The organism is Pseudomonas sp. AK106 (assembly GCF_053903055.1).
This window is the reverse complement of sequence record NZ_CP096426.1, coordinates 2,340,567-2,571,252: the sequence shown is the minus strand read 5'-3', so window position 1 is coordinate 2,571,252 and position 230,686 is coordinate 2,340,567. Positions and strand designations below refer to the sequence as shown.

Sequence of the window (230,686 nt, the reverse complement as noted above, 5' to 3'; positions counted from 1 at the left end):
CGGCGCCGCGCTCAGCTCGCCTTTGACCTTGTAATCGAAGCCCGGCCCCGCCACGGCCGCGCCGGACAACGACTGCATCATGCCCCGCGAGGCCTGGTAGTTTTCCAGCCAGATGACCGGCTTGCGGCAAAACGCCTGAAACAGCGTGCGCTTGATCACCCACTCGGCCCACACCGGCAGCTTGGCGTCCGGGCGGCGCAAGTGCTGGTCTTCGCTGGGGTCGAAACCGAGGACGATCCAGGCATCCAGCTCGGCGGCATACCCGTGGACGTGGAAGGTCAGGCCGCTGACTTCGACGGTCTGGCGCATCGGCTCGACGCCCTGGATCGGCCAGGCGCCAGCGCGAATCCACAGGTCTTCGATGACGTCGCACAGTTCCTCGTCGCGCTTGGACGACAGGCCCATCACGGTGATGCGCTTCTGCACGTCCGGGTGATCGCGGTCCAGCTCCTTGAGTTGCAGGGACTGCCGGTACAGGGGCGCCATGACGTCACGAAAGCGTGAATTGGCGGCGTACAGATCGCGGTAACACAGGTTCAACTGCTGGCGCTGGGCGTCATTAATGCGCAGGTCGAATGGGTTGCTGTCGGCGCTGTCGTCGAAGAGCTGGCCGGACTGGCTGCTGAGGTTCTCGAAGGCCTGCAACTGCTCGAAACCCGGCAGGCTGCGCACCAGCGGCAGGATGCGCGAATGGAACGTGCGCACCACCTCGCGGGCCTGACGCAGGCTCAGGTCATGGCCCCACAGCGCCATGATCTCGATGAGTTTGTGGATGAAATCCTTGCGCGACTCGCGGGTAAAGGTGACCACGGTCATGGCGTCCAGCTCGAAGCCCAGGTAGTGATTGAGCAGCAGCACGCGCAACACCAGCGAGGTCGATTTGCCCGCCCCGGCACCGGCAATCACGTAGGTCGACGGCGTGTCGCTGAAAATCATCTTCCACTGGGCGGCGGTCGGTTGCGCGTGAGCGGGCAGCTTCTCGGCGACGTCAGCCTTGATGCGCTTTTTCAACTCGTTGGTCAGTGGCAGGCGCCAGTCGTCGAACAGGTGATCGTCAACCCGCGGACCGCGGTGCTCAAGGGGCCGGGTGTCGCGAATCACCAGCACCTGCCGGCCTTCTTCGATGCCATCCAGATGCCCCTCGGCGTAACCCTCGTTCATGCCCTCGGCATGGCCGTTGAGGTAGCCATCGGCGTGGCCCTGGTGCCACGACGGCACGTGCTGCGCCTGCATGCGCGACAGGCCGCCGCCCATCAGGCGGGCCATGAGCCGTTTGAAGAACGGCAGGCGTTCGGGGGTGTTGAGGTCAGGCGGCAGTGAGTTGGGCTCGTTGGGTAGCTCGGCGGAAAAATCGTGCGGCACGCGGGCTCCGGGTATCGGGTTATCGACAGGGCGCCTATGGTCGCCCCATTCGTCTTTCAGAACCAGTGAAATGCTTTGCCGTCAGGGAGTTAGCCGATAAAGGGCAACGGGTTTATAGCGTGTAGGAACGGCTAAATATCTAATTAACCGATTGCATTCATGCAGAACTTACGCTTTTTATCGATGATTAGCTGATAGATCATGGCCCCATCGACTGACAAGTCATCACCAGCGGCGCCCTGCCACAGGCCCGGCCCTGCTACGGAGGAAGTGATCATGCTGCAACTTCGACCTTTCAAATCCCTTGGCGGCGCCGACCACGGCTGGCTGAACGCCCATCACCATTTTTCGTTCGCCAGTTACTACGACGAGAGCCGCATGAACTGGGGCCAGCTGCGGGTGTGGAACGATGATGTGATCGAAGCCGGCACGGGCTTCCCGCGTCACCCGCACCGGGACATGGAGATCATCACGTATGTGCGTGAGGGCGCCATTACTCACGAGGACAGCCTGGGCAACCGTGGCCGTACCGAGGCGGGTGATGTGCAGGTGATGAGCGCCGGGACGGGTGTGGCGCACAGTGAATACAATCTGGAGTCGAAGGAGACGCGGATTTTCCAGATCTGGATCATGCCGGACGAGGTCGGTGCTCCGCCGTCCTGGGGCGCCAAGCCATTCCCGAAAGGCGACCGCGAAGGTTTTGTGACGCTGGCGAGCGGCAAGGCGGATGATGATATCGAGCTGCGGATTCGGGCCAATGCCCGGTTGGTGGCGGCGAATCTGAAGGCCGGGGAGTCGGCTGAGTATGTGCTGGATGCTGGCCGCCGGGCTTATCTGGTGCCTGCGACGGGTGTTATTGAGGTCAACGGCCTTCATGCCGAAGCGCGAGATGGTGTGGCGGTTGAGGATGAGCGTGTGTTGCGGGTGACGGCCCTCGAAGACAGCGAAATCGTCCTCGTGGATGTTGCCTGATCCTTAAAAGCGGTAAGTCAAGAGCGTCTGCCTGGGGGCAGACGTTTCGCCTTCGGCGAGTTACTTGGAAAAGCACCCCAAGTAACCAAGGGTGCTTGCTCCTGGTTGGGCCCCTCGTTCCTCGGGGTTCCTTCACTCCGGTCTCGCTCCGTGGGCCCGCGCCGAACGGACATCCATGTCCTGACGGCGCTCTCGCCGCATCCATGCGGCTCGGCCCACTCCACGAAACCTGCGTTCAGCCTGCACCCAAGTCGCGATTGGCGGTGTTTGGGATTTTTGTGTAAGAAGATCAAGAGCAGATCAAGGGCAGATGCAGGTCAAAAGCTTCCCGGCTGAAGCCGGTCCTACAGGACACCGCGTTTATTCAGTGGGACCGGCTTTAGCCGGGAATGGACGCGGAGCGTCCCGAGATGCATGCCCACGCGGAGCGTGGGCACGATCAACAAAGCAACGCGTGCAATCGATGGAATTGGCGCGGACTGTAGGACCGGCTTTAGCCGGGAAGCTTTTGATCTGTACTTGATCTTGATTTGATCTTCTTAGGCGATGGCTCAAACACCACAAATCGTGACTTGGGTGCAGGCCGAACGCAGACGACGTGGAGGGGGCCGAGCGGCATGGATGCCGCGAGAGCGCCGCTAGGAAATGGATGTCCGTTCGGCGCGGGCCCACGGAGCGTCGTCGGAGTGAGGGAACTCCGACGAAGGAGGAGCCCAACCGGGAGCACTAGCCCTTGGTTACTTGGGGCTTTATCAAGTAACTCGCCGAAGGCGAAACGTCTGCCCTTAGGCAGACGCTCTTGATCTTCGTACGCCACAGCGCAGGTTTAACCGGGGACAGATTAATTTACGGTGGAGCGCTGGAAATAAATCAGTCCCCTACACACTTTCAAGGCGCTATAGCGCCGTCAACGAGCACTTGCGCCTCAGCCACCAGACGCTTGAGGTGATCCTCGCCCTTGAAGCTCTCGGCATAGATCTTGTAAATATCCTCAGTCCCCGACGGCCGCGCAGCAAACCAGCCATTCTCGGTAATGACCTTCAGGCCACCGATCGCCTGATCATTGCCCGGCGCCTTACTCAGGATGCTTTCGATCTTCTCCCCCGCCAGCTCCGTCGATGTCACCTGCTCCGGCGACAGCTTGCTCAACAGCGCCTTCTGCTCGAAGTTCGCCTTCGCCTCAAAGCGGGTCGAGACCGGCTCGCCCAACTCATCGGTCAACGCCTTGTACATCTCGCTCGGATCGCGCCCTTTGCGCGCGCGGATTTCCGCGGCCAGCAATGCCGGAATCAAACCATCCTTGTCCGTCGTCCAGACCGTCCCGTCGCGGCGCAGGAACGACGCACCGGCGCTTTCTTCACCGCCAAAGCCCAGCGAACCCTCGTACAAACCTTCGGCGAAGAACTTGAAGCCCACCGGCACTTCATACAGGCGGCGGCCCAGACGCTGGGTCACGCGATCAATCATCCCGCTGCTGACCACGGTCTTGCCGACGGCCGCGTCTGCGCGCCAATCGGGACGGTTCTGGAACAGGTAATCGATGGACACCGCCAGGTAATTGTTCGGCGCCAGCAAGCCACCGGTCGGCGTCACGATGCCGTGGCGGTCATGGTCCGGGTCGCAGGCGAAGGCCACCTGGAAGCGATCTTTCAGGCCGATCAGGCTCTGCATGGCGAAATTGGACGACGGGTCCATGCGGATCTTGCCATCCCAGTCCACGCTCATGAAGCGGAAGGTCGGATCAACGAATTTGTTCACCACGTCCAGATTCAGGCCGTAATGCTCACCGATCGCCGACCAATAACGCACGCCCGCGCCACCCAGCGGATCAACGCCCAGGTGCAGGTTGGCGCCACGAATGGCGTCCATGTCGATGACGTTTTTCAGGTCCGCCACGTAGGTGTTGATGTAGTCGTGGCGATGGGTGGTGTCGGCGCGCAGGGCTTTTTCGTGGGTGATGCGCTGGACGTTGACGATGCGCTCGGCCAGCAATTCGTTGGCTTTGTTCTCGATCCACTTGGTGATGTGCGAGTCAGCCGGGCCGCCGTTGGTGGGGTTGTACTTGAAGCCGCCGCTTTCCGGCGGGTTGTGCGAAGGGGTGATGACGATGCCGTCGGCCAGACCGGTCGTGCGCCCGCGGTTGTAGCAGATGATGGCGTGGGAAATCGCCGGCGTCGGGGTGTATTCGTCGCCCTCGGAAATCATCACGTTGACGCCGTTGGCCGCCAGCACTTCCAACGCCGAAGCGGCCGCCGGGGTCGACAGGGCATGGGTGTCGGCGCCGAGGAACAGTGGGCCATCGATGCCGTTGGCCTGACGGTACAGGCAGATCGCCTGACTGATGGCCAGCACGTGCCACTCGTTGAAGCTCAATTCGAAAGAGCTGCCGCGGTGCCCGGAGGTACCGAAGGCAACACGCTGGGTCGCCACCGACCCATCGGGCTGGCCGGTGTAATAGGCCGTCACCAGACGAGGAAGATCGACCAGCAATTCTGCAGGCGCCAATTTGCCCGCGAATGGACTGATACTCATGCGAAACCTCCGTGGATGAAAAATAGGGAAATGACAAAAAGAAAAGGTCCCGACGAGCCGGGAAACAACCTTAACCGCCGCCTGAAACGCCATTAGCGCGGCAGTTTACTGGCAGTTGGACCGTGGCGCTCGGCTATTGATCCGTAACGTCCTGAGACAATTAACAGACGCTGATCAGAGTTGCCACCACGCCGGCAACAGCTGCTGAATCTTGCGCTCGGCGAAGCGATCGTCGATCAGCACCACCACGCCGCGATCGTCCAGACCCCGAATCACCCGGCCGGCGGCCTGTACCACTTTCTGCATGCCGGGGTAGAGATAGGTGTAGTCGTAACCGGCGCCAAACAACAGACTCATCCGCTGCTTGAGTTGCTCGTTGACCGGGTTGATCTGCGCCAGGCCCAAGGTGGCAATGAACGCGCCGATCAACCGCGCCCCCGGCAGGTCGATGCCCTCGCCGAACGCGCCGCCCAGCACCGCAAAACCGATGCCCTGACTGGCCGGCGTAAAGCGCTCGAGAAACGCCTGCCGTTCCGCCTCGGCCATGCCCCGAGACTGTTTCCACACCGGCACATCAGGGTGGCTGCGTTCCATCAGCTCGGCGACTTGCTGGAGGTAATCGAAGCTGCTGAAGAACGCCAGATAATTGCCCGGCCGCGCCTCGAACTGCCGCGCCATCAGCTCGACGATGGGCGCCAGCGAGGCCTGCCGATGGGTGTAGCGGGTGGAAATGCGGCTGACGATTTCCACGTCCAGCTGCGAGCGCTGAAACGGCGACTCGACGTCGACCCACGCCGTGGTGTCGGGCAGGCCCAGCAAGTCACGGTAGAAATGCCGTGGATTGAGGGTCGCGGAGAACAGCACCGCGCTGATCGCAGCGGTCAGGCGCGGACGCACGAAACCGGCCGGCACAACGTTGCGCAGGCACAGGCGCGACAGCGATTTGCTGCCCAGCTCACGCTTGCTGATGTCGAACAGGAAGTGCTCGTCGAACAGCTCGGCAATACGACCGAACTGGATCGCCTCGAAATAGAAGCTCTGCAACTCGCTGTTGGCCGCGTGGGGGTGCTCGTTGAAGTAGTCGCCGAACGCCGTGATGCACAGATTGAGGCTGTTCAGAAACTTGGCCGGTGTGGCGGCGTAGGCCTGGTACGGCGCGACTTGCTCTTTGTGCAGGGCGTTCCAGTCACGATTGAGCCGCTGCAGGGCTTTTTTCACCGGCTCCGGCGCGCTCTGCCGCACCTGATTCATGCTGTGCTGATCGAGGGTCGCGCTGTACATCGACCGCGTCCGCTCCACCATGTTGTGGGCCTCGTCCACCAGCACCGCGACCCGCCACTGATTGAACTGACTGAGCCCGAACAGCATGCCGCTGAGGTCAAAATAGTAGTTGTAGTCGGCGATCACCACGTCCGACCAGCGCGCCAGTTCCTGGCTCAGGTAATACGGGCAAACCTGATGGCCCAGCGCGACCTCACGCACGCCTGCCTGATCGAGCCACGGCTTGATCATCGCCTCGCTCCGCGCCGCCGGCAGTCGGTCGTAAAAACCTTTGGCGAGGGGGCATGAATCCCCGTTGCACGCCTTGTCCGGGTATTCGCAGGCCTTGTCCCGCGCGACCATTTCCAGCACGCGGAGGTTCAGCTCCGGGGCACTTCGCCCAATCACGCTCAGCGCATCCAGCGCCAGCTTGCGGCCCGGGGTCTTGGCGGTCAGGAAAAACACCTTGTCCAGCTTGCGCGTCGGCGCGGCCTTGAGCATCGGAAACACCGTGCCGATGGTCTTGCCAATGCCGGTGGGCGCCTGGGCCATCAAACAGCGCCCGGTGCTCACCGCCTTGTACACCGACTCGGCCAACGCCCGCTGCCCGGTACGGAAATCTGCGTGGGGAAACTTCAGAACGCTGAGCCCATGGTCGCGGGCATCGCGGTGGGCCAGCTCCTGCCGCGCCCACTGCAGAAAGATGCCTGCCTGAGCTTCGAAAAATGCCTGCAACTCGGCCGCCGTGAAACGCTGCTGAATGAGGGTTTCCTGCTCACTGATGATGTTGAAGTACACCAGCGCCAGATTGACCTCGGCCAACTGCAGTTGCTGGGAAAGCAGCCAGCCGTACACCTTCGCCTGGGCCCAGTGCAGCTGCCGATGGTTCGCGGGCATGCTGCTCAGGTCGCCGCGATAGGTCTTGATCTCCTCAAGCTGGTTCAGCGCAGCGTCGTAACCATCCGCCCTGCCCCGAATCTTCAGCTCATGAAACACCCCGCTCAACGCCACTTCGGTTTGATACTGCGGCCCACGCCGCGCCGCCACCGTCCGATGCCCGGCAATCCCCTCCTGCGCCGTGGGCGACGGCGTAAACCGCAAATCCAGATCCCCCGCCTTCGCCGTAAACTCACACAACTCCCGCACCGCGACCCGATACCCCGATTCCGGATCGACAGCCGCCACCGCCACAGGCTCGACAGAAACTGCGCGGGTATCGGGGGAAATGCTGGAAATGGAAGTCACTGAAAAGGCTGGCCGTCGATCGGAACACTGGACGGACGTACAGATAACAGCTCAATGCGGTCGAGGCAAACGGAAATGGATTGGCGGACAGATTTCAGCGCAGAGCGCCAGGGGATACATTCCCACGCAGAGCGTGGGAACGATCAACCAAGCCGGTTTCAGGGCCAACATTGATGGCGTATGAACCGGCCTCTTCCCGGCTAAAGCCAGTCCTACAAAGGCATCGCATGCGTACAGTGGGATTTGCGGCGACCTCGACCGTAGGACCGGCTTCAGCCGGGAAGCTCTTGATCTGCGCAGCGCTTTTGATCTTGATCTTCATACGCAAAACGCCCTAACGACACCAAACGCGACTTTGGTGCAGGCTGAACGCAGGTCTCGCGGAGTGGGCCGAGCGGCATGGATGCCGCGAGAGCTGCCCCCCGCCATGGATGGCGGATGGCAGCGGGCCCACGGAGCGAGACCGGAGTGAAGGAACCCGACGAAGTCGGGCCAAACCGAGAGCAAGCACCCTTGGTTACTTGGGGTGCTTTTCCAAGTAACTCGCCGAAGGCGAAACAGTCTGCCCCCAGGCAGACGCTCTTGATCTTAAAGACCTTGATCTTGATCTAGATCTTGATCTTGATCTTGATCTTGATCTTGATCTTGATCTTGATCTTGATCTTGATCTTGATCTTGATCTTGATCTGAAAGGGACCTATCCCATCCGCTCTTGCACCAGCGCATTACGAATAATCACCAGCATCGACTCAATATTCTGATCCCAATCCACCGTCGCGCTGACCCGCACACACTGCTGATGCAACCCCCGCACACTGAACAACTCCCCCGGCGCCACCACGATCCGCTGCTCCAGCAACCGATTGAACACCCGCGCTGTATCCACCCGATGCACACTCTCCAGCCAGATCGACGCCCCACCCCGAGGACGCACAAACGCCACCTCATCCCCCAGATACTGCTCCACCCCACTCGCCAACTCACCAACCCGCCGCTCAAGACAACCCCGCAACTCACCCATGTGTCGATCCAGCTGCCCCGACGCGTACAACCGCGCAATCGCCTTCTGCCGAACCGGCGGCAAACGGAACGAACGCAACACCCACTGCTGATGCAACAGCGCCCGCGAATGCCGACTCAACAGATACCCGAACGGCGCCTCGAGTCCGATCATCTTGTCGAACGCCCCCAGCATCAGCAGCCGCTGCGGATCAATCAAATCCCGAAACGGCGAACGACCCTCCTCGAAACACAAGCCGCCATGGGTATCGTTCTCCAGCACCCACAATCCCTGCAGGTTCAACACCTCCGCCATCCGCGCACGCTGGGCGAAAGGCATCAATTGCCCGCGAACCGGGTCCATCCGCGACGACACAATCGCCATCTTCACGCCTTCCTGCTGGATCAGCGCACCCAGCGCATCGACGTCGATGCCCCCTTGCGCGTCGGTGCAGACTTCAATCACCCGAATCCCGTACGCCTGCAGTGTGCGCAGAATGCTCCAGCCGCACGGCGACTCCACCAGCACGGCACAATCACGCAGTTGCAACGCTTCAATGACCGTCTTCAGCACGCCGGTCTTGTCCGGCCCGATGAACACGTTGTCCGGGTGCCAGCAATGCTCGGTGGAAGAGGTGTAGTGGCCCGCCAGGGCCGTGCGCAGCTCGACATCGCCGAAGGGCTGAAAACGCGGGTCGGGCTGGCAAGGGTAGTGACGCATGAGGTCGCGCTCAACGCTCAGCAGCGCGCCGTGAAGGGACACCAACAGCGTCGGCTCATCGGCGCCGAAGACGAACATGTCCGGGCGCCGGGCGCTGGCATGGAAACGCGTGAACACGTCACCGCCTTCCAGCGGCATATCGTTACAGGGATTGGGCAGCGCGAAATAGCCGGACTTGGGCACTGAACAGATTCGTCCTTCCTTTTCGAGCAGGCTGTAGGCGTTCTGCACCGTGGAAATCGAAACGCGCAGCCTTCGCGCCAGCAGTCGCAACGAAGGCAGACGTACAGCCGGCCCGGACGACATTTCGTTGGTCAGCCTGAGCAGGTAGCGGTACACCCTCTGGTAGGCAAAGTCGGTCTTGTTGTGATTCATCGAACACCCCATCCATGCGTCAGGCGCAGGGTCATTGAGAAAGAACCCCGTCGACCGCCCGAGGCTCGTCGCATCACTTCGCATCAGTTCACGGAGCAGCCTTCAGCGCCCCGAAATCAGTTCCGTGGTCCGGGCGCCGGTGTGCGGATCGACCGTCGCCACCCGGCGTTTGTCAGGGTCGCTGGCGCGTACCCGGGCGATGATCGAGTGGTCGTCGTTGAAGTCCACGTGGCGCTTGGCGTACAGCGATTGCAGCCCCTTCAGACTGAGGCCGCTGACTTCCACCAGCCAGTGCGGCACCAGGTCCGGGACGATCTCACCGGCGAGGGTCTTGTGCAGATCGCTGAGCCCTACCAGCATGCCGGGGTGATAGCGACGCAGGAAATCCTCGAGCCGGGCGCCGGCGTCGACGAAGGGTGAGAACAGCAGGCACACCCACTGTGTCTCGCCCAGGCCAAATGCCTCCTGACCGTAGCCTCCGGCCAGCTGACGGCGGTCGTCGATTTTTTCCGGGCTGTCGTAGGCGGCCAGCGCCTGGGCGATCAATCGAGCGGGCATGCGTTTGCGGCGCATCATGGCACCCGCCAGCTGCAGGTACTCGGCGATGCCCTCGCTGTACGCCCTCCCCTCAATGAATTCGGCCTTTAGCCCGCGCAGGTGGGCCATCAGCAGCGGGTTGGCGCAGTCCGATTCGCTGAAGCTGAACGCCAGGTCATCAAAGCGGAAACCCAGAAAGTCAGTGAGCAGCCCCCAGTGTTCCTCCGTGCGAAAGCCGATGAGGTCCGCGGCAGTCAGCAACGTCGGGGCGATGTTGCGGTGCGGGTATACCGGTGGCCGGCCGTAGCCCGTCCCGTCTGCCGACTCGCCATACAGCTCCTCGTAATAGGCGCGCCCGACCCTGTCGATGACGCTCAATGCTCCGCTGAAACCCAAGGTGTGCCAGGGGTCGACTTTTCGACCGCCATGGCGCGCCAGACGCATGATCCAGGTCGCGTACTGTTTTTGCTCCTTGAGCGAGTCGCCGCTGATTACCGCGTGGACGCCGTCCCCCCAGCTGGCAGCGCGGACCATGAAATCCGCCATGCCCAGATAACAGCTGTTGCAGAAGGTGGTTCGCGCATCGCCAGCGGTCAGGTGGCCGCCCAGCAGCAGGTCGGAGCGATTCTGTTCACGACCCGCCGTGGAAAAGGGCAAATCGGGCTCGAAGATCTGCACGTACTGATGATCGATCACCAGCAGCTCGACCCTAGGGTCGTCGTGCAGAAACAGCGCCGAATAGCAGCGGTCGATGTTGCCCATTACCGCCGAGGTAATGCCCGCATGACGCATGTTGGCCACCCGCAGCCTGAACGTTGCCGGCCCGCGTGCGGCGATGGTCAGTTGCGCAGCACGCAACATGGCCACGGTATAGGCGCTGTCTTTGCCGCCGCTAAATGCCACCAACACTTTATAGCCGCCAATCCTGTCAATTCCGCCTGCGGCAACAATCAAACGCTGGATCAACAACTGCAGCGCTGTTCGTTCGTTGCGATTCAAATAACCCGACAGCCGCTGCAGCACTTGCTGATAGACATAGTTCATGGCTTGTTCGTGCATTGAACTCATGGTTTCACTACCCGACTGATCAGCCTGGCGACACTGTTGGCCATAAGAAGCTTGATACCCCTGCAGGAGGCTGGCCCAACCGTTATGGCCGCGGCGGACCGATTACCAGGCAAAGCAGAGGGCGGCAGGTCAATAGGCATCGACTCGTTCCTTGAGCATTTAATTATTGAAACTATTATCGACGCCTACAGAACAATTACAAGCCAGTCACTGCCGACACGTGAATGTTCTCCTTTCGGCAAATCCGAATCGGAATTATACAGGGCTGTTTAAAACTGTGTTTAGTAAAACGGGCAATGTATTGATTCGACTGCATTTAAAAGACTTGCCGACGCCACGCATGACGCGCGTTGATCAATATATTAAACACTCCATAAACAAAAAGCCTTCCAGAAGATTCGGGAAGGCTTAAGTGATACAACATGACCCGTGACTGACAGGGCGGATACCTTCAAATCGGTCTCCGGCACCTCAATCCCGACGCTGGATCAAAAGCGTCGAGCATTCAATGAGCGCGATGGTCTGCGCTCAGGATGGATCAACCTCAACCACCACACGACCGCCTACCGGGCAACCGTCCATCAAACGGTGGGCTTCGACCAGTTGATCGAAGGGAAACACTTTGGTGATCTGCGGCACCAGCATGCCATCCGCCGTCATCTGGTTGATGTCGCGCAACGCCCGCTTGATCGCCTCTTCGTCCTGCTTGATGCCCAACTCCGGCTTGCCGGTGAAGTTGCCCACGCAGTGCACAAAGAACTGAATGTTCTTCTGAAACGCTGCACACGCCGGGAACGGCGTCTGGTTGCCGCCTTGCAGGCCATAGAGAATCAGGCTGCCACGTGGCGCCAGCACATCACCCAGGATCGACATCTGCGGACCACCCAGACCGTCGAGGACAATGTCCACGCCGCGGTTGTCGGTGTAGCGGTTGATCGTCAGAAGCAAATCCTCTTCTTCGGTGACGATCACCTTGTCCGCGCCCATTTTCAGCAGGTATTCGCGGCACGCGTCGGTCTTGGTCGCCGCGATCACCTTGACGCCGAGCGCCTTGCCCAGCTGCAGGAACGCAGGCCCCGCGCAATGGCTGGCATCGGTCACCAGCGCCGTTTGCCCGGGTTTGGCCCGTGCCAGTTCAACGAACGCAAAGTATGCCACCAGCATCGGCGTGTAGTGGACGGCCGCCTGATTAGGCGTCAGCACGTCCGGGTAATGGGTCACGGAAGTGCGCGGCAACAGGATCAGCTCGCCATAGACCGGGTACACATTGACGTCAGCCGAAGGGAAGCTGGCCACCTTGTCGCCCACTTTCAGGTCGGTCACGCCATCGCCGATGGCAGTAATGACGCCCGCCATTTCGGAACCCAGACCGGCCGGCAGGCGAGCCTGGGATGAAGCCAGATTTTGTCGCCACAGCACGTCGTACCAGGTGACGCCGATCGCCTGGACGCGCACTTGCACCTCACCGGGTGCAGGCAACGCGACCGGCAGCTCTTCTACTTTGAGCACCTCGGCCGGACCGAACTGATGAAAACGGATCGTGCGGGACATTTCGAACCTCGCCTTATGAACCTTGATGCCCTGAACTCTATCCGGACGCCGCCGGTAACACTATCAGTGGCTATTAATAGTCAACATGCCTGCTGTCGATTCTGATGGGGCAAGCGGTCGCCGAATCTGTAGCAGCCGTCCCGGGCCTGCAGGGCGCACATTGTTGGGTGCTCACCGCGACATTGCAACCCGGTCGCCCAATATCGATGAATGCCGGGCGCCACGCTGGCTGCATCGACGCAGATTACAAAGGGCCAGTACATAGGGATTGGTGTGTTTCTGCCCGTCAAGGTTTCATCGGCGCCTATCGGCGGCAGCGCACGAAGCGCATTTCCAGACACGCCGGAAAATTCAACGATGCAGACAACCGGTATTTACCCGTAATATCCCTGCCTGAGTTGAACACGTGGCGTGCGTCTGGGCCGCCGCTGCTGTTTTGAACCTGTATCGACCCAATGTCCCCGAGACCCCCGTCATGAATCGCAACGACCTGCGTCGCGTCGACCTCAATCTGCTCATCGTTTTCGAAACACTGATGCATGAACGCAGCGTCACCCGCGCGGCCGAGAAGCTGTTCCTCGGTCAGCCGGCGATCAGTGCGGCGTTGTCGCGGTTGCGCGGGCTGTTCGACGATCCGCTGTTCGTGCGCACCGGCCGCAGCATGGAACCCACCGCGCGGGCCATCGAGATCTTTGGCCTGCTGTCCCCTGCCCTGGACTCCATTTCCACTGCCGTCAGCCGCGCCGCCGACTTCGACCCGGCCACCAGCACCGCCGTGTTCCGCATCGGCCTGTCCGATGAAGTCGAGTTCGCCCTACTCCCCTCACTGCTCAAGCGCCTGCGCTCGGAGGCCCCGGGCATCGTGCTGGTGGTGCGTCGCACCAACTACATCCTGATGCCCGCACTGCTGTCCTCCGGCGAAATCTCCATCGGCGTCAGCTACACCGACGACCTCCCCGCCAACGCCAAGCGCAAAGTGCTGCGCCGCAGCAAACCCAAACTGCTGCGCGCCGACACCATGCCAGGGCCGATCACCCTGGACGACTTCTGCGCCCGCCCCCACGCACTGGTGTCGTTTGCCGGCGACCTGGGCGGTTTCATCGACGAACACCTGGAAAAAATCGGCCGCAAACGCCACGTCGTGCTGGCGGTTCCGCAGTTCAACGGACTGGCCACGCTGATTGCCGGGACCGACATTGTAGCGACTGTGCCGGACTACGCGGCCACCGTGTTGACGGCTGCAGGGGGTGTGCGCTCGGAAGAGTTGCCGATCGAGTCGCGGACGTTCGAGCTGCACATGGCCTGGCGCGGGTCGCAGGACAATGACCCGGGGGAGAGATGGTTGCGGTCGCGGATTCAGATGTTTTTTGGGGATCCGGATAGTCTCTAGGCGCGTAGTAAACAACTCAGCTGGAACGGGGGAAACAGGTAGAACAGCTCATGGTAGCTATCCAGTCATGTGAAAATATTAGACGTGCAGAGGCGCAAATGTTGACGTTGATTCGGTACTCTTCGCTCCAGTCCTCCGATGAGCCCCTTTATCATGCCCCCTTCCCTCGTAACGAGCACCCTAGAGAGCATAATCTGCAGCGGGACTATGCCCGACTTGATCATATTGAGGCCGATGAATCGTAAAACATCTGCTGCTTGCATTTGATCTTATCGATGCAGATTGGCTCGACAATCAGGGGCAGCACGGTCCTCTTTTAAATATGGAAACTCCTTTCAGGCGTTCACTAACTTGGCAAAAAGGGAAGGGCCAACAGCATTTGCAGCTTCACAACTTTTTTGAATCGATGCCGATTTATCGCCTAAAACTGGAAGTGCCAAGGGGTAGCGGTTTTTTCGATCCCCCCCCCTTCCTGATCAACGTCAAGAGTCTTCCTTCCTGGCAGCCACTGGCGATTTGGAAAAAAACTGGTTTGAGCTTGAAATCTCCCGCATAAAGGATGCGTCTTGATGGGGCGTAAACCGCCTGACACGCTGATGCGCGGGCTCAGTGCGCCGACGGCAACTTCCACACACCACTGAATGGCTGCTTACGCGCACCGGATCACGGCGCCAGCGTCGCTGATCGCTTGCGCACGTAACCACTGGCCGGTACTTCAGTGATCTGTACGGACAGATCAACCTTGTGCTGCTGCATCAACGGCTCGAAGACGTCGGCGAGTACGGCGAGCAGCGCACTGCTGATCGCATGCCGTTTTTCATCATCTCCGGCCTTGCCGGACACCGTCGAGACGTTCAGGTGTATGAACTCCTGGCGCTCATCGCAATTGCCGATGAAGTAGCCGTCGTATCGAATGAGGCGCGTCTTGACCAAGTCCAGCCGCAGGCCGGATGCCTCGACGAGGGCATTATGAAGCCGTTGGCAGGCACCCTTGAAATCGACGTCCTCGCCAATTCCCGCGGAATATTCCAGATAAACCTGTGGCATGTTCAGCTCCTCAAGTGCAACCGAACGCCGACCGGCAATTGCCGGCCGGCGAGGTGCGTTTCAGCGGGTTGGAATGACGGGGAACTTAGGATGTTCCATGGGCATGTCGAGCGTCAGTCCGAGGGGGTCGGTTCGGTGATTGGACGCCCCGGTGTAGCGCGCCGAAACAGGCAGCCAGAGGGTCGAATACACCCAGCGCGGCGTGTTCGAGCTGTTGGCGGGGGCGGCGTGAATGACGTTCATGTCATGCACCGTGGCATCACCCGCTTTAAGGGAGATGGGCGGCGACATTTCAAATTCATCCAGCACCCACGGATGCTCGTCGATCAGCGTCACATCGTCGCTGCGGTTGAAGTACCGGCCGAGCATCCCCGCCCGATGGCTGCGGTTGAGAAACTGCATGGTGCCCATCTCAGGGGTGAGATCGACCAGCGCGATCCAGATGTTCAACGCGCCCTGGCGGTCCAGCGGGTGATGAGGAAAGTCCTGGTGCCAGGGGGTATCGCCCCCCGCTTCCGATTCAGGGTTCTTGGCGAATACGTGATCCGAATAGAAACGCACCTCCTCCCCCACCAGCTGTGACGCAATGCTGGCCAACTGAGGGGAATGACTGAGGGCCTTGATCTGCGGACAGGTGCTTGATACTTCATCCCAGCGCGCATACCAGCGGTAGGCATTCTCGATCTGCTTGCCCGGGTCGTTGCGGTCAACGGTGCGTGCAACCTCACCCATCCTTGTCTTGGCTTCCGTCAGCAGCATCTGCACCGTTTCAGCCGAGATCACGTTTTCAAGCTTCATCCATCCATTCGCCCGGAAATCCAGAACTTGCTGGGCGCTTAGCTGGACCGGCGCATAGCCTGGATTTGACTCAGTATTCATGACTGCTTGCATGTTCACTCTCCATAGCTTTCAGGGGTTATCGAGCACTGCTTCAGGTCGCCGATTGCACGGCCAATGGTTGCTTGCGCAGCAACAGGAGCGTCAACACCCAGCCCGTCGCCAACAGCAGCGAGGACAAGGCGATAACCTGGGCGAATCCGTGGCCGAACTGTGAGGCGTCGGCCACGTTGATCATCAGACTGAAGACCGCCACGCCCACCAGACCACCGACCTGGCGCGAGGCGTTGACGAGGGCCGAGGCAACTCCGGATTTGTCACCGCTGACGTGGTTGACGGCCGTCGCGGTGAGCGTGGGAACCGTCAGCGATATGCCGAAGCCGATAATGAACATCTGCAACGCGATATCCGCGTAGGGCGCGCCCCCTACGAAGGGCAACAAAGAGACGACCCCCAGCAATGCAATGGCCAGGCCCAGCGCGAGCAGGCGCCGTTCACCCAATTTGGGCAGCCACCGGGCTGCGAGCTGATTGCCGAAAAACAGCACGCCTGTCATCGGAAGGAAGGCCAGACCGGTGTTGATCACCGTGTAGTGGTTGACCTGCTGCAGAAAAATACTGAAAACGAAAATCAACCCGTAGAACACGAAGTTCACAATCACCCCCAGGATCGAGGCCAGGCTGAATGCGGGATTGCTGAAGACCGAAAGCGGCACCATGGGACGTGCCGAGCGCGACTCCACCCAGATAAACCCGATCACCCCGGCCACAAAGCACAGGGCGTGAACGATAACGCGCTCGTCAACACCGCGCGCCCGGCCCAGTTCGATCACCGCGTACGTCAGGTTAGCGAGAGTGAACAGCGCCAGCAGTTGTCCCCAGAGGTCGAACCCGCCTTTGTGGTTGGCGGCAATAGTGGGCGCGTTGGCCAGGCACAACACAATCCCGATCAGTCCGATGGGCAGGTTGATGAAAAAGATGCTGCGCCAGCCGAACATGCCGATCAGCAGACCGCCCACCACCGGCCCGGCGGCCAGGGCGATCCCTGCAACACCGGCCCAGAGCGCAATTGCTTTGCTGCGCTCGGCGGGGACGTCGTAGGCCAGACGTACCAGCGCCAGCGACGTCGGCACCAGCAATGCGGCACCGATGCCTTGCAGCGCGCGGAAACCTATCAGCATAGGTAACGTGTTCGCCACGCCACAGCCCAGTGAGGCCAGGGTGAACACCGCATACCCCGACAAAAACACTTTTTTGTGGCCAAACCGATCACCGAGTGCGCCGCCCGTGAGCAGAAACGAGGCGAACAGCAAGGTGTAAGCGTTCACGATCCACTGCAGTTGCAGTACATCCGTGGCGAACTCGGTCTTGAAGCTTTCCAGCGCCACGTTCACCACGCTCACATCGAGCAGCACCACGACGAAGCCCAGGCACGTGGCGAGCAGCGTGAGTTTTTTATTGCCGGAGTTATTCATGTCAACGCCTCATGGAAGATTGAATGCCGCGGGCAATGCGCAAAGCGCCGCCTCGATCTGCGATTTGAAGGCGCATGCCGCCGCGCGATGGACCTTCAGGGAACTGAAGGCAAGCGCTGCGTGCCACGTGCCGTTGAACCTGCCCAGGTGCAGGACGAACTCATAGTTGCCGCCGGAACGGTTGACGAGGGTGGAGAACCCCAGGACGCGGCCGGTCGGGGGCGTCAGAAAGCGGTCCAGCAGCCCGGTGTTAGTGAATGCCAGCGCTGGCCGCGTCGGATTGTCTGCTACGTCGACGTGGCGCACCGGGGTCGCCACCTTTGCACGGAGCTGAGCCTTGTCCTGGCTAACCACCCACCCGTAGCGCTCGATGCACCCCATCAAATCGAGGGGTTCGGCGCTGAACGTAGCCTTGCGCACGTCGATCAGGCAGGCCTTGCTCAAAGGCTCGGCGTGGCCGCTCGGATCACGCAGGGAATACGCCGTAAACAAATCCAGCGCGGGCACGCCGGTGTGCCGCAGGTAGCTGTAGGCAAATACCCCACCCCAGATAGCATTGCTCGTGAAACCCGATGTCTCGCGCAGTTGGCCGATGCGCTGCGCGGCGTCAGCACTGACCTGCAAGCGCAGGAAATCGGCGTAGCTGGCCTTGCCCGTCTCAATGGGGGACTCACGCCAATGATGCAGGCGCAGATGAAAAGCGCCCGGCTGCAAGTCATCGGCGCCGGACGGCGTCGAGCCGAGATAGAGGGTCAGGCTGTTGACCAGCCTGGCGGTGCTGTAGCCATCCGAAATGGCATGGTTACGTGTCAGGAGAATATGCGTCCTGGTGACCGCAGGATCAGGAACGACCAATGCGCGCCAGCCCTCCTGGTCGCCCAGCAAACAGTTCAGCTCAAGCTTGAGCAATGCGTCGGCGCACAACGGTGGTTGCGTTGCACAGAATGTTGCGTGCACGTGGTCTTCAACCTGCACGAAGCCATATCGTTGACTGCTGATGGGGACGATTTTCTGGCGCAGAAACGGGTAGTCGGCGATCAGTTGTGCAAACGCCTTGCGTGCTTGCACAGCGCTGACACAACCGGGCACCGTCAGCAATGAGGTCACTTGGGTGTTGCCATTGCGGTGCAAAAAGTTCTGATGAAAACGCTGTTCGGTTTCATCCAGCAAGCGATACGGTTGCATACCCGGCCTCCCTGGCAGTGCCTATCGGTCGATGAACTGCATCATTCGCTGTTCATATCGCGCACCGGCGACAGCCCACTGCCCCAGCAATGTCTCCACCGCCTGCAATTGCTCGCCGGTCAGCTCGACGGCATCGGCGGCAACGTTTTCCTCCAGGTAACTGACGCGCTTGGTGCCGGGGATTACCGCCATGTGCGGGCTACGAGTCAGCAGCCAGGCGAGCGCGAGCTGCGCGGGGGTCATCGACCAAGACCCAGCCAGCGCCTGAATCGAATCGGTCAGAAAGGTATTGGCGGCGAAATTCTCTTCTCGAAAACGCGGGTCCTGCTGACGGAAATCGCTGGCATCGTAATGTGTAGCGCTGGCAGCTTTGCCGGTCAAAAAGCCACGGCCCAAGGGGCAAAACGCTACGTAGCCAATGCCCAGGTTTTCCAGCAGCGGCAGGATCTCCTCCTCGACGTTGCGCTCCCAGAGCGAGTATTCACCCTGAATCACCGAGATCGGATGAGTCGCATGGGCACGCTCGATGGTGCGCTTGCCCACTTCGCAAAGGCCCAGGTATTTCACCTTGCCCTGCTCGACAAACCGCCCCATCGCGCCCACCACGTCCTCAATCGGTATCGATGGGTCTAGCCGATGCTGATACAGCACGTCGATGTAATCCGTGCCCAGCCGCTGGAGCGACTCATCGACGACTTTTTGCAGATTGCGCGTTGAGCTGTCCACACCGACGATCTGGTCGTCGACGATGCGGAAACCGAACTTCGTCGCGATTACCACCTCCTCTCGCCGCCCGGCAAACGCGCGTTGCAACAGCCGCTCATTGGTGAAAGGCCCATAGGCTTCGGCGGAATCGAAGAAGTCCACTCCCAGTTCCAGCGCACGGTGCAGTGTGCGCACCGACTCGGTGTCATCCGTCGCGCCATACCACTGGCTCATTCCCATGCAGCCCAATCCTATACGGCCTACGCGTAAACCCTGCGTGCCCAGCGTGATCTTGGAAACCATGGAATCGCCCTCCTTGTGATACTAGTCGTTCTACATAATTTTCAAATTCGCGCCCTCCCGTCAACACTTTGTTGCAATTTATTTTGTTTTGATGATCGGGAACAGGCGGACGTGATGCTACCCATCCTACTTTTATTAGCCATTTTTTCAGTGACTTACACACGTTTCGAGATGCTGGCCACGAACGCCTTTCAGAACCAATTCACTGGATCCAATAACTGGAAACACCTTGACACATAAAATTCGAACCGCTAAATACTGTCAACAGAGACATATCAGTCTCTCTTTCCATCCACGAGATCGAGGACGAACGCATGGGCAAGATGGACTCTTGGATCGACCGGTGGCAGCGCAGGGTGCCAGGCTTCAAAGCGGAATGCGCTCAGGCACGGGCGAACTATCTGGAAAGGCTCGACAACCCTCTCAGAGCACAAGAGCACGTGCTGGAGGACGTCGTTCATGTGTGCCACAAGTCGCTGTTCTGGAAAGAGAACGGCTTTCAGGTAAGTCACTCCAACGGCAGGATCACTCGCACCAATATTCCGGTCATGACCTATGACGGGTTCAAGGAAATCCTGATACGAGAAGGCCAGCAAAAAGGCGGAATACTCAGTTGCAGCCCGGTGGTGCGGTGGCTCAAAACCAGCGGAACCACCGGCGATTCGAAGCGCATTCCCTATACGCTGCATTGGATCCATCAATACCGGGTACCCGCCATCCAGGCGATGTGGGGGTTCTTCGCCGACGACTACCCCGCCCTGCACGCCAATCCGTGGGCCACGATGGATACGCAGACCGTTCGCGATCCGAGTACCGAATACGTCGAGGGGCTGCCCTACCAAGCCATCAGCAACCGACATCCGCAGGTCGGCAGCGGGGACTGGAACCCTCCCTGGTACGACGCCCCCTGGTTCAGCCCGACGCTGGATGCCAGCCATGAGCAGAAGATGTATGCGCGGCTTTTATGGACGCTGGGCCAGGATGTAAGGCTGCTCACCTCCATCAACCCCAGCACCCTGCTCTCCTTGCACCACTGCCTGCTGGAAAACCGCGAGCGCCTGCTGCGCGACGTGCATAACGGCGCGTGTACCGGCAGCCATCTGCGCCCGGCCGACCCTGTGGCGGCTCGCAGGCTGGAACAAGTGCTGGCATCTGACAGCGTTTCGCTGACCGATGTGTGGCCCGGCCTCGAGCGCTTCAGTTGCTGGACGGCCGCCTCGGCCAAGCTCTACAAACCGCAGTTGGAGCGGATCATGGGTCAGGCGAAGGTGCTGCCCTTCATGTCATGCGGGACCGAAGGCGTGGTGACCCTGCCAGTAGACGACGATCAGGACAGCCAGCCGCTGGCGGTCGATCAGGCTTTCTTCGAGTTCATCCCCGCTTCAGTCGACATGGACGCGCTGATCCGCGACCGCCTACAGCCGGAAACCGTTGCGCTCGACCAGTTAAAGGAAGGGGACGAATACCACCTGGTGATGTGGCAGGCCAACGGAATGGTCCGGTTGTACACCGGGGATATCTATCGCGTGCATGGTTACTACCATGGCGTGCCCCGCATCAGTTTCAGCCGGCGCAACGGTGTCATGCATTCCTTCACCGGCGAGAAAATCACCGAAACCCAATTGCATGAAGCCGTACAGATGTGCGGGATCCCCAATGCCGGGCTGTATTTATGCGCCCCGGTCTGGCGCGAAACGCCCTACTACGCCGTCGCCATCGAGGCAGCAGGCTCGCTCTGCGGCGAGTCGGAGACTCTGAGCCAATTACTGGACCGCCATCTGCAGGCGATCAACATCGAGTATGAGTCCAAACGCACCAGCAAGCGGCTGGGGCAAATCAAGGTCATCACCGTTCCTGGCAATGCCATCTCCATGGCCATCGAGCAGCAGAAGGCAGCCCGGAAAACGCTTCAGATCAAGTACAAGCCGTTCCAACCGGACCTGTCCCTGCTGGGCATCCAGCATTTCTGACCTTGAGAGGCATTCATGAACATGCATCTTTTTCAGCACATCATCGCCCGAGAAGTTCATTACATGGCGCAGGCAGGGCGCAGGATCGCCTTGCACGCGTGGCGTCCTCAACGGCCGCAGGGTGCCATCCTGTATTTCCATGGGCTGCAAAGCCACGCCGGCTGGCTGTGGTCGGTGGGCAACGCGTTTGCCAATCTGGGCATTGCGTTCTATGCACTGGACCGAGAAGGCTGCGGCATCAGCAGCGGGCAGAAACATCAGTTCCCGGACGTTCGCACGCTGCACGAGGACGCGCGGGCAGCCATTGATCACATTCGCCGCGAAGTGCCCGACGATATTCCGTTATCGCTCTTCGGGCATTGCCTGGGCGGGTCGGTGCTGGCAGCCATTGCGAGCTGCGCTTACGGCGAGCTCCCCTACGACAACCTCGTCATCTGCTCGGCATGGCTGGGCAAGATGCATGACCGCCTGAGCGAGCATGAGCGCGCGGACATCGACCTGGACGACAGGCAGAGCCTGTGGCACGCGGGCCTGAATGCCGAAGACTTCACGGCCAACCCGCACCTGATCGAGTTCATCCGCAACGACACCCTGGCCACCACTCACCTGCAGCATCGCGAACGCAAAAAACTGCTGGCACTGGAGAAGATTTATCTGGCTGCCGATGCCCAGCCGATTGATGCACCCAGCCTGTTCATTTGCGGCGACAAAGACCCTCTGGTGAATGTGAACGCCTCTGTACGGCATTTCCAGCGCCTGTGCACCAACGGCTCAACCTTGCTGGTCAACCAGGACAAGCACTATCTGTTCTTCACCGCTGCCATGGGTCAGATCGTGCAGTTCACCGCCGACTTCGTCAAAGCCAACGGACGCCTTGCTTATGACGCGGCCTGAGGTCTTCCTTGTCCGCCAGCCCATGGCCAGCCCGTTCATTCACGGCGCTCACCGACGGCAAACCTCCGATAGCGTTCTACTGCGCTGGGCACGTGGCCCCTACACCGGGATCGGCGAGTGCGCACCGCGCCGTTACGTGACGGGCGAAACTTGCGAGTCAGTACTCGGTGAGCTGCGCAGCATTGACTTCGACACTCTGGCGCGAGCATTGGCCAGCGAGGACCCGGTTGATCGCGGGCGCACGCTTTATGAGCAGGGCCTATCGTCCTTACCCGAGGGCGGCGTGGGCAACAACACACGGTGTCTGGTGGAAATGGCAGCGCTGGATAGCCTGGCCCGACAGGCGCAACTGCCGTTGTCCGCATACCTGCAGCGCGTCATCGGGCCAGACGCCCCGGCGCACCGCACCCTGCCCGCCGCGGTCAACATCACCCAAGTGCTCGACCTGTCACAGCCGGTTCAGGCATTCCTCGAGCAACGCAAACCCCGGCACTCGCTCAAGCTCAAGCTCGCCAGCGACCCGCACGCCAATCGTCAACGCCTGGAAGCCATCAGCACGCTGGAGCCGACGCTGGCGTTATATGTCGACCCGAACATGAGCTGGTCGCCGGAACAGTTGCACAGCAGCGCTGCGCAGTTTCGTGAACTGGATGTGGCGCTATTCGAGGAGCCGCTGCCCCAGGGCAGCCTGGAGGAATACCGGCGGGCCCGCCTCACGCATAACGTTGCGATCATGCTCGACGAATCGGTCACCTCACCCTCCACCCTTGAGCGGGCCTGGCAATGCGAGGCGCTGGATGCGGTGAACCTGCGCATCGCCAAATGCGGCGGCTTACTCGCCACGGCGAAGATGATCGAGCAATGTTTTCGCTGGGGCCTCCCGGTTTACCTGGGCGTTCAGGTTGCCGAGGTGGGGCCGTTGATCGCCGCGCATCGTGCTCTGCTGTCGGTTTACGACGGGTTCCTGGGTGTGGAGGCAGGCCAGCATGACCGGTTCTTTGACGTCACCATGATGGAGCCCATGCCGGTGATTGATCGACAGCAAAACGCCATTCACTTGCCCGTACCCACGCAACATGGCCTCGGTTGCGCGCTGACCCCGCACGTATTGCCCTTTCACTGTGCAACCGATGATGCCTCACCTCTCAACAATCCCCTTCACATGGAGCGTGCGCGATGAAGTATTTTTCCGATTTGCTTGTCGACCTGCTGATCAGTCAGGACATTGAGTACGTTTGCTTCAACCCCGGCGCCTCGTTTCGCGGCATTCATGACTCCCTTGTGCATCACCCGGACCCCGCAGTCCCGGCCATCCTGATGTGCTGCCACGAGGAAATCTCCGTGGCAATGGCCCACGGATATTACAAGGCCAGCGGCAAGCACATGGTGGTGCTGGTGCATGCCAACATTGGTTTACAGCACGCGAGCATGGCCATTTTCAATGCCTGGTGCGACCGGGTTCCGCTGCTGGTTCTGGGCGGCAATGGCCCGCTCGACGCTGCGCTGCGTCGTCCCTGGATCGACTGGATACACACCTCTCAAGGCATCGATAAACTGCTCTCGGGCTACACCAAGTGGACGGACATGCCGATTTCTCAGGTCGCCACCCTCGAATCGGTCCAGCGCGCGCTGAAACTCTGTGCCGCCGAACCCTATGCCCCCTGCTATATCGCCATCGACAGCGCGGTTCAGGAGGAGACTCTGGCGGACGGGTTTTCTCTACCCGCAGGCCCGGTGCGCAAGGAGCGCTTACCGGCGTTGGACGGTCAGCAACTGGCCGAATTGATCGACCGGCTGACGGCCGCGCAACGCCCTGTCATTGCCATTGATTACGCCGGACTGACCGATGATCAGGCCGAGCAGTTGCTGGGGATCGCCACCGCCGTGGGTGCAGCGATCATTACGCGCAATGGCCGCTACAACGTGCCCAATACCCATCCGCTGGTGTTCCAGGACCACGACGCCGAGGTCATGCACGGGTGCGATTTTCTGCTGGCGCTGGAAGTCCAGGACCTCTATGGCCTGCTGGCCAATTCTGGCGTGGCGCCGCACCCCGGGCTGTACATCGCGACCCTGGGCACCCACTCCCTGCTGATCAGCAGTTGGGTGGCCGACAGCCAGAAACTGATCAGTGCAGACCTGTCGCTGCATGCCAACGTCGCCGCGTCGATCACGCGCATTGCCCAGGCTGTGGCTGAATCTCCCGGGCAGACCGGGGCTGCCGAACGCATCCAGCGCATCACTGCACACAAGCAGGCACGTGGTCAGGCGCTGCTGGCACAGGTCAATCAGCCCGCCGACGGACTGACAATTGCCCAGGCGCTGGTCGCCATTCATGAAGCCATCGGCCACCACCCCTGGGTGCTGACCAATACCGGCAGCGTGACCATCGACACGCTGGTTCGCCAACTCTGGCCCATCGAGCGCAGTGCGGCCTACATCGGCATGAGCGGCGGGGCCGGCCTGGGTTATGGGCTGGGCGCCGCTATTGGCGCAGCCCTCGCCCATAAAGGCAGCGGCAATCTGTGCGTCAACCTGCAATCGGATGGCGACCTGCTCTATACACCCAGCGCGTTATGGACCCTGTCAGCCTATGACATTCCGCTGCTGGTACTGGTCATCAACAACCGCCTCTACCTCAACTCCAAACAGCACGCTGAACGCATCGCCGATTTGCGTCAGCGACCCAGTGACCTCTCCGGCCTGGGTACCAGTTTCCATGACAACGAGGTGGATTTCGTCGCGCTGGCCAAAACTTTTGACCTGTATTGCCCGGGCAGTGCCGACACTCCGGAGGCCATCCAGGAAAAGATCGTGGAGTGCCTGGCCTATATGGAAACTCACGGCAAACCCGCCCTGCTTGAAATCAAGACGCTTTAGGAGCTTCCAATGTCGATCATCTTCGAATGCGAACGGGACGGGCAGCGTTACGTGACCAGTCCCTCCACCAGCGGGCAGTACACGCTGTATCCACTCAACAGCTTGTACCATCTTCTTCGAGACACGCCAGCGGGCCAGCATCCCGGCGGACCGCTGGAATACCTGCGCGCCCGCGCCATCCAGCCGTTGACAGTGGAAGACCTGTCAGGCTTCGAGTTGCTCCCATGTCTGCTGCCTCCGGACCCGCGCCAAGGGATGGTGTGCGGCTTCGGCCTTACCCACCAGAGCAAAGTCGCGGAGCAACCGGCGCAGGACGAGCGGCCGGCTTTCTTTATCAAGGGCTTTGCCAACACCCTCAAACGCAGTGGCGACGTACTGCGCATGAGTCCCGGTGCGCTGTCGGCGTGTGAAGAAGCCGAAGTCGTGGCGCTGTTTCTGGTGGCGGAGAACGGACAGCCGGACTACATCGGCTACACCTTTGGCAACGACCTGACCGACATCGCACTTGCCAAGTCCAGGCGCAACTATCTGGCGTACGCCAAGCTCCAGCCCAGTGCCATTTCTCACCAATTCTTCCAGCAGCCACTGCCACAGCTGGTCCAGGGCCGAACATCCATCTATCGGGCGGGCGACCTGCACTGGGAGCAGCGTTTCAGTACGGGGCTGTCGTGCCTGTGCTATCAGGCGAGTGACCTCTTCGAGACCTTGTGGCAGCACCCTCCACTGCGCCTGCCGGGCACGCTGATCTATCTCTATATGGGCGCAGATCGCAACAGCGCCGACGCAGGTATCCAGCTCAGCCACGGCGACACGGTGGTGTGTGATTTCGAGAGCGGCCCCCGGCTGAGCAACCTGATCGAATGGGAGAACGCCCATGCTTAAGCGCATCGTGTTGTTGAAAACCCAGGACCCCGCCGCCTTGTCAGCGTTGCTGCAAGAACTGCACGGTTTCCCCGGACGTGTCCCGGGCCTGGTATCGGTCGAAGTCATTTTCGATAGCGGTGACCGCTCACTGGGCTTCGATCAGGGTTTCATCCTGACGTTTACCGACGACTCGGTACTCCCTGGCTGGCGAGAACACCCTTTGCACGCCGCCTTTCGCCCCAGATTACGCGCACTGACCGAGATGCTGATTTTCGATTACCCGCACACCGAGCCATCGCAGCAGAAGGAGGGTCATCATGACCACGTTTGAGCACAACACCCGGGTTCTGGTCATCGGTGGTTCCGCCGGTATCGGTTTTGCCATCGCCAAATTGTTCCACCGGCAAGGTGCGACCGTGACCCTCGCCGCGCGCAGCCTGGCGGGCCTGGATCAGGCGGCGCGGGACATCGGCCCGGACGTTGCCGTCGCCCAGCTCGATATCACGCAGCGTTCAGAACTGGAGCATTTCTTCGCCAGCTCCACCCGCTGGAATCACATAGTGGTCACGGCCGCATCGCTGACGTTCGGCCCTCTGCGAACGGTTGCTCTGGAAGACGCGCAACGGATCTTCGACAGCAAATTCTGGGCGGCCTACCACATTGCCCGACTTGCCCAGTTCGAAGACGGCGGGTCCCTGACGTTGGTCTCGGGCCGGTTCGCCCAGCGTGCCGGTCCTCAGACCGCCCTGATCAGCGCAGTTAACGCCTGTGTCGAGGGTTTCGCACGCGGACTGGCCAGCGAGCTGTCGCCGGTTCGGGTGAATGTGCTGTCGCCAGGGTTTGTGGACACGGGCATGCATCCCGAGGCACTGGTACAAAAAATGCGCCAGCGCAGTCAGTCTCTCCCCGTCAAGCGTATTGCGCAGCCTGAGGACATCGCTTCGGCGGCGCTTCTTCTGGCCAGCAACCCGATGATCAGCGGCACAGTATTGGCCGTTGACGGCGGGGACACGGTGACGTTCACCTGATAATTTGAAATCCGGGGGCGGAGCGTCGAACAGTCACTGATATAGAATGGTCTACATCAAAATGTTACGGCTTTCGCCCCTCACACTTTCCCGACTCTGGAGTTCTGAGTTGTCTGTATCGAAGAAGCAGCATGTCGTGGACACTGCCACTGCCCTATTTTCGCAGTACGGTTTTCACCCCGTGGGCGTTGACTGGATCATCGAGGCTTCCGGCGTCGCAAGGATGACGATGTATCGCAACTTCAACGGCAAGGAAGACTTGGTCAAAACTGTGTTGAGGCAGCGTTCCGAGTATCTGATCGGGCAGCTCAAGGCGCGTATGGATGATAAGCCCAGCCTGGACGAGAAAATCATTTCGATCTTCGACTGGCGGGGCCAGTGGTTCTGCTCGACCAGCTTCGCCGGCTGCCTGTTCGGCCGTGCCGTGGCGGAGTTTCCGGAACATTCGGACATTCGTGGGATTGCCCTCGATTACAAGCGCCAGTTGCTTGGGCTGGTCGAGAACGAAATGGCTCGGTACCACACGCCCGAGACCGCCAAGACCCTGGCCACCTACTTGTTGATGCTGCTCGATGGTGCGACGGTAAATGCCCAGGCCTTTGGCGAGCATCGCTTCGCCGGTGACGCGTGCGACGCAGCGCTGATGTTGCTGCGTTTTAACGTGGGCAAGCAGATCCGCTGATCCGCTGATCCGCTGCAGCGGCCCGGCTTTACTTGGTTTCGTGCCGTTCCGCAGGACCGGCTTCAGCCGGGCAGCATTTGCGGCTTAGAGCGGGTCAGGGTCGGCTGTTTCCGATGCCATTTCGGTGCTTCGAACAGTTGATGGCGAGGCATGGCGCGAGCCTCGTCATCGTCCAGCGTTGATCGGGGCAGTCAACTGCATTCAAAAACCGATGGTCGCGGACAGCAGGTAGGTCCTGGGGGTCGCCAGTGTCAAGCCGGGCTCGCTGTCATCCGAGGCGCCGGCGGAGGCCCAGTAACGCTTGTCCATGACGTTTTCGACATTGGCGCGCAGCGTGATGTCCTTCTGGTCGACTTTGAAGGCATAACGCGCACCTACATCGAACCGCTCGGACGAATCGATGCTTTTGTTGTTGGCCTGGTCCAGATACTGCGAACTGGTGTAAATCCCCCGTCCGGTCAGGGTCAGGCCCTTGACCTGCGGCACGTCCCACTCGGCACTCAGGTTGACGTTGTATTCGGGCGTGGCAGGTGCCCGGTTGCCGTCGAACTGACCGTTGACGGTGTGGGTGAGTTCGCTGTCGATGTTCATCACCCCGCCCAGCAGGCGGAAGCCCTTGAGGGGTTCGCCGAACATCGTCAGCTCGACACCGTCATTCTGACGCTTGCCATTGGGGCCGAAGACCCGCGACGTGGCGTTGGTCTCGTAAGCCGGCTGCTTGATACGGAACACACTGGCGGTGAACGCATACGATCCCAGGTCATACTTGGCACCGACTTCGACCTGACGACTGACGAACGGCGGGAATATCTCGTCCTCATTAATCGAGGTAGACGGCGCGATTTTGCCCTGGCTCAGGCCTTCCATGTAGTTGGCGTACACCGACAAGTCATCAGTCACCTTGTACAGAATGCCACCTGAAGGCGAGACCTTCTCCTCGTCGTAGGCGGTGTCACCCTTGACGTTGTCAGTCCAGTCATCAACCTTGACCCGCTGCCAGCGGGCACCGAGTGTCAGCAGCAGGCGGTCATCGAAAAAACCCAGTGTGTCGGTCAAGGCCAGGCCGCTGAAACGGTTTTCGGTATAGACCTTGGCGTCGGATCGAGTCGGGTTGACGGGAGTCGGCGTCTCGACCGGGTCGTACAGGTTGCTGGGCGAGGACGCATAGCGCGCGCCGCCGTTCTCGAAGTCCATGTAGAAATAGCTGGCAGCCAGATTGACCTCGTGGCTGGCCGGACCGGTGTGGAACCAGTTGCGCACCCCGGCGTTGGCCGTCCGGACATTTTCGTCACGGGTAAAGTCGCGGGGCTGCACGCTGAAGTCACCCGCATTGTTGGTCACCGACACCGCATGGCGCAGGAACTCATGGTTGCTTTTGCGCGCACCGACGCCGCCGTAGAGCATGACCGAATCATTGACGTCGTACTCGGCATTCACCGCCCCGAAGGTGTCACGGGTGCGCGCCTTGCTCCAGGCCTGCGCATAGTTGTCGCGCACATCGCCGACGTTGGGCACTTTGGCGTTGGCACCGACCTGCACGCGCTCCTGGGGTGCGTCGGTGTCACGTTCGGTGTGACCGATATCGGTCGACAGGCGCAAGCGCTCGCCCCGGAAGTCCAGCCCCAGCACCGCCATCTCGCGGTCGACGCTCTGGTGGTCCCACTCGGTATCGCCAGATTGCTTCACGCCGTTGAAGCGGATGCCGAACCTGTCGTCCTCACCGAACCGGCGAGCCACGTCCACAGCGGTGCCGACTTGTCCCTTGGAGGCATAGCGGGTAGTGAATTCGGTGATAGGTTTGTCGGTTGCCCGTTTCGGCACCACGTTGATGCCCCCGCCGACGCTGCCACGGGGCGAGATGCCGTTGAGCATCTGGCTGGGGCCTTTAAGGATGTCGACCCGCTCGGCCATCTCCATGTCGATGGTGTAGGTGGGCAGGATGCCGTAAAGACCGTTGTAGGAAACGTCACTGTTGAACAGGCTGAGACCACGAATGGTGAACTGTTCGTACCGTCCGCCCGCCGGGTTGGTGGAGCGCACCGACGGGTCACTGGCAATCAGGTCGCCCAACGTGCGGGCCTGCTGGTTTTTCACCGCCTCCTGGGTGTAGGTGGTCATGCTGAACGGCGTTTCCATGAAATCCCGCGAGCCGAGCATGCCTTGCGAGCCTTTGCGCGCCACCTGACCGCCTGCATATTCCTGACCGTCTGTGGAGCCTACGTCGCCGACAATCGACGTCGGCGCCAGTTGCAGGCTCGTGCTTTGAACGGCAGGAATCAGCGTGTACGCCTGATCGCCGACGGACACCAGTTGCAGGCCAGTGCCCTGCAACAGTCGCGTGAAGCCTTCTTCGACTGCGAAGTCGCCCGACAGCCCGGCGCTGTTACGTCCGTTCACCAGCGCAGGGTCTACCGACAGGTTGACGCCGGCCTGTCCGGCAAACCGGGTGAGCGCGGCACTCAGCGTGCCAGCAGGCACTTCGTAGGCGCGCCTGTTCGCGGTGTCGGCCCAGCTGGTAGAGATGAACAGAGGACTGGAATTCAGGGTCAGCAACAGACTGAAATGCAACAGCGGGCGCAAACGGTGGGGAGACACTGCGGACATAAAGGGAAGCTCTCGTCATTTTTTTTCACTACCTGGAATGACCGGCGGGACGAAAAAAAGGGACAGGCTTCACGCACTATTTCTTTGGGGGGCGGTTTTTCGGGGGGCCAGGGTGACCCAGTAGCGAGTACGCATATGAATGTCTACCGGCAGACTGGCTGCCAGCAGCGACAGAACCCGGTCGGTGTTATCGAGCTTGAAACTGCCGGTTACCCGTAATGCTTCAAGCTCGGGCTCCCAACGCAGCAGGCCGGGGCGGTATCGACCGAGCTCTCGCAGAAAATCGCCCAACGGCTGATTCTGCGCAGTCAGCACGCCGTCTCGCCAGCCGGGCAGCATGGCGTCGAACGCGGTGACTGGCCCTGCGCCGTCTGTGCGGAGGCTGATCTGCTGTTGCGCCTGCAAAACCAGCGCAGGGCCTTGCAACGGATGGACCTGCACCGAGCCGCGGACCACCGAGACCCGGCAGCCGTTCGGGTCAAGACGCACGCAGACCTCACCCTGACTGACCCTGACACGACCGTAGGGACCGTCGATGGACAACGGCGCGCTACCCGGCACGTTGAGTGCGATTTCTCCGCGTATCAGCGTGATCTGCCGGGCACCGAGATCGACGTTGACGGCGCTGTCGGTGTTCAGCTGCAGGACACTGCCATCGGCCAGTGTCAGTCGCTGGTGTTCTCCAATAGCGGTGTGCAGGTCGGCGCGCCAGACCTCCAGCGGTAACTGACGTGCCAGCAGCCATACCGCCGGAGCCAGTGCGACAACCCCCAATGCCCTTTTCAGCGCGGCACGTCGAGCCGGGTCGGGACGGTCCAGCGTCGCCATTGCCAGATTGGCCGGCAAGGCCGAAAAACGCTGTCGCAGTTGCTGAGCCTTTTGCCAGGCGCGCTCGTTGTCGACCGCACTGTCGCGCCAGTGCTGCAGCATGAGGTGATCTTCTTCACTGGCACTGCCGGATTCGAGCAGCGCCAGCCATCGTGCAGCGCTGCGAATCACCTCGCGCTCTTCGTTCGAAGGTGACGACCGAATCACCAATCCACCAGCAGGCAGTGCTCATAGGCTTGCGCCATGTAGCGTTTGACGGTGCGCTCCGACACTTCAAGGCGCTGCGCAATGTCGCGGTAGCCCAGGCCTTCGAGCTGACTCCAGAGAAATGCCCGGCGTACCGCCGCCGGCAGACCGTCCAGCAACTCGTCGAGTGCTTGCAGGGTTTCCAGCAGCAGCCAACGCTGTTCGGGGGACGGCACGCTGTCCTCAGGCAACCGGGCCAACGCCTCCAGATAGGCCTGCTCAAGACTGCGCCGCGTGTAGAAATTGCTGAGCAGGCGCTTGCCCACGGTCAGCAAAAATGCCCGTGGTTCCCGCATATCGGCGATCTGTTGCGAGCTGGACAACACCCGTAAAAAGGTGTCCTGACTCAGGTCCGCCGCATCCCAGGCATTGCCCATTCGCTTGCGCAGCCAGTTTTCAAGCCAGCCGTGATGGTCGCGGTACAGGGAATGCAGGGTCTGCGGAGGGAGCGTCGCTGTGTCAATCATGACAGGAGCCTTGAGCGATGGATGCGCCAAATGCGAATGATTCTAATCAGTGCGCTATGCCGAGTCCATGCTCTTTTATTAAAAGGCCCGAACTAGCGCCTCAGCGCATCACCGCTAGATGACGCCGAGACACGGGCGTTCTCACGCCTTCAGCTTGCGCGCCAGGAAATCCCGAATGTACTGCGCTATCTCGGCCGCATGGGTCTCCAGCGCAAAGTGTCCGGCGTCCAGAAGATGGACCTCGGCGTTGGGGATGTCCTTGCGAAACGCCAGCGCACCCGGCGGGATGAAGGCCGGGTCGTGCTCGCCCCATACGGCGAGCAACGGCGGTTGGTGCGTGCGCAGATACGCCTGGAACGCGGGATAGGCGGCGACGTTGGTGCGGTAGTCGAGAATCAGGTCCAGCTGGATGTCCTCCGCGCCGGGCCGGGCCATGTAAAAAATGTCCAGGTTGTAGCCGTCGGGCGAGAGCTTCTCGGGATCGGCACCGGTGCCGTATTGCCAATCACGAATGGTCTTCGGCGACAGCGACGGGCGACAGGCTTCGCGGTTGGCCGCCGAAGGATCACGCCAATAGGCTTGCCACGGATCCCACTGATCGCTGAAGCCTTCAAGGTAGGCGTTACCGTTCTGGCTGATGATGGCCGTCACCTTTTCCGGGTTGGCGGCGGCGAGGCGCAGGCCGGTGGGCGCCCCGTAGTCGAACAGATACAGCGCGTATTGAGTCAGCCCCAGCGCCTCGGTGAACCCTTCGACCACCTTGTAGAGGTTGTCGAAGGTGTAATCGAACTGGCCCCGCGGCGGGGCTTGGGTGTTGCCGAAACCGGGCAAATCCGGCGCGATCAGGCGGTACTGGCTGGCCAGCAATGGCATCAAGGTGCGGAACATGTGGCTTGCGCTCGGGAAGCCGTGGAGCAGCAAAAGCACAGGAGCGTCTTTGGCACCGACTTCGCGGTAGAACACCTCGACGTCGCCGACCTTTTGCGTGTGGAACCTGACATCGAATGCATCATCGACCTCAATGCTGCCCTGCTGAGCGGATGGGAGTGAGCTGGCGGATGCAGCGCCCACGAATGAAGCAGCGGCCGCGGACGCTGCTCCCATCGCGGACGCTTGCAAGATGCCGCGGCGACTGATGCCAGGCTTGATGTTCGACGAGGTGGCCGGATCGATGGTAGTCATTGGGAGACCTGCATGAGTGGATTCATGCTGAAGCCTATTGCCGGCAGTGACCGTCGTGAATCACCAGAAAACTCAACTCACCATTGCGGTTTTTGCAACGTTACCAAGCCTCATGTGAGCAGCGATAGCAAACGCAGTCCCGCTCAGAGCCCGCGTGCATTCAGTAGGGCCGGCTTTAGCCGGGAATGCATCAGTGGTCAGGCTGCAAATGTGTGGTGTTGATGCCGGCCTCTTCCCGGCTGAAGCGGGTCCCACTAAAAGCACTGTGCATCCCGTGCGACCGGCTTGGAATTTCATTGGGGCTTAGGGTGGATCAACGCCATAAGCCTTCAAATAATGGAGGTATAGAAAACGCTTCGGGGCGGTGCAGCCTATCAATTGCAGACCTTTTATGACGCCGAACATCATTACCACTGATAGTTACCTTCGTGTCATTCGATTCGTGCAATAACACCCCCGAGAACATTATCCGCCCATCTCAATAACATCGGCGGATTCTCCCATGCTTCAGTCTTTAACTCCTTTGCGCTATCCCCTCGCCGCGTTGACCCTTGTGGTCATCAGCGCGTGCGGCCGGACGCCTGAAGCGACGGTTGCGCCGGCGGCGGCGAAAGTCAACGTGGCCAAGGTGATCGAGCAACCGGTCAACGAGTGGGACGAAGTCACCGCCCGCCTGGAATCGCCGGAGACCGTTCAGGTTCGTCCGCGTGTTTCCGGCCAGATCGATTCGGTTGCCTTCACTGATGGCGCGTTGGTGAAGAAAGGCGACCTGCTGTTCCAGATCGACCCCCGCCCGTTCGAAGCGGAAGTGCATCGTCTGGAAGCGCAACTGCAGCAGTCCAAGGCCGCTGCCCAGCGCAGCACCAATGAAGCCCAACGCGGCGAACGCCTGCGCACTAATAATGCGATCTCCGCCGAACTCGCCGACTCACGCACCACCACCGCCCAGGAATCCAAAGCCGCCGTTGCCGCCATCCAGGCACAGCTTGATCTGGCGCGCCTGAACCTGAGTTTTACCCGCGTTACGGCACCCATCACCGGCCGCGTCAGCCGTGCGGAAATCACCGCCGGCAACATCGTGACCGCCGATCAGACCATCCTCACCAGCCTGGTCTCGACCGACAAGGTCTACGCCTACTTCGACGCCGACGAGCGCGTGTTCCTCAAATACAACCAGCTGGCCCGCGACGGCAAGCGCGGCGCAACGACGCCGGTGTACATGGGACTGTCCAACGAAGCGGAAAACCCGCACCTGGGTCAGATGAACTTCGTCGACAACCAGGTCAATCCGCGCACCGGCACCATCCGTGGCCGGGCCGTGTTCGACAACAGCAAGGGCGAATACACCCCGGGCCTGTACGCACGCCTGAAGCTAGTTGGCAGCGGCACCTATTCGGCCATGCTGATCAAGGACGAAGCGGTCGGCACCGACCTGGGCAAGAAATTCGTGCTGGTGGTCGACAAGGACAACAAGGCGATCTACCGCAGCGTTGATCTGGGGCCGAAGCTTGAAGGCTTGCGCATCGTGCGCAGCGGTCTGAGCAAAGACGACCGCATCGTCGTCACCGGCCTGCAGCGCGTGCGTCCGGGTTCACCGGTTGACCCCCAGGACACGCCGATGGCCAGCGACGAAACACTCACCGCACTGCAACAACAACGCCAGGCGCTCGAAGCCAGCAACGCACCCAAGGCCCAGCCCAAGTTGGACGCCAAGGTCGCTGCTTCCGCCACGCCACGCGGTTAAGGAACACACACGATGAATTTCTCCAAGTTCTTTATCACGCGGCCGATCTTCGCGGCGGTGCTCTCGCTGCTGATCCTGATCGCCGGCGCGATCTCGCTGTTCCAGCTGCCGATCAGTGAATACCCGGAAGTCGTGCCGCCGACCGTTGTCGTGCGCGCCAACTTCCCCGGCGCCAACCCGAAAGTGATCGGCGAAACCGTCGCCGCGCCACTGGAACAGGCGATCACCGGCGTCGAGAACATGCTCTACATGTCCTCCCAGGCCACGGCCGACGGCAAGCTGACCCTGACCATCACCTTTGCGCTGGGGACCAACCTCGACACCGCGCAAGTGCAGGTGCAGAACCGGGTCACCCGGACCGAGCCGAAGCTGCCGGAAGAAGTGACACGCATCGGTATTACGGTCGACAAGGCCTCGCCTGACCTGACGATGGTGGTCCACCTGACCTCGCCGGATCAGCGTTACGACATGCTGTACCTGTCCAACTACGCGGTCCTCAACATCAAGGACGAGCTGGCGCGCCTGAACGGTGTCGGCGACGTGCAGCTGTTCGGCATGGGCGACTACTCGCTGCGTGTCTGGCTCGACCCGAACAAAACCGCTTCGCGCAACATCACGGCGACCGACGTGGTCAACGCCATTCGCGAGCAGAACCGCCAGGTGGCCGCCGGTCAACTGGGCGCACCGCCCTCCCCGAGCGCCACCAGCTTCCAGATGTCGATCAACACCCAGGGCCGTCTGGTCTCTGAAGAAGAGTTCGAGAACATCATCGTGCGCGCCGGCGACAACGGCGAAATCACCCGGGTCAAAGATATCGCTCGCGTCGAACTGGGTTCCAGCCAGTACGCCTTGCGCTCGTTGCTGAACAACCAGCCGGCGGTGGCGATCCCGATCTTCCAGCGCCCGGGCTCCAACGCCATCGACATTTCCAACGAAGTGCGCGGCGAGATGGAACAGCTGAAGAAAAACTTCCCGGAAGGCATGGACTACAGCATCGTCTATGACCCGACGATCTTCGTGCGCGGCTCCATCGAGGCGGTGGTTCACACGCTCTTCGAAGCGCTGATCCTCGTCGTACTCGTGGTGATTCTGTTCCTGCAGACCTGGCGCGCTTCGATCATCCCGCTGGCCGCCGTACCGGTGTCGCTGATCGGTACCTTCGCGGTCATGCACCTGTTCGGCTTCTCCCTCAACGCGCTGTCGCTGTTCGGGCTGGTACTGGCGATCGGTATCGTCGTGGACGACGCCATCGTGGTCGTGGAGAACGTCGAGCGGAACATCGAGCTGGGTCATGAACCGATGGAGGCCACACAGATCGCCATGCGTGAAGTGACCGGCCCGATCATCGCCACGGCCCTGGTGCTGTGTGCGGTGTTCATTCCGGCGGCGTTCATCTCCGGGCTGACCGGGCAATTCTATAAACAGTTTGCGCTGACGATTGCCATCTCGACGGTGATCTCGGCCTTTAACTCCCTGACCCTGTCACCTGCCCTGGCGGCCGTGCTGCTGCGCGCTCACGATGCACCGAAGGATGGCTTCTCGCGCTTCCTCGACAAGCTGTTCGGCGCCTGGCTGTTCCGGCCATTTAACCGATTCTTCGTCAAGGCCAGTAACGGTTATGTGAGCACGGTGGGTCGGGTGATCCGCGTCAGCGGTGTGGCGCTGGTGGTGTACGCCGGCCTGATCGTCATGACCTGGCTGGGTTTCTCCACCACGCCAACCGGTTTCGTGCCGGCGCAGGATAAACAGTACCTGGTGGCGTTCGCGCAATTGCCGGACGCCGCGAGCCTGGACCGCACCGAAGACGTGATCAAGCGCATGTCCGACATCGCGCTGAAGCAACCGGGCGTTGAAAGCGCCGTGGCCTTCCCGGGCTTGTCCATCAACGGTTTCACCAACAGCCCGAACTCCGGCATCGTGTTCGTCACGCTCAAACCGTTCGAAGATCGCACGGCAGCCGACCAGTCGGCCGGTGCCATCGCCGGCGCCCTCAACGGCAAATATGCGGGGATTCAGGAAGCCTACATGGCGATCTTCCCGCCGCCGCCGGTACAAGGCCTGGGCACGATCGGCGGTTTCCGTCTGCAGATCGAAGACCGCGGCAACCTGGGTTACGACGAGCTGTACAAAGAGACGATGAACATCATCGGCAAGAGCCGCAGCGTGCCGGAACTGGCGGCGCTGTTCACCAGCTACACGGTGAACGTGCCCCAGGTCGATGCCGCCATCGACCGCGAGAAGGCCAAGACCCTCGGCGTGCCGATCAGCGACATCTTCGACACCCTGCAGGTCTACCTGGGCTCGCTGTACGCCAACGACTTCAACCGTTTCGGCCGGACCTATCAGGTCAACGTGCAGGCTGAGCAGCAGTTCCGTCAGGACGCTGAACAGATCGGTCAACTGAAAGTGCGCAACAACCGTGGCGAAATGATCCCGTTGGCGACACTGCTGAAAGTCACCAACACCTCGGGCCCGGACCGCGTCATGCACTACAACGGCTTCATCACTGCCGAGATCAACGGCGCGGCGGGTCCGGGTTTCAGCTCGGGTCAGGCGCAGGTGGCGATGGAAAAACTGCTCAAGGAAGAACTGCCCAACGGCATGACCTACGAGTGGACCGACCTGACCTACCAACAGATCCTGTCGGGCAACACCGCGTTGCTGGTCTTCCCGCTCTGCGTGCTGCTGGCGTTCCTGGTACTGGCCGCACTGTATGAAAGCTGGAGCCTGCCGCTGGCGGTGATCCTGATCGTACCGATGACCCTGCTGTCGGCCATTGCCGGTGTGATCATCGCCGGGAGCGACAACAACATCTTCACCCAGATCGGCCTGATCGTACTGGTGGGCCTGGCGTGCAAGAACGCGATTCTGATCGTCGAGTTCGCCAAGGATGAGCAGGACAAGGGCAAGACCCCGCTGGAAGCTGTGCTTGAAGCCTGCCGCCTGCGTCTGCGGCCGATCCTGATGACCTCCTTCGCGTTCATCATGGGTGTGGTGCCGCTGGTGCTGTCCAGCGGCGCCGGTGCCGAGATGCGTCATGCCATGGGCGTGGCGGTGTTCTCCGGGATGCTCGGTGTGACCTTCTTCGGTCTGCTGTTGACGCCGGTCTTCTATGTACTGATCCGTAACTACGTTGGACGCAAAGAGGCGCGCAAGGCGGCCAAGGCACAACGCATTCAGACCACCGCCCCGGAGGCTCATTGATGAAGGCTGCAAAACTCTTCCTGCCGAGCCTGTTGGTGATGGCGCTGGCGGCCTGCGCCGTCGGCCCGGACTACAAGAAGCCGGAAACCGCGGCGGCCAACATCCAGGCCGCCACCCAGCGGGCCTATGACCGCAGCCACATCGAGACCATCTGGTGGCAGCAGTTCGACGACCCGACGCTGAACAAGCTGGTCGCCGAATCGCTGCAGGGCAACCGCGAGTTACGCGTCGCCTTCGCCCGCCTGAAGGCGTCCCGTGCGATTCGGGACGACATCAGCAACGACGCCATGCCGGTGGTGACCAGCCGCGCGAGCAGCCAGATCGGCCGCGGTCAGGTGCCCGGGCAGACTGAACAGCGCATCAATCAGGAACGTTACGACCTGGGCCTGGACATGGCCTGGGAACTGGACCTGTTCGGCCGTATCCAGCGCGAGCTGGAAGCCAGCGATGCCGACCAACAGGCTGCCGAAGCAAACCTCTACCAGCTGCAGGTGACGATGATTGCCGAGCTGGTCGACGCCTACGGCCAACTGCGTGGCGCCCAACTGCGCGAGAACATCGCCCGGGACAACCTGAAAAACCAGCAGGAATCCCGCCGGGTGACTGCCCAACTGCGTGACGAAGGCGTGGGCAACGAGCTCGACGTGGTGCGTTCCGACGCGCGTCTGGCGGCAGTGGAAGCGACCATTCCGCAGCTTCAGGCGGAACAGGTGCGCGAACGCAACCGCATCGCCACTCTCCTCGGCGAACGGCCGGACGCCATGACCGTCACGCTGGCCCCGGCCAAACTGCCCGCGATCTCCAAGGCGCTGCCGATCGGTGATCCGACCAAGCTGCTGGAAAACCGCCCGGACGTGCGCAGCGCCGAGCGGCAACTGGCGGCGCAAACCGCGCGGATTGGCGTGCAGACCGCCGACCTGTTCCCACGGGTCAGCCTCAGCGGTTTCCTTGGATTCACGGCCAGCCGCGGTTCGCAGATTGGTTCCGGCGCAGCACAAGCGTGGGGCCTTGGCCCAAGCATCACCTGGGCGGCGTTTGACTTGGGCAGCGTGAGGGCGCGGATTCGCGGCGCCAATGCCGATGCCGAAGGCGCGCTGGCCAATTACGAGCAGCAAGTGCTGCTGGCCCTGGAAGAAACCGAAAACGCGTTCAGCGACTACGACAAGCGTCAGCAGCGTCTGGTGTCGCTGGTGCGGCAGAGTGAAGCCAGCCGATCGGCGGCCAATCTGGCGAACATCCAGTACCGGGAAGGCACCGCTGATTTCCTCGTGCTGCTGGACGCCGAACGTGAGCGTCTGGCCGCCGAAGACAGCCAGGCCCTGGCCGAAATCGATCTGTATCGCGGCATCGTGGCCATCTACAAGGCTCTCGGCGGTGGCTGGCAGCCGAACGCCTGAGGTCACGGGATGAACGGCGGGCTCGCTCAACCGGCAGCAGATCTGCAGCGCTGATCTGCTGCTCTCGAAGGCCCCGGACCCACCAGGTTCGGGGCTTTTTTCTGGACCGTGGATAAACACCGCACGAGCGCGCGAGGACGGCACCCTTCCCCACAGGGTTTGACACTCGGCGGTCTCTCCCCGAAGCTGCTGCACACGCACACACGGAAACCGATATGTCTGAGTCGTCTTCCCGGCGCACACCTGCCCAGCTCAAGGCTCGACGTCGCTGGCAGGTGGCAATTGCGCTGGCGCTGTTGCTGCTGATCATCGCCATGGCGATGCTGGTGCGAAACTGGCACGCGCCGCCGGCCGCCCCCCAGGTCAATCACAGCTATGCCGAAGCACTGGAGCAGGCCCACGGCGGCAAGCCCGGCGCCGCGCGCGTGCTGTATCAGCAATTCACCCGCACCGACCTGTCGGACATTCGCCGCGCCGGCCTGCTCGCCGAACTGGTGAATTACCCCAGCACCCAGGCGATGAAAATTCTGCGCGGCGATCTCAAGCGCCCCGCTGCGCTGGTTCAACAGGCGGCCATTCAGACGGTGACCGCCATGCTGCCGGAAGATCAACGCACCACGCTGATCGGCCCCCTGCTGGACGATGCCGATGATCAGGTGCGCTTCAGCGCGGTGCGCGCCTTGCTACCGCTGAGCCCGGATGAGCTGGGCCTGTATTACGGCGCGCTGCAGGAAGCCGCTCAACAGTATGAGCAGGCACTGAGCGCCGAACCGCCAAGCGGGCAACGTCAGCTCGCGCTCGCCCAGCTGTACCTCAACAACGGCACCCCGCAAAAGGCGATCGAGGCGCTGGAACTGGCCGCAAAGCTGGAACCGGACAACCTGGAGGCGGGGCTGGCACTGGTGCAGGTGCTCGACCGTCAGGGTCAGGCCGATCGTTCACGCCAGTTGCTCGCCCAGTGGCTGGAAAAACAGCCCCAGTCGGCCCTGGCGCAACACGCACTCGGCCAATGGCTGCTGCGGCATAAACAGAATGAGTACGCGCTGCTTCCGCTGACCCGGGCCATTGAGCTGGAACCGGATAACACCGGTTACCGTTATGACCTCGCCGTGGCGCTTCACGATCTTGATCAGCTCGAAGCGGCGCAGCGGCAGCTGGAAGACATTCTGCAGCGCGCACCCGCCGATCGCCGCGCGAGGATTCTGCTGATTCGTTACTGGACGGAGGCCGGGCAGCTACAGAAAGTGCAGGTGCTGCTGGCTGAACTGGAGCAGCTCAACGCCGATGATCCTGCCCTGCAGCAGGGGCTTTAGCACCTCATTACGCGCCCCCGACAGGCGGAAGTACGCTGTCCATCCCATCCAGGAAACGATTCATATTGATGAGTGCGTCGCGCCGGCTTGATCGGGTTAACCTTGTCCGTGATCCGGCACGTCAGGGCTTCAAGCGACGAACGCGTGCTTGCAGCAGCGTGCACTACTCAGAAGAGAGTCCCCATCATGGCAGTGCAGAAACCAACGCCGATCATCGTTTTCGACGTGAACGAAACCTTACTCGACATCACCACCCTTGAGCCTCTGTTTGAGCGGGTGTTCGGTGATCGAGCCCTGTTGCGCGAGTGGTTCGCCAACCTGATCCTCTATTCGCAAACGATGACCTTGTGCGGCCTTTACACCCCGTTTGGCAAACTGGCCGCAGGCACGCTGCGCATGCTCGCGTCTGTCCATCAGGTCGACCTGGCCGCCAGTGATATCGATGACTTCCAGGCACGGATGGGTAACATGCCAGCACACCCTGATGTGCTGCCGGCACTCAACGGCTTGCGTGACGCCGGCTTTCGGCTGGTGACGCTGAGTAACTCGGCCAGCGGTGCATCCCCTTCGGCCCTTGAGCGCGCCGGGTTAGCGACATTCTTCGAGCGCAGTTTCAGCGTAGAGACCGTTAAAAAATTCAAGCCTGCTGCGCAAACCTACCAGATGGTTTCCCGGGAGCTGAATGTCGAACTGGCGGACCTGCTTGTGGTGGCGTGTCATTTTTGGGACACGGCGGGCGCCCAGGCGGCAGGGTGCCTCGGCGCCCTGCTGACCCGGCCGTACAACGCACCGCTCCTGATAGATGAAATGCCGCTTCCCGACCTGATGGCCCCCGAGTTGGGCGACCTGGCCGAGCAGATCATTCAACGCTGGGGCGGGCCGGCGTAGTCTGACGCCTCACTGGCTGACGTGGTTTGCTCTGTGCAGGTACGCGGCTGTTTGCCGCCGCGTTTGAGATGGCACAGTTTCCATTGGCGCTAAAGTATAAGAAATTACTTACAACGTTTAGCGCCCATTATTGTTTTTTTGTCAGACCCGCTTATGGTCGCCCGGATGTTTCACTTAACAATCAGTCATCCGCTATTTTACAACGCGTAAAAAACGTGCATTATTTACTCGCGCCACAACTGAACTACCCCGTCGCGAGACCAACGTTCATTCCCATGAAGTTAATGTCGACGGCTGATCCTGATGCCAGGGACACGGTAGAAAGTGGTGAAAACTAAAGCAGCAGACCCAGATGCGCGTCGTGCTGCTTGCATTGTTGCTTGCATTGAGCTGACAACAGCCATTAATTGCCGGAGTATCATTTTGTCCAGACTTGCCGAATTTCGCGCAGCAGAAAAAGCCCTTCAGGAGCAGCTGGCCCAGCTGGAGTATCTGAAGAACGACGTCGGATTGAAGAAGGAAATCGAGTTCGAGCAGCAGCTCCAGGCCCTGATGAGCACGTACGACAAGACCTTGCGGGACATCATCGCCATCCTCGACCCTCACACGGGCGCGTCCAATGCCACGCCAGCGGCCCCGAAACGGCGTCGTCCGCGGGTGGTCAAGGTCTATCAGAATCCCCACACCGGCGAAGTCATCGAGACCAAGGGCGGCAACCATCGCGGTTTGAAAAACTGGAAATTACAATACGGCGCTGAATCCGTTGACTCCTGGTTGCGCGGCCGCTAATCCCCTGCTCCCTAGAACACAGGCCTGCAAGATTGATCTGCAACATCGAGAGGAAGCTCTGCCCGCGGGGCTTCTCTGCAAGTGCAGGGAAAAGGACATGAAACAAGTGCTTTAAACGCAAATGATCGCGACCCGCGCCCTGCGTATTTTAAATAATGCGTGCGAGTGTGGGACGGGTGTTGAATATTGAACCTGACAATTAGCTGAACAGATTCGTATTAATGGCATATATCGCTTTCAATACTCGGCAGGCTTATAGCATGCTCAACCGTTGAGTCTCTTAAGCGTTATTAATCCCGTCAAACAGCACTGAGTGAGTGTTAAAGCTGGCCATGAGCCTTCATGCAGCCACAGATGAATTTTCCCTCTGCAGCTGAATGGCTTGTGAGCTTCACATTTTTTTCACACCGGTTTGTAGAGGATAGAGGCTGCTAAAGGATTAGCGCCCCAATGCCCGCTTCGGCGGGCTTCTTTATGCCCGCGATTTGTCCAGACCCCGCCTTGATCTACGGCGCCGCTCCCAGCCGCAGACCATTCCTGATCTGCAACACCTCCTCTTTATGGGCCGCGTAGCCTTCCGCCGAGCCGGCATACGACAACGACCACGCCAACTCGGGATTGGCCGCCGCCACCAGCGTCTGGGTCATGACGTGATTGCCGTTCTGGGTGATGGTGCACGTGGTTTCCATGGCTGGAATGTCGCTCAGCGTGCTGTCCTTCATCCGCGTGCAGACACTCTGAAAACCGCCGCGGGCAAAATTGACCTGAACCGCCTTGCGCATGGCCAGCAGCACGCCCTGTACGTTGACCGAATGGCCGGGCTGCAGCTGCGTCTGGGTCAGCTCCACGACCATGGCCGGATCACCGTTCTGATCGTTTTTGACCGCACGCTGTCGTAGTTGCACGGCGGGCTGGCCTTCGCTCGCCGGCGGCTGGGGCAAGGCTTCAACGTCCCAGCCTTCGGGCCAGATGATCATGGCGTCAGCTGAAGACGCGACGCCCGGAATCATCAGCACGAAACAGAAAGCAACGCGGGCGCATGAGCGCAATAAGAGATGCATGGGCGGTACCTGAAGGTCGAGCCGCAAAGTGTGGGCTGGTCATGCAGTGTCTACAAGCCGGAAGCCGCGTTTTATGCGCCTTCGGTTTGGCGCGTCAGCCATGAGCCCGTATCATTACGCAACATTTTAGCGTTAACCCGGAGACAACCATGAGTCTGCACGACCTGAACACTTTCCCCGGCGTCACGGCCACCCCGGACGCCTCGACCGCACAATTCGTGTTCAACCACACCATGTTGCGGGTCAAGGACGCCACCGCTTCCCTGGACTTCTATACCCGCGTGCTGGGCTTCAGCCTGGTGGAAAAGCGCCACTTCGCGGAAGCCGAATTCAGCCTGTACTTCTTGGCGCTGGTCGACAAAGCACAGATCCCGCAGGACGACGCCGAGCGTAACGTCTGGATGAAAGGCATTCCCGGTGTCCTCGAGCTGACCCACAACCACGGCACCGAGAAAGACCCTGAGTTTTCCTATCACAACGGCAACACCGACCCGCGCGGCTTCGGTCATATCTGCATCTCGGTGCCGGACATACACGCCGCCTGTGCGCGCTTCGAAGAACTGGGCGTGGACTTCCAGAAACGCCTGACCGACGGCCGCATGAAAAGCCTGGCCTTCATCAAGGACCCGGATGGCTACTGGGTCGAAATCATCCAGCCAACGCCGGTAACGGGCGAGTAATCACGCTCGATCAGTGGGACCGGCCTTGATAGGGACAGGACTGGCGTTGACGCCGACCGTAGGACCGGCTTTAGCCGGGAAGGCGTCAGGCGTCACGCCGCAAAATTGAGGGTGTTCACGCTGGCCTCTTCCCGGCTGAAGCCGGTCCCACTAAAAGCATCGCGTGCATGCAGTGAGGGTGGCTGCGACCGCGACCGTAGGGCTGGCTTTAGCCGGGAAAGCATGAGGCGTCACACCGCAAAATTGTGGTTGTTCACGCTGGCCTCTTCCCGGCTGAAGCCGGTCCCACTAAAAGCAGCGCGTGCGTCCAGCGAGATTGGCTGAAGCAGCACCCACTAAAACCCATGCATGCTGTGAGGTGGCTGCGACCTCGACCGTAGGACAGGCTTTAGCCGGGAAGGCGTCATGCGTCACACTGCAGAAATGAGGGTGTTCACGCTGGCCTCTTCCCGGCTAAAGCCGGTCCTACTAAAAGCATCGCGTGCATCCAGCATGATTGGCTGCGACCTCGACCGTAGGACCGGCTTTAGCCGGGAAGGCGTCAGGCGTCACACCGCAAAATTGAGGATGTTCACGCTGGCCTCTTCCCGGCTAAAACCGGTCCTACTAGAAGAATCGCATCCGTCCAGCGAGATTGGCTGAAGCAGCACCCACTAAAACCCATGCATGCTGTGAGGGTGGCTGCGACCGCGACCGTAGGACCGGCTTTAGCCGGGAAGGCGTCAGGCGTCACACCGCAAAATTGTGGGTGTTCACGCCGGCCTCTTCCCGGCTGAAGCCGGTCCTACTAAAAGCAGCGCGTGCATCCGGCAAGATTGGCTGAAGCAGCACCCACTAAAACCCATGCATGCAGTGAGTGTGGCTGCGACCTCGACCGTAGGACCGGCTTTAGCCGGGAAGGCGTCAGGCGTCACAACGCAAAATTGTGGGTGTTCACGCTGGCCTCTTCCCGGCTGGAGCCGGTCCTGCAATGGAAACCCGGCCGGCGTCACGCCGCTTCTATCACCTGATCCGTATCACCCAGATCCGCATAAATCTGCGCGTTCGACGGTTCAGGGGTAAACGTCAGCGCAATGTTCTGGCACTGCTGCTTAAGCTGTTGCAGCTTCAGCGGCCGGCTCAGGAAATAGCCCTGGGCTTCTTCGCAGCCGAAATCACGGACCAGGCTCATGCAGCGAAAGGTTTCGACGCCTTCCGCGACGGTGCGATAACCCAGTTCACTGGCCAGGTGCAGCACGGACCGGGCGATGATGCGGTTGCGCGGGTTGCTCTCCAGGTCCGTCACCAGGGATTTGTCCAGCTTGAGGATATTGGCCGGGATCTCGTGCAGATAGGCAAAGTTGCTGTAGCCCGCGCCGAAATCGTCGATGGCCACGTCAACGCCCAGCTCGCGAATGCGGGTGAGCTGCGCGATGACGCGTTTGTCGGCACGAATCCACTCGCCTTCGGTGATCTCGACTTCCAACCGTGCGGGTGCAACGCCGTGTTTTTCGCAGGCGCTCTGCAACGTCAGGGCGATGTCCAGGTCGGAGAAGTCCAGCGGCGACAGGTTGAGCGACAGCCGCACTTCATCGTCGATCCAGCCGCTGAGGTCGGTCAGCGCCCGGTCGATGACCCAGCGGGTCACGGTGCTGATCCTGCCGGCGCCCTCGATCAACGGAATGAACTCATCCGGCCCGATCTTGCCGAGCATCGGATGGGTCCAGCGAATCAGCGCCTCGACGCTGAGCAGGCGGCCATCCTGCAAGCTGAAACGTGGCTGGTACTCCAGAAAGATGTCGCCACTGACCAGCGCGTCGGCGAGTTCATTGAGCAGGGTCAAGGCGCGACGCTGGGCGCAATCCTCCGCCTCGTCATACGCCGCCCACGGCACCTGCCGATAGACGGCCCTGCCCGCCGCGTGGGTCGCTTTGCCCATGAGCGCAGCGGCGGAGTTCTGACCATCGTCACAGCACGCCAGCCCCACGGCCACCTGCTGATGGGTGAAAGGCTCGGTGATCACCGCCAACAGCATGCGAACCAGGTCATCCCGGCGAGAGCGCTCGCAGCTCATCTGCAGGCAGAAATCCAGGTCGCTGACGTGATACAGCTCAGCAATCCCATCCAGACGGCGACGCAGGCAGTTGGCCATATCGCGGCGCGTCTGTTGCGCATCCAGGTTGCTGTTCACGCTGACATCCGCAGCGCTCGCCATCGGCTGGGTGCGGATCACCACCATCAGCCGCACCTGACTCCCGGTGACCGCAACGTCCTGGGTGTCCAGCAAGAACTGCTGCAAATTCGGCAGGCGGCTGACCGGGTGGCGGTAGCGCATCGCCTGGCATTGTTCGACCTGGCCCATGACCAGTTGCGCAAAATCTTCGAGGACAGCCACTTCGTCGGGCTGAAGCGTGCGAGGGACAGTGTCGATCAGGCAAAAGCTGCCGAGCACATCACCGTGGTGATTACACAACGGGGCACCGGCGTAGAAACGGATGCCATCAGGCTGGGTGACCAGCGCGTTGTCGACAAAGCGCGGATCCAGGCGAGCGTCATTGACCACCATGACTTCGGCGTTCTGGATGGTGTAGCGGCAGAATGACTGCTCTATGGGCGTCTGACTCGCGTCAAACCCCACACGGCCCGGAAACCACTGCCGATCTTTTTCCACCAGGGACACCAGCACCGTCGGCACGCGAAAGTGCGCGGCAGCCAAGCGGCACAGGCGGTCGAAATCCTCGCTGTGAGCGGTTTCGAGCCATTGCAAAGCGTGAACCGCGGACAGGCGCTTCTGCTCAATTTCCAGCGAACAGTTCATGGCGTGCGCCCTCCGTTCTAAAAATACGGGTTAGATGATATCTCATGGCCATCATTGCCCGCTCAGGATCATGACGGGTGGTCAATGACCGACGATCAGGGGCAAAACAGAGTTCGGCTGAGCTGAGAAAGACTGATATCACAAAGACATCACTTAATCGGTTCAGTTCCAAAGCTGTACAAATATATATTGTTGTATAAGTTTTTATAAAGTTAATACCATACCGGCCGACAGATGGACTGGAGCGAGGCGCAATCAGCCATAGCGCCTTCTCCTCCCAGAGACGTCGTCACCGCACTCCGACCCGAGAAAAAGGACCGTTCTCACCGACAACAACCCAATCGCCCCGCTTCGGGGCTTTGAGAACAGTATGAATATTCTTTCCCCTGCCGTGTACCTGACCAACCGACTGCGCTTTCCTGCCAAATTCGCACTGCTCGCCATCATCGTTTTGCTCCCACTGGGGCTGTTGGGCGCGCGCCTGCTGCATCAGCTCAACGCCAGCATTGATAACATCCACTCCGAAGAAGTCGGCCAGCGTTACCTGATGGACGTCACCCCCGTACTGCGCCTGTCGATGCTGCAGCGGGCATTGACCAACCGCCTGCTCAGCGGGGATGAGACAGCCCAGGCTGACCTCGCCGCCAATCAGACCAAACTCCTGGATGCCTACACCAAGCTGGAAGCCACGGACCGCCAGTTCACCGTCGAGCTGGAAACAGCCGACCGCGTGCAGCGCCTGCGCTCCGGCGCAGAAGGGCTGATCAGCCAGACTAAAGCCGGTGCCGATCAAGCGACCCTGTTCGATGCATGGAGCGATCAGATGACCCAGACGCTGAACTTCATCTACTTCATCTCCGCCACCTCCGGGATGGTGCTGGACGAAGACTACGCCTCGCTGTTCCTGATCGATCAGAGCACCCTGCGACTGCCACGCCAGATCAACGTCGTCGGCCAGTTGCGCGGTCTGGCCAGTGGTCTGCATGAAGGGCAACCGCTGACCGACGCCACCCGTGGCACGATCAAATCGCTGCTCAAGCAAGAAACCCAGATTCGCCAGGAGCTGCTGCAGAGCCTCAACCTGCTGCGCCGTAAGGAAACAGCCCTCGCCGATCGCATCCAGTCCCCCGTCAGCAGCGGGCTGTCCAGCCTGGACAGCTTTCGCAGTGACCTGCAAACCTTGATCACCTCACCACAGAACACCATCACCGGGATGCAGGGCCTGCCGACCAAAGGCAACGCCGTGGTGGCCGAGCTGTATAAGGCGCAGGACGCCTTGCAGGCAGCGCTGTCGGCGGTGCTGGAACAACGGGTTCACGACAAGTCGGCCGAACGCACCGCCATGCTGGCGATGTTCGCCATCGCCGGTCTGCTGCTGATTTATGCGTTCAGCGGTATCTATAGCGCGATGCGCCAAGCCATGGAAGCCATGTTGAGCGCCACCCGTCGTATCGCCCAGGGCGACCTCACCGCCCGTGTCAACGTGGCGGGCAAAGACGAAATGGCCGACATCGGCACCGGCTTGAATCACATGGTCCAGGCGTTTGGTGAATCCCTCGCCCAGGTCGAGCGCAGTTCGCGCTCGGTATCCGACGCCGCGACCCGCCTGAGTGCATCCATCGACCGCGCCAAAGTGTCGATGAACGCCCAGCAAGGCGAAACCGAGCAGGTTGCCACCGCCATCAACGAAATGACCGCCAGTGTCGCCGACGTCGCCCAGAACACCGAAGGCGCGGCGCGTGCAGCGGAACAGGCCAGCCAGGCATCCGGCAAAGGCCTGGGCGTCATGCAGCAGACCCGCCAGACCATCGAAGCACTGGCCGGCGAAGTCGACCTCAGCGCGCAAAAGGTCGCGGCCCTCGCGCTGCACAGCCAGGAGATCGGCGGGGTCATTGAAGTGATCCGCAACATCGCCGACCAGACCAACCTGCTTGCCCTCAATGCCGCCATCGAAGCCGCCCGCGCCGGTGAGCAGGGCCGTGGCTTTGCTGTGGTCGCGGATGAAGTGAGAACCCTGGCTTCACGCACTCAGAACTCCACCGCGGAAATCCAGCGGATCATCCAGCAGCTGCAACTGGCGACCAACGCGGCCGTTGACCAGATGAAAGCGGGCAAGGACCGGGCGCAGGATTGCCTGAGCTCGGCCGATCAGACGTCCTCGAGCCTGAACGCGATCAACGAAGGCGTCGAGTCGATCGTCGGCATGAACACCCAGATTGCCAGCGCTGCCGTGCAGCAGCACGCCGTGTCCGAAGACATCAACCGCAACGTCACCGAGATCCGCAACGGCACCTTCGTGTTGATGGAAGGCATCGAGGACAACGCGGTAACGGCGGACGAACTGTCGCTGCTGGCCGGCGAACTGCGCACCGTGGTCGGCCGTTTCAAGCTCTGAGAACAGGGCGCGCGGCGTAAATCCCGCGCGCCTTGACCTGTCATCGCTCAAGGCACCTGAGCCCCCGCCACCGCTACGTACACCGAATACAACGACGTATTGGCGGTGATGAACAGGCGGTTGCGCCGCGGGCCGCCGAAGGTCAGGTTGGCGACCTTCTCCGGCAGGCGAATCTTGCCCAGCAAGGTGCCGTCGGCGGCGAAGCACTGAACGCCGTCGCCGGCACTGGTCCAGACATTGCCCTGCACATCCACGCGCATGCCGTCCGGCACGCCCGGCTCAATCACCGCAAAAACCCTCGACTGCCCCAGCTCCCGCCCATTGATCACCTCGAACGCGCGGATGTGGTGGGGGCCATCGGGGTCATGGGAGCGACCGGAATCGGCGATGTACAGGGTCTGCCCGTCCGGGGAGAAGGCCAGGCCGTTGGGCTGCACGAAATCATTGGCCATGCAGGCGATCTCGCCGCTGTCCGGGTCGATGCGATACACATGGCGGCCCGGCTGCTCTTCTTCGGCCTGATAGCCCTCGTAATCGGTGAGGATGCCGTAGCTGGGATCGGTGAACCACACCGCGCCATCGCGATGCACCACCACGTCATTCGGCGAGTTCAGACGCTTACCTTCGAATCGCTCGGCCAGCACCGTGATCGACCCGTCCGGTTCGGTGCGGGTGACGCTGCGGGTGCCGTGCTCGCAGGTAATCAGCCGGCCCAGCAGGTCGCGGGTGTTGCCGTTGGCAAAATTCGACGGCGTGCGGAAGGTCGACACCCCCTGCTCCGGGGTCCAGCGCAGCATGCGCTGGTTGGGAATGTCGCTCCACAGCAAGTACCCGCCGTCGTTGAACCACACCGGCCCTTCGGCCCAGCGGCATTGGTCGTACAGGCGTTCGAGCTGGGTGTTGGGCAGAATCAGGCGATGGAAACGCTTGTCATGGCATTCGTAGAGGTCGTCGGACACGGGGTCGATCCTTAATTCAGGCGCGGGCATTTTTGCGTCCGCTGACAGCGGTAATCACCGCAATGATGATCAGGCCGGTGAGGATCAGCCGCACCCCGGCACTGGCGCCGAAGGTGTTGAGCATGCTCACCAGCAGGTAGAGAAACAGCGACGCGCCCCAGATGCCCGGCACGTTGGAAAACCCGCCGGCCACCGAGGTCCCTCCGATCACCACCACGGCGATGGACGCCAGCAGGTATTCCTCGCCCATGCCCAGCGACGCGCCCCCGGAAAACCCGGCCAGGGTCAGGCCGCACAAGCTGCCGAACACCGCGCAGAGCACGTAGGTGGCAAAGCGCATGCGGCCGACCCGAATCCCCGCCAGTTCGGCGGCGCGGGCGTTCTGCCCGATGGCCAGCACCGAACGGCCGTAGCGGGTGCGGGTCAGCACGTACCCCATGAGCACCGCCACGGCGATCACCACAATGGCGAGATACGGCACGCCGAACACGCGGCCCGTGGCGAAGGTGTAGAACCCTTCCGGCGGCGGCACCCGCACGCTGCGGCCATAGGCAATGGCCAGAGATTGCAGGATGAAACTCGCCGACAGGGTCGCGATGATCGGCGGAATGCGCAGCAGGCGGATCAGCGCGAAATTGCCGCAACCCACCAGCACGCCGATGCCCAGCACGCCGATCACGCCCAGCCAGATGTTCGCGTCCTGGCCGTCCATCAGTTTCATGCCCAGCGCGCCGCTGAGGGCGATGTTGGCCGGGATCGACAGGTCGATGTTGCCCGGCCCGGTGCTGATGACGAACATCTGGCCGATGCCGACAATTGCGAAGAACGTCGAGAACGCCAGCGCGCCAGACAGCAAAGCGCCTGCGCCCTGCCCGCCGGTGAACACCAGGGTCGCCACCCAGATCAATAACGCCGCGAGAAATGACCAGAGCCACGGCTTGCCGCGCTGCGCTGCAAGGGATGAAGTGCTCATAGCGGACGTACCTCCAGACGATTGACCGCCGCACGCAGCGCCAGCACGAAAATCAGAATCGCGCCCTGGGCGCCGATCTGCCAGTCAGGCGAGATGCGGATGAACGACAGCAGCGAACCGGCCAGCACCAGGGTCAGCGCACCGAGCACCGCGCCCATGGGCGACACGCGGCCGCCGACGAACTCGCCGCCGCCGAGGATCACCCCGGCGATGGACAACAGGGTGTAACGCAGCGCGACGTTGGCGTCGGCCGAGGTGGTCAGCCCCACCAGAAACAGCCCCGAGAGCACGCCGAAGCTGCCGGCCATGGCGTACATCGCCACTTTGATGCGAAGCAGCGACCAGCCGGCCTTGGCGATCGCCAGCGGATTGCCGCCGGCGCCGCGCAGCACCACGCCGACCGTGGAGCGCATCAGGAAAAAGTGCATCGCCAGCCCGAGCACAATGCAGACGATGATCGCCAGCGGAATCAGCGGCGGCTTGATCCGCACCAGCGCCTGCAGCCATTGCGGTGCCGTGCCGCCGGGCGACGGCAGCAGCAGAATCGCGCCGCCGACCCAGATGAACGACATGCCCAGGGTGACGACAATCGACGGCAGGTTGCGGCTGTGAATCAAGGCGCCGAGCAGCGCATACACGCCCACGCACCCGGCCAGCGCCAGCCAGCCGAGGAACGGGTGCTGATCAAGCAGTGTCACCGCCACGCAGGCGACGAAGCTGATGAAACTGCCCATCGAGAGATCGAGGTCGTTGACGCTGATGATCAGCATCTGCGCGATGGTCGCCAGGGCGATCGGCACGGCCAGGTTGAGCATCAGGTTCAGGCCCATGTAGCTCATGGCACGGGGCTGCATGATGAAGATGGTCGCCAGCAACACCACCAGCGACACCGCCGGCAAGGCGGCGCGGAGCATGCGGGCACGGCGCGCGGCGTTGTTGCGCGTCGCGACGGGGGTGCGGGCAACGGAATTCAACGGGGCATTCATGGGGTTTCCTCGGCGAAGGAGCTGCGCAGGATGCGCTCCTCGCTCAATTCACTGCGCGGCATGTCGAGCACGGCCTGGCCGTCGCGGAAGACATACACGTGATCGCAATAGGTCAGCTCTTCCAGCTCGGTGGTGTACCAAATGAACGTGCGGCCGCGGGCCGCCTCCTCTATCAGAATCGAATACACCTCGCGCTTGGTGCCGACGTCGACGCCGCGCATGGGGTCGTCCATCAGGATGATCTGGCTGTCGGACGCCAGTGCCCGGGCAAACAACGCCTTTTGCTGGTTACCGCCGGACAGCGACAGGATCGGATTGCGCATGTCAGGGGTGCGGATGCCCATGCGCTTCATCCAGTCATCGGCCATCGCTTGCTCGGCGTCAGGGTTCAGCAGCACGCCGCGCTTGAGCTGGTTGAGTGAGCCGATGGTGATGTTTCCGCCGATGGACCACAGCGCAAACACGCCGTCGGTCTGGCGGTCGCCGGCGACGAAACTGGCGCCGGTACCGTGCTTGACGCAGTCGCGCAGCACCTGGGTCAGTAACTGGCTCTGGCCGTGCCCGGCCAGCCCGGACAGCCCGACGATCTCGCCGGCAAACGCCTGCACCGAGCGGCCATCGGCCTGACGCGCCGGGCGCTGTTGCACCCGCGGGCTACCCTGCTCACGTCGGGAGGCGAAAGCCTGTGTTGCGTGCTGCTGTTCGCGGGCCGTGCCGCCCATGACTTCCACCAGCGAATCATGGGTGAAGTCTCGGGCCGCACGGGTTTCGACGATTCTGCCGTCACGCATCACCGCGATGCGGTCACAGGTGCCGAGCATTTCGCCGAGGATGTGGCTGATCAGCACGATGCTGCCGCCGTCCTCGACGAACCGCCGCACATGGCGCAACAGCTGTTCGGCGACACGGGCGTCGAGGGATGAGGTGGGTTCGTCGAGGATGATCAGATCCAGGCGCTCATCGACATTGATGAACGCCCGGGCGATTTCCACCATCTGCCGCTTGCCGATGGACAGGTCAGCGACGATGTCATCGGCTTCAATGCCGTGGCCGGGGAAAATCTGCTCCAGCATCGCTTCGATCAGCGCGCCGGCCCGACGCCGCCAGCCGAAGCCGCGCAGGGCCGGTGACATCAGCCGGGTGTTCTCAGCCACGTTGAGGTTCGGGCACAGCGACAGCTCCTGAAACACGCAGCGAATGCCGTGCTGCCGCGCCACTTGCACCGAATAGCCTTCGCGCAGGTCGCGGCCGTCGATCAACAGTTGGCCGCAGTCGGCGGCCAGGGTACCGGCGAGCACTTGCATCAGGGTCGACTTGCCCGCGCCGTTATGGCCGATCAGGCCCAGGCATTCGCCGGCGCGCACGCTCAGGTCGACGTCACTCAGGGCGCGCACGGCGCCGAACGATTTGCCGGCGCCCGCGAAGGCCACCCGCACAGGTCCATTTGCGTTCATGGTCGGAATTCCTTGGCGGGCCGCAGGCAGCGCGGCCTGCTTTGCTTACATGGACAGGCTCACAGGGGAAAGCTCACTGGGACGCGGCGGGCTTGAGCCTGGCGACGTCGTCGACGCTGTAGGTCTCGCTGACGATCCCGCCCTTGGGCAGGTCCTTTAGGCTGGCGTCGAGGGTCTGCTGGGTGACGGTGACCGCAGGCGACAACAGGTCATGGGGCATCTGCTTGCCGTCGAGCAACTGCTGCGCGACATAGAACGCCAGGCTGGAAATACTCGGTCCGCTGCTGATGGAGAAGCTCTGATAGCCCTGGGCGTCGCTTTGCTTTTTCCACCAGCTCAGCTCTTCTTCGCGGTTGCCGAAGATGATCGCCGGCAACGGACGGCCTGCCGCGACAAACGCCTGGGCAATGCCGACGCCTTCGCCGCCCTGGGTCACCACGGCGTCGACTTTCGGCAGGCTGGGCAGCACGCCGGAAACGGCTTTCTGCGCCACGGTCGGTGACCAGTTGCCGTTCACCTCGCCGACCACTTTCAGGTTCGGGTGTTTCTGCGCGCCGGCGGTGATGCCGGAGTGAATGCGCTCGTCCACCGACACGCCGGCCAGCCCGCGCACTTCCAGCACATTGGCGCCCTGGGGGAAGCGCCCGGCGAGGTAGTCCATCTGCTCGATGCCGGTCTGCTTGAAGTCCATGGAGATGCGGTACGCGCAGGGTTCGGAAACGGTGCCGTCGAAGGACACGACAATGATCCCAGCGTCACAGGCCTGCTTCACCGCGCCGTTGAGGGCGGTTGGCGACGAGGCATTGATGACGATGGCGTCGTAACCCTGAAGGATCAGGTTCTGGATTTGCGCGGCCTGCTCGGTGGCCTGGTTTTCCGCAGTGGTGAAACTGTCAGCCGACGCGATCAGGCCATCCTTGACGGCTTTGTCGGTGGTCTGCTGCCAGCTGGCGAGCATCAGTTGGCGCCAGGAGTTGCCGGCGTAGTTGTTGGAGAGCGCGATCTTCTTGTCGGCCGTATCGGCGTGGGAGGCGACGGGCAGAGCCATCAGGGGCGCCACAGCCAGTGCGGCACACAGCAATGAACGGCGTAGCGGATGACGACGACTTTTCATAGTTGAACCCTTGTTATTTTTATGGGGGCTGCAGGGTGGCCGACGGCGTCGGTCGCACCTTATTACGAACAGTACGCGGCGAGTCTGCACTGGCCGGTGAAGAGCGTCAGTGGTCAATCGTGCAGACCTGATGCGGGATCCCGCAAGCGACCTGCAGGATCCAGCGTTCTTTTTGCTGCACAGGGGCCATAATGCCCGGACTGCATCCCTGTTCGTTTACAAAAAGTGTTCTATCCAGACAATAAAAACAGGTTGGAGCCCATGGCACAGCGACCGCACACCCTGGCCGAAGACGTACTGCATCATTTTCTCGGTATTTCCCGCGCCCTCGCCGGCCAGCTGGATTTCCAGTCGATGATCGACGCCGTCTCCCGGGAAATCAGCCCGATTCTGCCCCACGACCACCTCGACGTGTGCCTGTTCGTGCTCAACGGCCGCGAGCACATCACCTATGAAAGCGGCGTGCACACGCTATGGGGCGATGTCGCCCAGCCGATGCCGGTGCACACCAGCCCGATCCGCGCCGTGCTGTTGGGCGAGCAGGCGTTTCTGTTGACCCACGACGCCATGAGCGACGCACGCTTCGCCTTCCCCGGCGCCGTCAACCACCCGATTTTCGACGCCCGCTTGCGCAGCCGCTTGCACGTGCCTCTGCGCGCGCGGGGCGAAATCATCGGCGCGCTGAGCTGCTCGAAACACACCGAGCATTTCTACACCCTGGACGACGTGCGCCACACCCAGCACGTCGCCGATCTCCTGGCCTCCTACGTGTACGCCCTGCGCCAGACCGAACAGGCCAAGCAACTGGCAATTGCCGAAGCCCAAGTGCGTGCGCGGGAGGAAGGTCTGCGCCAGGGCGCGCTGCGTCTGACCGAGGAGCTGGAGCGCGAACGGCAGCGGGTGGGCATGGACTTGCATGACCAGACCCTCGCCGACATGACCCGACTGCACCGGCGCATCGCCCGCCTGCAGACCCTGCCCAGCGTGCCGGGCGAGGACTTGCGCGGGATTGCCCGGGCCCTCAAGGACAGCATGCAGGAGCTGCGACAGCTCATTGATGCGGTCAAGCCGACGGTGCTGCAGCTGTTCGGCTTTGAAGAAGGCGTTGAAGACCTGTTGCGGCGCAGCGTGCGCGACAGCGGCCTGAGCATCGAAACGCGCCTGAAGGACAGCACCGACGGCATGGGCGACCGCCTGCCCGAGTCGGTGAAAGTCGCGGTGTTCCGCATCATTCAGGAAGCGGTGAACAACGCGATCAGGCACGCGATGCCGGACAGTATCGTCATCCACATCAGCCACACAGGCGGTCTGTTGCAACTGACGATTGACGATGACGGCCTTGGGTTGGACGTGGGCAATGGTTTCAACAGCGGCGGCATTCAGAACATGCAGGTGCGCGCGCAACTGATGGCGGCGCAGTTGTTTATCGAACGCGGGCCCGACGGGCGAGGCACCCGGGTAAGGGTGTGCCTGCCGCTGGCTAATCTCGCCATCGTTGATGAGGCGGCAGCTGTTTGCGCGCCTGCGTTTTTAACGGAGACGCCATGCAAGTCCTGCTGATTGAAGACGACCCGGTGCACCGGGCGTTCCTGCGCGAAGTGATCGAAGTGGCCCTGCCGGAATGCACGCGCTTGCTGGAGGCCGAAGACGGCCGGATCGGCGAGCAAATGTTTAGTCAGAGCCCGGTGGACGCGGTGGTGATGGACCTGCAGATGCCCTGCCGCACCGGCGTCGAAGCGGCCAAGACCATTTGGCGGCAGCAGCCGGACACGTCGATTCTGTTCTGGTCGAATTACTCCGACGAGGCCTACGTGCGCGGGATCGCCCGAATCGTGCCCCAGGGGGCGGCCTACGGTTACATCCTCAAGACCGCTTCGGAAGAACGCTTGCGTCTGGCGTTGCGGGGATTGTTCATCGAGCAGCAGTGCGTGATCGACCGCGAGATTCGCGGCGTGCAGCTCAAGGCCCACGATCAGTTGTCCGGGCTGAGTGATGGCGAATACGAGGTGCTGCAAGACATCGCCCTCGGCCTGACCGACCGCACCATCGCCACCCGCCGCAACCTGTCGCTGCGCAGCGTGCAGAACCGGCTGCAGCAGCTGTACGAAAAGCTCGGCGTCTATCAGCCCGATGCGGCGGGTGAGCGCAGCACCGCCTTCAACCTCCGCGCCCGCGCCGTCAACGTCGCCCTGCTCCGCCGCCTGCTCAACCGCACCGCGCTGGAACAGGCCGAGGCCGAACTGCAACTGTGGCTGAAGAACCCGGCGCGGCATCGGTTTGGAGGGGACTGATTTATTTACAGCGCTTCACCGTAAATTAATCTGTCCCCGGAGTGCGCGGTGCGGCTGAGAGAAGATCAAGGGCGTCTGCCTGGGGGCAGACTGTTTCGCCTTCGGCGAGTTACTTGGAAAAGCACCCCAAGTAACCAAGGGTGCTTGCTCTCGGTTGGGCCCTTCCTTCGTCAGGGTTCCTTCACTCCGGTCTCGCTCCGTGGGCCCGCGCCGAACGGACATCCATGTCCTGACGGCGCTCTCGCCGCATCCATGCGGCTCGACCCACTCCACGAGACCTCCGTTCAGCCTGCACCAAAGTCGCGTTTTGCGGTGCTTGAACTACCGCGGAGAAGATCAAAAGCAGATCAAAGGCTTCCCGGCTGAAGCCGGTCCTACGATTGGACCGCGTGCTCTCGCGTGATCGTTCCCATGCTCCGCGTGGGAATGCATCCTGTGACGCTCCGCGTCACCTCCCCCGGCCTGAATGAGCGTCGTCTTCGGGACGCGGAGCGTCCTGGGCTGCGTTACCACGCGGAGCGTGGGAACGATCATGTCGGCGCCTGAGCTGGCCTCTTCCCGGCTAAAGCCGGTCCTACTAAGCAATCGCATACACCCAGAGGGATGGGCGCCGACTGTAGGACCGGCTTTAGCCGGGAAGCTTTTGATCTGCTTTAGAGGCGCCTTTGATCTTCATACGCAAAAAGTCCAGTCACCGCCAATCGCGACTTGGGTGCAGGCTGAACGCAGGTCTCGTGGAGTGGGCCGAGCCGCATGGATGCGGCGAGAGCTGCCCCCCGCCATGGATGGCGGATGGCAGCGGGCCCACGGAGCGAGACCGAAGTGAAGGAACCCTGACGAAGGAAGGGCCAAACCAGGAGCAAGCACCCTTGGTTACTTGGGGTGCTTTTCCAAGTAACTCGCCGAAGGCGAAACAGTCTGCCCCCAGGCAGACGCCTTTGACGTTGGGGAACGCACGATCCCCCTGGCTTGTCGATTAAAGCGAGACCGCGACGCCTCGCTCAACTGAACGATGTCACTCAGGAGCATTGCCCATGTGCAGGAACCACACGCGTAACCCCATTCTTTGCCTCATCCCGCCCTACCTGCTCGACCAGATAGCCCGCAACGGCAACAAAGCCCAGCGCGAAGCGGCCCTGCGCACGCGGGCCAAAGACAACACCTTTCGCTCCCTGCGCCTCAGCGCACAACCCGACCGACGCCTCGTGCACCTGGCCGCAGCCCCCCTCACCGGCAAACGCCGTTCGATCTACACCGCCGACGGCGGCGAAACCCTGCCCGGCACCCTCGTACGCGGCGAAGGCCAACCCACCAGCGGCGACATTGCCGTCGACGAAGCCTACGACGGCCTCGGCGCCACCTTCGACTTCTTCTTCGACGTGTTCGACCGCAACTCCATCGACGATGCCGGCATGGCCCTCGACGCCACCGTGCACTTCGGCAAAGGCTACAACAACGCCTTCTGGAACTCCGCCCAGATGGTCTTCGGCGACGGCGATCAGTCACTGTTCAACCGCTTCACCATCGCCCTCGACGTGATCGGCCACGAACTGGCCCACGGCGTCGCCGAAGACGAAGCCGGGCTCGTCTACTTCAACCAGGCCGGCGCGCTGAACGAGTCCATGTCTGACGTATTCGGCTCGCTGATCAAGCAGTACGCCCTGAAACAAACCGCCAAACAAGCCAGCTGGCTGATCGGTGAAGGGCTGTTCACCGACCAGATCACCGGCAGCGCCCTGCGCTCGATGAAAGCCCCCGGCACCGCCTTCGATGACGCCGTGCTGGGCAAGGACCCGCAACCCGGCCACATGGACGACTTCGTCCACACCTACGACGACAACGGTGGCGTGCACATCAACTCGGGCATTCCCAACCACGCGTTCTATCAAGTGGCTACGCGCATCGGCGGTCATGCCTGGGAAAAGGCCGGGCGCATCTGGTATGACGCGCTGCGCGATTCACGTCTGCGCCCCAATGCCGGCTTCGTGCGGTTTGCGCGGATCACCCATGACGTTGCCGGCCGGCTGTACGGTGTAGGCGAAGCGGCCCAAATCGCGGTACAAGAAGGCTGGGCGGCTGTGGGCATTAACGCGCAATGATCCGCCATGACGAGGAACCACCCACATGCGTATCTCATTCAGCGAAAGCGGCGGGGTCGCCTTTTTTCCCGGGCTGAACAAGCCCAACACCATCGAAGTGGACGCCCTGCCCGAACCCGATCAGCGAGAGCTGCGGCAGTTGGTCGACGCGTCCGAGTTCTTCGCGTTGCCGGAAGGTTGGCGCCCGGCCCGTGCGTTGCGCGGCATGCAGCATTACACGCTGACCATCAGCGAAGGCGACCGGGAGCGCACGGTCTGCGTCCCCGCGCCGGTGGAGTCCGGTCCGTTGCAAGGCCTGATGCAGTGCGTCAGGCGCCACGTGTCCGGATAGCCCCCTGACCGCCTGGACCCCTGACTGCGCGCCGGGCAGAACGCTCTGCTCGGCGCTTCACTCCCTTCCCTGCCATCACTTGCCGCCATTCAGGAATCCCTTGCCCGACCTTCACTCGCCCCCTGCCGCTCACACCCAGGCAAAGCCGATGCCCGGCAAACCGTCCTTGTCACCCGAGACCTGCCCATGATGCCTGTCCGCCGTCTGTGTCTGGTCCTCGGCGACCAGTTGTCGTTCGACCTGGCTTCCCTCGACGAACTGGACCCCGCACGCGATGCCGTGCTGATGGTCGAGGTCATGGAAGAAGCCACCCATGTCCCCCATCACCCGCAGAAAATCGCCCTGATCTTCAGCGCCATGCGCCATTTCGCCCAGGCGCTGCAGGAGCGCGGCATCATCGTCCAGTACGTGACGCTGGACGATGCGCTGAACACAGGCTCCGTGCCGACCGAATTGCAGCGCTGGCACGCGTCGTTGCAGGCCGAGGAAGTCCACGTCACCGAGTGCGGTGACTGGCGTCTGGAGCACTCGGTCAGAGCATGCGGCCTGCCGCTGGTCTGGCACAGCGACACGCGCTTTCTGTGCTCACGCGAAGCGTTCGCCCAATGGGCCAGCGGCAAGGTTCAGCTGCGCATGGAGTTCTTCTACCGCGAAATGCGCCGCAAGCAGCGGCTGCTGCTCAACAGCGACGGCACGCCGGTGGGCGGTGCCTGGAACTTCGACGCCGAAAACCGCAAGGCGCTGCCGAAGAAGGTCGCCGCGCCCTATCCCGCGCGTTTCGCCCCGGACGCCATCACCCGCGACGTGCTGGAACTGGTGGGTGAACGGTTCTCCGGCCACTACGGCTCGCTGGACAATTTCGACTACCCGGTAACCCACGCCGACGCCCAAGCCCTGTGGCAGTACTTCCTCGATTACGGGCTGGCGGCGTTTGGCGACTATCAGGACGCCATGGCCATCGACGAGCCCTTCCTCTTCCACGCGCGCATCAGCGCGGCGCTGAACATCGGCTTGCTCGACCTGCGCCAGCTGTGCAGCGACGTGGAGTCGGCGTACTGGTCGGGCGGCGTCGCGCTGAACGCCGCCGAGGGGTTCATCCGCCAACTGATCGGCTGGCGGGAATACGTGCGCGGCGTCTACTGGCTGAAGATGCCGGACTACGCCGAGGGCAACGCATTCGGCAACACCCGCGCGCTGCCAGAGTTCTACTGGACCGGCCAGACCAAAATGAACTGCATGAGCCAGGCCATCGGCCAGAGTCTTGAACACGCCTACGCCCATCACATTCAGCGGTTGATGGTCACGGGCAACTTCGCCTTGCTGGCCGGCATCGCGCCGACGCAAATCTGCGAGTGGTACCTGGCGATCTACATGGACGCCTTTGAATGGGTGGAGCTGCCCAACACCCTCGGCATGGTCATGCACGCCGATGGCGGCTACCTCGGTTCAAAGCCCTATTGCGCCAGCGGCCAGTACATCAAGCGCATGTCCGACTACTGCGGCACCTGCGCCTACAAGGTCAAGGAAAGCACCACGGAAGACGCTTGCCCGTTCAATTCGCTGTACTGGCATTTCGTGATGCGCCACAGCAACCTGCTGCGTGCCAATCAACGCATGGGCATGGTCTACAAAAATCTTGATCGGATGACTGAGGCGAAGCAGGACGCGCTGTGGCAAAGGGGCGAGTCGCTGCTGGGCAAACTCGACGCCGGAGAGGCGATTTGAAGAAGAGCGAGCTGCCCGTGAAAACCTGCGTGGTCTGCGGACTGCCGTTCACCTGGCGGAAAAAATGGGCGCGCTGCTGGGATGAGGTGCGTTACTGCTCGGAGCGCTGCCGGCGGGGCAAGCGCTCCGAGTCGTGAAAGGGTTCAATCGGCGTCAGTGGGCCCACACGGGGTGCCCCGCCTGATCAGTGGACCTGTGCGCGACTGGCTCGGCCGATCAGCCTGATCAACAATTGCTGCTTGGGGCCGGCCGTGGTCTCGCGTGCCACCTTGATCAAGTATTCCTGGGGAACGAGCCCGCCCGCTTCGGCCAGGGCTTCGTAAATGGCAAACAGCCGCGAATCGATCGTCGTCTCCTGGGCACATTCGATCAGATAGGCGATTCCGGGATTGGCTTGTTCGTTCACAGTGGATCCTCCTTGTGGGTCAGTTACTTCAAAGGAGAGGCACGCGCGACGGGAGTTCCCACTTTCTGGAAGGGCCTCACCCGAACGGTGGTGCGCGCTCGCCGACAGTCCTGAATATCAGTTTTCGCTTGCCAAAATCCGGTCGCGCCCTTAAACAGAGCGTGCCGTTTCAGCCGCCGCGACGACGTGCCGCGCCCGTTTTGCCTTTTGCGCCTCGCAATCCGGCGACGGGAAAGGCCTGCTGAATCGCCCAGACACCTGCAAATCATGGAGACGCCAGGTAAACCCGATGACAGGAAATACGTCAGACACACTCCCCCGCACCCGTCGCGCACCCAAGGGTGAAAAGCGCCGCGAAGAACTTCTCGACGCCGCGCTGCAACTGTTTTCACTGGAGGGCTACACCGGTTCCTCCATTGCCCGCATCGCCGACATCGCCGGCATCTCGGTGGCGGGCGTGCTGCACCACTTTCCGAACAAGGTCGCCTTGCTGATGGGCGTGCTCGCGCGCCGCGACGAGGTCAACCACAAGGTGATCAGCAGCCTGCACAGCGAGCCGACGCTGCAGGGCTTCGTCAGCGGCCTGCGGCAGATCAACCGTTCCAGCGCGACGGCGCCCGGCGTGATTCGCGCGTTCAGCATGCTCAATGCCGAAAGCCTGGTGGAGAGTCATCCGGGGTGGGAGTGGTTTCAGTCTCGCTACGTGACGATTCACGGGCGCATGCGGGCACGGCTCGACCATCTGGTGGCCACCGGCGAGGTGCGTGGGGATGTGGACCTGGATGCGCTCATCCACCAGATACTGGCGATGATGGACGGGTTGCAGCTGCAGTGGCTGCGCTTCCCGGACAAAGTGGATCTGGTGCAGCGTTTCGACAGTTACATGGCCCAGGTCGAGCGCGCTATCCGCGCCTAAAAAAAATGAGGCGATCCGGGCTGGCCGGATCGCCTCACTCTCTGTCACTCGAGCTCAAGTTGCCACGCGGGTTCAGGCCTCAGCCAGCACCGGGATCAGATCCCGACACCGGCCAGTGTTTCAGCCCTTTCCCGTTGTGATCACTCAGTACTCGGTGTTGCCGTCGTAGTCGCTGTTGCCATCGGCTGCGTCGGTGCCTTCGGCCTGATCAAGCACACCGCCGGTCTTCACCGCTGGCAGGGTCACTTTGACCGAGTTCAGCGCCGAACGTGGCAGCGGGTTGCTGGTGGTGGTCGACAGTTCCTGGCGGAACGAGTTGACCAGCTTGGCGTTCAGACGGATGTCGTCCGAGGCCGCGCCTAGGCTGATGTTGAAGGTGTCGGCATCGATCACCCACTGCTTGCTTGCCTCGTCGAAGTACGCCAGCGAACGATCGTTGAGTTCGATGGTGACGTGACGGGTTTCGCCCGGCTGCAGGAAGACCTTCTTGTAGCCTTTCAGCTCTTTGACGGCGCGCTCGACGGTCGGGTTCTGCTGGCCGACGTACAGCTCGGCGACTTCGGAACCGGCACGCTTGCCGCTGTTGGTCAGGTCGAACGAGACCTTGATTGGCGTGTTGCCCACTGCGACGCCCGGGGTGACCGAGATGTTGTTGTAGGTGAACTGGGTGTACGACAGGCCGTGACCGAACGCGAACAGCGGTTTGGTGTTGGTCTTGTCGTAGCCACGATAGCCGAGCATGGTCAGGTCGTGGGCGTAGGTGATTTCCTTGACCTTGGTGCGTGTGTTATCGAAGGCCGGGAAATCCTTATACAGCGGATTGTCTTCGATGTTGCGCTCGATACTGATCGGCAGCTTGCCCGACGGGTTGACCTTGCCGAACAGGATCTCGGCCAGGGCCTGACCACCGTTCTGACCTGGGTAGAACGCGTGCAACGCAGCCGGAACCTGGTCGATCCAGTCGCTCATTTTCAGCGCGGTACCGCCGTGCATGGTCACCACGGTGTTCGGGTTGGCCTTGGCGATGTTCTGGATCAGTTCGTTCTGGTATTCAGGCAGATCGAAGCTGTGGTCGAAACCTTCACCTTCGTATTCAGCGCTGTTACCGACGGCAACCACGACCGCGTCGTATTGCGACAGGTCGGAAGGTGCGGTCAGCGAAGCGGTCGACATCTGCACGCCCACCAGGCCGCCCATGGTCGACAGGTAGCCGTCACGGCGCGAGTACTCAAGCTTCACGTCGTAGGCCTTGCCGGCTTCCAGCTTGATCTTGCCGGAAACAGGGATGGTCGGCGGAATGCTCTTGTTGGTGATGTTCTCACCGTCGCCGTTGTCGATGACCTTCTCGCCGTTGACCCACAGACGCACAGCGCCGTCGGCACGGATTTTGAAGACCTGGTCGCCGCTGATGGTCGGGGTGACCTGACCGCTCCAGCGAATCGAGGTGTTGGCGGTGTCGCCGTTGCTCGGCACGCTGTCGGTGGACCAGTCCAGGTTGACGTAGGTGTCGATCTGGGTGGCCGAAGGATCGCCGGACCAGGTGGCGTTGTTGAAGTACTCGGTCTTCATGCCCGCAACGCTGTTGCCTTTGCTGTCGGTAGTGGTCCAGTGCATCGCTGTCGGGTCAAGGGACAGGCTGTCGAGGAACTCCACCTGAGCACCCGGTGCGATCTGGCGCAGACCGCTCAGCTCGCTGATGTAACGGGTGGCGTCAACGTGAGCACTGCCGAAACCGGTCGGCGGCGCGTACTTGGCCAGGTCGCCAACGACGGCGATGCGCTTGACCTTGTTCTTGTCCAGCGGCAGCACGTCGCCCTGGTTTTTCAGCAGCACGATACCTTCGCGAGCGATGTTCAGGGCGACCTTGTTGCTGGTAGCGCTGTTCATGTTGTGCGTGGTCAGCGGTGCGAACTTGTCGAACTGGTACAGGTAGATGTTCTTCAGGATGCGGCGGACCTTGTCGTCGATGGTCGCCATGTCCAGCTCGCCACTGTCCAGGTAAGGCTTGAGCACCTTGCTGTTCATCTGGCCGCCCATCATGTCCAGGTCGGTGCCGGCTTGTGCCGCTGGCAGACCGTGGACGACGGCGTTGTAGTCACTCTGTACCAGACCCTTGAAGCCCCATTCCTTTTTCAGGATGTCGGCGATCAGGTGCTTGTTCTCGCATGCGTACTCGCCGTTCACTTTCTGGAACGAGCACATCATCATCGCCACGGTGCTGTTCTTGGTGGCGGATTCGAACGGCGGCAGGGTCATCTCGCGCAGGACGCGCTCAGGCATGACCTGATTCAGGATGAAACGGTTGGTTTCCTGGTCGTTACCGGCGTAGTGCTTGGCTTCCGCCCAGACGCGACGCTGCTGGATACCGTTGATCACCGCAGGACCCAGGCTGGCGCCGAGGAACGGGTCTTCACCGGAGAGGTATTCGAAGGCACGGCCGCTCCACGGCATGCGGTACAGGTTCATGCCCGGGCCGGTGACGAACTGGTAGCCGCCGCTGGCGGTGTCGTAGCCCAGGGCGCGGCCGAAATCGATGGCGCGGCGCGGGTTGAAGGTGGACGCCAGGTTCGGGCCGGACGGATAAACCACGCCCGGATCGTTGCCTTCGCTGGTGTAACGGATGCCTGCGCCGCCGTCAGCGCCGTGGATCTGTGGAACGCCGTACTGGCTGAGCGGTTTGACGTCCCAGCCGCCGATGCCGCCGATGTAGGCCAGCTTTTCTTCCTGAGTCATCTTCGCCAGGGTTTTTTCTGCGGCTTTGTCCGCGCGCAGTTCCTTGGCAGCGAGTTGCTCTTGGGTGGTGGTGTCGGCTGCGTTGGCGTGGCAGATGGCCAGACTCAACAAAGCCAGTGCCGAGTGGGCACCGAAAGTTTTACGGTTTCGCATAGGGGACGCTCTCCAAGTACCACCCGCGCTCATTTGTCGCAGTTGACACGCCACAAGCCTTTGTTTTCAGGCAATACGCTGCCTATACCGATATTTCTCGAAAGAACATCGGCGAATGGAAAGTGGCGTTATAACAGGACGATGAGTAAGGGCAATATGATCTTCTGTAACTTATGTTAATGGCGATGAGCCACCCAACTGCACGAGCATTGCCCGAGACGTTTAAATTAAGGCAATTGTTTTCAATTGATGTCAAACAAAATAATCAATCTCGAACAAACTCGACATTTTTTGATACATCACCTGAACTCTTGCTAAACCTACAGGTCTGTAGGTTTAGCAATTTTCACCGCTCACCCCCTGAAACCCCGTAAATACTGGGGTTCGCTCCCCGAGCGAGTGATGAACCTGCGCTGCGAGCCAGCGTTTCGATCATTTCAAACACATGACAAACATTGGAGAAACAACACATGAAACTGCCAGTACTGGGCGCCATCGCCGCACTGACCCTGTCGTTCGCAACTGCAACTATGGCCGCTGATTCCGACACTCAGGAAACTATCTCCGGCGCAGCAGATTCTACCGTCATGACCCAGACGCAAGATGCAAAAGCCGTGAAAAAAGCCACCAAACAGAATCAGGCTGATGAAAACAAGCGTGGCCGTCCGTCCGCTAACACTTCATCTGCGACAAACTAACGCACTGCCGTTCAGTTGCTGTTAAGCAGCATACTGTTATGCACGTTATGTAATTGATCCCCCCGAGGTCTCGTCAGAGGCCTCTCTTATTTGAACCGGTGCTGTGTCCATTCCTCTGTCCCCTATCAATAGCCAGCAACTCACCGCGCACTCGGCCGAAGCGCTGTGTGCCTGGCTGTTGGCCAATGCCGGGCTCAAGACAGGTGATCTGGAACGGGCACAGCGACTGGCCCAGGAATCGGAAGGCAGTTCGCTGACCGAATTGCTGACCCGCTTGGGGCTGGTGTCCGAACTGGACTTGGCCAAGGCGTGGGCCTCAACGCTGCAGGCGCCGCTGCTGCTGGCGGAAAACGTGACGCTGTCCGGCGAGCCGTTGCCAGAGTTGAGCGAACGCTTTCTGCGCCACTATCGCCTGCTGCCCATCGGCGCCCACGCCGATGGCGTGCACGTGCTGGCCGCCAACCCGGGCAATGCCTATGGGCTGGACGCCGTGGCCTACGCCTGCCAGGCGCCGGTGTACGTGTCTGTCGGCGCTGGCAGCGAGGTCGACGGGCTGATCGAGCGTTATTACGGCCAGGGCCGTTCGGCCATGGGCTCGCTGATCGAAACCCTCGACGAACACGACGGCGCCAAAGAAGACATCGAGCACCTCAAGGACCTCGCGTCCGAGGCGCCGGTGATTCGGCTGGTCAACCTGATCCTGCAGCGGGCCGTCGAGCAACGCGCTTCCGACATTCATATCGAGCCCTTCGAGAGCCAGTTGAAAGTGCGCTACCGCATCGACGGCGTCCTCCACGAAGCGGAAGCACCGCCCTCCAGTTCTTCAGCTGCCATTATTTCGCGACTGAAGATCATGGCGCGGCTGGACATTGCCGAGCGGCGCCTTCCCCAGGACGGCCGCATCATGCTGCGCATCCAGGGTAAAGAGCTGGATTTGCGGGTGAGCACGGTGCCCACCAGTTTCGGCGAGTCGGTGGTGATGCGTCTGCTGGATCGGCAGACCGTCAGCTTCGACTTCCCCAGCCTGGGCATGGACGGCGAGCGCCTGCAGAACTTCCTCGACGTGCTGGAAAACCCCCACGGCATCCTGCTGGTCACCGGCCCCACCGGTTCCGGCAAGACCACCACGCTGTACACCGCGCTGTCACGGCTCAACACGGCCGAGCGCAAGATCATCACCGTGGAAGACCCGGTCGAGTATCAGCTCGAGGGCATCAACCAGATTCAGGTCAAGCCGGCCATCGGCCTGGACTTCGCCGGCGCCCTGCGCTCCATCGTCCGGCAAGACCCGGACGTGATCATGATCGGCGAGATGCGTGACCTGGAAACCTGCCGCATCGCCATCCAGTCGTCCCTGACCGGTCACCTGGTGCTCTCGACCCTGCACACCAACAGTGCGGCGGCGAGTATCACGCGGCTGCTGGACATGGGCGTCGAAAGCTACCTGATCGCCTCCACCGTGAAAGGCATTCTGGCCCAGCGGCTGGTGCGCAGGCTCGATCCGCTCACGCGCATCGCCTTCGAAGCACCGCCGGAACTGGTCGCCGAGCACGGCCTGGACCGCTTCACCGATCAGCGTCCCATCACCCTGTATCGCCCCGCCAGCGAATTGCCCGGCGGCGGTTACCACGGCCGCAGCGCCATTACCGAATTGCTGGTGATGAACGAAGAACTGCGCGGCCTGCTGATGCGTCAGGCCGATGCCTCGACCCTGGAACAGGCGGCCCGCCGTGGTGGCCTGCGCACCCTGTATGAAGAAGGCCTGCGCCAGGCGGTGGCCGGCGTGACCTCCCTTGAAGAGGTGCTGCGCGTTACGCGTGGCGACTGACCATGGCCCATTTCAAATACCGCGCCCTGGATGCCGACGGCGTCGCCCAACACGGCACCCTCGAAGCCGCCGATCAGACCGCGGCAACAGCCGTCCTGCACAAGCGCGGGCTGTTGCTGCTCAGCCTTGAGGCCAGTACCAATAGCGGCCTGCGTGCGGCCATGCGCCGGGGCGCCATGAACGGCGCGGCGCTGGTGAGTTTCACTCAGCAACTGGCGACCCTGCTCGGCGCCGGCCAGCCGCTGGAACGCGCCCTGACCATCCTCCTCAAGCAAACCCACGAGCCCAAGCGTCAAGCGCTGCTCGAACGCATTCGCGAACAGGTCAAGGCCGGTAAACCCTTGAGCCAGGCGCTGGAAGAAGAGCACGGCCAGTTTTCCAGCCTGTACATCAGCATGGTCCGCGCAGGTGAAGCCGGCGGCTCTCTGGAAAACACCCTGCGTCAACTCAGCGAGTACCTGGAGCGCAGCCAGATGCTGCGCGGCGAAGTCATCAATGCGCTGATCTACCCGATCTTTCTGGTGGTCGGCGTGCTCGGTTCGCTGGCCCTGCTGCTGGCCTACGTGGTGCCGCAGTTCGTGCCGATCTTTCGTGACTTGGGCGTGCCGATTCCCTTCATAACCCAGGCGATCCTGTGGCTGGGGGAATTCCTCAGCGCTTACGGGTTGCTGCTGCTCGGTGCGATCGTCGGCCTGATCTGGACCGTTGCCGTGCTGCGCCGCGATCCGCAAAGGCGCCAGCGTCATGACCGACGCCTGCTGTTTATAAAAGTCATCGGCCCGCTGTTGCAGCGGATCGAAGCCGCGCGTCTGGCGCGCACCCTCGGCACGCTGCTGAGCAACGGCGTCGCGCTGTTGCAGGCGATGACCATCGTCCGTCAGGTGTGCGGCAACTACGCCTTGCGCGCCCAGGTCGAGCAGGCCACCGAGTGGGTCAAGGGTGGCGGCACGCTGGCCCAGGCATTCGGCGAGCAACCGCTGCTGCCGGAACTGGCCCTGCAGATGATTGAAGTCGGTGAACAGGCCGGCAACCTCGACGGCATGCTGCTCAAGGTTGCCGACGTGTTCGACGTCGAAGCCAAGCGCGGCATCGACCGTCTGCTCGCGGCGCTGGTGCCGAGCCTGACCGTTGTCATGGCGGTGATGGTGGCGGTGATCATGCTCGCCATCATGCTGCCGCTGATGAGCCTTACCAGTAACATTTGAGGAAATACACATGTCCCGATTCAACGCTGCCCAAGGCCGTCGCCAGGGCGGTTTCACCCTGCTGGAAATGCTCGCCGTGATCGTGCTGCTGGGCATTGTCGCCACCATCGTCGTGCGTCAGGTCGGCGGCAACGTCGACAAGGGCAAGTACGGCGCAGGCAAGGCGCAACTCGCCAGCCTCGGCATGAAGGTCGAAAGCTACGGCCTGGACGTCGGCACGCCGCCGGCCAATCTGCAGCAACTGGTGACCAAGCCGGCCAACGCCACTGGCTGGGCCGGCCCGTACGCCAAGCCTTCGGACCTGAAAGATCCGTTCGGCCACGCGTTCGGCTACCGCTACCCGGGCGAGCACGGCAGCTTTGACCTGATCTTCTTTGGTCAGGACGGCCAGCCTGGCGGTGACGGCTACAAGGCCGACATCGGTAACTGGGAATAACATGCGCGCCCTGCCCCGCGCCCGCGGCTTCACCCTGTTCGAATTGCTGGTGGTGATCGTTCTGATCGGCATCAGCGTCGGCCTGGTGAGCTTTGGCGTGGGTCGGGGTTTGCACGCGGCTGGTGAGCGTCGGGCGTTGAGCGAAGTGGTGCAATCCCTGCGCGCGGCGCGGGTGCAGGCGATCGTCAGCGGGCAACCGGCGCAGACACGCTTTGACCTGCGCCACGGGCGCCTTCAGGGCCCGCACCTGAAGCCGGTGCAACTGCCCGACGACATGCGCGTGCAATTGCAGACCGCCGACGGCCTGGGCCCGGCGTTCGAGTTCTACCCCGACGGCGGTTCCAGCGGCGGCCATCTGCTGCTGGCCCGGGGCGACAAACACTGGCGCGTCGACATCAACTGGCTGACCGGCAACGTTCAGTTGCGCACGCTCAATTGACGCGTCAGCGCGGTTTCACATTGCTGGAGATGCTTGCTGCCCTGGCGGTGCTGGCAGTGTGCAGCAGCGTGCTGGTGGTGGCGTTCGGGCAGAGCGCGCGGGCCTTGCAGCAGGCGCAACGCAGCGACCGGCTGAGTCTGGCCGCGCGTTCGCTGATTGATGAGGCCAGCGCCGGCCGCTTGCAGCCGGGTCGCACGGAGGGCAAGTGGAGCGGCGTGACCTGGCAGATGGATGTCAGCGCACTGCCCCGCAGCAATGCACCGGCGACGGCCTGGCGCCTGGACCTTGAGGTGAGCGACGGCGCGCGGCGCGCCCATTACAGCAGCCTGCAAGTGCGCAGCTCAGACTCGGGTGCCGCTCAATGAAACGCAGCGCTCGGGGTTTTACCCTGCTCGAAGTCTTGGTCGTATTGAGCCTGCTCGGCGTGCTGCTGACCATGATCGGCGCGGCGATCACCGGGGCCAATCGCGCCATGAGCAAGGCCGAGCGCTACAGCACGCGGCTCGATGAAATACGGTCGACCCAGAATTTTCTGCGCCACGCCATCGGCCAGGCGCTGCCACTGGCGGCCGGCGGGTCCGAGCCCGGCCAGGCGCCGGTGTTCGAGGGCGATGCCCAGGCCATGAGCTTTTATGGGCCGCTGCCCGCCACATTGGGCGGCGGTTTGTACCGGCACAGCGTGACGCTGGCAGCCGGTCAGCGTCTGCAGATCAGTCTGGAGCGGTTGCGCGGCCAGGCCTTGCTGCCGGCCGAAGAGCCCCAAGTGCTGTTGCACGACGTGCGCTCGCTGCAACTGAGTTATCGCGGCGTGTCGCCCACCGGTGAATCGACTGCATGGCTGGATCACTGGCCTTGGCCGGGGCGCCTGCCGATCAGCGTGCGCATCGACGCGCAACTGGGCGGCCCCGTGCCGTGGCCATTACAGAGCATCAACCTGCGCCTGGACCTGTCCGGCGAGGCGCACACGTTATGAATGAACGTCGGCAAAAAGGCGTCGCATTGCTGCTGGTGTTGTGGGTGCTGGCGTTGCTCAGTACCCTGCTGGCCGGTTTGCTCGGCTGGGTGCATTTGCAGAACCGCCAGGCCCTGTGGCAACGCCAGCACACCCAAGGGGTGCTCGCCGCTGAAGCCGGCATCGGCATGGCGGTGCTGGCGCAGCTGGACCGCGACCCGGTGCGGCACTGGAAAGCCGACAACCAGCCCCATGAATTGCGCTTCGATGACGCCGCGCTGGCGGTGAGCCTGGGCAGCGAGACCGGCAAGCTCGACCTCAACGCGGCACCGGCGGAATCCTTTACCCGCCTGCTGGTGGCGTGCGGCGCGAATCCGGACCTGGCGCGGCAAGTGGCGCAGGGCCTGGAACAGCGTCGTGGCGGTGGCCGGGCGCCGCTGCGGATGGTCGAAGAAGTGCGCGAACTGCCGGGCATCGGCCAGCCGCTGTACCAGTGCGCCAGCCCGCACGTCACGTTATGGAGCGGCCTGAGCGCGCCGGATCCGCGCATGACGTCGCCCTGGCTGCGGCAAGCGCTGGGGCTGCCCCAGGCCGGGCCCGCAACCGAAGACGCAGGACCGGTCATCAGTATTCGAAGCCAGGCGACATTGCCCGGCGGTTACACCACGACGCTCAACGTCACGTTGTTATTGAACCCATCGAAGGAGGGAGCGCGACCGTATCGCGTTCTGCGTTGGCAAGAATGAAGCAATCACTTTTACAGCAACTGGCGCCCTTGCAGGCCCGGGTGCGCAGTCAGTGGCGTGACAGCCCGGCGCAGCACCTGTGGCAGGCGTGGCTGGACGAGTTGCAGGCGATGCTGCCCGCCAGCGTCCGCGCGCGGCTGATGCCCCAGGTGCGGGAGCGGCTGATCGACTGGCCCCTGCCCGAGCACATTGCCCACGAGAGCGGGGAGCGGCTGATCCTGATGCTCCCCGCCGGCATGGTGCTGGCGCAACCGTTGCAACTGCCGCTGGCGGCGCTGCGGGATCTGCACAGCGTGGTCGGCTTCGAGCTGGACAAGTACACGCCCTACCCCCGCGAGCAGATGCATTACGTCGCCCGCGTCACCAGCAAAGGCAAAACCCTGGCGCAGGTGCTGCTGGTGGCGGTGCTGCGCGAGCGTTTGCAGCCGATCATCGACAGCTGCAAGGACCGTGGCCTGTCGCTCTATGCCGTGGATGCGCGCAACGCCAAGGGCGAACGGCTGAATGTCGATCTGCTGCCGGCCGAGCTGAAGCCAGCGACCGCAGGTTCCGCACGCCTGCCGCGCTTCCTTGCCGTGGTCTGTGGCGCCTTGCTGCTGACCTGCATGGTGCTCTGGCTGGATGCGCGTACGGTGCAAGTCGAAGCGATGCAACAGCACGTCGACGAGCAACGCAGCCAGGTGCAAGCCGTACAGAACCTGCGCCGCGAACTGATCAACACCCAAGGCGCCGCGCGCTATCTGGCCCAGCAAAAGGCCGCGCAACCCACCACCTCCAGCGTGCTCGCCGACCTCACCGGTTGCCTGGGCGCTGACACGTGGGTCGAGCAGTTGGAGATTTCCGACGGCGGCAGCGTGTCGATCACCGGCCAGAGCGCCAAGGCCAGTGCCCTCATCAGCCGCATGAAAGACTGCCGCACCCTGACCGACGCGCAGTTCCAGGGGATCATTCAGCCCGATGCGCAGACCGGCAAAGAGCGCTTTTCCCTGCGCGCCCAGCTGCCCAAGGAGGCCGCCGATGCGCCGTGAACTGACCCCGCGCGAACGTCGCGGTGCCGCGCTGATCGCCCTGGCCCTGGTGCTGTGGGCGGGCTGGTGGCTGCTGGTGCAGAGCTGGTTTCTTGATCCGTTGAGCGACCTGCAGGAACAGGCCGAGACCCTGCGCCATCAAGAGCAACGCTATGCCGGCGCACTCGCTCAACGCGGCAGCCTTGAGCAGCAGTTGCAGGCCGCCCGCCGCGACCCGTCGAGCCGCAGCAGTCTGTTGCCCGGCGAAGACCCCAGCGCCGTGGCCGCCGACCTGATGCAACGCAGCCTCGATCTGGTCAAGGCCCACGCCGATCAGGGCCCCGGCTGCCAGGTAACCCAACGCATGCCGATCACCCCCGAGCGCGACAGTGCCGAGCCCTATCGTCAGGTCAAAGTCAGCCTGACCCTCGACTGCGCCATGGAGCCGCTGGTGGGTTTGCTCCACGAGCTGGAATACGGCCAGCCGTTTCTGTTCATCGACAACCTGAGCATTCGCCGGGCCACCTCGGCACCGGCCAGTGGCGGCGCCGGCCGCTTGCAGGTGCATATGCTGTTGCGCGGGTATCTGCAACAGGCCGCGCCGCACAAGGCGCTGCCGTCCAAAGCCCCCGCCGCCGAGCCAGAGACCGACGCCCGGCAGCAGCCTGATCCCGCCGAGCAGGCCGATCTGGATGATCAACCCCAACCACTGACACCGTCCGAGGAGCCTGACGCATGAAGTTCGACTCCCTTACCCTCGCGCTCGGCGCTGTCACGGTCGCCCTCGCCGCCGTTGCCGTCAGCCTGAGCATGGGCGCCGGTCAGGAGATCGACTGGTTGCCGGCCGGCGAAGCCCGTGAAGCGGCACCAACCGCCGGGCCCGCGGCGTTGCCCTCGCTGCCGGCTCAGGCGCTCACGCTGACCTGGCAGCAGTCGATGTTCAGCCCGGACCGCAAGCCTGATCTGGTTACCGGCAAATCCCGGGCCTCGTCCCTGGACGGCATCAGCCTGAGCGGCGTGATCATCGATGGCGCTTCACAGTGGGTGCTGCTGCAACTGCCGCAGAAGCGCCGCCTCAAGCTGGCCGTCGGCAGCACGCTGGACAATGGCTGGACCCTGGATTCGGTCACGCCGCAACACGCCACTTTCAGCCATCAGGGCCAGACCCGCGAACTGCGACTGCCCCTGCTGCGCCTTCCGCCGCCGTCGAAAGTCCCCCCTATTACTCTTCCAAACGTACCCACACCATGAACAATCGCACCCCTGAGTTTTCCCGTCTGCGCAGCCCGTTGTTGTGCCTGGCCACCGCCGTGGCCCTGGCTGGATGCGCGTCCACCCCGGAACGTTTTGAAAACGATCCGGCCCTGATGCAGGAAGCACTCAATGGCACCGGCTCGCAGCGAGGCCCGGTCAGCGATCCGGTCGAAGCGCCGAGTCCGAACAATCCTGGCGCCAGGCCTGCGCCCGCGCGCCAGCAGATCATTCGTGGCAACCAGACCTTCGTGCGCGGTGCCGGTCCGGCCCAGAGTGGCGCGGGTGGAAGAGGCGCGTCGGCGGCGGCTGGTGATATCACCTTCAACTTCGCCAATCAGCCCATCGAAGCGGTGATCAACACCGTGCTGGGGGATTTGCTGCACGAGAACTACAGCATCAATCAGGGAGTGAAAGGCGACGTCAGCTTCTCCACCTCGCAACCGGTGAACAAGCAGCAGGCGCTGTCGATTCTCGAAACGCTGCTGTCGTGGACCGACAACGCGATGATCCGCCAGGGCGACCGTTACGTGATCCTCCCGGCCAACCAGGCCGTGGCCGGCAAGCTGGTGCCGGAGATGCCGGTGGCGCGCCCGGCTACCGGGCTGTCGGCGCGGTTGTTCCCGCTGCACTTTATCTCGGCCACCGAGATGCAGAAGCTGCTCAAACCCTTCGCCCGTGACAACGCGTTCTTGCTGGTCGACCCCGCGCGCAACGTCTTGAGCCTCGCCGGTACGCCGGATGAACTGGCCAACTATCAGGACACCATCGACACCTTCGACGTCGACTGGCTCAAGGGCATGTCCATCGCCGTGTATGGCTTGCAGCGCGCCAGCGTCAGCGAACTGATGCCAGAGCTGCAGAAGATGTTCGGCCCGGACAGCGGCATGCCGTTGGCCGGCATGGTCAAGTTTCTGCCCATCGAGCGGACCAACTCGGTGGTGGCGATTTCTTCCCAGCCGCGTTACCTGAGCGAAGTCGGCGACTGGATTCACACCATCGACGAAGGCGGCGGCAACGAGCCGCAGATGTACGTCTACGACGTGCGCAACATGAAAGCCACGGACCTGGCCAAATACCTGCGGCAGATTTACGGCAACGGCCAGATCAAGGACGACAGCGCGGCCAAGGTCGCGCCGGGGCTGCGCACCCGTTCGCTGTCCTCGCTCAACGGCAGTGGCACCGGCAGCAGCGGCGGATTGAGCGGCAGTGGTCAGGGCCTGAATGGCAGCTCCGGGATGGGCGGTGGCCTGGGCTCGGGCATGGGTGGCGCCAATGGCGGTTTGCAGAACGGCACTCAGCAAGGTGAAGAAGAGCAGGACGGCGAAACCTCCGAGGACAGCGCCGACAGCAGCGGACAGAGCGACAGTTCGGACGCCGCCTCGAGTGGCTCGGGCGCCAGCAAGCGCCTGGACGACAGCACGCGCATCACCGCGCAGCAGAGCAGTAACCAGTTGCTGATCCGCACGCGTCCGGCCCAGTGGGCCGAGATCGAGTCGGCCATCAAGCGACTGGACAACGCGCCGATGCAGGTGCAGATCGAGACGCGGATTCTGGAAGTGAACCTGACCGGCGAGCTGGACCTCGGCGTGCAGTGGTACCTCGGTCGTCTGGCCGGCAATTCCGCCAGCACTACTGTCGCGAACACCGCCGGCAGTCAGGGCGCTCTGGGCGGCGGGGGTGCCGGGCTCGGTGCCACCGATTCGCTGTTCTATTCCTTCGTCAGCAACAACCTGCAGATCGCCCTTCACGCGCTGGAACAGAGTGGCCGCACGCAAGTGCTGTCGGCGCCTTCGCTGGTGGTGATGAACAACCAGCAGGCGCAGATTCAGGTCGGTGACAACATCCCGATCAGCCAGACCACGGTCAACACCTCGACCACCACCGCCACCCTGAGCAGCGTTGAATACGTGCAGACCGGGGTCATCCTCGACGTCGTGCCGCGCATCAATCCGGGCGGTCTGGTGTACATGGACATTCAGCAGCAGGTCAGCGACGCCAACGACACGGCCACTGACGCCAACGGCAACCCACGGATCTCGACGCGTTCGGTGTCGACCCAGGTGGCGGTGCAGAGTGGTCAGACCGTGTTGCTTGGCGGCCTGATCAAACAGGACAACGCCGACACCGTGTCTGCCGTGCCGTACCTGGGCAGCATCCCCGGCCTGCGCTGGCTGTTCGGCAACACCGTCAAGAGCAAGAAACGCACCGAGCTGGTCGTGCTGATCACCCCACGGGTCATCACCAGCAACAGCCAGGCGCGGCAAGTGACCGATGATTATCGTCAGCAACTGCAGTTGATCAAGCCGACGCCGCCGATGAGCACCCGGTAGTTTTGATCGTTCCCGCGCTCCGCGTGGGAATGCCGCCCCGGACGCTCCGCGTCCTTTCGCTGTAGGCTGTTTAAGGTCTGGGGGCGGGATGACGCGGAGCGTCATGGGAGGCATACCCACGCAGAGCGTGGGCACGATCAACCTAAGTCATTGCGCGCTTGGCAATCCAGGGGGCCGTGGTAAAACAGGTTTTCAAACGACCCGCTCACCGCGACCTTAAAGGACCAAGGCCCATGCCCTTCGATCTCCATCACCTTCTGCTGGTGTACGCCGCCTACATCGTCGGCGCGGCGAGTCCGGGGCCGAGCAACATGCGCATTATGGCGGTGGCCATGCACCGGGGGCGGCGCGCTGCGCTGGTGCTGGCGGCAGGCGTGATCAGCGGGTCGTTTTTCTGGGGTGCGATGGCGGCCACCGGCGTTTCCGCCGTACTCACGCAATACGCCAATGCGCTGACGCTGCTGAAAATCCTTGGCGGCGCCTACTTGCTGTTTCTCGCTTTCAAAGCGGCGCGTTCCGCCATGACGTCGAGTGAACAGGTCGAACGCGCAATCGCGGCTACGCCGGATGTTTCGGGCGCGCGCCTTTACCAGCGTGGCCTGCTCATGCACCTGACCAACCCGAAGGCGCTGCTGGGCTGGGTGGCGACGATGACGCTGGGGTTGGGCGCGCATGCAACGCCGCAGACCGTCGCCGTCATCCTCGCCGGTTGCGCGGTGCTCAGCGTTACCATCTTCTGTGGCTACGCTATTGTCTTTTCGACCACGCCGATGATCCGCGCCTATCGCAGGGCGCGGCGCTGGATCGAAGGCACCCTTGCCGCGGTTTATGCTACGGCCGGCGTCAAACTGTTGTGGTCACGCACGTGAAACTCTCGGCCTCGGGCGAAGACCAACACAGTACCCATGACTGGCGGGTTTGAGCCCGAGAGAGCGCACGCAATTGGACAGCAACGACGGTTTGCATTTTCACGACGACGAACTGGCGCAGGCGCGGCGGTTCAACAAGAAGCTGGCCTGGCTGCCGCGGTTTCGTATCCGCAATCGCTTCACGCCCCTTCTGATCCAATCACTGTTGCGCGTTGGCCAGCTCAATGGCGCGGCCAAGCTGGCCCGCCATGGCTTGCACGCTGAAACCACCACGGCGAGTGTCGACGGTCATCGCGTGCCGGTGCGGATCATTCGGCCCAGGGGCAAGGCCAAAGGTGTGGTGCTGGACATTCATGGTGGCGGCTGGGTCATCGGCAATGCGCAGATGAATGACGACCTCAATATGGCGATGGTGCGGGCGTGCGAAGTGGCGGTGGTCTCGGTTGACTATCGGCTCGCTGGCTCAACGCCGGTGGAAGGGCTGATGGAGGATTGCCTCGTCGCCGCGCGCTGGTTGCTGGGTGATGGCTGCCCGGAATTCGCCGGGCTGCCGGTGATCGTCGTCGGCGAATCGGCGGGCGGGCATCTGGCCGGGACGACGCTGCTGCAGCTCCAGGCCTGGCCCGAGTTGTTCAAGCGCGTGTGCGGTGCCCTGCTCTACTACGGCGTGTACGACCTGAGCGGTACGCCGAGCGTGCGCACGGCAGGCCCGGACACGCTGGTGCTGGACGGCCCGGGAATGGTCGAGGCCCTGCGCATGCTCACGCCCGACATCAGCGACGCCCAGCGTCAGGCGCCGCCGCTATCGCCATTGTATGGGGATTTCTCCGGTTTCCCGCCCGCGTTGATGTGGGTCGGCGAGTTGGACCCGCTGCGCGATGACACCCTGCAACTGGCGGATCGCTGGGGCAAGACCGCAGGGGTCGAAGTGCACCTGCTGCCGGAAGCGCCCCATGGCTTCATCCACTTTCCCACCCTGATGGCAGACCGTGTGCTGGAGCATAGCCGCGCCTGGATTCGTCAGCGCATTCAATCTACGGCGGGTTGACCGAATTCGACTGACTGCACGCGGCTCTCTAGTGAGGCTTGGCATTGACGCAGACTTGTGGGACCGGCTTCAGCCGGGAAGGCATCAGCAGCCACAACGCCAATTTGAGGGTGTTCACACCGCCCTCTTCCCGGCTGAAGCCGGTCCTACTAAAGCATCGCGTGCATCTAATGAAAACTGGCCGTGACGCGGACCTGTGCAGACTGTGTGAAAACCTAGCCAACCTGCCTCAGATCTAAGAAAATGCCCCGCATCGAAAGATGCGGGGCATTTTCTTATGGCGTACATCCAGGGCGAATCGCGCAACCAGACCAGCCTGTTTCCGGTTTCAATAGATGAGGTCATTCCCGAAGACCATCTTGTCCGAGTCATTGATGCCTATGTTTCGCGCCTGGATCTCAGGGTTCTGGGGTTCGATAAAGCTATTCCCAAGGGCAACGGACGTCCGCCCTACAACCCCGCCGACCTGCTCAAACTCTACATCTACGGCTACTTCCAGCGCATACGGTCTTCGCGCCGGCTTGAGGCTGAGTGCCAACGCAACATCGAAGTCATGTGGCTGCTCAACCGCCTCGCGCCGGACTTCAAAACCATCGCCGACTTCCGCAAAGATAACGCCACTGCGTTCTCCGCAACGTGCCGCGCGTTTGTTCAGTTCTGCCGTTCGGCAGGCCTGGTAAAAGGTGATCTGGTTGCTATTGATGGCAGCAAATTCAAGGCCGTAGCCTCGGCCCGTCGTCACATCAGCACCAAGCACCTCAAGCGCGATCAGGAAAAACTTGATCGCCGGATAGCGAAATATCTGGAGGATTTGGATAGCGCGGATCGCGACGAAAATGAAGAGGTTGTGGATCGAAGCGCTGTTAAAACGGTGCTGGCAAAACTGACCGCCAAGCGGGACGACAACCTGACCTGCCAGGCACTGATGGACGAGCTGCAAATCACGCAATTCATCAGCACCGAAAGCGATGCGCGGATGATGCGAGCCCCGCAGGGCATGGCCGTTGCCTACAACGTGCAGACCGCAGTCGACGCTGAAAACAGCCTGATCGTGCACCACGAAGTCACTCAGGATAGCGACGATCGCAAGCAACTGGAGCCGATGGCAAAAGCGACTCAGGAAGTGCTGGAACAGCCGAATCTGACCGTCACGGCTGATGCTGGATACTCCAGCGGCAAGCACTTCCAAGCCTGCGACGACGCGGGCATCACAGCGTATGTACCGATCAATCGAACCATCAACAGCAAGGTCGAAGAGCCCTCGTTTTTCCGTCGGGAAGACTTCACCTATGATCGGGAAAATGATCGTTATCAATGCCCGACAGGCCATTTGCTGACGCTGGTTCAGTTGAACAAGGGAAAGCGTTTCTACCGCGCCAGCGCTGGCGCTTGTGGATCCTGCGCCCTTAAAAACCAATGCACCAAGACCAAATACCGCTCGATCACACGTCATGCCTATGAAGATGCATTTGAGCGAATGGCGCTGCGAATGCAGGCCCACCCGGAAATCGTCGAGGCTCGACGAAGCATCGTTGAGCACCCGTTTGGCAACCTCAAACAATGGATTTACGGCAATGGCCGGTTCCTGCTTCGCCAGCTCAAAGGTGCGCGAACGGAAATGGCGCTGGCGGTGAACGCCTACAACCTGAAAAGAGCGATCAACGTGCTGGGTGTGCGCCGAATGATGGAGTTACTGGCCTGAGGAAGGTCTTTTTCTTCTCTGTATAAATGGAAAATGCCCCGAGTTGATCGGGGCATTTTTTTTGGTTAGCTGCTGAGTAGCTGGTTTTCACACGGTCTGTGTGGGACCGGCTTTAGCCGGGAAGGCATCAGCAGCCACACCGCCAATTTGAGGGTGTTCATACCGGCCTCTTCCCGGCTGAAGCCGGTCCCACTAACAGCAATCGCAGGGCCCTCCCGCTAAACCCGATCGAACCCCTCGTGCCGTCTCGGGTCTGCTGATCAATCGCTTTCCCGGAGAACCTTCGATGTCCCCGCATCACACCCTTGTCCTGCTCGCACGAGCGGGATATGCCGCACGCGGCGTTATGTACCTGATCATCGGCATTTTCGCCTTGCTCGCCGCCCGCGATTCGTCACGCCCCAAGGACAGCCACAGCAGCCTCGAAGCCTTGTTCAGCCAGCCCTTCGGTCACTTTCTGGTCGGGCTGGTGGTGGCCGGTCTGCTGGCATTCGCGGCCTGGCGGGTGTTGCAAGCCACTCGCGACGTCGACCATCACGGCAGGGAGTTCAAGGGCCTGGTCATTCGCGGCGGCCTGCTCGCCGGCGGTCTGGTCAACGGTGCGCTGGCGTTCTTTGCCCTGGGCCTGTTGATCGACGGCCTGCGCAGCTCCGGCGGTGGTGGCGGAGGTCAAACCGAAGACCTGCTGGCTTACCTGCTGTCGTGGAAACACTCCAATCTGGTCGTCTACCTGGTTGCGCTGGTGCCGTTCGGCGTCGGCATTGCGCATTTCTTCAAGGGCTGGAAAGCGTCCTTCGAGAAGTATTTCGAGGCCGACGATGAAGTCATGAAATACGTGACCCCGGTGTCCCGCTTCGGCCTGATCGCGCGCGGCGTGGCGTTTGTCGAAATCGGCGTGCTGCTGGCCATCAGCGGCTCGAGCTATCAGGCGATGCACCCGCCCGGGCTGAAAGATGCGCTCAACGCGCTGCAAAACCTGCCGGCCGGTGGCGTGGTGCTGATGGTCATGGCGCTGGGCCTGATCGCGTTTTCGGCGTACAGCTTTGCCGAAGCCGCCTGGCGCCGGATCAACATGGACGTGCCCGGCATGGCCCAGGCCTGAGCCTCTGCGGGATCAGGCGGTTCAGAGCTGCCGCAGATTGACTGATTGCGGAGTCATCGATCCACAGTGATCGGAACCCCAGCCTGTTTTTCCTCGCGCCCTCGCTCCCTAGCATGGCTCCACTCATTACGGTGGAGCTTTCCCCATGCACGACTTGCCCGTTGTTTCGACCCACGTGACGCCCATGTCCTCGGCGTCCCCCTCCTGGCGCGAGTGGCTGTCGGTGTATTCCGTGGCCTTGGGCGCGTTTGCCTTTGTCACTGCCGAATACCTGCCGGTGGGCGTTCTGCCGCAGATCGCCGAAAGCCTTGACGTCACCGATGGGGTGGCGGGGCTGATGGTCACCGTACCGGGCATCATCGCGGCGATCTCCGCGCCAGCGATCATCCTGGGTGCCGGACGCATGAACCGCCGGCATCTGTTGCTGTTGCTCAGCCTGCTACTGGTGCTGTCGAACCTGATCTGCGCGGTGTCACCGTCGCTGCCGATCATGCTGCTGGGTCGCGGGCTATTAGGGATTTCCCTCGGCGGCTTCTGGGCCGTGGCGATTGCGGCGGCCGGGCGTCTGGTCAGCGAGTCGAGGGCGGCTAAAGCCACGGCGCTGATCTTCGCCGGTATCACCCTGGCGACGGTGTTCGGGGTGCCCTTCGGGACTTTCGTCAGCACGGTCTTTTCATGGCGCATGTCCTTCGTCGTCACCGCCGGATTGGGCCTGATCGCTCTGGCAGCGCAGGCCATCACCCTGCCCTCGCTGCCTTCCAGCGAAGGACTCAAAGCCCGTGCGCTGCGGGCATTTCTGTCCCGGGGCACAGCGCGGCGCAGCATGCTTTTGCTCGGAACGGTGGTCGCCGCGCACTTCACCGGCTACACCTACGTCGCGCCGTTTCTCGGCCAGTACGCCGGGTTCTCGCCCAACGCGATTACTGGGGTGCTGCTGGGTTTCGGGCTGGTGGGCATGCTGGCGAACTTCGCCATGGCCGGGACCCTAACCACGCATTTGCGCGCGTCGCTGGGCGCCGTGATTGTGCTGATGGTGCTGGCGCAACTGGCGTTGCCGCATTTGCAAGGCGTCGGCGTGATACTGGCGGTGCTGGTGTGGGGGGTGGCCTATGGCGCGATTCCGCTGGGCGTCAGCAGCTGGATGCAACTGACCTCGCCGCAGTTGCCGGAAGCCAGTTCGGCGATGCTGGTGACCATGTTTCAGGTGGCGATCGCCTCGGGCTCGCTGTTCGGCGGGCTGATGGTCGATCACCAGGGCGTGTCGGCGGCGCTGTGGCTGGGCGCGGGTTTGGGGCTGCTGGGCCTGGCGGTGATGCTCAGCTTCGGTGTCGCCCGGGCGCCTATCGCTCAAGCGTTGCAGCGCTGAGTCAGCCCTTGAGAATGTTGTCCTTGAAATAGTCGATCAACACCCGCAGCCGAGGGGCGGTCTGCTTCGACGCAGGCCAGAGCATCCACAGGTTGCCGGTGTGGTCGGTGTAATCCCCGAGCACCACCTTCAGCCTGCCGTCGGCCAGCGGCGCGCGGATGGAAAAATCCGGCAGGCAGGCAATCCCGACGCCATCGATCGCCAGATGCGCCAGCGGGTCCGTCGTCGTGCAGGTCAATGCCCGCGAAAGGTTCGGCTGAATGTGCGTGTCGCCGACGCGCAACGGCCAGCGCTCGATCATCCCGGTGGCCGGAAACTTGTGCAGCAGGCAGGTGTGGTGAATCAGCTCGTCGGGGTGCGCCGGCTCACCGCAGCGCTTCAGGTACGCGGGCGATGCCACCAGTTGCAACTGGAAGCCGCCGAGCTTGCGCGCGGTCAGCCGCGAGTCCTGGGGCGCACCGGTGCGGATCACGGCATCGAAACCTTCCTCGATCACGTCCACCATACGGTCGGACATGTCCACTTCCAGCTCGATGTCCGGGTAGGCGCGCATGAACCCGGCCAGCACCGGCATGATCAGTATGTTCTGAATCGGCACGCTGATGCGCACTTTGCCGCGTGGGGTGGCGGACAGCTCATGCAGTTCCAGTTCGGCCGCTTCGACCTCGCTGACGATGCGCTTGCAGCGATCGAGAAACAGCTCGCCTTCGGTGGTCAGAGTGACGCTGCGGGTGCTGCGATGGAACAGCCGCACGCCGAGGCGCTCCTCCATGCGCGCCACGCTCTTGCCCACGGCGGACGACGAGATTTCCAGCAGACGCCCCGCTTCGGTGAAGCTGCGGGTTTCGGCCACGGTGATGAACGCCGTGATGCCGCTGAGACTGTCCATCATGGGTGTGTGCTCTTGGATGGATGAAAGTGATGCATCGTTGGGTGAGACGGGTTGTAGCACTGACTGTGGGGCTGACTCCAGACCGGATTGCGGGACCGGCGATGATCACGACCGTGGGGCGGGTTGTGACCTCGACTGCAGGGGCGGCTTTAGCCGGGAAGGCGTCGGATGGCGCACTGCGGAACTGAGGGTGAATGCGATGGCCTCTTCCCGGCTGAAGCCGGTCCTACGAACAGCATTGCGTGTGTCCAGTCAGTTCCATTACAGATTCGATGCGCCGAGGGGACCGGCTGCGGAACACCGTTGTGGGACCGGCTTTAGCCGGGAAGGCGTCGGATGGCGCAATGCGGAACTGAGGTTGAATGCGATGGCCTCTTCCCGGCTGAAGCCGGTCCTACCAACAGCATTGCGTGTGTCCAGTCAGTTCCATTACAGATTCGATGCGCCGAGGGGACCGGCTGCGGAACACCGTTGTGGGACCGGCTTTAGCCGGGAAGGCGTCGGATATCGCACTGCGGAACTGAGGGTGAATGCGGTGGCCTCTTCCCGGCTGAAGCCGGTCCTACGAACAGCATTGCGTGTGTCCATTCAGTTCCATTACAGATTCCATGCGCCGAGGGGACTGGCTGCGGAACACCATTGTGGGACCGGCTTTAGCCGGGAAGGCGTCGGATGGCGCAATGCGGAACTGAGGTTGAATGCGATGGCCTCTTCCCGGCTGAAGCCGGTCCTACCAACAGCATTGCGTGTGTCCGGTCAGTTCCATTACAGATTCCATGCGCCGAGGGGACCGGCTGCGGAACACCGTTGTGGGACCGGCTTTAGCCGGGAAGGCGTCGGATATCGCACTGCAAAAGTGAGGGTGAATGCGATGGCCTCTTCCCGGCTGAAGCCGGTCCCGCTAAAAGCATCACGTGCATCCAGTGGGGTGAGCTGCAGCCTCGCCAAAGCATGCTTCATGTTCAGCTCCGATTAAGTATCCGGGCGCTAACTTATGAAAACGGCCACCCAGCCTGTCAAACAAGTTTAACGGAGGAATTAAAGCAGATCCGCAGCTCGGCTATTTATAACCCACTACCGATAACTGCCGGCATGCTGAACCCAAGCTGTCTGAGCACGAAATAACAGTCAGATGTTTAAACATCACGCTTCTAACCACGGCAATACTCGAACAACCGTCATATCCAGCTGATAGCCCCGTATCCATTGGATATCACTGCCTGACGAACACACGGAAATGTTACGTGTCACGAACGTTATTTTCATGCGTGTGAGATTAACCTCCAGATCAGGTGATACCGGAACAACGTAATCAGATCTCATCATCTGATGACTCAGTTACATAAATGACACGATGCCCGCAACGGCACCGTTATGAATACCTGCACGTGTTTTAAATAACTTCCCAGGCGGTGCATGTTAGCGCCAGCGGACGGGTGTGTTCAAAACTTGAACTTCAGTGGGACGTTCTCATTATGAATGAGGCTTTTCTTCCTTTTTCCCGCCCCAGTATCGGCGATGAAGAAGTAGCGGCCGTAACCCGCGTGCTGCGCTCCGGCTGGATCACCACGGGCCCCGAATGCCAGCAGCTCGAAGCGCAGTTCGCCGAGCGGGTCGTTGCCCGGCATGCCATCGCTGTTTCCTCCGCAACAGGCGCCATGCACATCGCCTTGCTCGCCCTGGGCGTCGGCCCCGGCGATGAAGTGATCACGCCTTCGCAGACCTGGGTCTCGACGGCCAACATGATCTGCCTGCTGGGCGCCACCCCGGTGTTTGTCGACGTTGACCGGGACACGCTGATGACCGACGCCGATTTGATCGAACAGGCCATCACCCCGCGCACCAAAGCCATTGTGCCGGTGCATTACGCCGGCGCCGCCTGCGACCTCGACCCGATTTACGCCCTGGCTGACCGCCACGGCATCGCGGTCATCGAAGACGCCGCCCACGCGGCGGGCACGGGCTACAAGGGCATGCCGGTAGGCAGCCGCGGCACGGCGATCTTTTCCTTCCATGCCATCAAAAACATGACCTGCGCAGAGGGCGCGATGGTCGTCACCGACGATGCCGTGCTGGCCGATCGCGTGCGCCAGCTGAAATTCCACGGCCTCGGCGTCGATGCCTACGACCGCCTGACCCTGGGCCGCAAACCCCAGGCTGAAGTCATCGAGCCGGGCTTCAAATACAACCTGGCGGACATCAACGCCAGCATCGCCCTCGTGCAATTGCACCGGCTGGATCACATCAACGAGCAACGCCGCCGGCTGGCCAGCCACTACCTGGACCGCCTGGCAAGCAGCCCGGTCATGCCACTGGCGCAGCCCGCCTACCCGCAACAGCACGCCTGGCACCTGTTCATCCTGCGCATCGACCCCGAGCGCTGCGGCCTGGACCGCGACGGATTCATGAAGGCCCTGCAAGAGCAGCGCATCGGCACCGGCATTCACTTCATCGCCACGCACCTGCACCGCTATTACCGACAGCGTTTCCCGAACGTGCACCTGCCGAACACCGAGTGGAATTCGTCGCGGCTGTGTTCGATCCCGCTGTTCCCGGACATGACCCGCGACGATGTCGAGCGGGTCGTCGGGGCCATTGAATCCATCGTGGAAGCGCGCCCTTGAAAGCCTATCCCGTCCGTTATGTGTCCATCGTCATCCCGGTCTACAACGAGGAACGAAGCCTGCCCGAATTACTGCGCCGCACCGAGGCCGCCTGCGCCCTGATCGGTCACGCTTTCGAAATCGTGCTGGTGGACGACGGCAGCCGCGACGCCTCGGCCGAGCTGCTTCAACAGGCCGCCGAGCGACCAGGCAGCCCCGTCGTGGCGGTCATTCTCAACCGCAATTACGGCCAGCACGCGGCGATCATGGCCGGCTTCGAGCAGTGCAAGGGCGACGTGGTCATCACCCTGGACGCTGACCTGCAGAACCCGCCGGAAGAGATTCCGCGCCTGGTGCGCCTCGCCGAACAGGGTTACGACGTGGTCGGCACGGTGCGCAACCATCGGCAGGATTCCGCCTGGCGGCGCTGGCCGTCGAAACTCATCAACCTCGCCGTGCAGCGCTCCACTGGCGTGGCGATGAACGACTACGGCTGCATGCTCCGCGCGTACCGGCGCAGCATCGTCGACGCCATGCTCGCCTGCCGGGAGCGCAGCACCTTCATCCCGATTCTGGCCAACAGCTTTGCCCGGCACACGACCGAGATTCTGGTCGAGCATGCCGAGCGCGAGCACGGCGATTCCAAATACAGCCCCATGCGCCTGATCAACTTGATGTTCGACCTCATCACCTGCATGACCACCACGCCCCTGCGGCTGCTGAGCATCGTGGGTTTTGGCATGGCGATACTCGGCGTGCTGTTCGCCCTGGCGCTGGTTGTTCTGCGGCTGATCTTCGGCGCGCCCTGGGCCGGGCACGGCACCTTTGTCCTGTTTGCGGTGCTGTTCGTGTTCACCGGCGGGCAGTTCATCGGCATGGGCCTGCTCGGTGAATACCTCGGACGCATGTACAGCGACGTGCGCGCACGGCCGCGTTTCTTCATTGAAAAGGTCGTGCGCCGCACCGCTGTTTCCAGCGCCTACCCGGTCAACTCCTCCCCCTCTGCTGATGCCCACAAGGTCGCACCATGAACAAGAAAGCGGTTGTTTTTGCTTACCACGATATTGGCTGCGTTGGCCTGCAGGCCCTGCTCGCCGCCGGGTATGACATCGCAGCGGTGTTCACCCACGCCGATGACCCCAAGGAAACCACCTTCTTCGGCTCGGTGGCGCAGCTGTGCGCGCTGCACGGGATCGCCGTGTACGCGCCGGAAGACCCCAATCACCCGCTGTGGGTTGAGCGCATCGCCCGGCTCGAACCCGATTTCATCTTCTCCTTCTACTACCGCCAGCTGCTCGGCGAACCGTTGCTGGCCTGCGCGAAAGACGGCGCGTTCAACCTGCACGGCTCACTGCTGCCCAAATACCGTGGCCGGGCGCCGGCCAACTGGGTGCTGGTGAACGGCGAAAGCGAGACGGGCGTGACTTTGCACCAGATGGTCAAGCGCGCCGACGCAGGCCCCATCGTCGCCCAGCAGCGGATCTCGATCAGTCCGGCTGAAACGGCCCTGACCCTGCACGGCAAGTTACGTGAAACCGCCGCAGACCTGCTCTCGGACACCCTGCCGTTGCTCGCTCAGGGACGGTTGCCGGGCACACCCCAGGATGAATCCGCCGCCACCTGTTACGGCCGGCGCAGCGCTGCCGACGGTCTGATCGACTGGTCGCTGCCGGCCACCCGGCTGGGCAATCTGGTTCGCGCGGTGACTCAGCCCTACCCCGGCGCGTTCTGCCCGGTGGGTGAGCACAAACTGATTGTCTGGGCCGCCCGCGCAGAGACCGCTTATACCGGCGAAGCCCCCGGCACGGTGCTCGGTTGCGAGCCGTTGCGCATTGCCTGCGGCGAAGGTTCGCTGGTGATCAGCGCCGGCCAGCGCGGCGACAACGGCCTGTACCTGAGCGGCGCGCAACTGGCCCGTGAGTTCGGTCTGGTGGAGGGCTCGCGCTTGCAGGGCATGGACCCTCGCCGCCCGGTCCGACGCACCCGCGTGCTGATCCTCGGGGTCAACGGCTTCATCGGCAATCACTTGTCCGAACGTTTGCTGCAAGACGACCGCTATGAAATCTATGGCATGGACATCGGCTCGGATGCCATCGAACGCCTGCGGACCAGGCCGAATTTCCACTTCATCGAAGGCGACATCAGCATCCACTCCGAGTGGATCGAGTACCACATCAAGAAGTGCGACGTGGTGCTGCCGCTGGTGGCCATCGCGACGCCCATCGAATACACGCGCAACCCGCTGCGGGTGTTCGAGCTGGACTTTGAAGAGAACCTGAAAATCGTCCGCTACTGCGTCAAGTACAACAAGCGCGTGATCTTCCCGTCGACCTCGGAGGTGTATGGCATGTGCCAGGACGCCAGCTTTGACGAGGACACCTCGAATCTGGTGGTCGGCCCGATCAACAAGCAGCGCTGGATCTACTCGGTGTCCAAGCAGTTGCTCGACAGGGTGATCTGGGCCTACGGGCAGAAAGGTTTGCAGTTCACCCTGTTTCGCCCGTTCAACTGGATGGGGCCACGGCTGGACCGCCTGGACTCCGCGCGCATCGGCAGCTCTCGGGCCATTACCCAGCTGATTCTGCACCTGGTCGAGGGCACGCCGATCCGGCTGGTGGACGGCGGCGCGCAAAAGCGCTGTTTCACCGACGTCGTCGACGGCATCGAAGCCCTGGCGCGGATCATCGAAAACAAGGGCGGGCTCTGCAACGGCCAGATCATCAACATCGGCAACCCCGACAACGAAGCCAGCATTCGTCAGCTGGGCGCCGAGTTGCTGCGTCAGTTCGAGGCCCACCCGTTGCGCGACAACTTCCCGCCCTTCGCCGGTTTCCGTGAGGTCGAGAGCCAGTCGTTCTACGGCAAGGGCTATCAGGACGTCAGCCACCGCAAGCCGAGCATCGACAACGCCCAGCGGCTGATCGCCTGGACACCGACCATCGAACTGAGCGAAACCATCGGCAAGACCCTGGACTTCTTCCTCCGGGAAGCCATGGCCGAGAAGGCCGAACCGACTGTCAGCACCGGCGCACGCAGCTGATGAAGGCCGGTCTGCGCATCGACGTCGACACCTGGCGAGGCACCCGCGACGGCGTGCCGCGACTGCTGGACCTGCTCGACGAAGCGCAGGTCAAGGCGACGTTTTTCTTCAGCGTCGGCCCGGACAACATGGGGCGCCATCTGTGGCGTCTCGCGCGGCCGCAGTTCCTCTGGAAAATGCTGCGCTCCCGGGCGGCCAGTCTGTACGGCTGGGACATTCTGCTGGCAGGCACCGCGTGGCCCGGCAAACCCATCGGCCGCGATCTCGGGCCGCTGATGCGCCGGGCCCGGGACGCCGGTCATGAAGTGGGCTTGCACGCCTGGGATCACCACGGCTGGCAGGCCAATGCCGGGCGCTGGAGCGAGGCCGAGCTGAGTGATCAGATCCAGCGCGGCGTTGACGTTCTCAGCGATATTCTCGGCCACCCGGTGACCTGCTCCGCCGCCGCCGGCTGGCGTGCCGACGAGCGGGTGGTGCAGGCGAAAGAGGCATTCGGTTTTCGCTACAACAGCGACTGTCGGGGCACCTCGATATTCCGTCCGTTTCTGGCCGATGGCGCGCCGGGCACACCGCAGATTCCGGTGGACCTGCCGACTTACGACGAACTGATTTCGCCGCAACTCGACGCCCAGGCCTTCAACGACGACATCCTCGGGCGGTTTGCGGCCTGGAAGCTGAACGTCTACACCGTCCACGCCGAGGTCGAAGGCATCGTCATGGCCCCGGCTTTTCGCGCGCTGTTGAGCGAGGCGAAAAACCATGGCGTCGACTTTCAGCCCCTTGGCGCGCTGTTGCCGGACAGACTGGATCACTTGCCCGCGGGCCAATTGGTCCGCGGGGCGTTGCGCGGTCGCGAAGGCTGGCTGGGGGTGCAGCGATGATCAAAGCCGAACATCGCAACATCGCCCTGCTGGTCCTGGCCTTCGCCGCGTTCTATCTGCTGCCGCTGGGGTCCCACGGGTTGTGGATTCCCGATGAAACCCGCTACGCCCAGATCAGTCAGGAAATGCTCCACAGCGGTCACTGGGCCGCGCCACATTTCATGGGCCTGCGCTATTTCGAGAAACCCGCTGCGGGCTATTGGCTGATCGCCGTGGGGCAAGCCATCTTTGGTGAAAACCTGTTTGGCGTGTGCATCGCCTCAGCGCTGAGCAGTGGTTTGAGCGTGATGCTCGCTTACTGGCTTGCCGCGCGGATGTGGAACGACCCGCGCAAGAGTTTCGCCAGTGCGCTGCTGTTCATGAGTTTCGCCTTTATTGCCGGGCAAGCTGGTTATGCCAACCTCGATCCTCAGTTCACCCTGTGGTCCAACCTGACGCTGGTCGGGTTCTGGTGCGCCGTTCACCGCAGCGGGCGTGCGCGACTCGGCGCCTGGACGTTGATCGGTCTGGCCTGCAGCATCGGCTTCATGACCAAGGGTTTTCTGGCCTGGGCGCTGCCGGTGATGATCACCCTGCCCTACATGCTCTGGCAGCGGCGCCTCGGCGAGCTGCTTCGCTATGGGCCGCTGGCGGTGTTGATCGCCATCGTCGTGAGCCTGCCGTGGGTGCTCACGGTGCATGTTGAGGAACCGGACTTCTGGCGATTCTTCTTCTGGCATGAGCATGTGCGACGCTTTGCCGGAGCCGATGCCCAGCACGCCGAACCCTGGTGGTTTTACCTGCCACTGCTGGTGGTGTCGTGCCTGCCGTGGGCTGCGTTGCTGCCGGTCACATTCCGCCAGGCCTGGCAGCGCAGGCGTCGACCCGACATCGGCTTTCTGCTGCTGTGGCTGCTGGTGCCGCTGGCGTTTCTCAGCGTCAGCAACGGCAAGCTGCCGACGTACATTCTGCCGTGCCTGCTGCCGGTGGCGCTGTTGATGGCGGATGGGCTGATCGAACGCCTCAAGCAAGGTCAACTCACCGCGTTGCGCGTCAACGGCTGGCTGAACGCGGCCGCCGGCTTGATCGGGTTGGGCGTGCTGCTCTGGCTGCAACTCCAACAGCCGGTGTACGTCCACGAACCGCTGAACCTGCTGTTGGCGATCATCGTGTTGATCGGCTGGTGCGCGAGCAATGCGCTGCAAGGCCTGCGCCCGATGAAGTATTGGGCCGCACCGGCGCTGGGCAGCTGGCTGCTGGTGGCGTTGCTGCCCGCGGCCCTTCCCTATGACGTGGTGCATAACAAGACGCCTGACCAGTTTGTGCTTGCCCATCAAGCGCAACTGGCAGCGAGCACGCACTTACTGAGCAATGATCTGGGCGCTGCGTCAGCACTGGCGTGGCGGCTTAACAGAACCGACGTGTCGTTTTTCAACACCTGGAACGAACTGGATTACGGGCTGGGCTATCCCGACGTCACAGGGCGCGAAGTCACCCTTAAGGGGATTGCTGAGTGGATGACCCAGGCCCGCCGCGAGGGTCAGGTCGGGGTGGTCATGCGTGGCAGAAGCGATGAGGAGCTGCGCGAGCTCGAACTGCTGCCCAAGGACGCCGAGCGCTATGACGAAGGCAATCTGATCATCCTCATTTACGGGAAGTCAGCGCCATGACCTGGCTGCTGTTGTTGGGCACCTGCGGGCTGACCTGCCTGGGCCAGGTCGCGCAGAAGTGCGCGGTGGAGCGCTGGGGCGGCACGTTCCCCGGCGTGCTCGCGGCCGCGCGCTCGTTCTGGTTGTGGCTGGCCGTGGGCTGTCTGGGACTGGGCCTCGTCGGCTGGCTGCTGGTGTTGCAACGCCTGGAAGTCGGCATCGCTTACCCGATGCTGGGGCTGAATGTGGTGCTGATCACCCTCGCCAGCCGGTTCGTTTTCAAGGAATCCATCGACGCCGTGCACTGGTTGGGCGTCGCGTTGATTCTGGCGGGCGTCGTGCTGCTGGGGCGTCAGGCATGAGCCGGTCAAGTCTTTGCCAATCGGGCAGGCAGCGCGGGGCGACCGCGTGGGCGATGGGCAGCGTGGCGCTGGTGAGTTCGGCGCAGCTGGGCATGCGCTGGGGCATGAGCCGTCTGCCCTCCCCTGATGCCTGGCCGGGTTTGCGCGGGCTGACACAACTGAGCCCTTTCGCCGTGCTGGTGATCGGCGCCGCGATCATTGCCTATGGGCTGTCGATGCTCGCCTGGCTGCTGGCGCTGCGCGACCTTCCGCTGAGTCGCGCCTATTCCCTGCTCAGCGTCAGCTACGGGCTGGTGTATGCCCTCGCCGCGGCGCTGCCATTTTTCCATGAGACGTTCACGGTATCGAAAACTTTGGGCGTCATCCTGATCGTGATGGGCGTGCTGACCATCAACCTTCGGCGCATTTCCAGCACTCCTCCACAGGGCTTTTCTTCATGAGAATCAGCGTTTTCGGTAGCGGGTATGTCGGGCTGGTGCAAGCCACCGTGCTTGCTGAAGTGGGCCACGACGTGGTCTGCATGGACATCGACCAAGCCAAGGTCGAGCAGTTGCGGCAGGGTCAGGTGCATATTTTCGAACCGGGGCTGGCCGGCCTGGTGCGCGAGAACCTGGAGAACAAACGCCTGCAGTTCACCACCGACGCGCAACGCGCGGTCGAGCACGCCGAGGTGCTGTTTATCGCCGTCGGCACGCCGTCCCGCGATGACGGCTCGGCAGACCTGACGGGTTTTTTCGCCGTCGGTGATGCCATCGCGACGTACCGCTCGGAGCCGCTGATCATCGTCGAGAAGTCAACGGTGCCGGTGGGCAGTGGCGACGCGTTGCGCGGTCATATCGACAAGGCGCTGCGCCAGGCCGGTCGCTTGCTGCAGTTCGATATCGTCTCCAATCCGGAGTTTCTCAAAGAGGGTTCGGCGGTCAACGACTGCCGGCGCCCGGACCGCATCGTCATCGGCTGCGACAGCGATGCCGTGCGCAAAGTCATGCGCGAGCTGTACGCGCCGTTCAACCGCAACCATGACCGGATCATGTTCATGGACCTGCGCAGCGCCGAGCTGACCAAGTACGCGGCCAATTGCATGCTGGCGACCAAGATCAGCTTCATCAACCAGATCGCCGAACTGGCCGAGCACCTGGGCGCCGACGTTGAGTCAGTGAGGCTGGGCATCGGCGCGGATTCGCGGATCGGCTACGACTTCATCTACCCCGGCTGCGGTTACGGCGGCTCGTGCTTCGGCAAGGACATTCGCGCGCTGATCCACAGCGCCCGGGAAGCCCATTGCTCCAACGACCTGCTGGCGGTGGTCGAGGCCATCAACGAGCGGCAGAAGAACAAGCTGTTCGAGCGGGTGAACGCCTTTTACGAAGGGGATCTGCGCGGCAAGACGTTCGCGCTATGGGGCCTGGCGTTCAAGCCGAACACCGACGACATGCGCGACGCGCCGAGCCGGGTGCTGATGGAAGCGTTGTGGGACGCCGGCGCCACCGTGCGCGCGTTCGACCCCGAGGCCATGCAAGAGACGCAACGGATTTACGGCCACCGCAGGGATCTGATTTTGATGGGCACGCCGGAATCCACGCTGAACGATGCCGATGCGTTGATCGTTTGCACCGAGTGTCAGCAGTTCAAGGCCCCGGATTTCGAGTTGATCCAGCAACGCCTCGCCGCGCCGGTGATCTTCGACGGCCGCAACCTGTACGACACCGAACGCCTGGCCCAGAGCGGGTTTCACTACTTCCCGATCGGGCGCGGGGAATCCTGCGAGCTGCCGATCCCGCAAAAGCAGTGGATGCCGTACAAAAGTGTGGCGGGTGGTTCGATGGTGTAGCAGCCGACCCCTTCCCGGCTAAAGCCGGTCCCACACAGACTGTGTGAAAACCTAGCCAACCTGCCTCAGATCTAAGAAAATGCCCCGCATCGAAAGATGCGGGGCATTTTCTTATGGCGTACATCCAGGGCGAATCGCGCAACCAGACCAGCCTGTTTCCGGTTTCAATAGATGAGGTCATTCCCGAAGACCATCTTGTCCGAGTCATTGATGCCTATGTTTCGCGCCTGGATCTCAGGGTTCTGGGGTTCGATAAAGCTATTCCCAAGGGCAACGGACGTCCGCCCTACAACCCCGCCGACCTGCTCAAACTCTACATCTACGGCTACTTCCAGCGCATACGGTCTTCGCGCCGGCTTGAGGCTGAGTGCCAACGCAACATCGAAGTCATGTGGCTGCTCAACCGCCTCGCGCCGGACTTCAAAACCATCGCCGACTTCCGCAAAGATAACGCCACTGCGTTCTCCGCAACGTGCCGCGCGTTTGTTCAGTTCTGCCGTTCGGCAGGCCTGGTAAAAGGTGATCTGGTTGCTATTGATGGCAGCAAATTCAAGGCCGTAGCCTCGGCCCGTCGTCACATCAGCACCAAGCACCTCAAGCGCGATCAGGAAAAACTTGATCGCCGGATAGCGAAATATCTGGAGGATCTGGACAGCGCGGATCGCGACGAAAATGAAGAGGTGGTGGATCGAAGCGCTGTTAAAACGGTACTGGCAAAACTGACCGCCAAGCGGGACGACAACCTGACCTGCCAGGCACTGATGGACGAGCTGCAAATTACGCAATTCATCAGCACCGAAAGCGATGCGCGGATGATGCGAGCCCCGCAGGGCATGGCCGTTGCCTACAACGTGCAGACCGCAGTCGACGCTGAAAACAGCCTGATCGTGCACCACGAAGTCACTCAGGATAGCGACGATCGAAAGCAACTGGAGCCGATGGCAAAAGCGACTCAGGAAGTGCTGGAACAGCCGAATCTGACCGTCACGGCTGATGCTGGATACTCCAGCGGCAAGCACTTCCAAGCCTGCGACGACGCGGGCATCACAGCGTATGTACCGATCAATCGAACCATCAACAGCAAGGTCGAAGAGCCCTCGTTTTTCCGTCGGGAAGACTTCACCTATGATCGTGAAAATGATCGTTATCAATGCCCGACCGGCCATTTGCTGACGCTGGTTCAGTTGAACAAGGGAAAGCGTTTCTACCGCGCCAGCGCTGGCGCTTGTGGATCCTGCGCCCTTAAAAACCAATGCACCAAGACCAAATACCGCTCGATCACACGTCATGCCTATGAAGATGCATTTGAGCGAATGGCGCTGCGAATGCAGGCCCACCCGGAAATCGTCGAGGCTCGACGAAGCATCGTTGAGCACCCGTTTGGCAACCTCAAACAATGGATTTACGGCAATGGCCGGTTCCTGCTTCGCCAGCTCAAAGGTGCGCGAACGGAAATGGCGCTGGCGGTGAACGCCTACAACCTGAAAAGAGCGATCAACGTGCTGGGTGTGCGCCGAATGATGGAGTTACTGGCCTGAGGAAGGTCTTTTTCTTCTCTGTATAAATGGAAAATGCCCCGAGTTGATCGGGGCATTTTTTTTGGTTAGCTGCTGAGTAGCTGGTTTTCACACGGTCTGCACAGTAAGGGCCCGGCGCCAGCCCCGCGGAATGCACGCGATGCTTTTAGTAGGACCGGCTTCAGCCGGGAAGAGGCCTTTTTGTGCGCCACAAGATCCGCAGTGTGACGCCTGACGCCTTCCCGGCTGCAGCCTGTCCCACAATAAGGGCCCGGCGCCAGCCCCACGAGTTCTTCACACCCCTCAAACCAATTTTTGACAATCGCCGCCCTACTATCCCGTCACTGTCGCGAGGGTGGAATCATTACTATGCTGGTTGTTGAAGATCTGGTGCTGGACACCGGAAAATACAGGGCCTTCCGCGCCGACAAACACTTGAAACTTAACCCGACCAACATCGATATCCTGGCGCTGCTGATGCTAAGAAGTCCCGCTATTGTCAGCAAGGAAGAGATCGCCAAAATGCTCTGGGGCGAACAAGGTACTGACAAGAGCACCGGCCTCGGCACCCGCGTCCATCAAATCAGAAAAGTTGTCGATGACGGTTTTGCCTATCCGTTGGTTCATACGGTGTATGGCGTCGGTTATCAACTGTGCAAGTAAGCCACTCAATACCTTATGTTGTTTCAGTCACCCCCTCCCTCTCCAGTTGCTTCCAGTCTTGCGGATTGATAATGCCCCTGATCACTGGCCTGTTGCGCTTGTCCAACGAGATAAATACCGCCCCGTCGTATTCGCTGGTTTCGGCACTGGGATAACCCTGCTGACTTTCCAGCTGACCGATGCATTCGCTGTGGGTCACCAGGACCAGATTCCGGTTGATCGCCTTGTGCGCCATGACCCGGCCGAGGTTCATGTTCTCGCAATCAACCAACCAGTCCTGGGACGCCACCGGATGGCCAAACAGGGATTGGGCGGTCTGCGCCGTGCGTGTGGACGGGCTGGCGAGGATATCGGTCTGCGCTAACCCCAACTGACCGAGCGAACGTCCCACCTGGGCAGACACTTGGCTGCCGTTGCGGGTGATGCCGTCCTTTGGACCCAGGCACTCATTATCCGACCGATCGCAGCGCTCGCCGTGGCGCACCAGCACCACCACTTCGCCTTTCTTCCAGCCCTCGTAAAGACCCGCCCTGCTCATGTTTTGCCCCCTGACGAGGTCAATCGGCGAACGGGGCCAACAGGTATACCCCGTTAACAGCAGCAGCGACACGACGATGCCCGAGGCGGTCAGCAGTACACGGAATTTACTGGCGCTGTTGAGTAACTTACCCGCTATCAGTGCGGGCGATACATTGACGTGTTCGCGCATCGTGTTGCTCCGACTGTTCAGTCCATGGCAGATGGAAATCTGCGGCATTGAATGGCAACAAGCGTAAACAGCGATGCATGGTTATTTGGTTAAGGGCTCGTGAAAAATACAGTGATGATCAAGCGTGACCACTTTCAACAGGAGAACAAGACACGCGACTAAACGATCATGGGGTACGACGTTTCATACCCACGGCGTCATCTTGTGAGTAAAACCCTCAGCACGCCGTATCTATCAACGCCGTTTTCACATCGTCTTCACCGCGAGCTGACCCGGTCACCCGTAACTTCCGTCAGCGCCGACTTATTTCCCGGCGAAGTTATGAACCCCAATTATCGGGACACTCAGCGTGCGAAACCAACGATCACGATTTTATGCCTGGAACCTGGGTTTACCGATCGCCATTGCCCTGGCGATATTCGTGGTCTTCGACCTGACTTCGCTGGACGAGGTCATCAGCAACTGGCTGTATGACCCGAACCACGAATTCCCGTTTGGCCACAATCGCCTGTTTGAAAACCTGACCCACCGCTGGCCGCGGATCATTCCCGACCTCACGGGGGAAGCCGCGATCATCGGCTCGCTCCTGTCATTTCTCTGGCCGCTGTTGAAACCGGGGCGACACGACCGGCTTATCAGGTCGCTGGAGAGGTTGCGCATCGCCCCGCTGCTGCGCTTCACCGCCCGCCACCGGCGTGACTTCCTGTTCATCGTTGTCTCGTTCGCCGTGACCACCGGCATGATCCACTTCTTCAAAAGCCACACCAGCATCTACTGCCCGGTCGAAACGACGCTGTACGGCGGGACGATGGAGAAGAAGGAGTGGTTCGAGAATTTCAGCCTGTTCCATGAAGCCGGCGCCGGTCGCTGCTGGCCGGGTGGGCATGCCTCCGGCGGCTTCACCATGGTCGCGCTGTACTTCGTCGCGCGCCGGTATCAATGGCGCCACGCCCGCGCGATCCTGTATGCCTCAATGATTCTGGGGGCGATCTACGGCACCACGCGCGTCCTGCAAGGCTGGCATTTCATGTCGCACACGTTCTGGGCCGGGGTGATCGTGTGGATCGGTGCGCTGCTCACTGCCCTCGCCTTCTACGGCTGGCGACAGCTTGCCCCTGGGCCCGTCGAGGAGGCCAGTACCGCGCTACGGAAGCGGTCGGTGTCCGGGCCCAACGGAGTCACCGATCTGTAAATGTGGCATGAGCGGGTCAGCCATCCAGGCGTCGATCCAGCCGCGAATCAACGTCGCCGGCATTGGCTCGGCGATGCCGAAACCCTGACCGATCTCACAACCGAGCTGCAACAGGCGTGACGCCTGGGCAGGGCTGTTGACGCCCTCGGCGATGACTTCGCGACCGAACGCGCTGGCCAGCCCCAGTATCGCCTGCAGGATCGAGATATCGCCGGGGGCGTCGAGCATGCCGTGAATGAACGTCTGATCGATCTTCAGTTGCGCCACCGGCAAGCGCTTCAAGTAGCTGAGGGACGAATACCCTGTGCCGAAATCGTCCAAGGCAAAGCGCACGCCCAGTTGCTCGCACGCACGCAACGTGCGCGAGACGCCTTCGACGTCTTCCAGCGCGCTGGTTTCGAGGATCTCGATCATCAGCATTTCCGGCCCGACATCAGGGTGTGCTGCGAGTCGCTCGGTCAGGTTCGCCACAAAATCAGGGTGCTGAAGTTGCCGTGCCCCGACGTTGATACTCACCGCCAGATGCAGCCCTTCCCGTTGCCAGCGCTCGATCTGGCTCAAGGCACTTTCGAGCACCCACTCACCCACCACCTCCGCCAGTGAGCTGCTTTCGATCAGCGGCAGAAAACTGCCCGGCAACAGCAGTCCGCGCTCCGGATGCTCCCAGCGCAGCAGGGCTTCCGCACCGACGACCGCGCCCGTGCGCAGGTTGACCTTGGGCTGAAAATACAGGCGCAGTTCCCCCTCGCGAATGGCCTGATCGATACGGTCCAGACGCGCGTTGTGCCCACGCATCTCCTGGTCATGCTGCGCATCGAACACGTGGAAACGGTTCTTGCCCTCGAGTTTCGCCTGGTACATCGCCTGATCGGCCTGGCGCAGCAGTTGATCGGCGCTGATCTCGTTATCCTGCGGGTAGTAACTGACGCCGATGCTCGCCGACAGCGTCAGGTTCAGCGCGCCCACCTGCACCACCTCGCTGGCGGCCGTGAGCAGACGTTCAAGGATCGGCGCGCTGTCGCAGAGCTGGTCAAGATCGACGATCAGCGCCACAAATTCGTCTCCCCCCAGACGCGCCAGCGTGCAGGCCTCGTTCAGGACGTTCTGCATGCGCCGGGACACGCTGGACAGTACCCGGTCCCCCACGTCATGGCCGTGCAGGTCATTTATCGCCTTGAAGCCGTCCAGGTCCAGGTAACCCAATGCCAGCCGGGTGCCGTTGCCCAAGGCATCGGCCATCGCCTGTTGCATGCGCGAGGCGAGCAGAACGCGGTTGGGCAAGTGGGTCAGCGGGTCGTAGTGGGCCACGTATTCCAGCTGCCGCTGGTAGCTGTGCAGTTCGGTGACGTCGGTGAACAGCGAGACGTAATGCTGGGTAACGCCATGGGCGTCGACGATGGCGGTAATGGTCTGTCGCGCGGCATAGGCCGAGCCGTCGCGCCGGCGGTTCCACAAGTCGCCCTGCCAGTAATGCTCGGTCAGCAGGCTGCGCCAGAGGCTGACGTACTCGGCACGCGGGGTCATGCCGGAGGCAAGAAAGCGCGGGTTCTTGCCCGTCGACTCATCGCGTTCATAGCCGGTGATGGTGGTGAACGCGTCGTTGACCTCGATGATCGCGCCGGTCGGGTCAGTGATCATGATGCCCTCGCGCGCGTGGGTGAATACGCTGGCAGCGAGGTTGAGGCGATGTTCGATCTGCCGGCGCGCGGTGAGGTCGGTCAGGGTCACGCGGATGCCGCTCGTCTCGCCGCCGTGGCGCACGCAGTTCAGCCGGGCCTGCCAGTGCGTGCCGTCGGTGCGCTCCAGGCTGAGATCGCACTCCTCCGCTTGCCCTGTGCGACAGACTCGGGCGAATACCTGCTGCCAGTGGTCGCGGTCCCGGCTGACGACGCGGCCGGCAAAGCGCCGTTGCAACAGGCGGTGGCGCGGGTAGGTCAGCAGCGTCTCGCCGGTGCGGTTGACGGCTTCAATGACCCCTTGGCGCGTCAGCGTGAGGTAACCCACCGGCGCGTTTTCGTACAAATCCAGGTAGAGGTCGCGGGAGGCCTCGAGGGCGGACTGGGCAACGCGCAGTTCCTCGTTCTGCATCTGCAACTCGGCCTGGTGCAATTGCAGGTCATGCAGCAGCCGGGCGTTGTCGTCCGGGTCCGGGATGTCGGGAGGGTTCGCCGGATGAACGATATGGGGCTCGAAAGGCGGGGGTTTCATGGTCGTCCCGCACCTCAGGCGTGTGAAGTGTCAGGCTGCATCGCCAGAAGAATCAGGTGCGGCCGCGTGGCATCTCCCACCACCCGACGGGCATTCAGGGTGATCGCTCGCGGGCCTGCATCGGTCAGTTCATGCTCCACGACGAAGCCATCGAAGCTGGTGTCGTTTTCCAGCAGGGTGCCGAGCTTTTGCCGCAGCGCCGGGATGTCCCACAGGCGATTGTTGAGTTCAAAAAGTGTGCGACCGGTGGTCAAGGGCACAGTGGTCGGGAACGTGCGGTAATAGGAGCGACTGGCGGACACAACGCACAAGTTTTCGTCCAGCACCAGCAGCGGCTCGATGACCGTGTCGACGATGGCTTCGGCCAACTCGCGCGCCGCCTGCACGGCCTTCTGGTTGGCGATGCGGCTGTTGATGTCGTGAAAGGTCATGACCACGCCGTCAATGACGTTGTCCAGCGTGCGGTACGGTGCCAGCCGCGCCAGGAACCAGTTGCCCGACACAGTGCACAGTTCGATCTCTTGCGGGATCAACATGTCGAGCACCTCCTGTGCGGGGACCAGCAGGTCCATGGAGTGAATGTACGAAGAGATATCGGCCAGTGGCCGCCCCACATCCTTGGGGATCAGGCGGTAGATCTTCACGGCGTCGCGCGTGAAGCGGCGAATGATCAGCTTTGTGTCAAGAAATATAGTCCCGATATTGATGCTGTCGAGGAGGTTCTTCATGTCATTTTGCATGTCGCCGAGCTGTTCGATCTTCGTTTGCAGCTCGGCATTGACCGTGACCAGCTCCTCGTTGACCGATTGCAGCTCTTCACGGGAGGTTTCCAGCTCCTCGTTGGACGACTGCAATTCTTCGTTGGTCGATTGCATCTCTTCGTTGGCCGCGCCCAGTTCCTCGTTCAGGTGCTGCAACTCATCAATGGTCGCCTGCAGGTTCTCCCGTGTGTACGCCAGGTCGTGCTCCAGCAGCCTGACCCGCTCGGGCGCCAGATGTGCGGCGGTATCCGGTACCGCGTCGGGCGGAATGTCCGCGCCGCTGGCCGGTTCCTGGAACGTGATCAGGAGCAACTGCTCGCCCTGAGCCGTGTTGCCCATCCGGCGCACGCTGAGACTGACCCAGCGCGTCGCGCCGTCACCGCTGACCGGCAGCGGCCGGGTGGCAGTCGGCTCGGCGCTGAGGGCGGCACGCTGCACCGCACTGCGCAGGTCCAGCTGCAGGCCTTCGCGGGCCATTTCGACGACGTTGAGGCTGGGTTGCCCCGGCGCAGGGCGCAGGTAGCGGCCGGTGTCGCCGTGGACATACAGAATGTTGCCGGTCAGATCAGTGACCACCGAGGCAGGGCCAAAGTCCTGCAGCAGCGCCCGACGGGTCAGTTCGGCAATGTTGGTTTCCTTGGTCATGGTCGCGGGGCGGTCCGGGGGTCGGCTGATGGGGCTGGGCAGCCACGACAGCGTGCTGTCCATCGGCATGGATTTAGGGGTTCGGGTCTTCACGGCCCGGTAGAACTTCCATTTGCGCTGCAACGGCGTGAACAGTGTGGCATGCCCGCCGATGCTCTCGGAAGGCGAGAGAAACAGCACGCCGTCAGGCTTGAGCGCGTAATGAAAGGTCGGGATCAGGCGGTTCTGCAGCGCATGCCCCAGGTAGATCATCAGGTTGCGGCAGCACAGCAGATCGATACGGGTGAAGGGCGGATCCTTGATCACGTTCTGCACCGCGAACACGATCATCTCGCGGATTTCCTTCTTCACCCGGTAACCGCCTTCGACGCGACTGAAATAGCGCTCCAGGCGCTCGGCGCCGACGTCACGGGCGACGGAAAGCGGGTAGAACCCGGCGCGGGCGATGCTGATGGCATCGGCGTCCAGGTCGGTGGCGAACACCTGAATCCCCGGCGCCACCCCGGCAGCCTGACCCTGCGGATGCAGGAGCTCGTACAGAACGATGGCCACCGAGTAGGCCTCTTCACCCGTGGCGCAACCGGCAATCCACACCCGCAGCGGCTCATCGCCAGCCTTGGCGTCGATCATCGGCTGGAGGATCTGCCGCTGCATGACCGTGAACGCGGCCGGGTCACGAAAGAACTGGGTGACGTTGATCAGCAATTCGCTGAACAGCGACTTGCATTCCTCCGCCGAGCCCTGCAGCAGCCTCAGGTAGTCGACCTGACTGGCGAGGTTCATGATCTGCAGCCGTCGCTCGATGCGCCGCGCGATGGTGCTCTTCTTGTACTGGGTGAAGTCGTGGCCGGTCATGGTGCGCAGGTGCAGCAGAATCTGCTCGATGGCGTCGCCCTGCATCGTCGACGGTGCCGGGCCGTCCGGATCCGTGCCGCCGGTCAGTACGCCGGGCATTTGCTCGACGCTCATCACATGACTGGCGTTGCCCGCCTGGATCGCGCTGTCGGGCATGCCGCTGTAGGTCGCCTCCTCCGGCCACTGCACCAGGGTTCTGCCGCCGTGATCGAGGATCGCCCGGCAGCCGGCGGTGCCGTCCGCACCGGTACCGGACAGAATCACGCCGACCGCCCTCGTCCCATGGTGCTCGGCCATTGAGGCGAAGCAGGCGTCGATGGGCAGAGGGTGACCGCGCTCGCCCTCGTAGCGGGTCAGGACCAGCGCGTCGGCCGTCACGCTCAAGCCATAGTGCGGCGGGATCACATACACGGTGTCGGCGTCGAGCGGCGCGCCATGGCTGGCCTCGACGACCCTCATGCCAGTCGAGCGGGCGAGGATTTCGGTGAGCAGGCTGGGCGTGGTCGGTGCAAGGTGCTGGATCACCAGAAAGCTCATGCCCGAATCGCTCGGCATCAGGCTCAGGAAGCGCTGCAGCACTTCCAGACCGCCCGCGGACGCGCCAAGGCCGACGAGCAGTCGGCCCTGGGGGCGGGGGTGCTGCGCGATGTCGGACACGGGATCCCTCATGTGGCAAATGGACGCGGATGATGCCCGCTGCCGGCCGGCCGGGCAATGGCGGATAGGCCGCCAGGCCTCGCCGATGAGTCGCCCCGACGGGTCGACAAGCCAGACAGGCGCCTGCATTAATGTCACACTGACGCCCGGCCTGTCCCTGATAGCGCTGTGCCATACTCTACGTATGCCGGGTCACAGCGTCGCGCGTCAATGCCGTTCATCCAGAAGCGGAAATATCTTCCCGCGCCCCCAGTCCATCCCTTTCTCTGAACCACTGTGTCGAGATGTCGCCCATGAAGTCGGACAACGTACAAATTGGCCCGCTGGATTTCCTGCTGGGCGGGGGTGAGATGGGGCGATTGATCCGGGATTTCGACTGGGCGTCGACGTCACTGGGGGATCCGGCAGCGTGGCCGCAGTCTCTGCGCTCGGCCATCAGCATCTGCCTGCACTCCAGCTTCCCGACCGCGATCTATTGGGGCAAAGACTTCTGCCTGCTGTACAACGACGCCTGGGCACCGATCCCGGCGGATCGTCACCCGGCGGTACTGGGCCACCCGGCGCGGGAGGTCTGGCCGATTATCTGGGACGTCGTCGGGCCGCAGCTCGAAGCCGCCGTCCGGGATGCCGAGGGCTTTTCGGCGTTCGACCAGCGGTTGATGATGGAGCGTGGCGGGAGCCTGGTGGAGACGTGGTGGAACTACAGTTTCACGCCGATCCGCGGGGAAAACGGGCGCATCGCGGGCATCCTCAATCAGGGCCACGAGGTCACTGACCGGATTCTCGCCGAGCGTCGCCGTACGGACCAACTCGTCCGTCAACGCAAGATGTTCGAGCAGGCGCCCGGCTTCATCACGGTGCTCCATGGCCCCGAGCACCGCTTCGAATTCGTCAACCAGTCCTACACGCGGCTGTTCGGCGAGCGCGATTACGTCGGCAAAACCATCTACGAGGCATTCCCGGAGCTCGCAGGCCAGGGCTTTTATGAGTGGCTCGACGGGGTCTACCGCACCGGCGAGCGCCTGGTTCAGCAACACACCCCGATCCAGCTCAGTCACCCGGACGCCCCGTGCGAAGTGCGCTACCTGGATTTTATCTATGAGCCGCTGCTCGATGATGCCGGCCAGGTGACGGGTATTTTCTGCGAAGGCCACGACGTCACCGAGGCGCATATCTCCCGGGCGGCGCTTGAGGCCAGTGAAGCGGCACTGCGCGAGGAAACCCGCACGCTGGAGACACTGAATCGGGTGAACGCCGAGCTGGCCCTCGACCTGGACCTAAAACGACTGGTACAGACCGTGACCGATGCCGGACGAGAGATGACCGGCGCACACATCGGCGGCTACTTTCACAACGTTGCGGGCGATCACTTCGATCTCTTTACGCTGTCTGGCGCGCCGCCCACGGAATTGGCCCGGTTGCCAGGCCCGCGGGCGAGCCCGGTGTTCGCGCCGGCGTTCCTCACCGAGGGCGTGATGCGCTCCGACGACATTTTGCCGGACCCACGCTATGGCGGCATCACGCCGCATTTCGGCTTGCCGGCCGGCCATGCGCCGGTGCGCAGCTACCTGGCAGTCTCGGTGGTGTCGCGCTCGGGGGAGGTGCTCGGCGGACTGTTCTACGGCCACTCGGAGCCGGCGCAGTTCAGCGCGCGTCACGAAGCACTGATGTCGGCGCTCGCCGCTCAGGCCGCCATCGCCATCGATAACGCGACGCTGTTCCAGCAGGTGCACAGCGCCAACGAAACCCTCGAACAGCGGGTGCTGGCCCGTACCCGGGAATTGTCTGAAGCCCACTCGGCCCTGCGCCAGGCGCAGAAGATGGAAGCCGTGGGCCAGCTCACCGGCGGCATCGCCCACGACTTCAATAACTTGCTCGCCGGGATCCTCGGCAGCCTGGAAATGATCGAGCGGCGCATCTCCAACGGCCGGGTGGACGGCCTGGACCGCTACGTCAGCGCGGCCCATGACTCGGCCAATCGCGCCGCCCAGCTCACCCAGCGGCTGCTGGCGTTTTCCCGTCGCCAGACACTCGACCCCAAGCCGACCGACGTCAACCGCCTGGTGGCGGGGATGGGTCAGCTGATCTCTTCGACCCTCGGCCCCTCCATCGGCACGCGGACGATCGCCAGCGGTGACCTGTGGCTGAGCAAGATCGACGCGCCGCAGCTGGAAAGCGCGCTGGTCAACCTCACACTCAACGCCCGCGACGCCATGCCGGAAGGCGGCGAACTCACGGTGCAGACCCGCAACGTCTCCTCAGACAGCGCCGCGGGAGTGGCCGCGCAGCTGCCCGAAGGCGACTTCGTGGAAATCAGTGTCAGCGACACCGGCATGGGGATCGCCCCGGAGATTCTCGATCGGATTTTCGACCCGTTCTTCACCACCAAACCCATCGGCCAGGGCACGGGCCTGGGGCTGTCAATGATTCACGGCTTCGTGCACCAGTCCGGCGGGACGATTCAGGCGCGTTCCACCCACGGCGCAGGCACGACGGTTTCGCTGTATTTGCCGCGTTACCTGGGAGACAGCCATTTGGCCCAAGCCCGCAGCGCACCCCAGAACCGCAGCAGTGGCGAATCCGTTCTAGTGATTGACGACGAACCCCACGTGCGGATGCTGATGTGCGACGCCCTGCGCGAGCGCGGTTATGCCGTCACCGAAGCCATGGACGGACCGTCGGGCTTGCAGATGCTGCGGTCGATGACCTCGATCGATCTGCTGGTGACCGATGTCGGGCTGCCCGGCGGCATGAATGGCCGGCAGGTCGCCGATACCGCCCGTGCGCTGCTGCCTTCGCTGAATGTGCTGTTTGTCACCGGCTACGCGGAAAATTCGGCGGTGGGCGGTGACCAGCTCGAAGCCGGAATGGCCGTGCTGCTCAAGCCTTTCGGCATGGACAGCTTCACGCGGAAGGTCAGCGACATACTCATGGCGTCACCCGCCTCGCCCCCTGCGGAGCGCGACGGCCGCGGGGTGGATGACTGATCAGTCAGCTTTTTTACACCGACCCATGGAACTCACAGGGCCGGCATGCCCCTAACCACGACGTCAGCGAACCGGCATAAGGCCCGTTCCACGAGAGGTTTAGGTTTCCATGTCTTCCAGCACCCCATCCGCCGCCATAGGCCAACCAGACGAGCAGCGCACGTCGCCGCGTCGTCTGATTTTCATCTCGGTCCTTGTCGCCACCATGGGCGCACTCGCTTTCGGTTACGACACGGGCATCATCGCGGGCGCTCTGCCCTTCATGACCTTGCCCCTCGATCAGGGCGGTCTTGGCCTGAACCCGGTCAGCGAAGGGCTGATCACTGCATCGCTGATCGTCGGCGCCGCCTTCGGCTCACTGGCCAGCGGCTACCTCTCCGACCGTTTTGGCCGACGCGTGACCCTGCGCATGCTGTCGCTGTTGTTCATCGTCGGTGCACTCGGCACGGCCACGGCGCCCTCGGTGCCGTTCATGGTCGCCGCGCGTTTTCTGCTGGGTATCGCGGTTGGCGGGGGCTCGGCGACGGTGCCGGTGTTCATCGCCGAGATCGCAGGGCCTTCCCGTCGCGCCCGACTGGTCAGCCGCAACGAGCTGATGATCGTCAGCGGCCAGTTGCTGGCCTACGTGCTCAGCGCCGTGCTCGCGGCGTTGCTGCACACCCCCGGTATCTGGCGCTACATGCTGGCCATCGCGATGGTCCCGGGCGTGTTGCTGCTGATCGGTACGTTCTTCGTGCCGCCGTCGCCGCGCTGGCTGGCCTCCAAAGGCCGCTTCGATGAAGCGCAAGACGTGCTCGAACAACTGCGTGACACCAAAGACGCCGCCAAGCGCGAAGTCGAGGAAATGAAAGCTCAGGAAAAAGAAGCCCACAAGCGCGTCGCCGCTCGCGATCTGCTGCGTCAGCCGTGGGTGTTGAAGCTGTTGCTGATCGGTGTCGGGCTGGGCTTTACCGCGCAGTTCACCGGCGTCAACGCGTTCATGTATTACACGCCGATCATCCTCAAACACACCGGCATGGGCACCAACGCTGCACTGACCGCGACCATCGGCAACGGCATCGTGTCGGTCATCGCCACGCTGCTGGGGATCTGGGCCATCGGCCGTTACGGGCGTCGGCACTTGCTGATGACCGGTCTGGTCATCGTGATCATGATGCAGGCGGCACTGGGTTGCGTGTTGATGTTCATGCCGCAGAACCTGACCCAGAGCTATGCCGCGCTGGCGTGCATTCTGGTGTTCCTGCTGTTCATGCAGATGTGCATCTCGCCGGTCTACTGGCTGCTGATGTCCGAGCTGTTCCCGATGCAGGTGCGCGGGCTGCTGACTGGCACCGCAGTGTCGATGCAGTGGCTGTTCAACGCCACGGTCGCGTTCCTCTTCCCGATCGCGGTGGACACGATCGGCAACCCGACCTTCTTCGTGTTTGCGGCGATCAACATCGGCTCGCTGATCTTCGTCTTCCTGTGCCTGCCGGAAACCAAGGGCAAGTCCCTGGAGCAGATCGAAAAGCACATGAAGAAGGAGCTTTGATGCGAGGTTTCAGATCCCGGGCCTTGCGTCCGGGTCTTTGAAACCAAGGGGCTGGGACTGCGCAGGGTCAGCCGAGCAATTCGGTGATCCAGCGCACTTGCTGCGCGGTGTCGTGCAACGTGTGTTCCGAGACTCCCTGCCGCGCCCGCTGCAAGCTGACCAGGCTGCGTTGCTTGTTACGCAGCCGCCGCTGCCATTTGTCGATGAACGCCGGGCTGCGTTCGAGCATCAACAGCGGGCCGAAGTATAGGGCTTCAGGGCTGTAGACCACCGGTCCGCTGGGTTCGGCGACGATGATTTCGTAGTCGAAGCGGTTCTCCCGCAGCACGTCCTCGTGGACGATGCGATAACCGTTGTCCATCAGCCACTGGCGCAGCTCAGGCTCGCCGCCGTTGGGTTGCAGAATCAGCCGCTCACTTCCGTTGAGCCGCGCTTTGCCGGCCTCAAAAATGTCTCGAATCGTCTCGCCCCCCATGCCGCAGAGGCTGATCGCAGTGATGCCGTCGTCCGCTTCAATCGCTGCAAGGCCGTCAGCCAGACGCACGCGAATGTGCGCCTCGAAACCGTTCTCGCGCACCGTCCGTTGTGCGGCGCTGAACGGCGTCGTCGCCACCTCCCCCGCCACAGCCATCGTAATGAGGCCACGGCGCATCAACGCCACCGGCAGGTAGGCGTGATCGGAGCCGATGTCGGCCAGTCGCGCGCCGGCAGGCACCAGCGCAGCTACGCGCTCCAGGCGCCTGGACAATGTGTGTTCGTTCAACCTTGCCGCCCCTTCTCGCTACGCCCCGGCACGACCTGCCGAAACGGGGCGTGAGTCTGTCGGGCGGTGGCGAGGATTTCAACTGCGGTGAGGCATGGCCGGCGGATTGAGCGTCGGGTACTAAGGCAGCTTGGCGATCACCTTGATCTCGAAATCGAAGCCATACAGCCAGGTCACGCCCACGGCTGTAATGGTCGGATGCGGCGCCTCGCCCCAGAACTCCGGCACCACTTCCCAGGCGGTTTCGAAGGTCGACTGCGGATCGACCATGAACACGGTGACGTCAATCACGTCATCGAAGGTGCAGCCGGCGGCGTTGAGAATGGCATTGAGGTGAGTGAAGGCCAGGCGGACCTGGGCGCGCAGATCGGGTTCGGGCGAGCCATCTTCGCGGCTGCCGACCTGCCCGGAGACAAAGAGCAAGCCGGCGGATTTGATTGCCGGCGAGTAGCGATTGCGCTCGTACAGCGCTTGGCGGCCAGGGGGGAATACAACGTCACGAACAGTCATGGGCTTTCTCCTTCAGCGGAGCGGGAGGCTCCGTCGTTTCGGTGGGCAGACTGTAGGGCGGCGGATTCGCTGGATAAACCAGCAGCCTTAATCAAGACTGTTTGCATTCCCCAAACAATCAGGTGGCGCGATGGACCGTTTCGACGCAATGCAGGCGTTCGTCCGAGTCGTGGAAACCGGCAGCTTCACCAAGGCCGCCGGCACGTTGCACATGAGCAAGACCACGGTGACGCAACTGGTGCAGCAGCTCGAAGCGCGGTTGCGGGTCAAACTGCTCAACCGCACCACGCGCAAGGTCAACGTCACGGCGGACGGCGCGGTGTTCTACGAACGTGCGCTGCGCGTGCTGGCGGATCTGGACGACGCCGAAACCGGTCTGTCCGCTGCCTCCGCTGCGCCACGAGGGCGTTTGCGTGTGGACGTGCCCAGTCCGTTCGCGCGCATGGTGCTGATCCCGGCGCTGCCGGACTTCAACGCCCGCTACCCCGACATCCAGATCGACCTCGGCGTGAGCGACCGGATGATCGACCTCATTGGCGAGAACGTCGACTGCGTGGTGCGCGGCGGCGAGCTGACCGACCAATCGCTCATGGCCCGGCACATCACCGACCTTAGGCTGGGCGTCTACGCGTCGCCGGCGTATCTGCAGCGCGCGGGCACCCCGGATCACCCCCGTGAGCTCGAGGACTCGCAACACCGCATCGTCGGTTATCGCTGGGCGCGCACCGGGCAGCTGTTCCCGATGGTGCTGCAACGGGACGGCGAAAGGGTTCAGGTGCAAAGCCGCTACCTGCTCACGGTGGACGACGGCAATGCGTACCTCGCGGCAGGCCTTGCCGGCATGGGTGCCCTCTGGCTGCCGGAGTACATGGCCGAGCCGTCAGTGCGCAGTGGTGAATTAGTGTCGCTGTTCAAAGACTGGCAGCTGGAGTCGATGCCGATGTACGTGGCCTTCCCGCCCAACCGGCACATCAGCATCAAGCTGCGGGTGTTCATCGACTGGGTTGTGGAGTTGATGGGCGACGGGTACAACAGCCGATCTCACGATTAAACAAGGATGAAGGTGCGATGGACGAAGTGATCAGCTACCGAGAGGCGACGGTTGAGGACGTGGCAGTGATCTGCGAACTGGGGCAGCTACTCAACGCCATTCACCACGCTGAGCGCCCCGATATCTACGCGGCTGAAACCCGGGATTACCTGCGCGATGCCCCTCACTGGATGAGCTTTCTGAACAATCCGGAGCAGGTTATTTTCCTGGCGTTTGTCGGGGTTCGGGCGGCGGGGTTTGTCAGCGCGGGGATGTTTTCAGCGGGTGGGCCATTGCTGCAGCCGATGGCGTTCGCGCGGATCGGCTCGGTATGCGTGGCCCAGGTTTTCTGGGGCAAAGGCCTGGGGCGTGGGCTTATTGAGCGAGTGCAAGGGTGGGCGCAGGAGCGCGGCGCGAAGGACATTCGCCTGTCGGTGTGGGGCTTTAATACCCATGCGCGGCGGTTGTATGAAGTTCTCGGGTTCGAGACGCGGGCGTTTGAGATGGGGATGCGCCTGACATGAGTGCCGTTCATCGCGGACACTGGTCACTTTGTAGACGACCGGTCAGTTTTTTTTAAGGTGCTGCGCATTATGAAGAAACTCAACCTGGAAATGCGCCAACACATCATCGACGTCGCCAAGTCGCTGATGACCCACAAGGGCTACACCGCCGTCGGCCTGGCAGAAGTGGTGAGCGCGGCGGGCGTGCCCAAGGGTAATTCTCAATGAGCAATCTCAGTAACAGCACCGACTTGTTTTCCCCCGTGCAAATGGGCGCCATCGAAATGGCCAACCGCATCGTCATGGCCCCCGTCACCCGCAGCCGCTATGAAGAAGACGGCGTGCCCGGTGAACTCCACGCCACCTATTACGCCCAGCGCGCCACCGCCGGAATGATCGTGACCGAAGCCACCAACATCTCGGCCCAGGGACGCGGCTATGCAGCGACGCCCGGGATCTGGAGCGACGCGCAGGTCGCCGGCTGGCGCACAGTCACCGACGCCGTGCACGCGGCCGGCGGCAAGATCGTCAGCCAGCTCTGGCATGTGGGCCGGTTCTCCAGCGTCGACCTGCAGCCCAACGGCGAAGCCCCGGTCGCGCCGTCCGCCATTCAGGCTGAAGGCAACACCTACACGGCCAACGGCTTCGTCCCGGTGTCGATGCCCCGCGCGCTGGAAACCGACGAAATCCCCGGCATCATCGAGCAGTACAAGCACGCGGCCGAGAACGCCAAGCGCGCAGGGTTTGACGGTGTCGAAGTCCACTCGGCGAACAGCTACCTGCTCGACCAGTTCCTGCGCGACTCCACGAATCAGCGCACCGATCAATATGGCGGCTCGATTGAAAACCGCGCGCGACTGACGCTGGAAGTCACCCAGGCGATCGTTGATATCTGGGGCAACGACCGCGTCGGGATTCGCCTGTCGCCGGTCACGCCGGATGCAGGCAACACGCCGCCGGACAGCAACGTCATGGCGTTGCACGGTTACCTGATTCAGCAATTGAACCGCTTCAATCTGGCGTATCTGCACTTTGTCGAAGGCGCGACCGCCACCTCCCGTGAAGCGCCGGAAGGCGTCGACATGGATGCGCTGAGTGCCCAGTTCAACGGGCCGTTCATTGGCAACAACAACTACGACCTGGACATGGCCGTCGAGCGCCGCGCCCAAGGCAAGATCGACGCCGTCGCGTTTGGCCGCCTGTTCATCTCCAACCCGGACCTGGTCGCGCGTCTGCGCCACGGCGCCGAACTGACCATCGCCCCGCGCGAGAGCTACTACGGCGGCGGCGCCAAGGGCTACACCGACTGGCCGCTGGGCACTTACTAACCGCTCTTGTAACCCGCACCGCTTGGTTACGAGGCGTCCAGTTTTGTCACCGACGTGACCGACGCTGAACAGACCCGCGCCCTGACGCAGTTCGCCAAAGACACCTACGGCTCGGTCGACATCCTCGTCAACAACGCCGGCCTGATGCTTTTCTCCCATTGGGTCGATCTCGTGACCCAAAACTGGAACGCCATGATCGACGTCAACATCAAGGGCTACCTGAACACCATCGCCGCCGCCCTGCCCTTCATGCTCGACCAGAAATCCGGGCAGATCCTCAACATGGATTCGGTGGCCGGCCACCAAGTCGGCCCCGGCGCCGGCGTCTACAGCGCGACCAAATTCTTCGTGCAGGCCATGACCGAATCCATGCGCAAGGAACTGGGCGTGCACCATGGCATCCGCGTCAACACCGTCAGCCCCGGCGTGATCAACACCGGCTGGGCCGACAAAGTCACCGACCCCGCCGGCCGCAAAGCAGCACAAGCGCTCAACGAAATCGCCATCGCGTCGGAAGACATCAGCCGCGCCGTCATCTACGCGCTGAATCAGCCAGCCAACGTCACCGTCAACGACCTGATCATTTCACCCACCCGACAGGACTGGTGATTGCGCGGCTGTTGCTGCTCGACGCTTTGCCCTATCGAACCTAAACCCTGGAGTAACAAACATGAGCAAGAACATCAAAGCCGTTGCCACCCACGACTACAACGCCGTCATCACCACCGCCAGCCGCTACGTTGAAGGGCTGCGCGAAGGCAGTGTTGCGACGATCAAGCAGGCCTTTCATGAAGAGGCGGTGATGTACGGTTTCACCAACGGCCAATTGCTGGGCGGGCCGATCAGCAACTTGTATGACTTTGTCGAGAGCAACGGCAAGGCGGCTGACATCACGACGCGGCTGGATGTGCTGGCGATTACGCCGACTACGGCTGTTGTGCGGGTGGACATGGAAAAGGACGCGATTGGCGCGGATTACAACGACTACCTGACGTTGATCAAGATCAATCGCGACTGGAAGGTGATTGCCAAGGTTTATAACCAGTTTGAGGGGTAGATTTTACAGCGTTGATTTACGTGGACGCGGGATTCGGGGTTTCGACTACCGGGCCTACGGGCAGGGTATTAGCGGATTGGCCCGTGGAAAGTCTCGCGGGCGTACGGGTGGGAGGTGGTGAATCTAAAAACCTCGATATCGCTTGCTGGTGTAGGCTTTTAATTGCGGCGGGCAAATTGCTCGTCGGCTGACGGAAAGGTCTGCACCGGGATCTTGCCGGACTGCGGCTGACGGTTGCCGCTCCGCTGGATGAACTAGCAAACACTCACTCCAGGAGTAAAACGATTGTCGTCCACCGACCTGCAGCACCTCTACAACAAAGCCTGGCTGTTCGCCTCCCGCGCCCACGTGGGTCAGATGATGAAAGGATCAAATCTGCCGTATACCACCCATGTGGCGATGGTCGCGAACGAACTGATTTTCGCAGACCGGGAAAGTGACATCGGTGATCTGGCCATCGCGATGGCCGCCGCGCTGCTGCACGACGTGATCGAGGACACCGCGGCCTCGGAGGAGGCACTGGCTGAGGTGTTCGGTGCCGCTGTCGCATCGACCGTCGCGTGCCTGAGCAAGAACCTGATCGTGCCTTTCACGGATGAGCGCTATTTCCAGGCAATCGCCGCGCATTCCCTGGAAGCGGCGGCGATCAAGTTGTGCGACCGGATCACTAATCTCCAATCCGCGCCATCGACGTGGTCTCTGGAAAAGCGCGCGTCTTATCATGAGGAATCTGCGCAGATCCTGGCGGCGCTTGGGCATACCAATGACTACCTGAATCAGCGGCTCTCGGAAGCCATGGCGCGCTACAAATCCTTGTACGTCGATCAGCAGCGGGAAATCTGAATTCATTTCCGTGTGCAAGGTGAAGTCGCCGGTACATCCGCCAGATCTTCAGCGACTGGAACACTGTCAGCCCATCAATTCGGAAATCTCGATCAAGTTGAGATCGGGATCACGCACGTAAACCGACCGAATCGGCCCTGTCGCGCCGGTGCGCTGAACCGGCCCTTCGACGATGGGCCACGCCTCGGCCTGCAACTGCGCAATCACCGCGTCGAGGCGCTGGCTGGCGATGAAGCACAGGTCCAGCGCGCCGGGCACCGGCAGGTGGGCCTTGGGCTCGAACTCGTGACCGCGCTCGTGAACGTTGATCTTCTGGTTGCCAAAGCGGAACGCCAGGCGGCCGCTGCCGAAGGTTTCCAGCTGCATGCCCATGACGCGAACGTAGAAATCCTTGCAGGCCTCCACGTCCACAGTGGTCAGAACCAGATGGTCGAGGTGATCAATCATTGCGTGCGCTCCGTGGGCTAATGAAGTCGACCGTCAGGCAGTCCTGGGGCGCGGACCTCAGTGGTCGTTCTTGTCCAGCGTTCTCAGCTTCTGCGGCAATGCCCACATTAACAGGCCCGCCGCGATCAGGCTGCTGACGCCGATGACGTAGAGCGCAGGCGTTGTCGTGCCGGTGAGGTCTTTGATCCCGCCGACCATCACCGGGCTGACGATGCCGCCAAACTGCCCGAGGGTGTTGATCAGCGCAATGCCGCCCGCCGCGCCGGCACCTGCGCCCGCCAACAGCTTGGGCGGCAGGGTCCAGAAGGCCGGAATGGCGGCGACAATCCCGCCGCCGAGCATGGCCAGGGAGACGATCAACAGGCTGGTGTGCTGGGCAAAGAAACCGGCGCTAAAGAAGCCGATGGCCCCAAGCACCATCAGCCCGCAGACGAATTTGCGGCGTTCACCGCTGGCGTCCGACAGGCGTCCGACCACGATCATGCTGATGGCGCCGAAGATGTACGGGATGGCCGTGAGCAGCCCGATGATCACCGGGCTTTCGACGCCCGCGCTGCGAATCAGCTGCGGCGCCCAGAAGTTCAGGCCATAGGACGCCACCTGAATCAGGAAATAAATCAGCCCGAGCATGAGGAAGCCCGGCATTTTCAGCGCGGTCAGCAGCGAGCCGCCATGCTTGTTCGGCTCATGCCGGGCGATGCGGCTCGACAGATACGTTTTCTCGGCGTCGGTCAGCCAGTGCGCGTCCGCGACACGGTCCTTGAGCAGCTTCAGCACCGCAAACCCCAGGGCAATACACGGCAGCCCGCCGAGCAGGAACAGCCAGTGCCAGCCGCGCAACTGCATCACGCCGTCCATATGACCGAGCACCAGCCCCGAGACCGGTGCGCCCAGCAGCCCCGCGAACGCCGAGGCCAGGAACAGAATTGACGTGATGCGGCCCCGGTAGGTCTGCGGGAACCACAGCGTCAGGTAAAACAGCACCCCCGGTGCGAAACCCGCTTCCATGGCGCCGATGATGAAACGCAGCACATAGAACTGCCATTCGGCGGTGACGAAGACCATCAGCGCCGTGGCGATGCCCCACGACATCATGATGCGGGCAATCCAGCGCCGCGCCCCGACCTTGTAAAGCATGATGTTGCTCGGCACTTCGAACAGCACGTAGCCGATCACGAACAGGCTCGCACCCAGCCCGTACGCGGTGTCGCTCAGGCTCAAATCGGTTTGCAACTGGAACTTGGCGAAGCTGATGTTGATGCGATCAAAAAACGCGAACAGGTAGCAGACCATGATCAACGGCATCAGGCGCCACGCGACTTTGCGGATCAATGCCTTTTCGGCGCTCACAACCTCGGCGAGGCTGCTGTTCGGGGTCAGAACAGAGACGGTCATTGCGATACTCCAGATCGACTCTCTGAGAGAGCCCTATTGTTTTTGTTGTCTGGACGCGCACGCAGCGGAGCGTGCGCGTTTGTCGGGGAAACCGGGACGGGTGGCGCGTTAGCCGGGCAAGTCTTCCGGCGCCGGGTGCAGATCACGGTTGCGTCCGGCCTTGGCCACCTGCCCCGGCATTTCATGGCCCAACAGGGCCGGTAAACGGCGGGACAGCGTGAGCAGATGCGCCAGGTCGATGCCCGTCTCGATGCCCATTTCATCGCACAGATTCACCAGGTCCTCGGTGCAGATATTGCCCGAGGCGCCCGGTGCAAACGGGCAGCCACCGAGCCCCCCCAGCGATGCATCAAACCGCCGCGCCCCCGCTTCGTAAGCCGCCAGCACATTGCTCAGCCCCAGCCCGCGAGTGTTGTGAAAATGCAGCGTGAGCGCCGATGCCGGGACACGGCTCAGCACCCGCTGCACCAGCGCAAACACCTGACGGGGGTTGGCCATGCCGGTGGTGTCGGCCAGGGAGATGCCGTGCATGCCCAATGCCAGATAGGCATCGACAATTTCCAGCACCCGGTCTTCATCGATGCGGCCCTCGAACGGGCAACCGAACGTGGTGGCGATGGAGCCGTTCAGGCTCAGGCCTGTGCCCGACGCCAGCGAGACCACGTCGGCGAAGGCCGCCAGGGACTGTTCGCAGCCCATGCGCATGTTCGCGCGGTTGTGGGTCTGGCTGGCGGACATCACCAGATTCAGCTCATCGGCACCTGCGTCGAGGGCCCGCTGGGCACCGCGCAGGTTGGGAATCAAGGCGACGTAGGTCACGCCGGGCTCGCGCCGGATGCCACGGAACACCTCATCCCCGTCACGCAAGGCAGGAATGGCTTTGGGGGAAACAAAAGAACCGGCTTCGATGCGGCTGAAACCGGCGAGAGAAAGTTGGTCGATCAAGGCGATCTTGTCAGCGGTGTCCACCCACGTCGGCTCGATCTGCAAACCGTCGCGCGGCGACACTTCCTGCACGATCAGGCGCTGGGAGAAGTCGGTGATCATTGCACCACCCCGCTGTGCTTGAGCTGGGCAATGTCGGCGGCGCTGATGCCCAGCTCGCCGAGCACGCTGTCGGTGTGCTGCCCGAGTGCGGGGCCTTGCCAGTTCACCGAGCCTGGGGTTTCCGAGAGTTTCGGCACGATGCCTGGCATCTTCACCGTGGCCCCGCCGGGCAGATCGGCGTCGAGAATCATCCCGCGCGCCTGGTAATGCGGGTCGGCGACGATGTCCGCGACGTTATAGATCCGCCCCGCCGGCACTTCGGCCTGCTCCAGCGCCTTGAGCACCGCGTCAATGGGCAAGGCCGACGACCACGCGCTGATCGCCCCATCGAGCCTGTCGCTCTGGGCGGCGCGGCCGTCGTTGTGGGCGAACTCGGGGGCCTCGGCCAGATCGGCGCGGCCAATGGTGTGCATCAGGCGTTTGAAGATCGGATCGCTGTTGCCGGCGATGACCACGTAGGCGCCGTCGGCGGTCGGGTAGGTGTTGGACGGTGCAATGCCCGGCAGCGCGCCGCCACTGCGTTCACGGACGTGGCCGAGCATGTCGTATTCCGGCACCAGGCTTTCCATGACGTTGAACACGCTTTCGGCCAGGGACACATCGACCACCTGGCCGTCGCCCTGGCCGGTCTTGACCCGCAACAGCGACATCAGCGCGCCCATCACCGCGTGCATCGAGGCCAGCGAATCGCCCAGGCTGACCCCGACCCGCGCCGGTGGCGAGCCGGGGGTGCCGGTGGTGTAGCGGATGCCGCCCATGGCTTCGCCGATGGCGCCGAAGCCGGGGCGATCGCGGTACGGCCCGGACTGACCGTAGCCGGAAATGCGCACGAGGGTGAGTTTGGGGTTCAACGCGTGGAGCACGTCCCAGCCCAGCCCCAGTTTTTCCAGCGCGCCGGGCCGCAGGTTTTCGATCAACACGTCCGCGCTTTCAGCCAGCCGCTTGACGATGTCGATGCCTTCGGGGGCTTTGAGGTTCAGCGAAAGGGATTTCTTGTTGCGCGACTGCAGGTACCACCACAGCGAGGTGCCTTCGTGCAGCTTTCGCCATTTACGAAGCGGATCGCCCTGCCCCATGGATTCGATTTTGATCACTTCGGCACCGAACTCGCCCAGCAGGCGGGCGGCGAAGGGAGCAGCGATCAGCGTGCCGATTTCAATGACGCGCACGCCTTGAAGGGGGCCTGTCATAGCGGATTACCTCGAGTCTTTCTTGGAATTTGTCGCCCAGACTAGAGGAACGCGGCTCAGCAAATCCAACCGTCAGTTGGCAACGACCGTTCGCGAAACGCGAAGGCTTAGCGGTCGTGGCTGTGCAGGTGCTCGAACAGCAACTGGCTGACCGGTGACAGCGCCGCGGTGTCGCGGACCACCAGAATCAGTGTGCGCCGGGCCCAGGCATCGCTCAGGCCCACGGCCTTGAGGTCCAGGGACGGGCCGAGCAGGTCGAACGCCTTGCGCGGCAGCACGCCGATGCCCATGTCGGCCTGGACCATCCGGCACATGGCGTCGAAGCCCGGCACATGAATGCGCACCCGCAGCGGTCGGCCGTGGGCGCGCGCAGCGTTCTGGGTGCGCATGTTGATGGAGCTGGCGGCGTGCAGACCGATGTAGTCGCTGCCGAGGGTGTCTTCGAAAGCCACCTGCTGCAGCCCGGCGAGCGGGTGATCGTCACGCATCACAACGACCAGTTCGTCGCGGCGATAGGGTGCGCTGTGGAGCCCCTGAACATCGGTGTCTTCAGAGCAGATGCCGATGTCCGCGACACCGTCGACCAGTCCCTGCACGACGCCGTTGCTGGGCCGCTCTTCAAGATCGACTTTGACCAGCTCATGGCTGGCGACAAAGGCGTGCAGGTCTTCCGGCAAGAACTGAATGATGGCCGAGAGGTTGGCCAGCATGCGCACATAACCGCGCATGCCCTGGAGGTGCTCGTCGAGTTCAAGGCCCATTTTTTCCAGATCGGAGAGCATGCGCCGGGCGTGGTGCAGCATCGTCTCGCCGGCGGCCGTCAACAGCATGCCTTTGGCATTGCGCAGGAACAGGCCGATGCCGAGCACTTCTTCCAGCTCCATCAGCCGCTTGCTGGCGGCCGACACGGCAATCGCCTCGCGCGCCGCCGCCCGGGTCAGCGTGCCTTCTTCGTACACCGCCACGAACAGCTTCAGGGTGATCAGGTCGAGACGACGGATGAGGTTTTTGTGGAGCATGGGACGTACTCGATCAAGGTCCGGCCGAAAGAATACACGGGTTGGCGAGCGGGCATGGCTGAAGCCGGTGCTGCTGGATGCGCGCGTCGTCTGTGGGACTGGCTTTAGCCGGGAAGTGGCCAGCACGTTCGCCATCCATTTTGCGGTGTGACGTCCGACGCCTTCGCGGCTAAAACCAGTCCTACCAGGGATCCGTGGTGTGTCAGTGGGACTGGCTTTAGCCGGGAAGAGGCCAGCGTGTTCGCCATCCATTTTGCGGTGTGACGTCCGACGCTTTCCCGGCTGAAGCCAGTCCTACCGGGGATCCGTGGTATGTCAGTGGGACTGGCTTTAGCCGGGAAGAGGCCAGCGTGTTCGCCATCCATTTTGCGGTGTGACGTCCGACGCCTTTCCGGCTAAAGCCGGTCCTACCAGGGATCCGTGGTGTGTCAGTGGGACTGGCTTCAGCCGGGAAGTGGCCAGCACGTTCGCCATCCATTTTGCGGTGTGACGTCCGACGCCTTCCCGGCTAAAGCCGGTCCTACCAAGGATCCGTGGTGTGTCAGTGGGACTGGCTTTAGCCGGGAAGTGGCCAGCACGTTCGCCATCCATTTTGCGGTGTGACGTCCGACGCCTTCCCGGGTAAAGCCGGTCCTACCAGGGATCCGTGGTATGTCAGTGGGACTGGCTTTAGCCGGGAAGTGGCCAGCACGTTCGCCATGCATTTTGCAGTGTGACGTCCGACGCCTTCCCGGCTAAAGCCGGTCCTACCAGGGATCCGTAGTAGGTCAGTGGGACTGGCTTTAGCCGGGAAGAGGCCAGCACGTTCGCCAACCATTTTGCGGTGTGACATCCGACGCCTTCCCGGCTGAAGCCGGTCCTACCAGGGATCCGTGGTATGTCAGTGGGACCGGCTTTAGCCGGGAAGAGGCCAGCACGTTCGCCATCCATTTTGCGGTGTGACGTCCGACGCCTTCCCGGGTAAAGCCGGTCCTACCAGGGATCCGTGGTAGGTCAGTGGGACTGGCTTTAGCCGGGAAGTGGCCAGCACGTTCGCCATGCATTTTGCAGTGTGACGTCCGACGCCTTCCCGGCTAAAGCCGGTCCTACCAGGGATCCGCAGTGTGTCAGTGGGTAATCCACTATCAAGCTGAACCGATTCAGGTCGATATACCGGTGATTTCTATTTTTATGGACAGCCCCGACATGAACCTCAGACGCCTCAACATCGCTCCCCGCTCCCTGATCTGCTTCGGCTTTTTCGCCGTGTTGATCTCCGCCGTCGGACTGTTCTCACTGATGCAATCGTCCAAGCTCAAAGATGCCCGGGACGCACTGCAGGACAACGTACTCCCCACCCTCCTCGCCATCGCCGATATCAAAAATGATCTGCTGACCATCCGCCTCGGCAACACCAGCCTGCGCGCTGCGCAGAGCGCCGCCAGCACCGACTCGGCCATGAAACGCGTCAGCCAGGGCCGCGCTGACCTCGAGCGCGATACCAAACGCCTGAAAACCCTCTTGATCAGTGAGCGTGGTTTGAGTGCCTACGCGCAGATGGAGCGCGACATGCAGGCCTACCTCGCCGTGCACGCGCGCTTTCTCGACGCCGTGGCGCAGAAGCGTGATGACGTTGTCGCCTCGCTGACCGAGCCGTCCGGTGAACAGACCCGCGCGGCAGACGCCCTCGCCAAGGACATCGCGACCATCGCCGACCTCGGCAACCAGAAAATGCAGGACTCAAATGTCGCGGCAAATGAAAGTTACGCCCAGGCCCGCGAGGTCATCATCGCCGCCATCGTGGTCGCGCTGGTCGCCACCCTTGCCCTGGCGGCACTGTTCACCCGCAGCCTGGTCGCGCCGATCGCCAAAGCCCTGGCCGTCGCGGAAAACATCGCTGCCAATGACCTGAGCAAGCCGATTCAAGTGGACGGTTCCGACGAGCCGGGCCGCCTGCTGCAAGCACTGTCGGTGATGCAGCAGAACCTGCGCCACACGCTTTCGGAGCTGGGCCACTCGTCCAATCAGCTGGCGTCGACCTCGGAAGAAATGACCGCGGTGACCGAAGAATCCCTGCGCGGGGTTCAGCGTCAGAACGACGAAATCAATCAGGCCGCCACGGCCATCAATCAGATGAGCGCGGCGGTGGAAGAAGTCGCCCACAACGCCTCCCTGGCCTCGACAGCCGCGCGGGATTCCAGCGACTCGGCGGAACAGGGCCGCCTGCGGGTCAACGAAACCATTTCGGCGATCAACGCGCTGCACGACTCGGTCGGCAGCACCGCGGACGAGATCAATGGGCTGGCCGGCCAGGTGCAGAACATCAGCGGCGTGCTGGACGTGATTCGCGGCATCGCCGATCAGACCAACCTGCTCGCCCTCAACGCGGCCATCGAAGCCGCCCGTGCCGGCGAAGCAGGACGTGGTTTCGCGGTGGTAGCGGATGAAGTCCGCGCCCTGGCGCACCGCACCCAGCAATCCACCGCCGAGATCGAAAAGATGATCGACTCGATTCAGGGCGGCACCCACAAGGCGGTCACCGCCATGGGTCAGAGCAGCGAGCGCGCCCGGGTCAGCCTGGACGTCGCCGGTGCCGCCGGTCGTGCCCTTGCCGACATCAAAACCGCCATCGTGTTGATCAATGAGCGCAACGTCAGTATCGCCACGGCCACGGAACAACAGGCCCAGGTCGCGCGGGAAGTCGATCGCAACCTGACCAGCATCCGCGACCTGTCGCTGCAGACGTCTGCCGGCGCCCATCAGACCTCGGCGGCGAGCAACGAGCTGTCGCAACTGGCGGTCGGCCTGAACGGTCTGGTGATGCAATTCAGAACTTAATGGCACCGACGGAATCGCACCACTGAGCCGCCTGTTTGCGGCATCAGACGATTTCGGAGGTAAAGCATGAAGTTTGTGAAGCTGGGTTCCACGGGACTGGACGTGTCGAGGCTGTGCCTGGGGTGCATGACGTTTGGCGAGCCAGACGCCGGCACGCACCCGTGGACGCTGGATGAGAACGCCAGCCGGCCGATCATCAAGCACGCGGTCGAGCAAGGCATCAACTTCTTCGACACGGCCAACAGCTATTCGGCAGGCACCTCGGAAGTCATCGTCGGCAAGCTGTTGAAAGAATTCACCCGTCGCGAAGAAACCGTCATCGCGACCAAGGTGTTTTTTCCAGCCAACATGTGGGAAGGCTCCAAGCGGCCCAACGAACAGGGACTGTCGAGGAAAGCCATCATGGCCAACATCGACGCCAGCCTGACGCGGCTGGGCACCGACTACGTCGACCTGTACCAGATTCATCGCTGGGATTATCACACCCCCATCGAAGAAACCATGGAAGCGCTGAATGACGTGGTGCGGGCCGGCAAGGCGCGTTACATCGGCGCGTCGTCGATGTTCGCCTGGCAGTTCGCCAAGGCTCAGCAGGTGGCGACGGCCCATGGCTGGAGCCGCTTTGTGTCGATGCAGAACTACCTGAATCTGGTGTATCGCGAAGAACAGCGCGAGATGATTCCGCTGTGCCTGGATCAGGGCGTCGGCCTGATGCCGTGGAGCCCGATGGCCCGCGGCAGGCTCACCCGGCCCCACGGCCAGCAGACTGAACGCACCAAGACCGACATATCCGGCCAGTCGTTTTACGAGGCAACGGAAGCCGAAGATGGCCGCGTCATCGATGTGGTCGAGCAGATTGCCAGCGAGCGCGGCGTGCCCATGGCGCAAGTCGCGTTGGCGTGGGTGTTGGCCCAGCGTGGCGTGTCGGCACCGATCGTCGGCGCCTCCAAGCCGCACCATCTGGACGATGCGATCGCGGCATTGGACCTGATGCTCAGCGACGAGGAAGTCAAACGCCTTGAAGCGCCCTACGTTCCCCACGCTGTCACGGGCTTCGCGTGAAGCCCAACGGCAATTCCGGGCTTGCCACCGGCCGGGCCGTCGTGCTGTTCGACGGCACCTGTAAGCTGTGCAATGGCTGGGCGACCTTCATCATCAGCCAGGACCACGAGCAGCGGCTGACGCTCGCGGCGGTGCAGTCGCCCGAGGGTCAGGCGCTGCTGAAATGGGCGGGGTTGCCCCAGGATCAGTTCAACACCATCGTGCTGGTGGAGAATGACCGTTTTTACGTCCGCTCGGACGCAATGTTCAAGATCCTCGCCCACCTCCCCGCCCGATGGCACTGGCTGCTCATCGCGCGGGTTTTCCCAAGGGTTTTGCGGGACTGGCTGTACGACAAGATCGCGCTGAACCGCTACAAACTGTTTGGCCGTTATGACGCCTGTCGCTTGCCTGCCGCGGATCATCCCGGCCGTTTCTTGAGCCAGAACGCCCTCAACGACCGCTAACTCTTCAGCGGCTGAAATGCCGTCTTCGTGAGCAAGCTCACTCCCACATGTCTTGCGCATGGCTCGAATCTCAGGCCGTTCCGCGATCCCGTAGGAGCGAGCTTGCTCGCGAAGGCTGTCTTCAGTCCGCAGAGAAAGTCGCCAAATGTCCCGGCCCCTTCGTGAGTAAGCTCACCCCCACACCTCTTGCGCATGGCTCTAGAGCTCTAGTCAGTCTCACTCGGAAAAGTTCCACTATATGGGACAGACAATCACATATTGAGATCTCAGAATATGTCGTCTATGGTGAAACCTCTTCGCTCCTCATAGCCACTATAAAAACAACAGGAAGTCCCATGCCCACGCCATCTCTGGATTCGGGCCTGCACGCCAGCACCATGAAGCGCCTCAACCTCAAGTTGATCCCCTTCCTGATGCTGCTGTACATGGTCGCGTACATCGACAAGTCGAACATTTCCGTCGCCGCGTTGCAGATGAATGCCGAGCTGGGCCTGACCGCTCGCATGTATGGCATCGGCGTAGGCCTGTTCTTTCTGACGTACATCCTTCTTGAAGTCCCCAGCAGCGTCATCCTCACGCGGGTCGGCGCGCGGCGCTGGATTGCGCGGATCATGATCACCTGGGGCATCGTCGCGGCGGGCATGGCGTTTGTGCAGAGCGCCAATCAGCTGTACGGCATGCGCCTGTTGCTGGGCGCCGCGGAGGCCGGTTTCACGCCGGGGATCATTTACTACCTGTCGCAGTGGTACCCGAAGACCGATCGGGCCAAAGCCATGTCGTTCTTCTACATTGGCGCCGCGCTGGCGTCGGTGATCGGCCTGCCGCTGTCGGGCGCGTTTCTGCACCTGGACGGGTATTTCGGCGTCAGCGGCTGGCGCTGGCTGTTTCTGCTGGAGGGCCTGCCGGCGGTGATCCTCGGGATTGTCGTGCTGCGCTACCTGCCGGACTCGCCGCAGACCACCCACTGGCTGCACGCCGATCAGAAAGACTGGCTGAGCCGCACCATCGCGGCCGAGCAAGCGAACTCGCCGATCTCCCACCACGCCGCCTGGCAGACCGCATTCCGCAGCCGTCAGGTCTGGCTGCTGAGCCTGTTCTGGCTGTTGCAGGCGTTCGGCACCATCGGCATCACGCTGTTCCTGCCGCTGATCGTCAAATCGGTGTCCGGCCAGGAGTCTTTCACCGTCAGCGTGATGTCGGCGCTGCCCTTCCTGTTCGCCTGCGTGTTCATGTACTTCAATGGCACCCATTCCGACCGCAAAGGCGAACGCGGCTGGCATCTTGCGCTGCCGTTGATGGCCGCCGGGGTGCTGCTAGCGCTGGCAGTGTGGACCAGCAACCCGTGGCTGGCGTATGGCTTGCTGGTGGTGGCCGTCGGTCTGAACTGGGCGGCGACGCCGGTGTTCTGGGCGACCACCACCGAATACCTGTCGGGCGCTGCGGCCGCGGCGTCCATCGCGCTGATCAACTCCATCGCCAACATCGCCGGCCTTGGCCTGCCGCCCGTCATGGGCTGGATCAAGGACGCCACGCAAAGCTACGACTACGCCCTGCTGCTGGTCTCCGCAGCCTTGTTGGCGGGCGGTGTGCTGGGACTGTTCCTGGCCCGTTCGCCCCGTGCTGCACCTGTCACCGCCCGCGCAACTCCCCCCGCTGCTGCTCCTGTCCCAAGAGGTTTAAATGAAGCCAAGGCTCCTTAAAATCGCCCGCTTGCCGGCCATGCTCGATGACGCGCTGAACGCGACCTACGACGTGGTGGACGCCGATCAAAACGGCACCGGCGTCGGCGAATCGACCGCCGACATCCGCGCCATGGCCGCCAATGGCGAATCTACAGTCAGCCGTCAGTTGATCGACAGCCTCCCTGCGCTGGAAGTCATCGTTGTGTTTGGCGTGGGCTACGACGGCGTCGATGTGGCGGCAGCGCGGGAGCGTGGCATCCGCGTCACCCACACCCCCGACGTGCTCACCGAAGACGTCGCCGATTTCGCCATGGCCTTGATGCTGGGCATCGCCCGCAACCTGCGGGTGGCCGACCGTTTCACCCGCTCGGGCGCCTGGGCAAATGGCCCCATCGCCTTCAGCCGCAAGGTCAGCCGGGCGCGCCTGGGCATCATTGGCCTCGGTCGCATTGGCGCCGCCATCGCTCGCCGCGCCCAAGGCTTCGATATGTCGATCGCCTACACCGCGCGGCGGCCTCAGGACGTCGGGTTCACGTACTACCCCTCAGCCCTCGAACTGGCCGCTGCGGTGGATTTTCTCGTCGTCGCGGTCGGCGGCGGCGCCAGCACCCATCATCTGGTGGACGCCAAGGTGCTGGATGCGCTGGGCCCCAAGGGCTATCTGATCAACGTCGGCCGTGGCAGCGTGGTCGATGAAACCGCCCTCGCCCGGGTCCTCGCCGAGGGTCGTCTGGCCGGCGCGGCGCTGGACGTCTACGAAGACGAGCCGCACCCCATCGCTGCGCTTCTGAATTTGGATAACACCTTACTCACCCCGCACATGGCCAGCGCCACCTGGGACACCCGGCAGGCGATGTCCGATCTGGTCATGGCCAACCTCCACGCCTGGCACAGCGGCGCAGACTTGCCCACGCCCGTGCCGGAATAAGCCGATGCTGCCTGCGCCTGGCTGAATGAAAGAACCGAGCCGCAGAAGACGGAATTCGTTGCCTGTTGGCAGTGAGGATTTGGCGGTATGGTGTGGCTTTCCCCTGCCAAGGAAGATCCATGGCCACGCACCCCTCCAGCCACGCACAAAAGCACCTCGCCGTTCTCATTGATGCGGACAACGCCCCCGCCGCCATCGTCGAAGGTCTGTTCGAAGAAATCGCCAAATATGGCGTTGCCAGCGTCAAGCGCATCTACGGCGACTGGACCGGGCCACAGCTCGGCGGCTGGAAGAAGGTCCTGCTGGATCACTCGATCCAGCCCATCCAGCAATTCGCGTACACCAAAGGCAAGAACGCCACCGACAGCTCGCTGATCATCGACGCCATGGACCTGCTGTACACGCGGCGCTTCGACGGCTTTTGCCTGGTCTCCAGCGACAGCGACTTCACCCGCCTGGCCTCGCGACTGCGCGAAGAAGGCCTGACCGTGATTGGCTTCGGAGAAGAGAAAACGCCCCGGCCGTTCGTGGCGGCCTGCGACAAATTCATCTACATCGAACTGCTCCGCGAAGAGGTGATCGCTGCCGCCAGCACAGAGCAGACCCTCGACTCGCACACGCAGGCTGAAGTGGCAAAACCCGCAGCCGCGGACACCCAGAAGCGTCCCAAAGCGCCCATCAGTTTCATCGCGAAAATCCTCGACGACATTGCCGACGAAGACGGCTGGGTGCAGCTCGGCGCCCTGGGCACCAACATCACCAAGCTGCGACCGGAATTCGACCCGCGCACCCATGGGTACAGAAAGCTCAGCGACCTGATCAAGGGCTACCCGCAAGCCTTCGAGCTGCAGGCCAGACCCGCGTCCAGTGGCACGGCGGTGATGTACGTCCGGCACAGACAAAACGGTAAATAACCCATCAGCCTGTTTCATTTAGGGAGCCTTCCATGCCCGTTTTCTCAGTTGACTATCGCTTCAAAGACCAACCCCGCACCCATCGCTTCGAGCTGAATCAGCCAGCGTTGTCAGCGTCCGACGCCGCGATGCACCTGCTTGAGCTGCATTTCGGCGACAGCGAAAACAGCCTGATCATGCCCAATGCCGATGCAGAACCGGATGAAATCATCGAACAGGCCAGCCAGCTCGGGCTGACGGACATTCGCGTCACCCAAGCGGCGAGCGATGACGTCCGGTAAAACGCGTTGAACCCTGCGGCGGCACCTGCATCCGATCACTACGACTGAACATTTCCCGACTGACAGGTGCCCCATGATCGAGATCAACAGCTACACGACCGTCAAACGCCGAGCGCGCGTGCCCCACGACGTATTCGCTCATTACTGGCGTGACGTCCACGGCCCGCTGTGCTCGCGGCTTCCGGGCCTTGGCTTGTACATCCAGCACCACTTTTCCCGGCAGCAGGATGCGCACCTGTGGCCCCTCGCCGATGGCATCAGCGAGATCCAGGATTACGAACTGGACGGTGGCGTGGAGATCGGTTTCGAGTCCGCCGCTGACCAGAAGCTGTTTCAGGAGGCCAGCCCGATCCTGTTCTCGGACGAGCAGAACATGTTCGACGAAACCCTGGCCTACGCCCTGCCTGAAGGCTCGCTGACCCTGACCAACGCGCTGGCGGATGAGCGGTTCAACGGCACCGACACCTTTGACCGGATTCACATCCATTTCAGCCCGCGGGAGACCCTGGCGCAGCTGCACGCGTACCTGAAGTCAGACCTGGGGCCGCTGCTGGCGGCGGCCGACGACGTGGTCAAGGTTTGTCTGCACCTGTGCGACCCCTTCGAGAACGATGGCCAGCACCCACCTGCGCCCAACGTCGCGCACTTCGCCAACCCGGCGCGCGCCGAATTGGCCGTGCTGGAAATCGCGTTCACCTCGCCACTGGCGCGTCGTCGTTTCTTCCAGAGCGACGTGTTCCAGAACACCCTGCCTGAACAGTCGAAGCACATCGCCCAGCTCAAGACGTTCGCCGTCTCCGGGCTCTACACCTACGTGCGCGACAAGTCCCTGACCACCGCCGGATTGCGCGGCAGTCGGGCAGCCGAGTTGATCGAGTATCTGGGCGCGGTGAATCAGGTTCAGCCCGATGTTAAAGAACTGATGCTGAAAGGCACCCAAGCCAGCTAGCGGTTCCTGTCGGCGGCCGTGGCTCACGGCTGCCGACGTTTCCATGGCCTGTCGGGAAACGCCACCGCCTTTCCATTGATCTGATCCATGCATCAAAGGATGAAAAAATAACGATTATCGTCGTCTGAAAATTGCCACAGAATCTCCAGTTACAAGCGCTTACAAACTCAAAAAAAACGCTGGAGAACAACATGCATCAGCCGCCAAGCCAGACCTCCTCCGGGAAGTTCAGGGCAGGAATGGTCTTCCGGGTCACCTCCGGAAACTTTCTTGAACAGTTCGACTTCTTCCTCTTCGGCTTCTACGCCACCCAGATCGCCTCCGCCTTCTTCCCCGCCAGCAACGAATTCGCCTCGTTGATGATGACCTTCGCTGTGTTCGGTGCAGGCTTCCTGATGCGACCCCTGGGCGCCGTGCTGCTGGGCGCGTACATCGATGATGTCGGCCGCCGTCGCGGTCTGATCGTGACGCTGGCGATCATGGCCAGCGGCACGTTGCTGATTGTCCTGGTGCCGGGTTATGCCACGATCGGCCTCTGGGCACCGGCGCTGGTCTTGCTCGGACGGCTGCTGCAGGGATTCTCCGCCGGCGCAGAGATGGGCGGCGTGTCCGTCTACCTCGCCGAAATGGCAACGCCGGGGCGCAAGGGTTTCTACGCCAGTTGGCAATCGGCCAGTCAGCAGGTGGCCATCGTCGTCGCCGCCGCCCTGGGTTACGGGCTCAATCAATGGCTTGCCCCGGCCGAACTGTCGGCGTGGGGCTGGCGCATTCCGTTTGCCGTCGGCTGCCTGATCATTCCGTTCATTTTCCTGCTGCGCCGCAGCCTTGAAGAAACCGCAGAATTCACCACGCGCAAACACCGCCCGACGATGAAGGAGGTGTTCGCAACCCTCCTCGGCAACGCCAGTGTGGTGATACTCGGCATGCTGATGGTGGCAATGACGACCACCGCCTTTTACATGATCACCGTGTACGCACCGACCTTCGGCCGCTCGGTGCTGCAGCTCAGCACCAGTGATGCGCTGATTGTGACGCTGCTGGTGGGGGTCTCGAACTTCTTCTGGCTGCCCATCGGCGGCGCCCTGAGTGACCGACTGGGACGCAAGCCGCTGCTGCTGGCGATGTCATTGCTGACGCTGGTCACGGCGTATCCGGCGCTGTCATTCCTGGCCCAGGCGCCGACCTTTGCCCACATGCTCGAAGTGCTGCTGTGGTTCTCGTTTCTCTACGGTATTTACAACGGCGCGATGATTCCGGCGCTCACCGAAATGATGCCCGTCGAGGTGCGCGTCGCGGGTTTCTCCCTCGCCTACAGCCTGGCGACAGCGATCTTCGGTGGCTTCACGCCGGCGGTTTCGACCTGGCTCATTCACCTGACCGGTGATAAGGCAGCGCCGGCTTACTGGATGATCTTCGCCGCCCTGTGCGCTTTTACCGCGACGCTGGTGCTGTACCGCCGTCTCGCCACTCAGTCACTCGCCACTGCTTGAAGGACCCTGTCATGAATTCTTTACTTAAACCCCTCTGCGTTATGGCGCTGACCAGCTGCGCCTACGGCAATCTTGCGCACGCCGAAGAGCTGACCGTCATGACCTCGGGCGGCTTTACTGCGGCCTATCAGCACCTCGGGCCGGAGTACGCCGAGCACAGCGGCAACACGCTTAAAACGGTGCTTGGCCCGTCGATGGGTAAAGCGGCGGAAGCCATCCCCAACCGGTTGAGTCGCGGCGAGCACGCGGATGTGGTGATCATGGTGGGCTACGCCCTGGATGACTTGATCAAACAGGGCAAGGTCGACGCCGCCTCGCGTGTGGAACTGGCGGACTCGCGCATCGGCATGGTGGTGAAGGCCGGCGCCGACAAACCGGCCATCGGCACCGATGCCGAGCTGAAACAGACCTTGCTGGCGGCCAAGTCAGTGGCTTATTCAGACAGCGCAAGCGGCGTCTACATCGAGAAAGAGCTCTTCATGAAGCTCGGCGTTCAGCCGCAGATGGCGCCCAAAAGCAAGATGATCGAGCGCATTCCGGTGGCCTCCGTTGTGGCCAAGGGTGACTACCAGCTCGGCTTCCAGCAGGTCGCCGAATTGCTGCCGATCCCGGGCGTAACCTTCGTCGGCAAGATTCCGGAAGACGTGCAGTCGGTGACCCGCTATGCCGCCGGCATTCCGAAAAATGCCGATCACCCCGTTGAAGCGAAGGCACTGCTCAAGTTCCTGTCGTCCCCCGACGCGCAGGCCAGCATCCGCGAAACCGGCCTGGACTCAGTCCCGCGGTAACGTCCCGGGCAGCGCGCGAATTCGCTGCTCCAGCTCCAGTGCCGCGGGCGTCAATGTGCGTCCGCGGCGTTTTAGCACCCCCATCTGCCTGACCACCTCCGGCTCCACCAGCCTCACTTTCGCCAGAATCGGGTGGGCGGAGATTGGCATGGCAATGGACGGCACGACCGCAATGCCCAGCCCCGCCTCGACCAGCCCCAGCACCGTGGTCACATGCCGCGCTTCGCAAACGCTGTTCCTGCCCGGCTGCAATCCGGAAAGCGCGCGATCCAGCACCAGGCGATTGCCCGAAGATTTATCCAGCGTTATGCACTCGTGCTCACACGCCTGAGCCCAGGCGACGGTGTCGAGGGTGGCCAGCGGATGGTCGCGGCGGCAGGCAACGACGTAGTGCTCTTCGAGCAGCGCACTGAACTCGATTTCCGGCGCCAGGTTGCCGGTGAAACTCACCCCGAAATCGGCTTCGCCGGACGCCACCGCCGCGCTCACTTCATTGGCCGACACGTCGATCAGTCTGATGTTGATCAGCGGGTATTGCGCGTGAAAGCTGCGGATCGCATGGGGCAGGAAGTAGTACGCCGCAGACGGCACGCAGGCCACGGTCAGGGTGCCCCTGCGGTTGGCGCCGCCATCGCCGATGCTGAGCAGGGCCAGGTCCAGGTCATCCAGTAGCCGTTCGACCTGTGGCAAGAACGCCCGCCCGACGTTGGTCAGCGAGACCTTTCGCGTGGTCCGCTCAAACAGTTTGACCCCCAGGGCGGACTCAAGCTTTTCGATGCGACGGCTCAGCGCCGACTGGGTGATGCGGATGGACTCGGCCGCCCGGCGAAAGCCCTGCTTTTCAACCACCGCGCGAAAAGCCTGGAGGTCATTGAGGTCGAAGTGGATGTTCACGGCATGTCGTCGCTTTGATCGTAGACGGGCATCAATGGTAAAGCGGAACCTGTCGACGAGCTATCCCGGGGCAGGTCGCGCGGCTCGCCCCGGGCTCGACGGAATGACTTAGTAAAGCGTGTCGGCGATCCGGCCCGGCAGCGCCTTGTCATACGCATCACCGTCGATGGCCGCCTGGGACACCTCTTTGAGAATCTGCCCCGCCGTCGGCAACGCGCTGCGCGGCACCTGCTTTGAGGCATCCCACAGCCCTGCCCTGATCACCGCTCGGCTGCACTGGAAATAGACGCTGGTGACGGTGATGCGCAGCACCGATTTCGGCGGCTTCCCGTCCACGGCAAAACGCTCGAGCAGCTCCGGCGAGATGGAGATCTGCGCCGTGCCGTTGACGCGCAGGGTTTCGCCGACGCCCGGGACGATAAACAGCAGTGCGACGCGCGGGTCTTCGACGATGTTGCGCAGGGTGTCGATGCGGTTGTTGCCGCGCCGGTCCGGCAGATACAGCGTTTTGCTGTCTTCGATGTGTACGAAGCCCGGCTGATCGCCCCGCGGCGAAGCATCCAGGCCGCCTGCACCCGACGAGGCGAGGATCACGAAGGACGCCGCTTCGATGAACGGCCGGTAAACCGGGTGGATGTGGTCGACTTCCTTGACCAGGGACGGCGGTGCGATCGGGCCATACACCGCTTCCAGTGCCTGTACGGTGGTCAGGCATGAGCTGTCTTCAAGGTCCATTGTGGGCTCTCTGCAATTTCTTCGTGGCTGGACAGGTTCAGCATGCTGTGACGTTTCATGCACGTTCGGGGCAATAGTGCCAGACGCGTGTGGCAGATTGACCGGCGATCTGATTCACTGCCTGCCTTTTCACCGTCCAGCATCTGCACACCGGGTAAACAGGCATGAACCGTCGCAAGAAACTCAACCAGATACTCAAAGCCAACGCAAAAAAGGCAAGTGCCAAACTGGCGCCGAAGAACAAAGACATATACATCAGCAAGGCCGACCGGTTGAAGCTGGCGGCGGAGGCCAATGCTGAAGCCGGTTCAGATTCCACGACCGAACCCGCGCCTGGAGCGGCCAGCCCTTCCGAGCCGGTTTGAACGCCCTCAGTTTGCAGCGCCACTGCCGACGCCTTCCCCTTGTAGACCGGCTTCAGCCGGGAAGAGGCCAGCGGCGACGCCCTCAATTTTGCAGCGTGATTGCCGACGCCTTCCCGGCTAAAGCCGGTCCCACGGGGGCGCGCGGTGTCAGTGGCACCGGCTTCAGCCGGGAAGAGGCCAGTGCGTACGCCATCAATTTTGCAGTGCGACTGCCGACGCTTTCCCGGCTAAAGCCGGTCCCACGGAAAGCGCGCGGTGTCAGTGGGACCGGCTTCAGCCGGGAAGAGGCCAGTGCGTACGCCATCAATTTTGCAGTGCGACTGCCGACGCTTTCCCGGCTAAAGCCGGTCCCACGGAAAGCGCGCGGTGTCAGTAGGACCGGCTTCAGCCGGGAAGAGGCCAGTGCGTACGCCATCAATTTTGCAGCGTGATTGCCGACGCCTTCCCGGCTAAAGCCGGTGCCACGGAAAACGCCGGCTTTAGCCGGGCAGCGTCTTCGATCACCGCCCGTACACGATCGGCATCGGCGGCGGTGACCGGGCTATACACGATCATCGACAGGTCCAGTCGTCCGTCCACCGCAAAATTGGAGTATTCCAGCTCAATGACTCCGTGGGGATCGTGGCGCAGGCGCTTGGTGCCTTCGCCCTGAAGCCTCACGTCGTTGTCCTGCCACAGCGCCGCAAACTCGGGGCTCAGGGTGCACAGTTCTTCAGCCAACTGGGTGACCTCGGAAGCAGCACCGGCGCGGGTCGCGTCCGCCCGAAACGCCGCGACGATGAAACGCGCGACAGCGTTCCAGTCTGCCTGCCGGGCCTGGGCGCGCGGGTTGCAGAACATCAGGCGCAAGATGTTCCGCTGCCCAACCGGCAGCAGGCTGTAGTCGGTGAAGACCGCCGCCGCTGCGGTGTTCCAAGCCAGCACGTCCCACGTCGCCGTCTTGATAAACGCGGGGCTGAACGCCAGGGTATCGAGGACGCGTTGCAGGCGCGGCGTCACCCCGTCAGGCGCGCTGTAGACCACTTCCGGCGGATGGCCGAAGGCGAGCATGAACACGTGCTCGCGCTCGGGTGCGGTCATCAACAGACTTTCGGCAATCCGGTTCAGCACTTGGGCCGAGGGTGCACCGCCCCGCCCCTGCTCCAGCCACGTGTACCAGGTCGCGCTGATATTGGCGCGCTGCGCGACTTCTTCCCGGCGCAAACCCGGTGTACGTCGTCGGCCGGAAAAACCGAAACTGGCCGGATCCAGACGCGCCCGGCAATCCTTCAGATACGTGCCCAGCAAATGAACAGACGGGTTGGCCATGATGATCCTGTTAGTTCGTATACCCTGATAACGTCACGTCTTTTAAGCGGATAAACGTTACGCGCATCCTGCCGGCTTCAGCAAAAGGAGTTTTCAGCAATGCGCGTATTTCTTACCGGCTCCACAGGTTTTATCGGTTCCCGGGTTGCTCGGGAATTACTCACCGCAGGTCATCAGGTGATGGGGATGACGCGTTCCCAGGCCGGCGCCGACGCATTGCGGGCCATCGGTGCCGAACCCTGTCGCAGCACCCTTGAAGACCTCGCCAGCCTCAGACGGGGCGCTGATCTGTGCGACGCGGTCATTCACACCGCGTTCGATCACGACTTCGCCCACTTCATTGACAACTGCCAGAAAGACGCCTGTGCCATTGCCGCGCTGGGCGAGGCGCTGAACGGCTCGCAACGCCCGCTGCTGATCACTTCGGCGACGCCGATGGGCTCGTCGGCACCGGGCGAGCCTGCCGATGAGGATCATTTCAATCCCGAGCATCCCAACCCCCGGGCCGCCTCGGAACTGGCCGCAGAGGCGCTTTTACAACGCGGCCTCAACGTCGTGGTGATGCGCCTGTCGCAAATCCACGACACGGCCAAACAGGGCCTGGCCACCGAACTCATCAGACACGCGCGGCAGACAGGCGTCTCGGCTTACGTCGATGAAGGTCTGAATCACTGGTCCGCCGCGCACATTTCAGACACTGCCCAGCTGTATCGTCTCGCGCTGGAAAAATACCAGCCCGGCGCTCGCTATCATGCAACCGCCGAAAGCCACATCCCATTCCGCCTCATTGCCCAAACCCTGGGCGAAGGCCTTGGCCTGCCCGTTGCGTCGGTGCCGGCGGACGAGGCGATGGCAAGGTTCGGCTGGCTGTCGAGCTTTGTCGGGCGAGACATGGCGAGCCATAGCAACAAAACCCGCGAACGGTTGGACTGGGTGCCGACCGGGCCGGGGCTGATCGAGGATCTCAAAGGGTGTTTTCAGCAGCGGTGAATGATTCGTGGAGACAGAGCTGCCGCGTCTAACGAAAGGACCGTGCGCGCAACGGGCCTACAACGCGTCAGAACCCCAGGAGAAGCGATAAGCGCGAACAGGCGCCGGCGGCCGGCAGCGACCATCATCCGCGTCGGGCCCGACGATCAACCACTCGGCCCTCGACGTTGATCCCAACTGGCGAGCCTTGGCCGCTACAAAACAGCGCTCAAGCTCGGCGGCGGGCACCAGGGCAAAGGCGGATGGATGGGTGCGCAACCAGAGCGCGGCGTGCCCGACGGCGGATTGATCGGCAAACCCGAAATGCACCACCGGCTGGCGCGCGAACAGCCAATGCCCTTCCCGCCAGCCGACCAATACCAGTTCGGCGCCGTCGGTCAGCCGGGCCGCTTCCACCATGAGGGCCTTATGAGGATTGGGTCCGTCGGTAAACGGCTCCACGAAGCCACGGCCGAACCACAGGCAAAACCAGGTCACCACCGCCACGCCAAACACGGCGCGGGCTTTCGGGCGATCGCCAAACCAGCGTCGCAGCAGCCACGGAATCAGCGGCGCTGCGGCCAGCACCAGGCCGGGTAACGCCGGGAAGATGTAGATTTTGCGCTTGCCGGTGCTCAGGCAGAAAAACAGCACCACCAGGACCACCCAGCCCAGCAAGAGTAGTATCCGCGCGTCGTGCTTTTGCAGTTGGCGACGCCAGGCGGGCACCAGCCACGGCAACGCCAGCACCAACGGCAGCCAGTACTGCGGGATGACGGTCAGGAAATACCAGAACGGTTCGCGGTGATCCCACGCCGACGCGTAGCGGCCACCGGTCTGGTGAAACAGGATCTCCTTCAGGTACGCCACTTCGTCAGCGCCACCCTTGAGCCAGACCGTGGCAAGCAGCGGGACAACCCAGACCGCACACCCGGCCAGCACCAGCAGAAAACCGGTCGCCCAGCGAAGCCCCTGCCCCGGCATGACGGCCACACCCGGCCATCGCTTGCGCACGGCGTAGCCGTAGGGGACCAGCATCAGCGCCGGCAGAAAACCGACCCCCTTGCTGATGATCCCCAGGCCCATCGCCAGACACCCCAGGTAGAACCAGCCCCACGCCGGCCCCAGCAGAAGGTGCCGAACCATGCCGTAGAAGCCCAGCGCGACCCACAGGCACAGGAAGCTGTCGATCTGGCCGGTGCGCAGGATGCTGTAGGTCTGGTAAGTCGCCAGAAACAGTAGCGCGGCAATGCGCCCCACCCTGCGGCACCAGAGGCGCCGGCCCAAGTCGTACAACACCGCCGTGGCGGTGGCCGCCGAGAGCAGGCCCGGGATGAAGAGTGCCAGCGACGGCGAACCGGTCAGCCAGGTGAAGAACGCCACCGTCCACATGAACAACGGCGGCTTGTCGCCATAGATTTCGCCGGCCCGATGGGGAATCAGCCAACTGCCGCTGTGCAGCATTTCCAGTGCGACGCCCAGAAAACGTTCTTCGTCGACATTCAGTGGCTGCCTGATGCCAAAGCCGGCGCCGACCAGCAGCAGCGACAGCACCACGAGTGCCAGGCATTGCCACGCGGGAGAATGAACACGGCCCACCGGCTATTCCTTCAGATCTTTGTGTTTGGCAATCAGCTGCAGGTTGCGCAGGTAAACCACGAAGCCAAATGACTGGCCGATGATGAACACCGGGTCTTCCCGGTAGATGGCGTAGATCAGCAGCAATGCGCTGCCAAGCATGCTCAGGTACCAGAAGCCCACCGGAATCACGCTGCGTTTCTTGATTTCGCTGTACAGCCACTGCAAGACGAAACGGCCGGTGAAGACCGCCTGGCCGAGAAAGCCCACCGTGAGCCAAAGCGCTTCGCGGGTGAAATTCATCCGTTCATCTCCTCGGGCCGGGTATTGAGTCGCGTGCGGCGCACCAGCCACCAGACGCCGAACAGGTCGAGGATGCCGACCAGCGCCCGGTCCAGATTGCCGTAGTTGGAAACGCCGGCCTGTCGGTGCCGGTGGTGAACCGGATGAACGATCATTCGGCCATGATGGCGCTGGATCAACGCGGGGATGAAGCGGTGCATGTGATCGAAATAAGGCAGTCGCAGAAACGCCTCTCGATGGATCAGCTTCAGCCCGCAGCCTGTGTCCGGCGTGGCGTCCTTGAGCAGCCGGCTGCGCAAGGCATTGGCGAAACGGGACGCCCAGCGCTTGCTCGCAGTGTCTCGCCGGTTGACGCGGTGCCCGGCCACCAAGGTCAGTGGCTCAAGTGGGTTCTGGTCATTGCCCTGCCCTGCATCGCGCACCAGCGCCAGCATGCCGGGCAAATCGGCAGGGTCGTTCTGGCCGTCGCCGTCCAGCGTCGCCAGCCATTCACCGCGCGCGGCGTGGGCGGCATGCCAGATCGACGTGCTCTGGCCGAGGGAAACGCCGTTGTGCAGGATTCGCAAAGGCTCGTAGCCGTCGGCCTTGATCTGCTGCAGCACACGCAGCGTGTCGTCGGTGCTGCCGTCGTCGACCACCCACACCTCATAGCGCTCCCCGGCCAGCGCGGCGCGTACTTCATTGAGCAATGAAGGCAGGTTCTGCGCCTCATTTTTTGCCGGGATCAACACCGACACGAACACCGATTCACTCATCACGCCCACCGCGTCGCTTGTTTTGATTGTCTGGCCGGTTGTGACTGTCTGGCCGGTTGGCCCTGTTTGCCGGGGTAGAAATCGCGATACCAGCGCACGAATTCGGCGACGCCCTGCTCCACACCTACCTGGGGGCTGAAGTCGATCCATTTCTCCAGGCCGGACACATCGGCCCAGGTCTGCAGCACGTCCCCCGGCTGAAGCGGCAAATAGTTGCGCTTGGCCTGAATCCCCAGCGCCGACTCCAGGCAGTGAATGAAGTCCAGAAGCTTCACCGGCGCGCCTCGCCCGATGTTGAACAGCTGACACGGGGCGATCCCGTCCACGAGCGGCGGCGGTCTGGGCAGCAGCCGGCTCATCGACTCCGTGATGTCGTCGATGTAGGTGAAATCCCGCGCCATCTCGCCGTCGTTATAAATATCGATGGGCTCGCCTTTGAGGATGGCTCGGGTGAATTTGAACAGCGCCATGTCCGGCCGCCCCCAGGGACCGTACACGGTGAAAAACCGCAGGCCTGTCGCCGGAATCCGGTACAGATGGGAATAGCTGTAGGCCATGAGCTCGTTGGCGCGCTTGGTCGCGGCATACAGGGAAACGGGCTGCTCAACCGCGTCTCCCACCGCGAACGGCATCTTGGTGTTGGCGCCGTACACCGAGCTGCTCGACGCATAAACGAGGTGCTTTACCGGGTAGGCCCGGCAGGCTTCAAGGACATTGAGAAACCCGACCAGGTTGGCATCGGCGTACACGGCCGGGTTGTCGATGGAATAGCGAACCCCCGCCTGCGCCGCAAGATGAATCACCTCGCTGAAGCCGTACGCGCTGAAAAGGCCACGCAATGCGCCTTGGTCGATGATGTCGATTTGCTGAAAGTGAAAGCCTGGGAGGTGTTCAAGCTGTGCGAGCCGGGCACGCTTGAGGTCAACGCTGTAGTAATCGTTGAGGTTGTCGATGCCCACCACGTGAACGCCCTGGCGGCACAGTTTTCTGGCCATGTGAAAGCCGATAAAACCAGCCACCCCTGTGATCAGAACCGTCATTGCGCTATCGCCCAGCGGCGGCACCGAGCCTGGGTGAGTGCTGCGTATCCTGCGCATGAGACCGTGACATTCATTTCATGAGTCCTTTTTACAGAGCCAGCCCACCACCCGTGATCACCGGGATGGCTGTCTGACGCTGTCGGATGCTTGATCAAGCGACATGAAACTGTGTCACAGCAATATTTAAGCAATGTGAATGGGGTGAGCGGCACATCGCGTGATGCGATCGAGACGTTGACCGAGCGAAGCCCAGAGCCGTTGGGCCACCGGCTCTAGCGCAGCCCTGACGGTTTTTGTCGCCGACAGGCAGCCTCGATCGCATTTATTGACGCCCACACGGTCAACTCGAGAGCGTTATTCCCATCAAGTTCCATGTCAAAAGGACAATGTCATGGCTTCAACCGACCGCAAGCCCACCATCGATTACACCGTAAGAACCGGCCCGGGGACCGTGCAGGTGGACCCCTCCACGGGGGGCGATCAAACCTGGAGCGTCATTCTCCAGCCTGACGGCAAGATCATCGTCGGCGGCGAAAGCTTCCAGACCGCCATTGGTTATCCGGGCTCGCCCGGCGATGAAAGCTACGGCACGCGAGGCAGCTTCACGTCGGTGCGCCTCAACAGCGACGGCAGCCTGGACAACAGTTTCGGCCAGGACGGGATTGCCCTCGTGCCCGCCAGCCTGGATCCGGAAGACGAGGCTTACTACGTGATGGCGGTCCAGGCCGACGGCAAAGTCCTGTCGGCGCAGCCCGGGCCTGGCGGTTTGAAAGTCGAACGCTTCAACGTGGATGGCACTCCGGACACCACGTTCGGCAAAGGCGGCGCCGCAGCACTTGATGTACCGATCAGCACCGATGGAATGGCGATTTACGCCACAGCCGACGGTTCGGTGTACGTCAGCGCTCGCGGCAGCTCGCAAGCAGTGGTGTTCAAGCTGGACAGCAGCGGGGCTCCAGCGGAGGATTTCGGTACCGAAGGCGCGCTTATCCTCAACCCTGCCGGACGTTACGGCACCGGCAATATCGCCACTGTTGTGCAGCCCGACGGCAGCGTATTGCTCGGCAGTTGGCTGTACGTGGGCTCCGACGGACCCCACGACCCGGGCGATCCGGTTTATGCCGTTCAGCGACTTGCAGCCGACGGCAACCTCGATAACGCGTTTGGCGTGGACGGCGTGGTGTACTTCGATACCGCGCTGGGGCTGGACTACCGTTCTGCGATAACCGTGCAAGCCGATGGCAAGATCATCATTGCCGGCGAGAGCAATGACAACACCGCCTTCAACGTACTGCGGCTGAATGCCGATGGTTCCTTCGACACTTCCTTTAGCGACGATGGCAAACTCACGATTCGGGTGCCTCAAGGCGAGAAGAACTATGCCCACTCTGTGGTTGTTCAGCCCGATGGCAAAATCCTGATCGCAGGCGACGTCATCACTCGACTGAACGCCGATGGCAGCCTGGACACCACCTTCGGCAGCCAGGACGGTCAATTCCATGTGGATGGCTCCAGCGAGGCCAATCACCTGCTTGGCAACGACACGGCCGAGATCATCCGCGGTCTGGGCGGTGACGATCTGCTGCAAGGCGGGGGTGGCCGTGACGTGCTGGCAGGCGGGACCGGCGCAGACGTTTTCCGCTTCAGCCAGATCAGCGACAGCTACCGTACCGCTACGGAAACCGGCAGTGACCGGATTCTGGACTTCGACGCTTCCCAGGACCGCGTAGACCTGATTGCATTGGGCTTCACCGGCATTGGCGACGGTCACAATGGCACGCTGGCCATCCAGGCCAACGCTGAGGGCACCCGCACCTACCTGAAAAGTTTCGATGCCAACGCTGACGGGCAGCGCTTTGAACTGGCGTTCGAAGGCAACCTGACAGGGCAATTGAACAGCACCAATCTGGTGTTCACCGCCCCCACCGTCGAAGGAACGGCTGGAAGGGACGTGATCACGGGGAGCGCCATGTCGGAGGTCATCTACGGCCTGGCCGGTAACGACCGCATCGATGGTGGCAGAGGCTCGGATGTGATTATCGGTGGCGCGGGTGCCGACCTGTTGAGCGGCGGCGACGACCCGAACCTTTCGGTCTACGGCCGCAACGGCATCAATGACGCTGACGTGTTCCGTTACACGGCAGCCACTGACAGCTACCGCACCGACACCCAGAGCTTCGTGGACCTGATTGACCGGTTCGCCAACAACAACGACAAAATCGACGTGTCGGCATTGGGCTACACGGGTTTCGGAGACGGCACCGGGACGACGCTGAAGATGGTCTATAACCACGATCTGGACCGCACCTACCTGAAGGATGTGGAAGCGGACGCTCAGGGCCATCGGTTCGAAATCGCCCTCACCGGCGACTGGACCCAGGACTTGGGCAATACTGAAATGATCTTTGCGCAGGCCGAGGAAGTGACCCTGGTGGGCATGACCAGCGAGGTTGCCCTCGGCTGACAGGCTGGGTGCATCGAGGGGAACGGCTGATGCGCGTTCCCCTCTTTCAACGCTTAGAGCCGGTGACCTGCATCGACCAACTCGTTATAGGACCTCAATATCCGCATCGGTGCCGCCTTGGCTGACTCGTCCAACAGCGCGCCGTAGGCGTCGATCGCTTTCGAGGCCTCGACGAGTTGCACAGCAGACAGCGGGTCGTTTTCTTTCCCCAGTTCGGCATCAACAGGCCTCCGCCCTTGCGGTAGCACGGGGCACAGCGCATGATGCCGGACTACTTTTTCCAGCACCGGTTTATCGATGGCCCACCATCCCGCCCCCTTTCCTTTCAACGAGGAAGAGCGTGTCCTCTCGCTCGAACACCTGGACGTGCTGGACAGTGCCAACGAGAAGGCATTCGACGACATCGTTCTATTGGCGACCACTTTGTGCGACGCGCCCATTGCGCTGGTGTCGCTGGTCGATCGGGATCGTCAGTGGTTCAAAGCCTGCATCGGCCTTGAGGTGCAGGAAACCCACCGGGATCTGGCGTTCTGCGGCCACGCGATCCTGGACCCCGCGCAGGTGCTGGTCGTCGAAGATGCGGCCGTTGACCCTCGCTTCGCTTCCAGCCCGCTGGTGCTCGGTCCTCCCTATATTCGTTTCTACGCCGGTGCGCCCATTGTCACGGACAGCGGCGCGGCGCTGGGCACTGTCTGCGTGATCGACACACAACCCCGGCAACTGAGCGAACGCCATTCCCTTGCCTTGCAGGCACTGGCCCGGCAGGCCGCTGCCTTGCTCGAGGCCCGCTGGCTGGGCACGCAACGGGCGAAGCAACTGACGCAACTTCAGGACCAATTCAAACACGCCGAGCAGAACCAGAACGAAGTCACCCCGCTGCTGGATAACGCGAGGGGCATTTCATCTCTGGGAATGCTGACGGCGAGCATCGCCCATGACTTCAATAATTTGCTGCAGAGCGTGAGCGCTGCGTTTCAATTGATCCGCCTGCGCTCCCGACGGCCAGTGGACGTGGAGCGCTTCGCCGAAACCGGACTGCAAGCCGTTGAGCAAGGTCGGCAGTTGATCGGCTATTTGATGACCAGCGTGCGCGGTGACGGGCCTGAACTGATCTGCATCGATGTGACCGCTCGCCTTCACGGTGCGCAGTCGCTGATGCGTCATTCGATGAGCGAAACCATCGACCTCACGTTCGATCTCGCCGAATGGGGCTGGGGCGTTCTCTGTCTGGAAGCTCAACTCCATGCGGTCGTCATGAACCTGCTGGCCAATGCACGTGATGCCCTGAAGGGTAGCGGTCAGGTGCATCTGTCCACGCGCTGGGTGCATGTGGAGGATGATTTATCGCTGCAACAGGGCGACTACCTGGTCGTGAGCGTACGGGACAACGGTCCCGGCATGGCCCCTGAAATAGCAGGCCGCGTGTTCGAGCCTCTTTTCACGACCAAGGCGACCGGCCAGGGCACGGGGCTGGGGTTGGCGCAGGCAAAGGATTTTGCGATCAAGTCGGGCGGTGACGCGCGCATCGAAACGGCTCCGGGAGCGGGTACGACGGTCAGTCTGTATCTGAGAATCCTGGGCTGTATTGCGACGTCGGAAGCGGTTCAAGCCGTCTGATGATTCGCTGAACTGAACGTCACGTGCCGACATTTTTTTTACATTCACGCGGTATAGTGGCGGCCCTTGTTGGGGAGTAGCCTGCTCTGGACTCATTGTCACAGAGCGTTCGTGTCAACATTCTCGGCGGCCTGCCGTGGCACGAACACCTTCGGGTTGGCGAGACCAACGATGCATCCATGCCTAAAGTCGGGCGTGTGGTTGCGTCGTTGACTCACAGCCCGACTGGAACATAACCGTGAACCCGATTTCCCTCATCCTTCTTGCTTTGGCCATGTCCACGGACGCTTTCGCAGCGGCCATCGGTAAAGGCGCGAGCCTGCACAAGCCTCGTTTGATAGAAGCGCTGCGCACCGGCATTATCTTCGGTGTGATTGAAGGCATTACGCCCTTGATCGGCTGGCTGATCGGCCAGGCGGCCACGTCTTATGTCGAGAACTGGGATCACTGGATTGCCTTCACGCTCCTCTTGGTGCTCGGCGTGCACATGATCTACAACGGCCTCAAGCACGAAGAAGCCGAAGAAGAAAAGCCCAACCAGCACTCCTTCCTGATATTGGCCGTGACGGCCTTCGCCACCAGCATCGATGCGCTGGCCGTGGGCGTTGGCCTGGCGTTCGTCAACGTGAATATCCTGGTGGCCGCCGCCGCCATCGGTGTCGCGACAACGGTCATGGTCACCCTCGGCGTGATGCTGGGCCGCGTGCTGGGCACGGTGGTGGGCAAACGCGCTGAAATCATCGGCGGCATTGTGCTGATGCTGGTCGGCGCGACGATTCTTTACGAGCATTTGTCGGCGGCGTAAACGACGATATGAGCGCACATGAACCGTGCGCTTCAGCCGTCAAGCCAATGGTTCAATATCCCACGCCGCGCACCCCGCCGGATGCCCTGATGGATTCGCCGGTGACCCAATGGGAATCGCCGGAAGCCAGAAACACGGCCAGAGGGGCAATGTCCTCTGGCTCTCCAAAACGCCCCAGAGGTGTGCCCGCCAGTATTTTCTCTCCCAGCTCGCCCGCAAAGTGGCCGGCCGTTGCGGGTGTGTTGGTGTGGCCCGGCAGGATCGAATTGACCCGGATGCCCCGCGGCCCCAGTTCCCTGGCCAGCGCAAAGCTCAAGGTGTCGACCGCGCCCTTGGTGGCCGAGTAGACACTGGAGGCCAGGTAGGGGTCGGTGCTCAGAATCGAGCTGATGTTGATGATGCTTGCCCCAGGCGCCATCAGCTTGACTGCTTCTCGCACCGCAAGCAGGTAGCCGAGGACGTTCAGGTTGAATTGTGTGTGGAAGGCTTCCTCGGTGAGGTCGTCAATCATCTGGAACACCGCCACCCCTGCGTTATTGACCAGCACATCCAGCGTCCCGTACTGCTCGCGAACCGTGTCGAACAGGCGCGTGACCTCAGCCCCCTGACTCATGTCCGCTTGCACGGCGACGGCGGAGCCGCCCTGGGCGGTGATGTGAGTGACCACCGCCTCGGCGTCGGCCCTGCTGGAGGCATAGTTGATGATGACCGTTGCGCCCTGGGCGGCCAGCGCCTTGGCGATTCCGGCGCCGATACCTTTCGAGGCACCCGTGACTACCGCGATTTTTCCGTTGAGTTTCATACCGTGACCTTTTGAAATGAGGTGTTGTTGAGCGTCGTTACTGTCCGTGGTGAGCACCGGTCGTGAGCACCGGTCGTGAGCTCCGGACCTGGAACGAGCCGCGTGCCCCCAGTATTCGGCCAACCACCGGGCTAGCGTTTGCAGGTTGTTCGCACATCCTTGCCTGATCTTCTCAAATGGCTTGCCAGGCACCGCGGTGTAGCCCACGGTGGGGTATGGAAAATCCAATCGCAGAACTGCGCCGCATCGTGATGAGCGCCCAAAACACCTGGACGGACACCGGTCTGCCCCGCGTCGCAATGGTCTGCGCCGAGGCCTGCGCAGATCAGGTCTACCAGCCGATGCTGCATCTGGTACTCCAGGGCACAAAAAGCCTGTCGATAGGCCATGAGGTTTTTCGCTACACCGCAGGCCATTATTTTCTGGTGCCGGTCGACGTGCCCGCCACGGGCCAGATTCACGCCGCAGCGGCCGATCAACCCTATCTGGCGGTCAGCCTGACCCTTGATCTGGATGTGATTGCGACGCTGCTGATGGAGGTGAACACGGCACCAGGGGCAGCACAAAGCGCGTGCTTTCAGGCCGTGTGCGCGTCGGATGAGATGCTGGACGCTTGGGTGCGGATGATGCGGCTGGTCGATCGTCCCCATGACGCTGGAGTCCTCGCCCCGATGATCGAACGCGAGATTTTGTATCGTGCGTTGCAGGGGCCACTGGGCGGCATCCTTCGTGACATGGCGCGCCCGGATGGCCGGATGACACAGATCCGCCGTGTGACGCAGTGGATTCGCGAGCATTACACCGAGCCTTTCCGCGTCGAGCCTCTCGCACTGATGTCCGAGATGAGCGTTGCTGCCTTTTATCGGCATTTCAAGTCGGTCACAGCCATGACACCCATTCAGTATCAAAAACGCCTGCGCCTGTTACGGGCTCGCTGGTTATTGCTGTTCGACACCCTGGACGCCACGTCCATCGCTTACAAGGTCGGCTACGAAAGCGCTTCGCAATTCAATCGCGAATACGCCCGGCTGTTCGGCCTGCCTCCCCTGCGGGACGCCGCGCGGTTCAAGTCGCCCCTCGCCCCAACCGGCGAGACCACTGCCCCACCGGCAGCCCCCTGACCGGAACTACCTGGCTGGCAGGTCGGTGATGACCGTGCCCGCGATGCTCAGCGCAAACCCGCCGCCGAACACCTGCGACGGGGCTGTGAACCCCCGCCGCCGCTCACCGCCCAACACACGGCGGGCAGCTTCAACCGCAGCGAGTGGTGTGTAGGTGTAGCCGTTCACGGTTTCGATGACCGACCGCGCGATCGAGCCATCTGCCCCGGTGATCTCAACCGCCGCGCGAGCCCTATGGGCATCACGCGCCGCAGCGTCGGGGCCATCGGGAAGCAGTGAGAGGTCGCCCTCTGGAAACGCTTCGCCCGAGAGGTGGACATACATCCTGATGTCGGGAATGGCGGTTGCATGCCACGCGGTCACGAGATCCCCGAACGAGAGCGGCACACAGAGCAGCGGTCCCTGGCCGAAATCAAACTGACGCGGCGGGGCATCAGGTGTCGCGACAAGTTCACCCGCCACCCTGGCGAGCACACCGGCGCCGATGATTTCGCTGACGCTCTTGGCCGAGCCCCGAGACATCGACCCCGGCACTTGCAGCGCGATGCGCAGCGAACGCGGTTGATCAACGCGCCTGGCGACATGCAGTGCCAGCGCGTCGGTAGGCACCACGTCCCAGCCCACGCCCGGCAGCAACATGACGCCCTGTGCAAAGGCTTCAGCGCCCAATCGTTCGGCCAATCGGTACACGTTGATTTCGGCGGTGATGTCCAGATAGTCAACGCCGGCGTGGATGCAGGCGCGCATCAAAGGCTCGGCGGTGTGCGCAAACGGACCGGCAAAGTTGAGCAGCACAGAGATCCCCGACAACGAAGCGGCAGCATTCCCGTCGGCATCGAACACCCGATAGGGCACGCCCAGCTGCGCAGCGAGTGCCTCGAGTTGATGACGATTGCGCCAGGCGATTTCGAACACCAGCCCCTGGGCTTTGGCGCGTTCTGCTGCCATGCGCCCGGTGTAACCCGTGGCGCCGTAGATCAGCAGCGGGCTCATTGGCCGTGCTGCCATTTTTTGCAGACGAATTCCAGGCTGTAGCCGTCCGGGTCCAGCACATTGGCGGCGTAGTAATCAGGGTCGTAGTGCAAGCGTGGCCCCGGCGCGCCGTTGTCCACGGCTCCGTGATCCATGGCGGTGGCGTAAGCGGCGTCCACTTCGGCCTTGCTGTTGGCGACGAAGCCGACATGGACAGCACGTCCTTCGACTACTCCCTCGCGCAGCCAGAAAAACACCCGACCGTTGGCGCCGAAGCCTTTGAGGTCCGGATGACCCGGCGGGCCGTCCTTGCCGTCGTAGTCCAGCCGAGCCGTGATCCCGAGAGGCCTTAGCACATGCTCGTAGAAGCGAACGGAACGTGGGATGTTGCTCACTGACAGAAAAATATGATCCAGCATTCTAAAAACCCTCCCGTGGTCAGATGTTGTAGCCGCCGGCGACTTCAAGGGTCTGGGCATTGATCCAGCCGCTTTCGTCGGACAGCAACATGGCAATCACTCGGCCGACGTCTTCCGGCTCGCCCACTCTGCCGAGCGCGGTCTGCGCCGCCAGCATCGCTTCGAACGCATTGTTGAGGCCGCCGCCCAGCTCTGTGCGGATGGCGCCCGGTGATACCGCATTGGCGCGTATTCGCCGGTCGGCAAATTCTTTGGCCATGTAGCGGGTCAGCACTTCAAGGCCACCCTTGAACGCGGCGTAGGGAGCAACGCCGGCCGTGGCCACTCGTGTCGTGGCGCTGGTGAGATTGACGATGCTGGCGTTGTCCGCGAGTAACGGCAGCAGCGCCTGAGTCAGAAAAAACGGGCCTTTGAGGTGCACATTGAACAGACCGTCGAACTGCGCTTCGCTGACCGTTGCCAAGGGGTTGAACAGGCCATAGCCGGCGTTGTTGACCAGGCCACTCAACGTGGCGGTCGCCCAGGTTTCGCGAAGTGCCGTGACCACGGATTCGCGAAACGCCTCGAAGCTGCCGACGTCGGACACGTCGACTTCCAGCGCAACGGCCTTCCCACCGGCCTGTGCAATGCGCTCGACGACCAAAGCCGCTGCCTGAGGGTTGGCGTTGTACGTCAGGATGACACCCATACCCCGTTTCGCCGCGTGTTCGGCCGCACTGGCGCCGATCCCGCGGCTGCCGCCTGTGATAACGATAACGCCCATGTCGTGTTCCTCTGTGATTCAAACGTGGCTACACAGTACTCATCACAGAGACCGAGGACGTGTCCGTTCCTGCTCGGAACCTGCCCGTTTCTGCTTTTCCCTTGCGCGGCATGACGCTCAGCCCTCAGCATGCTGCCCATGGAAAAACAACTGAATGAACTCAGATCCCTCGCCGCCGGGGCTGAAAACCGTCGCACCGAAACGGGCATACCCCGGGTGGCCATGGTTCAGGGCAAAATCCCCGAGCACCTGCTCGCGGCGGTCTATGACCCGATGATCAACGTGATCCTGCAGGGCAGCAAAAGCATGACCGTGGGGGACCTGACCCTCAGCTACGACCCGGCGACCTACTTCGTGATGTCCATCGATCTGCCTGCGGTGGGTTCGGTGCACCCGGCCCCAGCAGGCGACCCTTATCTGGCAGTCAGCCTGACGCTGGACCCGGCGGTGCTGGCAACGCTGTTCGCCGACCTGCCCAAACCTGCCAGCCGCGCGGAGCAGGATTCGGGGTTTTCCGTCGCATTGATGACCGATGAACTGATGGATGCCTGGGTGCGAATGCTGCGACTGATGGGCGACCCCGAAGCGATCGCCGCCCTCGCCCCGGTCTATGAACGGGAAATTATTTTCCGCGTGCTCCAGGGCCCCCTTGGCTGGATGTTGCGCGAAATTGCCGTGCCGGACAGCGCCATGGCGCGGGTCAACATGGCCATTCAGTGGATTCGGCGTGACTTCGCTCAACCCTTGGGCGTGGAGCGCCTGGCCGAGCGCGCTTCGATGAGCGTCTCGGCGTTCCATCGGCATTTCAAGGCGGTCACTCACCTGAGCCCTTTGCAGTACCAGAAGCGGGTTCGCCTGTTGCAGGCCAGAACGCTGATGGTCGCCAATGCCATGAGCGTCATGGCGGCCGCCGTCGAGGTCGGCTACGAGAGCGCCACCCAGTTCAGTCGTGATTACGCCCGGGTGTTCGGGCTCCCTCCCGCCCGGGATGCCGGCAGGATTCTCAGGGCTACGGGGGTGGTCGCGCGGTCCTAGGAGTAAGACGGGATGTATCAAGTTAAGAAAAAATCAGGATAATTGGTCGAACTGAAGATTTTCTGGGTGCACTGAAGAAAAACTGCATGGGATCGTCGTGAATCAAGGAATTGCGCTATGAATACGGCAATGGTCGCCTTTCCCGCTTTTTGATCCACCACACTCTGTGCCGCGCCGGCGCGCTGTAGAATGGTTTGCTGCTGCCGGTATCTGTGGCCATGAAACGCGAGGAGCGCCTGTATCTGGAGACGTTGCAGTCGTTCTCTCGCCCGGCGCGTGAGTTCTGGGACGTCCGGAGGATTGATCAGTGTCAATACTCGTTCGAATTCACGGGTGATCCCTCGATCTATCGCTTCTGGGATGCCACTTCAGCGGTACGTTTCACTCTGGAAATGGCGAAGCGTGCGTTAGAAGTGGAACTTCGGGAAGAGACAATCTTTCTTGAAAACTATGACAGGGTCGTGCGGACGGTAAATGAGGTCTACGACGTGCGCGGCAGCGACTTGGCCAACCTCGTGATGATGTGCCTGACGAATAACGGGAAAGTTTCCAACAACCGTCGCAAGCAGTACCAATACTCGGTCCAGCCTGAGGTGTTCGACTACATTGAGCAGGTCACACAAATGCTGCTTGATCAGCAGGCGCAACAACGGCCACAAGATGAAAACGACCAGTAAATGAAAGGGGATTATCGGTGTGTGCTGCTCACCCGGTATTCAGATAACCGCGCGCGGACACAAGGACCACAGCCACATGAACTGCCATATCCGCAAGGCAACGGATAATGACGCCACCGCGATCAGCCGCGTCATCGTGGCCGCCTTAGGCGAGTCCAATAGCCAGGATTATTCCGCCGCCGTGATCGCCCAGGTGACGCTGAGTTTTTCCCCGTCGGCGATCCTGCGCTTGCTGGTGCAGCGGCAGGTGTACGTGGCGACCCTCGACGAAGAAGTTATTGCCACGGCGAGCCTCGATCAAGCCACGGTTCGCAGCGTGTTCGTCGCCCCGACACACCAGGGCCAGGGCGCCGGCCGCGCGTTGATGGCGGCTGTTGAATCAACCGCCCACTCCCACGGCATCCGTCGGTTACGCGTGCCCTCCTCCATCACGGCCGAGGGCTTCTACCAGTCCCTGGGCTACTCGACCGTTCGGGATGAATACCACGGCGAAGAGCGGACGATCATCATGGAGAAGGCGCTGACGCCTCTGGCCTAGTCAGCGACGCCACACCCGCCCTTCGGGGCTGACCACCCAGGGCAAGCGGTCCGCAATAATCTGCACACCGCCGACCCACCGCTCTGCGGGCTCAAGATCAAGCCAGTTCACTTCCCCGCGCACGACGCGCTCACCCAGGGCCGTCAGCCGGACGAGTCGCTTGGGCCATTCGCTGCCCGATTGTTCGTGCAGCAGCGGGTGCGGTGCGTCGATGAGCGGTCTCAGCAGCGCGTTGAACATCATGTCGCCCAGATACGGCAGCGGCTCATAGGTCAGCATCAAATGACCGAACACCTTCCCCGCCGGCATCTCGCCTTTCTCCGCGAGAATGCGCAGGGTCAGCCGCTGGGTCAGGCTCAAGCCATCCTCTGCGCCGGGCAGCTCCTGCAGTTGTCTTGCCAGCGCGGGACCGAGCAGCGGCAGCGCGCAATGGTGCTGTGCCGCAAGCTCGGCCCAGCGAGTCGGGTCCGCTGCGGTGTAGGCGGCCCATACCTGCCGGGCCAGTGCCAGCGCGTCTTCACCGATGGCGCGCCGCTGGGGCCAAAGCCAGGCGAGCACGTCCGGGTCCAGTTGCCCGATACCAATGAATCGCTCGACGCCGGGCACGCGGTTGATCTCGATCAGCTCCAGCCTGCGCGGCATGCTGGGCAAACTCGCCAGCAGCCGAACCAGAAACAGCTGATCGTAGGCATCGGCTTCGCACCACAGGACCAGTTCACTGTCGGCATTCAGGCGTGCCAAAGCCCCGCGCTGAGTCGCCTGCCGTTGCTGAGCATCACGGGCCGACAAGCCGAAGGCCTGCTGGGCAAAGAGTGCCCTCACCGCCCAATAGTCGTCGTTAGGCAGCGCCAGTACCGGTCCCATGACCATCGGGTCGTCGAACATCTGGAACGCACCTGCGAAGCCGGCAACGCGCAGGCTGCGCTCGATGTCGTTGCCGCAGCGCCAGTGCTGAACCTGTGCTTCACCCGTCGCCGCAAAATCCGGATGGCGGGCGGCAAATCCGACGGCATCGGCATGGGCGATCAATTTGGGCCAACTGGCGAACCCTGCCTCCCGGGCCACCAGCCATTGGGTGTCGGCGAGCCGATAGGCCGGGCCCGGCAGGCCCATCGCGCGCAATTGCGCCCGGGCGTCATCCGCTTCGTGGGTGTTCAGGGCTTTGAGAAGACGTTTTGCGTGCTTACGCAGCGCAGGTACATCGAGCAGACCGTGTTGACGGGACGCATGTGTGGCAGGCATGCCAACTCCTTTGGGGCTCGGTCCGCCGACAAGCCGGGAGCTGGAATGAATGAGTGTGCAACGCTTGCCTTGGGAAACCCCTTCGCGCGGACCGCAGGCGCAGCAGACGCCCGGAGGCCGACTTTAGCCGGAAGGCTGGCAGGATGCAAAGGTGGGGGCGGAAATGGAGGCGGGAGTTGTATGGGACCACGCCGTGAGTATGACCTCACGGCGCGGGCCTACCTCGGTCCACTCCCCGTGCCAGCGCGCAGGGGCAAGACGGGCCTGCCGTTACGTCACACGAGGGCAGTCTCCGGATGATCCTGAGCCACACCTACCAGCTCCACCGACACGGCATCCGCTGGGGCTGATGTACTGGCCAGCGACGTCGGGGCGTCGGCAAATACCATGGATTTTGACGGGAGAGCGGCCTTGAAATCACCGTCCAGAATCAGTTCGAAGCGATGCCCCTGCACATCGGCGTCCAGGTCTTTCAGGTAGACCCGGGTGTGCTCGGCGTTGGTGGTGAACTTCAGGGTGCCGTCGTGGCCGTCGCCGAATCCGGTGAAGCCCAAGCCCGAGACATCGATGATGTCATGGGCGGCATCGAAGTCGCCGATGCGGTCTGCATGGCTGGCAGTCGCCGTTCTGTAGCTGTCGGACACCGAGGCAAACCGGAACAGGTCCGAGCCTGCGCCGCCAAACAGCACGTCGGCATCGGCGCCGCCGATCAGGGTGTCGTTGCCGCTGCCGCCCAGCAACCGGTCATGGCCAGCGCCGCCCCAGAGCAGGTCCGCGCCGGATCCGCCACTCAGAGTGTCTGCCCCGTCCCTGCCGTTGATCGAGTCGGCCTTCGCGGTTCCGACGATGGCATCGCCGCCATTGCCGCCGTCGATGGCATTCAGCACGGGGTTGGTCCCGACGTGGTCACCCGCGCCCTGCAGCGATACGGTGTCCTGCAGGTGCGCGAAGGTGTTGCCGTACACCGAGTTGCTGCCGGACTGCCCGCTCTCCTCTGCCACCCCGAAGGTGCTTTTGTCGCCGCCGGTGATGATGTTGCCCGCGAAGGTGTTGTGGTCAGAAGGATGAAGCTTCCCGGAGACGCCGCCGCGGTCGTCGAACGGCTGGATCAGCACTTCAGGAATGCCGGCTTTCTGTGCGTTCTCGTGAATCAGATTGCCGCGAACCTCAACGTCCGTGCTGCCGTAGACACGCACGCCGGAGGTACCGTTGTGGTGAATGTCCACGCCGCTGATATCAACGCCGTTGGACAGTTTCACCAACACGCCTTCAGCCGCATTGCCGTACACCTCGCCACCTTCGATGGTGATGTGATACGGCGAGGGGATGTTTTCGCTGCCGCGCTGGACGACGATGCCGCCCCCGCCATTGTCGTGGGAGACGTTGTTCAGCAACGCCAGATCGTGGGTGGTGGTGACGATGTTGAAACCGTGACGGTCATTGTCGTAGGCCAGGTTGTTGCGAAACGTGCTGTCGATCAGGTAGTCGGCGACGAACCCGTCCAGCCCATTGCCGTGGGACACGCTGTTTTCGATGAGCATGTTCGCCGTGCGCTCGTGGGGGTCGAAGCCGTAGCCCGAGCAATCGCGGATCTCGACGCCGGACAGCGTGACATTGGAGTCCTGACCCGGCTGGCCCGGCAGAAAGCCGTTGTACCAGCCATCCACCTTGCCGCTGGTGGCATCGCGGTTGCCGTCGAGGGTGAGGTTGCTGACGCCGAAATCGTGGGTTGCCTCGCCGCTCGCCGAGCGGATGATGCCGGTGACAGCCTGATCGGTGCCATCGGCCAGCTTGAGCACCGTGACGCCCATGCCCTCGCCCTTGATGAACACATTGCTTTTTAGCATCAGCGCGCCGTCGGCAGGCTTTCCGCCCGGGGTCAGGGTCCAGGTGCCGGCAGGAATATACACATCGCCGCCGCCGGCTTTCGCCGCCGCATCGATGGCGGCTTGAATGGCCGCGGTGTCGGACGTATGCCCATCACCGACTGCGCCAAAATCCCGGACATTGAATTGCAGTGTCATAACATGCTCCGTTTCGAATGAAGAGACGGGAGCAGTATGGGCATGCTGTGTGAAAGCTGGGTCATCTGACGGGATAGGTGACGGGCGGTGGGGAATCCCGTCCTCAGTCTTTCCCCGTTCAGCGCAGGTATCGGATCGAAGTCTGCGCGACTAAAGCAGATCCCCGGGTCGCGTGCGTTTCGTAGGAACGGCTTTAGCCGGGAAGGCGTCAGGCTTCACACCGCGACATGTGCAGTAGTCAAACCGGCCTCTTCCCGGCTAAAGCCGGTCCTACTATTCAAAATCCCGGTGTATCCGAATTTCGCTCCAACCTGGCCTGATCTACCCAGCCTTCGATTCCTCTTCCTGCTCAAACCGCTGCTGCAGCAAATGCCGCGCGGCGCCGGCGTTGACGTAGTTCCCGATCAGTTCGGCCAGCTCGGGGAGCTTGAGCTTTTTGTCATCGCGGCAGAATTTGCTCATCGGCAACATCAGCCACCGTTTCTTCTTGTTCAGCGCCACATCCGGTGCGAAGAACGACCGGGAGGTCAGCTCCGGCAGGGGTGCGTTGTCTTCGAGCAGGATCGTCAGCATGACGACATTCCCCACCTGCAGGTTGAAGTCGGCGATGTCGCGAATCGGCAGCGGCGCCTTGAGGTTGGCGAACACGAAGTGATCCGGCGTCAGCAGCAGCGCGGTTTTATGCGCACGTCTGAACAGGCGCACGCCAAAGGGCAACATGCACAGCATGATGAACAGAGCGATGCCGGCACCGACGAAAAATGGCTGCGGATCACGTCCCGCGGCGCCTGGAAACAGCATCGGTGCCAGCAGCAGGATCAGCCCCGCCACGGCCAGCAGGCCACTGAACCCGATCAGGATTTGCCCCCGCAAGCGCGCGCCTTCGTGCAGCGCAACGTCCCCGGTGACGTTGCCGGCGTGGGTGCGCAATGTCTCGACGAGGACGGCGTCCTGCTGGACGTGATGGCTCAGATAATCGTCCGTCAGGCGAGCGCGCAACACGTCGGGCTGGGCGAAGTAGCGATCCATCGCCGCACAGGCTTGCGTTGCATCCAGCGGCCGCGTGCCACTGCGCACGGCATCGTCGATCGACACCTTGAGAGACGCCACGCGCTCGCCATTCGAAGGATGGGTGTCTGACGGATGCGGCAGCTGCGTGGCCATTTCCTCTTCCGGCAAGGTCAGGGGCAAGGCCGCGATTTCGCGCAGAACCGTGGTCGGCAGATCACTGACCGGCACGTGCTCGGACGTCGGCCGGGTTGCCTGGGTGATGTGGGCGACCAGGCGCTCTTGCAGCATCGGGTCGATGGCGGAAATGCGCACCAGCGCCGACGCGGCCGCCAGATTGCCCGCCAGCTGCGCACCGGCGGCGTCGGCTTCCAGCTCACGCACACGGCTCCAGTGCATCACCGCGTGGTCGAAACTTTCCATGAAGTAGGCGCCCAGCATGAACGCCGGGTGCAGGGTCGCGCGCTGCAGCCATTCACTGTCGACCAGGGTCTGCCCGATCACCACCAGGCTGCGCTCGATGCCGTGGTAGATCGGCACGAAACGCATACTGAACTCGGTATCCGCGCCTGCGAAATGCCCCAGCTCGTGGCCGATGACCGCGGTGGTTTCGGCTTCATCCAGGATGCCGAGATAGGCCAGCGGCACATGCAGGGTGCGGCCCGTCAAGGTGGTGTTGGCCGGCGCGAGGGCGATGTCGCCGGAGGTGACGTAAAAGCCGGCGGCCATGCCCAGCACGATGTGATCGGGCGGCAGTGCGCCCAGTGTCAGGGCCAGATCCTTCACGTAAGCCCAGAGCACCGGCGCCTGCTCGACGGTGACCGCCTCGCCCATCACGTCCATCGGCGTGGGCTGGAACATGTTGAGCATGACGCGCAGTTGCGTGCCCATCTGCCAGATGGAATACAGGCAGCCTGCGACGAGCACCATGCCGAAGAACATGAACTTCATTTCGCCGGCCGACAGCCGCCCGGCGTGCCACGCGCCCAGCGCCTCGAACGCGACGATGGCGGCAATCGCTGCCCCCATCACCACCACGTGGCCGACCAGAACGTAGGGCAGCAGTTTGGTCACACGGGTGAAGCTGTGCAGCAGTTGCTCCCGCGAATGCATGGCGCGCCGGCCTGCCCAGTTAAGGGCGAGCAAGCCGAGCCCGCCCACCAGAGCCGCCAGTAAACCGAGGGTAATGGTGCCCTTTGCCACCCACGCCATGACATTGGTCAACGGCAGCAAGGTGTCCAGCTCGTCCTGCATCTCAGTGACGCGGGACAGCGCCATTTTCACTTCCATTTTCTCGCCGTCGCCCACATCGACCATAACGGGTCGCGAGCCGCTGTTGTCGGCGATGGCCTGGAGCTCTGGACGAAATTCGGCAAGGTCGGCCTGGTAGGCCGCGTATTCGGCGTGGTCGTCGGTGCTGCGTTGCAGCTCCCAGACCCCAACCAGATTCAACCCAAGGGGAAATAAAACCAGTACGGCAATCAGCTTAAGCTTTTTGATGTCCATCGGACGGCCCTCTTCTGCGCCGCCGAGTGCCCTCCCTGGCGCGCGCCTGCTTCCTTGAGCAACGGTCAGATGACCGTTGCGTGCGTGTCAAAAGCGACGCCTTCGACGCTGTGGCTCAACGCGGTGAGCCACGCAGCCATCGGCGTCTGGATCAGCGACCCAGCAACACCGTTTGCATGCGCACCTGCGCTTCCTGAACCACCCTGGCTTTGGCATTCAGGTCCTGCAGCAACGTGTTCAACTCAGTCTGCACCTTGGGGTCCGTCACTTGAACCACGGAGCCATTGATCTGGATCTGCGCTTTGTGGGCGTCGACGTAGTCAGCCACTTTCAGGCCCGAATCAATGGTGCCGTTGACTTGCGGCATCACGGTCAGGAGCGTGTTGGCCGGTAGGGTCACGGTGCGGTCATAGGCGCTGTCATACACCGTCTTCAGATCGTCAGGCTGCTTGAGCTGGGCATGGGCGGCATCGGCTTTTGCCAACTCTTGCTTGAGCTGCACGACCAGGTCATTCAAGCCGGTTTGCGCAGTCTTGATATCGTCACGGCGCTCGATCACGTCGCTCAATGAACGGAACGCGCCTTTCTGCACGAAGCCGTTGAGGGGTTTGATGCTCGCGTCCATCCCGCTGTTGAAGTCGGTGATCACGGCATAGTGCTGGCTGTAATCGCCGAACGATTTCGATTCATCCGGGGTCAGCTTGGGCACGTGCACGCCGGGCTTGTCGATGATCCGGGTCTGCAGGAACTGCTTGAACGCGGCACGCTGGTCAGGTTCGCTGCTGCCACAGGCGGTCAGTAGCAGAGGCAGTGCGAGGGCGAGTAACCAGTGGCGGGTGAGTGAGACGGTCATGGTCGGAGAATCTCCAGAAGTGATACGCCCGCGGCAGAGGGGCCTGCCGAAGGCTGTGAATGTCGACGCTTAGAGGCCCGGGGCAACCCCTGAACAGCCGTGAGCGAAGACGCGGTCGGTTGAGCAGCGCTCAGGCAAACGTCGGCGCAGTGGCTGGCCGATCATTCGCCGGTGTTTCCATGAGCAGCCCAAGGGTGCTGAGAAACAGATCATGGCTGAGGATGCCGGTCGCCAGGGTCGACAGCACGACCTTGCCCGCCGCATCCCGAATCTCGATGGTCTCGTTCCAGCGGCTGTGATCCATGCTGCGCAGCGCGGACATCGGCACCACGCTGTTCTGAATCAGCACGGCGTCGCGGGAGACCACGATCGGCTGGGTGTCGACGTTGAGGAAATCGCCGCCCATGCGCTTGCGCCAGACCTGGGCGCCGTTGAGGCAGTTGAAGGTAACGCTGCCACCGGCGTGCAGGGTATCGAGGACCACGGGCTGACGCGCGTTGAGGTACAGCTCGCGGAAGGTTTCCATGAAGGTGTAGAAGCCCTTCAACGAGGGCAGCACCCGGTGGAAGGGTTCGGTGGCAGTGCGACGGAACGCCAGATTGGTGATCAACCCGGTGTAGGCCACCTGCCCCGAACTGAACAGGTAAAGGTCCTGAATCTCGGCGAACGGCACGTAGGTGCGGGCGCCCCGGGTCGTGTGCGCAACGCCGTGTTCATACAGCTCATAACGCGTCTGGCGCTGCTTGTTCTGCCACCCATAAAGCCCCAGTACGATCAGCCCGAGCACGGCCAGGAAAGCGCTGGTGGCATAAATCATCATGGCGGGGCTGGAGACGTTCAGGGGGGTGCCACGGGAAGTGTTCAGTTCGACAGGGCCGGCAGTGCTGTGGGGCAGGATCGTGCCCAGGTACAGAACAAACCCGGCCAGGCCCAGCAGGACCACGCCGAAAATCAGTAGAAAAACCAGAAAGCCTTTGCCGTAGCTGAAGCTGGCGACGCGCTCGCCAGTGGCGGATGCCGCAGTGGAGGCTGTTTGCATGGCGAGTGTGCGTCCCTGTCAGAAAATATGGATCAGCGCCGTCCGAGGTGGCTTGGCGGTGGGTTGACTGGCGCCGGATGAACGAGGCTGGCGCAAATGAAACCGTCTGTAACCGTCATGCTAGATAGCTTAAGGAGAAATAAATTCCCTTTGGATCCCATTATTTTGTAATTTTGCGGCATGTTACGCCGTCCGCGCAGTGAAGGCGCACACAAGGCGCAGGGAGGCTTGAACCCCTCCCGCCGATCATTCTCAAATCTGCGCACCCAACCTCCAGGCTCAGGGAAGACACCGCTTATGAACGATAAAACGCACACAGGGTTTCGCCCATGATTGTCGGGATTGACCTTGGCACGACCAACAGCCTGGTTGCGGTCTGGAAAGACGATGCCAGCCTACTGGTGCCGAACGCCCTGGGCGAGGTGCTCACCCCGTCCGTGGTCGGACTGGACGATGAGGGTCGGATTCTGGTCGGGCAAGCCGCTCGCGAACGCCTGCACACCCACCCTTGCGTGACCACTGCGCTGTTCAAACGCCACATGGGCAGCGCCCACACGATCAACCTGGGCGATCACGCCTTTCGTCCCGAAGAGCTTTCCGCGCTGGTGCTCCGCAGCCTCAAGGAAGACGTCGCGCGTGCCTATGGCGAAACCGTTGTCGAGGCGGTCATCAGCGTCCCGGCCTACTTCAGCGACGCCCAGCGCAAAGCCACGCGAATCGCAGGGGAGCTGGCCGGCCTCAAGGTCGACAAGCTGATCAACGAACCCACCGCTGCCGCGCTGGCATTCGGACTGCCGCAACACGGAAACGAATGCTCGTTTCTGGTGTTCGACCTGGGGGGCGGCACGTTTGACGTGTCGATCCTCGAGCTGTTCGAGGGGGTGATGGAAGTGCGCGCCAGTGCCGGTGACAACTTCCTCGGTGGCGAAGATTTCGACCGGCTGCTGGCCGAGGCTTTCGTTCGCACCCAAGCCGACCAGCCAGGCTTTCCCGCCCCCGAATCGATCGCTCACGCGCTGCACCGCGAAGCCCAACGCCTGCGCATTGCCCTGGGCCGGGCGCGCAGTGACGCGTTCGTGCTGCGCGTGGACGGCCGGCAGTGGCAGCAGACCTTCACCCAGGAGGACATGGCCGCGCTGTATGCGCCGTTGCTCGAACGGCTGCGCAATCCGGTGGAACGCGCGATGCGCGATGCCAGGCTGCTGGTCGGCGATCTGGACGAAATCCTGTTGGTCGGCGGTACCACGCGTATGCCGCTGGTGCGCAAACTGGCGGCGGGCATGTTCGGGCGCTTCCCCTCCATCCAGCTCAACCCGGATGAAGCCGTGGCCCACGGCGCGGCGATTCAGGCGGCGCTGAAATCCCGGAATGCCGCCCTTGAAGAAGTGGTGCTGACCGACGTCTGCTCCTACACCCTGGGTATCGAGGTCGCAGAACGGGTCGGCCGGCACCGAGAGCATGGGCACTATTTGCCGATCATCGAGCGCAACACCACGGTACCGGTCAGCCGGGTCAAGACCGTTTACTCCGCCGAAGCGGGGCAAACCGGCGTGACGGTGAGCATCTTCCAGGGCGAAAGTCGCCTGGTGCGCGACAACATTCCCCTGGGCGAACTGGCGATTCCCCTCCCCCCGCACAATGAAGGCAACGTCAGTCTCGACGTGCGCTTTACGTACGACAACAACGGCATTCTCGAATGTCAGGTCACCCTCCCCAGCACGGGCGAGGCGTTCGCACTGGTCATCGAAAACAACCCCGGCGTGCTCAGCCCTGAAGAAATCGCCGAGCGCCTGCAAGCCCTGGCCGCGCTCAAGATTCATCCGCGCGATCAGCAGGTCAACACGCTGCTGGTTGCGCGCCTGGAGCATCTTTACCAGGAGAGCCTGGGCGACCGCCGCGAACTGATCGGTGACTGGGCAAGCGTGTTCCAGCGTGCCCTCGACAGTCAGGACGAACGCCTCATCCGGCAGACGCGCACGGAGCTGAACGAGCGGCTCAAACAGCTGGAACGCGGCGGGTGGCACTGACCCATGGACGCGACGTTCGATTGCTGGACAATTCTCGACCTCCCTGCCCGCTCCGATGAGCGCAGCGTCAAACGCCAGTACGCCAGACTGCTGAAGGTCACACGCCCGGACGAAGACCCCATCGCGTTTCAGCAACTGCGTGAAGCCTACGAACGCGCGTTGCAGCTGGCCCGCGAGGGCGACGATGGCGTTGGTGGTGACGCTTCGTTTGTACAGGCTTCGGCAGCGCCTCTGGTGCAAAGGCCTGCGCCGGTCACTCGGCCAGTGGTGCGTTCCGCTCAGGAGCAGGCCGCCGAGCTGCTCGAACATTTCGACGACGATGCCGTTGACCACTGCTGGACTGAAGCCGTCGCAAAAGGCATCGAAGCGACCGTCGAAGCCTTGCTGTTCGTGCGTTGCGTGCAAGCGCCAGACGCCAGCCCGAACCTCTTGCGATGGGGCCTGGAAACCCGCCAGTGGCTGACCCCCTGGCAGCAGGTTCGTCCTCGGCAATCCGATCAGGAGCGGCTGGGCCATTTGCTCTCCCTGGGGCTGTACCACAGGCTGGAGCAGTACATGGCCGCCGGCGAGGAAACCCGCTTCATTGACTGCCTCGAGCACCACTGTCGACAAGGCTGGCTGGGCGATTTAGCCCGCCGTCAGACGCTTCACGTGCAGGTGCTGGACCTGTTTTTCAACCACGGAAACTGGTCGCCGGGGTTGTTTGAAAGGGTCCGGCAGCTGTTCGGCTGGGACACCGAATCAGCGGTTGTTCCCGTCGTCGATGAGCAATGGCACACCCTGCTCACCCGCAATGAAGAGAAGAAATGGCTCGGCGAACTGCGGGCGCTGGCGCGTCTGGGCGAGCAGCATCCGGCCCCCTCTGCCAATGCGGCTGCGCTGTTCCTGACCGGTTCGTCTGCGGAACGCCTTCAGGCGCGCGCCGCGACATTCACCGAGGCTGACTGGCAGGCTTGCGAACAATTATCCGAGGCGTTCATCACGCGGTTTCCCGACTGGCCAAAGCGGTTCCCGGACCACAATCCGTGGTTCTGGAAAGCACTGGTAGGGCACGAACGTCCTCAGCACGTCATGAAGCGGGCCTGCGCCGCCATGACAATTACCCTCGCCCTCGGCATGAATGGCCTGCACCCCGCCGAGCTCCCGGTCATGGTGATCATGTCGCCGATCCTGATATTGCTTGGGGCGCTCAGCGCGTATATGGGCAAATGGTTGCTTGAGCATTGGGTCACCTTCACGGAATCCTTCTACGACCTTGATCAAAGCGTCAGCGCCTGGTGCGCACGCCACCAACTGACGCGGGATCGGCGGCATCTGGTGATCCGCAACAGCGTACCCATGCTGGCCGTGGCCTTCATTCTCTGGAAATGGCTGGGACTGCTGGGCGTGGTCACCTTTGTGGTCACCGGCCTGATCGGCAAACTGCAACCTGGACGCGCGGCGCCGGTGGATCGCCAATACCGCTGGCGCCGGCCCTTGCAGGCGATCTACCGGATCGCCGGGATCAGTGTGCTGCAGTGGCTGTTCTGCCTCTTCATGGTGGGTCTGATCCTGTATGTGCAACAGAACATGCCCGGCACGCTGTTGACCCAAGGCGCCTGAGAGCCGGGCGCCGCGCCAGGTCGCCCGGCTGGCCTTTGCGCCGAAAGGCCTCGGCGCAAAGGCCCGAGGCCCTGTGGCCAGTAAAGCCGCAGCATCAACCTAGAGCCGAATGTCCTCCGGCCGCTGGATCAGTGCCTCGATGCGGGTGCCGGTGAGCTGCTCTTCATTGGAAAACCCGTCATATCGCGCCAGCTCACCGAAGCTGATGCCAGTCAATTGCTCGATCTGCACGACGCTGCGTCGATAGGTCCTCAGTGCACCAAAGACCAGTTCCAGCTTGCCCAGCTCGCGGGTCTGGTCGATCAGGTACGCGCTGGCCGAAGGTGTGCCGTCATCGCCGAGGAACGCGACGACTTTCCAGAAGGCTCTGGGAATTTGCACGCCCCGGTACAGCGGGTCGTCACTGCGCAGGACCGGTCCGGTGAAAACCGTGGCGCGCTCCTTCCAGCGGCGGGTGTTTTCCAGGATGAAGTCTTCGAGCTCCAGCCAGGTTTTCTGGTTGAAGGCAGACATCTGCGGCGAGCAGTTGGTGAAATGGAAGGTGTCCTGATTGGCGGTCTGCGCCTCGGCGCCCCAGTTGGGGTCCTGCCTGCGAACCAGATGGCCGCGATCCAGCAGGTTGTCGCGGTACAGATCGTCGCCAATCTGCGCCTCGACCGGCAGCCGGCCGTCGTAGGCCCAGGCGTCCTGACTCCGCACGATCTCGACGCTGCTGCCCCCCTCGATGTTCACGCCGACGTACAGCGCGATGCGCCGGCTGCGCGACATGCTGATGGAGAAGTGGGTGTAATCCAGACGATTGCCCGGGTTTCCCAGGGGGTAGACATCGTCAGGCATGGATACCGTTGGCCACGGCACCACGAACTCCCCGAGAAATTCATCGCTGTAGCCTGATCGGCCTTCCAGTTGCGACGCCGGCGTGACCCGCCCCTGAGGGCTTGATCGCAGCGCGGTGGCATGGGATGACGGGCCGGCCGTGATGGGCTGAAGATCAGCAAGACGGGGGCGATGGGCGAGATTCACCTGAGCGTTATGTGTCGGCATCCTGCTACCTCTTGATTGATGAGGCCCAATCGGCGGGCCTTGTTGATACAACGCACACGATCATGTACCGCACAGTGTGAATATCACATGACCTGAAGGGGCGGTGGGTATCGGTTAGCCGTGGTACTTGAAAGGGCCACTTCCCGGCTGAAGCCGGTCCCACTAACAGCCGCGGGTGAATCCAGTGGGACCGGCTCTGTCTGTGGGACCGGCTTTAGCCGGGAAGCTTTTGATCTGCTTTTGATTTTCCTACGCAAAAATCCCAGACACCGCCAAACGCGACGTGGGTGCAGGCCGAACGCAGGTCTCGCGCAGTGGGCCGAGCCGTCCTGACCCAATACTTGCTATGATCCGCCCCCGCGCGCACGAACGTGTCGAGAGCCCCTGCCTGCCGTTCAAGACCTGCGCCAGACGATCAGATCGTAAAACCGGTTAACGCCCCAAAGGAACCCGAATGCAACACGCCACGTTGAACCGTTTCTACGCCGGGGTGCTCGCGCTGCTGCTGTGCATCACCGTGCCAGCTTTCGCACAAGCTGCGGCGGCGCAGGTCGCGCCGCAAGCCACAACACAGCCCGCCAGCCAAGCCAATGCGACGCCGGAAGCCGAGGCCCCGAGCCTGGATGACCTGAGCGAGCAGCTCGACCAGATCCGGCAAAAAGTCACCGTCAGCGCCAATGACGATTTGCTTTCGAGCCTGCGTCAGGCCGCGCTGCAGGTGCAGAAGCAAGCCGATGACCTGATCGCCAAGCAGGCGGTCGACATTGAGCACCTCAACGATCAGCTGAACATCCTCGGCCCGGTGCAACCGGACGAAGCGCCCACCCTGACCAGCCAGCGCAAGACCTTGACCGCCCAGAAAAACGCGCTGGTCAGTGACGAGCGGCAGACCAATACTTTGAGTCAGTCGGCACGGGACCTCGCCACACAGATCTTCAGCCTGCGCCGCAGCCTGTTCGATTCGCAGATCAGCACCCGCACGGCAAGCCCCCTCAGTTCGGCATTCTGGTCGACCCTGATTCGCCCGACCGATGACGATCTGAGGCGCATGAACGGCCTGCTGGACGACGTCCGCAGCGTCTTCACCAGCGCCCTGGCGCCCGGCAACCGCCTGCTGTTTGCCAGCGTGGTGATTGGCGCGCTGTTGATCTGGGTGGTGGTGCGCCGCCTGCTGGAGAGCCTGCTGATCCGCCTGATGGTGCGCTGGCTGCCCGAAGGCCGTCTGCGCCGCAGCGCCCTGGCACTGGCCGTCGGGCTGTCGACAGTGGTGACCATCACCGCCGCTACGTCCTTGCTGCGGTGGGGCATCGTCAGTAATGCGGTGCTCAGCAACGACGTGGTCAACCTGCTCGACCAACTGCAAACGCTGATCACCTTCTGCGCCTTCATCGTCGGCCTGGGCCGCGCGTTGTTGATGCTGCCGCACCCCTCGTGGCGCCTGCCCAACATTCCTGACGAAATCGCCACCGCCATGGGCCGTTTCCCGGCCGTGCTGGCCCTGGCGTTGATGATCATCGGCACCCAGGAACGCATCAACAGTGTCATTGCCAGCAGCCTCGCGCTGACCGTGGCGGTCAACGGCCTGACCGCACTGGCCGTTTCGCTGGTGTTTTTCTTCGGCCTGGTGCGCTACCGCCGCACCCGTCGCCGGTGTGCCATCGAACGTCCGGGCGGCCTCGCCGGGTTGATTCCCTTCGTGGTCGCCGTCTGGGTCGGCTTGAGCCTGCTGGCGCTGCTGAGCGGCTACCTGACCCTGGCCTACTTCCTCGCCGTCAAGCTGTTGTGGATGAGCGTGGTGGCGTCAACCGCCTACCTGCTGGTGGCGTTTTTCGGCGACGTCTGCGAAACCCTGCTGTCGCCCAAGCAACCCGGCGGCATGGCGCTGGGTTCGGCACTTGGCCTGTCCCCTCGCCATCAGGCCCAGGCGAGCACCGTTCTGGCGGGCGTTGGCCGGAGTTTGCTGTTGCTGGCCGCGGTGCTGCTGGCCTTCCTGCCGTCGGGCTCAAGTCCCGGAGAGCTGCTCGAAAGCTTCACCCGCATGGAAGTCACCGACAAATCCCTGGGCGCCCTGAACATCGTCCCAAGCGACATTCTCATGGCACTGGGCTGCCTGGTCGCCGGCCTGTTTGGCGTGCGCGTGCTCAAGGACTGGTTCGGCGAACGCCTGCTGCCGGAAACCAACATGGACGCCGGCATGCAGGCCTCCCTGGTGACCCTGATCGGCTATATCGGCTTTGTGCTGGTGATTGCGGTGGTGATGTCCACCCTGCACATCAGCCTGACGAACCTGACGTGGGTCGTGAGTGCGCTGTCGGTGGGGATCGGTTTTGGTCTGCAGGCCATCGTGCAGAACTTCATCTCGGGCTTGATTCTGCTGACCGAGCGGCCAGTCAAGGTCGGAGACTGGGTGAGCCTGGCGGGGGTCGAGGGCGATATCCGCCGGATCAACGTGCGTGCCACCGAAATTCAGATGTCCGACCGCTCCACGGTGATTGTGCCGAACTCACAGTTCATTACCCAGAACGTGCGCAACGTGACCATGGGCAATGCGTTGGGCGTGGTCGGGATTTCCCTGACGCTGCCGCTGGAAACGGATGTCTTGCAGATCCGCGAATTGCTGTTGCAGGCTTTCACCGAGCACGAAGCCATACTCGATACGCCAGCGCCGTCGGTCACCTTCAAAGACCTGACCAACACGGGCCTGATCATCAGCGCGAGCGGTTTCGTCAACAGCCCGCGTTCGGTGGGCGGTGCGCGTAGCGATCTGTTGTTTACCGTGCTGGGCCGCTTGCGGGAGATGGGCATTGCGCTGTCTGCACCGCAGAGCATGGTGTTGATTAATGACGGCCTGGGCAAGGAGCAGCCGCCGGCAGTCGTCGATTGATTCGTCTGCCGCGCTGAGGTGCGCGGCGCGTCAGTCGAGCCCTTCATGACTGACGCGCGGCGCGCCCACCGGAATCAGCTCACCTCTTTGTTCGGGTCTTCCGCATGGGCCCACCGATAATCCAGACGCGGCGCGAACACTTTGATGCGGCGCTTGATCTTGATCAGGATCGGGTCATGCACAGGCTCCGGATCTTTCAGGAATGCGGTCATCACGGCGCTCAGCGCGTATAAGCCGCAGAATGCCCAGACCACGCCTTCAATGCCGTAACTCTCATTGAAAATCGCGACCACCGCCGGGCCTACCCATGTCGACGCACCCGCACCCAAGCTCAGCACCGACAACGCAGCGGCCTTGTTATTAGGCGCCAACGCTGGTGCAAGCGCCGACAGCGGCACAAAACACGCCAACGTCAGGCCGTAGAACGCACCGAAGATGGAAGCGATCAGGAAGTCGTGGGGAAACGCTTGTGGCATGAAGAAGAACAACGGCGTGCTGATCGTGCTGCCCACCGCGCCAAACCACAGGATCGTGTTGCGATAGCCGATCTTCGTGCTGATCACGCTGGAGCTCAGATTGCCGATGATGTTGAACACAAAGACGATGGTCAGCAGGCGTAGCCACTCTTCCAGGGTGAAGCCCACGGTGTGCATGAAGAAGCCGGGCATGACCACCAGAAAACCGAACATCGACGAGGTGTTGATCACCCGGACAAGGGCGGCCAGTGACACTTTCGGACGCGTCCACATGATGGTGATGTTCTTGGCCATCGACACCATCGGCCGCTCACCCTCGGGGGCGAGTCGACGCATGCCGTGGGCTTCGCGCATCCCGATCAAACCAATCGCACCGCCGATGACCACCAGGGCAAAGGACAACCAGAAGGTTTGCAGCGCGCCGATCAGCGGGATCGCGGCGCTCGCCACCAGAGAGCCGAGCATCGGCAAGCCTGCAGCGTAAGCGACCCAGAACCAACCCACGGCCATGCCCATTTTGCGGGATGGCGTGGAAGCGGCGATCCAGACCAGGAAGCCGTAAGCGAACAGCGGATAACCGAAGCCGCGCAGACCGTAGGTCAGCAGAATCATCGAGTAGCTCAACTCCTGCAGACCGTATATCAGGAAGAGCACTTCAAACACGCTCCAGATGATCAGCCCCAGGAACATCACCCGTTTCGGACCCCACAGGTTGGAAAGCGCACCGGCGAGCCACGATGAAATGCCGACCGTGATGCCGTAGGTGGTGAAGATCATGGCGATTTCGTCATCGGGCATGCCGCGATCACTGAGGAAGGGCGAGAGGTAGCCGAGTTCTACGCCATCGCCGATCATGAAGATCAGCAGGCCGACAAAGCCCCAGAACATAGGATAGGGAATACCCACTTTGTCGCAGAATCGTGAGAGTGGAGTGTTCGGAGTGGATTGATCGCTCAATTTTCCGTTCCTTTTTTGATGCATGACGCTTGGGCGCGCCGAATGAATGGCCTCGATGAGGTTGGAAGGCAGGTGGGGTGCACAGATTTCCGCTTCGGGCAGCGAGCAAAACTGGCTTATGGGTAGCGCGCGGGGGTCGGACGTGAAAGCCGCTATCGTCGACCCATTAATCTATGTTTTTCTAGATTTTCGAGCCCGTAGCCCCTCTTTTATGACAGATGAAACGATTAAGCTCAACCGCATGACAGGGGCCTGGGTGCGACAACGTGCCCGGTTGTATTGCCTGAGGGGCAGAAGGACCGGGCGGTCAGGGGTTGCGATTTATTCATGAAAATAATCTGCTTTTTTTGTGGAAAGGGCTCTATATCGGCGTTCTCGGCGGGTTTTTACCTGATCAGTGGAGAAGTGCGTCGCCTAAATCTGCCTCCTTGGTCGTGGCATTGTCCGGGAATATCGTTTTCTAAAATTCATAACTCTAGATACATCTTCGACCTTGATTTAACATCGACCGACTTTCACCATGGCCCCCACACTTCAAAGGGAGCTGTTGGTGAAAAGCAGGGAATTGATCGCAGAGTTGGAGGCAGCAGGCTGGACCTTGGCCCGAATCAGAGGCAGCCATCACATTTACACGCATCCGTGCAGCCGTGACACCATTCCGGTCCCGCACCCGAAGAAGGACCTTCCCATCGGGACGATAAAAAGCATCAGGAGGCGGGCATGCCTATCACCTCTGGCACCCAATTGAGCCTAGCGCAGGAGCACACCATGCAATATCCAATCGCCATTGAATGGGGCGACGAAACGACGGCTGTCGGCATACAGATTCCGGACATTCCCGGCGCGGTGACGGCTGGCGACACGTTTGAAGACGCTTACAACGCTGCGGTCGAAGTCGCCCAAATCTGTCTTGAAGAGTTGGTCGCCGACGGCCATCCCGTGCCTATGCCGTCGTCGGCCAGGGCGCATCACGATCATGACGACTACGCAAACATGGGCTGGGGTATGGTCGAGATCGACATTACTCCTTATCTGGGCAAGACCGAGAAGGTCAATGTCACCTTGCCGGGGTTTGTCATACAGCGTATCGACCGTTACGTCCGCGACCACAATGTCAAAAGCCGATCTTCATTCCTGGCGGATGCGGCGCTGGAAAAGCTCGGGCGGATTTGATTCCCCAGTGACCGCAACAACACCACACGTTTTTCACAGGACCGGCTTTAGCCGCGAAGGCATCGGGTGCCACACCGCGAAATTGAGAGCGTTCAAACCGGCCCCTTCCCGGCTGAAGCCGGTCCCACAGTACGAGCGCGTCCCCCCTGACACACCGCGTGCGCTGTTAGTGGGACCGGCTTTGGCCGGGAAGGCGTCGGGCGCCACACCGCGAAATTGAGAGCGTTCAAACCAGCCCACTCCCGGCTGAAGCCGGTCCCACAATATGAGGGCGCGCGCCCTCCGACACATCGCGTGCGCTGTTAGTGGGACCGGCTTTAGCCGGGAAGGCGTTGGATCTCGCACCGCGCACGTGATGGCGTCACCAGGATGGGCGGATCTTCCTGTACCACGGCCAGGACGGGGAACCGGTGAAAGCGTCACGCATTTGCCCGGCCGTTATCGCGCGGGCCCCGGTGTCAAAAGCGAGGGCGGTTCGCAAGGCAGGCCAGCAACGTTTTGGTAGACGGGCTGGCGCCTGCAAGCCGACGTGGAGGTGTTCATCCCGTGCCTGGGTCGAGGGCAGGTGGCGAAAGGGATGTTTGCCGCTTGCCAGCTCGTAGATCACACACGCCACCGCGTAGATGTCAGCGCTTGCCGACAGCTGCCGGTGTTCAAGCAGTTCAGGTGCGGCGTAGCCCGGAGTCCAGGCGTTGAAGCGCTCGCGGCTCAGGTGTGGCAGGCCGGGCAGTACGCCCTCCTCGGCCCTGCCAAGGCCGAAGTCGAACAGGCGCACGCCGTTCTCGCTGAGCATGACGTTGCTCGGTTTCACATCCCCGTGAATAACACCGCAGCCGTGGGCGTAAGCCAGGGCGTCCAGCAACGGCAGCACGATCTGCCGCAGTTCTTGCCACGGCAGCCCCAGAGGCCGCTCGCAAAGAAGTTGGTCCAGCGTCAGACCTCGCATCAGTTCCATCGTGATGAAGGCGCGCTCGCAGGCGGTGTCGACGTGAAATCCGTGCACACGCAGCACGTTGTCATGCCGCAGGTAGCGGGTCAGGCAAAACTCGCTGTAGAGCACGGCGCTGGCGTCTGGCGATTCGGCGAAGTCCTGGTTGAGGACCTTGAGCGCGACATACGGGTCGGGATCGCCGTACTGCTCGGCGAGCAAATCGCGGGCGCGGTAGACGGCTCCCATGCCGCCGGCGCCAAGCAGTCGCTCAATGCAGTAACGGCCTGCGAGAACGTCGGGCATTGTGCTGAAGGCCGATGGGGCCGACAGGCGAGCGGGTTCACGATTTTTCGACTGAGCGAAGGCGTAGTAGGTGAGATCGCTGGGCGGGTCATCCCCGGGGGGATCAACGAGCGCCTGCCCATCGGGATCTGTTTGCAGAGGATCGGTCATCCGCGGATCACCACAGCCGTCAGGTTATCTCGGGCGGCACCCCGCAGCGCGTCGTCGAACAGGCGCTTGAGTGCCATTGCCGGCAGAGCCAGACTCAACGCGTGGCCCAATGCATCGCTGCTCAAGCCCTGATACAAACCGTCGCTGCACAGCAAGAACGCATCGCCGGCAAACACCTCAAGCTCCAGCACCTCAAGTGTCAGTTGTTCGGCAGCGCCCACCGCTCGGGTCAAGGCGTGCCCGCCAGGGTGGGCCCGGGCCTGTCGAGCATTCATCTGTCGTTCATCGATCAGTTGCTGTTGCAGCGAATGGTCCCGGGACAGCTGATACAGCCGCTGACCGCGCCACAGATAGCAGCGGCTGTCCCCGGCCCAGACGCAGGCCGCCCGGTTTTCCTCCACGAGCAGTGCGACCACCGTGCTGCCAATGATGCTGTCCTGTCGGCCTGCATTAACGGTCAGCTCCTGACCCAGCCGCCGGTTCAGCCAGTGCAGGCACTGTCTGACGCCGATAAGCCTGTCATCGAAGTTTCCGTGCAGCGGCAGCTCCGCCAGACTGGCGACGATCATCTGGCTGGCGATGTCGCCCCCTTGGTGGCCGCCCATGCCATCGGCGACCACCCACAGCCCCTGCTCGGGACACTCCAGAAACGCATCTTCGTTACGTTCCCGGACCTTGCCGGCGTGGGTCCGGGCAGCGCTGCGCCAATGGCCGGCGGCCGCCATCAGAGTTGTGCCGGCATGCGGAAGCTGCGCAGCACGGCCATGTCGAACGGGTTTGGCGAGCGCTGGCTGGTCAGCAGGTAGCTGGCACGCAGCCCCCCTACGTCGGCCTTCAATACCAGGACGTCTCGACCGCTGAGTTCCTCCCGCTGCATCGAATCCAGCAACCGGAACAATGACCACGGTCCCGAGCTTTCTTCGATACCCAATGGGCGGCCCACCATTCTGTCGAGCACCAGGCTGGTTCGACCGGCCTGGGCATCGGTGGGCCACTGAAATGACACCGGGACAATCGGGCCATGGCGGTATTCGAGGGTCTTGTCGCCCAGCTTGAATTCGGAACGGCTGACAGAAGAGTCCAGGGTATGGGGCTCAAGTTTGAACTGCAGCTGTGGCTCGGCCGGGTTGTCCGCAAAGAACCCCTGCCGGATGACCCGGGCCGCGCCCAACTGATCGAGATACGCACGGGAGATCGGCAGGCTTTGCCCGTCGATACTGCGCAGACGGTAACTGCCCTTCTCGCCACTCACGAACGGCCGCAGAAAACCGTCGAAGAAGCGGTCTGCGACGCCCTGTACCTTGAAGAACTCGCGAAAATCACCGAGTGCGACATCGCTGGCACTGTTGGCGTTGAACGGATAACGCTTGCTGATCGCCTTGGCGTAAAAGCTGTACACCTCACTCTGGTAGTGCTGGTTCACGTGTTGATAGGCGTCGCGAAGCACCAGCCGCCATGAGTCCTCGGCCAAGGTGCTGAACCACGCGCCCACCGGACGCGGCAGCCGACTGGATGCCGCACGCAAGGTGCCCAGCGCATCACGCTGCCCGCCCATGCGTGACTTGGCCATGTCGAATGCCGCCTGCTCCGGCGAGCTGGCCCTGCCCAGACTGGCCATCTGCATTTGCAGCTCGTTGAGCACTGCCAGAACGGGCACCAGATCAGCCGTCGGCCCGTCCTTGTCGTCGAGCAAGCGGTGCAACGGATCAAAGCGCGTTTGCAGGGATTTGCGCGCGGTATCCGGGACGGAGGCACTCAAGGCTTCAGAACCCTTGCTGGACGCAGCCACCGCCAGTTTGCCGGCTTTGCCCCCTTTGTCCGCCACCTGCGTGGCAACATCGATGGCGTCTGTCAGGGCCTCGGCAACCGGGGTGAAGCGTGTGTTTTCGCGGACTTCCCTGAGCAGGTTGATCACTGGCGAATGGGCCGACGTCAGGCCCGCCAGTTGCTCTGCACTGTCGGCGAAATCGTAGGGCCCGGGCAGCTCGACCGCGCTGACCGCTTCGCCCCAGTAATCGGCGTAATCGCGGAAATAGAGCTGTTCAAGCTCCACCATCAGACGCCGCATGTCCATGTCACTGAGGCCGGCGCCTTCACCCAGCACCCAGTTGTCCCGCAGGATATCGGCCACCACCCGGGAGCCGTGCACCGAGAAGTACTGCTCGTAGCCCTGTCGGGTGTAGAACCCCGGAATCACATAATCGGCGCCGACGAACAGCGCCGCCTGCGGCCCGAGGTGCTGGTCGAAACTGTAATCCGGCAAGGTACCGGCCTGCTCGCGCAGGATCCGGTAGACAACGTTCGCCAGGGACTCTCCGCGCAGGACCTGCCGTGCCTGCGACACGCGTTGATCATTGAGGGCATGGACGAAAGGCAGCTTCAGCAACCGTTCGAAGTGGCTGTTCAGACCGTCTTGCACCGCGACATTGCCGGGGTACAGCTCGGACCCATCAGCGGCGACCCGCTCCCTGAGCCACGTCGCATCACGCCGGTCTTTCATGCCGAGCATCAAATAGGCACGCAGGCTTTTGAGCAGGCCCTCACGATTCTCAAGGTTGGCGGCAATCTGCCCCTCCAGCATCATCGCAACCTGAGGCAGCAGCAGACGCTCCAGCTCGCGCTCGTAAGCGCCTTCCACAACCGGATTGACCGCTTCGCCTTGATAAAGGCCGCCACGCGCCTGGTAACCGACGTCCCCTTTGCCTGGGAAAACCTGGGTCGCCGCGTAACGGGTGTCCAGCACTTTGAGCACTGCGACAAGGTCAGTCTGGACCGTGTGCGCCGACCGCTGTTCGGCCCAGGTTCGAGCCAGGGCACTCACACTGTCGAGCCGTTCATAGTTGCTGGAAAAACTCACGGCCCAGAGGCTGCCAAACAGCGCGAGTGACGCCAGCGCCCCTGCATATAGTGCACGCTGGGCCCAATGGATACGGCTGCGCTCGCGGGTGTCCAGGCCGGCAAGGTCCGCCTCCGGGAAGATCACCCTGCTGAGCAGATGGTTGATGAAACGCGAGCGCCTGCTGCCCAGAGTCGGCAGCGATCCCGTGCTGATCCCCGGACTCACACCCCTGCCGACCGCAGGCGCGTGCATGTCCTGCTCAAAGCCGGGCGCGCTGGTGAGGTAGAAGCCCCGCAACTGGCTGGCTGACTGATAGCGATTGCCAGTGAAGGCCAGTTCCACAAACACGCACACGCGCTCGCCGATTCGACTGAGTTGATGGGGGAAGTCGAGAATGCCGCCACGGCGCGAGGGATCGCGCTCTTGATGGATGCGGGTGATCACCTGACTGTTGAGCCGAACCAGCAGTTCGCCGAATTCATCGCGCAACACCTCGGCGTCAGTGCCGCTCTGCCCTTTTCGGAAGGTCGTACCGAGGACCTGATCACTTTCCTCGCGGGTCAATTGATCGAAAAACGCGTCGAACCCCGGAAGACTGTCGGCCTTGCTCAGCACGAGGTAGACCGGCACCTCGGCGTGCAGCTTCTGATGCACCTCCTGCAAACGCGTACGCACCTGCCGTGCGAGGATTTCGAGTTCAGGGTCGCTGTCGTGGAGCAGCGTGTCGACAGGGAGTGTGACGAGTACGCCGTTCAGAGGGCGGTTGCGGCGATATCGGCGCAGCAGGTCAAGCAGCGTGCACCAGGCGCTGCGGTCGATATCAGTGCCGGGTTGGGTCAGGTAACGGCCAGCGGTGTCGACGAGCACGGCATTGTTGGCAAAATACCAGTCACAGTGGCGAGTGCCTCGAGGATCACGGGCGAGTGTGCGCTCGGCCTTGTCGAGCGGAAACTCGAGCCCTGAAGAGTCCAGCAGGCTGGTCTTGCCGGCGCCCTCGGGGCCGATCAGGAGGTACCACGGCAGCTCGGTGCGCCAGTGATCACTGCGGCCGCGATACAGGTCTGAGGTCTTCAGTGTTTTCAGCGCGTCCTTGAACCGCGTCGTCAGTTCAGCCTGCTCCTCGTCGATCTGATCGTCGCGCTGCATGCGCGCCTGACCGTCCTCACTGTCCTCCACCGCTTGCTTGCGCTCTCCGGCACGCCAGCTGACATAGACCATGGCAAGGCCCCAGAGCAGGCACAGCGAACTGATGGTCAACAGCCGAGAGGTTGAACTCTCCCAGAACTTTCGATCGTCAACCGCGAGGGCCGGCCCGACGAACCAGACCGTGAGCGCCACGAGCAGTAGCAGCAGGAGCGTCCACACCCACGTCTGACGCAAAAGCGCGCCGGTTTTCTTGAAAAGGTTTTTCATTACACGTCTCTGTTTACGGCTGCGGCTGCGATTGCGGCTGAACGGCAGGCTGATCAAACGGCTGATAAGGTTGCAGGACGGCGTTCCGGTGCTCGCCGAGCACCCAGGCAAAGCCCGAATACATCACAATCAGACAGACCAGGGTGAAGCCCACGACCATCCCGCTGGGCACGATGCGCACCAGGTTGCGGCGCTGGTTGCTCAGGCCTTCCCAATGGGGCGATAGCTCGCGAGGCGCATCACCGCGCAGCTGACGAATTTGCCGGTAGACCGCGTCGCGGATGTTCTCGAGTTCCTGCACGCCACGGGTCTGCACCCGGTAGCGGCCCTCGAAGCCCAGCGACAGGCAGAGGTACATCAGCTCCAGCATCGGCAGATGCTTCACCGGGTTCTTCGAGAGTCGATCCAGCAACTGGAAGAATTTTTCGCCGCCGAAGGTTTCCTGGTGAAACCTGCTCAGCAGGCTCATCTGCGACCACTCGCTTTCGTTGCCCCAGCCACTCGTGACCACGGCCTCATCCAGCGCTGTGCAGAGCACATAACGGGCACCCGCGACCTGACTGGTCTCGGCGCCGTTGTGCAGCGCGCGCGCTTCAAAGGACTTCATCACGCGGGTCAGATGCTCATGGAGCGCGCCCATGTCTTGCGGGAGGTCCCCGCGCTTGAGCCGTACCACCTCGGACAACAGCTCCGATGCAGCGGCCACGAGCGGGTTCACGCCGACATTGAACGTCTGCGCCGGACGCAGGTGCGCGGCGTAAATCATGCGTTCTTCCAGTTGCTCGAAGCGAGGCGGCGGCGTGGAATCCGTGATCGGCGCCGATGCGGGGCCATGACCCTGTCGGCTGACCAGCACGGTTTTGTGGTCCTGGCGGTAATCGTTATCCCTGATCATGACGGTCAGTTCCTGATGGCCCAGAATTTAAGCTCCAGCTCGGCGAACTCACCGGACACATGGAACGCGAAACCGCCGGAGCGCTCCAGCTGCGCCAGGTCTTCGGAGCTGAGTTCGAGGAGGAAGTAGGTTTTGTTCGAATGAAACGCAATTTGCCGTGGCGCCACCGGCAACGGGGTGAGCTTGATGCCGGGCAGGTGCAGGTTCACCAACTGGCGGATACGCTCCACCGGTGCAACCTTGAAATGCGCCGGCAGACGGTGGCGCAGTTCCTCGGAGTCGCAATGGGCACTCGCCGCCAACACAAAGGAGGCCGAACCCAGCAGCGTGCGATCGTGCAGCGGCGATACCGTGATGCCGTATTGACGCGGCTGCAGCACCAGTTCGATCGCGTGCTGCTCCAGCACCATCGACAGCATCTGCCGAAGCGCTTCCATCAATTTGCGGAAGCTTTCCCCTTGATCGCTGTGCCGATAGCGACTGTCCAGACGCGGCCGCTTGCTGTCGCTCGAGAAGGTCGCCAGATCGCCCAGCAGGGTCAACAACACGCGGTAGAGTGCTTCCGGATGCACGTGCTCCAGACCCAGGTAGTGACGCAGCAGCAGTTCGGCGCGATTGATCAGCTGAAGCATCATGAAGTCGCCCACTTCGGCGCCGGCGACCGTGCCGCTGGCGCGGATGCGCTCGGCGATGCTGTCGCCCCGGTGACTGAGCATGCTGATGACTTCCTTCAGGCACGACAGCAGATAGCTGGAGGCATGGGACTGAAGGTAGGTCGGAACGAAATCCGGGGCGAGGCTGACCACACCGTCAGGGGTGGTGTCGAGCACATCGCAGATCTTCAGCTTGACGTACGCGTGGTCGCTCTGCTGTTCGCCCAGCAGCAATCTGAAGTCGGGCCGACCGCAGCTGACCTGACACGCCGCGTCATCACCTGCATTGGAATCGGCGACTTGCGCTTCGTACGCGGTGTAACGCGCCAGCACATCGGACTGCTCCGGACGCCGCGCCTCCACGTGATTGCCGGTGATCAACGGCAACGCCAGGTAAACAGGCGTGTTGCCGGTATTGGGCGGTATGTCGAGGGCCAACGACTGGGTGTTGCCGCCCAACTCGAACACACTGCCGTCAGGGAGAATGCCCGACGCCTGGCTGATGACCAGTTTGCCCATGTTGAGAAACTGCAGGTCGATCTCCAGCGTCAAGAATCCCCAGGCATAGCCACCCATCAAGCGAGTGCGGACTTTCAACTGGTGGTCGTAGTACCGGTCGTTGTGCTGGAAGTGCTGCGGACGCAGCAGCATGCCCTCCTGCCAGATGACTTTGTGAGTATTCATGGCTGGTCAACCGCCTCGGCGAGCGTTTCATGGGAAGGCCGAATGCCGTTTTCATCGAGGGTCAGATCGACGTCGGTGGCGGCTTGCGGCGCGAGGTAAAGCGTGGAGCGCCACGACGCTTGTGACAGGTCGCGGTACGCCGCCACAACGCCGACGTAGCGACTGCCCTTGTGCACACTGAGCTTGAGCTCGACCGTTTCGCCCGGGCGCAGCTCAAGCTCCTCGGTGGCGACCAGGTCCGGCGCCAAGGACTCTTTGGCCCGCTCATACAGGCTGAAAAAGTCAGCGTTCTCGAAGGCCACTGCATGCTCAAGCTCGTACAGCCGGACCACAACGGGTGACGGCCGGCCGTTCAGATCGGGATTCAGCTGATCGCTGGCCGTGAGCCTGAGGTTGAGTTTGGTCAGGTGTGAATACGGCGACAGCGTCGAGCAACCTGCCAGCATGAGCAGAGCAATCAACGCAGTCAGCGTACGTAGGAAGACAGTTGAACGGCGAAACATGCGCTTCATCCCTGATGATCTGTGTGGAGGGTGGAAATCAGACGAATTTGCTCTTCATAGGCTTGGGCGAAGTCCCGCGCCAGCAAGCGTTCACTCCAGTCATTGTCCTGGCGCAACGCCTGGTGGTAGCGGCCGAAGGCTCTCCAGCGACTGCCGGAGGTCACGAGCAGTGGCGGGTTATCGCGCTCGAATCGCAGGGCGAGTTGCTCGGGTGAAAAATGTTCCAGCGTGGCGCGGGCTGCTGCGCGACTGGCGGCCAGCAAGGCCACCTGGTGCGCCTGCACGTCATGGAATGCCCGGTTTATTGCCAGCTCGGCAGGCAGTTGCCCGGGCTTGCCAGGGCGCAACAACGCCGACAGTGCTTCTTCAGCATCAACCGCCGACTTCAGCGGATTCCGCTGAGCGCCCTGCACGGTTGTCTGGGACAGGCGCAACTCGTTTTTCAGCTCGCTGCGGGTGTGCAGGTTCTGCTGCAGACCGCCAATGCATTGCCTGAGCAAACGGCCGGCATTGAGCGCCAGCATTTCCCGGGCATCCTGATCAAAGTCGTCGAATTCGATGCCCAGCGCTTCGGCAAACCGGGTCCAGAAGTCATCGGTCTGGCGCTCGACTTCACTCACTGCAGGCGCCGGTGGTGGCTGTGCCGCGGGATCTTCGACCAGCTCTGGCACGCGCAGGCTTTCCATGTCCACCCGGGCATAGTCCGCACGCTGTTGACCGTCCTTGATGGCGCCACCTGGCGAAATGAGTTCGTCGATGTCTGAGTGGACGCGCTCCTGCCGATCGAGCGCATTCAGCGGGTCGAGGTCCAGAAACGAGTCGTCCGGGATGATGCTGCCGGCCGCATAAATACGACCCACGTCACCGTCGAATGAGGCCGGGTCCCGTGTGAGCCGGGCACGCAGTTCGAAATCGCCCAGCACATACAGACTCCCATGCTCGATGAGCACGGCCTGTCCCTTGGGCAGCCTTGTCCTGCTCTCCCCGCTCAGCACGCCATTGCTGCTGGTGTCGGTGAGATAAAAGCGGCCATCGCGGTAGCTGATCAGGATGTGGTGGTGGGACACGTGCCGATTGCGGTCAGGAATGACCCAGTCGCAGTCCTCGCCCCGTCCGATCACGCCGCCCGCCTGCCTGAAGGTTTTTTGGCACTGCTCTGCAGGCACAAACTGCCGGGCGCTGAGCATCTCGAAAACCAGTTCCATGGTGATTCTCCTGGCGGTCAGTAATTGCGGTTGGCCGCCTGCGGATCACCCAGCGGGCGATAGCTGTTGTCGTTGAACGTGTAATTCCCGCTGCAACCCGAGAGGCCACAGAGGAGAACAAGGGTGAGCAGAACAGCGTTCCGGTGATGAGCAAACATCAGAGGGTCTCCAGGGGTGAGCACCAGGCGCCAACGGTCGGCGCGAGGGAAAGCAAGTGGGAAAGAAATGGTTCGGGTCTACGCATTGACTTCACCCAGATTGATATTGAGGCGGCCAAGGCGGTACAGCAGCGTGCGCCTGGGCAGGCCAAGCTCGCGGGCGGACAGGGTCTGGTTCCCCGCGTTTTTACGCAGGCAATCGAGCAGCAAGCCGCGTTCGACCTGCTCAAGACGTTCGCGCAGATTCAGGCGGGCATCATCAGGGGCGGCCTGCGCGCGGAGGGTGAAATGCTCGGCGAGCAATTCGTCGCCTTCACACAGCAGAACGGCGCGTTCAACCAGCCCCTTGAGTTCGCGAACGTTGCCAGGGAAGGCATAGCCAGAAAGATAATCGAGCGCGGCGTCCGACCAGCGCAGTGCATCCCGTTGCAGAAATGCGCAAGCCTTGTCGGCAAAATGTCGGGCGAGATCGACGATGTCATCGCCGCGCTGACGCAGGGCGGGCAACTCGATGGGGAATTGCGAGAGACGGTAGTAGAGGTCTTCGCGAAACGTGCCTTCCCTGACCATGACCGATAAATCCCGGTGGGTCGCTGCAAGGATGCGCACGTCTATCTTGTGCGTATCGTTGCAGCCCAGCGGGCGTATCTCGCCCTCCTGCAGCACCCGCAGCAGCTTGGCCTGCAGCGACAATGGCATGTCGCCGACCTCATCGAGCAACAGGGTCCCGCCGTTGGCAGCGTCGAACAGCCCGGCGCGATTACGCAGGGCACCGGTGAACGCCCCTTTGCTGTAGCCGAACAGCTCGCTTTCCAGCAGGCTTTCGGGCAGTGCCGCGCAGTTCTGCACAATAAAAGCCTGAGAGCGACGCGGACCATGGTCGTGGATGGCACGTGCCACCACCTCCTTGCCCGTGCCCGTTTCTCCGCACAGCAAAACGGTATACGGGCTGTGCAGGACTTTACTGATCATCGAACAGGTCTGGCGCAGGGGCGCGCTTTTGCCGATCAATCCATAGGCGCTGATGCTGGGCACACTGACGGGCACGGGTCGTAAGTCATCGGTACGGCGTTTCAAGCGCTGAAGAAGGTGCAATTGGCGCAGCACGAACGTGCCCAGTCGGCCGAGGGAGTCGGCAAAAGCGTGCAGCTCGAGGTGTCGAGTGCTCGCGCAGACGAGCAAGCCTTCCACCTTCTGCTTATCACTGACGATGGGCACACACAGCAGCGACTGCCAGGGCACGGCTCTGGTCGGCAGGAACCTGGTTTCATGCAGGCTGCCCGGCAAATCGGCAAGGCACACAACGCGGTTTTGGCACAGCGCAAACTGCAGCAGCTGCTCATCGTTGTAATCGGCGGGCAGGTTTTGTCCCTCGCGGGGTTGCAAGCTGCCCTCAAGGCACTCGGCGGTCATCCCCAGACCCGTATGACCCGCGTCCAGCAGATAAAGCTGTGTCAGCTCGCACCCGCTCAACTCGGCGAGCCCCAGCGCGAAACCGCCCAGCAGCGCCGCATCGTCGCTGGCGCAGGCGAGCCGGGCGAATTGCTCCAGCAACGCTTCGGCGTAGGCCAGCGGCTGCGGGACCTGAATGAACATCGCGCCCACCTCAGGCAAACTCGCAGGTCACGGCGGCTTCGTGATCGACGGTTGCGTGCACGGACGTGAGACGTTGACCTGCCGCCATCGCATCGAGCAACCGGTCAGCCACCTGGGGCAGTACGTGAAGCTCCAGCAAGTGGTCGATCAGACGTGCGCCGCTGTCACTTTGGCTGCAGCGCTCCACCAGATGATCGACCAGCGCCTCGGAAAAGGTGAACGCCAGCTGACGGCGATTCAGACGCTCGCCCAGGCGTCCCAGTTTGACCTCGATCAATTCGCGCAGCACTGACCCGCTCACGGGGTAATAGGGGACGACGCGCATGCGGGCCAGCAGCGCCGGCTTGAAGTGACTCGCGAGCACCGGACGGACAGTGTCCTCAAGCACCTGCGCAGCGGGACGCGCGCCGTCGGCACAGAGGTCACTGATGAGGTCGCTTCCCAAGTTCGAGGTCATCAGGATCAGCGTGTTGCGGAAATTGATCTCCCGCCCTTCCCCGTCGTTGGCCACGCCCTTGTCAAAGATCTGATAGAACAGATTCAACACGTCCGGATCGGCTTTTTCGACTTCATCGAGCAGGACCACGGAATACGGTCTCTGCCGCACCGCTTCGGTGAGCATGCCGCCCTCGCCGTAACCCACGTACCCCGGCGGCGCACCAATCAGACGCGAGACGGTGTGCTTCTCCTGGAACTCGGACATGTTGATGGTGGTGATGAACCGCTCGCCGCCGTACAGCAAGTCAGCGAGCGCCAGCGCGGTTTCAGTCTTGCCCACACCGCTCGGCCCGACCAACAGGAACACGCCCACGGGTGCGTCGGGTTTGTTAAGACCGGCTGCGGTGGCCCGCATCGAACGATCAAGGGCGTGCACCGCGTGCTCCTGACCGCGAATACGGGCGCTCAAGTCCCTTGAAAAGCTGGCTATTTTGGCATTGTGCTCCCGCGCCAATTGCGCCAAGGGCACGCCGGTCCAGGCACTGATCACTTCGGCGACAAGCCGCGGGCAGACTTCGAAGCTCACCAGCCGCTCCCGGGCCTGGGCCTGAGTCAGGGCGAGGTGAATCTCATCGCGTGCGGCTTGCAGGTCTTCGACAGTGTGCGGTTCATCGACATCAACCGCCTGCGCCATTCGCTGACGCAGCTCCAGCAGGCGCTCGGCCAATCCCTTCTGTTCAAGCCAGAGTGACTCGAGCGCAAGGCGTTCTTCATCCGCAGCGCGCAAACGGTTTTCCAGTGCATCCAGTGCCGGATGATCAATGAGCAAACCGGCTTCGGCGTCACGACGCAGCGCCTGACGCTGGCGGCTGCCTTCAGCCAGTTCATTGCGCAGACGCTCAAGACGTTGGGGGGCGGCGGCGAAGCTGATGCGAACGCGTGCGCACGCCGTGTCGAGCACATCGACGGCCTTGTCCGGCAACTGGCGGCCGGCGAGATAGCGGGCAGACAACTCAGCGGCGGCGACCACTGCGTCGTCCCGCAGATAGATGCCGTGGCTCCGCTCGTAAACGTGAGCAAGGCCACGCAGGATGGTCACTGCTTCATTGATGGTCGGTTCGTGCAACCGCACCGGCTGGAAGCGGCGGGCCAGCGCCGGGTCTTTCTCGATGTATTTTTTGTATTCGGTCCAGGTCGTCGCAGCGATGGTGCGCAGTTCGCCACGCGCCAGGGCCGGCTTGAGCAGGTTGGCCGCATCGGAGCCACCCGCCTCCCCCCCGGCCCCGATCAGGGTATGGGCCTCGTCGATAAACAATATGATCGGTTTGGGCGACGCCTTGACCTCGTCGATCACGCCCTTGAGGCGACGTTCGAACTCCCCTTTGACGCTGGCGCCGGCCTGCAACAGCCCCATGTCCAGCGACAGCAGCTCAACGTCCTTTATTGCCTGCGGCACTTCCCCGGCGACGATACGCGACGCCAGCCCTTCAACGATCGCCGTCTTGCCGACACCGGCATCACCCACCACGATCGGGTTGTTTTTCCGCCGACGGGCGAGAATATCCACCATTTGCCGAATGGCGTCGTCACGGCACAGCACCGGGTCGAGCCTGCCGTCTCGGGCCTGTTGGGTGAGGTTATGGGTAAAGCGGGTCAGCAGTGACTCGCCGACCCCATCGCGGTTGCCGGCGTCGGAATGGGCCTTCTGTGACAAGGCGAATGCTTTCAAGCGCTCGATACTCAGTCGGGCGAGCAATGCCTGATAGCGGCTGCCCGCGTAACGCATGGGGTTGCGCAGTAACGCAAGGATCAGCGCCCCTTGTTCAACCTGGGTCTGGCCCAATTCAAGGTTGGCGACCAGCAGCGCATCCTGCAGCCACTGCACCAGTTCCGGGGCAAATACCGGGCTGCGGGACGCACTGTGTTCCATCCGCATCTGCAACGCGGCGCCAAGTTCACCCGCGTCCACACCGGCATCCTGCAGCGCGCGGGACAGCAGGCCCTGTGGGCGCTCCAGCAAGCACAGCAACAGGTCCTCGACAAGCACCTTGCTACCGCCGCGTCCCACGCAGCGCTCGGCGGCGTGCTCCAGGTCGCGACGGCTTTCGGCGTCGAGCGCCTGAATAAGTTGTTGCAGGTTGATGTTACTCATCGTTCGGCTGTCCTTAATGATTGGCTGCCCAGGGTGACCACGCCGTCCGCGCGGTCGCGGCCCAGCCAACTGGTCCATCCCAGGCGACACGCGTTCTGTCCGGCCAGGCGCAGTTCGCGAATTTCTTCCTGACGCAGCGCCAGGCGAACGTCGTAATCAAGCGGGTCACGCAGCGTGAATCGCACCAATGCGCACAGCGGTTGGTAACCCGCGCCGATGGGCAGGAACTCGTGGAAACGCTGCCAGCCAAGCTCTCGAACATGAATGCGGAATTTGCCACTGCGGTCGCGGACGTGTTCGCCAAGCACCAGGTCCTCGCCGAGCTGGCTGTTGGCTCGGCCAAGGCTGTTGCGCTGCTCTTGGAGAATGTCCACGCGACGCTCCATGCATTGTTCAATCGTCAGTGCTGCGTGTTTGAAGTAGTACCGCAGCACCGCCTCGATCAGCGCTGCCGAATGCGCGCGCAGGCTGAGCAAACCCAGGTAGGGCAGCAGTCGCTTCCAGTTCAGCTCCCGCGCCTGTCGAATCTCCTCGCTGCCCAGTCCGATGAGCGCGAACAACTGCGATGAAAACGGATCGATCGCGCCGCTTTCAAAACAGGCGCGGTAGCGGTATTTCTTCCAGATCGGCAGCATCAGCCGATGCAGGCGGTGGTGAAACAGGTCCAGGAACTGGCGGGTCGGGTTCCCTTCCTCGCTGTCGCCCAATGCCTGCTCGCTATAGAACGCAGGCAAAGGCGATCCGGACCCTACAAGTCCCGGCAGGTTGAAGCGCAGGCGTGCACGCATCAGCCCGGACGCTTCAAAAAACTCCACGCGGTCCACATCACTGCCCGGAAAACCGAGGCTCGGGTTGGCTTGGAATTCCAGCTGGTCATACAGGTCGTCATCGCTCAAATGCGGGTGCGCCATGCGCAGCCGGTCGATGACCAGCAAGACGGCCTGAAACAGCGAATATTCGCGTATGCCTTGGGTCAGCCCGCTCAAAGCAGGGGCTGCAGGCCCATACGGGGTGTCCATTGGTACACCTCTCCCTGTGTGCTTTTCACGCGCAGCTCGTGATACGAATTGAGGCTGGCGTAAAGCGCAAAAAACTCATTAAGAACGGAGGCGAACACGAACACGTCGCCCTCGCCGATATAGCCGTGCGGGTCGATGGTTAGCTCGGTGCGCAACCCGCGTACCGGCAGCCCTTTGTGCAGCCGGTCGACATGCTGGTGCCGGATCGACTTGAGCCCGCCCAGCAGGCGCTTACTGACCTTTTCTGCGTGCGGGTCGTAATAGCGCGGCAAGTCGTAGGTTTCGAGGATCACCTTCAAGGCATTGACGTCCGCCAGGGACAGGTAGTTAAGCGACATGTTGCTGATCAGCTTCCACAGGAAGTCGCGGTTCAGCGGCGGCGCATAACTGGGCGTGGCCGGGGTGATATTGCGGAAGGTCAGACCTTCCGGTGTCTGTTCGCAGGCGATGCAAATGTCACCCAGCTTGAGCTTGCGCGGCAGGTTCTGATGGGTGCACGTCATCTCGATCGACAGTGTTTCAGAGGCTTCGGTGTGACGGATGCCGAAGCTCAGGTAGGTGTCGAGCCCATCGTGCAGCGACGATGAACGCTGGCGAATGCTGTAGTGCGGACGGCGGTTCGGCACATCGAAACTGGGGTCATGCTCAAAGGACTCGAAAGGCACGTAGGTTTCGTAACCCAAGCCACCGGGCTTCCAGCCGATCACCGATTCGACCGAAAACACGCCGCAATTTTCCGGGCTATAGAGCGCCGGCATCAGCAGGTACTCGTCCTGTTTGCCCTCGAGGCGGATCGGCGTGGCGTCATGTTTGAACAGGTTCACGATGGGCGTGCAATGGAGCTTGACGTTGTCCAGCGTCGGTCGCAGGCGCTGCACACCGCTCTTGCGAATGTCGAAACGCAATTCAAGCCCGCGTAGGCGTTTGAGCGTTTCTTCCGGCAATGCAGCGAGCAGGTCCAGACCATTCACGTCCACAAACAAAAACTTGTCCTGGAAAGCGAAGTACTCCTGCAGATAGCGGTAACCGCGGAAGGTATTCAGCGGATACGGGATCAGCGCTTCGTCTTCGGCAAATCCCACGGGCTGGATACGGTCGCCAGGGATGCTGAATGACATGGGCAGGCCGTTGACGCCCTGGATGGGCTTGCCGTCCCCGTCCAACGGCACCAGCTCGATCCTCTCGAGATTGCGCAGAAGGCTCAGATAAAGCATCTGGCTGATGTAACGCTCGCCGGCAAAATGCAGGCGCAAACGGCTCAATTGCAACTCACCAAAATGGCCTTCGCCGCTGATCTCCAGCCGCAAACTCAACAGTGAGCCCTCGCCCTTGACCGAGTACGTCAGTGCGACCAGATCGAGCGCCTGGACATCGGTCGGGTAGCAGGTGCGGAAGCGACACTGCACGCCATCGATCGGCACGCTGTCCACCGGCGTATCCCGCTCCACCCTCAGCGCAGGCCCTGCCAGCTTCAGCGGGTCAAATTGCAGAATGCTGAAGGCAGGCAGCGGCTGCATGTAGTTGGGCCACAGCAGTTGCATCAGCGAATGACTGAGCTCGGGCAGCTCGTCATCGAGCTTCTGTCGCAGCCGTCCGGTCAGGAACGCGAAGCCTTCCAGCAGCCGCTCTACGTCAGGATCCCGTCCGGCCTGCCCCAGAAAAGGCGCCAACGCCGGGCTGCGCTCGGCAAACAGACGACCTAGCTGGCGAAGCGCGGTGAGCTCGCTTTGGTAGTAGTGGTTAAAGGACATGGTGTTACCTTCGAGCGCAGCTGTTTGGTTCAAGGGTGGTCGTTGCGGAAAACCGCCTGCTGGTGCCTTCCGTCATCGGGTGCAGTCACATGCAGCGTGTCCTGACATCAGGCTTTTCTGTGGTTGACCTGTACCTGACCGCCGCCCTCCAGGCGGGCGGCGAAAGTGACCTGACGCTTGAAACCCTCAACCTCCAGCAGCCCCTCGATACGAAAGGCGAGCCGAAGCTGATCGTTTTCGTGGGGCAGCGCGATGACCTGGACGCTGCTCAAGCGTGGCTCGTAGGTTTCGATGAAAACCTCAATAGCGAGCCGCGCGTTGGTCAACGCGTCATGAAGGCTCAAACGCATGTCGTTGAGATCCGGCAGCCCGTAGTCGATAAGCGTCTGAACGCTGCCCGCACGGGTGCTGAGCATCTTGGCCAGATGGGCAGCCACCGATGCCGTCGCAGCGTCTTCGCGGCTCCAGCCAACGCGCTTGTCGGCGTCGCCACCCAGGCGTTCAAAAAGGCTGCCGTAGCCAGTCATGCGTCGACCCCTTTCACTCTTTGTCCAGCTTGCCCACCAGCGACAGGGTGAAATCGGCACCCATGTATTTGAAATGCGGGCGCACGTTCAGGCTGACCCGATACCAGCCGGGTTCACCCTCCACGTCACTGACGATGATCTGCGCGGCACGCAGGGGACGCCGACCACGGACTTCAGCGCTCGGATTCTCCTGGTCGGCAACGTACTGGCGAATCCACTTGTTCAGTTCCAGTTCGAGGTCAGTGCGTTCTTTCCAGGACCCCAGCTGCTCGCGTTGCAGGACTTTCAGATAGTGAGCAAGACGGTTGACGATCATCATGTACGGCAGCTGGGTGCCGAGTTTGTAGTTCAGCTCCGCCGACTTGCCCTCCGCGCTGGTGCCGAAAAACTTGGGTTTTTGAACCGAGCTGGCGGAGAAGAACGCCGCGTTGTCCGAGCCCTTGCGCATGGTCAGGGAGATAAAGCCCTCCTCCGCCAACTCGTATTCACGCCGATCGCTGACCAGTACTTCGGTCGGGATCTTGGTTTCGATTTCACCCATGCTTTCGAAGTGGTGCAGCGGTAAGTCTTCGACTGCGCCACCGCTCTGCGGACCGATGATGTTCGGGCACCAGCGGAATTTCGCGAAGCTGTCCGTCAGCTTCGTACCGAAGGCGTACGCCGTGTTGCCCCACAGGTAGTGCTCATGGCTGTTGGCAACGGTTTCCTTGTAGACGAACGACTTGACCGGATTCTCCTGCGGGTCGTACGGGTTGCGCAGCAGGAAGCGCGGCACCGTCAGGCCCACGTAGCGGGCGTCTTCCGACTGACGGAAGCTCTGCCATTTGGCGAACTGCGGGCCCTCGAAATGATCCTTCAGATCTTTCAGGTCTGGCAGGCCGGTGAAGCTTTCCAGGCCAAAGAACCTGGGGCCGGCGGCGGCGATAAATGGCGCGTGGGACATGCAGGCCACGCTGGAAACGTACTGCATCAGCTTCACGTCCGGGGCGCTGGGGGACATGAAGTAGTTGGCGATGATCGCTCCCACAGGCTGCCCACCGAACTGACCGTACTCGGCGGTGTAGATATGCTTGTAGAGACCGGCTTGCATGACCTCGGGGGAATCTTCGAAATCTTCCAGCAAGTCCTCTTTGGACACGTTGAGGATTTCAATCTTGATGTTCTCGCGAAAGTCGGTCCGCTCGACCAGCAACTGCAAACCACGCCAGGACGACTCCAGAGACTGGAAGTCCGGGTGGTGCAAAATCTCGTCCATCTGACGCCCCAGCTTGGCGTCGATCTCGGCAATCATGCGGTCAACCATTGCCTTCTTGACCGGCTCACCCGCATTTTGGGGTTTGAGCAGTTCCTCGATAAACGCCGACACGCCGCGCTTGGCGATGCCATAGGCATCCTCATCCCGAGGCAGGCGGGTTTCGGCAATGATGCTGTCGAGAATGCTGAACTCGCCGGGTTCTTTGCCCTGCTTCTGCGCTGGTGTAGTACTCATGATGTTGGCTCCTTGGCAGATGGACTCAGGTGTCCTGGGCGGCGGCGTTCAAACCCAGCTCGCCCAGCACGCGACCGCGGGACTCGTCGTTGGCGAGTACCCCTTCAATGGCTTTGCGAAAAGCGGGCGCGTTCCCCAGCGGTCCTTTGAGCGCCACCAAAGCGTCGCGCAGTTCCATGAGTTTTTTCAGTTCCGGCACTTGGTCGACCAGCGAGGCCGGATTGAAGTCCTTCATCGACTTGACGTGCAGTTGCACCGCCAACTCCTCATTCCCTTCCTCCGCTTGGAGACGGTTGGGCACGCTCAGCGTGAGGCTCAGGGCCTGCTTCGCCAGCACCTCGTCAAAGGTCATCTTGTCGATACTGATGGGCTTGCGCTCTTCGACTTTTCGCTCGTCTTTTCGCAAGGTGTAATCACCGATTGCGAGCAGCTTCAAAGGCAGCTCGATCTCTTCCTGCGCACCCCCCGTGGCGGGCTTGAACGTGACGTTGATACGTTCTTTGGGGGCTACCGATCCTTCTTTGGCCATGGCCGTTCTCCTGGTAATTAGGGCCCTGGGGCCTATTCAAGTACGACTTCGAGGTCGAGGTGGCACAGCCTGCGATAAACCTCTTCCTTGCGTTCCCGGGCGCCATGACCCTGAGGCAGCAATTCGAAACAGCTGTGCAAGAGATGCAGCACCTGCAGCGCAAGATCAGGCTCCCAGGCATTGATGCCTGAGTCCTGCAGGGTTTGGTCGAGGGTTTCGAGCTGGGTCTTGGCGAGTTCGTATTTCCTGGCGGTGAAGCACAACCGGGCCAGGGCGAATTGCCAGAAAAATCGTGCACGCTCGCCCCGGGCGCTGTGCAGGCCCTGCTTCAGGCGCTGGACAGCGGCCCTGATGCCGTCATCGCGCAGCACCGAGACCGCGCACTCCAGGGCGTCTTCCCAGACCGGCTGGTTAACTGTGGTGTCGACGCTGCGAGGCGCGCTGGCAGCCTGCAGGCGAGGTGTGACGCTGGCGCCAATCCAGGCGCGAGTCGCAGGGTCCGCAAACGGGGTGCCGTCGTGGAAACGAAGCTCGATGACCCCGGGGAGCCGCTGAATCAACAGCGCGAACTGGATTTCTACCTCACGCATTGCCACCTCGGCTTTCAGCGCGTGCAGGCACTCCCAGACCATTCGCTGGCCATCGAACCAGAACGGCGCCTTTGCCAGACTCGCCTCCAGCTCGATAATCAGATCGGCGTAGCTGCCCTGATCGTATCGGTCTCGATAACATTTGAGCTTGTCTGCCGGGAGCCCGCGCAGCGCGGTGATGTGCTCTGAGTTGCGCTCCGGCAATGCCTCGATCGGCAACCACAGCAATGTCCGGTTCAAACGCAATGCACGCAGATCGCTGGCTTTCTGCTTGAGCCACCAGGCACACAATGAGCGCCCGCTATCCTGCTGAAACCGCAGGGACTTTTGCGCGTCTTTCTCGCTGTCGATCAGCGCAGTTGAGGGGAGCGGCGGAGTGGCAGACGGCTTGACTGGCGCATCAGCGCCTCCGGCAATCCTGGCGTCAGGCAGGTTGTGAACCGTGTGCCGGGCCATGTTTTTCAAACGCCGGGACACCGGCAAGAGCAACGGTGCATCGTCGCCCATGTGCTGTGTGAACACCGCATCAAGGTCTTCGAGCATCTCGACGAGGCGACTGAACAGCGGCGACTGCTCTTTGATAGCGACGTCATCAAACAGCACTTGCTCAAGACGGGGGAGCAGCCAACCGATGGCTGCGGAACGGGTGCGGGCCTTGACGGGATGAACTTCATCCCAGTGGTGCACGCAAAGATGGTGAAGAAGCCCAAGTCCTGCCAACAGCCCCTGGAAAGATTCACGCTGATACAGGGCCCACGTCAGCCAAGCCCCGACGCGCAAATCTTTGGATTGGGTGCGAAGCAGGTTTTCACTTTGTTCACGCACGTTCAGCCAGTCGATCTGGGCCGTTTCATGCATGGACTGAGCTTTATTAACCTCGTTTTCCAACGCCTCGTATTCGTTTGAAAAACGAATGTCTTCACCCGCGAAGCTCACAGTGGATATGCAGGTTTGGGCAACTTCAAGATAATGTTCAGACAGTGGACTTGAATAAGACATTCGAGATCTTCAGCGTAAAAACGCGCCAACGACAGACACTTAAATCGGCGAGCCTGACAAAATTAAAATACGAGCGAAGTGGGCAACCGACATGTAACAAAACGTCTACCCTTCAGAGGCCGCGAATAGTACTCAGCGGTAATTACACTATCAAGCTTTCTATAAACGCGATATTTCCACTAGCCTTGTAGGAGGTTTCTTTGAATACCGGGTATTCAGAGAGACTTCTTTCATATATCTTTTTTTATCGATGATCGAACGGCGGAAAACATAGGGTTCAGAGGTCAGAATCGGAGCCTGGAGATCATGCAGCCCCCATGCCTGGCTCGATTATTCTTACTCAGCTGCCTGCACTCACTCGCGACAAGCACTATCACTGGGCCTCCATGCGCAAGAAGTTGCGCACTGCCTGAACGAAAAATCGCTGACCGATAACTTGCAGCCCTTATATCCCGACCTCTGTAGCCAAATGCGCAAGAAGTTGCGCAGCGCTGTGCAACTTCTTGCGCACATCACGGCAGAAAACTTTCCCCTTCACCGGCAAAGAACCGTTTAACCCCCATCAAACCCATGTTTTACAGGGATGAGTTCTTACATGGCACGAAGCTTGAACTAACACCACTGTCCACCAGGCGAACTGGCTGTTGGGCACTTTAATTTATGAGGCAAGGAGCATCTTCATGGCAACACCAGCGTACATGTCCATCACAGGCACCAAGCAGGGCCTGATCACCGCGGGCGCTTTCACCGCAGACTCGGTCGGCAACACGTTTCAGGAAGGTCACGAAGATCAGGTCATGGTGCAAGGGTTTCAACATGAAATGATCATCCCCCGCGACCCGCAGTCGGGTCAGCCGACCGGTCAGCGTGTTCACAAGCCGGTCAAGATCACCAAGGTGTTCGACAAGTCTTCGCCGCTGTTGCTGGCAGCCTTGACGTCGGGCGAACGCCTGACCGAGATCACTATCCAGTGGTATCGCACCTCGGCGGCAGGCACACAGGAGCATTACTACACCACTAAACTCGAGGACGCGATTATCGTCGACATCAAAGACTACATGCACAACTGCCAAGACCCGTCGAACGCCCACTTCACTCATCTGGAAGACGTGGAGTTTACCTACCGCAAGATCACTTGGACCCACGAAGTCTGCGGCACGTCGGGCTCCGATGACTGGCGCTCGCCGGTGGCTGGCTGAGTCCGGCTGATCCTCAAAATCCCGGCCGGTAAGACTGGCCGGCATTTCCGAGCCTTCGCGGCGCGGGCTAGCGGATTTTGCGGCAGATGCGCTGTCCAACCCCATGTTCGCGGGATCGGCTGCACATCCGTCCCGCGCCCTGTCAGCCCGCGACCGATGTGCTCGCCTGGAGGCCCCATGAATCTGCACACGCCCCTGACCGACGATACGGGCTCTGCCCCTCAGCAGGACTGGTTCTCAGAGGAGCACCGCGCCCGGATCGACGAGCTGATTGCCAGGCTCAACACCAGTGACACTCGGGAGAGCGTGTCGCGATATCACGCCATGGCCGAGGGGTATTTGTTGGGACTGCTGGACAGCTATCACGTGAGCGTCGAGCACCACGACGCCGTACGCCAATACCTGCACAACCTGGCCATTGCGCGGTTGAAGGCGGTGAAACCGAAGCTGCGCAAGTGAGCCTGCACGGCTCAGCCAATAATGATCGTGCCGGCCGCAATGACTACGCACGCGAGGATCTTGCGTACGGTCAGCGACTCGCCCAAAAACAGATACCCGAGCAATGCGGCAAACAGCACGCTGGTTTCGCGCAGTGCCGACACGGCCCCCATCGGCGCAAGAGTCATCGCATAAATGACGATGCCGTAAGCAAGCAGCGACACCACGCCTCCGCCCAACGAGGCGACCAAACCGGGCCGGACCGTCAGCAGACTGCGTGCGCCCCGCAGACCGATGTAAGTGATCGGCATCAGGACACCCCACAGGGCGCACATCCACACGGTGTACGCCATCGGCGCGCCGGACAGACGCCCGCCGATGCCGTCCGTCACGCTATAGGCCGCAATGAAACAGCCGGTGCCCAACGCATACGGAAGGCTGGCCGTGTCCAGTTTCCGGCCTTTGAACGCCAGAGAAATAATCCCCGCTGACACCAGCGCAATGCCGATCATCGCGCCGGTCTCGACCACCTCCCCCGCAAATAGCGACGCACACAGCGTAATCAGCACCGGCGATGAGCCCCGGGAGATCGGGTAGGTTTGCCCGAGGTCGCCGCTGCGGTAGGTGCGCACCAGAAACAGGTTATAGCCGACATGCAGCAGCGCAGAGAGCACCGCGTAAGGCCAGCTCTCCGGCGCCGGGGCGTCCATGAACAGTGCCCCGGCCAGGCTGACGATGGCCACCGCCACGCACATGATGGTCATTGACCAGAGCTTGTCATTGCCGCCGCGCAGCAACGCGTTCCAGCTGGCGTGCAGCAGAGCGGCGAAGAGGATTAACAGAATGATATGAGTCGGCATGGGGCGGATCTTAGTCAGGCTGACCCACAAAACGGAAGCGAAGTCTGCTCATCGAATCATGAGCAATTGCTCATGCCTCAGCCATAACTAAGCCCGGCTGCGGTCGACTCCCTGATCACCCAGTCGCGAAAACTTGCCACATGGGGCTGCGTTTCGACCCCCTTCGGGCAAACGAAGTAATAGGCCACCGGCGAGGGAAACGGCACGTCGAACAACCTGATCAAACTGCCCTCGCGCAGCTCTTTCTCCACGTGGCCACTTCGAACAAGAGCGATGCCCTGCCCTAACAAGGCCGCCTCCACGGTCATGTTGGTGTCGGGAAAACGCACGCTCTCCTTCAGCGAGGTGACGCCCAGGCCGATGTTCTGAAACCACACCTCCCATTTGGGCACCAGGTCGGAACCGTCCCGGGCCAAAAGCGGATAGCGCAACAGCTCGGCCGGCTCCCGGGGCATGCCGAAGCGCTTGAGCAAGTCGGGGCTCGCCACCGGAAAGATGTGCTCCCTGAACATGAATTCCGAGTGCAGCGCGGGGTAGTTGCCGCCGCCCAGGCGGATCGCCACGTCGGCCTCGCCGCTGGCAAAGTTGATCGCGGTGTCTGTGCTGTCCAGCGTGACGAGGATTTCCGGGTGCAGCTGGGACAGATTGGGCAGGCGCGGCAACAGCCATTTCAGCGCGTAGGAATAGGTCGTGCTGACCTTGAGCCTGACCCGACCGTTCTCTTCCCGGAGGTCCGCAAGCGTCGCCTCCAGGTTCATGAAAAAAGTCCGCACGATGGGCGCCAGCGCTGCACCGGCCGGCGTCAGGCTCAACGTCTTGCCACGCTGAAACAGCTGCACGCCCCAGATGTCTTCCAGATTTTTTAATTGGTGACTCACGGCACTTTGGGTAACGTGCAGCTCCTCGGAGGCGGAGGTAAACGTCCCGTGACGGGTGGCGACTTCGAAGGCGCGCAAGGTGGCGGTGGGTGGCAGGTCTCTCATTTCATCGGGCCTCGCGGGCGTGAACGCAGCGGCTCACACCATGAATGACGGCTCATGGTAGAACATTATTCATATCGACAGAGGGAACGACTTACTCATGACCGGGCAGATCATCTACAGCGTGAAAGGCGAGAGCGACGAACTCAAGGCGGCAGTCACCAACGCTCAGGCCACTTTCAAGTTCTTCTGGCGCGAAACCGCCAAGCCCATGACCGCGCCGGAGCCTGCTTTTCGGGAAGGCCGCCAGCGTTAAAGTGGTGCCTGCCGAAGAAGGCCGGACGCTCATCAGTCATCGATATTGAACCAGTGCGCTCAGTCAGCGACAGTGGGTGAAAAACCAGGTGCAGGACCGGCTTTAGCCGGGAAAGCATCAGGTGTCGCACCGCAAGGTTGATGGCGTTCAGACTGGCCTCTTCCCGGCTGAAGCCGGTCCCACTAAAGCACCCCGTGCAATCAGTGAAATCGAGTGCCTACAGTGATGCAGGACCGGCTTTAGCCGGGAAAGCATCAGGTGTCGCACCGCAAGGTTGATGGCGTTCAGACTGGCCTCTTCCCGGCTGAAGCCGGTCCCACTAAAGCACCCCGTGCAGTCAGTGAAATCGAGTGTAGACGCAGAGGTAGGACCGGCTTTAGCCGGGAAAGCGTCAGGTGCCACAGCGCAAGGTTGATGGCGCTCAGACTGCCCTCTTCCCGGCTGAAGCCGGTCCTACCAAAGCGACGCGTGCCCTTGATGAGACTGAGTGTGAACTCGGGTGTAGGACCGGCTTTAGCCGGGAAAGCTTCGCGCGATGCGCCGCATCCGCCCTGCTCCCCTTTGAGGCTCTTTAGCAGCGAGCGCCCCACGGCGGAGCATTCCCAGGGAGGCAATCGACGATGAGGCTCGTAACGTCGGAGGTTTTCACTTGGCACGCTTATTTCATGCTCAACGCAAACGGCAAGCCGGACCCCGATCCTTAAGTCTCGTCCACATACGCGCCTCGAATGCGCCAGGTATCGAAGCCTGATCGACCCCCACCGGGTTGATCGGGCTTTTTTTATGGAGGCTGTTCATGCCGAACCTTTTGACTCCCGACCTGCGCCCCACCGTTCAGGTTGGCTTTCTGCTCTCGACCGAAGGCACCTACCGGCGCATGGGCCGCAGTGCCTTGCTCGGGTTGCAGGACGCGCTCGCCGAAGTCAACGCCGACACCCGGCGCAGCGTGCGACTGGAGGCGATCTGCATCGACCCCCAAGGCGACCCGGCGGGCTACCGCCGCGGCATCGCGCAGTTGCTGAGTGCGGGGGTCCGGCACATTTTCGGCACCACGCTGTCGGCGAGCCGCAAGGAAATCATCCCGGACCTGGACCAGCACGGCGCGCTGCTCTGGTATTCGAGCCCCTACGAAGGTTACGAAAGCAGCGAAAACGTCTTGTACCTCGGCGGATGCCCTAACCAGACGCTGCTGCCGCTGCTGCGCTACGCCTTGAGCCAGTTTGGTCGGCGGGCGTTTCTGCTCGGCTCCAACTACGTCTGGGGCTGGGAAAGCAACCGCATTGCCCGGGAAGTGCTGGAAGCCAACGGCGCTGAAGTGCTCGGCGAAAAGTACTGGCACCTGGGCGCGACTGGCTTCGACACGCTGATCGAAGGGCTGATTCAGGACCCGCCGGCGTTCGTGCTGAACAACCTGGTGGGCGAGTCTTCCTACGCCTTTTTGCAACAACTGGATCGGGCCTGCGAGCGCCAAGGCCTGCGCCTGCCGGTGCTCAGCTGCAACCTCACCGAAGCGGAGCTGGATGGGGTGGGCCCGATGCAGGCGCTGCGGCTGCTGTCGTGCGGGCCGTTTTTCGAAACCCTGAATCCGGCGTTTTGCGAGGGGCAGCAGCGTCATGGTCCGCGCACCTGTTCGCATTACTACACCAGCGCCTACACGGCGCTGAGGGTGTTCGCCGACGCCTTGCACGCCAGCGAAGATGCATCGCCCAAAGCGATTTGCGAGCACCTTTACGGGCACCCGGTCGCCAGCGTGCTGGGCACCGTCAGCCTGTCGGCGCGCAATCATCACAGCGCGCTGGCCAGTCATATCGCTGAACTGCGCGATGGGCGCTTTCATGTGGTGCAGTCGGCGCCTCATGCGATCGCCGCCGACCCCTATCTCACTGTTACGGATGTACACGACGATGGGGTCGACCGACACGCCATCCCGGCGCCGCGCTTGAGGATCGTCAAATGAACACACGCGCCTTTCCTGCTTTCGACCAGGGCCACTTGCTGCTGATCGACTGCGATGAACGCAGTCAGGGCAATCTGGGCAAAAGCCTGCAACGCCTGGGGATTCACTCGCAGGTGCTCGAGCACGACGCGCCCTGTGACACCCGGGGCTGTTTCGCGGCGATCCTTGAGATAGAACATTTCGCCAGCCCACTCGCCGTTCAGGCCCTGAACGCGGCCAGCATTCCCATCGTCGCGCTGACGGCTCACGAAACCCTGTCGCAAATCCAGCGGGCACTGCAGCTCGGCGCGACGGCGTTGCTGAACAAGCCCATCAGCCAGGGCTCGGTCTACACCACGTTGATGATGGCGGTGGGATTGCGCGACCGTCAGCGCGCCGATGCCGAACAACTCAACGAGCTGCAACAGCGCCTGGCGCTGCGTCCGCTCATGGCCCAGGCCCTGGCGCGCTTGATGGTGACCCAGCGCATCAACGAGGCGACGGCGTACGAGCGCTTGCGCAGTCTGTCGATGCAGCTCAATCGTCCGATCGAAGCACTGTGTGTGGAACTGCTCGCGGCGCGGGACGAGGACCGCGCATGAACACCCTCAAAGCCCTGCTGCGTCGGCCGGCCGTGGCGGTTTCGCTGTTGTTTATCGTCACCGTGGTGCTGCTCGCGGCGCTGGCCCCGTGGCTAAGCCCCTTCGACCCGGACGAGCAATTCGTCGAGGGGCTGACGATGGAAGGCGCACCGATGGCCCCGGCCACGCCGTACTGGATGGGCACCGACCTGCTTGGCCGTGACCTGCTGTCGCGGTTGATCTTCGGCGCGCGCACCTCGCTGTTCATCGGTGTGCTGGCCAACGGGCTGGCGGTGCTGATCGGTACGCTGGTGGGCCTGACCGCAGGCTTTGTGCGCGGCTGGCTCGGCAGCGTGTTGATGCGCCTGACCGACTTGATGATGGCCTTCCCTGCGCTGCTGCTGGCGATTGCCCTGTCGGCGATTTTCCAGCCCAGCGTGTGGATCGTGGCCATGGTCATTGCGATGGTCAACTGGGTGCAGATCGCCCGGGTCATCTACGCCGAAACCGTGGCGCTCAGTGCGCGGGACTTCGTTGCCGTGGAGCGCACCCTCGGCGCCAGTTCCCTGCGCATTCTGTTCTCGCACCTGTTGCCCCATCTGCTGCCAACCATTCTGGTGTGGGCGACGCTGGGGATTTCCACCACCGTTTTGCTGGAAGCCACCTTGTCGTACCTGGGCGTGGGCGTGCAGCCACCGACGCCGAGCTGGGGCAACATCATTTTCGAGAGCCAGACGTACTTCACCTCGGCCCCGTGGCTGGTGTTCATTCCCGGCGCCGCGATCATCCTGCTGTCCCTGGCGTTCAACCTGGTCGGCGACGCCCTGCGCGACGAACTCGACCCCACACTCAAGGGGCGTCGCTGATGCTGCCGTTCATTTGCCGCCGGGTCGGTTATGCGCTACTGATTCTGCTCGGCGTGACCTTCATCACCTACCTGTTGCTGTTCCTGCTGCCTGCCGACCCTGCGCGGCAAATCGCCGGGCGCAGCGCCACGCCTGAAGTGGTCGCGGCGATTCGGGCGCAACTGGGCCTGGACCTGCCCTTCTATCAGCAATACCTGAGTTATCTCGGCAACCTGCTCCACGGCGACCTTGGCCGCTCGTACATCCAGCGCACCGCCGTCAGCGAACTGATCGGCGCGCGACTGCGCCCGTCTCTGGAACTCATGGCAGCCGGGATCGGTTTCGAGCTGTTGATCGGCATCAGCCTGGGCATGCTCGCGGCGCTCAAGCGCGACAGCTTCGCCGACAAGCTGCTCATGGCGTTTTCCTTTGTTGGTGTGTCGGCCCCGCAGTTCATCGCCGCCATGCTGTTTCTGTACTTCTTCGCCGTGCAACTGGGCTGGTTCCCGCTGGGGGGCTATGGCGGCGCCAGCCATTTGATGTTGCCGGCGCTGACACTCGGGCTGCTCGGCAGTGGCTGGTATTCACGCATGGTCCGCTCTTCGATGATCGAAGTGCTGCATCAGGACTTCATCCGCACCGCACGGGCCAAGGGCCTGAGCCGGGCGCGGATCGTGTTCGTGCACGTGCTGCCCAACGCGATCGTGCCGGTGATCCCGATGATTGGCATCGACATCGGCGTGTTCATGGGCGGGCTGGTGGTGGTCGAGTCGGTGTTCGGCTGGCCGGGCATCGGTCAGCTCGCCTGGCAGTCGATCCAGCAAGTCGACATCCCGGTCATCGTCGGCGTCACCACGCTGTCGGCGGTGGCCATCGTGCTGGGCAACCTGCTGGCGGATCTGGTGATCCCGCTGGTGGACCCGCGCATCGATATCAAGCAGCACTGAATCCATCAACACAACGGGGCACAACAATGAAAATCAACGCGCTGACCCTGGCCGTGGCGGCCACGCTGTTTACTACGCCACTGTGGGCCGACACGCCGAAAAGCGGCGGCGATGTGGTGGTGACCTACCAGAACGATGTGGCGACCCTGGACCCGGCCATCGGCTACGACTGGCAGAACTGGTCGATGATCAAAAGCCTGTTCGGCCGACTGATGGACTACAAGCCCGGCACCACCGAACTGGTGAAAAGCCTGGCCGAGGACTACAGCATTTCTCCGGACGGGCTGGTGTACAGCTTCACCCTGGTCAAGGGCGTGAAATTCCAGAACGGCCGTGAGCTGGTCGCCAATGACGTCAAGTATTCCCTTGAGCGCACCGTCAACCCGAAAACCCAGAGCCCGGGCGCCGGTTTCTTCAGCTCCATTGTCGGTTACGACGACGTGACCGGCGGCAAAAGCACGACCCTCAGCGGCATCAAGGTGGTCGACGACCTGCACCTGACCATCACGCTGAGCGCACCGAACGCCACCTTCCTGCACATCATGGCGATCAACTTCGCCTCGGTGGTGCCCAAAGAAGCGGTCGAGCAATGGGGCGCCGACTTCGGCAAGCACCCGGTGGGCAGCGGCGCGTTCAGCCTGGCCGAGTGGAAACTGGGGCAGAAACTGGAACTGGTGAAGAACCCTAATTACTTCCAGAAGGGCCTGCCCTATGTCGACAAGATCACCTTCGAGATCGGCCAAGACCCTACCGTCGCGCTGCTGCGCCTGAACAAGGGCGAAGTGGACATTGCCGGCGACGGCGTGCCGCCCGCGCAATTCCTGCAGTTCAAGAACGACCCGGCGTCCAGGCAGTTGCTGGTCACCGGCAACCAGTTGCAGACCGGCTACGTGACGCTGAAAACCACCCTGCCGCCGTTCGACAACCTCAAGGTGCGCCAGGCGATTAACATGGCCATCAGCAAGGAACGCATCGTGCGCATCATCAACGGTCGCGCGGTGCCGGCCAACCAGCCGCTGCCGCCGGCGATGCCGGGTTATGACACCCAGTACAAGGGCCTGCCCTACGACGTCGAAGGCGCAAAAAAACTGCTGGCCGACGCTGGTCCCGCCAAAGGTTTCGACACCGAGTTGTACGTGATGAACACCGACCCGCAGCCGCGCATCGCCCAGGCGATCCAGCAAGACCTGGCCAAGGTCGGCATCCGCGTGCAGATCAAGTCCCTGGCCCAGGCCAACGTGATTGCCGCCGGCAGCTCCAAGGATCAGGCGCCGATGGTGTGGTCAGGCGGCATGGCCTGGATCGCCGACTTCCCGGATCCGTCGAACTTCTACGGCCCGATTCTCGGTTGCACCGGCGCGGTCGAAGGCGGCTGGAACTGGTCGTTGTACTGCAACAAGGCGCTGGATGAACGCGCCGCCAAAGCCGATGCCATGGCCCGTCCGGAACAACAGGCCGAACGCACCGAGGCGTGGAAGAAGATCTTCACCGACGCCATGGCCGACGCGCCGTGGGTGCCGATCTTCAACGAGCAACGCTTCACCGTGCGTTCCAAGCGCATGGGCGGCGACGACGCGCTGTACGTTGATCCGGTCCACGTGCCGGTCAACTATGACTCCATCTGGGTGAAGTGATTTCCCTTGGCCTGTCCCCAGTAATCCCGCTGGAACAGGCCATTGCGCCTGACCCCTTAGCCACGAGGACCGCACCCATGTGCCAGAACTGCCTGGTCAAGACCATTCACAGTGTCAACAGCCACTTCGGCTGGGACCACCGCTTTACCCCGGTCGAGCGCGTCGCGCCCGGCACCACCTTGCAAATGAACTGCCGGGATTCGTCCAACGGCTATTTCACCGCGCAGTCCCAGGCCGCGGACGTCAGCGTCATGCCCTTCGACCAGATCAACCCGGTCACCGGTCCGATCTACGTCGAGGGTGCCGAGCCTGGCGACATCCTGAAAATCACCCTGGACAGCTTCAAGCCCGGTGGCTTCGGCTGGACCGCCAACATCCCCGGCTTCGGCCTGCTCGCCGACCAGTTCCAGGCGCCGGCGTTGGCGCTCTGGCACTACGACACGCAGACCCTCGCCCCCGCCGCCTTTGGTGATTTCGCCAAGGTGCCGCTCAAGCCGTTCGCCGGCACCGTCGGCGTTGCACCGGCCGAGGCCGGGCTGCATTCCATCGTGCCGCCGCGTCGGGTCGGCGGCAATCTGGACATCCGCGACCTGGCGGCAGGGAGCATCTTGTACCTCCCGGTGGAAGTCGCCGGCGCGTTGTTTTCCATCGGTGATACCCACGCGGCCCAAGGCGATGGCGAGGTCTGCGGCACCGCCATCGAGAGCGCCATGGACGTGGTGGTCACGCTCGACCTGATCAAGCAAACGCCCTTGGCCACGCCGCGTTTCAGCACGCCGGGACCGGTGACCAGCCACCTGGACAGCGCCGGCTACGAAGCCTTCACCGGCATCGGCCCGGACCTGATGCAGGCCGCCCGCCAGGCCGTGGCCAACACCATCGACTGGTTGTGCCGCGAGCACCGCATGCCGGCGGAACAGGCGTACATGCTGTGCTCGGTGTGCGGCGATCTGCGCATCAGCGAAATCGTCGACCTGCCGAACTGGGTGGTGTCGTTCTACTTTCCGAAAGTGGTGTTCCAGTGAAGCCAGACGATCAGCCGAGTCTGTCGGTGGAGCGGCTGAGCATCGACGTCGGTGGCGGCGTGTCACGGCGGCGAGTGGTCGATGAGTTGAGTTTCGCCCTGTACCCGCGCCGCACTCTTTGTATCGCCGGTGAATCGGGCAGTGGCAAATCGCTGTCGTCCCTGGCGATCATGGGCCTGCTGCCCAAGGCGGCCAGTGTTCCCGGTGGCGCGATCCTGTTCGACAACCGCGACCTGCTGAGCCTGCCGGAACGGGACCTGCAACGCCTGCGTGGCAAGCGCATCGGCATGATTTTTCAGGAGCCGATGACGTCGTTGAACCCGCTGCTGACCGTCGGCCAGCAACTGGCGGAAACCCTGCGCCGGCATGAGGCGTTGAGTCGCAGTGAGATTCACCAGCGCTGCCGGGCCATGCTTGACGCCGTACGCATGCCCCAGGTCGACAAGCGCCTGACCCAGTACCCCCACGAGTTATCCGGCGGCATGCGCCAGCGGGTGATGATCGCCATGGCAATGCTCTGCCAACCGGAAATCCTCATCGCCGACGAGCCGACCACCGCACTGGATGTGACCATTCAGGCGCAGATTCTTGAACTGATGCGCGAGTTGCAGCAGCAGTTCGCGACCAGCCTTCTGCTCATTACCCACGACATGGGCGTGGTCGCCGAGATGGCCGATGAAGTGGTGGTGATGAATCAGGGCCGCATGGAAGAGCGCGGCTCCCTGCATCAGGTTTTCACCGACGCGCAAGCGACCTACACGCGTAAATTGCTGGCCGCCGTGCCGGTGCTGGGCAGTGCGCCGCCGTCTGATGTCATGACGGAACAGCCGGTAGTGCTCGCGGTTCAGGACCTCAGCGTGCGCTTCCCTTTGCGCCACGGCTGGTTCGAAACCCCGCGCACGGTGCACGCGGTCGAGGGCGTGAGTTTCGAGCTGCGTCAGGGCGAAACACTGGGGCTGGTGGGCGAAAGCGGCTGCGGCAAGTCCACCACCGGCAAGGCCTTGATGAACATGCTCAGCTATCAGGGCAGCGTGAAATTGCTGGGGCAGGAACTCAACGGTTTGCAGGGTGACGCATTGCAGCGGGTGCGCCGCGACGTGCAGATGGTGTTTCAGGACCCGTACGCTGCGCTCAATCCGCGCAAGACCGTCTTCGATCTGGTGGGCGAGCCGCTGCTGATTCACGACAAGATGCCCGAACCCCGGCGGCGCGAGCGTGTGGCGCAATTGCTGCAGCAGGTCGATCTGCCACGGGACGCCCTTCAACGCTATCCCCATCAGTTTTCCGGTGGGCAACGCCAGCGCATCTGCATCGCCCGGGCGTTGGCACTCAATCCCAAAGTCATCATCGCGGACGAATCGGTGTCGGCGCTGGACGTGTCGGTTCAGGCGCAAGTGCTGGCGCTGCTGGAACGGCTGCGCGCCGAGCATGGGCTGAGCTACCTGTTCATTTCCCACGACATGGCCGTGGTCGAACGCATCTGCCACCGCGTGGCGGTGATGTACGGCGGCCGCATCGTCGAAATCGGCGCCCGCGACCAGGTGCTGCACAATCCGCAGCATCCTTATACCCGCCGCCTGCTCGCCGCAGTGCCGGTACCGGAAGTCGGCCGGCGCCGGGATTTCAAGAGCCTGCTCAAAGAGCTGGAACGGCCTGACCCGATCAAGGCAGCGGATTTTGTCGCGCCGGTGCAACGGTTTTCGGCGGTGGCGGCGGATCACTGGGTGGCGGTGGAGTGATAAAAGCGGTGACCGCTTAACGCTTTTCAGCCGACCACGGCAGCATGCGGCCCAGGGTCTTGTCGCGGACCATGCCGGGACGCTCGCTGAGTGGGGGGATGTTTCTTGATGCCGCGAACCTTGAGGCCCCTGCCTTAAGGCAGTCTGAAGACGTCGCAAAGATCAGCAGGAAAGCCAGGCCAGGCAAATTTCTCACCTTCAGACTTCGTTAAGAATCGACCCCGATACTCCACCCCATCACCACTGGGGAGGAGCCACACCCATGCAGGGTCTGGACTGGAATAACCGATTACCACCGAACTCAATGCCGTCCAGCGCGCTGCCTCTGGATTTCCTGCCTATGGAATTCGGCGCGGCGCAATCACCGGCGCTCTCGCTCAATCGTGCGCTGTCTCAGGAGCCACTGCGCGACGCCTACGAGACGTTCATCCAGCATCGCTTCCGCCAGGCGCACAACGCCGAGATCCGTAGCTTCATGCCGGAGTTGTTCGGACTCCACGACAACACCGGCACGCTGTGTGCCGTGGCCGGCGTGCGTGTGGCGACCTCCGGGCCGCTGTTCCTGGAGCACTATCTCGACCAGCCCGTCGAGCAGATGATCGAAGCCCGTGCCGGCCGGCCGGTGGACCGTCAGGGCATCGTCGAAGTGGGCAACCTCGCCGCCAGCAACCTGGGCAGCGCGCGGCTGAGCATCATCGCCGTGACCTGGCTGCTCGCCATGAGCGGCCTGGAATGGGTGGCCTTCACCGGCAACGCCGGACTGGTGAACAGCTTCAATCGCCTCGGCCTGCGTCCCCTCACGCTGTGCCTCGCCGACCCTCTGCGCTTGGGTGAAGACCGGCACGCCTGGGGCAATTACTACGACTCTCAACCCAGCGTGCACGTCGGCGACATCCGCTCCGGGTTCCTGCACTTGAGCAGCAGCGGCGTGTTTGAACGCTTCGGGTTGCCCCTGACCCTGGAGGACAGCTGCCATGTCGCCTGAACTGAGCAGATTCCGCCAACGCATCGCTGATCTCGCCGTCGGGCAGCCCGATGCGTGTGCGCTGTGGGGCGACGACCTGAAACTGAGTTATGCCGAGCTGGACGCCGAAATCAATCTGCGCCAGGAGAGGCTCAAGGACCTCGACGCCAGAGTCGTGGCCCTTGCCCTTGAGAATGGCCCGGACCTGTTGATCTGGGACCTGGCGATTCTGTTCGCAGGACTGGCCTGTGTGACGCTGCCGCCATTCTTCAGCGCAGCCCAGCGCCGTCATTGCCTGGAGCAGAGCCAGGCTGACGTGGTCATTGCCGACGACGAGTACGCCAGTGAACTCGCCTCCTCGGCATTCCGTCATGAGGAGGGGTTCTGGCTGCGCACGAACCGTCAGCCGTCGCCCCTGCCCGAGGGCACGGCAAAGCTCACGTTTACCTCTGGCACGACCGGCACCCCCAAAGGCGTCTGCCTGGACGCCACCAGCGTGCTGACGGTGGCCATGGAGGTGCAGCGCGCCAGCGAGTCTCGCCAGCCCGCCCACCACCTTTCACTCTTGCCTCTGGCCATTCTGCTGGAAAACGTGGGCTGCTATGCCGCGCTCTACGCCGGGGCGATGCTGAGCCTGCCAAGCCAGCGAACCCTGGGCATTCAAGGGGCCAGCGGTGTGGAATTGCCGCGTCTGCTGTCTACTTTGGCGGTGCGCCAGCCCCACAGCATGATCCTCGTCCCGCAGCTGTTGTTGCTGCTGGTCAGCGCTTGCGAAATGCGCGCGTTCAACCCGGCAGCGCTGCGTTTCATCGCGGTGGGCGGCGCCAAAGTCACCCACGAACTGTTGCTGCGCGCCGAAGCCCTTGGCATTCCAGTGTACGAAGGCTACGGCCTGTCGGAGTGCGCGTCGGTCGTGGCCCTCAACCGCCCGGACGCCCACCATCCCGGCAGCGTTGGCAGACCCCTGCCCCATGTGCAGATACGCCTGGCCGAAGACGGTGAGGTCCTGATTCGCGGGTCGCGGATGCTGGGCTATCTCGGCGAGGCAGAACCCATACCGGAGTGGTGGCCGAGCGGTGATCTTGGTGAGTTTGACGCCAACGGTTACCTCTACCTTCACGGCCGCAAGAAGCATCAGTTCGTGACCAGCTACGGTCGCAACATAAACCCCGAGTGGGTCGAGGCGGAGCTGACCCAGCGCGGCCTGATCGCTCAAGCCTTCGTCTACGGCGAAGCCCTGTCACGCAATCATGCGTTGGTGTGGCCGCTGCGCCCCGACACCACCGACCTGCAGATCAAACAGGCTGTCGAGCAGGCCAACCAGGCACTGCCGGACTACGCACGCGTCCACAGCTGGACCCGTCTCGATCAGCCCTTCACCGCTGCCAATGGCATGGCCACCGCCAACGGCCGACCCCGGCGCGACGCCATTCTGGCGAACTACCGACATCTTTTCACCGAGCCCACGCGAGCAAAGGATCTTCAATCATGAGTTTTTTCCAAACGCTGCAAGACGCCACCCGCACCGAGCGCGAGACCCTGTTCAACCTGCCCGTCATTCATCAGGCGCTGCACGGTGAAGTCTCGCTGGAGAGCTATCGCGCCTTCCTGACCCAGGCCTACTACCACGTGCGGCATACCGTGCCATTGATGATGGCCTGTGGCGCGCGGCTGCCTTCCCGGCTGGAATGGCTGCGGGGCGCGGTGTGCGAGTACATCGAGGACGAATACGGCCACGAGCAGTGGATCCTCAACGACCTGCGCGCCTGCGGTGGCGATGCCGATGCCGATGCCGTGCGCGAGGGTACGCCCGGTCTGCCCATCGAGCTCATGGTCGCCTACCTCTACGACCTCATCGCCCGGGGCAACCCGGTGGGACTGTTCGGCATGGTCAACGTGCTGGAAGGCACCAGCATCGCCCTGGCGACCCATGCCGCCGGCAGCATTCAGCAGCGCCTGGCACTGCCGGCCACTGCGTTCAGTTACCTGAGTTCCCATGGCAGCCTCGATGTCGGCCACATGGAAACCTATCGCACGCTGATGGACCGCCTTGACGATCCGGAGGATCAGGCGGCCGTGATCAAGGCCTCGAAAGTGGTCTACGGCCTGTACACCGACATGTTTCGTCAGTTACCCCTCGCCCATGCCGAACCGTTGAAGGAGCTCGACCATGCGGCTGTCTGAAGCGCGCGTGGTGCTGACCGGCGCCAGCGGCGGCATCGGCATGGCCATTGCTCAGGCGCTGTGCAGCCATGGCGCCGAAGTACTCGCCGTCTGCCGCCATCAGGAGCCGCTGTTGCCGTTGCAACAGCAGTACCCGCATCTACTGCACTGGGTGAAGGCCGATCTGACCACCGCCGAAGGTCGTCAGCACGTGTTGATGACGGCGCAAGCGATGAACGGGGTGAACCTGCTGGTCAACGCCGCCGGCATCAATCATTTCGCCATGCTGGAACAGCTGCCAGGGCACGAGATCGATTCGATGCTCGACATCAACCTGAACGCGCCAATCCAGCTCACCGGCCTGCTGTTGCCGCTGCTGCGCCAGGCCAGCCGCGCCATGGTGGTGAACGTCGGCTCCACCTATGGCTCGATCGGCTATGCCGGTTACGCCACGTATTGCGCGAGCAAGTTTGCGCTGCGGGGGTTCTCCGAAGCGCTGCGCCGTGAGCTGGCGGATACGCGGGTCGGCGTGCTGTACGTCGCGCCCCGCGCTACCCGCACAACGATGAACAGTCCCGCAGCGCGCGCCCTCAACTCCGCCCTGAAAACCACCGAGGACGATCCGCAGACAGTCGCCGCCGCGGTTGTTCGCGCCATTGTCGGCAATCAGCGCGAGCTTTACATGGGCTGGCCTGAACAGTTCTTCGTACGCCTCAACAGTCTGCTGCCTGCCGTGGTGGACCGCGGGCTGCGCAAACACCTGCCCCTCATTCGCCGCTTCAGCAGCGCCACTCACGAAAAGAGCACCAAGCCATGAAACGTCTACTCGTCGTACTGCTCGCCACCCTCGCCCTACCGGTATGGGCACTGGATGCACCGGACAAGCAACGCCTGACCGGGATTCAGCAGGAGTGGGCACGGATTCAATACCAGTTGCCGGAAGACCAGCGCGTCGCGGCATTTGAACAGTTGGCCGCCACGTCCGCCGCTTTCACCCAGCAGCGTCCCGCCGTCGCCGAGGCCTGGATATGGTCGGGCATTGTCACCAGCAGTTGGGCCGGTGCCCAGGGCGGACTGGGTGCCCTGAGCAAAGTCAAAACGGCCAAAGCCGACCTCGAGAAAGCCATGACGCTGGACCCCAATGCCTTGCAAGGCTCCGCCTACGCCAGCCTGGCTGCGCTGTACGATCGAGTGCCCGGGTGGCCCATCGGGTTCGGCGCCCCGGATAAGGCCCAAGCACTCCTGGAGCAGGCGCTCAAGCTCAATCCCGACGGCATCGATCCGCTGTACTTCTGGGGCGATCATCTCTACCGCCAGGGTCACTATGCCCAGGCGAAGGACGCGCTGGAGAAAGCCTTGCTCGCCGCCCCTCGACCTGGCCGGGAAGTGGCGGACAGTGGACGCCGTAAAGATATCCAGCTATTGCTGGTGGACATAAACAAGAAACTGAAATGACGGAGCATTCATGCGTTTGCTGCTGGTTGAAGACGATGTCGCCCTCGGCGAGGGCATTCATCAGGCGTTGAGTCGCGAAGGCTACACGGTGGACTGGGTGAAAGATGGCGCCAGCGCCCTCCATGCCTTGTTGAGCGAGGTCTTCGATCTGGCCATTCTCGATCTCGGATTGCCCAGGCTGGACGGCCTGGCGGTGCTGAGGCGCCTGCGTGAAAGTGGCTCGGCGCTGCCGGTGCTGATCCTGACCGCACGGGACGCCACCGAAGACCGCATTGCCGGCCTCGACGCAGGGGCCGACGATTACCTGATAAAGCCCTTTGACCTGTCCGAACTCAAGGCCCGCCTGCGGGCGCTGTTGCGGCGCAGTGCCGGGCGCGCGCGGGTCACGATCGAGCACGCGGGCATCCGCCTGGACCCGACCACCCAGCAAGTCAGTTACAAAAATGATCCCGTCGCCCTCACCCCCAAGGAATACCAGCTGTTGTACGAACTGCTCTCGCCACCGGGCCGGGTGATGACCCGCGAACGCTTGATGCAGTTGCTGTACGGCTGGAACGAAGAAGCAGAGAGCAACACCCTCGAAGTGCACATCCATCACCTGCGCAAGAAGTTTTCCAGCGAGCTGATCCGCACCGTACGCGGCGTCGGCTACTTGGTGGAGGATCGCCCGTGACGTCGATCCGCCGCCGCACGCTGACCCTGATCCTTGGACTGGTGCTGATCGGCCTGCTGATCCTGACCCTGGTCAACCTCCATGACAGCAACCACGAAATCGCCGAAGTCTACGATGCCCAGCTCGCCACCAACGCCCGGTTGCTGCAGGGCGTGATGCGCATGCCCCTGGCGCGGCAGGAGCATGCGCAGTTGTACCAGGCGTTCAATCAGGCCCTGGCTCAGGCCGAACCGCGAGTCGACGGCCACCCCTACGAGAGCAAAATCGCCTTTCAGGTCTGGGACCTTCAAGGCCGGTTGCTGGTGCACACCCCCAGCGCACCGACCCTGACCCATGCGCCTCAATACACCGGCTTCAGCGACATCAATGATCTGGGCAAACATGAATGGCGCACCTTCGTGCTCAGGGACGAGCAACACGACCTGGTGATCTGGGTTGGCGAGCGCGACGACGTGCGCTCGGACCTGGTCAACCGCATCGTTCGCCACACGGTTATCCCCAATCTGATCGGCAGCCTGCTGCTGATGGGCGCGATCTGGCTGGCCATTGGCTGGGGCCTCAAGCCGCTGGCCGATCTGGCCGCCACCCTGCGCGGTCGTCATCCGGGCTCTCTCGAACCCTTGCAACTGGCGCCCCTGCCCAGCGAGCTGGAACCCATGCAAGCGGCCCTGAACCGATTGCTCGGACAGATTCAGGAGGTGCTGAGCCGTGAACGACGCTTCATCGCCGACGCCGCCCATGAAATGCGCACGCCGCTGGCGGTGCTGCGGGTGCATGCACAGAACGTCCTCGAAGCGCGCGACGACGCGCAGCGCAATGAGTCCCTGAGCTACCTGATCGTGGGCGTTGATCGGACGACACGCCTGGTCAATCAGCTGCTGACCATCGCACGACTGGAGCCCGGCGCGGGCCCCGTACCGACGCGCAGCGCTGACGCGGTCGCTGCCGTACGCGACAGCCTGGTGCAGATGACGCCGTGGGTATTGAGCCGAGGGCTGGAACTGGTGTTCGAATGCGCTGAGCCGTCCCGTGAGGTGACGACCGATTTCGCTGCCATCGACATCGCGCTGCAAAACCTGTTGACCAATGCCGTCAATTTCTCGCCTGCAGGGGGTCAGGTGAGTGTGACCCTGGGCTTCGGCGATGGCGCTTTCCGGCTCAGCGTCGCCGACGAGGGGCCTGGCATCGACGAAGCCGAGCGGGAGCGCCTGTTCGAACGCTTTTACAGCCGCGGCAATGATCAGGGCGTCGGCTTGGGCCTGACCATCGTGCAAACCATTGCGCGGCGCCTGGGCGGGGAAATCATCATGGAGAACCGCGCCGGGAAAGGCTTGCGCGCGACGCTATGTGCGCCAGCGAACAGACAGCCCTGAGAAAGCGTACTCACACTGTCGTGGTCTGAACGCATCGTTCACCAGGGCACATCAGTGCCGGCGCTCCGCTGCGCACACCGCCCAAAACGCTGCGTCCGCCGGAGTGCAAGTCATTTCAGGGAAACTAATGACGAGCACATGGACACGCACCAAACAGGCGATCTCACGGGTCAGGCTGGCGGGTCGCGCCGGGGCCCACCCGAAGCTGGCGTTCGCCTACGAGCGACTGCTGCGCGCCGAACTCTTCAACGCCGACCAGATGGCCAGCCACGGCATAGACCTGGCCACTCAGCATCAGCTCGGTGCAGTGACCACGCGGGACTTCCTGCTGGGCAGGCTGGATGACAACGAGGCATTGCTCAAGGAAAGCTGCAGCGCGTTGACTGAGGCCCAGGCCTCCGACCGCCGGATCACCCCCGCCGCCGAGTGGCTGCTCGATAATTTTTTCCTGATTGAAGATCACATCCGCACAGCCAGGTCGCACCTGCCCCAAGGTTACAGCCGTGAGTTGCCGCGCCTGAGCAATGGGCCCTCCAGCGGTTTGCCGAGGGTGTACGACATTGCCCTGGAGACCATTTCCCACGGTGATGGCCGCTTTGACGAACTGAGCCTTACGCGCTTCGTGGTGTCGTACCAGACGGTCATGCCGTTGGCGCTGGGCGAGTTGTGGGCCATCCCGATCATGCTGCGCCTGGCGTTGATCGAAAACCTGCGGCGGGTGGCCTCCCGGGTCATGGCCAACTGGGACGATCGCAATCTGGCGGATGACTGGGCCGAGCGGCTCATCGAGGTGTCCGAGCACGACGTGAAAAGCGTGGTGCTGACTGTCGCTGACATGGCCCATTCGTCCCCGCCCACGACCGCTGCTTTCGTTGCCGAGTTCGCCCGTCGGTTGCAGGGTCAAAGCGCTGCCCTGGCGCTGCCGCTCAACTGGATCGAGCAGTTGCTCGCCGAGACCGGTTCGAGCATCGAGCGGCAGGTGCAATTCGATGCGCAGCAGCAGTCGGCGGATCAGATGTCCATCAGCAACAGCATCGCCAGCCTGCGCCTGCTGTCAGCGACCCCCTGGCGTGAATTCGTCGAAGGGATGAGCCATGTCGAGCAGACCCTTCAACAGGACCCGGCCGAGGTCTATCCGCGCATGGACTTCGCCACCCGCGACAGCTATCGCCACGTCATCGAACGGCTGGCCAGGCGCAGTGGACGCACTGAAATGTCCGTCGCGCAGACCGTTGTGGCGCTGTCCCGAGAACACCGGGACGCGTCAGCCGGAGACGATCTCGCCCGCCATATCGGGTATTTCCTGGTCGGCCCCGGCATTGGGGTGCTCGAGCAAAAGCTGGGCGCCCGTGTGCCCTTTCACGAACGCTGGAAACGCCTGCTGCAAAGCTCACCGCTGACGTTTTACCTGGCACCTGCCGGTGCCCTGACCATTATTTTTGCGCTGCCGCTGCTGTCTTCGGCACACCGGGACGGGCTGCCTGATCTCGCGCTCATCGCACTGGCAGTGCCCTGCCTGGTCATGACCAGTCGCCTGGCCTTCAGCCTCATCAACTGGCTGGTCACCTTCAGTCTGCTGCCCGCCATGCTGCCGAAGATGGATTACGCCAACGGGATTCCCGATGAAGCGCGCACGCTGGTCGCCATTCCGACGCTGATCGGTTCGCGCGCGGACGTCGACGACCTGGTGGAAGGCCTGGAAGTCAGGTTCCTCGCCAATCGCGACAGCAATCTTTTCTTCGCGCTGCTGACCGACTTTCTCGATGCGCCGGCCGAAGTGCAGGCAGCGGATGCAGACCTGCTCGACTATGCTGCGGCGGCGATCAACCGACTCAACGGCAAGTACGCGGACGAACTGCCCGCGCGGTTCTTCCTGTTTCACCGCCCGCGCCGCTGGAACGCCAGTGAACGCGCCTGGATGGGCCACGAGCGCAAACGCGGCAAGCTGACTGACCTCAACGCCTGGCTGCGGGGTGCGGACGAGAACCGTTTTACCACCATCGTGGGCGACACCTCTGCCCTTGGCGCGGTGCGTTATGTGCTGACCCTGGATACCGACACGCTCCTGCCGGGAGAGGTTGCCCGCCAGTGCGTGGCCGCCATGATGCACCCGCTGAACCGCCCGGTGTTCGACGCGCGACGTGAGCGTGTCATTTCCGGGTACGCGCTGTTGCAACCCCAGGTCGGCATCAGCCTGACCAGCACCCCCCGCTCGATCTATTCGCGCCTGTTTGGCAGTGGCGGCGGCGTTGATCCCTACACCCGGGCGGTCTCGGACATTTACCAGGACCTGTTCAAACAAGGCTCGTTCATCGGCAAGGGCATCTACGATGTCGACGCGTTCACCAGTGCGCTGGAGGGCTGTCTGCCGGACAACCAGGTCCTCAGTCACGATTTGATCGAGGGCTGCTACGCCCGGTCGGGCCTGCTCAGCGATGTGCAGTTGTACGAGCAATACCCGTCTCGCTACAGCGTGGACGTCAAGCGACGCCATCGCTGGATTCGCGGCGACTGGCAGCTGATCCCCTGGATTCTGCCCTGGACCCTGAATACCCGCGGCCAATGGGCACGCAACCGTCTCGATGTCATGGCCCGCTGGAAGATTCTTGACAATCTGCGCCGCAGCCTTGAGCCGGCGGCAGTGTTGCTGATGCTGGCCTGGGGCTGGTTCGCCAGCAGTGAACCGCTGGCCTGGACCTTGGCGGTGGTCGGCTTGTTGGTCATGCAACCGTTGCTCAGGACCCTGACCGACGGGTTGCAACCGCCGTTGAACGTGCCTTACCGGCAATACCTGGCCGCGCTGTGCAGGAGTCTGGGGCAGGACCTCGCCCAGATCGCTGCCACCGTCGCATGGTTGCCGTTCGAGATGTATTACAGCGTGGGCGCCATTGCCCGTTCGCTCTGGCGCATCCTGTTCAGCCGTCGCCTGTTATTGCAGTGGCAACCCTCCCGGGAAGTGGAGCGCAACACGCAGAACCCGCTGCCGGGGCTCTACCGCGAAATGTGGGCAGGCCCTGCCCTCGCCCTCTGCGGGTTGGCCGGTTTGATGAATGACCCGCTGGCTCTGCTGATTGCCATGCCGTTCCTGCTCGCCTGGGCTGCCGGCCCCTGGATCGCCTGGCGCCTGAGCGCGATGCCGGAAAATGCCGTGTTCGAGCCCTCGGTGGACGCACTGCGCTTCCTGCAGGTGCTCTCGCGGCGGACGTGGGCGTTCTTCGATGACTTCGTCGGGCCCCAGGACAACTGGCTGCCCCCTGACAATGTTCAGGAGGAGCCGAAATCGGTAATCGCCCACCGGACCTCGCCGACCAACATGGGCATGGCGCTGCTCGCGCATCTGGCCGCCCACGACTTCGGTTACCTCAGCACCGACCGACTGCTGCAGCGCTTGTCCGCATCGCTGGACACCATGGACAGCCTGGAGCGGTACCAACGACATTTCTACAACTGGTATGACACGCAGACACTCAAGCCCCTGCGCCCTCAGTACATCTCCACCGTTGACAGCGGCAACCTGGCCGGGCACCTGCTGACCCTGCGCGCCGGCTTGATCCAGCTGCCCGACGCTGCGATGTTCGATGCCGCCATGCTCAAGGGCCTGCGCATCACGCTGGACACGCTGCTTGAAACGACGGACACCGCTGGCACGTTGACCGCGCTCTACCCCCTGCTCGACGAGCCCGCCGGAGCCGATGACACCGGTGCGCTGTTGACGGCGTTACAGACCGTCCGTGCCCGGGTTGCAGCCATGGCAGCCGGTGGCAGCGAAGACAGCGTGTATTGGCAAAACGCCTTGCTCGCGCAGTGTGATGACTGGCTCGCGGCCCTCGAACGTTATCGACTGCCGCCGCCTTTGGCCGGCCGCCAACCCCGTCGCCGCACACTGCGGGCGCTGTCCCGGCTGGACGAAGCTGACTGGGCTGCGGAGGATCACCCGCGCATAGCAGCAGTGCGCAGAACGGCCCTCGACGCGATCGCCCGGATCGATCGCCTGATTCTGCTGACGAGCGATCTGGCGCAGATGGACTTCTCCCTGCTCTATGACAACAAGCGCGACTTGTTCGTGATCGGCTACAACGCCGACGAGCGTCGTCTGGACACCGGTTATTACGACTTGCTGGCGTCAGAAGTGCGCCTGACCAACTTCGTGGTGATCGCACAGGGGCAGATTCCCCAACGGGCGTGGTTCACCCTCGGGCGACTGCTCGGCGACTCCGCTGGCGTACCGACCTTGATGTCCTGGTCCGGCTCGATGTTCGAATACCTGATGCCCATGCTGGTCATGCCTAACTACGACGGCAGCCTGCTTGACCAGACCTGCCGAGCGGCGGTGGCCGTGCAAATCGAACACGGCAAACGTCTGGGCATCCCGTGGGGGGTGTCGGAATCGGGCTATTACACACTGGATGCGCACTTTAATTATCAGTACCGGGCGTTCGGCGTTCAGGCCCTCGGCCTCAAGCGCGGCCTGGGCGACGACGTGGTTGTCGCGCCTTACGCCAGCGTCCTGGCCTTGATGGTGGACGCCGACGCGGCCTGCAAAAACCTGCAGCGTCTGGCCCGCAAAGGCGCCTGCGGGCGCTACGGATTCTACGAGGCGGTCGATTACACTGAAGCGCGTCTGCCGCGAGGCCAGCGTTACGCTTGGGTGCAGTCCTTCATGGCGCATCATCAGGGGATGAGCCTGCTGGCCTTGACCAGCGTGCTGCTCAACCAGCCGATGCAACGGCGGTTTGAGTCGGACCCTACCCTGCAATCGGCCCTGCTGCTGTTGCAAGAGCGGGTGCCGAAAGTGGCCGCGCCTTACCTGCAAACCGCCCAGCAGCCCGCCGCCAGTGATACCGGCGCCGGGCAAGAGAACGACCTGAGGGTGTTTGCCAACCCGGGGCATAAGCGCCCGGCAGTGCAATTGCTCTCCAACGGCCGGTACCACGTCATGCTCAGCAGCGCCGGCGGCGGGTACAGCCGCCTCGACAACATGGCCGCCACCCGCTGGCATGAAGATGCGACCCGGGACAACTGGGGCATGTTCTGTTACTTGAGAGACGTTGCCACGGGCGCCGTCTGGTCCAGTGCCTTTCAGCCGACCTTGCACCGGGCCGAGAGCCACGAGGCTATTTTCAGCGATGCCCGCGCCGAGTTTCGCACCCGGGAACTGGGTTTCGACACCCACATGGAAATCGTCGTCTCCCCTGAAGACAACATCGAACTGCGGCGCCTGCACGTGACCAACCGCGGGGAGTCTGCGAAGACGCTGGAGATCACCACCTACGCGGAAGTGGTGCTGGCGTCACCGGAAACGGACGCCATGCACCCGGCGTTCAGCAAGTTATTCGTGCAGACCGAATTGCTGCTGCCGCTGCAAGCCATCGTCTGCAGCCGTCGCCCGCGGGCCAGCGATGAACACACGCCGTGGATGTGCCACCTGCTGGCGGCCCATGGCGTTGATATCCAGGCCATCTCCTACGAGACCGACCGCGCACGCTTCATTGGCCGAGGCCGCAGCACCCAGTCGCCGGCCGCGCTGGACCCGGACTGCGAGCAACTGTCAGGCAGCGCCGGCCCGGTCCTGGACCCGATTGTCGCCATCCGTTGCCGGATTACCCTGCAGCCCGGGCAGCAAGGCACCATCGATCTGGTCACGGGCGTGGCGGACAGCCGCGAAGACTGCCTCTCGCTGATCAACAAGTACCGGGACCGACACTTGGCGGACCGGGTCTTCGATTTGTCATGGACCCACAGCCAGGTGCTGCTGCGTCAGCTCAACGTTTCCCCCGCCGACGCCCGTTTGTTTGAACAGATGGCCTCTTCCCTGATTTACGCCAACGCAGGCTTGCGCGCCGACAGCACCGTGCTGACGGCCAACCTGCGCAATCAGCAGGGCCTGTGGGGGCAGTCGATTTCAGGCGACCTTCCCATCGTGCTGTTGCAGGTCAGAAGCCTTGAGAACATCGAGCTGGTCCAGAAGATGATTCAGGCCCACGCCTACTGGCGTCAGAAAGGCCTGCTGACGGACCTCCTCATCTGGAACGAAGATCAGGTGGGTTATCGCCAGCAACTGCAGGACGCGATCATGGGACTGGTCACGTCCGGCAGCGAAGCCACGCTGGTGGATCGGCCGGGCGGCATATTCGTGCGTATGGCGCAGCAGATGTCCAACGAAGACCGCACGCTGATCCTGTCGGCCGCGCGGCTGGTGTTTTCCGAAGGCCTGGGCACCCTGGCCGAACAGGTTCACCGCCGCCGCGTGGTGCGGGTGCACGCGCCGTTTGTCGCTACCGTGGTTCATGTGCCAGCGCCATTAAAGGCCCTTGCGCCGTTGCCCGTTTCGCTGCCACTGAGCAACGCTTACGGTGCGTTCAGCCAGGACGGCGACGAGTACATCATCAACGCCCCGGCCTCCCATCCCACGCCAGCTCCTTGGGCCAACGTGATTGCCAATGCCCAGATGGGCACGGTGGTCTCGGAGTCCGGCAGTGCTTACACCTGGGCTGAAAATGCCCACGAATACCGTTTGACTCCCTGGCACAACGACCCGGTGAGCGACCCCGTCGGCGAGGTCATTTACCTGCGCGATGAAGACACCGGCCACTTCTGGTCGGCCACCCCGCAACCCGCTTCGGGCACTGGCGCTTACCGAACCCGCCACGGCTTTGGTTACACCGTGTTCGAGCACGAGGAAGACGGCATCCACAGCGAGCTCTGGGTTTACGTGGCGCTGGATGCACCGATCAAGTTCTCCAGGCTGGTGCTGCGCAATGTCTCGGGGCGTGAGCGCAACCTGACGGTGACCGGCTATGTGGAGTGGGTGCTGGGCGATCTGCGCAGCAAATCAGCCATGCACGTGGTCACCCATTCGGATCCTGCCAGCGGCGCACTGTTTGCGCGCAACGCCTGGTCGGTGGAATTCAGCGAGCGCGTGGCGTTTTTCGACACCGACACCGTCGATCACAGTGTCACGGCGGACCGTACCGAATTCATCGGACGTTGCGGCAGCCTGCGGTCGCCCGCCGCGATGCGGCACAAGGGGCTGTCGGGAAAAACCGGTGGCGGTCTGGACCCGTGCGCTGCGATACAAGTGACGTTGGCGCTAGCACACGGGCAAGGCACCGAAGTCATTTTGCGCCTGGGTGCGGAGAAAAATCCCCAGGCAGCCACCCAGTTGGCGCAACGCTACAAAGGCGTGCAGATGGCGGCGGAGCAGTTGCAGAAAGTCAAAGACCACTGGCGTTCGGTGCTCTCGGTGGTTCAGGTGAAGACCCCGGTACCGGCCCTGGACGTGATGCTCAACGGCTGGTTGATGTACCAGGTGATCGCCTGCCGGTTTCTCGCCCGCAGCGGTTATTACCAGTCGGGTGGCGCCATCGGCTTTCGCGATCAGTTGCAAGACAGCATGGCGATGATTCATGCCGATCCGGCGGCTGCGCGGACGCATCTGTTGCTGTGCGCCAATCATCAATACGCCGAGGGCGATGTTCAGCACTGGTGGCACCCTCCCCTCAATCGAGGCGTGCGCACGGCCTGCTCCGACGATTTCCTGTGGCTCGTCGCCGCCACCAGCCGCTACGTCGAGGTCACCGGTGATCTGTCCGTGCTGGACGAACCCGCCGGCTACCTCGAAGGGCGCGCGCTGGGGCCGGGGGAAGAATCCTATTACGACCTGCCCGGTCTCTCTCCCTTGCAGGAGCCGCTGTATCGGCACTGTGTCCGCGCCATCGAGCACAGCCTGAGCCGTGGCGAACACGGTCTGCCGCTGATGGGCAGTGGCGACTGGAACGACGGCATGAACCGCGTGGGCTATCTCGGCCGGGGTGAAAGCGTCTGGCTGGGCTTCTTCGGGTGCCATGTGCTTGAGCGCTTTGCGCGGGTCGCCGAACGCCACGGCGACAGCGAATTCGCTGCACGTTGCGGTGAACAGGCGAAACAGCTGCGCGACAACCTGGAAGCGTCTGCCTGGGATGGCGCGTGGTATCGCCGCGGCTGGTTTGACGACGGGCAACCTCTGGGCTCATCAGTCAACGATGAGTGTCGGCTGGACTCCATCGCCCAGAGTTGGTCGGTGTTGTCCGGCGCCGGATCACCCGCCCGGCAGCAACGGGCGATGCAAGCGGTGGATCAGTACCTGGTCAAGCCGGATATCCGTGCGGTCCTGCTGCTCGATCCGCCGTTCGACAAGGGTCTGCAAGACCCGGGCTACATCAAGGGTTATGTGCCGGGCGTGCGCGAAAACGGTGGGCAGTACACCCATGCGGCGGTCTGGGCGGCGATGGCGTTCGCGCACTTGGGCGACACGGCCAAGGCCTGGCAATTGCTGCACATGATCAACCCGGCCGACCCCCTCAACAGCGCCAGGATCGACACGTATAAAGTCGAACCCTATGTGATGGCGGCCGATGTCTACGGCACTGCACCCCATGCGGGGCGCGGCGGCTGGACGTGGTACACCGGCTCCGCTGGCTGGATGTACCGGTTGGGCGTCGAGTCACTGCTGGGGCTTCAGCGCAGCGGCAACCTGCTGCAGCTGAAGCCGTTGATGCCGGAGGACTGGCCGGGGTTCAACCTGAGTTACCGCTTTGCAGGGACGCAGTACCACTTCGAGGTGGTCCGTGGCGAGACGGCCGGCAGCTCGATGACGCTGGATGGCACGCCGGTGGACGGAATGACACTGACGCTGGTGGACGATGGCGTGGAGCGCTGGGTTCGCATCCAGTGCGGCGGTTCGCAGCCGGCAGCCCCCAAGCCGGTGGATTACGCGAAAGCGGCCGATGATTGACCTCCAGCGCCGGCGCTGCACTGGAGTACTCTCCGTTGGTCGTCCCCACTCCTGGAGCTCCACCATGTACACCGCGCCGCAGCCCGTCGACAACCACCTGCTTGCTGCGCTGGCCGATGAAGAACTTGTGCGTCTGGCGCCGCACATGGAGTGGGTGCAATTGGTATTGGGTGAGGTGCTGTATGAGCCCGGGGACATTTTGCGTCAGGTGTACTTTCCCACCGATTCGATCGTGTCCCTGCTGCAGGTTACCGAGAGCGGCGCCTCCGCAGAGATCGCCGTGGTCGGCAACGAAGGGCTTGTCGGCATTGCCGTGTTCATGGGTGGCGAGAGCACGTCCAGCCGCGCGGTGGTGCAGAGTGCCGGAGGCGCCTTCCGCCTGCCCGGCCATAAACTCAAGGAAGAATTCGATCGTCACGGCGAGCTGTTGCTGCTCATGCTGCGCTACACCCAGGCCCTGATTGCGCAAATGTCACAGACCGGTTTGTGCAATCGCCACCATTCGATCGACCAGCAATTGTGCCGCTGGTTGCTGTTGTCGCTGGATCGACTGCAAGGCAATCAGCTGACCATGACCCAGGAACTGATGGCCAACATGCTCGGTGTGCGCAGAGAAGGCGTGACCGAAGCGGCGGGCAAGCTGCAGCGCCAAGGCGTGATCGAATACACTCGGGGCCAGATCAAGGTCCTTGACCGCCCGCGACTGGAACGGTTGAGCTGCGAATGCTATTCAGTGGTGAAGGCCGAGTCCGACCGCTTGCTGAGCTATACCCGACGACGTGAGTGATCAGTTCATCATCAGGGTCTTGTAGGCTCAAGGCGGTGATTGCACGGATCGGATGAAAACGGCGTCAGGAACTTCAGCAGCCACGGGACCCTTTGATGGCGATCAGATACATCCGCAGCCTGACCGGCCGAAGACGCACACCGGACGCTAACCGCCACCTCGGGTTTGTCTTGGCCTTTGTGGCCGGCGCCATCAACGCCGGGGGCTTTCTGGCGGTTCAGCAGTACACCTCGCACATGACCGGCATCGTTTCGTCCATGGCCGATAACGCGGTGCTGGGTGCGTACGACCTGCTGCTGCGCGGGGGCAGCGCCCTCTTGTCTTTCATGGCAGGCGCCGCCTGTTCGGCCATCATGGTCAATTATTCCCGCCGCAGACGCCTGCACAGCGCGTTCGCCCTGCCCCTGTTGTTCGAGGCGTTTTTACTACTCTGCTTCGGCTTTCTGGGCCCCGGGCTGGCGGCCGTGGACGGATTGGTCGTGTCCCTCACGGTCATGCTGCTGTGTTTCATCATGGGCCTGCAAAACGCCTTGATCACCAAGGTTTCCAAGGCTGAAATCAGAACCACGCACATCACCGGCATCGTCACCGACATCGGTATTGAACTCGGCAAGCTCGTCTACTGGAACGGCGCTACACCGCCCGGGCAACCGCGAGTGGTCGCGAACCGCGGGCGGCTGAAACTGTTGACTGCTCTGGCATTGAGCTTTTTCACCGGCGGTGTGGTGGGTGCGTACGGGTTCAAACACGTGGGGTACACCGCGACCGTACCGCTTTCGCTGGTCCTCGGCATGCTGGCGGTCGTGCCTGCCCTGGACGATGTGCGGCGCTATGTCCGGCGTGCATACCGGGAGTGATCCATCGTTGATCCGTGCGCGAGTCAACCCTTGCATAGGTATAGGGGGTACCCCTATGCTGCATCCCGTCTAGCCAGGGGTGTATCCGATGGGTCATGTCGCAGCCAACAAAAACGATCTTCTCAAGCGTGTCAAACGCATCGCCGGACAACTCCAGGCCGTCGAACGGGCGTTGGAGTCGGACCTCGACTGCGCCAAGACGCTGCACCTTGTCGCCGCCACTCGCGGGGCCATCAACGGCCTGATGGAGGAGATCATTGAAGACCACGCGCGCGCACACGTGGCAGATCCGGGTCTCAGCGAAGCCGAGCGCAACCAAGGTGTCGAAGAGCTGCTTGAAGCCATTCGTCGTTATTCCAAGTGAACACATCCCGGCGCTCGCTTATGCAAAGTCCGAACATCAATTACCTGCACGACCACGTCTTCCTGGGCTCGGCGCACGATGAGAACGCCAGGCGTACGCTGTGGGTGGTGGCGCTGACGGTGGTGATGATGGTCGGTGAAATCACCGCCGGGTATGTCACCGGTTCGATGGCGCTGCTGGCCGATGGTTTTCACATGGCGACGCATGCCGGTGCATTGGGCATCGCCGCGGCCGCCTATGCTTACGCCAAACGCAACGCTTCCAGCCAGCGCTTCAGTTTCGGCACAGGAAAGGTAGGGGATCTGGGCGGCTTCGCGTCGGCACTTATTCTCGGCATGGTTTCCCTGGGGATCGGCGTTGAATCCGTCATGCGCCTCTTGCAGCCCACCGATGTTCAGTTTGGCACCGCTACCCTCATCGCGATTGCCGGGTTGATCGTCAACATCGTCAGCGCCCTGCTGCTGGGCCACGGGCACAGCCATGGACACGATCATGAGCACGATCATGACCATCAGCATGATCATCACGGCCATCCCCATGCCCCTCATGGCAACGACAACAATTTGAAATCGGCCTATGTCCACGTCCTCGCGGACGCGCTGACCTCGGTGCTGGCCATCGCTGCATTGCTCGCCGGTCGTTATCTGGGCTGGGTATGGCTGGACCCGGCCATGGGCATCGTTGGCGCCCTCGTTATCGCGCGGTGGGCCTGGACTTTGATGGGCGTCACCGCAGGCGTATTGCTCGATCAGACTGACGCACACGTTGCCGAGGAGATCCGCCAGTTGGTTGAAGAACCGGGAGACGCCACCATCACCGACTTGCACGTCTGGCGGGTCGGCCCCCAAGCCCATGCGGCCATCGTCAGCGTCCTTGGCGCCGCCACTGCGAACGCCGACACCATCCGTGAACGTCTCCAGCCGGTCCATGAAATCAGGCACCTGACGGTCGAATTTCGACCGGCCTGATTGAGCGCTTCTGCCCTGCCCCAGAGGAAATTGCCATGCCACCCGGCAAACGTGAACTGGCGCGAATCGAACGCCGGTTAATCGCCACGCTGACCGAAGCGTGCGAGACAGCAAAAAGTGAGATCAAAGGCTTCACCTGGTTGACCCACACGGCTGACCTGAATGCGCTGGCTGACACCCTGAAGGTGATCTGGGTGTTCGAAACGCGGGCGGACAAACAGCACGCTCAGCTTGAAGCGAAGGCGCGCATTTTTGAGCTGACGGCCATTGCGTTGAATGAAGCCTGCATCGACCTGAAACTCTCCGATCGCAATGTTCGCCTTGACTCCGAAGAGGAATGCCAGCGCGCTCATGAGGGCAACTGGCAAAAGCGACTTGGTCAAGGGTGACTGACGATGGCCAAAGAAATTGAAAACCCATGCATCGCGGTGTGCCAGCTCAGGGGTGATCTGTGTGTGAGTTGTGGCCGGACGAAGGACGACATCAGAAAGTGGAAACGCATGAAGCGGCCTGAAAAAATGGCGGCGGTGCAAAGAGCGAGTGGGCGTTTGAAGCAGTTTCGCAAGGAGCAGAAAGCCGAGCATGGCGGTGAGTGTTAACGGTGAAGGCACATTCAGCCGAATGTTTGAGCACCCGAGAAACATCTTGAACCATTTTAGTCCGTGACTTCTCTATCTGACTGCAGCGCTCGGCAAAACCTTCTCTGATTGGGAGATGGCGTCGCCAAGCGGATCTCATAGACTATCTGGACACCCCAATGACCCCAATACCTCTGCTCCTGGGCTTCGTCATCATGTCGCTTGCCTCGTTGGCCATCTATGCCAAAGGCGCTCACAGCGGCCCACTGCGCGGCCACACACTGGTCCACTCCGCCGTCCCGTTCATTGCGGCAACGGCCTACCTCTGCATGTACCTGGGCGTGGGTAACCTGATCAAACCGGCCGACAGCGTTACCTATCTCGCTCGCTACGTCGACTGGGCCTTAACCACGCCTCTGCTGCTGGCCGGGGTCGTCAGTTCGGCGTATCTGGGCGCCCGTGAGCAGGAAGGCCAAGCCGGCTTCGTGGCGTCTATCGTGACCCTGGATGTGATGATGATAGTGGCCGGTCTGATCGCCTCGCTGGCGCCTTACGGCACTTTGAAATGGGTATTTTTTGCCTGGTCGTGCGCGGCTTTTGTCGGTGTGCTTTATCTGCTGTGGAAGCCACTGGCGAATATCGCCGGGCAGCATCCGGCCATTGGCGCGGCGTACCGTAAAAATATCGGTTTTCTCACTGTGCTCTGGTTGATCTACCCGGTTGTTTTCGCCATCGGGCCAGAGGGGATATGGATGGTAAGCGATGCCGCAACCATCTGGATCTTCCTGGTACTCGATGTTCTGGCCAAGGTCGTGTACGCCTTCACCTCCGAGCGCAAGTTGCACGCCGCTCTGGCGAAGTCAGGCGCCTGAGAGTGAACAGGACGGGCTGGCTAGTCATGCTGTCGACCGCCGTGATTGCCAGCCTGGCCGGGGCAGCGACGCAGATGACGTTTGCGCTGGCGGTAGGGTTGGGCCTGGGGCTTCTCCACGGGGTAAGCGATATGCATCTGGTGGCAACGGCACGACGCCCCGCTTTCCTCTTTTCCTACCTGGCGACAGCCCTTGGCTGTCTACTCTGCTGGCAGCTGGCAAGTGCGACGGCACTCCTGTTGTTTCTGCTGCTGTCGGCCTGGCATTTTTTCCATGAAGATGAATTGTTCCACGAGCGGCTGACATCGCTGGCGTTGGGGCTCTTCATCATTGGCGGTCCGGCAGTGGTGCATGGCACAGAGGTCGCCCGGTTGCTCGCGTTAACCATCGGCTCGGGCGAACCCCATGGACTGGCGGAACGGCTGACGTGGTTGCTCGCCACAAGCGGCGTCATCGCGCTACCGGTATTGCTGCTGGCCTCCTGGCGCCAACGCAGCCTGTGGTTAGCGGCCACGCTGTTTGCCGTGGTGCTGTTACCACCCCTTGTCGGCTTCGCTGTTGGATTTTATAGCTTGCACGCCGCGCCTCAGACCCAGGTTCGCCAGCGTCTGTTGGGCGCGCCTCACCTGTCTGCCTACCTGCGCCTCACTTGGCCAATATGCCTGGGCGCTGCTCTGTTCATCTTGGTTGGAGGTCTTGTCTTCCTGCTGCAGGAAGGCACCGGAATCCGCGCGCTGTTCGCTGTATTAACGGCCTTTGCAGTACCGCACATGATCGTATTGCCGCGTTTTCTGCCAGTGGGTAAAGCGGCGGGTATAGACGGCCAGCCACCCTCGGAAGCGCGAGTGGTTGAGCGGTAACTGACCCGCACACTAACTCTTTGACCCACTCAGGTCGCCTTGCTTCTACCAAGACGAATGCCCGGGCGGGCCAGACGCGTCACCATCAGGAATGCATCCACTGTCGGAATAACGGCTCTTCCTCCAATCACCTCCCTCATCCAAACGAGTATGGGGTAACGGCCTTATCACAGGGACCAATGCGGGCGGATTAGTGGATCCAATAGACTTAACTAATTATTTAAGCAAAGGGTGCTTAAGATCCCCCGCGCCCGGCCGATTATATTGGATTGATGAGTTTGATTTAACTTTAATCACCGTTGGGTCAGAAGCTAGTCTACTGCTGGAGTGAACACGTGACGTTACGCCTAACCTGCAAAGCTTTTATTATTGCGCTGTCTTTTGGGTTGTCAAATGTGGCGAGTGCCGAAGACGTTAAAGTCTACAATTTTTCGCCGGTCAATCAATACAACCTTAATCTCTCAGCCAGTTTCTGGAACCCGATCATTCGGTACGTGTCCGACAAAAGCGGCGTGAACCTGACCCTGAAATTAGGGCGTACCTCCTCCGACACCACCAGTTATGTGCTCGCACAAGAAGTTGATTTCGCTTTTACCAACCATCTTTTCAGTCCAGAGCGCGACAAAATGGGTTGGAAGGTGTTTGGTCGCCGTGACGCCCCTCCCCTGGAAGGGCAAATCGTGGTACCTGCCGATTCCCCCATCCATAGCCTTGCTGAACTGGAAGGCCAGGAAGTCGTGTACCCGGGACCCGAAGCGTTCATCGCTTATAAAGTCACCAGCGCCGAATTGGTAAAGAAAGGGATAAATACGTCTACGGTGTTTGCAGGAAACATGGATGGTGCGTTCAGCCAGCTGATCAGTGGCAAGGCCCAGGCAATGGGGGTTAATTCACAGCTGGTCAGCGGCTACACCGAAAGAGAAGGCAAGTCGTTCCGCGTACTGTGGAACTCGTCCTTGTTCAACGATTTAGCCCTCATGGCCTCCCCCAGAGTGTCTCAAAAAGAACTGACGGCGGTCGCCGATGCATTTTTTAATATGCAATATGATAGTGAAGGCAGCAAAATTCTTCATGACGCGACTGAGCTCGTCCATGCACCTGAACCGATCAAGTTTATTCCTGCGACGGAAGCGGATTATGCGTCCTATCGTGATTTTTATAACAGCGCTCCAGCAAACCATAAGTAATCAATCTCACACCTAGCGGGAGAGGCTGTTAATGAATTTCTTTAAAAGCCTGATGCCCAGATCACTGACGTCGCGCATATTGGCGATGCTGTCCTTTTTGATCGTAGTATTTCTGACAACCGGGCTGGGTCTTTTTTATAAAAACCAGATGCTCCAGCACATTGAAGAGATACAAGACAGCGCTAACATGCTGATAGAGGTGGCGGCACAGGCCGTTGAAGAAAGTGTCATCATCGGCGATTACGACACCATCAAAAGGACCCTCGAAAAAACCCTGTCTCGCTCACCGTTCAAGTCGGCCATGTTTATTGACCTGTCAGGTGGCGTCATTCGTCTGCAGGCACCCAAGGCGCCTGCTGGAAGAGCCCCTGCGTGGATAGAATCCGAGGTGGCTGCACGGTTATTCGATGTCAACCGTCCGATAACGATCGGGGGCAAAGATTATGGCGTGATGCGCCTGTCTTTCAATGCCGAGAAAATAGCGGCTGAACTGTGTACGTTGGTGGTGCAGGCGACCGTACTGGCAGTGCTTTTTCTGCTGACCAGTTTGCTGTTGATGGGGTTCATGATCAAACGGTCGCTCGCACACCTGGACAAACTTCACTCTTATGAAGCGGAAATCGCTTCAGGTGCGGTGGCAGCAGAAGCGATGTTGGTGGCCGATGCGCCCGTGGAAATACAGGAGGCCATAAAGGCGGTAAACCGTACGGCAGCCAGTATGCGCAACCACTTTGGTCAGCGCATTGAATCGTTGATGAACACATTGGTGCAGCATAAGAATGCCCTGGATGAGGTTTCGATCGTTTGCGAATTTTCACCCTCCGGCCGTATTACCTATGTTAACGAACGATTCGTGTCCAGCGCCCAGCGTTCTCGCGCTGAGCTTCTGGCGTTGACGATCGATGAAGTCTGGAACGGCATGTATTGCGCCACTCAGCCGTGGCAATGGACACCTGAACGTGAAGTGTGGAACGGTGAGGTCAGGCTTTCAGGTCGTGCCGGGACAGATAAATGGCATCAACGCACCATCATCCCGATCCTCGATGACAGGGGCGGCGTTGAAAAATATATCTGCATCGACATCGATATCACCGACCGAAAAGAGTTTGAGGTCGCCATTCTGGATAACTCCAGAAGGCAAAACCTGATCGCCTTGTTTGGCCAGCAGGCATTGACCGAGGAAAACGTCAGAGCCCTGGGTCAACTGGCCGCGCTAACGGCGGCGCAAGGTTTGAAAATGAGCAAGGCAGCGCTATCAGTCGTTGACCAAGTGAGTCACGGGGTGATCCTCAGCGCTGAGATTGGCCTGACCCACGATGACATCCGCCGCAGCTACGCGAGTCAAGTGTCCAGCCGCATGGGCGCTTCGACTGAGCTAGCCATCATTTCCGATGGAGCTGATGACACCTACAAGCTGTTGACTGATGACACAGTGGAAACCCATGGCATCAGAAGCACCCTGGAAGTTGATATATCGTGCAGGGACGTTTTCAAGGGCGTTCTTGGGGTGTATGCCACCACTGACTACGTGTTTACCCGTGAAGATGTTAGCTACATCCAGACATTGGCAAACCTGTTGGCAGCCGCGCTTGAAAGGGATGACGCGAAGAAAAAACTCACCCATCTTGCCGAGAATGATTCGCTCACCACCTTGCCCAATCGCTGGTTTCTCAATAATTACCTGCACGCTGCAATCAGCCGCACAGCCTCCGCGCCATCTGCAATAAGCGTCATCTTTATCGATCTCGACAGATTCAAAACCGTGAACGACACCATGGGGCATTCCGTGGGCGATGAGTTGCTTATCCAGGCGAGTCGACGTCTGGAAGAGTACATCGATGAGAACAGCATGGTTGCGCGACTGGGCGGGGATGAGTTCTCGATTGTGGTCACACACCCTGTCTACTCGGCAAGTTTCATCAAATCGCTGGCGGCCCATGTTGTTGACGCAATGGAGAAGCCGTTCAACCTTCGCGGCCAGGACATATTTGTTTCAGCAAGCGTGGGCATCGCCAATTATCCGTTTGACGGAGATGACGCCGGCGTCATCCTCAAGAATGCGGATACCGCCATGTACCATGCGAAAAAAAGTGGGCGTAATAATTTCAAGTTTTATAACGCCGAGATGAACGAAAGTGCCGTTAAACGCTTGCAAACTGAAACACTCTTACGGGGTGCGCTGGAACGCGATGAATTTATTCTGCATTTCCAGCCAAAGGTCAGCCTCGCAGATGGCAGCATCAGTGGCCTGGAGGCTTTGTTAAGGTGGAATCATCCCTCGCTCGGCCTGGTGTCTCCCGCTGATTTCATTCCCATGCTTGAGGAGACCGGCCTGATCATTCCGGTGGGCGAATGGGTCATCCGGAAAGTCTGTGAGACGTTGAAAAGCTGGGAAGACAGTCATATCAGACTGGTACCCATCGCCATCAACCTGTCCGCCAGGCAGCTTCAGGTAAAAGGCCTTGCCAACATCGTCAAACATATCCTGGAAGAATACGGTATCAACCCTACTCTTTTAGAGTTCGAGCTCACTGAGTCGGTGTTGATGATTGAACCCGAGTCGGCGGTTGAAATACTTCGAGACATCAAGTCATACGGGATAGGCCTTTCGGTCGACGATTTCGGAACGGGTTATTCCAGCCTGGCCTACTTGAAGCGATTCCCTATCGACATCCTCAAAATAGACAGAATGTTCATTAAAGACATCATGAGCAATCATGAAGACGAGGCGATTACCCGAGCGGTCATCGTATTGGCGCATGAGCTGGACTTGAAGGTCATTGCCGAAGGGGTCGAAACATTCGAGCAACTGGAGCTGCTGGTGAAACATGGCTGCGATCAGATACAGGGTTATCTTTTCAGCAGACCCGTACCGAGGGATGAGTGCGCTGCGATGATCAAGTCGTCACGTACGCTGGACATAAGATTTGCCGAGCCTGATGTTGCGTAAACCCGTGATATTGAGGTCGCCACACTCTCCAGTTGTTGACACACTGTGTGGCAATCTCCTCGGGCACCCCGCCCGACTTCTACCTGGACTTCACATGACACCCAACGCAGAACTCTATAACCCCTCCACCGAATACGCTGACAAGCTGATCTCGCGAATTGGCCAAACACCTTCGTGGATCGCAAAGCGTATCGGTGTGACTGACAAGCGCATCCGCTACATCTTGGATGGCGAAAGGACCGTCAAGGGCGAGACCACCCCGATTCAGATGACCTACACCGAGCAGTTTGCCCTTGAGTGCCTTGTCCAAGAGGCCATAGCCCTTAAGAGGTGACGGTTGCGGGCTGCCGCGACGCTACAAGCCGTCAAGCAGCCCGTCGGCACGGAGCAGATCAACGATCACGTGCTCATCCACCGCGTAAACGCCCCGGGAAGCCTTCCAGACCAGGTTCTTTTCCTGCAAGGCAATGAGCGCTTGTTGCACCCCCGGCACCTCAACCCTGGTGGCACTTTCGGCAACGCCTGACTGCTTCATCGCTGTGGCGTACAACGCCATGGTGGGCGCCTCGAACGGGGCGAAGTTATCGCCCATGCTGCCCATGACGCGAATGACGGCCGACTGGATCGGGGTCAGGCTGTGGATCACCTTCTTGAGGTTCGCGTTCAGCTCATCCGCCTGCGCCCGGACCAGCTCGGCAAAACGCTCAGGTACATTTTCAGGGTCGATGAAAAAGTCGAAGCGAATAGCATCAGCTGCTGCGCCAAGCAATTCGGGCCGATAGCCACTTTCTTTGAACAGCTGGAACACTTCTGCCGGATCGAGCGGAGATGGCAGGTCGATATTGGCGCACAGCCAGTCGATGTAGTTCTGATCGAGCGTCGGGAAAGGCACCATCGACGCGCCGAAGAACGCCTGATCCTTGCTGTTGCACAGCATGGCCAGCTTGTCCCGGTTCGAGCCGGTGCAAACGATTCGCAGGCCGTGGTGCCGGGAGCTGTTGAGTTCGTCCCTCGCCGCCTTGAGTGCGAACAGCGCCGCCACACCCGCCTCGGTAGTGATCGCGTGTTGCGCTTCATCGATCATCAGCACGATGAGCTTCTTTGATTCGTCGGAGAGCGCCACCAGCGCCGTGGTGAGGTCGATGTCCCTGCCAAGCCCGATTTTATCCACGCTGAAGTTCAAGCCGCCGACAACGACCTTCTCCACGCCGGACGCCTTGGCCAGCCGTGTGATGAAACCGTCGCTGCGACCTACCGCTTCGCGGATCGCTTCCACGATGACCAGACCTGGGTCTTTGGTGAGGTCTTGCCAGAGGTCGGCATACAACACAATCGCCCCCGCTTTTTCCAGCGCAGGCCGCAGGTCTTCACGTGCGAAGGTGGATTTGCCGGTACGCCGTGGCGCTGCCAGGAAGACGCCGGAGCTGGCGGAACTGCCCACCGACACCTGCATGATCAGCTTGGAGAGCCGGGCGGCCAGCTCGGGACGGTGGTAGAGGATTTCAGGCATTTGTAGATCTCTGCACAGCTCTATAGGCAATTATAGAGTGACTATAGACCAATTATAGATATGGGTGAAATCTACGTTTATAGGCGATTATAGAACGACTATAGACTGATTATAGGTAACCCACTTCAGTCGTACGCCAACCATCAGCGCCCGCAGAACATTCGGGCGCCGCCAGGCCAAAGCGTAAGGACAGTCCACCGAGATGGGGCGTGCCTAATCGATCAACCCCTGAGCGTCGTAAAACGGGTACGGCCCCGGGTAATCACCGAACACGCCGTTGTGGGTCACCAGGCCCTGCTCCGCTTCCCAGCGATGCAGCAGGTAGCCCGCCGGCTCGAGGTTGAAATGCGCCGGGGCGTCGTCGCGCAGATCGAGCACGATCTGGTGCGAGGTGCCCGGGCAGGTGCAGCTGATGCTGCCGCCGAAGCGCCGTTGCATCGGCCGATGCAAATGACCGCACAGCACCCGTTCGACTTGCGGGTGCCGTGTGATGACCTGCTCAAGCGCCGCCCCATTGATGAACGCCTCGCGCTCCATGTGGCCGATACCGGTGACAAACGGCGGGTGGTGCATGATCACCAGGGTCGGCACCTCCGGGCGCCGACCGAGCACGTCATCCAGCCAGGCCATCTGGCTGTCCAGCACTTGGCCGCCGTGGGCACCGGGGATCGTCGAGTCCAGTCCGATCAGACGCACCGGGTGCTCTTCGACGACCCAATCCAGGGGCGACTGGGGACAGAGCGGCAGGTAAACATGATCGGCAAATTCGGCCAGCAGGTGCTCGCGGACGTCGTGATTACCGGGCACCAGGTAATACGGCATGCTCAGGCGCGCCAGCTCGGGGTGCAGGACGGTGTATTCATCCGGCCGACCGAAGTCCACCAGGTCGCCACTGATCACCACGATGTCCGGCCGCGGCGTGCTGGCGTTCAGATGATCGACCGCGCGACGCAAGGCGCCGAGGGTGTCAACCACGCCATAGGTCAGCTTGTTGCCGGCTTTAAGGTGCAGATCGCTGATCTGCGCGATGAGAAACGGGGCGTTCACATTCAACTCACTTAAACAAGGATCACGGGTGCAGGGCGAACAGCGCCTGCGGCTCGATGGCCAGGGCAATGAGATCGCCCGGCGCATGAATAACGCTGTCGGCGCTGTCGACCAGCAGCGGTTGCGCGGCGCCGACCTCAATCAGCAAACGGCTTTGCGCGCCCTGAAAAAACTGTCCCAGCAAACGCCCGTGCAGGTGCCCTTCGCGCGTCACCACCCGCAGATGCTCAGGCCGGCAATACACCGTGGATGGCTCACTCGCCTCAGCCCAGGGCAGCTCGCCGCCGCTGACTTTCAGGCCGTTGACGGTACGGCCTGCCACCGAAAAGGCATTGAGGTTGCCGACGAAACCGGCCACGAAAGGATTGGCCGGCTGCTGATAGATTTCGCGCGGCGTGCCGAGCTGGGCGATGCGCCCTTGCTGCATGACCAGAATCTGATCGCCCAGGGCCATGGCTTCGCCCTGATCGTGGGTGACGAACACTGAGGTGATGCCGAGGCTGCGCAACAGCTGATCGAGTTCGCTGCGCAAGCGCTCACGCAGTTGCGCGTCCAGTGCGGCCAGGGGCTCGTCGAGCAGCAGGACTTTCGGCCGTGGCGCCAATGCACGGGCCAGTGCCACCCGCTGACGCTGTCCGCCCGACAGCTCATGAATGCCGCGCCTGGCGTGTTCCTGCAGGCCGACCAGTTCCAGCAGTTCGGCGCAGCGCTTGGTGCGCTCGGCGACGGCCATACCGCGCACCTTCAGGCCATAAGCGATGTTGCCTTCCACGGTGAGGTTGGGGAACAGCGCGTAATTCTGAAAGACCATGCCGACGTCGCGACGCTCGATGGGCAGACGGGTGACGTCTTGATCACCGAAGAACACCTGGCCAACGTCCGGCCGCTCCAGCCCGGCGATCATCCGCAGGGTGGTGGTTTTACCGCAACCGGACGGGCCGAGGATCGCCAGGGTCTCCCCCGCCTCGATGGTCAGGTTGAGGTCGTGAACGGCAACGGTGCCGTCGGCGAAAGCCTTGCGGCAGCCGATCAGGCGCAGCGTGGTTCCAGTCATCTTTGCTCTCCACGGGAAAGGCGCGCGCTGATGGCCTGCAACGCCACCAGCAGCGGCACGATCATCAACAGAAATATGAGGGTGTAGGCGCTGGCGACTTCCAGCCGCGCCGAGGCGTAACTGTCCGCCAGACCCACCGGCAGGGTTTTGGTCATCGGCGTGTGCAGCATCCACGTCAGGTTGAATTCGCCCAGGGACAGCGTCACCACCATCAGCACGCCGGCGAGAATCCCCGCCCGGCAGTTGGGCACCACCACGCTGAAAAACCGTCGCAACGGCCCGGCACCGAGACTGGCGGCGGCCTCCTCCAGCGTCGGCAGGTGCTGACGCTGCATCACCGCCATCACTGGCCGCACCAGAAACGGCAACGTGAACAGCACATGGCCGACGAGGATGAACAGCCAACTGCTGCGAAAACTGCCGAACTGGCCGTAGGTCAGCAGCAGGGCCAGGGCGCTGGCCAGGCCGGGCATGGCGACCGGCAGGACCATCAATTCCTCGAAGGCGCGACTGAAGCGGTTGTTCATCCGCACCAGCGCATAGGCCGCCGGGACGCCGATCACGCAGACGCACACCGCACACGCCACTGCCAGTTGCAGGGACAGCCACACCGTCGGCGAATAGGCCTGCCAGACTTGCGCGAGCCAGTCGAAGGTCAGTCCGCTGGACACGCCCTGAAAGTAATTGCGGGTGAGCCCGGCCACCAAGGACATCAGCACCGGCACCAACATGAAGGCGCAGACCAGCAGCGTGAACAGCAGTTGCGCGATGAACAGCGAAGAGCGCTTCACAGGACCGTCCTCGATTGCTTGACCATGCGCCGCGCGAGCAGCAACACCGCCCAGGTCAGCGCGCCCAAGACCACCGACAGCGCTGCAGCGACGGTGAAGTTGGCGTAGTTGGTGAACACGTTGTAGATCGCCACAGGAGTGACGTTCAGTTGGGTGCCGAGGGTGAAGGCCGTGCCGAACGCGCCCATGGAGGTGGCAAAACAGATCGCCCCACAGGACACCAGCGCTGGCGCGAGCCCTGGAATGATCACGTCACACACCACCCGCCAGTGCCCGGCGCCGAGGGAGTGGGCGGCCTCCTCCAGGCTGCGGTCGAGGCTTTCGCAGGCGGCCATGATCGTGAGGATCACTCGGGGAATCGAGAAATACAGGTAGCCGAGGAACAGCCCCGCCAGGGAATAGGCGAACACCCAGCGCTCGCCCGCCAGTTTCAGGCCGAGCATGGCGAACAGCCCCTGCCGCCCTGCCAGCAGAATCACCAGAAAGCCCACCACCACCCCAGGAAACGCCAGCGGAAAGGTCAGCAGCGCCACCAGTGTGGTGCGACCGAAAAAACGCTGACGGGCGAGAAACACGCCGGTGATGCCGCCGACCAGCAGCGCGGCGAGGGTTACCACAGCAGCCAGCACACAGGTTTGCGCCAGGCTGCCCAGATACTGCGGGCTGCTGAGCACTTGCCAGTAACCGCTACCGGCGCCGTCCCGTTGCTGTCCGCCGAGCACTATCAGGTGCGCCAATGGCAGCAGCCAGAACGCCGCCAGTACTGCCGCGGCGGGTGCGAGGGCCCAAGCGGCCGTCGGGCGCAAACGCCGTTTCAACAACCCACCCGCGGCCACGTTCTGCGCCTTCAACACCGTGCCGCTCACTTACTTGACCTCGCTCAGGTAACGCGCCGAAAAGGCTTCCTGCACGTCGGCCATGTGCTGGTAATCCACCACACCGGCGCGGGCGTAATCGCTGTCAGGCAGGAATTGCGCGGCCACGTCGGCCGGCATTTTCATCGCACGAACAGGGCGCAGATACGCTTTGGCCCACAGCGCCTGGCCCTGCTCGGAGAGCACGAAATCCAGCACCTTCTCGGCGTTGGCCTGATGGGGGGCATTGGCGACCAGGCTCATCACGTAGGGCACGCTGATGCTGCCTTCCTTGGGG

General features: G+C 62.1%; 186 protein-coding genes, 8 pseudogenes and 1 riboswitch (2 of these 195 only partly in view). Of the genes and pseudogenes, 116 read left to right on the top strand and 78 right to left on the bottom strand.

What is annotated here, in order from left to right:
- A protein-coding gene (locus M1E04_RS11550; RefSeq protein WP_456293180.1) for a UvrD-helicase domain-containing protein crosses the window boundary here: on the bottom strand, positions 1-1,266 show its 5' portion. It extends 1,176 nt beyond the left edge of the window; only the first 1,266 of its 2,442 coding nucleotides appear in the window; the start codon lies at positions 1,264-1,266; its stop codon lies beyond the left edge, outside the window.
- A gap of 372 nt (positions 1,267-1,638) precedes the next feature.
- On the opposite strand from M1E04_RS11550, the gene M1E04_RS11545 reads away from it, so the two are divergent.
- Positions 1,639-2,334: a pirin family protein gene (locus tag M1E04_RS11545; protein WP_369319069.1), complete on the top strand. Its 696-nt coding sequence runs from the start codon at positions 1,639-1,641 to the stop codon at positions 2,332-2,334.
- Between the two features lie 888 nt (positions 2,335-3,222).
- Here the strand turns inward: M1E04_RS11545 and pgm are convergent.
- From pgm to M1E04_RS11520, 5 genes are all read right to left on the bottom strand, one after another.
- Positions 3,223-4,866, bottom strand: a complete 1,644-nt coding sequence (gene pgm / locus M1E04_RS11540) for a phosphoglucomutase (alpha-D-glucose-1,6-bisphosphate-dependent) (protein ID WP_456293017.1) — start codon at positions 4,864-4,866, stop codon at positions 3,223-3,225.
- A gap of 174 nt (positions 4,867-5,040) precedes the next feature.
- Positions 5,041-7,311, bottom strand: coding sequence for a helicase C-terminal domain-containing protein (locus M1E04_RS11535; RefSeq protein ID WP_456293179.1), 2,271 nt, complete (start codon positions 7,309-7,311; stop codon positions 5,041-5,043).
- A gap of 757 nt (positions 7,312-8,068) precedes the next feature.
- Positions 8,069-9,466: an aminotransferase class I/II-fold pyridoxal phosphate-dependent enzyme gene (locus M1E04_RS11530; RefSeq protein ID WP_456293016.1), complete on the bottom strand. Its 1,398-nt coding sequence runs from the start codon at positions 9,464-9,466 to the stop codon at positions 8,069-8,071.
- 102 nt (positions 9,467-9,568) lie between these two features.
- A complete protein-coding gene (locus tag M1E04_RS11525; RefSeq protein WP_456293015.1) occupies positions 9,569-11,071 on the bottom strand; it encodes a hypothetical protein in 1,503 nt (500 codons plus the stop codon).
- Between the two features lie 528 nt (positions 11,072-11,599).
- Positions 11,600-12,622 (bottom strand): zinc-dependent alcohol dehydrogenase family protein, encoded by a 1,023-nt coding sequence (locus tag M1E04_RS11520; RefSeq protein WP_192130475.1) that lies wholly within the window; start codon positions 12,620-12,622, stop codon positions 11,600-11,602.
- 475 nt (positions 12,623-13,097) lie between these two features.
- Between M1E04_RS11520 and M1E04_RS11515 the strand changes: the two genes are divergently transcribed.
- Positions 13,098-14,012 carry a LysR family transcriptional regulator gene (locus M1E04_RS11515; protein WP_456293014.1) on the top strand — a complete coding sequence of 305 codons (915 nt, stop codon included), beginning with the start codon at positions 13,098-13,100 and terminating at the stop codon, positions 14,010-14,012.
- Between the two features lie 663 nt (positions 14,013-14,675).
- On the opposite strand, the gene M1E04_RS11510 is transcribed toward M1E04_RS11515, so the two are convergent.
- Genes M1E04_RS11510 through M1E04_RS11490 form a run of 5 tightly spaced genes read right to left on the bottom strand, consistent with a single transcriptional unit; the run spans position 14,676 to position 19,563 of the window.
- Complete coding sequence (locus M1E04_RS11510) at positions 14,676-15,059, bottom strand: 5-carboxymethyl-2-hydroxymuconate Delta-isomerase (protein WP_192130473.1); 384 nt, start codon at positions 15,057-15,059, stop codon at positions 14,676-14,678.
- Positions 15,060-15,119: 60 nt separating this feature from the next.
- Positions 15,120-15,950: a phytanoyl-CoA dioxygenase family protein gene (locus tag M1E04_RS11505; protein ID WP_192130472.1), complete on the bottom strand. Its 831-nt coding sequence runs from the start codon at positions 15,948-15,950 to the stop codon at positions 15,120-15,122.
- Between the two features lie 40 nt (positions 15,951-15,990).
- Positions 15,991-17,370, bottom strand: a complete 1,380-nt coding sequence (locus M1E04_RS11500; protein ID WP_192130471.1) for an MFS transporter — start codon at positions 17,368-17,370, stop codon at positions 15,991-15,993.
- A 9-nt stretch (positions 17,371-17,379) separates the two neighbouring features.
- Complete coding sequence (locus M1E04_RS11495) at positions 17,380-18,555, bottom strand: hypothetical protein (protein WP_456293013.1); 1,176 nt, start codon at positions 18,553-18,555, stop codon at positions 17,380-17,382.
- A 21-nt stretch (positions 18,556-18,576) separates the two neighbouring features.
- Positions 18,577-19,563, bottom strand: coding sequence for an aldo/keto reductase (locus M1E04_RS11490; RefSeq protein WP_192130469.1), 987 nt, complete (start codon positions 19,561-19,563; stop codon positions 18,577-18,579).
- A gap of 314 nt (positions 19,564-19,877) precedes the next feature.
- Between M1E04_RS11490 and M1E04_RS11485 the strand changes: the two genes are divergently transcribed.
- From M1E04_RS11485 to M1E04_RS11450, 8 genes are read left to right on the top strand one after another with little or no spacing between them, the layout of a single operon-like run.
- Positions 19,878-21,533 carry a GH3 family domain-containing protein gene (locus M1E04_RS11485; protein WP_456293012.1) on the top strand — a complete coding sequence of 552 codons (1,656 nt, stop codon included), beginning with the start codon at positions 19,878-19,880 and terminating at the stop codon, positions 21,531-21,533.
- A 15-nt stretch (positions 21,534-21,548) separates the two neighbouring features.
- Positions 21,549-22,427, top strand: a complete 879-nt coding sequence (locus M1E04_RS11480) for an alpha/beta hydrolase (protein WP_456293011.1) — start codon at positions 21,549-21,551, stop codon at positions 22,425-22,427.
- Positions 22,414-23,607: an enolase C-terminal domain-like protein gene (locus tag M1E04_RS11475; protein WP_456293010.1), complete on the top strand. Its 1,194-nt coding sequence runs from the start codon at positions 22,414-22,416 to the stop codon at positions 23,605-23,607. Before M1E04_RS11480 ends, M1E04_RS11475 begins: the two co-directional genes overlap by 14 nt.
- The gene (locus M1E04_RS11470; protein ID WP_456293009.1) at positions 23,604-25,307 is read left to right on the top strand and encodes a thiamine pyrophosphate-binding protein; all 1,704 of its coding nucleotides are present in this window, start codon (positions 23,604-23,606) and stop codon (positions 25,305-25,307) included. Before M1E04_RS11475 ends, M1E04_RS11470 begins: the two co-directional genes overlap by 4 nt.
- Positions 25,308-25,316: 9 nt before the next feature.
- Positions 25,317-26,189 (top strand): sugar transporter, encoded by an 873-nt coding sequence (locus M1E04_RS11465; RefSeq protein ID WP_192130464.1) that lies wholly within the window; start codon positions 25,317-25,319, stop codon positions 26,187-26,189.
- On the top strand, positions 26,182-26,502 hold the full coding sequence (locus M1E04_RS11460; RefSeq protein WP_192130463.1) for a Dabb family protein: 321 nt from the start codon (positions 26,182-26,184) through the stop codon (positions 26,500-26,502). Before M1E04_RS11465 ends, M1E04_RS11460 begins: the two co-directional genes overlap by 8 nt.
- Complete coding sequence (locus tag M1E04_RS11455; protein ID WP_456293008.1) at positions 26,489-27,199, top strand: SDR family oxidoreductase; 711 nt, start codon at positions 26,489-26,491, stop codon at positions 27,197-27,199. The genes M1E04_RS11460 and M1E04_RS11455 overlap by 14 nt, the downstream gene beginning before the upstream one ends.
- 46 nt (positions 27,200-27,245) lie before the next feature.
- On the top strand, positions 27,246-27,881 hold the full coding sequence (locus tag M1E04_RS11450) for a TetR/AcrR family transcriptional regulator (protein ID WP_192130461.1): 636 nt from the start codon (positions 27,246-27,248) through the stop codon (positions 27,879-27,881).
- A 201-nt stretch (positions 27,882-28,082) separates the two neighbouring features.
- Here M1E04_RS11450 and M1E04_RS11445 read toward each other — a convergent pair whose 3' ends face one another.
- From M1E04_RS11445 to M1E04_RS11430, 4 genes are all read right to left on the bottom strand, one after another.
- Positions 28,083-30,485: a TonB-dependent siderophore receptor gene (locus M1E04_RS11445; protein WP_456293007.1), complete on the bottom strand. Its 2,403-nt coding sequence runs from the start codon at positions 30,483-30,485 to the stop codon at positions 28,083-28,085.
- Between the two features lie 69 nt (positions 30,486-30,554).
- Positions 30,555-31,520, bottom strand: a complete 966-nt coding sequence (locus M1E04_RS11440) for a FecR domain-containing protein (protein WP_456293006.1) — start codon at positions 31,518-31,520, stop codon at positions 30,555-30,557.
- Positions 31,517-32,026, bottom strand: a complete 510-nt coding sequence (locus M1E04_RS11435) for a sigma-70 family RNA polymerase sigma factor (RefSeq protein ID WP_192130458.1) — start codon at positions 32,024-32,026, stop codon at positions 31,517-31,519. Before M1E04_RS11435 ends, M1E04_RS11440 begins: the two co-directional genes overlap by 4 nt.
- 141 nt (positions 32,027-32,167) lie before the next feature.
- Positions 32,168-33,049, bottom strand: coding sequence for an alpha/beta fold hydrolase (locus M1E04_RS11430; RefSeq protein WP_456293178.1), 882 nt, complete (start codon positions 33,047-33,049; stop codon positions 32,168-32,170).
- A 661-nt stretch (positions 33,050-33,710) separates the two neighbouring features.
- Between M1E04_RS11430 and mexE the strand changes: the two genes are divergently transcribed.
- The 6 genes from mexE to M1E04_RS11400 all read left to right on the top strand — a co-directional run bounded on the left by mexE (position 33,711) and on the right by M1E04_RS11400 (position 42,543).
- A complete protein-coding gene (gene mexE, locus M1E04_RS11425) occupies positions 33,711-34,952 on the top strand; it encodes a multidrug efflux RND transporter periplasmic adaptor subunit MexE (protein ID WP_065990310.1) in 1,242 nt (413 codons plus the stop codon).
- 12 nt (positions 34,953-34,964) lie between these two features.
- On the top strand, positions 34,965-38,156 hold the full coding sequence (locus tag M1E04_RS11420) for an efflux RND transporter permease subunit (RefSeq protein WP_065990308.1): 3,192 nt from the start codon (positions 34,965-34,967) through the stop codon (positions 38,154-38,156).
- Positions 38,156-39,553 (top strand): efflux transporter outer membrane subunit, encoded by a 1,398-nt coding sequence (locus tag M1E04_RS11415; RefSeq protein ID WP_456293005.1) that lies wholly within the window; start codon positions 38,156-38,158, stop codon positions 39,551-39,553. The genes M1E04_RS11420 and M1E04_RS11415 overlap by 1 nt, the downstream gene beginning before the upstream one ends.
- A 215-nt stretch (positions 39,554-39,768) precedes the next feature.
- Positions 39,769-40,866, top strand: a complete 1,098-nt coding sequence (locus M1E04_RS11410) for a tetratricopeptide repeat protein (RefSeq protein WP_192130455.1) — start codon at positions 39,769-39,771, stop codon at positions 40,864-40,866.
- A 186-nt stretch (positions 40,867-41,052) separates the two neighbouring features.
- Positions 41,053-41,754: a haloacid dehalogenase type II gene (locus M1E04_RS11405; protein ID WP_296309277.1), complete on the top strand. Its 702-nt coding sequence runs from the start codon at positions 41,053-41,055 to the stop codon at positions 41,752-41,754.
- A gap of 423 nt (positions 41,755-42,177) precedes the next feature.
- Entirely contained in the window at positions 42,178-42,543 is a 366-nt protein-coding gene (locus tag M1E04_RS11400; protein ID WP_065990300.1) for a histone-like nucleoid-structuring protein, MvaT/MvaU family, read from the top strand.
- A gap of 506 nt (positions 42,544-43,049) precedes the next feature.
- On the opposite strand, the gene M1E04_RS11395 is transcribed toward M1E04_RS11400, so the two are convergent.
- On the bottom strand, positions 43,050-43,553 hold the full coding sequence (locus M1E04_RS11395) for a DUF4946 domain-containing protein (protein WP_410929054.1): 504 nt from the start codon (positions 43,551-43,553) through the stop codon (positions 43,050-43,052).
- 200 nt (positions 43,554-43,753) lie between these two features.
- Between M1E04_RS11395 and gloA the strand changes: the two genes are divergently transcribed.
- Positions 43,754-44,284 carry a lactoylglutathione lyase gene (gene gloA / locus M1E04_RS11390; protein WP_065990298.1) on the top strand — a complete coding sequence of 177 codons (531 nt, stop codon included), beginning with the start codon at positions 43,754-43,756 and terminating at the stop codon, positions 44,282-44,284.
- Between the two features lie 988 nt (positions 44,285-45,272).
- Here the strand turns inward: gloA and M1E04_RS11385 are convergent.
- Entirely contained in the window at positions 45,273-47,081 is a 1,809-nt protein-coding gene (locus M1E04_RS11385; protein ID WP_065990295.1) for a sensor domain-containing diguanylate cyclase, read from the bottom strand.
- Between the two features lie 370 nt (positions 47,082-47,451).
- Here M1E04_RS11385 and M1E04_RS11380 point away from each other — a divergent pair, with 370 nt between their 5' ends.
- The gene (locus M1E04_RS11380) at positions 47,452-49,476 is read left to right on the top strand and encodes a methyl-accepting chemotaxis protein (protein WP_192130451.1); all 2,025 of its coding nucleotides are present in this window, start codon (positions 47,452-47,454) and stop codon (positions 49,474-49,476) included.
- Positions 49,477-49,523: 47 nt separating this feature from the next.
- On the opposite strand, the gene M1E04_RS11375 is transcribed toward M1E04_RS11380, so the two are convergent.
- From M1E04_RS11375 to M1E04_RS11355, 5 genes are all read right to left on the bottom strand, one after another.
- A complete protein-coding gene (locus tag M1E04_RS11375; RefSeq protein ID WP_456293004.1) occupies positions 49,524-50,435 on the bottom strand; it encodes an SMP-30/gluconolactonase/LRE family protein in 912 nt (303 codons plus the stop codon).
- Positions 50,436-50,451: 16 nt separating this feature from the next.
- Positions 50,452-51,408 carry an ABC transporter permease gene (locus tag M1E04_RS11370; RefSeq protein WP_456293003.1) on the bottom strand — a complete coding sequence of 319 codons (957 nt, stop codon included), beginning with the start codon at positions 51,406-51,408 and terminating at the stop codon, positions 50,452-50,454.
- Entirely contained in the window at positions 51,405-52,394 is a 990-nt protein-coding gene (locus M1E04_RS11365; protein WP_456293002.1) for an ABC transporter permease, read from the bottom strand. Before M1E04_RS11365 ends, M1E04_RS11370 begins: the two co-directional genes overlap by 4 nt.
- Positions 52,391-53,848: a sugar ABC transporter ATP-binding protein gene (locus M1E04_RS11360; RefSeq protein WP_456293001.1), complete on the bottom strand. Its 1,458-nt coding sequence runs from the start codon at positions 53,846-53,848 to the stop codon at positions 52,391-52,393. The genes M1E04_RS11365 and M1E04_RS11360 overlap by 4 nt, the downstream gene beginning before the upstream one ends.
- 73 nt (positions 53,849-53,921) lie before the next feature.
- Complete coding sequence (locus tag M1E04_RS11355) at positions 53,922-54,896, bottom strand: ABC transporter substrate-binding protein (protein WP_296314975.1); 975 nt, start codon at positions 54,894-54,896, stop codon at positions 53,922-53,924.
- A 327-nt stretch (positions 54,897-55,223) separates the two neighbouring features.
- On the opposite strand from M1E04_RS11355, the gene M1E04_RS11350 reads away from it, so the two are divergent.
- From M1E04_RS11350 to M1E04_RS11325, 6 genes are all read left to right on the top strand, one after another.
- The gene (locus M1E04_RS11350) at positions 55,224-56,522 is read left to right on the top strand and encodes a GAF domain-containing sensor histidine kinase (RefSeq protein ID WP_456293000.1); all 1,299 of its coding nucleotides are present in this window, start codon (positions 55,224-55,226) and stop codon (positions 56,520-56,522) included.
- Complete coding sequence (locus tag M1E04_RS11345) at positions 56,507-57,253, top strand: response regulator transcription factor (protein WP_065990278.1); 747 nt, start codon at positions 56,507-56,509, stop codon at positions 57,251-57,253. The genes M1E04_RS11350 and M1E04_RS11345 overlap by 16 nt, the downstream gene beginning before the upstream one ends.
- Before the next feature lie 1,034 nt (positions 57,254-58,287).
- Positions 58,288-59,352, top strand: a complete 1,065-nt coding sequence (locus M1E04_RS11340; protein WP_456292999.1) for a M4 family metallopeptidase — start codon at positions 58,288-58,290, stop codon at positions 59,350-59,352.
- A 25-nt stretch (positions 59,353-59,377) separates the two neighbouring features.
- Positions 59,378-59,683, top strand: a complete 306-nt coding sequence (locus M1E04_RS11335; protein WP_456292998.1) for a protealysin inhibitor emfourin — start codon at positions 59,378-59,380, stop codon at positions 59,681-59,683.
- A gap of 186 nt (positions 59,684-59,869) precedes the next feature.
- Positions 59,870-61,408 (top strand): cryptochrome/photolyase family protein, encoded by a 1,539-nt coding sequence (locus tag M1E04_RS11330; protein WP_456292997.1) that lies wholly within the window; start codon positions 59,870-59,872, stop codon positions 61,406-61,408.
- On the top strand, positions 61,405-61,545 hold the full coding sequence (locus tag M1E04_RS11325; RefSeq protein ID WP_065989039.1) for a DUF2256 domain-containing protein: 141 nt from the start codon (positions 61,405-61,407) through the stop codon (positions 61,543-61,545). The genes M1E04_RS11330 and M1E04_RS11325 overlap by 4 nt, the downstream gene beginning before the upstream one ends.
- A gap of 47 nt (positions 61,546-61,592) precedes the next feature.
- Here the strand turns inward: M1E04_RS11325 and M1E04_RS11320 are convergent, their stop codons facing one another.
- A complete protein-coding gene (locus M1E04_RS11320) occupies positions 61,593-61,814 on the bottom strand; it encodes a hypothetical protein (protein ID WP_192130441.1) in 222 nt (73 codons plus the stop codon).
- Between the two features lie 289 nt (positions 61,815-62,103).
- Between M1E04_RS11320 and M1E04_RS11315 the strand changes: the two genes are divergently transcribed.
- Entirely contained in the window at positions 62,104-62,730 is a 627-nt protein-coding gene (locus M1E04_RS11315; RefSeq protein WP_296308254.1) for a TetR/AcrR family transcriptional regulator, read from the top strand.
- A gap of 144 nt (positions 62,731-62,874) precedes the next feature.
- Here the strand turns inward: M1E04_RS11315 and M1E04_RS11310 are convergent, their stop codons facing one another.
- On the bottom strand, positions 62,875-65,616 hold the full coding sequence (locus M1E04_RS11310) for a beta-glucosidase (RefSeq protein WP_065989028.1): 2,742 nt from the start codon (positions 65,614-65,616) through the stop codon (positions 62,875-62,877).
- A gap of 470 nt (positions 65,617-66,086) precedes the next feature.
- Between M1E04_RS11310 and M1E04_RS11305 the strand changes: the two genes are divergently transcribed.
- The 17 genes and pseudogenes from M1E04_RS11305 (at position 66,087) to M1E04_RS11225 (ending at position 82,598) form a co-directional block, all read left to right on the top strand.
- Positions 66,087-66,314, top strand: coding sequence for a hypothetical protein (locus M1E04_RS11305; RefSeq protein WP_065989026.1), 228 nt, complete (start codon positions 66,087-66,089; stop codon positions 66,312-66,314).
- Positions 66,315-66,423: 109 nt separating this feature from the next.
- Positions 66,424-68,142 carry a type II secretion system ATPase GspE gene (gspE, locus tag M1E04_RS11300; protein WP_065989098.1) on the top strand — a complete coding sequence of 573 codons (1,719 nt, stop codon included), beginning with the start codon at positions 66,424-66,426 and terminating at the stop codon, positions 68,140-68,142.
- 2 nt (positions 68,143-68,144) lie between these two features.
- The gene (gene gspF / locus M1E04_RS11295) at positions 68,145-69,347 is read left to right on the top strand and encodes a type II secretion system inner membrane protein GspF (RefSeq protein ID WP_192130437.1); all 1,203 of its coding nucleotides are present in this window, start codon (positions 68,145-68,147) and stop codon (positions 69,345-69,347) included.
- Positions 69,348-69,357: 10 nt separating this feature from the next.
- The gene (gspG, locus tag M1E04_RS11290) at positions 69,358-69,783 is read left to right on the top strand and encodes a type II secretion system major pseudopilin GspG (protein WP_065989019.1); all 426 of its coding nucleotides are present in this window, start codon (positions 69,358-69,360) and stop codon (positions 69,781-69,783) included.
- 1 nt (position 69,784) lies between these two features.
- Positions 69,785-70,222: a GspH/FimT family pseudopilin gene (locus tag M1E04_RS11285; protein WP_192130436.1), complete on the top strand. Its 438-nt coding sequence runs from the start codon at positions 69,785-69,787 to the stop codon at positions 70,220-70,222.
- Entirely contained in the window at positions 70,219-70,587 is a 369-nt protein-coding gene (locus M1E04_RS11280) for a type II secretion system protein (RefSeq protein WP_456292996.1), read from the top strand. The genes M1E04_RS11285 and M1E04_RS11280 overlap by 4 nt, the downstream gene beginning before the upstream one ends.
- Entirely contained in the window at positions 70,584-71,195 is a 612-nt protein-coding gene (locus tag M1E04_RS11275) for a prepilin-type N-terminal cleavage/methylation domain-containing protein (protein WP_456292995.1), read from the top strand. Before M1E04_RS11280 ends, M1E04_RS11275 begins: the two co-directional genes overlap by 4 nt.
- Complete coding sequence (locus tag M1E04_RS11270) at positions 71,192-71,920, top strand: type II secretion system protein GspK (protein ID WP_065989014.1); 729 nt, start codon at positions 71,192-71,194, stop codon at positions 71,918-71,920. Before M1E04_RS11275 ends, M1E04_RS11270 begins: the two co-directional genes overlap by 4 nt.
- Positions 71,917-72,948, top strand: a complete 1,032-nt coding sequence (locus tag M1E04_RS11265; protein ID WP_456292994.1) for a PilN domain-containing protein — start codon at positions 71,917-71,919, stop codon at positions 72,946-72,948. The genes M1E04_RS11270 and M1E04_RS11265 overlap by 4 nt, the downstream gene beginning before the upstream one ends.
- Positions 72,938-73,528 (top strand): annotated as a pseudogene (gene gspM / locus M1E04_RS11260) (type II secretion system protein GspM); the annotation flags it as partial. The gene M1E04_RS11265 and the pseudogene gspM, both read left to right, overlap by 11 nt.
- A 134-nt stretch (positions 73,529-73,662) precedes the next feature.
- Positions 73,663-74,178, top strand: coding sequence for a general secretion pathway protein GspN (locus M1E04_RS11255; RefSeq protein WP_192130431.1), 516 nt, complete (start codon positions 73,663-73,665; stop codon positions 74,176-74,178).
- Positions 74,175-76,511 (top strand): type II secretion system secretin GspD, encoded by a 2,337-nt coding sequence (gspD, locus tag M1E04_RS11250; RefSeq protein ID WP_065989011.1) that lies wholly within the window; start codon positions 74,175-74,177, stop codon positions 76,509-76,511. Before M1E04_RS11255 ends, gspD begins: the two co-directional genes overlap by 4 nt.
- A 233-nt stretch (positions 76,512-76,744) precedes the next feature.
- A complete protein-coding gene (locus tag M1E04_RS11245) occupies positions 76,745-77,380 on the top strand; it encodes a LysE family translocator (RefSeq protein ID WP_456292993.1) in 636 nt (211 codons plus the stop codon).
- Between the two features lie 73 nt (positions 77,381-77,453).
- Positions 77,454-78,428: an alpha/beta hydrolase gene (locus tag M1E04_RS11240; protein ID WP_456292992.1), complete on the top strand. Its 975-nt coding sequence runs from the start codon at positions 77,454-77,456 to the stop codon at positions 78,426-78,428.
- Positions 78,429-78,705: 277 nt separating this feature from the next.
- Entirely contained in the window at positions 78,706-80,130 is a 1,425-nt protein-coding gene (locus M1E04_RS11235; protein WP_456291445.1) for an IS1182 family transposase, read from the top strand.
- Between the two features lie 286 nt (positions 80,131-80,416).
- Positions 80,417-81,232, top strand: a complete 816-nt coding sequence (locus M1E04_RS11230; protein ID WP_410929015.1) for a DUF1206 domain-containing protein — start codon at positions 80,417-80,419, stop codon at positions 81,230-81,232.
- A gap of 145 nt (positions 81,233-81,377) precedes the next feature.
- On the top strand, positions 81,378-82,598 hold the full coding sequence (locus M1E04_RS11225) for an MFS transporter (RefSeq protein WP_456292991.1): 1,221 nt from the start codon (positions 81,378-81,380) through the stop codon (positions 82,596-82,598).
- Between the two features lies 1 nt (position 82,599).
- On the opposite strand, the gene M1E04_RS11220 is transcribed toward M1E04_RS11225, so the two are convergent.
- Positions 82,600-83,487 carry a LysR family transcriptional regulator gene (locus tag M1E04_RS11220; protein WP_456293177.1) on the bottom strand — a complete coding sequence of 296 codons (888 nt, stop codon included), beginning with the start codon at positions 83,485-83,487 and terminating at the stop codon, positions 82,600-82,602.
- Between the two features lie 1,478 nt (positions 83,488-84,965).
- On the opposite strand from M1E04_RS11220, the gene arnB reads away from it, so the two are divergent.
- The 10 genes and pseudogenes from arnB (at position 84,966) to M1E04_RS11170 (ending at position 96,015) form a co-directional block, all read left to right on the top strand.
- The gene (arnB, locus tag M1E04_RS11215) at positions 84,966-86,114 is read left to right on the top strand and encodes a UDP-4-amino-4-deoxy-L-arabinose aminotransferase (protein ID WP_456292990.1); all 1,149 of its coding nucleotides are present in this window, start codon (positions 84,966-84,968) and stop codon (positions 86,112-86,114) included.
- Positions 86,111-87,124, top strand: a complete 1,014-nt coding sequence (gene arnC, locus M1E04_RS11210; RefSeq protein WP_456292989.1) for an undecaprenyl-phosphate 4-deoxy-4-formamido-L-arabinose transferase — start codon at positions 86,111-86,113, stop codon at positions 87,122-87,124. The genes arnB and arnC overlap by 4 nt, the downstream gene beginning before the upstream one ends.
- Positions 87,121-89,133 carry a bifunctional UDP-4-amino-4-deoxy-L-arabinose formyltransferase/UDP-glucuronic acid oxidase ArnA gene (arnA, locus tag M1E04_RS11205; protein ID WP_456292988.1) on the top strand — a complete coding sequence of 671 codons (2,013 nt, stop codon included), beginning with the start codon at positions 87,121-87,123 and terminating at the stop codon, positions 89,131-89,133. Before arnC ends, arnA begins: the two co-directional genes overlap by 4 nt.
- Positions 89,133-90,014, top strand: coding sequence for a 4-deoxy-4-formamido-L-arabinose-phosphoundecaprenol deformylase (gene arnD / locus M1E04_RS11200; RefSeq protein ID WP_456292987.1), 882 nt, complete (start codon positions 89,133-89,135; stop codon positions 90,012-90,014). The genes arnA and arnD overlap by 1 nt, the downstream gene beginning before the upstream one ends.
- Positions 90,011-91,663 (top strand): lipid IV(A) 4-amino-4-deoxy-L-arabinosyltransferase, encoded by a 1,653-nt coding sequence (arnT, locus tag M1E04_RS11195; RefSeq protein ID WP_456292986.1) that lies wholly within the window; start codon positions 90,011-90,013, stop codon positions 91,661-91,663. Before arnD ends, arnT begins: the two co-directional genes overlap by 4 nt.
- Positions 91,660-92,004 (top strand): EamA family transporter, encoded by a 345-nt coding sequence (locus M1E04_RS11190; protein ID WP_065989001.1) that lies wholly within the window; start codon positions 91,660-91,662, stop codon positions 92,002-92,004. The genes arnT and M1E04_RS11190 overlap by 4 nt, the downstream gene beginning before the upstream one ends.
- Before the next feature lie 53 nt (positions 92,005-92,057).
- Positions 92,058-92,463: pseudogene (gene arnF, locus M1E04_RS11185) on the top strand (4-amino-4-deoxy-L-arabinose-phosphoundecaprenol flippase subunit ArnF).
- Positions 92,441-93,835, top strand: coding sequence for a UDP-glucose dehydrogenase family protein (locus M1E04_RS11180; RefSeq protein ID WP_456292985.1), 1,395 nt, complete (start codon positions 92,441-92,443; stop codon positions 93,833-93,835). Before arnF ends, M1E04_RS11180 begins: the two are co-directional and overlap by 23 nt.
- Before the next feature lie 113 nt (positions 93,836-93,948).
- Complete coding sequence (locus M1E04_RS11175) at positions 93,949-95,373, top strand: IS1182 family transposase (RefSeq protein WP_456291445.1); 1,425 nt, start codon at positions 93,949-93,951, stop codon at positions 95,371-95,373.
- Positions 95,374-95,721: 348 nt separating this feature from the next.
- Positions 95,722-96,015 (top strand): winged helix-turn-helix domain-containing protein, encoded by a 294-nt coding sequence (locus M1E04_RS11170; protein ID WP_456292984.1) that lies wholly within the window; start codon positions 95,722-95,724, stop codon positions 96,013-96,015.
- A 13-nt stretch (positions 96,016-96,028) separates the two neighbouring features.
- Here the strand turns inward: M1E04_RS11170 and pmrG are convergent, their stop codons facing one another.
- A complete protein-coding gene (gene pmrG, locus M1E04_RS11165; RefSeq protein WP_456292983.1) occupies positions 96,029-96,724 on the bottom strand; it encodes a lipopolysaccharide core heptose(II)-phosphate phosphatase PmrG in 696 nt (231 codons plus the stop codon).
- Positions 96,725-97,073: 349 nt separating this feature from the next.
- On the opposite strand from pmrG, the gene M1E04_RS11160 reads away from it, so the two are divergent.
- Positions 97,074-97,916: a phosphatase PAP2 family protein gene (locus M1E04_RS11160; protein WP_456292982.1), complete on the top strand. Its 843-nt coding sequence runs from the start codon at positions 97,074-97,076 to the stop codon at positions 97,914-97,916.
- On the opposite strand, the gene M1E04_RS11155 is transcribed toward M1E04_RS11160, so the two are convergent.
- Together M1E04_RS11155 and M1E04_RS11150 are read right to left on the bottom strand one after the other, a co-directional pair.
- Positions 97,869-100,124, bottom strand: coding sequence for a putative bifunctional diguanylate cyclase/phosphodiesterase (locus M1E04_RS11155; protein WP_456292981.1), 2,256 nt, complete (start codon positions 100,122-100,124; stop codon positions 97,869-97,871). The genes M1E04_RS11160 and M1E04_RS11155 overlap by 48 nt on opposite strands.
- Positions 100,125-100,138: 14 nt before the next feature.
- The gene (locus M1E04_RS11150; RefSeq protein WP_456292980.1) at positions 100,139-103,042 is read right to left on the bottom strand and encodes a chemotaxis protein CheB; all 2,904 of its coding nucleotides are present in this window, start codon (positions 103,040-103,042) and stop codon (positions 100,139-100,141) included.
- 293 nt (positions 103,043-103,335) lie between these two features.
- On the opposite strand from M1E04_RS11150, the gene M1E04_RS11145 reads away from it, so the two are divergent.
- Positions 103,336-106,029, top strand: a complete 2,694-nt coding sequence (locus M1E04_RS11145) for an ATP-binding protein (protein WP_456292979.1) — start codon at positions 103,336-103,338, stop codon at positions 106,027-106,029.
- Between the two features lie 109 nt (positions 106,030-106,138).
- A complete protein-coding gene (locus M1E04_RS11140; RefSeq protein ID WP_065988991.1) occupies positions 106,139-107,560 on the top strand; it encodes a sugar porter family MFS transporter in 1,422 nt (473 codons plus the stop codon).
- A 67-nt stretch (positions 107,561-107,627) separates the two neighbouring features.
- Here the strand turns inward: M1E04_RS11140 and M1E04_RS11135 are convergent, their stop codons facing one another.
- Together M1E04_RS11135 and M1E04_RS11130 are read right to left on the bottom strand one after the other, a co-directional pair.
- On the bottom strand, positions 107,628-108,323 hold the full coding sequence (locus M1E04_RS11135; RefSeq protein ID WP_369319877.1) for a tRNA (adenine(22)-N(1))-methyltransferase: 696 nt from the start codon (positions 108,321-108,323) through the stop codon (positions 107,628-107,630).
- A gap of 120 nt (positions 108,324-108,443) precedes the next feature.
- A complete protein-coding gene (locus M1E04_RS11130) occupies positions 108,444-108,833 on the bottom strand; it encodes a RidA family protein (RefSeq protein WP_296316081.1) in 390 nt (129 codons plus the stop codon).
- A gap of 130 nt (positions 108,834-108,963) precedes the next feature.
- On the opposite strand from M1E04_RS11130, the gene M1E04_RS11125 reads away from it, so the two are divergent.
- The 7 genes and pseudogenes from M1E04_RS11125 to M1E04_RS11095 all read left to right on the top strand — a co-directional run bounded on the left by M1E04_RS11125 (position 108,964) and on the right by M1E04_RS11095 (position 113,594).
- A complete protein-coding gene (locus tag M1E04_RS11125; protein WP_456292978.1) occupies positions 108,964-109,884 on the top strand; it encodes a LysR substrate-binding domain-containing protein in 921 nt (306 codons plus the stop codon).
- Positions 109,885-109,901: 17 nt separating this feature from the next.
- Complete coding sequence (locus M1E04_RS11120; RefSeq protein WP_456292977.1) at positions 109,902-110,387, top strand: N-acetyltransferase family protein; 486 nt, start codon at positions 109,902-109,904, stop codon at positions 110,385-110,387.
- A gap of 69 nt (positions 110,388-110,456) precedes the next feature.
- Positions 110,457-110,585: pseudogene (locus M1E04_RS11115) on the top strand (TetR family transcriptional regulator); the annotation flags it as partial.
- Between the two features lie 5 nt (positions 110,586-110,590).
- Positions 110,591-111,694, top strand: a complete 1,104-nt coding sequence (locus M1E04_RS11110) for an alkene reductase (RefSeq protein WP_456292976.1) — start codon at positions 110,591-110,593, stop codon at positions 111,692-111,694.
- Positions 111,695-111,718: 24 nt separating this feature from the next.
- A pseudogene (locus M1E04_RS11105) lies at positions 111,719-112,303 on the top strand (SDR family oxidoreductase); the annotation flags it as partial.
- Positions 112,304-112,364: 61 nt separating this feature from the next.
- A complete protein-coding gene (locus M1E04_RS11100) occupies positions 112,365-112,751 on the top strand; it encodes a nuclear transport factor 2 family protein (RefSeq protein WP_456292975.1) in 387 nt (128 codons plus the stop codon).
- Positions 112,752-113,036: 285 nt separating this feature from the next.
- The gene (locus M1E04_RS11095; RefSeq protein WP_456292974.1) at positions 113,037-113,594 is read left to right on the top strand and encodes an HD domain-containing protein; all 558 of its coding nucleotides are present in this window, start codon (positions 113,037-113,039) and stop codon (positions 113,592-113,594) included.
- 66 nt (positions 113,595-113,660) lie between these two features.
- Here the strand turns inward: M1E04_RS11095 and M1E04_RS11090 are convergent, their stop codons facing one another.
- The 5 genes from M1E04_RS11090 to M1E04_RS11070 all read right to left on the bottom strand — a co-directional run bounded on the left by M1E04_RS11090 (position 113,661) and on the right by M1E04_RS11070 (position 118,692).
- Positions 113,661-114,041, bottom strand: a complete 381-nt coding sequence (locus M1E04_RS11090) for a VOC family protein (RefSeq protein ID WP_456292973.1) — start codon at positions 114,039-114,041, stop codon at positions 113,661-113,663.
- Between the two features lie 57 nt (positions 114,042-114,098).
- Positions 114,099-115,436: an MFS transporter gene (locus M1E04_RS11085; RefSeq protein WP_065988932.1), complete on the bottom strand. Its 1,338-nt coding sequence runs from the start codon at positions 115,434-115,436 to the stop codon at positions 114,099-114,101.
- A 108-nt stretch (positions 115,437-115,544) separates the two neighbouring features.
- Complete coding sequence (locus M1E04_RS11080) at positions 115,545-116,483, bottom strand: hydroxymethylglutaryl-CoA lyase (protein ID WP_456292972.1); 939 nt, start codon at positions 116,481-116,483, stop codon at positions 115,545-115,547.
- Positions 116,480-117,673 carry a CaiB/BaiF CoA transferase family protein gene (locus tag M1E04_RS11075; protein ID WP_296314069.1) on the bottom strand — a complete coding sequence of 398 codons (1,194 nt, stop codon included), beginning with the start codon at positions 117,671-117,673 and terminating at the stop codon, positions 116,480-116,482. Before M1E04_RS11075 ends, M1E04_RS11080 begins: the two co-directional genes overlap by 4 nt.
- A 107-nt stretch (positions 117,674-117,780) precedes the next feature.
- Positions 117,781-118,692: a LysR family transcriptional regulator gene (locus M1E04_RS11070; RefSeq protein WP_456292971.1), complete on the bottom strand. Its 912-nt coding sequence runs from the start codon at positions 118,690-118,692 to the stop codon at positions 117,781-117,783.
- 1,170 nt (positions 118,693-119,862) lie between these two features.
- On the opposite strand from M1E04_RS11070, the pseudogene M1E04_RS11065 reads away from it, so the two are divergent.
- The 11 genes and pseudogenes from M1E04_RS11065 to M1E04_RS11015 all read left to right on the top strand — a co-directional run.
- A pseudogene (locus tag M1E04_RS11065) lies at positions 119,863-120,603 on the top strand (MCP four helix bundle domain-containing protein); the annotation flags it as partial.
- 285 nt (positions 120,604-120,888) lie between these two features.
- Positions 120,889-121,509, top strand: a pseudogene (locus M1E04_RS11060) (methyl-accepting chemotaxis protein); the annotation flags it as partial.
- Between the two features lie 66 nt (positions 121,510-121,575).
- On the top strand, positions 121,576-122,571 hold the full coding sequence (locus M1E04_RS11055) for an aldo/keto reductase (RefSeq protein ID WP_456292970.1): 996 nt from the start codon (positions 121,576-121,578) through the stop codon (positions 122,569-122,571).
- The gene (locus tag M1E04_RS11050) at positions 122,568-123,017 is read left to right on the top strand and encodes a thiol-disulfide oxidoreductase DCC family protein (RefSeq protein ID WP_065988926.1); all 450 of its coding nucleotides are present in this window, start codon (positions 122,568-122,570) and stop codon (positions 123,015-123,017) included. Before M1E04_RS11055 ends, M1E04_RS11050 begins: the two co-directional genes overlap by 4 nt.
- Before the next feature lie 335 nt (positions 123,018-123,352).
- Entirely contained in the window at positions 123,353-124,717 is a 1,365-nt protein-coding gene (locus M1E04_RS11045; protein ID WP_456292969.1) for an MFS transporter, read from the top strand.
- Entirely contained in the window at positions 124,698-125,627 is a 930-nt protein-coding gene (locus M1E04_RS11040) for a 2-hydroxyacid dehydrogenase (RefSeq protein WP_456292968.1), read from the top strand. The genes M1E04_RS11045 and M1E04_RS11040 overlap by 20 nt, the downstream gene beginning before the upstream one ends.
- A 119-nt stretch (positions 125,628-125,746) precedes the next feature.
- Complete coding sequence (locus tag M1E04_RS11035; protein ID WP_456292967.1) at positions 125,747-126,541, top strand: NYN domain-containing protein; 795 nt, start codon at positions 125,747-125,749, stop codon at positions 126,539-126,541.
- Between the two features lie 32 nt (positions 126,542-126,573).
- Positions 126,574-126,822 (top strand): hypothetical protein, encoded by a 249-nt coding sequence (locus tag M1E04_RS11030; RefSeq protein ID WP_192130374.1) that lies wholly within the window; start codon positions 126,574-126,576, stop codon positions 126,820-126,822.
- 73 nt (positions 126,823-126,895) lie between these two features.
- Positions 126,896-127,771 (top strand): EthD domain-containing protein, encoded by an 876-nt coding sequence (locus M1E04_RS11025; RefSeq protein ID WP_369319831.1) that lies wholly within the window; start codon positions 126,896-126,898, stop codon positions 127,769-127,771.
- 191 nt (positions 127,772-127,962) lie between these two features.
- Positions 127,963-129,261, top strand: a complete 1,299-nt coding sequence (gene tcuC, locus M1E04_RS11020; RefSeq protein WP_456292966.1) for a tricarballylate/proton symporter TcuC — start codon at positions 127,963-127,965, stop codon at positions 129,259-129,261.
- A 41-nt stretch (positions 129,262-129,302) separates the two neighbouring features.
- Positions 129,303-130,049 (top strand): substrate-binding domain-containing protein, encoded by a 747-nt coding sequence (locus M1E04_RS11015; protein WP_369319883.1) that lies wholly within the window; start codon positions 129,303-129,305, stop codon positions 130,047-130,049.
- Here the strand turns inward: M1E04_RS11015 and M1E04_RS11010 are convergent.
- On the bottom strand, positions 130,035-130,943 hold the full coding sequence (locus M1E04_RS11010) for a LysR family transcriptional regulator (RefSeq protein ID WP_456292965.1): 909 nt from the start codon (positions 130,941-130,943) through the stop codon (positions 130,035-130,037). The two genes, M1E04_RS11015 and M1E04_RS11010, sit on opposite strands and share 15 nt — an antisense overlap.
- 108 nt (positions 130,944-131,051) lie before the next feature.
- Complete coding sequence (locus M1E04_RS11005) at positions 131,052-131,678, bottom strand: pyridoxamine 5'-phosphate oxidase family protein (RefSeq protein WP_456292964.1); 627 nt, start codon at positions 131,676-131,678, stop codon at positions 131,052-131,054.
- A 164-nt stretch (positions 131,679-131,842) separates the two neighbouring features.
- On the opposite strand from M1E04_RS11005, the gene M1E04_RS11000 reads away from it, so the two are divergent.
- Positions 131,843-132,043, top strand: coding sequence for a DUF2986 domain-containing protein (locus M1E04_RS11000; protein WP_456292963.1), 201 nt, complete (start codon positions 131,843-131,845; stop codon positions 132,041-132,043).
- 414 nt (positions 132,044-132,457) lie between these two features.
- Here M1E04_RS11000 and M1E04_RS10995 read toward each other — a convergent pair whose 3' ends face one another.
- Complete coding sequence (locus tag M1E04_RS10995) at positions 132,458-133,351, bottom strand: helix-turn-helix transcriptional regulator (RefSeq protein ID WP_456292962.1); 894 nt, start codon at positions 133,349-133,351, stop codon at positions 132,458-132,460.
- Positions 133,352-133,450: 99 nt separating this feature from the next.
- On the opposite strand from M1E04_RS10995, the gene M1E04_RS10990 reads away from it, so the two are divergent.
- Positions 133,451-134,341: an SDR family oxidoreductase gene (locus tag M1E04_RS10990; protein WP_456292961.1), complete on the top strand. Its 891-nt coding sequence runs from the start codon at positions 133,451-133,453 to the stop codon at positions 134,339-134,341.
- Positions 134,342-134,398: 57 nt separating this feature from the next.
- Here the strand turns inward: M1E04_RS10990 and M1E04_RS10985 are convergent, their stop codons facing one another.
- From M1E04_RS10985 to M1E04_RS10970, 4 genes are read right to left on the bottom strand one after another with little or no spacing between them, the layout of a single operon-like run.
- Positions 134,399-135,919, bottom strand: coding sequence for an ArnT family glycosyltransferase (locus M1E04_RS10985; RefSeq protein ID WP_456292960.1), 1,521 nt, complete (start codon positions 135,917-135,919; stop codon positions 134,399-134,401).
- A gap of 3 nt (positions 135,920-135,922) precedes the next feature.
- Entirely contained in the window at positions 135,923-136,201 is a 279-nt protein-coding gene (locus M1E04_RS10980; protein ID WP_065988912.1) for a lipid-A-disaccharide synthase N-terminal domain-containing protein, read from the bottom strand.
- Positions 136,198-136,956 (bottom strand): glycosyltransferase family 2 protein, encoded by a 759-nt coding sequence (locus M1E04_RS10975; protein ID WP_456292959.1) that lies wholly within the window; start codon positions 136,954-136,956, stop codon positions 136,198-136,200. Before M1E04_RS10975 ends, M1E04_RS10980 begins: the two co-directional genes overlap by 4 nt.
- On the bottom strand, positions 136,956-137,996 hold the full coding sequence (locus tag M1E04_RS10970; RefSeq protein ID WP_456292958.1) for an NAD-dependent epimerase: 1,041 nt from the start codon (positions 137,994-137,996) through the stop codon (positions 136,956-136,958). The genes M1E04_RS10975 and M1E04_RS10970 overlap by 1 nt, the downstream gene beginning before the upstream one ends.
- 391 nt (positions 137,997-138,387) lie before the next feature.
- Here M1E04_RS10970 and M1E04_RS10965 point away from each other — a divergent pair, with 391 nt between their 5' ends.
- Positions 138,388-140,460, top strand: coding sequence for a calcium-binding protein (locus M1E04_RS10965; RefSeq protein WP_369319567.1), 2,073 nt, complete (start codon positions 138,388-138,390; stop codon positions 140,458-140,460).
- 53 nt (positions 140,461-140,513) lie between these two features.
- On the opposite strand, the gene M1E04_RS10960 is transcribed toward M1E04_RS10965, so the two are convergent.
- Positions 140,514-140,747 carry a hypothetical protein gene (locus tag M1E04_RS10960; protein WP_065988910.1) on the bottom strand — a complete coding sequence of 78 codons (234 nt, stop codon included), beginning with the start codon at positions 140,745-140,747 and terminating at the stop codon, positions 140,514-140,516.
- Positions 140,748-140,757: 10 nt separating this feature from the next.
- On the opposite strand from M1E04_RS10960, the gene M1E04_RS10955 reads away from it, so the two are divergent.
- A complete protein-coding gene (locus M1E04_RS10955) occupies positions 140,758-142,077 on the top strand; it encodes an ATP-binding protein (protein WP_296312208.1) in 1,320 nt (439 codons plus the stop codon).
- 64 nt (positions 142,078-142,141) lie between these two features.
- Positions 142,142-142,303: riboswitch (yybP-ykoY riboswitch) on the top strand.
- Positions 142,304-142,315: 12 nt separating this feature from the next.
- Complete coding sequence (gene mntP, locus M1E04_RS10950; protein ID WP_065988908.1) at positions 142,316-142,882, top strand: manganese efflux pump MntP; 567 nt, start codon at positions 142,316-142,318, stop codon at positions 142,880-142,882.
- A 52-nt stretch (positions 142,883-142,934) separates the two neighbouring features.
- Here the strand turns inward: mntP and M1E04_RS10945 are convergent, their stop codons facing one another.
- Complete coding sequence (locus tag M1E04_RS10945) at positions 142,935-143,684, bottom strand: glucose 1-dehydrogenase (protein ID WP_192130361.1); 750 nt, start codon at positions 143,682-143,684, stop codon at positions 142,935-142,937.
- A 215-nt stretch (positions 143,685-143,899) separates the two neighbouring features.
- On the opposite strand from M1E04_RS10945, the gene M1E04_RS10940 reads away from it, so the two are divergent.
- Positions 143,900-144,805 carry an AraC family transcriptional regulator N-terminal domain-containing protein gene (locus M1E04_RS10940; RefSeq protein ID WP_456292957.1) on the top strand — a complete coding sequence of 302 codons (906 nt, stop codon included), beginning with the start codon at positions 143,900-143,902 and terminating at the stop codon, positions 144,803-144,805.
- Positions 144,806-144,811: 6 nt separating this feature from the next.
- Here M1E04_RS10940 and M1E04_RS10935 read toward each other — a convergent pair whose 3' ends face one another.
- From M1E04_RS10935 to M1E04_RS10925, 3 genes are read right to left on the bottom strand one after another with little or no spacing between them, the layout of a single operon-like run.
- Positions 144,812-145,798: a saccharopine dehydrogenase family protein gene (locus M1E04_RS10935; RefSeq protein ID WP_456292956.1), complete on the bottom strand. Its 987-nt coding sequence runs from the start codon at positions 145,796-145,798 to the stop codon at positions 144,812-144,814.
- The gene (locus tag M1E04_RS10930; protein WP_456292955.1) at positions 145,795-146,196 is read right to left on the bottom strand and encodes a VOC family protein; all 402 of its coding nucleotides are present in this window, start codon (positions 146,194-146,196) and stop codon (positions 145,795-145,797) included. Before M1E04_RS10930 ends, M1E04_RS10935 begins: the two co-directional genes overlap by 4 nt.
- A 19-nt stretch (positions 146,197-146,215) precedes the next feature.
- Positions 146,216-146,959 (bottom strand): SDR family NAD(P)-dependent oxidoreductase, encoded by a 744-nt coding sequence (locus M1E04_RS10925; RefSeq protein WP_456292954.1) that lies wholly within the window; start codon positions 146,957-146,959, stop codon positions 146,216-146,218.
- 138 nt (positions 146,960-147,097) lie between these two features.
- Here M1E04_RS10925 and M1E04_RS10920 point away from each other — a divergent pair, with 138 nt between their 5' ends.
- The 3 genes and pseudogenes from M1E04_RS10920 (at position 147,098) to M1E04_RS10910 (ending at position 149,209) form a co-directional block, all read left to right on the top strand.
- Positions 147,098-147,994, top strand: a complete 897-nt coding sequence (locus tag M1E04_RS10920) for an AraC family transcriptional regulator N-terminal domain-containing protein (protein WP_456292953.1) — start codon at positions 147,098-147,100, stop codon at positions 147,992-147,994.
- A 125-nt stretch (positions 147,995-148,119) separates the two neighbouring features.
- A pseudogene (locus M1E04_RS10915) lies at positions 148,120-148,671 on the top strand (Fic family protein); the annotation flags it as partial.
- A gap of 76 nt (positions 148,672-148,747) precedes the next feature.
- Positions 148,748-149,209: a GNAT family N-acetyltransferase gene (locus M1E04_RS10910; RefSeq protein WP_065988902.1), complete on the top strand. Its 462-nt coding sequence runs from the start codon at positions 148,748-148,750 to the stop codon at positions 149,207-149,209.
- Here M1E04_RS10910 and M1E04_RS10905 read toward each other — a convergent pair whose 3' ends face one another.
- The 5 genes and pseudogenes from M1E04_RS10905 to M1E04_RS10885 all read right to left on the bottom strand — a co-directional run bounded on the left by M1E04_RS10905 (position 149,210) and on the right by M1E04_RS10885 (position 156,881).
- Complete coding sequence (locus tag M1E04_RS10905; protein WP_456292952.1) at positions 149,210-150,451, bottom strand: DUF1835 domain-containing protein; 1,242 nt, start codon at positions 150,449-150,451, stop codon at positions 149,210-149,212.
- A gap of 380 nt (positions 150,452-150,831) precedes the next feature.
- Positions 150,832-152,475: pseudogene (locus M1E04_RS10900) on the bottom strand (right-handed parallel beta-helix repeat-containing protein); the annotation flags it as partial.
- Positions 152,476-152,796: 321 nt separating this feature from the next.
- Entirely contained in the window at positions 152,797-154,983 is a 2,187-nt protein-coding gene (locus M1E04_RS10895) for a M48 family metalloprotease (protein ID WP_456293176.1), read from the bottom strand.
- 157 nt (positions 154,984-155,140) lie between these two features.
- Complete coding sequence (locus M1E04_RS10890) at positions 155,141-155,842, bottom strand: DUF3053 domain-containing protein (protein WP_192130353.1); 702 nt, start codon at positions 155,840-155,842, stop codon at positions 155,141-155,143.
- A gap of 130 nt (positions 155,843-155,972) precedes the next feature.
- A complete protein-coding gene (locus M1E04_RS10885; RefSeq protein ID WP_456292951.1) occupies positions 155,973-156,881 on the bottom strand; it encodes a hypothetical protein in 909 nt (302 codons plus the stop codon).
- A gap of 329 nt (positions 156,882-157,210) precedes the next feature.
- Here M1E04_RS10885 and M1E04_RS10880 point away from each other — a divergent pair, with 329 nt between their 5' ends.
- Together M1E04_RS10880 and M1E04_RS10875 are read left to right on the top strand one after the other, a co-directional pair.
- The gene (locus tag M1E04_RS10880; RefSeq protein ID WP_456292950.1) at positions 157,211-158,908 is read left to right on the top strand and encodes an Hsp70 family protein; all 1,698 of its coding nucleotides are present in this window, start codon (positions 157,211-157,213) and stop codon (positions 158,906-158,908) included.
- Between the two features lie 3 nt (positions 158,909-158,911).
- Positions 158,912-160,510 carry a J domain-containing protein gene (locus M1E04_RS10875; RefSeq protein WP_192130350.1) on the top strand — a complete coding sequence of 533 codons (1,599 nt, stop codon included), beginning with the start codon at positions 158,912-158,914 and terminating at the stop codon, positions 160,508-160,510.
- 99 nt (positions 160,511-160,609) lie between these two features.
- On the opposite strand, the gene M1E04_RS10870 is transcribed toward M1E04_RS10875, so the two are convergent.
- Complete coding sequence (locus M1E04_RS10870) at positions 160,610-161,554, bottom strand: DNA/RNA non-specific endonuclease (protein WP_192130349.1); 945 nt, start codon at positions 161,552-161,554, stop codon at positions 160,610-160,612.
- 454 nt (positions 161,555-162,008) lie between these two features.
- Between M1E04_RS10870 and M1E04_RS10865 the strand changes: the two genes are divergently transcribed.
- On the top strand, positions 162,009-164,438 hold the full coding sequence (locus tag M1E04_RS10865; protein ID WP_456292949.1) for a DUF3772 domain-containing protein: 2,430 nt from the start codon (positions 162,009-162,011) through the stop codon (positions 164,436-164,438).
- Positions 164,439-164,512: 74 nt separating this feature from the next.
- Here the strand turns inward: M1E04_RS10865 and M1E04_RS10860 are convergent, their stop codons facing one another.
- Entirely contained in the window at positions 164,513-165,871 is a 1,359-nt protein-coding gene (locus tag M1E04_RS10860) for an MFS transporter (RefSeq protein WP_456292948.1), read from the bottom strand.
- Positions 165,872-166,421: 550 nt separating this feature from the next.
- Here M1E04_RS10860 and M1E04_RS10855 point away from each other — a divergent pair.
- Positions 166,422-166,619, top strand: a complete 198-nt coding sequence (locus M1E04_RS10855) for a type II toxin-antitoxin system HicA family toxin (RefSeq protein ID WP_455914592.1) — start codon at positions 166,422-166,424, stop codon at positions 166,617-166,619.
- A gap of 20 nt (positions 166,620-166,639) precedes the next feature.
- Complete coding sequence (locus tag M1E04_RS10850) at positions 166,640-167,044, top strand: type II toxin-antitoxin system HicB family antitoxin (RefSeq protein ID WP_410933326.1); 405 nt, start codon at positions 166,640-166,642, stop codon at positions 167,042-167,044.
- Between the two features lie 361 nt (positions 167,045-167,405).
- Here the strand turns inward: M1E04_RS10850 and M1E04_RS10845 are convergent, their stop codons facing one another.
- The 16 genes from M1E04_RS10845 to tssA form a co-directional block, all read right to left on the bottom strand.
- Entirely contained in the window at positions 167,406-168,428 is a 1,023-nt protein-coding gene (locus M1E04_RS10845) for a serine/threonine-protein kinase (protein ID WP_456292947.1), read from the bottom strand.
- Positions 168,425-169,153, bottom strand: a complete 729-nt coding sequence (locus M1E04_RS10840; protein ID WP_410928921.1) for a PP2C family protein-serine/threonine phosphatase — start codon at positions 169,151-169,153, stop codon at positions 168,425-168,427. Before M1E04_RS10840 ends, M1E04_RS10845 begins: the two co-directional genes overlap by 4 nt.
- Positions 169,153-172,680, bottom strand: a complete 3,528-nt coding sequence (gene tssM, locus M1E04_RS10835) for a type VI secretion system membrane subunit TssM (protein WP_456292946.1) — start codon at positions 172,678-172,680, stop codon at positions 169,153-169,155. Before tssM ends, M1E04_RS10840 begins: the two co-directional genes overlap by 1 nt.
- Before the next feature lie 13 nt (positions 172,681-172,693).
- On the bottom strand, positions 172,694-173,575 hold the full coding sequence (icmH, locus tag M1E04_RS10830) for a type IVB secretion system protein IcmH/DotU (protein ID WP_296306016.1): 882 nt from the start codon (positions 173,573-173,575) through the stop codon (positions 172,694-172,696).
- A gap of 5 nt (positions 173,576-173,580) precedes the next feature.
- Positions 173,581-174,912, bottom strand: a complete 1,332-nt coding sequence (gene tssK / locus M1E04_RS10825; RefSeq protein ID WP_065988886.1) for a type VI secretion system baseplate subunit TssK — start codon at positions 174,910-174,912, stop codon at positions 173,581-173,583.
- On the bottom strand, positions 174,909-175,415 hold the full coding sequence (gene tssJ / locus M1E04_RS10820) for a type VI secretion system lipoprotein TssJ (protein ID WP_192130342.1): 507 nt from the start codon (positions 175,413-175,415) through the stop codon (positions 174,909-174,911). The genes tssK and tssJ overlap by 4 nt, the downstream gene beginning before the upstream one ends.
- A gap of 5 nt (positions 175,416-175,420) precedes the next feature.
- Positions 175,421-176,620, bottom strand: coding sequence for a type VI secretion system-associated FHA domain protein TagH (tagH, locus tag M1E04_RS10815; RefSeq protein WP_192130341.1), 1,200 nt, complete (start codon positions 176,618-176,620; stop codon positions 175,421-175,423).
- A 17-nt stretch (positions 176,621-176,637) separates the two neighbouring features.
- The gene (locus M1E04_RS10810) at positions 176,638-176,778 is read right to left on the bottom strand and encodes a type VI secretion protein (protein WP_065988884.1); all 141 of its coding nucleotides are present in this window, start codon (positions 176,776-176,778) and stop codon (positions 176,638-176,640) included.
- 78 nt (positions 176,779-176,856) lie between these two features.
- Complete coding sequence (locus M1E04_RS10805; RefSeq protein WP_456292945.1) at positions 176,857-178,374, bottom strand: sigma-54 interaction domain-containing protein; 1,518 nt, start codon at positions 178,372-178,374, stop codon at positions 176,857-176,859.
- Between the two features lie 10 nt (positions 178,375-178,384).
- Positions 178,385-180,964, bottom strand: a complete 2,580-nt coding sequence (gene tssH, locus M1E04_RS10800) for a type VI secretion system ATPase TssH (RefSeq protein ID WP_456292944.1) — start codon at positions 180,962-180,964, stop codon at positions 178,385-178,387.
- Positions 180,961-181,983: a type VI secretion system baseplate subunit TssG gene (tssG, locus tag M1E04_RS10795; RefSeq protein WP_065988881.1), complete on the bottom strand. Its 1,023-nt coding sequence runs from the start codon at positions 181,981-181,983 to the stop codon at positions 180,961-180,963. Before tssG ends, tssH begins: the two co-directional genes overlap by 4 nt.
- Positions 181,947-183,734, bottom strand: coding sequence for a type VI secretion system baseplate subunit TssF (tssF, locus tag M1E04_RS10790; protein ID WP_296306008.1), 1,788 nt, complete (start codon positions 183,732-183,734; stop codon positions 181,947-181,949). The genes tssG and tssF overlap by 37 nt, the downstream gene beginning before the upstream one ends.
- A gap of 107 nt (positions 183,735-183,841) precedes the next feature.
- Positions 183,842-184,261: a type VI secretion system baseplate subunit TssE gene (gene tssE, locus M1E04_RS10785; protein WP_296306007.1), complete on the bottom strand. Its 420-nt coding sequence runs from the start codon at positions 184,259-184,261 to the stop codon at positions 183,842-183,844.
- Between the two features lie 13 nt (positions 184,262-184,274).
- On the bottom strand, positions 184,275-185,750 hold the full coding sequence (tssC, locus tag M1E04_RS10780; protein ID WP_456292943.1) for a type VI secretion system contractile sheath large subunit: 1,476 nt from the start codon (positions 185,748-185,750) through the stop codon (positions 184,275-184,277).
- A 25-nt stretch (positions 185,751-185,775) separates the two neighbouring features.
- Positions 185,776-186,279: a type VI secretion system contractile sheath small subunit gene (gene tssB, locus M1E04_RS10775; RefSeq protein WP_065988877.1), complete on the bottom strand. Its 504-nt coding sequence runs from the start codon at positions 186,277-186,279 to the stop codon at positions 185,776-185,778.
- Positions 186,280-186,311: 32 nt separating this feature from the next.
- Entirely contained in the window at positions 186,312-187,868 is a 1,557-nt protein-coding gene (tssA, locus tag M1E04_RS10770) for a type VI secretion system protein TssA (protein WP_456292942.1), read from the bottom strand.
- Between the two features lie 680 nt (positions 187,869-188,548).
- Here tssA and M1E04_RS10765 point away from each other — a divergent pair.
- Positions 188,549-189,067, top strand: a complete 519-nt coding sequence (locus M1E04_RS10765) for an Hcp family type VI secretion system effector (protein ID WP_065988875.1) — start codon at positions 188,549-188,551, stop codon at positions 189,065-189,067.
- A 177-nt stretch (positions 189,068-189,244) separates the two neighbouring features.
- The gene (locus M1E04_RS10760; protein WP_296306000.1) at positions 189,245-189,526 is read left to right on the top strand and encodes a hypothetical protein; all 282 of its coding nucleotides are present in this window, start codon (positions 189,245-189,247) and stop codon (positions 189,524-189,526) included.
- Between the two features lie 11 nt (positions 189,527-189,537).
- Here M1E04_RS10760 and M1E04_RS10755 read toward each other — a convergent pair whose 3' ends face one another.
- Complete coding sequence (locus M1E04_RS10755) at positions 189,538-190,365, bottom strand: EamA family transporter (RefSeq protein ID WP_456292941.1); 828 nt, start codon at positions 190,363-190,365, stop codon at positions 189,538-189,540.
- Positions 190,366-190,442: 77 nt separating this feature from the next.
- Complete coding sequence (gene gcvA / locus M1E04_RS10750) at positions 190,443-191,348, bottom strand: transcriptional regulator GcvA (RefSeq protein WP_456292940.1); 906 nt, start codon at positions 191,346-191,348, stop codon at positions 190,443-190,445.
- A gap of 97 nt (positions 191,349-191,445) precedes the next feature.
- On the opposite strand from gcvA, the gene M1E04_RS10745 reads away from it, so the two are divergent.
- The 27 genes from M1E04_RS10745 to M1E04_RS10615 all read left to right on the top strand — a co-directional run bounded on the left by M1E04_RS10745 (position 191,446) and on the right by M1E04_RS10615 (position 225,466).
- Positions 191,446-191,601, top strand: a complete 156-nt coding sequence (locus M1E04_RS10745) for a hypothetical protein (RefSeq protein WP_456292939.1) — start codon at positions 191,446-191,448, stop codon at positions 191,599-191,601.
- 796 nt (positions 191,602-192,397) lie between these two features.
- Entirely contained in the window at positions 192,398-193,558 is a 1,161-nt protein-coding gene (locus M1E04_RS10740) for a transporter substrate-binding protein (RefSeq protein WP_456292938.1), read from the top strand.
- Positions 193,555-194,139 (top strand): ANTAR domain-containing response regulator, encoded by a 585-nt coding sequence (locus tag M1E04_RS10735; RefSeq protein ID WP_065988865.1) that lies wholly within the window; start codon positions 193,555-193,557, stop codon positions 194,137-194,139. The genes M1E04_RS10740 and M1E04_RS10735 overlap by 4 nt, the downstream gene beginning before the upstream one ends.
- The gene (locus tag M1E04_RS10730; protein ID WP_265385353.1) at positions 194,136-194,984 is read left to right on the top strand and encodes an ABC transporter permease; all 849 of its coding nucleotides are present in this window, start codon (positions 194,136-194,138) and stop codon (positions 194,982-194,984) included. Before M1E04_RS10735 ends, M1E04_RS10730 begins: the two co-directional genes overlap by 4 nt.
- The gene (locus tag M1E04_RS10725; RefSeq protein WP_065988863.1) at positions 194,984-195,910 is read left to right on the top strand and encodes an ABC transporter permease; all 927 of its coding nucleotides are present in this window, start codon (positions 194,984-194,986) and stop codon (positions 195,908-195,910) included. The genes M1E04_RS10730 and M1E04_RS10725 overlap by 1 nt, the downstream gene beginning before the upstream one ends.
- A gap of 26 nt (positions 195,911-195,936) precedes the next feature.
- Entirely contained in the window at positions 195,937-197,544 is a 1,608-nt protein-coding gene (locus M1E04_RS10720; protein WP_456292937.1) for an ABC transporter substrate-binding protein, read from the top strand.
- Between the two features lie 77 nt (positions 197,545-197,621).
- Positions 197,622-198,569, top strand: a complete 948-nt coding sequence (locus M1E04_RS10715; protein WP_065988861.1) for an acetamidase/formamidase family protein — start codon at positions 197,622-197,624, stop codon at positions 198,567-198,569.
- Positions 198,566-200,308, top strand: a complete 1,743-nt coding sequence (locus M1E04_RS10710) for an ABC transporter ATP-binding protein (RefSeq protein ID WP_456292936.1) — start codon at positions 198,566-198,568, stop codon at positions 200,306-200,308. Before M1E04_RS10715 ends, M1E04_RS10710 begins: the two co-directional genes overlap by 4 nt.
- 262 nt (positions 200,309-200,570) lie before the next feature.
- Positions 200,571-201,293 (top strand): thermostable hemolysin, encoded by a 723-nt coding sequence (locus M1E04_RS10705; RefSeq protein WP_456292935.1) that lies wholly within the window; start codon positions 200,571-200,573, stop codon positions 201,291-201,293.
- Positions 201,283-202,764, top strand: coding sequence for an AMP-binding protein (locus tag M1E04_RS10700; RefSeq protein ID WP_456292934.1), 1,482 nt, complete (start codon positions 201,283-201,285; stop codon positions 202,762-202,764). The genes M1E04_RS10705 and M1E04_RS10700 overlap by 11 nt, the downstream gene beginning before the upstream one ends.
- Complete coding sequence (locus tag M1E04_RS10695; RefSeq protein WP_456292933.1) at positions 202,761-203,456, top strand: TenA family transcriptional regulator; 696 nt, start codon at positions 202,761-202,763, stop codon at positions 203,454-203,456. Before M1E04_RS10700 ends, M1E04_RS10695 begins: the two co-directional genes overlap by 4 nt.
- The gene (locus M1E04_RS10690; protein ID WP_456292932.1) at positions 203,443-204,252 is read left to right on the top strand and encodes an SDR family oxidoreductase; all 810 of its coding nucleotides are present in this window, start codon (positions 203,443-203,445) and stop codon (positions 204,250-204,252) included. The genes M1E04_RS10695 and M1E04_RS10690 overlap by 14 nt, the downstream gene beginning before the upstream one ends.
- Positions 204,249-204,890 (top strand): tetratricopeptide repeat protein, encoded by a 642-nt coding sequence (locus tag M1E04_RS10685; protein WP_456292931.1) that lies wholly within the window; start codon positions 204,249-204,251, stop codon positions 204,888-204,890. Before M1E04_RS10690 ends, M1E04_RS10685 begins: the two co-directional genes overlap by 4 nt.
- 10 nt (positions 204,891-204,900) lie before the next feature.
- Positions 204,901-205,563 carry a response regulator gene (locus tag M1E04_RS10680; RefSeq protein WP_455912923.1) on the top strand — a complete coding sequence of 221 codons (663 nt, stop codon included), beginning with the start codon at positions 204,901-204,903 and terminating at the stop codon, positions 205,561-205,563.
- Positions 205,560-206,936 carry an ATP-binding protein gene (locus M1E04_RS10675; RefSeq protein ID WP_456292930.1) on the top strand — a complete coding sequence of 459 codons (1,377 nt, stop codon included), beginning with the start codon at positions 205,560-205,562 and terminating at the stop codon, positions 206,934-206,936. The genes M1E04_RS10680 and M1E04_RS10675 overlap by 4 nt, the downstream gene beginning before the upstream one ends.
- Positions 206,937-207,063: 127 nt before the next feature.
- Positions 207,064-215,709 carry a GH36-type glycosyl hydrolase domain-containing protein gene (locus M1E04_RS10670; protein ID WP_456292929.1) on the top strand — a complete coding sequence of 2,882 codons (8,646 nt, stop codon included), beginning with the start codon at positions 207,064-207,066 and terminating at the stop codon, positions 215,707-215,709.
- Between the two features lie 64 nt (positions 215,710-215,773).
- On the top strand, positions 215,774-216,496 hold the full coding sequence (locus tag M1E04_RS10665; RefSeq protein WP_192130315.1) for a Crp/Fnr family transcriptional regulator: 723 nt from the start codon (positions 215,774-215,776) through the stop codon (positions 216,494-216,496).
- A gap of 95 nt (positions 216,497-216,591) precedes the next feature.
- Positions 216,592-217,353: a YoaK family protein gene (locus M1E04_RS10660; protein WP_456292928.1), complete on the top strand. Its 762-nt coding sequence runs from the start codon at positions 216,592-216,594 to the stop codon at positions 217,351-217,353.
- Positions 217,354-217,441: 88 nt separating this feature from the next.
- Entirely contained in the window at positions 217,442-217,717 is a 276-nt protein-coding gene (locus M1E04_RS10655; RefSeq protein ID WP_192130313.1) for a metal/formaldehyde-sensitive transcriptional repressor, read from the top strand.
- A gap of 20 nt (positions 217,718-217,737) precedes the next feature.
- Entirely contained in the window at positions 217,738-218,685 is a 948-nt protein-coding gene (gene dmeF / locus M1E04_RS10650; RefSeq protein WP_296311992.1) for a CDF family Co(II)/Ni(II) efflux transporter DmeF, read from the top strand.
- A gap of 35 nt (positions 218,686-218,720) precedes the next feature.
- On the top strand, positions 218,721-219,074 hold the full coding sequence (locus M1E04_RS10645) for a hypothetical protein (protein ID WP_369319618.1): 354 nt from the start codon (positions 218,721-218,723) through the stop codon (positions 219,072-219,074).
- A 6-nt stretch (positions 219,075-219,080) separates the two neighbouring features.
- Positions 219,081-219,284 (top strand): DUF1289 domain-containing protein, encoded by a 204-nt coding sequence (locus M1E04_RS10640; protein ID WP_369319619.1) that lies wholly within the window; start codon positions 219,081-219,083, stop codon positions 219,282-219,284.
- Positions 219,285-219,442: 158 nt separating this feature from the next.
- Complete coding sequence (locus tag M1E04_RS10635) at positions 219,443-220,135, top strand: bacteriorhodopsin (RefSeq protein WP_456292927.1); 693 nt, start codon at positions 219,443-219,445, stop codon at positions 220,133-220,135.
- A 26-nt stretch (positions 220,136-220,161) separates the two neighbouring features.
- Entirely contained in the window at positions 220,162-220,995 is an 834-nt protein-coding gene (locus tag M1E04_RS10630; RefSeq protein WP_456292926.1) for a Brp/Blh family beta-carotene 15,15'-dioxygenase, read from the top strand.
- A 335-nt stretch (positions 220,996-221,330) separates the two neighbouring features.
- The gene (locus tag M1E04_RS10625) at positions 221,331-222,182 is read left to right on the top strand and encodes a phosphate/phosphite/phosphonate ABC transporter substrate-binding protein (protein ID WP_065988842.1); all 852 of its coding nucleotides are present in this window, start codon (positions 221,331-221,333) and stop codon (positions 222,180-222,182) included.
- Positions 222,183-222,213: 31 nt separating this feature from the next.
- On the top strand, positions 222,214-225,132 hold the full coding sequence (locus M1E04_RS10620; protein WP_369319622.1) for a GGDEF and EAL domain-containing protein: 2,919 nt from the start codon (positions 222,214-222,216) through the stop codon (positions 225,130-225,132).
- A 94-nt stretch (positions 225,133-225,226) separates the two neighbouring features.
- The gene (locus M1E04_RS10615; RefSeq protein ID WP_065988840.1) at positions 225,227-225,466 is read left to right on the top strand and encodes a hypothetical protein; all 240 of its coding nucleotides are present in this window, start codon (positions 225,227-225,229) and stop codon (positions 225,464-225,466) included.
- A 21-nt stretch (positions 225,467-225,487) separates the two neighbouring features.
- Here M1E04_RS10615 and M1E04_RS10610 read toward each other — a convergent pair whose 3' ends face one another.
- The 6 genes from M1E04_RS10610 to M1E04_RS10585 all read right to left on the bottom strand — a co-directional run.
- A complete protein-coding gene (locus M1E04_RS10610) occupies positions 225,488-226,642 on the bottom strand; it encodes an ATP-binding protein (RefSeq protein ID WP_456292925.1) in 1,155 nt (384 codons plus the stop codon).
- Between the two features lie 213 nt (positions 226,643-226,855).
- Entirely contained in the window at positions 226,856-227,689 is an 834-nt protein-coding gene (locus M1E04_RS10605; protein ID WP_456292924.1) for a phosphodiesterase, read from the bottom strand.
- Between the two features lie 22 nt (positions 227,690-227,711).
- Positions 227,712-228,743 (bottom strand): ABC transporter ATP-binding protein, encoded by a 1,032-nt coding sequence (locus M1E04_RS10600; protein WP_456292923.1) that lies wholly within the window; start codon positions 228,741-228,743, stop codon positions 227,712-227,714.
- Positions 228,740-229,534, bottom strand: coding sequence for an ABC transporter permease (locus M1E04_RS10595; protein WP_456292922.1), 795 nt, complete (start codon positions 229,532-229,534; stop codon positions 228,740-228,742). Before M1E04_RS10595 ends, M1E04_RS10600 begins: the two co-directional genes overlap by 4 nt.
- Entirely contained in the window at positions 229,531-230,352 is an 822-nt protein-coding gene (locus M1E04_RS10590) for an ABC transporter permease (protein ID WP_197985849.1), read from the bottom strand. Before M1E04_RS10590 ends, M1E04_RS10595 begins: the two co-directional genes overlap by 4 nt.
- Before the next feature lie 48 nt (positions 230,353-230,400).
- On the bottom strand, positions 230,401-230,686 hold the final stretch of the coding sequence (locus tag M1E04_RS10585; protein ID WP_065988834.1) for an ABC transporter substrate-binding protein. Its footprint extends 719 nt past the window's final position; only the last 286 of its 1,005 coding nucleotides appear in the window; its start codon lies off the right edge, out of view; the stop codon is at positions 230,401-230,403.

Excerpts from the sequence above, each read along its gene's own strand:
- M1E04_RS11305 (WP_065989026.1), top strand. The coding sequence starts at position 66,087 with ATGAAACTGCCAGTACTGGGCGCCATCGCCGCACTGACCCTGTCGTTC.
- M1E04_RS11145 (WP_456292979.1), top strand. The coding sequence starts at position 103,336 with ATGAAGTCGGACAACGTACAAATTGGCCCGCTGGATTTCCTGCTGGGC.
- M1E04_RS10840 (WP_410928921.1), bottom strand. The coding sequence starts at position 169,153 with ATGGCGGCCGCCGGCCATTGGCGCAGCGCTGCCCGGACCCACGCCGGC.
- M1E04_RS11245 (WP_456292993.1), top strand. The coding sequence starts at position 76,745 with ATGCCCTTCGATCTCCATCACCTTCTGCTGGTGTACGCCGCCTACATC.
- M1E04_RS10720 (WP_456292937.1), top strand. The coding sequence starts at position 195,937 with ATGAAAATCAACGCGCTGACCCTGGCCGTGGCGGCCACGCTGTTTACT.
- M1E04_RS11275 (WP_456292995.1), top strand. The coding sequence starts at position 70,584 with ATGAAACGCAGCGCTCGGGGTTTTACCCTGCTCGAAGTCTTGGTCGTA.
- M1E04_RS11345 (WP_065990278.1), top strand. The coding sequence starts at position 56,507 with ATGCAAGTCCTGCTGATTGAAGACGACCCGGTGCACCGGGCGTTCCTG.
- M1E04_RS10935 (WP_456292956.1), bottom strand. The coding sequence starts at position 145,798 with ATGAGCCCGCTGCTGATCTACGGCGCCACGGGTTACACCGGGCGCATG.
- M1E04_RS10905 (WP_456292952.1), bottom strand. The coding sequence starts at position 150,451 with ATGCCTGCCACACATGCGTCCCGTCAACACGGTCTGCTCGATGTACCT.
- M1E04_RS11075 (WP_296314069.1), bottom strand. The coding sequence starts at position 117,673 with ATGACAGGCCCCCTTCAAGGCGTGCGCGTCATTGAAATCGGCACGCTG.
- M1E04_RS11030 (WP_192130374.1), top strand. The coding sequence starts at position 126,574 with ATGCCCGTTTTCTCAGTTGACTATCGCTTCAAAGACCAACCCCGCACC.
- M1E04_RS11235 (WP_456291445.1), top strand. The coding sequence starts at position 78,706 with ATGGCGTACATCCAGGGCGAATCGCGCAACCAGACCAGCCTGTTTCCG.
- M1E04_RS10920 (WP_456292953.1), top strand. The coding sequence starts at position 147,098 with ATGGAAAAACAACTGAATGAACTCAGATCCCTCGCCGCCGGGGCTGAA.
- M1E04_RS11015 (WP_369319883.1), top strand. The coding sequence starts at position 129,303 with ATGGCGCTGACCAGCTGCGCCTACGGCAATCTTGCGCACGCCGAAGAG.
- M1E04_RS11355 (WP_296314975.1), bottom strand. The coding sequence starts at position 54,896 with ATGGCTCTGCCCGTCGCCTCCCACGCCGATACGGCCGACAAGAAGATC.
- arnD (WP_456292987.1), top strand. The coding sequence starts at position 89,133 with ATGAAGGCCGGTCTGCGCATCGACGTCGACACCTGGCGAGGCACCCGC.
- M1E04_RS11090 (WP_456292973.1), bottom strand. The coding sequence starts at position 114,041 with ATGATTGATCACCTCGACCATCTGGTTCTGACCACTGTGGACGTGGAG.
- M1E04_RS10745 (WP_456292939.1), top strand. The coding sequence starts at position 191,446 with ATGACCGGGCAGATCATCTACAGCGTGAAAGGCGAGAGCGACGAACTC.
- M1E04_RS11445 (WP_456293007.1), bottom strand. The coding sequence starts at position 30,485 with ATGTCCGCAGTGTCTCCCCACCGTTTGCGCCCGCTGTTGCATTTCAGT.
- tagH (WP_192130341.1), bottom strand. The coding sequence starts at position 176,620 with ATGGAACTGGTTTTCGAGATGCTCAGCGCCCGGCAGTTTGTGCCTGCA.
- tssG (WP_065988881.1), bottom strand. The coding sequence starts at position 181,983 with ATGGACACCCCGTATGGGCCTGCAGCCCCTGCTTTGAGCGGGCTGACC.
- M1E04_RS11510 (WP_192130473.1), bottom strand. The coding sequence starts at position 15,059 with ATGCCACAGGTTTATCTGGAATATTCCGCGGGAATTGGCGAGGACGTC.
- M1E04_RS10630 (WP_456292926.1), top strand. The coding sequence starts at position 220,162 with ATGCTGTCGACCGCCGTGATTGCCAGCCTGGCCGGGGCAGCGACGCAG.
- arnA (WP_456292988.1), top strand. The coding sequence starts at position 87,121 with ATGAACAAGAAAGCGGTTGTTTTTGCTTACCACGATATTGGCTGCGTT.
- M1E04_RS11495 (WP_456293013.1), bottom strand. The coding sequence starts at position 18,555 with ATGCAACCGTATCGCTTGCTGGATGAAACCGAACAGCGTTTTCATCAG.
- M1E04_RS10735 (WP_065988865.1), top strand. The coding sequence starts at position 193,555 with ATGAACACACGCGCCTTTCCTGCTTTCGACCAGGGCCACTTGCTGCTG.
- M1E04_RS10640 (WP_369319619.1), top strand. The coding sequence starts at position 219,081 with ATGGCCAAAGAAATTGAAAACCCATGCATCGCGGTGTGCCAGCTCAGG.
- M1E04_RS10765 (WP_065988875.1), top strand. The coding sequence starts at position 188,549 with ATGGCAACACCAGCGTACATGTCCATCACAGGCACCAAGCAGGGCCTG.
- M1E04_RS10945 (WP_192130361.1), bottom strand. The coding sequence starts at position 143,684 with ATGAAACTCAACGGAAAAATCGCGGTAGTCACGGGTGCCTCGAAAGGT.
- M1E04_RS10995 (WP_456292962.1), bottom strand. The coding sequence starts at position 133,351 with ATGGCCAACCCGTCTGTTCATTTGCTGGGCACGTATCTGAAGGATTGC.
- M1E04_RS10660 (WP_456292928.1), top strand. The coding sequence starts at position 216,592 with ATGGCGATCAGATACATCCGCAGCCTGACCGGCCGAAGACGCACACCG.
- M1E04_RS11520 (WP_192130475.1), bottom strand. The coding sequence starts at position 12,622 with ATGTCCCGCACGATCCGTTTTCATCAGTTCGGTCCGGCCGAGGTGCTC.
- M1E04_RS11490 (WP_192130469.1), bottom strand. The coding sequence starts at position 19,563 with ATGGTTTCCAAGATCACGCTGGGCACGCAGGGTTTACGCGTAGGCCGT.
- M1E04_RS11410 (WP_192130455.1), top strand. The coding sequence starts at position 39,769 with ATGTCTGAGTCGTCTTCCCGGCGCACACCTGCCCAGCTCAAGGCTCGA.
- M1E04_RS11360 (WP_456293001.1), bottom strand. The coding sequence starts at position 53,848 with ATGAACGCAAATGGACCTGTGCGGGTGGCCTTCGCGGGCGCCGGCAAA.
- M1E04_RS10865 (WP_456292949.1), top strand. The coding sequence starts at position 162,009 with ATGCAACACGCCACGTTGAACCGTTTCTACGCCGGGGTGCTCGCGCTG.
- M1E04_RS11080 (WP_456292972.1), bottom strand. The coding sequence starts at position 116,483 with ATGATCACCGACTTCTCCCAGCGCCTGATCGTGCAGGAAGTGTCGCCG.
- M1E04_RS11270 (WP_065989014.1), top strand. The coding sequence starts at position 71,192 with ATGAATGAACGTCGGCAAAAAGGCGTCGCATTGCTGCTGGTGTTGTGG.
- M1E04_RS11330 (WP_456292997.1), top strand. The coding sequence starts at position 59,870 with ATGATGCCTGTCCGCCGTCTGTGTCTGGTCCTCGGCGACCAGTTGTCG.
- M1E04_RS10655 (WP_192130313.1), top strand. The coding sequence starts at position 217,442 with ATGGGTCATGTCGCAGCCAACAAAAACGATCTTCTCAAGCGTGTCAAA.
- tssH (WP_456292944.1), bottom strand. The coding sequence starts at position 180,964 with ATGAGTAACATCAACCTGCAACAACTTATTCAGGCGCTCGACGCCGAA.
- M1E04_RS10705 (WP_456292935.1), top strand. The coding sequence starts at position 200,571 with ATGCAGGGTCTGGACTGGAATAACCGATTACCACCGAACTCAATGCCG.
- arnT (WP_456292986.1), top strand. The coding sequence starts at position 90,011 with ATGATCAAAGCCGAACATCGCAACATCGCCCTGCTGGTCCTGGCCTTC.
- M1E04_RS10910 (WP_065988902.1), top strand. The coding sequence starts at position 148,748 with ATGAACTGCCATATCCGCAAGGCAACGGATAATGACGCCACCGCGATC.
- M1E04_RS10715 (WP_065988861.1), top strand. The coding sequence starts at position 197,622 with ATGTGCCAGAACTGCCTGGTCAAGACCATTCACAGTGTCAACAGCCAC.
- M1E04_RS11505 (WP_192130472.1), bottom strand. The coding sequence starts at position 15,950 with ATGCAAGCAGTCATGAATACTGAGTCAAATCCAGGCTATGCGCCGGTC.
- M1E04_RS11120 (WP_456292977.1), top strand. The coding sequence starts at position 109,902 with ATGGACGAAGTGATCAGCTACCGAGAGGCGACGGTTGAGGACGTGGCA.
- M1E04_RS11045 (WP_456292969.1), top strand. The coding sequence starts at position 123,353 with ATGCCCACGCCATCTCTGGATTCGGGCCTGCACGCCAGCACCATGAAG.
- gspD (WP_065989011.1), top strand. The coding sequence starts at position 74,175 with ATGAACAATCGCACCCCTGAGTTTTCCCGTCTGCGCAGCCCGTTGTTG.
- M1E04_RS11140 (WP_065988991.1), top strand. The coding sequence starts at position 106,139 with ATGTCTTCCAGCACCCCATCCGCCGCCATAGGCCAACCAGACGAGCAG.
- tssM (WP_456292946.1), bottom strand. The coding sequence starts at position 172,680 with ATGAAAAACCTTTTCAAGAAAACCGGCGCGCTTTTGCGTCAGACGTGG.
- M1E04_RS10725 (WP_065988863.1), top strand. The coding sequence starts at position 194,984 with ATGCTGCCGTTCATTTGCCGCCGGGTCGGTTATGCGCTACTGATTCTG.
- M1E04_RS11180 (WP_456292985.1), top strand. The coding sequence starts at position 92,441 with ATGAGAATCAGCGTTTTCGGTAGCGGGTATGTCGGGCTGGTGCAAGCC.
- M1E04_RS10805 (WP_456292945.1), bottom strand. The coding sequence starts at position 178,374 with ATGTTCATTCAGGTCCCGCAGCCGCTGGCCTACGCCGAAGCGTTGCTG.
- M1E04_RS10755 (WP_456292941.1), bottom strand. The coding sequence starts at position 190,365 with ATGCCGACTCATATCATTCTGTTAATCCTCTTCGCCGCTCTGCTGCAC.
- M1E04_RS11365 (WP_456293002.1), bottom strand. The coding sequence starts at position 52,394 with ATGAATGCCCCGTTGAATTCCGTTGCCCGCACCCCCGTCGCGACGCGC.
- M1E04_RS11315 (WP_296308254.1), top strand. The coding sequence starts at position 62,104 with ATGACAGGAAATACGTCAGACACACTCCCCCGCACCCGTCGCGCACCC.
- M1E04_RS11220 (WP_456293177.1), bottom strand. The coding sequence starts at position 83,487 with ATGGACAGTCTCAGCGGCATCACGGCGTTCATCACCGTGGCCGAAACC.
- M1E04_RS11285 (WP_192130436.1), top strand. The coding sequence starts at position 69,785 with ATGCGCGCCCTGCCCCGCGCCCGCGGCTTCACCCTGTTCGAATTGCTG.
- gspG (WP_065989019.1), top strand. The coding sequence starts at position 69,358 with ATGTCCCGATTCAACGCTGCCCAAGGCCGTCGCCAGGGCGGTTTCACC.
- M1E04_RS10970 (WP_456292958.1), bottom strand. The coding sequence starts at position 137,996 with ATGACGGTTCTGATCACAGGGGTGGCTGGTTTTATCGGCTTTCACATG.
- M1E04_RS11480 (WP_456293011.1), top strand. The coding sequence starts at position 21,549 with ATGAACATGCATCTTTTTCAGCACATCATCGCCCGAGAAGTTCATTAC.
- M1E04_RS10635 (WP_456292927.1), top strand. The coding sequence starts at position 219,443 with ATGACCCCAATACCTCTGCTCCTGGGCTTCGTCATCATGTCGCTTGCC.
- tssK (WP_065988886.1), bottom strand. The coding sequence starts at position 174,912 with ATGAATACTCACAAAGTCATCTGGCAGGAGGGCATGCTGCTGCGTCCG.
- M1E04_RS11335 (WP_456292998.1), top strand. The coding sequence starts at position 59,378 with ATGCGTATCTCATTCAGCGAAAGCGGCGGGGTCGCCTTTTTTCCCGGG.
- M1E04_RS10645 (WP_369319618.1), top strand. The coding sequence starts at position 218,721 with ATGCCACCCGGCAAACGTGAACTGGCGCGAATCGAACGCCGGTTAATC.
- M1E04_RS10870 (WP_192130349.1), bottom strand. The coding sequence starts at position 161,554 with ATGCCGACACATAACGCTCAGGTGAATCTCGCCCATCGCCCCCGTCTT.
- M1E04_RS10965 (WP_369319567.1), top strand. The coding sequence starts at position 138,388 with ATGGCTTCAACCGACCGCAAGCCCACCATCGATTACACCGTAAGAACC.
- M1E04_RS11265 (WP_456292994.1), top strand. The coding sequence starts at position 71,917 with ATGAAGCAATCACTTTTACAGCAACTGGCGCCCTTGCAGGCCCGGGTG.
- M1E04_RS11525 (WP_456293015.1), bottom strand. The coding sequence starts at position 11,071 with ATGAGTTCAATGCACGAACAAGCCATGAACTATGTCTATCAGCAAGTG.
- M1E04_RS11155 (WP_456292981.1), bottom strand. The coding sequence starts at position 100,124 with ATGAAACCCCCGCCTTTCGAGCCCCATATCGTTCATCCGGCGAACCCT.
- M1E04_RS10940 (WP_456292957.1), top strand. The coding sequence starts at position 143,900 with ATGGAAAATCCAATCGCAGAACTGCGCCGCATCGTGATGAGCGCCCAA.
- M1E04_RS11415 (WP_456293005.1), top strand. The coding sequence starts at position 38,156 with ATGAAGGCTGCAAAACTCTTCCTGCCGAGCCTGTTGGTGATGGCGCTG.
- gspF (WP_192130437.1), top strand. The coding sequence starts at position 68,145 with ATGGCCCATTTCAAATACCGCGCCCTGGATGCCGACGGCGTCGCCCAA.
- M1E04_RS10810 (WP_065988884.1), bottom strand. The coding sequence starts at position 176,778 with ATGTTTGCTCATCACCGGAACGCTGTTCTGCTCACCCTTGTTCTCCTC.
- M1E04_RS10740 (WP_456292938.1), top strand. The coding sequence starts at position 192,398 with ATGCCGAACCTTTTGACTCCCGACCTGCGCCCCACCGTTCAGGTTGGC.
- tcuC (WP_456292966.1), top strand. The coding sequence starts at position 127,963 with ATGCATCAGCCGCCAAGCCAGACCTCCTCCGGGAAGTTCAGGGCAGGA.
- M1E04_RS11350 (WP_456293000.1), top strand. The coding sequence starts at position 55,224 with ATGGCACAGCGACCGCACACCCTGGCCGAAGACGTACTGCATCATTTT.
- M1E04_RS11130 (WP_296316081.1), bottom strand. The coding sequence starts at position 108,833 with ATGACTGTTCGTGACGTTGTATTCCCCCCTGGCCGCCAAGCGCTGTAC.
- pmrG (WP_456292983.1), bottom strand. The coding sequence starts at position 96,724 with ATGCGCGAACACGTCAATGTATCGCCCGCACTGATAGCGGGTAAGTTA.
- M1E04_RS10730 (WP_265385353.1), top strand. The coding sequence starts at position 194,136 with ATGAACACCCTCAAAGCCCTGCTGCGTCGGCCGGCCGTGGCGGTTTCG.
- M1E04_RS10885 (WP_456292951.1), bottom strand. The coding sequence starts at position 156,881 with ATGCAAACAGCCTCCACTGCGGCATCCGCCACTGGCGAGCGCGTCGCC.
- M1E04_RS10890 (WP_192130353.1), bottom strand. The coding sequence starts at position 155,842 with ATGACCGTCTCACTCACCCGCCACTGGTTACTCGCCCTCGCACTGCCT.
- M1E04_RS10880 (WP_456292950.1), top strand. The coding sequence starts at position 157,211 with ATGATTGTCGGGATTGACCTTGGCACGACCAACAGCCTGGTTGCGGTC.
- M1E04_RS11370 (WP_456293003.1), bottom strand. The coding sequence starts at position 51,408 with ATGAGCACTTCATCCCTTGCAGCGCAGCGCGGCAAGCCGTGGCTCTGG.
- tssC (WP_456292943.1), bottom strand. The coding sequence starts at position 185,750 with ATGAGTACTACACCAGCGCAGAAGCAGGGCAAAGAACCCGGCGAGTTC.
- M1E04_RS11460 (WP_192130463.1), top strand. The coding sequence starts at position 26,182 with ATGCTTAAGCGCATCGTGTTGTTGAAAACCCAGGACCCCGCCGCCTTG.
- M1E04_RS11340 (WP_456292999.1), top strand. The coding sequence starts at position 58,288 with ATGTGCAGGAACCACACGCGTAACCCCATTCTTTGCCTCATCCCGCCC.
- M1E04_RS10600 (WP_456292923.1), bottom strand. The coding sequence starts at position 228,743 with ATGACTGGAACCACGCTGCGCCTGATCGGCTGCCGCAAGGCTTTCGCC.
- M1E04_RS11125 (WP_456292978.1), top strand. The coding sequence starts at position 108,964 with ATGGACCGTTTCGACGCAATGCAGGCGTTCGTCCGAGTCGTGGAAACC.
- M1E04_RS10690 (WP_456292932.1), top strand. The coding sequence starts at position 203,443 with ATGCGGCTGTCTGAAGCGCGCGTGGTGCTGACCGGCGCCAGCGGCGGC.
- M1E04_RS11190 (WP_065989001.1), top strand. The coding sequence starts at position 91,660 with ATGACCTGGCTGCTGTTGTTGGGCACCTGCGGGCTGACCTGCCTGGGC.
- M1E04_RS10980 (WP_065988912.1), bottom strand. The coding sequence starts at position 136,201 with ATGAATTTCACCCGCGAAGCGCTTTGGCTCACGGTGGGCTTTCTCGGC.
- M1E04_RS11475 (WP_456293010.1), top strand. The coding sequence starts at position 22,414 with ATGACGCGGCCTGAGGTCTTCCTTGTCCGCCAGCCCATGGCCAGCCCG.
- M1E04_RS11070 (WP_456292971.1), bottom strand. The coding sequence starts at position 118,692 with ATGCTCCACAAAAACCTCATCCGTCGTCTCGACCTGATCACCCTGAAG.
- M1E04_RS11405 (WP_296309277.1), top strand. The coding sequence starts at position 41,053 with ATGGCAGTGCAGAAACCAACGCCGATCATCGTTTTCGACGTGAACGAA.
- M1E04_RS11530 (WP_456293016.1), bottom strand. The coding sequence starts at position 9,466 with ATGAATCACAACAAGACCGACTTTGCCTACCAGAGGGTGTACCGCTAC.
- M1E04_RS10930 (WP_456292955.1), bottom strand. The coding sequence starts at position 146,196 with ATGCTGGATCATATTTTTCTGTCAGTGAGCAACATCCCACGTTCCGTT.
- M1E04_RS10695 (WP_456292933.1), top strand. The coding sequence starts at position 202,761 with ATGAGTTTTTTCCAAACGCTGCAAGACGCCACCCGCACCGAGCGCGAG.
- M1E04_RS10845 (WP_456292947.1), bottom strand. The coding sequence starts at position 168,428 with ATGACCGATCCTCTGCAAACAGATCCCGATGGGCAGGCGCTCGTTGAT.
- M1E04_RS11175 (WP_456291445.1), top strand. The coding sequence starts at position 93,949 with ATGGCGTACATCCAGGGCGAATCGCGCAACCAGACCAGCCTGTTTCCG.
- M1E04_RS10665 (WP_192130315.1), top strand. The coding sequence starts at position 215,774 with ATGTACACCGCGCCGCAGCCCGTCGACAACCACCTGCTTGCTGCGCTG.
- M1E04_RS11170 (WP_456292984.1), top strand. The coding sequence starts at position 95,722 with ATGCTGGTTGTTGAAGATCTGGTGCTGGACACCGGAAAATACAGGGCC.
- M1E04_RS10610 (WP_456292925.1), bottom strand. The coding sequence starts at position 226,642 with ATGCCTGAAATCCTCTACCACCGTCCCGAGCTGGCCGCCCGGCTCTCC.
- M1E04_RS10680 (WP_455912923.1), top strand. The coding sequence starts at position 204,901 with ATGCGTTTGCTGCTGGTTGAAGACGATGTCGCCCTCGGCGAGGGCATT.
- M1E04_RS11000 (WP_456292963.1), top strand. The coding sequence starts at position 131,843 with ATGAACCGTCGCAAGAAACTCAACCAGATACTCAAAGCCAACGCAAAA.
- M1E04_RS11465 (WP_192130464.1), top strand. The coding sequence starts at position 25,317 with ATGTCGATCATCTTCGAATGCGAACGGGACGGGCAGCGTTACGTGACC.
- M1E04_RS11085 (WP_065988932.1), bottom strand. The coding sequence starts at position 115,436 with ATGACCGTCTCTGTTCTGACCCCGAACAGCAGCCTCGCCGAGGTTGTG.
- M1E04_RS11110 (WP_456292976.1), top strand. The coding sequence starts at position 110,591 with ATGAGCAATCTCAGTAACAGCACCGACTTGTTTTCCCCCGTGCAAATG.
- tssA (WP_456292942.1), bottom strand. The coding sequence starts at position 187,868 with ATGTCTTATTCAAGTCCACTGTCTGAACATTATCTTGAAGTTGCCCAA.
- icmH (WP_296306016.1), bottom strand. The coding sequence starts at position 173,575 with ATGATCAGGGATAACGATTACCGCCAGGACCACAAAACCGTGCTGGTC.
- arnB (WP_456292990.1), top strand. The coding sequence starts at position 84,966 with ATGAATGAGGCTTTTCTTCCTTTTTCCCGCCCCAGTATCGGCGATGAA.
- M1E04_RS11380 (WP_192130451.1), top strand. The coding sequence starts at position 47,452 with ATGAATATTCTTTCCCCTGCCGTGTACCTGACCAACCGACTGCGCTTT.
- M1E04_RS11025 (WP_369319831.1), top strand. The coding sequence starts at position 126,896 with ATGATCGAGATCAACAGCTACACGACCGTCAAACGCCGAGCGCGCGTG.
- M1E04_RS10955 (WP_296312208.1), top strand. The coding sequence starts at position 140,758 with ATGGCCCACCATCCCGCCCCCTTTCCTTTCAACGAGGAAGAGCGTGTC.
- dmeF (WP_296311992.1), top strand. The coding sequence starts at position 217,738 with ATGCAAAGTCCGAACATCAATTACCTGCACGACCACGTCTTCCTGGGC.
- tssB (WP_065988877.1), bottom strand. The coding sequence starts at position 186,279 with ATGGCCAAAGAAGGATCGGTAGCCCCCAAAGAACGTATCAACGTCACG.
- M1E04_RS11470 (WP_456293009.1), top strand. The coding sequence starts at position 23,604 with ATGAAGTATTTTTCCGATTTGCTTGTCGACCTGCTGATCAGTCAGGAC.
- M1E04_RS11515 (WP_456293014.1), top strand. The coding sequence starts at position 13,098 with ATGAATCGCAACGACCTGCGTCGCGTCGACCTCAATCTGCTCATCGTT.
- M1E04_RS11395 (WP_410929054.1), bottom strand. The coding sequence starts at position 43,553 with ATGATTCCGGGCGTCGCGTCTTCAGCTGACGCCATGATCATCTGGCCC.
- M1E04_RS11310 (WP_065989028.1), bottom strand. The coding sequence starts at position 65,616 with ATGCGAAACCGTAAAACTTTCGGTGCCCACTCGGCACTGGCTTTGTTG.
- tssF (WP_296306008.1), bottom strand. The coding sequence starts at position 183,734 with ATGTCCTTTAACCACTACTACCAAAGCGAGCTCACCGCGCTTCGCCAG.
- M1E04_RS11040 (WP_456292968.1), top strand. The coding sequence starts at position 124,698 with ATGAAGCCAAGGCTCCTTAAAATCGCCCGCTTGCCGGCCATGCTCGAT.
- M1E04_RS11500 (WP_192130471.1), bottom strand. The coding sequence starts at position 17,370 with ATGAATAACTCCGGCAATAAAAAACTCACGCTGCTCGCCACGTGCCTG.
- M1E04_RS11420 (WP_065990308.1), top strand. The coding sequence starts at position 34,965 with ATGAATTTCTCCAAGTTCTTTATCACGCGGCCGATCTTCGCGGCGGTG.
- mexE (WP_065990310.1), top strand. The coding sequence starts at position 33,711 with ATGCTTCAGTCTTTAACTCCTTTGCGCTATCCCCTCGCCGCGTTGACC.
- M1E04_RS10875 (WP_192130350.1), top strand. The coding sequence starts at position 158,912 with ATGGACGCGACGTTCGATTGCTGGACAATTCTCGACCTCCCTGCCCGC.
- gcvA (WP_456292940.1), bottom strand. The coding sequence starts at position 191,348 with ATGAGAGACCTGCCACCCACCGCCACCTTGCGCGCCTTCGAAGTCGCC.
- M1E04_RS10925 (WP_456292954.1), bottom strand. The coding sequence starts at position 146,959 with ATGGGCGTTATCGTTATCACAGGCGGCAGCCGCGGGATCGGCGCCAGT.
- M1E04_RS10620 (WP_369319622.1), top strand. The coding sequence starts at position 222,214 with ATGAATTTCTTTAAAAGCCTGATGCCCAGATCACTGACGTCGCGCATA.
- M1E04_RS11055 (WP_456292970.1), top strand. The coding sequence starts at position 121,576 with ATGAAGTTTGTGAAGCTGGGTTCCACGGGACTGGACGTGTCGAGGCTG.
- M1E04_RS11385 (WP_065990295.1), bottom strand. The coding sequence starts at position 47,081 with ATGAACTGTTCGCTGGAAATTGAGCAGAAGCGCCTGTCCGCGGTTCAC.
- M1E04_RS10850 (WP_410933326.1), top strand. The coding sequence starts at position 166,640 with ATGCAATATCCAATCGCCATTGAATGGGGCGACGAAACGACGGCTGTC.
- M1E04_RS10700 (WP_456292934.1), top strand. The coding sequence starts at position 201,283 with ATGTCGCCTGAACTGAGCAGATTCCGCCAACGCATCGCTGATCTCGCC.
- M1E04_RS11230 (WP_410929015.1), top strand. The coding sequence starts at position 80,417 with ATGTCCCCGCATCACACCCTTGTCCTGCTCGCACGAGCGGGATATGCC.
- M1E04_RS11450 (WP_192130461.1), top strand. The coding sequence starts at position 27,246 with ATGGTCTACATCAAAATGTTACGGCTTTCGCCCCTCACACTTTCCCGA.
- M1E04_RS10615 (WP_065988840.1), top strand. The coding sequence starts at position 225,227 with ATGACACCCAACGCAGAACTCTATAACCCCTCCACCGAATACGCTGAC.
- M1E04_RS11435 (WP_192130458.1), bottom strand. The coding sequence starts at position 32,026 with ATGATTGACACAGCGACGCTCCCTCCGCAGACCCTGCATTCCCTGTAC.
- tssE (WP_296306007.1), bottom strand. The coding sequence starts at position 184,261 with ATGACTGGCTACGGCAGCCTTTTTGAACGCCTGGGTGGCGACGCCGAC.
- M1E04_RS11485 (WP_456293012.1), top strand. The coding sequence starts at position 19,878 with ATGGGCAAGATGGACTCTTGGATCGACCGGTGGCAGCGCAGGGTGCCA.
- M1E04_RS11225 (WP_456292991.1), top strand. The coding sequence starts at position 81,378 with ATGCACGACTTGCCCGTTGTTTCGACCCACGTGACGCCCATGTCCTCG.
- M1E04_RS10975 (WP_456292959.1), bottom strand. The coding sequence starts at position 136,956 with ATGAGTGAATCGGTGTTCGTGTCGGTGTTGATCCCGGCAAAAAATGAG.
- M1E04_RS11035 (WP_456292967.1), top strand. The coding sequence starts at position 125,747 with ATGGCCACGCACCCCTCCAGCCACGCACAAAAGCACCTCGCCGTTCTC.
- M1E04_RS10670 (WP_456292929.1), top strand. The coding sequence starts at position 207,064 with ATGACGAGCACATGGACACGCACCAAACAGGCGATCTCACGGGTCAGG.
- gloA (WP_065990298.1), top strand. The coding sequence starts at position 43,754 with ATGAGTCTGCACGACCTGAACACTTTCCCCGGCGTCACGGCCACCCCG.
- M1E04_RS11545 (WP_369319069.1), top strand. The coding sequence starts at position 1,639 with ATGCTGCAACTTCGACCTTTCAAATCCCTTGGCGGCGCCGACCACGGC.
- M1E04_RS11005 (WP_456292964.1), bottom strand. The coding sequence starts at position 131,678 with ATGGACCTTGAAGACAGCTCATGCCTGACCACCGTACAGGCACTGGAA.
- M1E04_RS10685 (WP_456292931.1), top strand. The coding sequence starts at position 204,249 with ATGAAACGTCTACTCGTCGTACTGCTCGCCACCCTCGCCCTACCGGTA.
- tssJ (WP_192130342.1), bottom strand. The coding sequence starts at position 175,415 with ATGTTTCGCCGTTCAACTGTCTTCCTACGTACGCTGACTGCGTTGATT.
- M1E04_RS11100 (WP_456292975.1), top strand. The coding sequence starts at position 112,365 with ATGAGCAAGAACATCAAAGCCGTTGCCACCCACGACTACAACGCCGTC.
- M1E04_RS10990 (WP_456292961.1), top strand. The coding sequence starts at position 133,451 with ATGCGCGTATTTCTTACCGGCTCCACAGGTTTTATCGGTTCCCGGGTT.
- M1E04_RS10760 (WP_296306000.1), top strand. The coding sequence starts at position 189,245 with ATGAATCTGCACACGCCCCTGACCGACGATACGGGCTCTGCCCCTCAG.
- M1E04_RS11255 (WP_192130431.1), top strand. The coding sequence starts at position 73,663 with ATGAAGTTCGACTCCCTTACCCTCGCGCTCGGCGCTGTCACGGTCGCC.
- pgm (WP_456293017.1), bottom strand. The coding sequence starts at position 4,866 with ATGAGTATCAGTCCATTCGCGGGCAAATTGGCGCCTGCAGAATTGCTG.
- M1E04_RS11455 (WP_456293008.1), top strand. The coding sequence starts at position 26,489 with ATGACCACGTTTGAGCACAACACCCGGGTTCTGGTCATCGGTGGTTCC.